Annotated in this window: 202 protein-coding genes, 6 tRNA genes, 2 pseudogenes and 2 other annotated features (2 of these 212 only partly in view); of the genes and pseudogenes, 189 read left to right on the forward strand and 21 right to left on the reverse strand. The window is 43.0% G+C overall.

Annotation, left to right across the window (positions count from 1 at the left end; genetic code table 11):
* The 6 genes from ACGG81_RS05790 to ACGG81_RS05815 all read left to right on the forward strand — a co-directional run.
* On the forward strand, positions 1-209 hold the 3' portion of the coding sequence (locus tag ACGG81_RS05790; protein ID WP_120105189.1) for a TfoX/Sxy family protein. The gene continues 112 nt to the left of window position 1, outside the view; the window shows 209 of its 321 coding nt (coding positions 113-321); its start codon lies beyond the left edge, outside the window; the stop codon is at positions 207-209.
* A 70-nt stretch (positions 210-279) separates the two neighbouring features.
* Positions 280-462, forward strand: coding sequence for a hypothetical protein (locus ACGG81_RS05795; protein WP_016439126.1), 183 nt, complete (start codon positions 280-282; stop codon positions 460-462).
* Positions 393-605 (forward strand): GNAT family N-acetyltransferase, encoded by a 213-nt coding sequence (locus tag ACGG81_RS05800; RefSeq protein ID WP_330670587.1) that lies wholly within the window; start codon positions 393-395, stop codon positions 603-605. Before ACGG81_RS05795 ends, ACGG81_RS05800 begins: the two co-directional genes overlap by 70 nt.
* A gap of 219 nt (positions 606-824) precedes the next feature.
* Complete coding sequence (locus ACGG81_RS05805; RefSeq protein WP_390110061.1) at positions 825-4,790, forward strand: VWA domain-containing protein; 3,966 nt, start codon at positions 825-827, stop codon at positions 4,788-4,790.
* A 27-nt stretch (positions 4,791-4,817) separates the two neighbouring features.
* Complete coding sequence (locus ACGG81_RS05810) at positions 4,818-6,893, forward strand: zinc ribbon domain-containing protein (RefSeq protein WP_390110064.1); 2,076 nt, start codon at positions 4,818-4,820, stop codon at positions 6,891-6,893.
* 22 nt (positions 6,894-6,915) lie between these two features.
* Positions 6,916-7,968, forward strand: a complete 1,053-nt coding sequence (locus ACGG81_RS05815; RefSeq protein WP_120105192.1) for a low specificity L-threonine aldolase — start codon at positions 6,916-6,918, stop codon at positions 7,966-7,968.
* A 118-nt stretch (positions 7,969-8,086) separates the two neighbouring features.
* Here the strand turns inward: ACGG81_RS05815 and ACGG81_RS05820 are convergent, their stop codons facing one another.
* Positions 8,087-8,659: a xanthine phosphoribosyltransferase gene (locus ACGG81_RS05820; protein WP_008976065.1), complete on the reverse strand. Its 573-nt coding sequence runs from the start codon at positions 8,657-8,659 to the stop codon at positions 8,087-8,089.
* Positions 8,660-8,853: 194 nt separating this feature from the next.
* Here ACGG81_RS05820 and ACGG81_RS05825 point away from each other — a divergent pair, with 194 nt between their 5' ends.
* The 13 genes from ACGG81_RS05825 (at position 8,854) to rnhA (ending at position 21,625) form a co-directional block, all read left to right on the forward strand.
* Positions 8,854-9,624: a xanthine dehydrogenase family protein subunit M gene (locus ACGG81_RS05825; protein ID WP_016439121.1), complete on the forward strand. Its 771-nt coding sequence runs from the start codon at positions 8,854-8,856 to the stop codon at positions 9,622-9,624.
* 2 nt (positions 9,625-9,626) lie between these two features.
* Complete coding sequence (locus ACGG81_RS05830) at positions 9,627-10,088, forward strand: (2Fe-2S)-binding protein (protein WP_390110068.1); 462 nt, start codon at positions 9,627-9,629, stop codon at positions 10,086-10,088.
* Positions 10,088-12,361, forward strand: coding sequence for a xanthine dehydrogenase family protein molybdopterin-binding subunit (locus tag ACGG81_RS05835; RefSeq protein ID WP_390110071.1), 2,274 nt, complete (start codon positions 10,088-10,090; stop codon positions 12,359-12,361). Before ACGG81_RS05830 ends, ACGG81_RS05835 begins: the two co-directional genes overlap by 1 nt.
* Positions 12,361-13,719, forward strand: a complete 1,359-nt coding sequence (yqeC, locus tag ACGG81_RS05840; protein ID WP_270196590.1) for a selenium cofactor biosynthesis protein YqeC — start codon at positions 12,361-12,363, stop codon at positions 13,717-13,719. Before ACGG81_RS05835 ends, yqeC begins: the two co-directional genes overlap by 1 nt.
* 55 nt (positions 13,720-13,774) lie before the next feature.
* Positions 13,775-14,287 (forward strand): GNAT family N-acetyltransferase, encoded by a 513-nt coding sequence (locus ACGG81_RS05845; RefSeq protein ID WP_120091472.1) that lies wholly within the window; start codon positions 13,775-13,777, stop codon positions 14,285-14,287.
* Between the two features lie 124 nt (positions 14,288-14,411).
* On the forward strand, positions 14,412-14,906 hold the full coding sequence (locus ACGG81_RS05850; RefSeq protein WP_390110074.1) for a molybdenum cofactor biosynthesis protein B: 495 nt from the start codon (positions 14,412-14,414) through the stop codon (positions 14,904-14,906).
* Positions 14,903-15,751, forward strand: coding sequence for a selenium-dependent molybdenum cofactor biosynthesis protein YqeB (yqeB, locus tag ACGG81_RS05855; RefSeq protein ID WP_390110077.1), 849 nt, complete (start codon positions 14,903-14,905; stop codon positions 15,749-15,751). Before ACGG81_RS05850 ends, yqeB begins: the two co-directional genes overlap by 4 nt.
* A gap of 46 nt (positions 15,752-15,797) precedes the next feature.
* Positions 15,798-16,301, forward strand: a complete 504-nt coding sequence (locus ACGG81_RS05860) for a bifunctional precorrin-2 dehydrogenase/sirohydrochlorin ferrochelatase (RefSeq protein ID WP_117576242.1) — start codon at positions 15,798-15,800, stop codon at positions 16,299-16,301.
* On the forward strand, positions 16,264-17,142 hold the full coding sequence (hemC, locus tag ACGG81_RS05865) for a hydroxymethylbilane synthase (protein ID WP_270458419.1): 879 nt from the start codon (positions 16,264-16,266) through the stop codon (positions 17,140-17,142). The genes ACGG81_RS05860 and hemC overlap by 38 nt, the downstream gene beginning before the upstream one ends.
* Entirely contained in the window at positions 17,120-18,646 is a 1,527-nt protein-coding gene (gene cobA, locus ACGG81_RS05870; protein ID WP_270458417.1) for a uroporphyrinogen-III C-methyltransferase, read from the forward strand. Before hemC ends, cobA begins: the two co-directional genes overlap by 23 nt.
* Positions 18,640-19,368 carry an MBL fold metallo-hydrolase gene (locus ACGG81_RS05875; RefSeq protein ID WP_320852359.1) on the forward strand — a complete coding sequence of 243 codons (729 nt, stop codon included), beginning with the start codon at positions 18,640-18,642 and terminating at the stop codon, positions 19,366-19,368. Before cobA ends, ACGG81_RS05875 begins: the two co-directional genes overlap by 7 nt.
* A gap of 74 nt (positions 19,369-19,442) precedes the next feature.
* Positions 19,443-21,158 (forward strand): MutS-related protein, encoded by a 1,716-nt coding sequence (locus ACGG81_RS05880; protein ID WP_390110080.1) that lies wholly within the window; start codon positions 19,443-19,445, stop codon positions 21,156-21,158.
* Complete coding sequence (gene rnhA, locus ACGG81_RS05885) at positions 21,149-21,625, forward strand: ribonuclease HI (protein WP_008976053.1); 477 nt, start codon at positions 21,149-21,151, stop codon at positions 21,623-21,625. The genes ACGG81_RS05880 and rnhA overlap by 10 nt, the downstream gene beginning before the upstream one ends.
* A gap of 62 nt (positions 21,626-21,687) precedes the next feature.
* On the opposite strand, the gene ACGG81_RS05890 is transcribed toward rnhA, so the two are convergent.
* The 3 genes from ACGG81_RS05890 to ACGG81_RS05900 all read right to left on the reverse strand — a co-directional run bounded on the left by ACGG81_RS05890 (position 21,688) and on the right by ACGG81_RS05900 (position 26,809).
* Positions 21,688-25,017: an EAL domain-containing protein gene (locus tag ACGG81_RS05890; RefSeq protein WP_390110082.1), complete on the reverse strand. Its 3,330-nt coding sequence runs from the start codon at positions 25,015-25,017 to the stop codon at positions 21,688-21,690.
* The gene (locus ACGG81_RS05895; protein ID WP_390110083.1) at positions 25,014-25,940 is read right to left on the reverse strand and encodes a PAS domain-containing protein; all 927 of its coding nucleotides are present in this window, start codon (positions 25,938-25,940) and stop codon (positions 25,014-25,016) included. Before ACGG81_RS05895 ends, ACGG81_RS05890 begins: the two co-directional genes overlap by 4 nt.
* A 167-nt stretch (positions 25,941-26,107) precedes the next feature.
* A complete protein-coding gene (locus tag ACGG81_RS05900) occupies positions 26,108-26,809 on the reverse strand; it encodes a gamma-glutamyl-gamma-aminobutyrate hydrolase family protein (protein WP_009262650.1) in 702 nt (233 codons plus the stop codon).
* 208 nt (positions 26,810-27,017) lie between these two features.
* Here ACGG81_RS05900 and ACGG81_RS05905 point away from each other — a divergent pair, with 208 nt between their 5' ends.
* Positions 27,018-28,331, forward strand: a complete 1,314-nt coding sequence (locus ACGG81_RS05905) for a sodium-dependent transporter (RefSeq protein ID WP_016439109.1) — start codon at positions 27,018-27,020, stop codon at positions 28,329-28,331.
* Between the two features lie 85 nt (positions 28,332-28,416).
* Here the strand turns inward: ACGG81_RS05905 and ACGG81_RS05910 are convergent, their stop codons facing one another.
* Complete coding sequence (locus tag ACGG81_RS05910; protein WP_390110085.1) at positions 28,417-29,634, reverse strand: argininosuccinate synthase; 1,218 nt, start codon at positions 29,632-29,634, stop codon at positions 28,417-28,419.
* A gap of 450 nt (positions 29,635-30,084) precedes the next feature.
* Between ACGG81_RS05910 and argC the strand changes: the two genes are divergently transcribed.
* The 32 genes from argC (at position 30,085) to ACGG81_RS06070 (ending at position 59,629) form a co-directional block, all read left to right on the forward strand.
* Complete coding sequence (gene argC / locus ACGG81_RS05915) at positions 30,085-31,125, forward strand: N-acetyl-gamma-glutamyl-phosphate reductase (RefSeq protein ID WP_016439107.1); 1,041 nt, start codon at positions 30,085-30,087, stop codon at positions 31,123-31,125.
* 52 nt (positions 31,126-31,177) lie between these two features.
* Positions 31,178-31,621: a GNAT family N-acetyltransferase gene (locus ACGG81_RS05920; RefSeq protein WP_009262646.1), complete on the forward strand. Its 444-nt coding sequence runs from the start codon at positions 31,178-31,180 to the stop codon at positions 31,619-31,621.
* A gap of 43 nt (positions 31,622-31,664) precedes the next feature.
* Positions 31,665-32,888 (forward strand): bifunctional glutamate N-acetyltransferase/amino-acid acetyltransferase ArgJ, encoded by a 1,224-nt coding sequence (gene argJ, locus ACGG81_RS05925; RefSeq protein ID WP_016439105.1) that lies wholly within the window; start codon positions 31,665-31,667, stop codon positions 32,886-32,888.
* 48 nt (positions 32,889-32,936) lie between these two features.
* Positions 32,937-33,845 carry an acetylglutamate kinase gene (gene argB, locus ACGG81_RS05930; RefSeq protein WP_008976044.1) on the forward strand — a complete coding sequence of 303 codons (909 nt, stop codon included), beginning with the start codon at positions 32,937-32,939 and terminating at the stop codon, positions 33,843-33,845.
* Entirely contained in the window at positions 33,826-35,013 is a 1,188-nt protein-coding gene (locus tag ACGG81_RS05935) for an aspartate aminotransferase family protein (RefSeq protein WP_009262643.1), read from the forward strand. Before argB ends, ACGG81_RS05935 begins: the two co-directional genes overlap by 20 nt.
* 151 nt (positions 35,014-35,164) lie before the next feature.
* On the forward strand, positions 35,165-35,596 hold the full coding sequence (locus ACGG81_RS05940; RefSeq protein ID WP_008976042.1) for a DMT family transporter: 432 nt from the start codon (positions 35,165-35,167) through the stop codon (positions 35,594-35,596).
* Positions 35,597-35,720: 124 nt separating this feature from the next.
* On the forward strand, positions 35,721-36,401 hold the full coding sequence (locus tag ACGG81_RS05945) for a helix-hairpin-helix domain-containing protein (protein ID WP_390110090.1): 681 nt from the start codon (positions 35,721-35,723) through the stop codon (positions 36,399-36,401).
* Positions 36,402-36,423: 22 nt separating this feature from the next.
* Complete coding sequence (locus ACGG81_RS05950; protein WP_008976040.1) at positions 36,424-37,110, forward strand: response regulator transcription factor; 687 nt, start codon at positions 36,424-36,426, stop codon at positions 37,108-37,110.
* Positions 37,067-38,533, forward strand: coding sequence for a sensor histidine kinase (locus ACGG81_RS05955; RefSeq protein ID WP_390110093.1), 1,467 nt, complete (start codon positions 37,067-37,069; stop codon positions 38,531-38,533). Before ACGG81_RS05950 ends, ACGG81_RS05955 begins: the two co-directional genes overlap by 44 nt.
* Positions 38,534-38,550: 17 nt before the next feature.
* Positions 38,551-39,516, forward strand: coding sequence for a GerMN domain-containing protein (locus tag ACGG81_RS05960; RefSeq protein ID WP_009262640.1), 966 nt, complete (start codon positions 38,551-38,553; stop codon positions 39,514-39,516).
* Complete coding sequence (locus ACGG81_RS05965; protein WP_390110095.1) at positions 39,513-41,747, forward strand: DNA internalization-related competence protein ComEC/Rec2; 2,235 nt, start codon at positions 39,513-39,515, stop codon at positions 41,745-41,747. The genes ACGG81_RS05960 and ACGG81_RS05965 overlap by 4 nt, the downstream gene beginning before the upstream one ends.
* Positions 41,748-41,853: 106 nt before the next feature.
* A complete protein-coding gene (gene holA, locus ACGG81_RS05970; protein WP_009262565.1) occupies positions 41,854-42,834 on the forward strand; it encodes a DNA polymerase III subunit delta in 981 nt (326 codons plus the stop codon).
* Positions 42,835-42,951: 117 nt separating this feature from the next.
* Positions 42,952-44,766, forward strand: a complete 1,815-nt coding sequence (gene lepA, locus ACGG81_RS05975) for a translation elongation factor 4 (RefSeq protein ID WP_008976035.1) — start codon at positions 42,952-42,954, stop codon at positions 44,764-44,766.
* A gap of 163 nt (positions 44,767-44,929) precedes the next feature.
* Positions 44,930-45,002: transfer RNA gene (locus tag ACGG81_RS05980), tRNA-Val, on the forward strand.
* A gap of 34 nt (positions 45,003-45,036) precedes the next feature.
* Positions 45,037-45,110 (forward strand) — tRNA-Met (locus ACGG81_RS05985).
* Positions 45,111-45,116: 6 nt separating this feature from the next.
* A tRNA-Val gene (locus tag ACGG81_RS05990) sits at positions 45,117-45,189 on the forward strand.
* 34 nt (positions 45,190-45,223) lie between these two features.
* Positions 45,224-45,297, forward strand: a tRNA-Met gene (locus ACGG81_RS05995).
* 25 nt (positions 45,298-45,322) lie between these two features.
* Positions 45,323-45,396: transfer RNA gene (locus ACGG81_RS06000), tRNA-Met, on the forward strand.
* Between the two features lie 176 nt (positions 45,397-45,572).
* A complete protein-coding gene (locus ACGG81_RS06005; protein ID WP_390110097.1) occupies positions 45,573-46,271 on the forward strand; it encodes a hypothetical protein in 699 nt (232 codons plus the stop codon).
* 28 nt (positions 46,272-46,299) lie between these two features.
* Complete coding sequence (gene ispF / locus ACGG81_RS06010) at positions 46,300-46,866, forward strand: 2-C-methyl-D-erythritol 2,4-cyclodiphosphate synthase (RefSeq protein ID WP_009262563.1); 567 nt, start codon at positions 46,300-46,302, stop codon at positions 46,864-46,866.
* Positions 46,793-48,016, forward strand: coding sequence for a GNAT family N-acetyltransferase (locus tag ACGG81_RS06015; RefSeq protein ID WP_270196913.1), 1,224 nt, complete (start codon positions 46,793-46,795; stop codon positions 48,014-48,016). The genes ispF and ACGG81_RS06015 overlap by 74 nt, the downstream gene beginning before the upstream one ends.
* A gap of 70 nt (positions 48,017-48,086) precedes the next feature.
* Positions 48,087-48,312 (forward strand) — a binding site (T-box leader).
* 49 nt (positions 48,313-48,361) lie between these two features.
* Positions 48,362-49,114, forward strand: a complete 753-nt coding sequence (gene epsC / locus ACGG81_RS06020) for a serine O-acetyltransferase EpsC (protein ID WP_390110100.1) — start codon at positions 48,362-48,364, stop codon at positions 49,112-49,114.
* The gene (gene cysS / locus ACGG81_RS06025) at positions 49,101-50,507 is read left to right on the forward strand and encodes a cysteine--tRNA ligase (RefSeq protein WP_390110103.1); all 1,407 of its coding nucleotides are present in this window, start codon (positions 49,101-49,103) and stop codon (positions 50,505-50,507) included. Before epsC ends, cysS begins: the two co-directional genes overlap by 14 nt.
* Positions 50,492-50,950 (forward strand): Mini-ribonuclease 3, encoded by a 459-nt coding sequence (locus ACGG81_RS06030; RefSeq protein ID WP_008976028.1) that lies wholly within the window; start codon positions 50,492-50,494, stop codon positions 50,948-50,950. Before cysS ends, ACGG81_RS06030 begins: the two co-directional genes overlap by 16 nt.
* Positions 50,943-51,698 carry a 23S rRNA (guanosine(2251)-2'-O)-methyltransferase RlmB gene (rlmB, locus tag ACGG81_RS06035; RefSeq protein WP_009262559.1) on the forward strand — a complete coding sequence of 252 codons (756 nt, stop codon included), beginning with the start codon at positions 50,943-50,945 and terminating at the stop codon, positions 51,696-51,698. The genes ACGG81_RS06030 and rlmB overlap by 8 nt, the downstream gene beginning before the upstream one ends.
* Positions 51,699-52,322, forward strand: a complete 624-nt coding sequence (gene sigH, locus ACGG81_RS06040) for an RNA polymerase sporulation sigma factor SigH (RefSeq protein WP_270196911.1) — start codon at positions 51,699-51,701, stop codon at positions 52,320-52,322. It abuts the gene before it with no gap.
* 109 nt (positions 52,323-52,431) lie between these two features.
* Positions 52,432-52,504: transfer RNA gene (locus tag ACGG81_RS06045), tRNA-Thr, on the forward strand.
* Positions 52,505-52,656: 152 nt separating this feature from the next.
* Complete coding sequence (locus ACGG81_RS06050; RefSeq protein WP_390110105.1) at positions 52,657-53,385, forward strand: NUDIX domain-containing protein; 729 nt, start codon at positions 52,657-52,659, stop codon at positions 53,383-53,385.
* 69 nt (positions 53,386-53,454) lie between these two features.
* The gene (locus tag ACGG81_RS06055; RefSeq protein ID WP_009262556.1) at positions 53,455-55,122 is read left to right on the forward strand and encodes a glutamine--tRNA ligase/YqeY domain fusion protein; all 1,668 of its coding nucleotides are present in this window, start codon (positions 53,455-53,457) and stop codon (positions 55,120-55,122) included.
* Between the two features lie 9 nt (positions 55,123-55,131).
* Positions 55,132-56,526: a PLP-dependent aminotransferase family protein gene (locus ACGG81_RS06060; RefSeq protein ID WP_390110107.1), complete on the forward strand. Its 1,395-nt coding sequence runs from the start codon at positions 55,132-55,134 to the stop codon at positions 56,524-56,526.
* 20 nt (positions 56,527-56,546) lie between these two features.
* Complete coding sequence (gene cls, locus ACGG81_RS06065) at positions 56,547-58,166, forward strand: cardiolipin synthase (RefSeq protein WP_009262554.1); 1,620 nt, start codon at positions 56,547-56,549, stop codon at positions 58,164-58,166.
* A 188-nt stretch (positions 58,167-58,354) separates the two neighbouring features.
* On the forward strand, positions 58,355-59,629 hold the full coding sequence (locus ACGG81_RS06070; protein WP_009262553.1) for an adenylosuccinate synthase: 1,275 nt from the start codon (positions 58,355-58,357) through the stop codon (positions 59,627-59,629).
* Between the two features lie 144 nt (positions 59,630-59,773).
* Here the strand turns inward: ACGG81_RS06070 and asnA are convergent, their stop codons facing one another.
* On the reverse strand, positions 59,774-60,784 hold the full coding sequence (gene asnA / locus ACGG81_RS06075; protein WP_009262552.1) for an aspartate--ammonia ligase: 1,011 nt from the start codon (positions 60,782-60,784) through the stop codon (positions 59,774-59,776).
* A gap of 326 nt (positions 60,785-61,110) precedes the next feature.
* Here asnA and ACGG81_RS06080 point away from each other — a divergent pair, with 326 nt between their 5' ends.
* The gene (locus tag ACGG81_RS06080) at positions 61,111-61,272 is read left to right on the forward strand and encodes a hypothetical protein (RefSeq protein ID WP_008976018.1); all 162 of its coding nucleotides are present in this window, start codon (positions 61,111-61,113) and stop codon (positions 61,270-61,272) included.
* Between the two features lie 12 nt (positions 61,273-61,284).
* Here the strand turns inward: ACGG81_RS06080 and ACGG81_RS06085 are convergent, their stop codons facing one another.
* Positions 61,285-61,506 (reverse strand): hypothetical protein, encoded by a 222-nt coding sequence (locus ACGG81_RS06085; protein WP_120105214.1) that lies wholly within the window; start codon positions 61,504-61,506, stop codon positions 61,285-61,287.
* 217 nt (positions 61,507-61,723) lie between these two features.
* Between ACGG81_RS06085 and ACGG81_RS06090 the strand changes: the two genes are divergently transcribed.
* The 7 genes from ACGG81_RS06090 (at position 61,724) to bcp (ending at position 68,586) form a co-directional block, all read left to right on the forward strand.
* On the forward strand, positions 61,724-62,224 hold the full coding sequence (locus ACGG81_RS06090) for an SEC-C metal-binding domain-containing protein (RefSeq protein ID WP_008976016.1): 501 nt from the start codon (positions 61,724-61,726) through the stop codon (positions 62,222-62,224).
* A 24-nt stretch (positions 62,225-62,248) separates the two neighbouring features.
* Complete coding sequence (locus ACGG81_RS06095; RefSeq protein ID WP_009262549.1) at positions 62,249-62,974, forward strand: YdcF family protein; 726 nt, start codon at positions 62,249-62,251, stop codon at positions 62,972-62,974.
* A 1-nt stretch (position 62,975) separates the two neighbouring features.
* Positions 62,976-63,178: a binding site (T-box leader), on the forward strand.
* Positions 63,179-63,284: 106 nt separating this feature from the next.
* Positions 63,285-65,216 carry a threonine--tRNA ligase gene (gene thrS / locus ACGG81_RS06100; RefSeq protein WP_016439088.1) on the forward strand — a complete coding sequence of 644 codons (1,932 nt, stop codon included), beginning with the start codon at positions 63,285-63,287 and terminating at the stop codon, positions 65,214-65,216.
* A gap of 108 nt (positions 65,217-65,324) precedes the next feature.
* Positions 65,325-65,645, forward strand: a complete 321-nt coding sequence (locus ACGG81_RS06105; protein ID WP_008976012.1) for a DUF1540 domain-containing protein — start codon at positions 65,325-65,327, stop codon at positions 65,643-65,645.
* A 135-nt stretch (positions 65,646-65,780) separates the two neighbouring features.
* Positions 65,781-67,172: an AI-2E family transporter gene (locus ACGG81_RS06110; RefSeq protein ID WP_016439087.1), complete on the forward strand. Its 1,392-nt coding sequence runs from the start codon at positions 65,781-65,783 to the stop codon at positions 67,170-67,172.
* A 2-nt stretch (positions 67,173-67,174) separates the two neighbouring features.
* Positions 67,175-68,095: a homoserine O-succinyltransferase gene (gene metA / locus ACGG81_RS06115; RefSeq protein ID WP_390110116.1), complete on the forward strand. Its 921-nt coding sequence runs from the start codon at positions 67,175-67,177 to the stop codon at positions 68,093-68,095.
* A 32-nt stretch (positions 68,096-68,127) separates the two neighbouring features.
* Positions 68,128-68,586, forward strand: a complete 459-nt coding sequence (bcp, locus tag ACGG81_RS06120) for a thioredoxin-dependent thiol peroxidase (protein ID WP_390110119.1) — start codon at positions 68,128-68,130, stop codon at positions 68,584-68,586.
* A gap of 104 nt (positions 68,587-68,690) precedes the next feature.
* Here bcp and ACGG81_RS06125 read toward each other — a convergent pair whose 3' ends face one another.
* Together ACGG81_RS06125 and ACGG81_RS06130 are read right to left on the reverse strand one after the other, a co-directional pair.
* Complete coding sequence (locus tag ACGG81_RS06125) at positions 68,691-69,770, reverse strand: M42 family metallopeptidase (protein WP_009262543.1); 1,080 nt, start codon at positions 69,768-69,770, stop codon at positions 68,691-68,693.
* A gap of 20 nt (positions 69,771-69,790) precedes the next feature.
* Complete coding sequence (locus ACGG81_RS06130; protein WP_390110122.1) at positions 69,791-70,996, reverse strand: ROK family protein; 1,206 nt, start codon at positions 70,994-70,996, stop codon at positions 69,791-69,793.
* A gap of 271 nt (positions 70,997-71,267) precedes the next feature.
* On the opposite strand from ACGG81_RS06130, the gene celB reads away from it, so the two are divergent.
* The 17 genes from celB to ACGG81_RS06215 all read left to right on the forward strand — a co-directional run bounded on the left by celB (position 71,268) and on the right by ACGG81_RS06215 (position 88,706).
* Positions 71,268-72,548, forward strand: a complete 1,281-nt coding sequence (gene celB, locus ACGG81_RS06135; protein ID WP_117576223.1) for a PTS cellobiose transporter subunit IIC — start codon at positions 71,268-71,270, stop codon at positions 72,546-72,548.
* Complete coding sequence (locus tag ACGG81_RS06140; protein ID WP_390110124.1) at positions 72,548-74,428, forward strand: DUF4838 domain-containing protein; 1,881 nt, start codon at positions 72,548-72,550, stop codon at positions 74,426-74,428. The genes celB and ACGG81_RS06140 overlap by 1 nt, the downstream gene beginning before the upstream one ends.
* Before the next feature lie 36 nt (positions 74,429-74,464).
* Positions 74,465-75,358 (forward strand): carbohydrate ABC transporter permease, encoded by an 894-nt coding sequence (locus tag ACGG81_RS06145; RefSeq protein ID WP_016439081.1) that lies wholly within the window; start codon positions 74,465-74,467, stop codon positions 75,356-75,358.
* Positions 75,352-76,155, forward strand: a complete 804-nt coding sequence (locus tag ACGG81_RS06150; protein WP_009262538.1) for a carbohydrate ABC transporter permease — start codon at positions 75,352-75,354, stop codon at positions 76,153-76,155. Before ACGG81_RS06145 ends, ACGG81_RS06150 begins: the two co-directional genes overlap by 7 nt.
* Before the next feature lie 20 nt (positions 76,156-76,175).
* Positions 76,176-77,624: an ABC transporter substrate-binding protein gene (locus tag ACGG81_RS06155; RefSeq protein ID WP_270602688.1), complete on the forward strand. Its 1,449-nt coding sequence runs from the start codon at positions 76,176-76,178 to the stop codon at positions 77,622-77,624.
* A gap of 841 nt (positions 77,625-78,465) precedes the next feature.
* Positions 78,466-79,485, forward strand: a complete 1,020-nt coding sequence (locus ACGG81_RS06160; protein ID WP_390110128.1) for an ABC transporter substrate-binding protein — start codon at positions 78,466-78,468, stop codon at positions 79,483-79,485.
* Positions 79,486-79,512: 27 nt separating this feature from the next.
* Entirely contained in the window at positions 79,513-80,394 is an 882-nt protein-coding gene (locus ACGG81_RS06165) for an ABC transporter permease (protein WP_117576219.1), read from the forward strand.
* Entirely contained in the window at positions 80,387-81,160 is a 774-nt protein-coding gene (locus tag ACGG81_RS06170; RefSeq protein ID WP_009262533.1) for an ABC transporter ATP-binding protein, read from the forward strand. Before ACGG81_RS06165 ends, ACGG81_RS06170 begins: the two co-directional genes overlap by 8 nt.
* Positions 81,161-81,386: 226 nt before the next feature.
* Positions 81,387-83,507, forward strand: a complete 2,121-nt coding sequence (gene nrdD / locus ACGG81_RS06175) for an anaerobic ribonucleoside-triphosphate reductase (protein ID WP_008975994.1) — start codon at positions 81,387-81,389, stop codon at positions 83,505-83,507.
* 1 nt (position 83,508) lies between these two features.
* Positions 83,509-84,000, forward strand: coding sequence for an anaerobic ribonucleoside-triphosphate reductase activating protein (nrdG, locus tag ACGG81_RS06180; protein WP_008975993.1), 492 nt, complete (start codon positions 83,509-83,511; stop codon positions 83,998-84,000).
* A 177-nt stretch (positions 84,001-84,177) separates the two neighbouring features.
* Positions 84,178-84,693: a deoxyuridine 5'-triphosphate nucleotidohydrolase gene (locus ACGG81_RS06185; protein ID WP_390110132.1), complete on the forward strand. Its 516-nt coding sequence runs from the start codon at positions 84,178-84,180 to the stop codon at positions 84,691-84,693.
* 267 nt (positions 84,694-84,960) lie between these two features.
* The gene (gene rpsB / locus ACGG81_RS06190; protein ID WP_390110135.1) at positions 84,961-85,713 is read left to right on the forward strand and encodes a 30S ribosomal protein S2; all 753 of its coding nucleotides are present in this window, start codon (positions 84,961-84,963) and stop codon (positions 85,711-85,713) included.
* A 79-nt stretch (positions 85,714-85,792) separates the two neighbouring features.
* The gene (gene tsf, locus ACGG81_RS06195; RefSeq protein ID WP_009262529.1) at positions 85,793-86,713 is read left to right on the forward strand and encodes a translation elongation factor Ts; all 921 of its coding nucleotides are present in this window, start codon (positions 85,793-85,795) and stop codon (positions 86,711-86,713) included.
* A gap of 91 nt (positions 86,714-86,804) precedes the next feature.
* Positions 86,805-87,065, forward strand: coding sequence for a hypothetical protein (locus ACGG81_RS06200; RefSeq protein ID WP_390110137.1), 261 nt, complete (start codon positions 86,805-86,807; stop codon positions 87,063-87,065).
* Positions 87,066-87,338 carry a hypothetical protein gene (locus tag ACGG81_RS06205; RefSeq protein ID WP_390110140.1) on the forward strand — a complete coding sequence of 91 codons (273 nt, stop codon included), beginning with the start codon at positions 87,066-87,068 and terminating at the stop codon, positions 87,336-87,338.
* A 159-nt stretch (positions 87,339-87,497) separates the two neighbouring features.
* Positions 87,498-88,355, forward strand: coding sequence for a DUF2971 domain-containing protein (locus ACGG81_RS06210; RefSeq protein WP_270196897.1), 858 nt, complete (start codon positions 87,498-87,500; stop codon positions 88,353-88,355).
* A gap of 72 nt (positions 88,356-88,427) precedes the next feature.
* Entirely contained in the window at positions 88,428-88,706 is a 279-nt protein-coding gene (locus tag ACGG81_RS06215) for a hypothetical protein (protein WP_270196896.1), read from the forward strand.
* A 222-nt stretch (positions 88,707-88,928) separates the two neighbouring features.
* Here the strand turns inward: ACGG81_RS06215 and ACGG81_RS06220 are convergent, their stop codons facing one another.
* Complete coding sequence (locus tag ACGG81_RS06220; RefSeq protein WP_270196895.1) at positions 88,929-89,261, reverse strand: hypothetical protein; 333 nt, start codon at positions 89,259-89,261, stop codon at positions 88,929-88,931.
* 370 nt (positions 89,262-89,631) lie between these two features.
* Between ACGG81_RS06220 and ACGG81_RS06225 the strand changes: the two genes are divergently transcribed.
* The 11 genes and pseudogenes from ACGG81_RS06225 (at position 89,632) to ACGG81_RS06275 (ending at position 102,958) form a co-directional block, all read left to right on the forward strand.
* The gene (locus ACGG81_RS06225) at positions 89,632-90,462 is read left to right on the forward strand and encodes an amino acid ABC transporter substrate-binding protein (RefSeq protein ID WP_117576218.1); all 831 of its coding nucleotides are present in this window, start codon (positions 89,632-89,634) and stop codon (positions 90,460-90,462) included.
* Positions 90,463-90,520: 58 nt separating this feature from the next.
* Entirely contained in the window at positions 90,521-91,168 is a 648-nt protein-coding gene (locus ACGG81_RS06230) for an amino acid ABC transporter permease (protein ID WP_390110144.1), read from the forward strand.
* A gap of 12 nt (positions 91,169-91,180) precedes the next feature.
* Complete coding sequence (locus ACGG81_RS06235) at positions 91,181-91,936, forward strand: amino acid ABC transporter ATP-binding protein (RefSeq protein ID WP_009262524.1); 756 nt, start codon at positions 91,181-91,183, stop codon at positions 91,934-91,936.
* Positions 91,937-92,387: 451 nt separating this feature from the next.
* Positions 92,388-92,555 carry a hypothetical protein gene (locus ACGG81_RS06240; protein ID WP_009262523.1) on the forward strand — a complete coding sequence of 56 codons (168 nt, stop codon included), beginning with the start codon at positions 92,388-92,390 and terminating at the stop codon, positions 92,553-92,555.
* Positions 92,556-92,914: 359 nt separating this feature from the next.
* Positions 92,915-93,805 carry a Fic family protein gene (locus tag ACGG81_RS06245; RefSeq protein ID WP_390110147.1) on the forward strand — a complete coding sequence of 297 codons (891 nt, stop codon included), beginning with the start codon at positions 92,915-92,917 and terminating at the stop codon, positions 93,803-93,805.
* A gap of 33 nt (positions 93,806-93,838) precedes the next feature.
* Positions 93,839-94,309, forward strand: a complete 471-nt coding sequence (locus ACGG81_RS06250; protein WP_390110149.1) for a hypothetical protein — start codon at positions 93,839-93,841, stop codon at positions 94,307-94,309.
* 585 nt (positions 94,310-94,894) lie between these two features.
* Entirely contained in the window at positions 94,895-96,397 is a 1,503-nt protein-coding gene (locus tag ACGG81_RS06255; RefSeq protein ID WP_390110349.1) for an N-6 DNA methylase, read from the forward strand.
* 28 nt (positions 96,398-96,425) lie between these two features.
* Positions 96,426-97,595 carry a restriction endonuclease subunit S gene (locus ACGG81_RS06260; RefSeq protein WP_390110152.1) on the forward strand — a complete coding sequence of 390 codons (1,170 nt, stop codon included), beginning with the start codon at positions 96,426-96,428 and terminating at the stop codon, positions 97,593-97,595.
* Positions 97,579-100,929, forward strand: coding sequence for a DEAD/DEAH box helicase family protein (locus ACGG81_RS06265; protein ID WP_390110154.1), 3,351 nt, complete (start codon positions 97,579-97,581; stop codon positions 100,927-100,929). Before ACGG81_RS06260 ends, ACGG81_RS06265 begins: the two co-directional genes overlap by 17 nt.
* A 216-nt stretch (positions 100,930-101,145) precedes the next feature.
* Positions 101,146-102,327: pseudogene (locus ACGG81_RS06270) on the forward strand (tyrosine-type recombinase/integrase); the annotation flags it as partial.
* Between the two features lie 160 nt (positions 102,328-102,487).
* Positions 102,488-102,958 carry a low molecular weight protein-tyrosine-phosphatase gene (locus ACGG81_RS06275; protein ID WP_390110156.1) on the forward strand — a complete coding sequence of 157 codons (471 nt, stop codon included), beginning with the start codon at positions 102,488-102,490 and terminating at the stop codon, positions 102,956-102,958.
* Positions 102,959-103,001: 43 nt separating this feature from the next.
* Here the strand turns inward: ACGG81_RS06275 and ACGG81_RS06280 are convergent, their stop codons facing one another.
* On the reverse strand, positions 103,002-103,148 hold the full coding sequence (locus ACGG81_RS06280; protein ID WP_035102520.1) for a hypothetical protein: 147 nt from the start codon (positions 103,146-103,148) through the stop codon (positions 103,002-103,004).
* 92 nt (positions 103,149-103,240) lie between these two features.
* On the opposite strand from ACGG81_RS06280, the gene ACGG81_RS06285 reads away from it, so the two are divergent.
* The 9 genes from ACGG81_RS06285 (at position 103,241) to ACGG81_RS06325 (ending at position 113,596) form a co-directional block, all read left to right on the forward strand.
* On the forward strand, positions 103,241-103,423 hold the full coding sequence (locus ACGG81_RS06285; protein WP_133300502.1) for a hypothetical protein: 183 nt from the start codon (positions 103,241-103,243) through the stop codon (positions 103,421-103,423).
* A 189-nt stretch (positions 103,424-103,612) separates the two neighbouring features.
* Positions 103,613-104,827 carry a radical SAM family heme chaperone HemW gene (gene hemW / locus ACGG81_RS06290; protein WP_009261649.1) on the forward strand — a complete coding sequence of 405 codons (1,215 nt, stop codon included), beginning with the start codon at positions 103,613-103,615 and terminating at the stop codon, positions 104,825-104,827.
* A 261-nt stretch (positions 104,828-105,088) separates the two neighbouring features.
* Entirely contained in the window at positions 105,089-106,132 is a 1,044-nt protein-coding gene (hrcA, locus tag ACGG81_RS06295) for a heat-inducible transcriptional repressor HrcA (protein WP_009261650.1), read from the forward strand.
* 29 nt (positions 106,133-106,161) lie between these two features.
* Entirely contained in the window at positions 106,162-106,827 is a 666-nt protein-coding gene (gene grpE, locus ACGG81_RS06300) for a nucleotide exchange factor GrpE (RefSeq protein ID WP_009261651.1), read from the forward strand.
* Positions 106,828-106,917: 90 nt separating this feature from the next.
* Positions 106,918-108,786: a molecular chaperone DnaK gene (gene dnaK, locus ACGG81_RS06305; RefSeq protein WP_270665849.1), complete on the forward strand. Its 1,869-nt coding sequence runs from the start codon at positions 106,918-106,920 to the stop codon at positions 108,784-108,786.
* 112 nt (positions 108,787-108,898) lie between these two features.
* On the forward strand, positions 108,899-110,107 hold the full coding sequence (dnaJ, locus tag ACGG81_RS06310) for a molecular chaperone DnaJ (RefSeq protein ID WP_016440424.1): 1,209 nt from the start codon (positions 108,899-108,901) through the stop codon (positions 110,105-110,107).
* Positions 110,108-110,369: 262 nt separating this feature from the next.
* Entirely contained in the window at positions 110,370-110,627 is a 258-nt protein-coding gene (locus ACGG81_RS06315) for a ferrous iron transport protein A (RefSeq protein ID WP_009261654.1), read from the forward strand.
* A 5-nt stretch (positions 110,628-110,632) separates the two neighbouring features.
* The gene (gene feoB, locus ACGG81_RS06320; RefSeq protein WP_390110160.1) at positions 110,633-112,747 is read left to right on the forward strand and encodes a ferrous iron transport protein B; all 2,115 of its coding nucleotides are present in this window, start codon (positions 110,633-110,635) and stop codon (positions 112,745-112,747) included.
* A 78-nt stretch (positions 112,748-112,825) separates the two neighbouring features.
* A complete protein-coding gene (locus ACGG81_RS06325; protein ID WP_016440426.1) occupies positions 112,826-113,596 on the forward strand; it encodes a prolipoprotein diacylglyceryl transferase in 771 nt (256 codons plus the stop codon).
* 3 nt (positions 113,597-113,599) lie between these two features.
* On the opposite strand, the gene ACGG81_RS06330 is transcribed toward ACGG81_RS06325, so the two are convergent.
* A complete protein-coding gene (locus tag ACGG81_RS06330) occupies positions 113,600-115,552 on the reverse strand; it encodes a DUF6449 domain-containing protein (RefSeq protein WP_390110163.1) in 1,953 nt (650 codons plus the stop codon).
* The gene (locus ACGG81_RS06335; protein ID WP_120092285.1) at positions 115,527-116,426 is read right to left on the reverse strand and encodes an ABC transporter ATP-binding protein; all 900 of its coding nucleotides are present in this window, start codon (positions 116,424-116,426) and stop codon (positions 115,527-115,529) included. Before ACGG81_RS06335 ends, ACGG81_RS06330 begins: the two co-directional genes overlap by 26 nt.
* 339 nt (positions 116,427-116,765) lie before the next feature.
* Here ACGG81_RS06335 and ACGG81_RS06340 point away from each other — a divergent pair, with 339 nt between their 5' ends.
* The 5 genes from ACGG81_RS06340 to ACGG81_RS06360 all read left to right on the forward strand — a co-directional run bounded on the left by ACGG81_RS06340 (position 116,766) and on the right by ACGG81_RS06360 (position 122,817).
* Positions 116,766-117,611 carry an Mrp/NBP35 family ATP-binding protein gene (locus tag ACGG81_RS06340; RefSeq protein ID WP_009261659.1) on the forward strand — a complete coding sequence of 282 codons (846 nt, stop codon included), beginning with the start codon at positions 116,766-116,768 and terminating at the stop codon, positions 117,609-117,611.
* Positions 117,612-117,777: 166 nt separating this feature from the next.
* Entirely contained in the window at positions 117,778-119,238 is a 1,461-nt protein-coding gene (locus ACGG81_RS06345; protein WP_009261660.1) for a putative DNA modification/repair radical SAM protein, read from the forward strand.
* Positions 119,235-120,065 carry a TIGR03915 family putative DNA repair protein gene (locus ACGG81_RS06350; protein WP_390110168.1) on the forward strand — a complete coding sequence of 277 codons (831 nt, stop codon included), beginning with the start codon at positions 119,235-119,237 and terminating at the stop codon, positions 120,063-120,065. Before ACGG81_RS06345 ends, ACGG81_RS06350 begins: the two co-directional genes overlap by 4 nt.
* Before the next feature lie 70 nt (positions 120,066-120,135).
* The gene (locus ACGG81_RS06355) at positions 120,136-120,366 is read left to right on the forward strand and encodes an HPr family phosphocarrier protein (RefSeq protein ID WP_008975922.1); all 231 of its coding nucleotides are present in this window, start codon (positions 120,136-120,138) and stop codon (positions 120,364-120,366) included.
* 102 nt (positions 120,367-120,468) lie between these two features.
* Positions 120,469-122,817, forward strand: a complete 2,349-nt coding sequence (locus ACGG81_RS06360) for an ATP-dependent DNA helicase (RefSeq protein ID WP_390110171.1) — start codon at positions 120,469-120,471, stop codon at positions 122,815-122,817.
* Between the two features lie 124 nt (positions 122,818-122,941).
* Here ACGG81_RS06360 and ACGG81_RS06365 read toward each other — a convergent pair whose 3' ends face one another.
* Positions 122,942-123,832 (reverse strand): LysR family transcriptional regulator, encoded by an 891-nt coding sequence (locus ACGG81_RS06365; protein WP_336304978.1) that lies wholly within the window; start codon positions 123,830-123,832, stop codon positions 122,942-122,944.
* Positions 123,833-124,031: 199 nt separating this feature from the next.
* Between ACGG81_RS06365 and ACGG81_RS06370 the strand changes: the two genes are divergently transcribed.
* The 4 genes from ACGG81_RS06370 to ACGG81_RS06385 all read left to right on the forward strand — a co-directional run bounded on the left by ACGG81_RS06370 (position 124,032) and on the right by ACGG81_RS06385 (position 130,849).
* The gene (locus tag ACGG81_RS06370) at positions 124,032-124,715 is read left to right on the forward strand and encodes a TIGR01906 family membrane protein (RefSeq protein ID WP_390110174.1); all 684 of its coding nucleotides are present in this window, start codon (positions 124,032-124,034) and stop codon (positions 124,713-124,715) included.
* Between the two features lie 105 nt (positions 124,716-124,820).
* Complete coding sequence (locus ACGG81_RS06375) at positions 124,821-128,612, forward strand: phosphoribosylformylglycinamidine synthase (RefSeq protein ID WP_390110177.1); 3,792 nt, start codon at positions 124,821-124,823, stop codon at positions 128,610-128,612.
* Positions 128,613-128,751: 139 nt separating this feature from the next.
* Positions 128,752-130,086: an NADP-specific glutamate dehydrogenase gene (gene gdhA, locus ACGG81_RS06380; protein ID WP_009261666.1), complete on the forward strand. Its 1,335-nt coding sequence runs from the start codon at positions 128,752-128,754 to the stop codon at positions 130,084-130,086.
* Positions 130,087-130,204: 118 nt separating this feature from the next.
* Positions 130,205-130,849: an orotate phosphoribosyltransferase gene (locus tag ACGG81_RS06385; protein ID WP_009261667.1), complete on the forward strand. Its 645-nt coding sequence runs from the start codon at positions 130,205-130,207 to the stop codon at positions 130,847-130,849.
* 47 nt (positions 130,850-130,896) lie between these two features.
* Here ACGG81_RS06385 and ACGG81_RS06390 read toward each other — a convergent pair whose 3' ends face one another.
* Complete coding sequence (locus tag ACGG81_RS06390; protein WP_016439040.1) at positions 130,897-131,391, reverse strand: DNA-deoxyinosine glycosylase; 495 nt, start codon at positions 131,389-131,391, stop codon at positions 130,897-130,899.
* A 109-nt stretch (positions 131,392-131,500) separates the two neighbouring features.
* Here ACGG81_RS06390 and ACGG81_RS06395 point away from each other — a divergent pair, with 109 nt between their 5' ends.
* On the forward strand, positions 131,501-132,322 hold the full coding sequence (locus tag ACGG81_RS06395) for an acyltransferase domain-containing protein (protein WP_117576438.1): 822 nt from the start codon (positions 131,501-131,503) through the stop codon (positions 132,320-132,322).
* Positions 132,323-132,362: 40 nt separating this feature from the next.
* On the opposite strand, the pseudogene ACGG81_RS06400 reads toward ACGG81_RS06395, so the two are convergent.
* Together ACGG81_RS06400 and ACGG81_RS06405 are read right to left on the reverse strand one after the other, a co-directional pair.
* A pseudogene (locus ACGG81_RS06400) lies at positions 132,363-132,749 on the reverse strand (peptidoglycan-binding protein); the annotation flags it as partial.
* Between the two features lie 51 nt (positions 132,750-132,800).
* On the reverse strand, positions 132,801-134,285 hold the full coding sequence (locus ACGG81_RS06405; RefSeq protein WP_390110182.1) for a recombinase family protein: 1,485 nt from the start codon (positions 134,283-134,285) through the stop codon (positions 132,801-132,803).
* A gap of 122 nt (positions 134,286-134,407) precedes the next feature.
* On the opposite strand from ACGG81_RS06405, the gene ACGG81_RS06410 reads away from it, so the two are divergent.
* Positions 134,408-134,560 (forward strand): hypothetical protein, encoded by a 153-nt coding sequence (locus ACGG81_RS06410; RefSeq protein WP_165851609.1) that lies wholly within the window; start codon positions 134,408-134,410, stop codon positions 134,558-134,560.
* 81 nt (positions 134,561-134,641) lie between these two features.
* On the forward strand, positions 134,642-136,996 hold the full coding sequence (locus tag ACGG81_RS06415; RefSeq protein WP_336304893.1) for a glycoside hydrolase family 3 N-terminal domain-containing protein: 2,355 nt from the start codon (positions 134,642-134,644) through the stop codon (positions 136,994-136,996).
* Positions 136,997-137,117: 121 nt separating this feature from the next.
* Here the strand turns inward: ACGG81_RS06415 and ACGG81_RS06420 are convergent, their stop codons facing one another.
* The gene (locus ACGG81_RS06420) at positions 137,118-138,608 is read right to left on the reverse strand and encodes an aldehyde dehydrogenase family protein (protein ID WP_008975909.1); all 1,491 of its coding nucleotides are present in this window, start codon (positions 138,606-138,608) and stop codon (positions 137,118-137,120) included.
* Positions 138,609-138,739: 131 nt separating this feature from the next.
* Here ACGG81_RS06420 and ACGG81_RS06425 point away from each other — a divergent pair, with 131 nt between their 5' ends.
* The 4 genes from ACGG81_RS06425 (at position 138,740) to ACGG81_RS06440 (ending at position 142,649) form a co-directional block, all read left to right on the forward strand.
* Positions 138,740-140,158, forward strand: a complete 1,419-nt coding sequence (locus ACGG81_RS06425) for a PLP-dependent aminotransferase family protein (RefSeq protein WP_008975908.1) — start codon at positions 138,740-138,742, stop codon at positions 140,156-140,158.
* Between the two features lie 95 nt (positions 140,159-140,253).
* Complete coding sequence (gene udk, locus ACGG81_RS06430; RefSeq protein WP_009261675.1) at positions 140,254-140,871, forward strand: uridine kinase; 618 nt, start codon at positions 140,254-140,256, stop codon at positions 140,869-140,871.
* Positions 140,872-140,916: 45 nt separating this feature from the next.
* Entirely contained in the window at positions 140,917-141,546 is a 630-nt protein-coding gene (locus tag ACGG81_RS06435; RefSeq protein ID WP_242990178.1) for a glycerol-3-phosphate acyltransferase, read from the forward strand.
* A complete protein-coding gene (locus ACGG81_RS06440) occupies positions 141,543-142,649 on the forward strand; it encodes an MGDG synthase family glycosyltransferase (protein ID WP_270602740.1) in 1,107 nt (368 codons plus the stop codon). Before ACGG81_RS06435 ends, ACGG81_RS06440 begins: the two co-directional genes overlap by 4 nt.
* Before the next feature lie 75 nt (positions 142,650-142,724).
* Here the strand turns inward: ACGG81_RS06440 and ACGG81_RS06445 are convergent, their stop codons facing one another.
* On the reverse strand, positions 142,725-143,765 hold the full coding sequence (locus ACGG81_RS06445; protein WP_390110188.1) for an FAD:protein FMN transferase: 1,041 nt from the start codon (positions 143,763-143,765) through the stop codon (positions 142,725-142,727).
* Positions 143,758-144,342 (reverse strand): TetR/AcrR family transcriptional regulator, encoded by a 585-nt coding sequence (locus tag ACGG81_RS06450; protein ID WP_009261679.1) that lies wholly within the window; start codon positions 144,340-144,342, stop codon positions 143,758-143,760. Before ACGG81_RS06450 ends, ACGG81_RS06445 begins: the two co-directional genes overlap by 8 nt.
* 202 nt (positions 144,343-144,544) lie before the next feature.
* On the opposite strand from ACGG81_RS06450, the gene ACGG81_RS06455 reads away from it, so the two are divergent.
* The 39 genes from ACGG81_RS06455 to rseP all read left to right on the forward strand — a co-directional run bounded on the left by ACGG81_RS06455 (position 144,545) and on the right by rseP (position 193,078).
* Complete coding sequence (locus tag ACGG81_RS06455) at positions 144,545-146,821, forward strand: glycoside hydrolase family 2 protein (RefSeq protein WP_390110191.1); 2,277 nt, start codon at positions 144,545-144,547, stop codon at positions 146,819-146,821.
* 281 nt (positions 146,822-147,102) lie between these two features.
* A complete protein-coding gene (locus ACGG81_RS06460) occupies positions 147,103-147,792 on the forward strand; it encodes a nucleoside-diphosphate sugar epimerase/dehydratase (protein ID WP_390110194.1) in 690 nt (229 codons plus the stop codon).
* A 17-nt stretch (positions 147,793-147,809) separates the two neighbouring features.
* The gene (locus ACGG81_RS06465; protein ID WP_390110197.1) at positions 147,810-148,697 is read left to right on the forward strand and encodes an aldo/keto reductase; all 888 of its coding nucleotides are present in this window, start codon (positions 147,810-147,812) and stop codon (positions 148,695-148,697) included.
* A gap of 38 nt (positions 148,698-148,735) precedes the next feature.
* Positions 148,736-149,869: an EpsG family protein gene (locus ACGG81_RS06470; RefSeq protein ID WP_390110200.1), complete on the forward strand. Its 1,134-nt coding sequence runs from the start codon at positions 148,736-148,738 to the stop codon at positions 149,867-149,869.
* A gap of 362 nt (positions 149,870-150,231) precedes the next feature.
* Positions 150,232-151,134, forward strand: a complete 903-nt coding sequence (locus ACGG81_RS06475) for a beta-1,6-N-acetylglucosaminyltransferase (RefSeq protein ID WP_390110203.1) — start codon at positions 150,232-150,234, stop codon at positions 151,132-151,134.
* Positions 151,127-152,125, forward strand: a complete 999-nt coding sequence (locus ACGG81_RS06480; RefSeq protein ID WP_390110206.1) for a transketolase — start codon at positions 151,127-151,129, stop codon at positions 152,123-152,125. The genes ACGG81_RS06475 and ACGG81_RS06480 overlap by 8 nt, the downstream gene beginning before the upstream one ends.
* Before the next feature lie 14 nt (positions 152,126-152,139).
* Positions 152,140-153,063 carry a transketolase family protein gene (locus tag ACGG81_RS06485; protein ID WP_390110209.1) on the forward strand — a complete coding sequence of 308 codons (924 nt, stop codon included), beginning with the start codon at positions 152,140-152,142 and terminating at the stop codon, positions 153,061-153,063.
* Positions 153,056-154,180 carry a glycosyltransferase family 4 protein gene (locus ACGG81_RS06490; protein WP_390110212.1) on the forward strand — a complete coding sequence of 375 codons (1,125 nt, stop codon included), beginning with the start codon at positions 153,056-153,058 and terminating at the stop codon, positions 154,178-154,180. The genes ACGG81_RS06485 and ACGG81_RS06490 overlap by 8 nt, the downstream gene beginning before the upstream one ends.
* Positions 154,181-154,212: 32 nt before the next feature.
* Positions 154,213-155,310, forward strand: coding sequence for a glycosyltransferase family 1 protein (locus ACGG81_RS06495; RefSeq protein ID WP_390110215.1), 1,098 nt, complete (start codon positions 154,213-154,215; stop codon positions 155,308-155,310).
* Positions 155,300-156,124: a glycosyltransferase gene (locus tag ACGG81_RS06500; RefSeq protein ID WP_390110217.1), complete on the forward strand. Its 825-nt coding sequence runs from the start codon at positions 155,300-155,302 to the stop codon at positions 156,122-156,124. Before ACGG81_RS06495 ends, ACGG81_RS06500 begins: the two co-directional genes overlap by 11 nt.
* A gap of 1 nt (position 156,125) precedes the next feature.
* Positions 156,126-156,833: a glycosyltransferase family 32 protein gene (locus tag ACGG81_RS06505; RefSeq protein WP_390110220.1), complete on the forward strand. Its 708-nt coding sequence runs from the start codon at positions 156,126-156,128 to the stop codon at positions 156,831-156,833.
* Between the two features lie 12 nt (positions 156,834-156,845).
* Positions 156,846-157,940, forward strand: coding sequence for a non-hydrolyzing UDP-N-acetylglucosamine 2-epimerase (gene wecB, locus ACGG81_RS06510; RefSeq protein WP_390110222.1), 1,095 nt, complete (start codon positions 156,846-156,848; stop codon positions 157,938-157,940).
* Between the two features lie 15 nt (positions 157,941-157,955).
* The gene (locus ACGG81_RS06515; RefSeq protein WP_390110225.1) at positions 157,956-158,504 is read left to right on the forward strand and encodes an acyltransferase; all 549 of its coding nucleotides are present in this window, start codon (positions 157,956-157,958) and stop codon (positions 158,502-158,504) included.
* Between the two features lie 7 nt (positions 158,505-158,511).
* On the forward strand, positions 158,512-159,513 hold the full coding sequence (locus ACGG81_RS06520; RefSeq protein ID WP_390110228.1) for a glycosyltransferase: 1,002 nt from the start codon (positions 158,512-158,514) through the stop codon (positions 159,511-159,513).
* A gap of 52 nt (positions 159,514-159,565) precedes the next feature.
* Entirely contained in the window at positions 159,566-160,690 is a 1,125-nt protein-coding gene (locus tag ACGG81_RS06525; protein WP_390110231.1) for a polysaccharide pyruvyl transferase family protein, read from the forward strand.
* A 5-nt stretch (positions 160,691-160,695) separates the two neighbouring features.
* Positions 160,696-161,664 (forward strand): glycosyltransferase family 2 protein, encoded by a 969-nt coding sequence (locus ACGG81_RS06530; protein WP_390110234.1) that lies wholly within the window; start codon positions 160,696-160,698, stop codon positions 161,662-161,664.
* Entirely contained in the window at positions 161,661-162,581 is a 921-nt protein-coding gene (locus tag ACGG81_RS06535; RefSeq protein ID WP_390110236.1) for a glycosyltransferase, read from the forward strand. Before ACGG81_RS06530 ends, ACGG81_RS06535 begins: the two co-directional genes overlap by 4 nt.
* A 17-nt stretch (positions 162,582-162,598) precedes the next feature.
* Positions 162,599-164,092, forward strand: a complete 1,494-nt coding sequence (locus tag ACGG81_RS06540) for a hypothetical protein (protein ID WP_390110239.1) — start codon at positions 162,599-162,601, stop codon at positions 164,090-164,092.
* 145 nt (positions 164,093-164,237) lie between these two features.
* Entirely contained in the window at positions 164,238-164,378 is a 141-nt protein-coding gene (locus ACGG81_RS06545) for a hypothetical protein (RefSeq protein WP_390110242.1), read from the forward strand.
* Between the two features lie 266 nt (positions 164,379-164,644).
* Entirely contained in the window at positions 164,645-166,297 is a 1,653-nt protein-coding gene (locus ACGG81_RS06550) for a phosphotransferase (RefSeq protein ID WP_390110245.1), read from the forward strand.
* A gap of 72 nt (positions 166,298-166,369) precedes the next feature.
* Entirely contained in the window at positions 166,370-167,212 is an 843-nt protein-coding gene (locus tag ACGG81_RS06555; protein WP_390110248.1) for a metallophosphoesterase, read from the forward strand.
* A 23-nt stretch (positions 167,213-167,235) separates the two neighbouring features.
* Positions 167,236-168,417, forward strand: a complete 1,182-nt coding sequence (locus tag ACGG81_RS06560) for a nucleotidyltransferase family protein (protein WP_390110251.1) — start codon at positions 167,236-167,238, stop codon at positions 168,415-168,417.
* A gap of 116 nt (positions 168,418-168,533) precedes the next feature.
* On the forward strand, positions 168,534-168,668 hold the full coding sequence (locus ACGG81_RS06565) for a hypothetical protein (protein WP_270196545.1): 135 nt from the start codon (positions 168,534-168,536) through the stop codon (positions 168,666-168,668).
* Positions 168,669-168,702: 34 nt separating this feature from the next.
* On the forward strand, positions 168,703-169,041 hold the full coding sequence (locus tag ACGG81_RS06570; protein ID WP_336304928.1) for a hypothetical protein: 339 nt from the start codon (positions 168,703-168,705) through the stop codon (positions 169,039-169,041).
* A 20-nt stretch (positions 169,042-169,061) separates the two neighbouring features.
* A complete protein-coding gene (locus tag ACGG81_RS06575) occupies positions 169,062-171,746 on the forward strand; it encodes a hypothetical protein (protein ID WP_390110255.1) in 2,685 nt (894 codons plus the stop codon).
* 57 nt (positions 171,747-171,803) lie between these two features.
* Complete coding sequence (locus ACGG81_RS06580) at positions 171,804-172,514, forward strand: hypothetical protein (RefSeq protein ID WP_016439003.1); 711 nt, start codon at positions 171,804-171,806, stop codon at positions 172,512-172,514.
* Entirely contained in the window at positions 172,511-172,777 is a 267-nt protein-coding gene (locus ACGG81_RS06585; RefSeq protein ID WP_390110258.1) for a PqqD family protein, read from the forward strand. Before ACGG81_RS06580 ends, ACGG81_RS06585 begins: the two co-directional genes overlap by 4 nt.
* A 12-nt stretch (positions 172,778-172,789) precedes the next feature.
* On the forward strand, positions 172,790-173,248 hold the full coding sequence (locus tag ACGG81_RS06590) for a S24/S26 family peptidase (protein WP_390110260.1): 459 nt from the start codon (positions 172,790-172,792) through the stop codon (positions 173,246-173,248).
* The gene (locus ACGG81_RS06595) at positions 173,230-174,888 is read left to right on the forward strand and encodes an ABC transporter ATP-binding protein (RefSeq protein WP_390110263.1); all 1,659 of its coding nucleotides are present in this window, start codon (positions 173,230-173,232) and stop codon (positions 174,886-174,888) included. The genes ACGG81_RS06590 and ACGG81_RS06595 overlap by 19 nt, the downstream gene beginning before the upstream one ends.
* Before the next feature lie 48 nt (positions 174,889-174,936).
* On the forward strand, positions 174,937-175,512 hold the full coding sequence (locus ACGG81_RS06600; protein ID WP_390110266.1) for a hypothetical protein: 576 nt from the start codon (positions 174,937-174,939) through the stop codon (positions 175,510-175,512).
* Between the two features lie 14 nt (positions 175,513-175,526).
* Positions 175,527-186,443: a ZmpA/ZmpB/ZmpC family metallo-endopeptidase-related protein gene (locus ACGG81_RS06605; RefSeq protein WP_390110268.1), complete on the forward strand. Its 10,917-nt coding sequence runs from the start codon at positions 175,527-175,529 to the stop codon at positions 186,441-186,443.
* A gap of 34 nt (positions 186,444-186,477) precedes the next feature.
* Positions 186,478-186,615: a hypothetical protein gene (locus tag ACGG81_RS06610; protein WP_165851938.1), complete on the forward strand. Its 138-nt coding sequence runs from the start codon at positions 186,478-186,480 to the stop codon at positions 186,613-186,615.
* A gap of 206 nt (positions 186,616-186,821) precedes the next feature.
* Positions 186,822-187,814 carry a hypothetical protein gene (locus ACGG81_RS06615; RefSeq protein ID WP_390110271.1) on the forward strand — a complete coding sequence of 331 codons (993 nt, stop codon included), beginning with the start codon at positions 186,822-186,824 and terminating at the stop codon, positions 187,812-187,814.
* A gap of 117 nt (positions 187,815-187,931) precedes the next feature.
* Positions 187,932-188,630, forward strand: a complete 699-nt coding sequence (gene pyrH, locus ACGG81_RS06620) for a UMP kinase (RefSeq protein WP_008975838.1) — start codon at positions 187,932-187,934, stop codon at positions 188,628-188,630.
* 22 nt (positions 188,631-188,652) lie between these two features.
* The gene (gene frr / locus ACGG81_RS06625; RefSeq protein ID WP_009261735.1) at positions 188,653-189,204 is read left to right on the forward strand and encodes a ribosome recycling factor; all 552 of its coding nucleotides are present in this window, start codon (positions 188,653-188,655) and stop codon (positions 189,202-189,204) included.
* 132 nt (positions 189,205-189,336) lie between these two features.
* A complete protein-coding gene (locus ACGG81_RS06630) occupies positions 189,337-190,056 on the forward strand; it encodes an isoprenyl transferase (protein ID WP_008975836.1) in 720 nt (239 codons plus the stop codon).
* Positions 190,049-190,888 (forward strand): phosphatidate cytidylyltransferase, encoded by an 840-nt coding sequence (locus ACGG81_RS06635; protein ID WP_009261736.1) that lies wholly within the window; start codon positions 190,049-190,051, stop codon positions 190,886-190,888. The genes ACGG81_RS06630 and ACGG81_RS06635 overlap by 8 nt, the downstream gene beginning before the upstream one ends.
* Positions 190,889-190,897: 9 nt before the next feature.
* A complete protein-coding gene (locus tag ACGG81_RS06640; RefSeq protein WP_009261737.1) occupies positions 190,898-192,040 on the forward strand; it encodes a 1-deoxy-D-xylulose-5-phosphate reductoisomerase in 1,143 nt (380 codons plus the stop codon).
* A gap of 3 nt (positions 192,041-192,043) precedes the next feature.
* Positions 192,044-193,078 (forward strand): RIP metalloprotease RseP, encoded by a 1,035-nt coding sequence (gene rseP / locus ACGG81_RS06645; RefSeq protein WP_016438994.1) that lies wholly within the window; start codon positions 192,044-192,046, stop codon positions 193,076-193,078.
* Positions 193,079-193,241: 163 nt separating this feature from the next.
* Here rseP and rpsT read toward each other — a convergent pair whose 3' ends face one another.
* Positions 193,242-193,505 (reverse strand): 30S ribosomal protein S20, encoded by a 264-nt coding sequence (gene rpsT, locus ACGG81_RS06650; protein WP_009261739.1) that lies wholly within the window; start codon positions 193,503-193,505, stop codon positions 193,242-193,244.
* Positions 193,506-193,694: 189 nt separating this feature from the next.
* On the opposite strand from rpsT, the gene gpr reads away from it, so the two are divergent.
* The 37 genes from gpr to glgA all read left to right on the forward strand — a co-directional run.
* Positions 193,695-194,663, forward strand: a complete 969-nt coding sequence (gene gpr, locus ACGG81_RS06655; protein ID WP_009261740.1) for a GPR endopeptidase — start codon at positions 193,695-193,697, stop codon at positions 194,661-194,663.
* 123 nt (positions 194,664-194,786) lie between these two features.
* Entirely contained in the window at positions 194,787-195,941 is a 1,155-nt protein-coding gene (locus ACGG81_RS06660) for a stage II sporulation protein P (protein WP_270196602.1), read from the forward strand.
* A 114-nt stretch (positions 195,942-196,055) separates the two neighbouring features.
* Positions 196,056-197,978 carry a type IIA DNA topoisomerase subunit B gene (locus tag ACGG81_RS06665; RefSeq protein WP_008975829.1) on the forward strand — a complete coding sequence of 641 codons (1,923 nt, stop codon included), beginning with the start codon at positions 196,056-196,058 and terminating at the stop codon, positions 197,976-197,978.
* Positions 197,979-197,994: 16 nt separating this feature from the next.
* Positions 197,995-200,235 (forward strand): DNA topoisomerase (ATP-hydrolyzing) subunit A, encoded by a 2,241-nt coding sequence (locus ACGG81_RS06670; protein ID WP_120105671.1) that lies wholly within the window; start codon positions 197,995-197,997, stop codon positions 200,233-200,235.
* 162 nt (positions 200,236-200,397) lie between these two features.
* Complete coding sequence (rimP, locus tag ACGG81_RS06675; RefSeq protein WP_009261743.1) at positions 200,398-200,865, forward strand: ribosome maturation factor RimP; 468 nt, start codon at positions 200,398-200,400, stop codon at positions 200,863-200,865.
* Between the two features lie 20 nt (positions 200,866-200,885).
* On the forward strand, positions 200,886-202,019 hold the full coding sequence (gene nusA, locus ACGG81_RS06680) for a transcription termination factor NusA (protein ID WP_008975826.1): 1,134 nt from the start codon (positions 200,886-200,888) through the stop codon (positions 202,017-202,019).
* Between the two features lie 15 nt (positions 202,020-202,034).
* Complete coding sequence (gene rnpM / locus ACGG81_RS06685) at positions 202,035-202,313, forward strand: RNase P modulator RnpM (RefSeq protein ID WP_009261744.1); 279 nt, start codon at positions 202,035-202,037, stop codon at positions 202,311-202,313.
* On the forward strand, positions 202,294-202,623 hold the full coding sequence (locus ACGG81_RS06690; RefSeq protein ID WP_390110281.1) for a L7Ae/L30e/S12e/Gadd45 family ribosomal protein: 330 nt from the start codon (positions 202,294-202,296) through the stop codon (positions 202,621-202,623). Before rnpM ends, ACGG81_RS06690 begins: the two co-directional genes overlap by 20 nt.
* A 14-nt stretch (positions 202,624-202,637) precedes the next feature.
* Positions 202,638-205,205, forward strand: coding sequence for a translation initiation factor IF-2 (gene infB, locus ACGG81_RS06695; protein ID WP_390110283.1), 2,568 nt, complete (start codon positions 202,638-202,640; stop codon positions 205,203-205,205).
* Between the two features lie 126 nt (positions 205,206-205,331).
* Complete coding sequence (rbfA, locus tag ACGG81_RS06700; RefSeq protein ID WP_008975822.1) at positions 205,332-205,691, forward strand: 30S ribosome-binding factor RbfA; 360 nt, start codon at positions 205,332-205,334, stop codon at positions 205,689-205,691.
* Positions 205,692-205,705: 14 nt separating this feature from the next.
* Positions 205,706-206,650, forward strand: coding sequence for a bifunctional oligoribonuclease/PAP phosphatase NrnA (locus ACGG81_RS06705; RefSeq protein WP_390110287.1), 945 nt, complete (start codon positions 205,706-205,708; stop codon positions 206,648-206,650).
* Between the two features lie 42 nt (positions 206,651-206,692).
* Positions 206,693-207,598 carry a tRNA pseudouridine(55) synthase TruB gene (gene truB / locus ACGG81_RS06710; RefSeq protein ID WP_009261749.1) on the forward strand — a complete coding sequence of 302 codons (906 nt, stop codon included), beginning with the start codon at positions 206,693-206,695 and terminating at the stop codon, positions 207,596-207,598.
* 38 nt (positions 207,599-207,636) lie between these two features.
* A complete protein-coding gene (locus ACGG81_RS06715) occupies positions 207,637-208,551 on the forward strand; it encodes a bifunctional riboflavin kinase/FAD synthetase (protein ID WP_120105668.1) in 915 nt (304 codons plus the stop codon).
* A 188-nt stretch (positions 208,552-208,739) separates the two neighbouring features.
* Positions 208,740-209,006 (forward strand): 30S ribosomal protein S15, encoded by a 267-nt coding sequence (gene rpsO, locus ACGG81_RS06720; protein ID WP_008975818.1) that lies wholly within the window; start codon positions 208,740-208,742, stop codon positions 209,004-209,006.
* Between the two features lie 235 nt (positions 209,007-209,241).
* On the forward strand, positions 209,242-211,329 hold the full coding sequence (locus tag ACGG81_RS06725; protein WP_016438987.1) for a polyribonucleotide nucleotidyltransferase: 2,088 nt from the start codon (positions 209,242-209,244) through the stop codon (positions 211,327-211,329).
* Positions 211,330-211,496: 167 nt separating this feature from the next.
* Positions 211,497-212,462: a stage III sporulation protein AA gene (gene spoIIIAA / locus ACGG81_RS06730; protein WP_016438986.1), complete on the forward strand. Its 966-nt coding sequence runs from the start codon at positions 211,497-211,499 to the stop codon at positions 212,460-212,462.
* The gene (locus ACGG81_RS06735) at positions 212,453-212,974 is read left to right on the forward strand and encodes a stage III sporulation protein AB (RefSeq protein WP_016438985.1); all 522 of its coding nucleotides are present in this window, start codon (positions 212,453-212,455) and stop codon (positions 212,972-212,974) included. Before spoIIIAA ends, ACGG81_RS06735 begins: the two co-directional genes overlap by 10 nt.
* A gap of 12 nt (positions 212,975-212,986) precedes the next feature.
* Positions 212,987-213,181 (forward strand): stage III sporulation protein AC, encoded by a 195-nt coding sequence (gene spoIIIAC / locus ACGG81_RS06740; protein ID WP_008975814.1) that lies wholly within the window; start codon positions 212,987-212,989, stop codon positions 213,179-213,181.
* 23 nt (positions 213,182-213,204) lie between these two features.
* Positions 213,205-213,591 carry a SpoIIIAC/SpoIIIAD family protein gene (locus tag ACGG81_RS06745; protein WP_008975813.1) on the forward strand — a complete coding sequence of 129 codons (387 nt, stop codon included), beginning with the start codon at positions 213,205-213,207 and terminating at the stop codon, positions 213,589-213,591.
* A gap of 26 nt (positions 213,592-213,617) precedes the next feature.
* Positions 213,618-214,811: a stage III sporulation protein AE gene (locus ACGG81_RS06750; protein WP_390110293.1), complete on the forward strand. Its 1,194-nt coding sequence runs from the start codon at positions 213,618-213,620 to the stop codon at positions 214,809-214,811.
* 20 nt (positions 214,812-214,831) lie between these two features.
* A complete protein-coding gene (locus tag ACGG81_RS06755) occupies positions 214,832-215,212 on the forward strand; it encodes a stage III sporulation protein AF (RefSeq protein ID WP_009261754.1) in 381 nt (126 codons plus the stop codon).
* Positions 215,205-215,756, forward strand: a complete 552-nt coding sequence (locus ACGG81_RS06760; protein ID WP_009261755.1) for a hypothetical protein — start codon at positions 215,205-215,207, stop codon at positions 215,754-215,756. The genes ACGG81_RS06755 and ACGG81_RS06760 overlap by 8 nt, the downstream gene beginning before the upstream one ends.
* Positions 215,753-216,406: a SpoIIIAH-like family protein gene (locus ACGG81_RS06765; RefSeq protein ID WP_008975809.1), complete on the forward strand. Its 654-nt coding sequence runs from the start codon at positions 215,753-215,755 to the stop codon at positions 216,404-216,406. The genes ACGG81_RS06760 and ACGG81_RS06765 overlap by 4 nt, the downstream gene beginning before the upstream one ends.
* Positions 216,407-216,476: 70 nt before the next feature.
* Complete coding sequence (locus ACGG81_RS06770) at positions 216,477-218,069, forward strand: peptide chain release factor 3 (protein ID WP_008975808.1); 1,593 nt, start codon at positions 216,477-216,479, stop codon at positions 218,067-218,069.
* Positions 218,070-218,146: 77 nt separating this feature from the next.
* A complete protein-coding gene (locus ACGG81_RS06775; protein ID WP_008975807.1) occupies positions 218,147-218,527 on the forward strand; it encodes an Asp23/Gls24 family envelope stress response protein in 381 nt (126 codons plus the stop codon).
* Between the two features lie 154 nt (positions 218,528-218,681).
* Positions 218,682-219,086: a transcription antitermination factor NusB gene (nusB, locus tag ACGG81_RS06780; protein WP_009261757.1), complete on the forward strand. Its 405-nt coding sequence runs from the start codon at positions 218,682-218,684 to the stop codon at positions 219,084-219,086.
* Between the two features lie 4 nt (positions 219,087-219,090).
* Entirely contained in the window at positions 219,091-220,323 is a 1,233-nt protein-coding gene (gene xseA / locus ACGG81_RS06785) for an exodeoxyribonuclease VII large subunit (RefSeq protein WP_016438982.1), read from the forward strand.
* Complete coding sequence (xseB, locus tag ACGG81_RS06790) at positions 220,295-220,516, forward strand: exodeoxyribonuclease VII small subunit (protein WP_120105664.1); 222 nt, start codon at positions 220,295-220,297, stop codon at positions 220,514-220,516. The genes xseA and xseB overlap by 29 nt, the downstream gene beginning before the upstream one ends.
* Entirely contained in the window at positions 220,506-221,396 is an 891-nt protein-coding gene (locus tag ACGG81_RS06795) for a polyprenyl synthetase family protein (protein ID WP_009261760.1), read from the forward strand. Before xseB ends, ACGG81_RS06795 begins: the two co-directional genes overlap by 11 nt.
* Positions 221,397-221,407: 11 nt before the next feature.
* Positions 221,408-223,282 carry a 1-deoxy-D-xylulose-5-phosphate synthase gene (dxs, locus tag ACGG81_RS06800; RefSeq protein WP_390110298.1) on the forward strand — a complete coding sequence of 625 codons (1,875 nt, stop codon included), beginning with the start codon at positions 221,408-221,410 and terminating at the stop codon, positions 223,280-223,282.
* Positions 223,283-223,288: 6 nt separating this feature from the next.
* The gene (locus ACGG81_RS06805; RefSeq protein WP_009261762.1) at positions 223,289-224,098 is read left to right on the forward strand and encodes a TlyA family RNA methyltransferase; all 810 of its coding nucleotides are present in this window, start codon (positions 223,289-223,291) and stop codon (positions 224,096-224,098) included.
* An 18-nt stretch (positions 224,099-224,116) separates the two neighbouring features.
* Positions 224,117-224,950: an NAD(+)/NADH kinase gene (locus tag ACGG81_RS06810; protein ID WP_390110301.1), complete on the forward strand. Its 834-nt coding sequence runs from the start codon at positions 224,117-224,119 to the stop codon at positions 224,948-224,950.
* 5 nt (positions 224,951-224,955) lie between these two features.
* Entirely contained in the window at positions 224,956-225,405 is a 450-nt protein-coding gene (argR, locus tag ACGG81_RS06815; RefSeq protein ID WP_008975799.1) for an arginine repressor, read from the forward strand.
* A gap of 15 nt (positions 225,406-225,420) precedes the next feature.
* Entirely contained in the window at positions 225,421-227,109 is a 1,689-nt protein-coding gene (gene recN, locus ACGG81_RS06820; RefSeq protein WP_390110303.1) for a DNA repair protein RecN, read from the forward strand.
* Between the two features lie 177 nt (positions 227,110-227,286).
* Entirely contained in the window at positions 227,287-228,324 is a 1,038-nt protein-coding gene (gene spoIVB, locus ACGG81_RS06825; RefSeq protein WP_390110353.1) for a SpoIVB peptidase, read from the forward strand.
* Between the two features lie 105 nt (positions 228,325-228,429).
* Positions 228,430-229,230 (forward strand): sporulation transcription factor Spo0A, encoded by an 801-nt coding sequence (spo0A, locus tag ACGG81_RS06830; RefSeq protein ID WP_008975795.1) that lies wholly within the window; start codon positions 228,430-228,432, stop codon positions 229,228-229,230.
* A gap of 85 nt (positions 229,231-229,315) precedes the next feature.
* Positions 229,316-230,686, forward strand: partial view of a glycogen synthase GlgA gene (glgA, locus tag ACGG81_RS06835; RefSeq protein WP_008975794.1) — the 5' portion only. 69 nt of this gene lie beyond the right edge of the window; only the first 1,371 of its 1,440 coding nucleotides appear in the window; its start codon is at positions 229,316-229,318; its stop codon lies off the right edge, out of view.

Raw genomic sequence — 230,686 nt, forward strand, 5'->3', positions numbered from 1 at the left:
TTGTAGGTGGTATCTATGATGATAGATTACTTGTAAAACCGGTGAAATCAGCAATTAGTTATATGCCAACAGTTTCGTATGAATTGCCTTATGATGGAGCGAAAGAGATGCTGTTGGTCGAAGAAGTTGACAGTAAGGAGTTTTTAACAGGTCTGTTTCACGTTATGTATGATGAATTACCAGCACCGAAGCCGAAAAAGAAAAGATAAATTACTTTCGGCTATAGAAAACAGAAGTGAAATGAGCAGACAGATAAAGCAGAAGTTGGAGGACAGTGTTATGAGAAAAGTAAATTTATTTATCGCAATGAGTCCGGATGGGGATAATATTGTGGGAGGTCTTGGGGTCATTGTAAATGATTTTCATAACAAAAAAGATCTTACACCGAATGTATGTGCGTATATACCGAAAAAGAATATCAAGGGCAAGGAATCGCAGGACATTTACTGCATACAGTTGTAGCAGATATGAAGCGGAAAGGGATCACACCACTCTATCTGATCACGGATCTTACAGATTTTTATGAAAAATATGGATGGGAATTTTTCTGTATGGTTCAGGGCGAAGAAGATCCTGAACAGATCAGAATGTATATTCACAGATGAAGAGGTAGGGAATCGAAAGGTTTCCTGCTTCTTAAATTTGTGGATCCCCTTTTGGTCACGGCATGAATTTGTCTGTTTCCTACATAGAAAAATAATGACGTCAGAAAATGAAACTGTTATAATAAAGATAGACTTTATTTCTGTCAAACAGTGAGAGAAATTTCGTATATAGAAGAGGAAACACAGTGAGACAGTGTACAAATGAGAAGGAGGGGGATTATGGGTACGGGATTGCAGATGATCGTGGGAATGCTTGCAGCGCTAGTGATCGTATGTTTGTTGATAGTAGTTCACAGGAAGCAGAGGCTGGTGTGGAGTGCTGTTTTTGTTCTGCTTGGAATTACGACAGTGTTTGCCGGGATATTTATTTTCACAGGGAGTGAACGGAAAGAGGATGAGAAAACAGCATCGGCAGAGCAATTGGAGGATGTCTATATTGGACTTGCTTATGGATTTATGGAAGAAGAGGCATATGAGGAGGCAGAAATTTTTCTGGGGAACTATCTCTCTTCGGGGGTATATGATGATGCCTATCTGCTTGCGCGGGCAAGGCTTTATGGATTGCAGGAAAACTATGACGGTGCGGAAGGCTTGTACCGGATGCTGATTGACAGAAAGTCAAAGGCAGCTGGAAGAAATGAGCTGAAAGAAGAGCTGAAAGTGATAGAGAGGGCGAAGAAGGAAGCGGATGAGGATGCGAGAGAGGATGCAAAATCGCTTTTGAAGGAAGCGGCATCTTCCTGTACAGAAAAGCAGACAGGGACAGAGGATGTAGTTTCCTATTATCTTGCAGTACAGAAAGAACAGGATGGAGAAGAGGAAGAAAAGAAAGCAGACATCCCGGATGGAGAGATATGGAAACTCCGGGAGATGAAGCTTGCCAAAATGCAAGGGCAGATCCAAGAGGAAAATTATGGGGAGATTGCGCAGGAGATGAATGACTGGGAGGACAGCAGTCAGCTGCTTGTATTTTCTGAATTGTATCGTCAGGGACTGATCAGCACATCCATGCTCCGTAAAAATGAAGAATTGCAGGCAAAGACAGAGCAGGCCAAGCAGGCACTTTTCTGGGTAAATAAGCAGAAAAGGGGATACAGGTATACCGGGGAAGACAAGAAACTGATCGATCAGACGCTGAAGCAGTTAGAGAAAGCATCTGATGACAGTGAAGATGCATATGATTTCTGGATGCGTGACAGACTTTTAGAGGCGGCGGGGAAGGAAGAAGAGAAAGAACCGTCAAAGCTTTATATGCAGGCATCAAGGCTTGCCTACGAGAGTGGAGATCAGAGAAGTGCGAATTCCTGCCTGGATAAAGCGCTCGATACTGTGGCAAGGAGTGAGGATGCTGCTTATCGTGGTCCGGCAGGAGAACTGAATCGGATTTTATCGGAGAAAGAAGATAAAGAACAGCTGAAAGAAATTGATACCTATGCGAAACTTACCGTTGATCATATCGTTCCGATTGTAGATCATTCTCAGGATACAGACGGACAGAAGGAAGAAACTTTTCAGGAGAATAAAGAAGAGAGGCAGGAAGATTTCACGCAGTATGTCACAGATACTGTGAATCAGAAGGCGGCATCTGTAAGTATTTCGGGAATTGATACCAAGGAGTTTGAAACTGTTCGGGCAGTAGTTTCTTTGGAGGAGGGGATTGCAGACACCGAAGAGAAGTTTCGGGAAAATGTGGAAATCCTTGATTGCGGGGTAGAAATTCCTGATTATAAAGTGAAGAAGCTGGAATATGACACAGTAAATATTGCGCTTTGCTGCGATAATTCCGGCAGCATGGAAGGAGAGAAGATCGAGAATCTGAAGAAGGCAGTTTCTACATTTGTAGGGAAGCTTGCGGATGAGGTCAATATCGGGATTGTTCCATTTGGAAGCGGTGTGTTAGAAGGGGTCTGTGAGCCGGGAAGCAGCAGGGAGAAATTGGAGCAGTCTGTGGAGTCTTTCCGTTCTGATAGTGGAACCAATATATACAGTGGAGTCGAATATACACTTTCGATGCTGGCAAAAGAAAAAGATGCCTTGAATATCGCGGTGATCATGTCGGATGGACAGGATAGTATCCCTTCAGAGGAGCAACTTCAGAAGATTACTTCCGTCTGTGAGAACGGAAATATTTTGTTGTATTCGATGGGGCTTGGTGCGGATGTAGAGTCGGAAGTGCTAAGTACTTATTCCGATGCAGGAAACGGAGCATATGTCTTTGTATCGGATTCCAATTCGCTCTATTCTTTCTATCAGTATATTTATCAGATCAGTAAGAACCGTTATGAGATTGAATATCAGGCAGTCGACACGATGACACAGAGCCGGACACTCCGAGTGGAACATAAAGGACACAGGAAGATTTATGATGAGAGATCGTATTATCTGTATGAGAATGATCTGACAGAGGAAGATCTGGGACCAGAGAGTGATCTGCAGATTCAGGATATGATATTTTATGGGTTAGATACGAAGCTTCTTTATGAGTCTCCTGCTCCCCAGAAGGTGAGACTGATGGGAAAGGATTTAAAGAAAGAAAATAAGATTTCGGTATCTCTTCACGGGGCAATGGAATATGAGTTGGAATGCAAATATGAAAGTGACACAAGTTGGGAAATAACGATTCCGGCGAGAGCAGCATGTGGAGTGTATGACGTTTATGTGACGGCAAATGGAGAGCGAAGAGTATTCCCGTCTGGGCTTGTGATCACTTCAGGAGATCTGAATACGGTTCGTTATGGAAATTATATATTTACTTCTACCGGGAAAGAGGTCTGCGGAGACACGACAAAACTGACCGGATATATCCGAATGAATGGATGGCTTGGATTCCAGGACAGTGTCCAACTAGAAGGAGATTTGAAGAAAGATCCGGAAGTACTTATGCGCTGTCAGAGATCTTATGTACAGTATGATAGAAATACTGCAAAAGGATATGCAAAGCATCTTGCAGAGTATGGAATGTATGCTTCCCTTCCGGGATTTTCGGAAATGACACTGTATAATGATCCGCTGACAGATGCTTCCTCGGATAAGTATCCGGTGAAACCGGCGGTCTCAAATGGAGCATTCATTCTGCAGGATTTTTCAAGGATTGATTATGCGACGATTGCATTGTATCCAAATCAGGCAGTCATTGAGTTTGAAAGTGTACAGACCGAGCTTCCATTTCAGGATGATGTTTTAAAGACAGCAGAATCTGCAAGTCCGTTTGCATTTGAATTTGATCATACAGAACAGATTATCATGAATGATAAGCAGATTGGCTGTGATATTTCACTGAGTCTTGGGGAGGAAGATGAGAAAAATTATCATGCACTCTTTGGAAATATGCCGATCTACTGTAACCTTGGTACAGCGGAACTAAATCTGAATACATTAAGTGGGGATGTTTCTGCGAAAGTACTTGTCAATGTTGCAATGTTATGCGATGGCATGGGACTGGAACTGCAGTGGAAAGAATGGAAGCTGGATGGCGTAGAACTGTATGCAGACTATCCGGTCAATACGACAATTTCGGGAGTTCCGGTAACCTTTTCAGATTTTTCACTTGGTGTGGAGGAAATCAGTTCGATGGACAAGCTGGATATCAGAGAACTTCTGAAACTGAAATACAAAGGAGGCTTTGAGGTGGCGGTGGCAAAGGTTTCCGAATTTAAGCCAGGGTTGGAAGAATGGGTCGGCGATGTAAGCCTTGCCTCTCTTGATCAGGTGTCTTTGGAATTCCAGTTGAGCAGAAAGTATATTTCGGTGGCAGCAACTGCAAAACTTCTGGAAGCAGTTCAGATCGGAGACTGTACACTGGAGCTTGGAGAAGGAATTTCTTATACAAATATGTTGCTTGGTATGCAGGGAGAAACAGTCAATGGCTTCCGGGGAGAAGTCGGAGTTGGAATCAAGATGAAGAAAGATAATTGTATGTTCAATGTCCGGGGAGCTGCGGAGCTTGCACTTACAAATAAAGTGTGTGGAATTGGGGCTTCCGGGGAGTTGGAGGCAAATGTATCCTGGTGGGTTTTGGCTTTGCAGACGCAGGCAAAAGGACAGGGATTTATCGGAGTCTATGAGCAGCATAACGGAGTGTGGGCATTCGGGCTGCATGGACAGACGAGTGATCCGGGAGATAAAGGCATTCATCTTGTATGGGCATCGGAAAATCCAGAACTTTCGAGCAAGACACTGAGTTAAGAAAAGGATATGAAAGAGGGAGCATGTATGGGAAAAAGGAAGAAAATAGAAAAACGACTTGCGGTGTATAAGAAAATGCAAAAAGGCTTTCTGCATATTCTGTTGATTGTTCTTGTCTGCTTTGGGATGGTACAGATGGGAGAACTCCAAGAAGTACAGGCAGCAAGATCGGATCTGATGACTCTGGAAGGAGAGAAAGATGTTGTTGTAATCCTCACTTATGATAAGGAAGCGCCTGAAGTTTCTATCACGGATCCTTCCGGGAAGGTGTATGCAAAAGAGAGTGATTTTGCGGCGGTACAAAAAGGGCAGGGGGCAGTTTACTATTATCTGCGAAATGCACCAGGAGGCACCTGGTACATAGATTACGATAAAAAGTCAAATAGCAAACTGGAAGTCCATGTCATGCCGTGGTATCAGGAAGTGGAGATACAATCTTTTGTGATGGAAGCGCCCAAAGAAGAGCGGATTCGAATTCAGGCAGAGGTGACTGCAGAGGAAAATATCGGATATACATATTATATTTATGCAGTGACGATGAACGGGGAGATGATTGACGGGAAGAAAGAGCTGAAAAGTGGTAGCGGTATAGCAAACCAGAAACTGGAAACAGAGGTAGATATTTCTTCGCTGCCCGATGGAGAAAATTATCGGTTGCAGATAGATGCAGTGGTCACAGATACTGATGAGACGGAACTCACCACATCGGCAGTTACTGGAGAAGGCTTTTCTGTGAAAGGACGTACAAAAGCAGGTGACGGGGCAAAACTTCGCACCGTACTGGACTATACAGACAGTGCACTGGAGATCGACTGGACCAATGCCGAGGAATCCTGTGACCAGTGGGTGATCGGTGTGTTTCAGGGGAAAGATACAAAGGAACCTGTTTATGCAGAACAGCTTGATAGGGACAGCAAAGCGACGACTGTCAGCATTGATCTGGATGGAGAGGATCTGAAAGTAGAATTGTCCGCTATGAGCAATGGAAAAATCGTGGCTAAATATGATAGGATGATCTCATTAAATCCAGGGGTGACAGTTACGATTGACACACCGGAGCAGACCGGATCGACAACGGCAGAAGTTTCGTATGATGTTGGCGATAAGAAGGTGCAGGCAGAAATAGCAGTAGGAGAAAAGTCACAGAAGGTTCAGTGGGAAAAGAACGGAACAGCTGCATTTGAAATTGCAGATATGGAAACGCAGGAAATCTGTGTTGTCTATGGATGGGAAACCGGAAGTTTTTACCGGATATCCAGACGGATCAGCACAGATGTTGTACCGCCAATGCTGGAGCTTTACGGAGTGGACGAGAATATCCGAGTAAAAGAAAAGATGCTTCCGCTTTCTGGGAAAACAGATTCGGATGCTACGTTGAAAATAAATGGCAAAGAGCAAAAAATTGGGAAAGATGGGACATTTCAGATTTCCCTCAAACTAAAAAAAGGAGAAAATGCGATCACACTGACCGCAGCAGATCCACTTGGGAATCAGACATCCAGAACGATTCTTGTACAATATCAGAAGGAAGGTACAAAAGGGGAAAAAGCACCGCTTCCGGGAGACTTCTGGATTTTGGGAGGAACATTTCTTACTACGTTTCTGTGTGCGTTGCTCATGGGGATATTTGGAATCGTCTCTGGCAGAAAAGGGGGCAATATAAGAAAAATCTTCGCAGTGGCAAAAGGCTTCTGCGTCTGTGGAATATTGGGAGGGATAGCTGGCAGCGGCTGGTATCTGTACCGTTACTGGAAACTGACAGAGAAGATTTCAGGGAAAAATCTGACCGGGGTATTAAAGGCGGCTCCGGTATCTGATTTGACAAAGGTATTGGAACAAAGGCAGGAGTGTCTCAGACTTCTATGGATTCCGGCAATGGCAGCGGCAGTCTTTTTGCTTCTGTTACTCCTTCTTATCATTGGAGGAAGGGCAGCCCGAAAGGCACAGGAAAATCATAGAGAAAAAGCAGAACGAAAGAAAGCACAGAGAGAAGAACAGAAGCAGAAAACGAAAGAAGAAAAAGAACGATATTGTCCGTATTGCGGGGCGAAAAATTCCGCTGCGAGTAAATATTGCGGAAAATGCGGAAAATTGATGGAATAAAGAATACAAGGAGGAAAAAGAAATGCAGCAAAAAATTCATTTTGAATGTGATTACACGGAGGGAGCGCATCCGAAAATTTTGAAACGTTTGATGGAGACGAATATGGAACAGACAGTCGGATATGGAGAAGATCCTTATTGTCAGAAAGCAGCAGAACTGATCCGCGGACTTTGCAAAAAAGGGGAGGTGGCAGTCCATTTTCTTGTAGGGGGAACGCAGGCAAATCTGACAGTGATTTCAGCGCTCCTTCGCCCGCATCAGGCGGCAGTGTGCGTGGAAACCGGACACATTAATGTCCATGAGACAGGAGCAATCGAGGCGGTTGGGCATAAGGTGATATCCGTGCCGGGAAAAAACGGAAAACTGACGGCAGAAGATGTGGAGCGGGTATATCGATTACACTGGGAGGATGCCACTCACGAACATATGCCACAGCCAAAACTTGTCTATATTTCTAATCCGACAGAGATTGGAACAATTTATACAAAAGCGGAACTGGAAGCACTGCGGGCGGTATGTGATCGGTGCGGGCTGTATCTGTTTTTGGATGGAGCAAGACTGGGATATGGTTTGGCAGCGGAGGATAATGATCTGGATCTGGAAAGCATTGCGGCAAACTGTGATGTGTTTTATATCGGAGGGACGAAAATGGGAGCACTCTTCGGAGAGGCTGTTGTCATCTGTAATCCAAAACTGCAGGAAGACTTCCGCTATCTGATCAAACAAAAAGGCGGTATGCTGGCGAAAGGGCGGCTGCTTGGAATCCAGTTTTTGGAGCTTCTTCAAGATGGTTTGTATTTTGATTTGGGCGAACATGCGGTGAAACTTGCACAAAAACTTAGAGAAGGTTTACTCAACGCAGGTTACAAAATGCAGGACAGTACGACAAACCAGCAGTTTGTGATCGTTTCGGATGAGGAATTGAAAAAAATAGAAGAGAAATATTGTGTATCTTATATTGAACGGATTGGAGAAGATCAAAATGTGATCCGAATCTGTACAAGCTGGGCAACAACGGAAGAAAACGTAGAACAGTTTCTCCGTGATGCAGAGCAGATAAAGAAAGCGCTTTAAACTAACTCCATAGGAAGCATGTTCCTTTCCATGCTTCGTTAAAAAAAGAATCTCCCATAGAAATCACGGGTGTTTGCCAGACCGTGTCTGGCAAACATCGGATGTATGGGAGATTCTTCTAATTACGGAATGTCAGTGAAGTGTCTGTCATGGAATCGATGATTGCCAGCGATTCTAAGTGAACACCCTGAGAGCGGATCAGATCACCGCCATTTTGCATGCCTTTCTCAATGACAACTCCTGCACCTTCGATCGTAGCGCCGGAACCTTTTACAAGATCGATCAGCCCTAACATTGCACAGCCATTTGCAAGGAAATCGTCGATGATCAAAACGTGGTCGTCCTCATTTAAAAACTTCTTGGAGAGGATGACATCGTAAGTACGTTTGTGTGTGAAGGATTCTACTTTTGTGTGGTAGACTTCCCCGTCGATATTGATGCTCTGTGTTTTCTTTGCAAAGACAACAGGAACACCAAAATATTGTGCGACGATGCAGGCAATCCCGATCCCGGAAGCCTCGATCGTGAGAATCTTCGTGATTTTATCGCTTGGAAATCTTCTTCGGAATTCCTTTCCAATCTCATTGATCAGATCGATATCCATCTGATGATTTAAAAAACTGTCTACTTTTAATACATTTCCCGGTTTGACAACACCGTCTTTTAAGATTCTTTCTTTTAAAAGCTGCATGGTATAGTTTCCCTTCTCTTCGGTGATTTTTTGATTTATAAATCATCATACCGCAAGGGACGAGGATTTTCAACAAAAAATAACTGGAAAACAAAAGAAATTACAAATTGTGATATGAAGTAGAATGTGATAAAATAAATCTGTATGTAATAAAATGACGAAACAGCAAGGGAAATGCTGGAAGGAGGATTTTTTTGATAACGATAAACAGTTATGTAAAGCCGGAGAGTCTGGAAGAAGCATACGAGCTGAATCAGAAGCGTGCGAACAGAATTCTTGGAGGAATGATGTGGATGCGGCTCGGGAGCGGACGGGTACAGACTGCGATCGATCTGTCCGGCATGGGATTAGATCAGATAGAAGAATCAGAAGAGGAATTTAAAATCGGGTGTATGTGCACTCTGAGACAGTTGGAACTGCATAAAGGGATTAACCAATATACAGATGGGGCAGTAAGAGAGTGTGTAAGACATATTGTAGGCGTACAGTTCCGTAATCAGGCGACAGTCGGGGGAAGTATTTTTGGAAGATTTGGATTTTCCGATGTTCTGACATGTTTTCTGGCGATGGACTGCTATGTAGAATTGTATAAGGGTGGAATTGTACCGCTCAGAGAGTTTGTCTGTCAGAAGAGAGATCGTGATATTCTTGTGAATGTGATTATTCGAAAAGATGTAAGAAAGATCCGCTATGTTTCTTCCAGAAGAACGAAGACGGATTTCCCGGTAATTGCCTGTGGTGTGGCAAAAGCAGGAGAGGAATGGCAGGTATCGGTTGGAGCCAGACCGATGAAGGCAGTTCTTGTGACAGAGAAGGCTGATGGGAGAAATGCGGCTGAAATTGCAGAAAAGCTGACAGAGCAGGTTACATTTGGCAGCAACATGCGCGGAAGCAGTGAATACCGGAAAGCACTTGCAAAGGTTCTGATCCGCAGACAGATAGAAGCATTGATGGAGGAGTGTTAGAGATGGAAGTAAAGTTTATATTGAATGGAAAACAAACTACTGCCGACATCAAGGAAGATACCGTTCTACTTGATCTGCTTCGGGCAAAGGGCTGTTATAGTGTAAAATGCGGATGTGAGACGACAAACTGTGGTCTTTGTACGGTCTGGATTGATGGAACACCTTCTCTTTCCTGCTCTGTACTTGCGGCAAGAGTGGGAGGAAAAGAGGTAACAACACTGGAAGGCCTTCAGGAAGAAGCGGCAGAATTCGGCGCATTTCTGGCAGCAGAGGGGGCAGAGCAGTGTGGATACTGTTCGCCTGGATTTATTATGAATGTACTTGCGATGGTGCGAAAGTTAGAAGATCCGACGTTGGAAGAAGTAAAGGAATATCTGGCGGGAAATCTGTGCAGATGTACCGGGTATATGGGACAACTCCGCGCGATCAAGAAATATTTAGAGATGAAAAGGGGGACGAAGTAGTGAGTTTTGTAAATACAGCAGTGCCAAAGGTAGATGCTCCGGCACTTGTGACCGGAAAGCCGGTGTACACAGATGATATCGCACCGAAAGACTGTCTGGTCGTAAAGATTCTGCGAAGTCCTCATGCGCATGCGTTGATCGAGGAGGTTCAGACGGAAAATGCAAAAAAAGTTCCGGGGGTGGAATGTATCCTTACTTACAAGGATGTTCCGGATAAGCGTTTTACAATGGCAGGGCAGACATACCCGGAGCCAAGTCCTTATGACAGACTGATCTTAGATCAGAGAGTACGCTTTGTCGGAGATGCGGTGGCAATCGTCGCTGCGGAGACGAAGGAAGCGGCAGAACGTGCGATGAAACTGATCAAGGTCAAATATGAGGTGTTAGAGCCGGTACTTGATTTCCATCAGGCAAAAGACAATGCGGTTTTGATCCACCCGGAGGAAAACTGGAAGAGCCTTTGCCCGGTTGGCGCAGATAATAAGAGAAATCTCTGTGCCTGTGGAAGAGAGGAGCATGGAGATATCGATGCAGTTCTCGATGCGTGTGACTATGTAGTGGAAGGAACTTATCATACAAAAGCAAACCAGCAGGCAATGATGGAGACATTCCGCACATATACTTATATGGATACTTATGGAAGATTAAACGTTGTCTCCTCAACACAGATTACGTTCCATGTCAGAAGAATTCTTGCCAATGCGCTGGATATTCCAAAATCAAAGATCCGTGTCATTAAGCCACGTATTGGAGGAGGCTTTGGAGCAAAGCAGACAGTTGTGACAGAAGTTTATCCTGCAATCGTGACGATGAAGACCGGAAAGCCGGCAAAACTTGTCTACACGAGAGAGGAATCCCAAATTGCTTCTACGCCGCGTCATGAAATGGAAGTGAAGGTTCGTGTCGGAGCAGACAAAGATGGTATCATCAAAGGAATTGATGTCTATACACTTTCCAACACTGGAGCATTCGGTGAGCATGGACCGACAACCGTAGGACTGTCAGGACATAAATCCATTCCACTTTATGGAAAGACAGAAGCATTCCGGTTTGCTTACGATGTTGTTTACACAAATGTGATGTCTGCCGGGGCATATCGTGGATATGGTGCCACACAAGGATTGTTTGCAGTAGAGTCGGCAGTCAATGAACTGGCAGAGAAGATGGGGATCGATCCGGTTGCCCTCCGCGAGAAAAATATCGTGACAGAAGGTCAGGTGATGCCTGCGTACTATGGAGAAACAGCAAACAGCTGCGCGCTTGATCGTTGTCTGGAAAAGGCAAAAGAAATGATGCACTGGGATGAAAAATTCCCGGCAAGAGATCTCGGCAATGGGAAAGTTCGCGGAGTCGGTGTTGCGATGGCGATGCAGGGATCCTCAATCTCTAATGTGGACAATGCTTCTGTGGCAACCAAAGTCAACGATGATGGGTTCTACAGCTTGATGATCGGCGCTTCCGATATGGGAACAGGATGTGACACAATCCTTGCACAGATGGCGGCAGACTGCTTGGATTGTGAAATGGAAAATATTATTGTATCGGGAGTAGATACCGATGTATCCCCGTATGATTCCGGATCTTATGCATCCAGTACGACATATCTTACCGGAATCGCTGTGATGAAGACTTGTGAGACTTTAAAAGAAAAAATCCTGGCAAAAGGAGCTCAGTATCTGGAATGCAGCCGGGAAGAAGTCGATTTTGACGGAAAGAAGGTATTCTGCTTAAAGGATGGACGAGAAATTTCTCTGATGGAGATTGGAAACCGCATTATGTGTAACAATGAGGATGCACTGTTTGCTTCTGAATCCTACTCTTCTCCAGTATCTCCGCCGCCGTTTATGGTCGGCATGGCAGAAGTGGATGTGGATCAGGAGACGGGAGAAATTGAGTTGGTAGATTACGTTGCAGTGGTAGACTGTGGTACCGTTGTCAATCCGTCTCTTGCAAGGGTACAGACAGAGGGCGGAATCGCGCAGGGAATCGGAATGGCTCTCTATGAAGATGTTGTATACAGTGAGAGTGGAAAGAATTTCAGCAATTCTTTTATGCAGTATAAGATTCCGAGCCGACAAGATGTAGGTACAATCCGTGTAGAGTTTGAGAGCAGCTATGAGCCAACTGGTCCGTTTGGTGCAAAATCCATCGGAGAAGTTGTGATCAACACCCCATCTCCGGCAATTGCACAGGCAGTATACAATGCATCCGGGGTTCGTGTGAAGGAACTTCCAATCACTGCGGAGAAAGTATACTGGGGTATGAAAAAATAGTGAAGATTCATGTGATTTTATTGGCGGCTGGAAACAGCCGCCGCTTTGGAAGTAACAAGCTGTTAAGTCTGGTTGAAGGAAAGCCGATGTACAGCCATCTGACCGAGAAGATTGAAAAGATTGCAGAGAGTCTTCCAATCGGAGAAAAAGTGCTTGTGACGCAGTATGAGGAAATTTTTGGAAGCATGAAAAAGGCACGATGGACGGTTGTTAGAAATGATGCACCAGAGGAAGGCGTTTCCTGGTCAATCCGACTCGGAATCCAAAGCATTTTAGGCAAAATCAGAAAAGGCGATGCAGTCAGCTTTTTTGTCTGCGACCAGCCATTTCTGAAGATGGAGACGATCGTTTCTTTTTTGAGCGGATATGCAGCGAGCGGAAAAGGAATCGGATGTCTGACTTATAAAGAACAATGGGGCAATCCTGTTGTATTTTCAGAAGTTTACTTAAAGGAGTTGTTATCACTGTCTGGGGATGTTGGAGGGAAAAAGGTGATGAAGCAGCATTTGCAGGATACCTTTTTCGGAGAAGCGGCATCCAGGCAGGAGTTGGAAGATATGGACTATGCACCAGAAAGCAAAATGTGTGAGCATACAGATGTGTGGAAAATCAAGCAGGGAGATCCTGTTTTTTTTGGCAGCCTTTGCAATGCAGTTGGGATTTTGCCGGGCAGAGATAAGATTATTTCTGTTGTCGGGGCGGGAGGAAAGACGACAACCTGTTACCGACTGGCAAAGGAATTAGCGTTGCTTGGACAAAAGGTCATTGTCACAACGACAACACATATGTGGAAGCCTGCAGAGAACTTTGTGGAGTGGAATGCAGAAAGCGAGTATGGATCTTCCTCTGACTTTTTTAGAGATTTTGCAGAGCAGCTAGAGCGGAAGCGGATCCTGACAGTAGGTGTTTCCTGCGGAAATGGAAAAATCTGTGGCATCCCTTCCGAAAGTTATGAAACGCTGTGCAGTCTGGCAGACGTACTGATCGTTGAGGCAGACGGGGCAAAAGGGAAGGACATTAAAATCCCTGCCGCACATGAGCCGGTGATCTTTCCGGGAACAGATATTGTGATAGGAGTGTTTGGATATCCGGCAGTTGGCCACTCCATCGAGGAGGCAGGTTTTCGTCCGGAGATGCTTGCAGCATTTCTCGGGAAAGGAACAGAAGAGAAAATAAAGTGGGAAGACCTTCTGTATATCGCGAGAAGTGATGAAGGTTTGAAAAAGAATGTGAAAGGAAGCTACACAGTCCTGATCAACCGAGTTCCTGCCGGGAGATTTCCGGATGGAGGACCGGAAGAGATCATATTTTGCGAACAGATTGAAATAGTATCAGAAAAAAACGATAGAGCAGATTAGAAATCAGAGACTGGGCAGTCGTTTTCCGTTTAAATTTGCAAAGGGGAGAAAGAGTATGATAGAAAAGGAGATATCTTCAGAAAGACTTCATTATCGAAAAATTACAGAGAGCGATGGGGCAGCGCTGCATGCCATTTTATCGGATCCATTGATCGCGGAGCCTGCCGGATATCAGGCGCTGGGATCCGAGGAGGAGTTTCGTGAGTTTTTTCAAAATTTAGTGGAAGATGAGAATGGAATTGCAATCCTTCTGGACCAGAAGGTGATTGGTTATTTTCGTATTTTTCCTGAAAAGATGGAAGAAGAGCCTTATAAAGGGAAAAAGTGTGCAGGAGTCGGATTTGTTCTGGGGAAGGAATATCATAGGAAGGGGTATGGCACAGAACTGCTCCGGTTTTGGACAAAAAAGATTAAGCAGGAGTATGATTATTGCTTTGCAGATGCATTTACCGATAATCCGGCATCCAACGCACTGATCAGAAAATGCGGGTACACCTATGTCGAAGATTATACGATGTATTTTGAAAAACTGGGGAGGACGATGACCTGCCATAGCTATGTGATATAGACTGGGAGCCTTCGCGGGAAGAGAGAATGAAGGACAAAATAAAATATTTGGAACATAAAAATCAGGAAAGAAATTGTGATGTTGAGATAGATAAAAATAGATAGAAAAATGAGGAGGAGTTCAGATGAAAATAAGAGTTGCTGTAATTGCAGCCAGTACAACTGGATATGCAGGGAAGCGGGAAGACATCAGCGGAGCGAAAATCTGTGAGATTGTGGAAGAAGCCGGAATGGAAGTCACATTCAAAAAGATTCTGCCGGATGACAGAGAGACACTTGCAAAAGTGATGGCGGTGATCGCGGATAGCCAGATGGCGGATCTGATACTGACAACCGGTGGAACGGGATTTTCCAAAACAGACTGTACACCAGAGGCGACAACTGATATTTGTGAACGGCTTGTCCCGGGGATTCCGGAAGCAATGCGTGCGGCAAGTATGAAGTATACGAAACGTGCAATGCTTTCCCGCGCGGCGGCAGGGATCCGGAAGGAGACATTGATCATCAATCTGCCGGGAAGTCCGAAGGCGGTAGAGGAAAGTCTTGGGGAGATTTTGGAGGAAGTGATTCACGGCGTGGAGATTTTGACTGGACAGACTGCGGAGTGTGCGAGAAAATGAAAAAATTCATAGAAGGAGAGCGTCCGATTCGTGTGTTGATCAAAGGGGCGGGAGATCTGGCAAGTGGGATCGCAGTTCGCTTATATCACAGTGGATTTCAGGTGATCATGACTGAGACCGGTGAGCCGACGACAATCCGTAGATACGTGGCGTTTTCCAGAGCCGTCTATGAGTCTGAAGCCGAGGTGGAAGGAATTATTGCAAAGTGTGTATCGACAAAAGAAGCGCTGGAAAGCTGTCTGGAACAGCAGAAAATCCCGGTCATCACAGATCCGACTTGTGTGCATATGGACTGGTATCAGCCAGATGTGGAGGTAGATGCGATCCTTGCAAAGAAAAATCTTGGAACGAAGATCGAGGATGCTCCCATTGTTATCGGAGTTGGTCCTGGATTTACAGCCGGGATGGACTGCCATTTTGTCGTGGAAACAAAGCGGGGACATGATCTTGGAAGAGTGATCACAGAAGGAACGGCAATTCCGAATACTGGAGTGCCGGGGGTGATTGCAGGTTATGCAAAGGAGCGGTTGATCTGTGCTTCCGGGGAAGGGAGATTTGAACCGAAGGCAGAGATTGGTGATTGCGTAGAGAAAGGACAGCTTGTGGCAATGTGCGGAAAGAATCCGGTCTACGCACAGATGAGTGGAATGATCCGTGGGATGCTCCCGGAAGGAATTGTTGTATCAAAAGGAATGAAGTGCGGGGATATTGATGCGCGCAGGGAATACGCTTACTGCTTTACGATTTCTGATAAAGCAAGAGCGGTCGGAGGTGGTGTCCTTGAGGCAATCCTCCGTGGAAGAAAGCAGATTGCAGAAAATAGAAACAGGGAATTTGATGCATGACAGCCAAAGGAAAAGTTGCGCGAAAAGGGAGAACAGGAGAAGCGAAATGAGTTATTTTCCAATGTTTATAGATATAGAAGGAAAGCATATCCTCGTAGTCGGAGCAGGGAAGATTGCACTCCGGAGGGTGCAGACATTGTTGCAGTTTCGTGCGCGCATCAAGGTGATTGCAAAAGAGATCCCGAAAGAACAAAAGGAGGCATTTCATCTGCTTGTATCTGAAGGGAAAATTGTATTAGAAGAAAAAGCATTTGAAGAGAGTGATCTGACGGAAGCACTTTTTCTGGTGCTGGCGGCGACAAATGTAAAAAAGCTAAATCATGAGATTTGTATGCTGTGCCGTAAGCGGAAGATTCTGGCGAATACTGCAACGGACAGAACCGATTGTGATTTCTATTTTCCAGCAGTGGCAGTCCAGGAGGAACTTGTCGTGGGGATTACGGGAGATGGAAGTGATCACAGGAAGGTTGCAGAGACAGCAGCAAGGATAAGAAAAGTTTTGGAGATGGAACATGAAGAGAAAAATCAGAGTAGGCAGCAGAGAGAGTAAGCTGGCAGTAGTACAGTCGGAGATGATCATACAGGAACTAAAAAAGTTACATCCGCAGTTAGAGATAGAATTGGTGACGATGAAAACGACCGGAGATAAGATTCTTGACAGAAGTCTGGATCAGATCGGAGGGAAAGGACTTTTTGTAAAAGAACTGGATCGCGCACTTTTGGATGGGGAAATTGATCTGGCGGTGCACTGCCTGAAAGATATGCCGATGGAGACACCAGAGGAACTTCCGATTCTTGCATATTCCAGGAGAGAGGATCCGCGGGATGTACTTGTGCCTGCAAAAGGAAAAGAAAACTGGAATGGTCAGGGTGTAATCGGGTGTTCGAGTTTCCGGAGAAGGATACAGCTACAGAAGTTATACCCGGATGCAGAAGTCAGAGGGATCCGGGGCAATATCCAGACACGACTTCAGAAACTGGACAGCGGACAGTATGATGTCCTTGTGCTTGCGGCAGCAGGATTAAAGAGACTCGGACTCGAAGAGAGGATCGAGCGGTATTTTTCTCCAGAAGAGATTCTTCCGGCAGCAGGGCAGGGGATTCTTGTCGTGCAGGGAAGAGAAGAGATGCGGGAACTTGTGAAAGAACTTCAGCCGGAGGAGATGGAAGTGATCGCTGAAAATGAGCGGGCATTTGTGCGAAGGCTGGATGGCGGGTGCAGTTCTCCGGTGGCGGCATATGGAAGAATAGAACAGGATGAATTGGTTCTGACTGGCCTATATTATGAAGAAGATACAGGAAACTATGTAATTGCGACGAAGCGGGCAGAGGTCCGGGCGTCAGCACATTTAGGATGGGAGCTTGCGGATGAATTACGAACAAAACACTAAGAAGCAGGGGAAAGTATGGCTTGTTGGAGCAGGACCGTCGGATCAAGAACTTCTGACTGTCAAAGGGAAACGTCTGCTTTCGGAAGCAGATGTCATTGTCTATGACAGACTTGCAGGGCAGGGTGTGCTTACTTATGGGGCAGAACATGCAGAATATATTGATGTAGGAAAACATTCCGGGAATCACCGGGTGAGACAAAGTGAAATCAACCAGATTCTCGTAAGAGAAGCGATGGAAGGGAAAAAAGTTGTCCGTTTAAAAGGTGGCGATCCGTTTGTGTTCGGGCGCGGCGCGGAGGAGGCGGAAGAACTAAAGAAGGCGGGAATTCCGTTTGAAATTGTTCCGGGAGTGACATCGGCAGTATCGGTTCCTGCATATCAGGGAATTCCGGTCACACACCGGGATGCTGCTTCTTCGCTGCACATTATTACGGCACATAAAAAGGAAGGGCATGAGCCGGACGAGATTCCATTTCGGGAACTGGCGGGTGTGAAAGGAACGCTGGTGTTTCTGATGGGAGTCTCTACACTGCCGTTTTTATGTGCAAATCTAATCCGGGAGGGAATGGATCCGCAGACACCTGCGGCAATTTTGGAGCGGGGAACGACAGCAAGACAGCGGAAGATCACAGGTACCTTGGAAACTTTAGAAGCACTTGCAAAAGAGACAAAGATTCAGACACCTGCAATTATTGTTGTGGGAGAGGTATGCGCCTGCAGATCATTGGAATGGTATGATAAACGACCATTGGCGGGAATGAAGATCATGGTGACAAGACCGAAGGAGCAGAGCAGCCGTCTGGCAGGAATGTTGCGGGAAGAAGGGGCGGAGGTGTTGGAAGCGCCTGCAATCCGCATTGTGCCGGAGGTGGAAAACGAAAGAGTTTCGCAGGTGCTTTTTCACATCCAGAAATACCAGTGGATCGTGTTTACCAGTCCAACCGGTGTAGAAGTGTTCTGGAGCGCCTTGCGGCAGCATCGCGTGGATGTGCGAAGCCTTTCTCACCTTCGGATCGCGGTGATTGGAAGCGGAACTGCGCGCGCGTTGGAAGCACAAGGAATGTATGCGGATCTGATGCCGGAAGTTTATGATGGAGAGCACCTTGGAGCAGCACTTGGGGAGGTACTTTCTGATGAACATATTTTGATTCCGCGGGCAAAGATTGGAAATCCGGAGTTGATCCGTGAGATTAAAAAGAGAAGCGGGGCACTCATAGAAGATCTTCCGATTTACGATACGCATTATGAGGCATATGGATTTATCAATTACCAGGAAGAATTTGAGCAGGGGAAGACCGATTATGTGATGTTTACAAGTGCATCAACAGTAAGAGGTTTTGCACAGGCGGCAAAAGGACTTGATTTTTCCAAAGTACAGGCACTTTGTATCGGGAAACAGACAAAGGCAGCAGCGGATCACTATGGCATGCAGACATTTATGGCAGAGCAGCCGACACTGGAGGCGATGGTGGCGCTTGTAAAAGAAAGGAAGAGGACATGGTAAAGATTACTTATATTTCTCATAGCTGCTTTGCGGTGGAGCTGGAGCACAGCGTACTTGTATTTGATTATTATCAGGGGGAACTTCCGCTTTGGAATCCGGAGAAAACAATCTATGTGTTTGTAAGCCACAGACATTATGATCATTTTTCCAAGGAAATCTTTCGGTGGACAGAGCAGTATCCGAAGATTAAATACATTTTATCCGATGATATTTCTGAAGCGTCATATGATGCAAGTGAGATTTGCAGATCCGATTTGACAAGAATCGCACCGAATCAGACAGAGACAATTGGAAATTGTGTAATAGAAACATTCCGTTCCACAGATGAAGGAGTCGCATTTCTTGTGTCGTGCGAAGGAAAACTTTTTTATCATGCAGGGGATCTGAACTGGTGGCACTGGGAAGAAGAATCTACATTGTACAACGAAACAATGAAGGAAAGATACCAGTCAGAGATCGGGAAATTGAAAGAAGCATTGTCAGGGAAGACGATCGATGTAGCATTTCTTGTACTGGATCCAAGGCAGGAAGATGCATATGCCCTTGGAATGGAGCATTTTCTATTAGAAATTCCAGTGCAGTTTGCGGTTCCGATGCATCTGTGGGAGGAGTATGCGCTGGCGAAACAGTATGTGGAAACTTATGGACAGACACATGAGAAAACAAGATTTTGGTGTGTCAGCGGCAAAGGGGAAGAAGTCATTTTGCCGGAAGAAGCGTAGAGAAAGTAAAAACTGTCTGAGAACAGCATAGAAAAAGCAGGATCTGTTTGTGGACAGAAGGAAGGAGGGGTAGTATGGGACAGGATATTTTACTGCTTTTGATCATTTTTGTGCTGATCATAGTATTTTTGTATCAGATTTCGGCAAATGCCAAGAAAAGAGAGCGATATTTAAAGAACACATGGAAAGAAGCGTGGGGTACCGCTTCGGAGAAAGAATATGACCGTACAAAGTATGAGTCCATTTCTCATTATTTTCAGCAGCAGCTGCGAAAGGGAAAGATCACAGAGACGTATGTAGATGATATTACATGGAACGATTTGGATTTGGATGAGGTCTATCAGCTGATGGATCACACAACTTCCTCGGTGGGAGCAGAGTATCTGTACTATCTTCTGCGGACTCCGGTGCTTTCGGCAGAGAAATTGAAGGAACGAGATCGCCTGATGGAGTTTTTCACCAAAAATGAGGAAGAGAGGATCCGCCTGCAATATCTGTTCTATGAGATCGGAGGAATGCCGAAATATTCTGTGAGCGATTACATTGACCGTCTGGAGGATGTCAGACGTGAAAAAAACAGCAGACATTATCTGGCAATTGCAGCGATTGCTGTCGGAGTCGGTGCGCTGCTGGCAGCTCCCGGGGTTGGGATGATCTTGCTTATAGCGGCGGCAGTCTGGAATATCAAAAGTTATTTTGTGAGAAAAAGTGAGATTGAACCATATATCGCCACCTTTTCTTATCTGATCCGGGTTCTTCGGGCAGCAGAAGCATTGGGGAAGGAAAAAATCCCGGAGATACAGTTTTATCTTGACAAACTACATAAGATTCGGGAAGAAATGAATGTATTTCTGAAACATTCCCATGTGCTTGTGGCAGGGAGAGGTGCGACTGGATCGATGGTCGATGCAGTACTTGATTATATCCGGATGTTGTTTCACATTGACTTAATCAAATTCAATTCGATGCTGGAAATGGCAGAAAAAAATAGAGGGAAAATTGAAGAAGTGATCCAAATTATCGGATATTTGGACAGTATGATCAGCGCGGCATCTTTCCGTACATTTCTTCCTTATTATGAGAAACCGAATTTTACAGAAGGAAAGAAGGCAGAAATCTATCTGGAAAATGTATATCATCCACTGCTGGCAGATCCGGTGGCAAATTCTGTTATAGCGCACCGAAGTATTCTTCTGACTGGATCCAATGCATCTGGAAAATCTACTTTCTTAAAGACCGTGGCAATCAATACGGTGCTGGCGCAGACGATTTTTACCTGCCCGGCGGCAAAATATGAAGCGCCGTTTTTTCAGATCTATTCTTCGATGGCTCTGCGTGACAACTTGCAGGGGAATGAAAGCTACTACATTGTGGAAATCAAGTCATTGAAAAGGATTTTAAATCATGTAAACGAGGATGTTCCGATGCTGTGTTTTGTGGATGAGGTGCTGCGTGGAACGAACACTGTCGAGCGAATCGCGGCCTCCGCACAGATCTTGAAAAGTCTTGCAAAAGAAGGTGTGATTTGTTTTGCGGCAACGCATGATATTGAATTGACACATCTGCTGGAGAACTGCTATGACAATTATCATTTTCAGGAGACAATCATGGATGAGGATATCCTGTTTGATTATTGCCTGCAAAAGGGGAGAGCAGTATCACGCAATGCGATCAAACTTCTTCGGTTGATCGGATATGAAGATCGGATTACAGATGAGGCAGAGAAAATGGCAGAAGAATTTTTAGCAACGGGGAACTGGACCAGACAGGAGGAAAGAATATGCATGTAAAGATTTATACAGATGGGGCAGCCAGAGGAAATCCGGACGGACCGGGAGGATACGGAACTGTGCTCGAGTATGTAGATAGAAAAGGAGAATTACATACAAGAGAACTGTCCGGTGGTTACAGAAGGACAACGAACAACCGGATGGAGCTGATGGCGGTGATCAAAGGATTGGAAGCGCTGAACCGTCCGTGCAGCGTTGAGTTGTATTCGGATTCCAAATATGTGGTGGATGCGTTTAATCAACACTGGATCGATGGATGGATCAAGAAAGGCTGGAAGCGCGGGAAAAATGAGCCGGTCAAAAACGTGGATTTGTGGAAACGGCTTCTGACAGCCAAGGAACAACATCAAGTTACTTTTATCTGGGTGAAAGGACATGATGGACATCCGCAGAACGAGAGATGTGACACACTGGCGACGACTGCGGCAGATGGGACCGATCTTATGATAGATGAAGGGGTTTTGTAAAGAGTTAGAAAAAGAGGGATGGCGGACAATGCAGATGCAAAGTCGGACCATCCCTCCTTTTTCTATGGCGAGATTTTGAAATCTGTTTCCGCCGGCATGAATCTAGATTCAAATTCGGAAATAGGCATTGGTGCTCCGAATAAGTATCCCTGTGCAGAAGGACATCCCATAGAGGTGAGGAGTGCTGCCTGTTCTTCATTTTCGATGCCCTCAGCGATGACTTCTACCGGAAGTTCTTTGCACATTTGAATTACATGCTTGATGATCGTCTGATTAGATGCTCTGAAACACAGTGTCTGAATCAGACTGCGGTCAAGTTTTAGAACGTCAAAATCCATGTGGGTGAGAATGGACAAGTTTGTATATTTTGTGCCGAAATCATCGAGGGCAATTGTGAATCCGGCCTGCCGTAGCTGGTGGCTGAGTGTCAGGAGAACATCGCAATCTTTCTCTTCGATAGTCTCGGTGATTTCAATTTGGATCAAAGAAGGTGAAATTTGGTAAGTGTGTACCAGTTCAAGCAGGGAAGGAAGGATTTCTTCTTCCATCAGTGTAATTCTAGAAAAATTGATGGAAATAGGAAATGTTTTATGTCCTTCCTGTTGCCAGCGCCCGAGAAGACGGCACGCTTGTTCTAAAACAAATAGATCGATATAGCGGATTAGGTGCTCTTTTTCTAGTGGTGGAATAAAAAAATCAGGTGCTATCAAGCCGCGTTCCTCGTGGCGATACCGGATCAATGCCTCAGCTCCGATAAGTTTTCTTGAGGAGAGATCTACTTTGGGTTGAAGGTAGATGAGGAATCGTTCTTCTTTTAAGTCGCGCAATGTTTGTTGCAGGATAGTAGGACGATGCCGTTTGGCAAAATAAGGTGTTTCCATGTAATATTTTTGCTTTTCTTCCATCATCGAATCTTCTGCAAGAGATTTGAGTATGGAAAAATCTACTTCTTTTTGCATCCAGTGGTAGCCAAAGGAAATCCCGTCATGTCTCAGAACGATGGGATCTGCCTGTAATAGTGAAATCTGTTGATAAAAATATTTGCCGGAAGCATTTTCGCAGATAATACAAAATTCATTTCCGCTGAGACGGAAGTGATAGGCATCTGGGAAATATTCTCGAAAAACACGAGCAGTGTCCAGAAGCACCTGATTGCCAAAGGAATATCCCATCGTATTGTTAATCTGTTTGAAACCATTGATATCCGCAAGCACAAGTCCTACGGAGGAGAGTTCTTCAAAATGCCGTTTTTTAGTATAAGAAGAAAAACTTGCAAGATTGTAAAGGCCGGTTAGTGCATCATGCCAGAAGTTATAGTCTAGTTTTTTCTCCGCATCGATACTATGCAGCCGATTTGTGAGAAGATGACATACCAGACGAAGAAAATGTAACTCATTGCCACAGGTATGCGGGTTGGATAAAATCAGGCAGGCATTTTTAGGGTGTTCAGCGGAGAAAGAAAAACCAAGCATCTGCCGGATTTCGTAACGTTCCAGAAGTCGCATTTCCTCCGGATAGTTTGGGCGGAGCATTTCAATATCCGGGATGTGGATGATATCATTTGTGTAAAATAAGTCCTGAATAAATGCGTATTTTTCAATTTGAGTCAGTTGGACCAATGCACTTTGGGAAATAGAGTTTTCGTAATGCCAAAGGCATTTGAAATGATAAGAATTTCCCGTATGGGCAGGATAAATCAGACAGACATCATCCGCCTGATAAAATTTGCCGAGTGTTTGTGCGGCTACCTGGAGGATCTCTTTTGTTCCGGACAGAGATTCCAGCAGAGAAGCATATTCTGTTAATGCGATAGAAAATCTTTGCTGGATTCCGTTCAATTTTAGATCCGTAATATCGATTGCAAGCTCCATGCGCACTTTACGGTGATTCCATGTGATAAATTTATCTTTGAGCAGGTAATCACGGTTCAGGAGTCGGTGGTGGTGTTCCCAGATGACCGGCTTTTGATCCAAAAGGTGATTTGTGCAAAATGGGCATGGTTTGTGTTCTCCTTGAAGTACTTCGTAGCATTTTTTTCCAATGGGATCATTGCCGGATAATCCTAAAATGTCACGGACTTGCGGAGAAACGTAGAGGAGTTCATAGGTGTATGGATCACTCAGATATGTAATATCCTCCAGATTTTCAATCAACGCATGGAAGATTTCCTGTGACCATGCAGGATCCTCCGGTTCCATAACAATTTCACTTTTAGGAATACCATTTTGTTCGGGTAGATGCATGACTGAAGTATAGAAGGTAAAACAGTTGCGCCCACGTGCTTTTGAGTGATAAAGAGCGATATCCGCTTTTTCATACAGTACTTCAAAGTCAAATCCATAGTTCGATGTGAGGCAGATTCCCATACTATATGTAAGAATACCGCGGAAAGGTACTACGGTATATCGAAGCTTTTCTAACTTTTGGATCAGAAAGTCTTTCGAAGGGATATTTTTGATAAAGGCAATGAACTCATCTCCGCCGATTCGCCCGATGATATCGTCCGAACGGAAATGCTGCTGAATTCGTTTTGCCGTTTCTTTTAGCACCTTGTCTCCGCAAGCGTGTCCATGGAGATCATTGATCTTTTTAAAGTGATCAAGGTCAATGATGATAAATGCGTGGCAGGCATCGGGAGAACTTGCTTCTAATTGGCTGCGGATCAATGTCTCAGCAGCTCCCTTGTTATATAGCTTGGTCAGAGGATCCAGCCGGGAGGCGTTTTCAAGAGTCAGCCGCTCTCTTTTTGCTGCATCAATGTCATGTAAGTAGAGAAGACAGCGGATATCTCCGGAAACAGGGTCTTTCATCATATGGGCAGTTGTTTCTACCCAGCAAGTCTTTCCAAAATTCGTCAAATGACGATATTCTAATTTGAGTTCCTGAATCCCGTTGGCATAATTTGCAAGAAGATTTTTACGCGAAAAAGTTTCCAGAAATTTGGGATAATCTTTCCGATGAATATTTTTGCTTCCTTCGACTCTTAGATATTGGTCATAAGAGCGGCAGAGGTGTTCCATCAATTCTTGGGTATTCATCTCGGAGAGGGTGTCGATGATACCTTCGGTCAGGTTGATTTCCGCGTAAAACAGAGTATCTGCAAGCAGAGCACGTCGGTAAGTTTCTTCTTTGAGATAAGCATATTCCATTTCTTTATGCTGAGTAATATTTTCCACGACACCAATGGCACGGACCGGTTTGTGCTGACCATTGAAAACAGTTGTCATTGTGATCGTATTCCAGTAATATTTTCCGTCTGCTGCTAAGATTTCTACGGTGCAGCTGCTGTGAGGACTTCCTTGTTGGATTTCTCTGTACATGGAAAGAAAAGCGGCAGCATGTTTGCGAGGAATGATCTTAGAACGCACAAAACTTTCCGGAACATCATTCATGATTTCCGGCAGTCCATAGAGGTGCATTGTTTCTTTCGAATGGACCACTTGTTTTTTTGAATATGATAGTCAAAGATCACACTCTGTGTCTGTGTGACAGCAATCCGGAAACGCTCTTCGTTGATAGCAAGTTCCTGTTCAGATAGTCGGCGCTTTGTGATATCGATGATGACGCAATTTAAAGTGGGAACTCCTTTCCGAGAATGGCTGAAGGCACCGTTTGTCAGAAGATAGCGTATGGAACCGTCCTTGTGAAAAATTCTTTGTTCAAATTCAAAATGAGATTCTTGACTTCGGTAAGTACGCTCGATGATTTCCATAATAGACGTTGCATCCTCAGGAAGGATCGTGGCAATTAGCTTGTTGCCCAGTTGTGTCTGCATTTCTGCAGAAGTGTATCCATATAGCTGATAGAAGCTATCGTTTCCATAAAGAAGTGTGAAATCCTGATCCATCAAAATTTTACAGACTCCACCGGGAATGTTATGGGTAAGTTCACTCAGCTCTTGCTGCAGTTCAATGGTATCAGTGATATCCAGACAGATACTTGCTACAAATTCGGAATTTTTATGGAAAAACTTCTTTCCTTGACCGATGACCCAGATAAAAGAACCATCTTTTTTTAACATTCTATATTTAATTTCGTACGTCTGGTCTTCGTTTAGAGCAGACAAAACAGTGTCTGTTGTATACTCCCGATCATCTGGATGGATGCCGTTGATCAGTTTATTTTTAATAAACGTACAATATTCCTCGCGGCTCTCAAAGCCAAGAAGGTGCAGCAGTTGATCGCTGATGAAATGAAAAGGGAATCCTTCTCCGGTATAGCCGCAGAGGAGTCCACCGGAAATTGAGCCTTTGAGAAACTCAAAAAGATCCTGGTGGAGCAGGCTGGAGAGGGAAGAAATCTGATGATCTGTCATGGGTATTGCCCTGCCTTTATTTGTTATAATGATTGCCCGGAAAGAAGAGTTTAAAATCTTCCTTCCGGTTCTTGTTTTGTTGTTTGAAATGTCTCTGGATATCATACCATATTGCAGGCGTCGGGGCAATGACTAGAAATTGCAGAAGCAGGGGCTGGCAAAATAAATTATTTGCGGCAGGCAGTGATAAATGAAGCAAACAGATCACGCATGACAGGAGAAGTACGGTACATACATTCCGGGTGCCATTGGACTCCAAGGGCAAATGGATGAGCGGAAAGTTCGATTGCCTCGATGATGCCGTCAGAAGTCCGGGCAGTTGGGACGAGCCCTTTGCCGAGTGAGTCGACTGCCTGATGATGGAAACTGTTTGTATAGAGGGACGAACCTGTGATGGAGGAGAGAATACTTCCTTTTGCGACCAGTACTTTATGGCTGATTTCACTTCTAGAGGCGGAAAGCTGCATATGATTGATGGGTGCGTGGAGTGAGGTATCGATATCTTGGAGAAGCGTTCCTCCACAGGCTACATTTAAGACCTGCATTCCACGGCAGATGGCAAGCAGGGGTTTTTTTGTTTTTAGAATGGCGCGCAGAAGGCGAAGTTGAAAAATATCCAGTGTGATGTTGGTTGCCCCCAGTCCTTTTGCCGGTTCTTTTCCAAACAGAAGTGGGGTGATGTCGTTTCCACCGCAGAAGAGGAAACCGTCACAGAGAGAACAATATGTCTGAAGTGCCTCGTCAGAACGCACGAGTGGGAGCAGAAGAGGGACTCCTTTTGCATATTTTATGGATTGAATGTAAGCATTAGTTACAAATTGGCGGTCATCCATCAGACCGCAGACAATAATTCCGATTACTGGTTTCATAGTACACATCCTTATGTTTTTTATTATAGGATAGGTATGTTTCGTGCCGGATATTCAAAAGAACAGGAAAAAAATATATTTTCTACTTTTTTCTTGCATTAATGCTTTAAAGTGTGATAGTATATGGAGAGAAATCGGAAAGCCTGTCTGAGTCGATCTGCTGATTGATGTTTTTTGTGGATGGGTTTGGAGAGAAAAGGAGTTGCTTATGGAAAAGAGAGAAAAATTTACGAGCAGAATGGGATTTGTTATGGCTTGCATCGGTTCGGCTATTGGACTTGGAAATATATGGATGTTTCCATACCGGCTTGGCGCTTACGGTGGGGCGGCATTTTTGATCCCATACTTTCTGTTTGTCTTGATTCTTGGGACGACAGGACTGATTACAGAATTTGCGTTCGGGCGTGCTTTTGGCGGCGGTTCGATGACTGGAATCTCAGAAGTGTTCCGTGAAAGAACATGGAAGGGTGGAAAGATTGTAGGAATGCTTCCGGCAATCGGGCTTCTTGGCATTTTTATGTTTTACAATGTGGTTGTCGGGTGGATTTTAAAATACCTTGTAATGAGTGGAACCGGAAAGCTGGCAAAGGTGGATAAGAACACCTATTTTACAGAGTTTGCAGGTTCAGCTGCTTCCATTCCATGGGATGCGGTTGCGATTTTTCTGACGGTACTGGTCATTTGTGCAGGTGTTGTAAAAGGGATTGAGCGGATCAGCAAGATCATTATGCCGGCATTGTTTCTGATTTTTATCGTACTGATTTTCCAGTCACTGTCACTTCCGGGAGCGATGGAAGGTGTGAAGTTTCTGCTTCAGCCAAAATGGGAGTACCTTTTGAAAGCAGATACATGGGTGATGGCGCTTGGACAGGCATTTTTCACGGTATCCATCAATGGATGCGGGATGGTAGTGTATGGGAGCTATTTGAAGAAAGAATATGATATTCCGCATCTGGCGGTCAGCACGGCAGTGTTGGATACGCTGGCAGCGGTACTTGCATCTTTTGTGATCATGCCGGCGGTATTTGCATTCGGGTTGGATGCAAAATCAGGACCACCATTATTATTTATGACGATGCCGATCATTTTTGAAAAAATGCCGGGTGGAACAATCCTTGCGGTTATCTTCTTTATCAGTTTGCTCTGTGCGGCGATCTCTTCTTCTATTAATATGCTGGAAGGGGTTGTGGAGGCAATCCTTTCGCACTCGAAGCTGACAAGGAAAAAGGCGGTGATTTTTGTGGGAGTTGTCACATTTGTGCTCTCAGTTCCTTTGAATTTGAGCATGACAACCTTTGATCAGTTTACCAATCTGATCACAGTTGTAATTTCACCGCTGATGGCACTTCTTGTGCTGATTGTCTTTTACTATCTTCATGATGGAGAAAAGGCGCTTGCGGCGATCAATGAAGGAGCAGGGAAACCGCTTGGAAAAAGGTTCCTTGCGTTTGCAAAATATGTGTTTGTGATCGTGACCATTCTTGTAGTGATCCTCGGGATCGTGTATGGGGGAATTGGTTAAAGAAATACAGAATGTTACTCAAGAAGTTTTAGAAAACAAAAAGGGCAGCTGGAAAGATCAGCTGTCCTTTTTGTGTGTCTGTTTTTTACTTTTCTGTTTCTGCAAGTTTCATTGCGCGTACTTTTAACGGAAGACCGAATAAGTTGATAAATCCTTCTGCGTCATGGTGGTCATAAAGTTCTCCGGTAGTAAAACTTGCGAGAGATTCGCTGTACAGAGAATACGGAGAGGTTGTTCCGGCTTTGATGATATTTCCTTTATAAAGCTTCAATTTTACTTCTCCGGTCACATATTGCTGTGTGGATTCGATAAATGCCTGCACAGCCTCACGGAGTGGTGTGAACCATTTTCCTTCGTATACAATCTGAGAAAGTCTATTTCCCATTTCTTTTTTCACCTCATAGGTTGCACGGTCAAGCACCAGTTCCTCTAACTGCTGGTGAGCTTCCATTAAGATGGTTCCTCCTGGAGTTTCATAGACACCGCGGGATTTCATTCCGACAACACGATTTTCTACAATGTCGATGATACCGATTCCATGCTTTCCGCCGAGGGCGTTTAACTCTGTGATAATCTCAGATACTTTCATCGTTTGTCCGTTTAAGCTGACTGGAACACCTTTTTCGAAAGTCATTGTGATATATTCGCCTTCATCCGGTGCTTGTTCTGGGGTAACGCCGAGTACAAGCAGATGTTCATAGTCTGGCTCTTGCGCAGGATCCTCGAGCTCTAATCCTTCATGGCTGATGTGCCATAAGTTACGGTCACGGCTGTAACTTTGGCTGGCATCAAATGGAAGGTCGATCCCATGCTGATGGCAGTATGCAATCTCTTCTTCACGGGAATTTAATGTCCAAAGATCAGTCATTCTCCATGGAGCGATGATCTTCAGATCCGGTGCGAGTGCCTTGATTCCTAATTCAAAACGAATCTGATCATTTCCTTTTCCGGTTGCTCCGTGGCAGATAGCAGAAGCATGTTCTTTTCTTGCAATTTCTACTAGTTTTTTTGCGATTCCCGGACGTGCCATCGCAGTGCCGAGCAGATATTTGTTTTCGTAGATTGCATTTGCCTGTACACATGGCACGATATAGTTATCACAGAACTCATCAACGATGTTTTCAATATATAATTTGGAAGCGCCGGATAATTTTGCGCGTTCTTCTAAGCCGTCCAGTTCTTCTCCCTGTCCGCAGTCGATGCAGCAGCAGATGACCTCATAATCAAAATTTTCTTTGAGCCATGGGATGATGGCTGTTGTGTCCAATCCGCCGGAATATGCTAAAATTACTTTTTCTTTCATGTGAAAAGTCCTCCTTGTTCTGTTTGTCTTGAAATTTGATAGTATTAATATACAACAAAATGAATAAATATGCAACAAGAAAATTTGAAAAAGAGAAATGAGATTAAAAAAGCAAAGCAAACTGTTATAGGAAAACAAATGTGCACTAGGGGGAAATATACTAGTTTTTATAGAAAAAAGAGTAATGTAAAAATGAAAAAATTCGTAGAGAAAAACGAAAAAGCACTTGTGTTTACTTATAAAATGCAAAGTATGAGAGGGAAAACAAGAAAATGAAAAACGGAGAAGAAAGTTATGGGGAAAGAGGAAAGCGATAAAAGCAGATTTGGGTGCAAAGTAAAATTGTACAAAATAAAATGCAAAAAAACTATTGCATAACATTTAAAATAGATGTATAATCATGCAAAATCAAAATTTATTCGATGGAAAAAGAGAGAAAGGGTGTTATAGATGATTCGTGCAGGAATAATTGGTGCAACGGGGTATGCCGGAGGAGAATTAGTCAGACTTTTGGCTGGTCATAAGGAAGTGGAAGTAGTATGGTTTGGCTCCAGAAGTTATCAGGAGATTCCTTATACTAATGTTTACCAGAATTTATTTCAGATTGTAGAAGGAACGTGCGGGGAAAAGGTGATGGAGGCACTTGCGGATGACGTGGATGTAATCTTTACTGCAACGCCGCAGGGATTTTGTGCCGGACAGATCAGTGAGACGGTGCTAGAGAAAGCTAAAGTCATTGATCTAAGTGCAGATTTTCGCTTAAAAGAGGCGGAAACGTATGAAAAATGGTATAAAATACAACAGAAAAGCCCGGAACTTCTGCAAGAAGCAGTCTACGGACTTTGCGAGTGGAATCGGGAGCATATTCGATCAGCAAGGCTGATCGCCAATCCCGGCTGTTATCCAACGTGTTCTCTGATGGCGATTCTTCCATTGGTAAAGAATGGACTGATAGTTCCGGAGACGTTGATCATCGATGCAAAGTCCGGGACATCGGGGGCAGGAAGAACGGAGAAAATAGATAATCTTTATTGTGAAGTCAATGAAAATATGAAAGCATATGGGGTGACCACACATCGGCATACACCGGAGATCGAAGAACAGCTGTCTCTTGTTGCAGGGGAGAAGGTATGTGTGAATTTTACCCCGCATCTTGTTCCGATGAATAGGGGGATCCTTGTGACCGCCTACGCATCACTAAAACAAGGTGTGACGGAAGAAATGGTAAGAGAGGCATATGACAGTTGTTATAACAGCGAGAAATTCGTTCGTGTACTGCGAACCGGGATATGTCCGCAGACGAAATGGGTGGAAGGAAGCAACTATGTGGATGTTGGATTTCAGATTGATCAGCGGACCAATCGGATTGTGATCCTGGGAGCGATGGATAACCTTGTGAAGGGCGCTGCGGGGCAGGCAATCCAAAATATGAATTTGATGTTCGGACTGGATGAGACGGAAGGACTGACTGCAATCCCGCTGTTTCCTTAGAAGCTACAGCAGGAAAAAAGAAGAAAAAGACGGAAAAAGGAGAGGCAGAACGATGATACGCGCAATGATGATAGAAGACTATGAGGGAGTTTATAAGCTTTGGAAACAGACCAAAGGATTTGGAATCCGTAGTATCGATGACTCGCGGGAAGGACTGGAACGTTTCCTTAGAAGAAATCCGACTACCAGTATTGTAGCGGAGGAAGAAGGAGAGATTGTCGGCAGTATTTTATGCGGACATGACGGAAGAAATGGTTGCTTTTATCATGTATGCGTTGCTGAAGAACATCGGATGAAAGGAATCGGGACACAGATGGCGAAGATGGCGATGGATGCGCTGAGAGCAGAGAAAATCAATCAGGTCTGCCTGATTGCATTTACGGACAATCAGGTTGGGAATCAGTTCTGGGAACAAAGCGGATGGAAGCGGAGAGAAGACTTAAATTATTATGACCTCTCTTTAAACGAAGAGAATGAAACGACATTTAATCGATAGAAGGCAGAAATAACAGGCAGCAAAGAAAGGAAGGAAAACAGAGATGAAGCAGATCAAAGGTGGAATTACAGTGGTACCGGGATTTGAGGCGGCAGCGGCAGCGGCCCAGATCAAATACGAGGGGCGTACAGATATGGCATTGATTTACAGCAGTGTTCCGTGTGTGGCGGCGGGAACTTTTACGACAAATGTGGTGAAGGCAGCTCCGGTAAAGTGGGATCAGAAGATTGTCAAACAAGGCGGAGCGGTGCAGGCGATAATTGTCAATTCGGGAATTGCAAATGCGTGTACCGGAGAAGAAGGGATGCAATATTGTGAAGAGACAGCACAGACAGCGGCAGAAGTATTCGGGATTCAGAAAGAACAAGTGCTGGTAAGCTCTACCGGAGTGATTGGAAAACAGCTTCCGATGGAGAAAATCCAGGCGGGAATCCATATGCTTGCCCAGGCAAAAGGCAATGACAAACTTTGTGGAGCAGAGGCCGCAGAGGCGATTCTGACAACAGATACGCATAAAAAAGAGGCTGCAGTACAGCTGGAGATTGGCGGGAAGACAGTGACGATCGGTGCGATGGCCAAAGGATCCGGAATGATCCACCCAAATATGTGTACGATGCTTTCGTTTCTTGTGACCGATGCTGTGATTGAAAAAGAAGTTTTACAGAAAGTATTAAGTGAAGATGTAGAGGAGACGTATAATATGATTTCCGTAGATGGAGATACTTCTACAAATGATACGGTCTTGTTTCTTGCGAACGGACTGGCACAAAATGCTTCGATCTGTCCGGGTACAGAAGAATATAAAGCATTTGCAGCAGCAGTACATACGGTCAATGAGCAGCTGGCAAAGGCAATCGCAGGAGATGGAGAGGGCGCTACGGCTCTTTTGGAAGTGGAGGTTGTCGGAGCGGCAGATAAAGAGCAGGCAAAGAAAATCAGCAAGTCAGTCGTTTGCTCGAATCTGACGAAAACAGCAGTGGCAGGTCATGATGCAAACTGGGGAAGGATTCTCTGTGCGATGGGATATGCAGGCGTTTCATTTGTACCGGAGCAGGTAGATCTCTTTTTGGAAAGTGCAGCAGGAACGATTCAGATTCTTTCCGATGGGGTGGCACTTCCGTATAGTGAGGAGAAGGCGACGGAGATTTTATCTGAGGAAAAAGTAAAAATCCTTGCAGATCTGAAACTTGGGGATGGGAAAGCGACTGCATGGGGCTGTGACTTGACACACGGATATATCGATATCAATGCAGATTACCGGAGCTAGCATACCAAACAGAAATGATGCAGAGATAAAAGGAAGGAAGAGACGAAAATGAGCCAGAAGATGCAGGAATATTTGAAAAAAGCGGAGGTACTGATCGAGGCGTTGCCGTACATTCAGCGATTTAACCGAAAGATTATCGTTGTAAAATATGGTGGAAGTGCGATGATCGATGAGACATTGAAAAAGCGGGTGATTGAGGATGTGACTCTTTTAAAATTGGTCGGGTTCAAACCAATCATTGTCCACGGAGGAGGGAAAGAGATCAGCCGGTGGATGGAGAAGACTGGAAAGCAGCCTACGTTTGTCAACGGACTTCGCGTGACGGATGAGGAGACGATGGAAGTTGCAGAAATGGTGCTTGGAAAGGTGAATAAAGGGTTAGTTCAGCTTGTGGAATCGTTGGGAGTGCGGGCCATCGGTCTGAGTGGAAAAGATGGTGGATTACTTCGGGCGCAGAAGAAATTTTCAGACGGAAAAGACATCGGATTTGTGGGGGAAGTGACATCGGTGGATGCAAATGTACTTTTGGATCTTCTGGAGAAAGATTTCCTTCCTATCATCTGTCCGATCGGGCTAGGAGAGGATTATCAGACTTATAATATCAATGCGGATGATGCGGCGTGTGCGATCGCGCAGGCGGTACATGCGGAAAAATTAGCGTTTTTATCTGATGTAGAAGGAATTTGTACAGATCCGGCAGATGCCTCCACGTTGATTTCAGAATTGACAATTCAAGAAGGAAAACAGCTGATCGAGAAGGGAACGATCACCGGGGGAATGATTCCGAAACTTTATAGCTGTATAGAGGCAATCCAGGCAGGGGTATCGAGAGTCCATATTCTTGATGGAAGAATCCCGCATTGTCTGTTGCTTGAAATTTTTACAAACAGAGGAATTGGAACTGCCATTTTTGAGGGAGAAAGGAGCAGATTTTACTATGGACCAGACAATCAGTAAGACGGAAAGCGCTATCTTACATACCTATAATCGATATGATCTTGTGTTGGAAAAAGGAGACGGCGCTTACCTGTATGATACAGATGGAAAAGCCTATTTGGATTTTGGCTCGGGGATTGGTGTCAGTTCTCTTGGATATGGAAACAAAACATTGCAGTCTGCATTGAAAAAACAGATTGATCAGTTGATCCATACATCCAATTTATATTATCACGAACCGCTTGCCCAAGCGGCAGAAAAACTGAAAACCATCTCGGGAATGGATCGTGTCTTCTTTGCAAACAGCGGGACAGAAGCAATTGAGGGCGCTTTGAAAACAGCAAGAAAATATGCGAAGCAAAAAGGAAACAGTGCCTGCGAGATTATTTCCATGGAACATTCCTTTCATGGCCGCAGTATGGGGGCGCTGTCGGTGACGGGAACGGAAAGCTATCGGGAACCGTTTGAACCACTTGTAGGCGGTGTGAAATTTGCCATATTTAATGATCTGGAAAGTGTAAAAGAACAGGTGACAGAGAAGACAGGTGCAATCCTTCTAGAACCGGTACAGGGAGAAGGTGGCGTCTTTGTAGCAGAACAGTCATTTCTGCAAGGACTTCGCACACTCTGCGAGGAAAAAGGGATTCTGTTGATCTTTGACGAGATTCAGTGCGGCATGGGGCGAACCGGATCAATGTTTGCGTGGCAAGGATATGGGGTACAGCCGGATATCCTTGTGATGGCAAAGGCAATCGGAAACGGAGTTCCGGTAGGGGCTTTTGCAATGAAAGAGGAGGTAGCGCAAAACTCCTTAAAACCGGGTGATCACGGGACGACTTACGGCGGCAATCCACTTGCATGTCAGGCAGTCAGTACGGTGATCGATCTTTTTACAGAGCAGAAGTTAGCAGAACATGTGCGCAGATTGACTCCGTACCTTGAAGAAAAATTAGATACTTTACTTGCAAAATACGATCTGTTCACCGGGAGAAGAGGGAAGGGATTTATGCAGGGGTTGATCACTTCTTGTCCGGCCGGAAAGATTGTGGAGGCGGCGAAACAAGAGGGACTTTTGCTTGTGACGGCAGGAGCGCAGGTTGTAAGATTCCTTCCGCCGCTGATCATTACTGAAAAAGAAATTGATGAAATGACAGAAAAGTTAGAGAGAGCACTTGTTCGTGTTTGTTAAAAGAAAGCAGATGATGCTCATTTTTATAAGTCACATGATATAGAAAAATGAATTTTTGATTGGGATCGGGGCATAAAAATCCGGTCATTGGATACACTGGAAAGAAATAGATGTTACAAAAAAGTGACGAATCATTCTGGGAGGGAGTCCGATGACTGGATTTTTTATTGCGTTGCTCTCTGGGGCGCTGATGAGTGTGCAGGGAGTTTTTAACACACAGGTAACAAAAACAACGGGGATGTGGGTGTCCAATGGCTGGGTACAATTTTCTGCTTTTGCGGTTTGTCTTGTGGCATGGCTGATCGCAGGCAGGGATAGTGTGATGGCACTCGGAAAAGTAGAGCCAAAATATATGCTGCTGGGAGGTGCGATTGGAGCTGGAATTACGTGGACCGTGATTAAAAGTATGGAACAGCTGGGACCTGCAAAAGCGGCGCTTCTGATTGTGATCGCACAGTTGATCGTGGCATATGTTATTGAAGTACTGGGATTGTTTGGTGTGGAGAAATCACCGCTGGAATGGCGAAAAATAGGAGGGATGGCTCTGGCTTTGATCGGTATTGCGATTTTTCAGTGGAAGTAAAGAAGAAATCTAAGAAATAAAAAAGCCGGGGAAGAATTGGTTGTAATTCTGAGGTAAATTCGATACAATATATGTGACTTTGCATATGAGGGGATTTATAGAGAATATCTATAAAGGAGAAAATATGTATAAGCAAAAGAAAAATGAAAAGAGCACTAAGAACAAGTGGAAGCGCAGCAGAAGTAGGATGTATGGAATCGGGATTCTGATAGTGACACTTTGTCTGACAGCCTGCGAAAAAGAGGAGCATCGGATGGAAGAGGTCCAATTGGAAGAGGTCGAAAAAAGTGAATCGGACTCAGAAGAGCGGCAGAACCAATCTGCGTCGGAAGTGCCGGACGGTGAACGGCAGCCAAAAACGATCTGGGTATATGTATCGGGTGCAGTCTGTACACCAGGTGTATATGAGCTGCCGGAAGGATCCCGGCTTTTTGAGGCACTGGAGCGTGCCGGAGGAATGACGGAGGCGGCTGACCAAAGTTTTCTGAATCAGGCAGAACTTTTGACGGATGGGGTACAGATTCAGGTTCCGACAAAGGAGGAGGTTGCTTCGGGAATTGCGACAGAAGTAAATACTTCCGGTGCACCCGGAGAAAGTGGAAAGACTTCTCAGGGAAAGGTGAATTTAAATACTGCGACAAAGGAAGAACTTATGACACTTCCCGGGATCGGTGAGGCAAAGGCAGATAGCATTCTTACCTATCGGGAATCTGCAGGCGGCTTTCAGTCCATTGAACAGATCAAAGAGATCGAGGGAATCAAGGACGGTGTGTTTGAAAAAATGAAAGAACGGATCACAGTCTGAATGCTCTGGTAAGGGAGAGTTTATGGGAAATAAGATATTGGTTGTCGATGATGAAAAATTAATTGTGAAGGGAATTCGGTTTAGTCTAGAGCAGGATGGAATGGAAGTCACTGCTGCATATGACGGGGAAGAGGCGTTGGCGCTTGCAAAAAGCGGTGAGTTTGACTTAATTCTTCTGGATGTCATGCTGCCGAAACTGACAGGATTTGAGGTCTGTCAGCAGGTCCGGGAATTTTCGGATGTGCCGATCATTATGCTGACGGCAAAAGGGGATGATATAGATAAGATCATGGGACTGGAGTATGGTGCGGATGATTATGTCACAAAGCCGTTTAATATTCTGGAGGTAAAAGCAAGGATCAAGGCAATCATCCGGCGTACGAAGAAAGACAGACCGGAAGAACAGAAGAATCTGATCGTAAAGGGAGAGATGAAGTTAGATTGTGAGAGCCGCCGTGTCTTTATTGGAGAGCGGGAAGTCAATCTGACTGCAAAAGAATTTGATATGCTGGAACTGCTTGCGCTGAATCAGAATAAAGTGTACAGCAGAGAGAAGCTTTTGAATCTTGTCTGGGGCTATGATTATCCGGGGGATGCAAGAACTGTAGATGTACATATCCGCCGCTTGCGGGAGAAAATTGAGAGCCATCCAAGTGATCCAAAGTATGTGCATACAAAGTGGGGAGTTGGTTATTATTTTAGGGGATAAGATATACTTCCGCGGTAAGTTCTTTAAAAGTCTCCGTTTTCGGATCATGTTGCTTTTGATCGTGATTGGAATTATCCCGTGTATCGTTGTCGGGCAGGGAATCATCAGCAATTATGAAAAGAGAGCGGTTTCCGTGCGGACGGCGGAAATTCAGAATCAGAGCACAATGCTAGGAAGTCGTCTTGGAAAAGCGGGCTATTTAAAGGGAGTACCGTCAGAAACATTGGATGCGGAGCTGGCACAGCTTGCTGATATTTACAGTGGCAGAATTCTTCTGATCGATGATGAGTTTCAGGTAGTCAAAGATACTTATGACATGGAGGAAGGGAAAACAATCATTTCAGAGGCGGTGATGGAGTGCTATGGGGGAAACAATACAAGTGAGTATGATTCGAAAAACCACTATATTGAGGTGACGCAGGCAATCCAGGATCCGAATAGCGGACAGACTGAAGGGATCATGCTTGTCAGTGTTTCCACCGATTCCGTTGTGGACAGTGTAGATGTTCTGCATTCCAAAGCGGTTGCTGTGGAGATTGCTGTCGGAGTTGTGATCATTACCATTTCCTTTTTTGTTTCCGCGCTTCTTGTACGGCCGTTTGGAAGAATTACACAGGCAATCGGAGCCGTGACGGAAGGGTATGATACGGACAATCTTCACGAGAATGCCTATACCGAGACAATGCTGATTTCTGATGCATTTAATAAGATGCTTGGAAGACTTAAGATTCTTGATGATTCCAGGCAGGAATTTGTCTCAAATGTCTCCCATGAACTGAAGACACCATTGACTTCGATGAAAGTGTTAGCCGATTCCCTCCTGGTACAGGAAGGCGCTCCTGCGGAATTGTATCAGGAATTTATGGAGGATATCGCGGCAGAAATCGAGCGGGAGAATAAGATTATCAATGACCTGCTGTCACTTGTCAAGCTGGACAAGACGTCGGCGGATTTAAATATCAAGTCAGAAAATATCAATGATCTTCTGGAATTGATCTTAAAACGTCTGCGGCCGATTGCGGTACAACATAATATCGAAGTTGTATTTGAAAGTTTCCGTCCGGTGATTGCGGAGGTGGACGAAGTGAAGCTGACGCTTGCGATTTCTAATCTGGTGGAAAATGCAATCAAATATAATCATGAGGAGGGATGGGTGCATGTCTCTCTGAACGCAGATTATAAATATTTCTATATCAAAGTTGCAGACTCTGGTATCGGGATTCCGGAAGATGCCGTCGAGCATATTTTTGAGCGTTTCTATCGGGTAGATAAATCACATTCCCGAGAGATAGGAGGAACCGGACTTGGGCTTGCAATTGCGAAAAATGCAATTTTAATGCATAGAGGAATTGTGAAAGTACACAGTAAAGAAGGGGAAGGAACGACGTTTACTGTTCGTGTTCCTTTGACCTATATTGCGTAACATTCCGGTGAGCAGAAATGAAAGGGAAGACAAAAAGAGAGAAGATGACAGGAAATTTGAAAAAGAAAATCGGAATTGGGCTACTTGTGGTACTGGGAATCATGTTGCTTGCTGCATGTGGGAAAGAAAAGAAGAGTGTTTCCGGTGATGGAATTTATTACATGAACAGTGAGGAGACAACTATTGAGAAAGAACCGTATCAGATCAAAGAGAAAGATGCAGAGAAAGCTGCACGGGCGATGTTAAAAGCACTTTCCAAAGCGCCGGAGGATGTGGAGATGAAACCGGTGATCTCAAAACGGGTAAAGGTACTTGGATTTGAGGTGCAAGAGGGAAAGATCACAGTTAATTTTGGCGGAGGATATTATGAGATGGGAGCGGTCCGGGAGGTACTTTGCCGGGCGGCGATCGTCCAATCGCTTGTGCAGATTGATGGCATCGAGTCGGTCGCATTTGAAGTAGAGGGCAATCCACTGACGGATAAGGAAGGACAGGTTGTTGGAAGCATGCGGGCAGAAGATTTTATTAAAAATACAGGTTCTGTGCTACACTCTTATGAAAAAACGAACCTTACACTGTATTTTGGAAATGAAGAAGGTACTGCGCTTGTGCCGGAGGTGTTAGAGGAGGTACGCTACAATACGAATCTGTCAACAGAAAAACTTGCCATGGAGCGTTTGCTCAAAGGGCCGACATCAGGGAAACTTCAGCCGGTACTGGATTCTAAAGTTCGTCTGATCGGAACTTCTGTCAAGGACGGAATCTGTTATGTCAACTTTGATGACACCTTTCTTCAGCAGGAATCGCGGATGGATCCGGCGTTGCAGATAGAGGCGCTTGTCCGTTCTTTGATGGAAAACGGAAAAGAAATCCGGGCAGTTCAGATCTTAGTCAACGGAAAAAGTGACCAAAGCTACAAAGGCATTTCTCTGGAACAACCGTTTGACGGCGAAGCTGTTAGGAAGAAGGAGGAGCAGAAGTGAGAAAGAAACCACTCTGTCTTCTGTGCATCTTCTTTTTGCTGCTCAGGCTGGCAGCTACTTTGATAATGGGGAAAACGATGGACAATCCTGCTTTTCCCTCTTCTACAACAATTCAGATAGAAGGCACTGTCCTTCAGAAATCAATCACATCAAAACAACAAATCTTGACAATTGGAAATCTTGAAAAACAATCCAGACAGAAAAAGAAGCAATATATTGAGAAAGAAAAAATAGTGATTTATGACGATTCGTTCCGTAAAGTAAAAATCGGTGATCGCATTTGTGTAAAAGGAGATGGAGAGACCTTTGAAGAAGCACGTAATCCTGGGAATTTTGATCAGAGAGAGTATTATCGGAAGAAACATACAACAGGATTTTTGTGGGCGAAAGAGATCTTGGTCACGGAGCGGGCAAAAGTTTCTTTAAGGGAGATGCTGTTTCGGATGCGGCAGAGGAGCAGGGAAGTGTTTGAACACTGCCTGGGAAAGAAAAACGGAGGAATTCTTGCGGCAATGGTGTTGGGCGAGAAAGCGGGGATGGATCCGGAAGTGAAAGAACTGTATCAGAAAAGCGGAATCAGCCATTTGCTTGCAATTTCCGGTTTGCACATATCTTTGATCGGCAATGCCTTCTACCAATGGCTCCGGAAAGGAGGATGTTCTTTTTGTATAGCGGGGATTACAAGTGCGGTTGTGCTTGGGGGATATGCATGCATGACGGGGATGAGTGTATCTACACAGCGAGCTTTTTTCATGTTCCTTCTTCGTATTGGTGCAGATGCAGCCGGAAGGGTCTATGACCTGCCAACGGCTCTGGCAGTGGCAGCGGCATGGATCGCAGCAGAAAATCCGGACGATTTGACAGACGCTGCATTCCTTTTGTCTTTTGGGGCGATTCTTGGAATTTTGCTTCTCTGCCCAATATTTCAGGAAATTTTTGCAGGGGAAAAGAAATGGTTACAGACATTATCCGGAAGTCTGGCAATTACTGTAATACTCCATCCGATCCTAAGTTTTTTCTATTATGAAATATCGCTGTATGCGATCTTTCTCAATCTGCTTGTCATCCCTCTGATGAGCTGGATCCTTGGCACAGCGATCATTGGGCTTTTTCTAGCCGTTTTGTGGATGCCGGGTGGCAGTCTTGTTTTAAAAAGCAGTGGATTTCTTCTGGAAGGTTATGAGTTACTCTGTCGGATGTTTCTGAGGCTTCCTAATGCTGTTGTTGTGACTGGGAAACCGGAAATCTGGAAGATTGTGATATATTATTGTCTGCTTTTTGTGTTTGTGATGTGGTGGAGAAGAAAGATAATAGAAAAGAAAATGGAAGAAAAGAAAGGGAGATGGAAAAAGGAAGTTCAGAACCGGGTATGGAACTGGAAACAAAAGGTAGGAAGTGTGTTGTGGATCACAGGGTTGGCATTGATTCTTATTATTGAAATTGGAAAAGAAGAACTGGAAGTGACATTTCTTGATGTAGGGCAGGGAGATGGGATTTTTCTTCAGACAGATACGGGATTGACTTGTATGATCGATGGAGGAAGTACCGATATCAAACAGGTGGGAAAATATCGGATTGAACCATTTCTGAAATCAAAAGGAGTCAGAAAGCTGGATTATGTTTTTGTTACACATGGAGATCAGGACCATTTGAATGGAATTGTAGAACTGATGGAACGGCAGGCATATGGAATTTCCATCGACACACTTGTGCTTCCGAGAAAGGACGTATGGGACGATACCCTTTGGCAGCTGGCATATCAGGCGGATATGCAAGGGGTGTCGGTTGTGGCGATGCATGAGGGAGAATCCGTGGAAGATGCTCGCATTTCCATTGAATGTATCCACCCGGCAGAAAATTCAGAAGCAGATCCGGGAAATGCCAGTTCCCTCGTGCTGAAAGTAACTTGTCAAAACGTAAAACTGCTCTTAACAGGGGATGTGGAGGGAAAGGGAGAAGAAGAACTGGTTGACAGATTTTCTGAAGAAATCTTTCTTTTGAAAGTTGCACACCATGGATCGAAAAATTCAACGAGAGAGTTGTTTTTAGAACAGGTCAAACCAAAGTATGCAATTATCTCCGCAGGATGTAACAATTCCTACGGACATCCAAATCAGGAGACGATTCAACGTTTAAAACAATCTGGGGTAAAAATCTATAGCACACAGGACAATGGAGCGATTTGTTTTAGGATTGACGATGGAAAGGGGTATTTGTCAGGATGGAAATAGGAAGGTGGCGCAAAGAAAACTGGCATGCTATCCTCTTTACGTAGTGGGAACATCTGTGATATGATGAAAAAGGATTTTCAGGAAACGGAAAGGGCAGAGGTGATCGATGAAAAGTTTAAATGAAGATTTAAAGACAGGAGAATTTAAGCAGATCTATCTGCTGTATGGGGAAGAAGTATATCTAAAGAAACAATATAAAGACCGGTTGTCAAAAGCGATTGTCAATGAAGGAGATACGATGAATTACTCTTATTATGAAGGGAAAGGAATCCATCCGGAAGAGTTGATCGATCTGGCAGAGACGATGCCGTTTTTTAGTGAGCGTCGTCTGATCGTTGTGGAAAATTCGGGATTTTTCAAAAATGCCACCCCGGAGCTGGCAGATTATTTGAAAGAACTTCCGGAGACATCCTACTTTCTGTTTGTAGAAGAGGAAGTTGACAAGCGCGGAAAGCTTTATAAGGCAGTGAAAGCAAAAGGGCGTATCGTGGAACTGGGACGACAGGACGAACATACACTGGTTCGATGGATCCTTGGGATGGTGAAACGGGAAGGGAAGCAGATTTCCGAGCGAACCGTACAGTTTCTTCTCGCAAAGACCGGGGATGATATGGAGAATCTCCAGAGAGAATTGGAAAAGCTGTTTTGTTATACACTGGAGAAAGATGCAATCACAGTGGAAGATGTGGAGGAAATCTGCACGACACATATTTCCAATCAGATTTTTGAAATGGTTGCAGCAGTTGCCGAGAAGAAACAAAAAAGAGCACTAGAGCTTTATTACGATCTGCTTGCGTTGAAAGAACCACCGATGCGGATTTTGTTTCTTCTTGTCCGTCAGTTCCGCCTGCTTTTGGAGGTGAAAGAACTGGATCAGAGTGGATATGGAAGAAAAGAAATCGGAGAAAAAACAGGACTGCACACGTTTGTTGTCGGAAAATATCAAGGGCAGGCGAAGCTTTTTAAGAAAAAGGAACTGAGAGAGATTCTGGAGATGGCAGCAGACCTTGAGGAAAGTGTAAAGACGGGGCGGTTGACAGACGCACTTGCGACGGAACTTTTCATTGTAAAATACAGTATGGCATGATATAATAATGCGATGTTAAAAAGAAACAACGCCTCAGCTTTCGGGAAGGGAAGTGAAAACTTCTTTGTATAGATGATTTTGGCTGAGGGATAGAGATAGAGAGATGGAGGAATTTTAGTGGCAGGAATAGATCAGAGTAAGATACGAAATTTTTGTATTATTGCACATATCGATCACGGGAAGTCGACTTTGGCAGACCGGATCATAGAGAAGACCGGACTGCTGACAAGTCGTGAGATGCAGTCACAAGTGCTTGATAATATGGAGCTGGAGCGGGAACGTGGAATTACGATCAAGGCGCAGACAGTCCGCATTGTTTATCAGGCAAAAGATGGAGAAGAATATATTTTTAATTTAATTGACACTCCGGGACATGTTGACTTCAATTATGAAGTATCAAGGAGCCTTGCAGCATGTGATGGTGCGATTCTTGTTGTGGATGCGGCGCAGGGCGTTGAGGCACAGACACTGGCCAACGTGTATCTGGCGCTCGACCATGATCTGGACGTGATGCCAGTCATCAATAAAATAGATCTTCCAAGTGCAGAGCCGGAACGGGTAATCGAAGAAATCGAAGACGTCATTGGAATCGAGGCAGAAGATGCGCCGCGGATCTCTGCAAAGACAGGGCTAAATATTGATCAGGTATTAGAACAGATCGTCGAGAAGATACCGGCGCCGGGAGGAGATCCGAAATCACCACTTCAGGCGTTGATCTTTGACTCGGTGTATGACCCATACAAAGGAGTGATCGTCTTTTGCCGAATCAAGGAAGGGACTGTTCGAAAAGGAACTCCAATCCTGATGATGGCGACCGGGGCAAAAGCAGAGGTTGTAGAAGTTGGATATTTTGGCGCAGGACAGTTTATCCCATGTGAAGAACTGAGTGCAGGAATGGTAGGATATATCACTGCCAGCCTGAAAAATGTCAAAGATACAAGAGTCGGAGACACCATCACAGATGCATCCAGACCATGCGCGGAGGCATTGCCGGGATATAAGAAAGTCCAGCCGATGGTGTACTGTGGACTTTATCCAGCTGATGGCGCAAAATATCAGGATTTAAGAGATGCGTTGGAAAAACTTCAATTAAATGATGCGGCGCTGCAGTTTGAGGCGGAGACATCCGTTGCACTGGGATTTGGATTCCGCTGTGGATTTTTAGGGCTTCTCCATCTGGAGATCATTCAGGAACGTCTGGAGAGAGAGTACAACTTGGATCTCGTGACAACTGCACCGGGCGTTATTTATAAAGTACACAAATCAAATGGAGAAGTGATCGAGCTGACAAACCCATCCAATCTCCCGGATCCGGCAGAGATTGAATATATGGAAGAGCCAATGGTAAAGGCAGAGATTATGGTTACATCAGAATTTATCGGGGCAATTATGGATCTCTGTCAGGAACGACGCGGGGAATATCAGGGGATGGAATATATCGAGGAAACGAGAGCGGTGCTGCGGTATCATCTTCCGTTAAATGAAATTATTTATGATTTCTTTGATGCGCTGAAATCTCGTTCGAGAGGTTATGCTTCCTTTGATTATGAGATGCTTGGCTATCAGCAGTCAGAGCTTGTGAAATTGGATATTTTGATCAACAAAGAAGAAGTGGATGCTCTTTCCTTTATCGTACATAGCGGAACAGCCTATGAACGTGGACGCAAGATGTGTGAGAAATTAAAAGAGGAGATTCCGAGACAGCTGTTTGAAATTCCGATCCAGGCAGCAATTGGAAGCAAGGTCATTGCCCGTGAGACTGTGAAGGCGATGAGAAAAGACGTTCTTGCAAAATGTTACGGTGGAGATATCTCTCGTAAGAGAAAGCTTCTGGAAAAACAGAAAGAAGGAAAGAAGAGAATGCGGCAGGTTGGAAATGTAGAAATTCCTCAGAAAGCATTCATGAGCGTGTTGAAACTGGACGACAAATAGAGGAAAGAGAGCTGTCGAAAACAAGAAAGTCGATAATAGTTTACATGGATTTTCCATTTTTTTGAAAAAAATAAAAAAATATGAAAAAACATATTGACATTTGAGAAAAAATAGTAGTATAATAGCAGAGCGGGTTAGCGGTGAGCGAAACCCGCAGGAATATGGGATCATAGCTCAGCTGGGAGAGCATCTGCCTTACAAGCAGAGGGTCATAGGTTCGAGCCCTATTGGTCCCATTTCTATGAAAAGCCTTCATAGAGAATTATATATGGCGGGATAGCTCAGTTGGCTAGAGCACACGGTTCATACCCGTGGTGTCGCAAGTTCAAATCTTGTTCCCGCTATTAGATGGGATCATAGCTCAGCTGGGAGAGCATCTGCCTTACAAGCAGAGGGTCATAGGTTCGAGCCCTATTGGTCCCATTTATATGAAAGCATTTCATAGGAGATTATATGTGGCGGGATAGCTCAGTTGGCTAGAGCACACGGTTCATACCCGTGGTGTCGCAGGTTCAAATCCTGTTCCCGCTATTTATAAAAAATTATATAAATATATGGCGGGATAGCTCAGTTGGCTAGAGCACACGGTTCATACCCGTGGTGTCGCAGGTTCAAATCCTGTTCCCGCTACTATCAAAAGTATAGAGAAGTATCAAAGGAAACCGGGAGAATATTCTTCGGTTTTTTTTATTTTTCTTGATGTTTTTTTTGTTTTCAAGTACAATAAAAGAAATAAATACAAAAAGGCTGTTACAAAAGGAAACATTCCGGTTTGCAACAGCCTTTTCGACAGAGGAGTAAGAAAGATGAACAACAAAAGCAGAATGATTTTAAAAATGCTGGCAGGCGGATATATTCTTTATATCGGAATTTCCCTTCTGATCGGTGTTCTTCAGACAGAACCTAATGAAAAAGTATTGATGATCATCGTCAGCATTTTCTTTATGGTAGTAGGTGGAACCGTACTCTATCTTTCTGTGGGAGCATTGCTGAAAGAATATGGAGTGGATATTGAGTTCTGGAAACAGAAAAACAAAAAATCCGAGGAGAACGGGGAAATCGAACAGACGGACAGAAGAATGTCGGAGGGAAATTCAAATATCAATTTCCAGGATCTCTCAGAAAGTGTCAAAGAGGAACAGGATCAACAGGAAAACTTGGAATCGCAGGAGAAATCTGTCCAAGAAGAGGAGGCTGTGCAGGAAGCGGAATCTGAAGAAACATCACAGGACGAGATTGAGGAAGACGATTTAAACGAAGAGCCGCTTGATCCGGAAGAAGATTTGCCGGAGGAAACAGAAGAAGACGGTTCTGAAGAAGAAATGGATGAGGAGCAGGAAGAAGACGAGGATATCGTACAGATAGATGAAAAGGAAGAAAAAGAGGAAGTGACAGAAGAAGTGACAGAGGAGAAGGTGCAGGAACATCAAGAAGAGTCAGAAACTTCCAAAGAAATGTTCCCGAGAAGACAGGCCTCTATCAGCCCAATGCCACAGAGAAAATAATAAGAATAACAGAGAAAGAGGTGCCATTATGCGTGTAGGACTTGGTTACGATGTTCACAAATTGACAGAAGGAAGAGATTTGATTCTTGGTGGAGTGAAAATTCCGTATGAAAAGGGGCTCCTTGGTCATTCGGATGCGGACGTGCTACTCCATGCGATCATGGACGCGCTTTTGGGAGCGGCAGCACTTGGAGATATCGGGAAGCATTTTCCGGACACAGATGAGAGATACAGAGGGATTTCCAGCATGGAATTGTTAAAACATGTCGGAAAACTTCTGGAGGAAAAATTGTATTTGATTGAGAATATTGACGCGACGATTATTGCACAGCGTCCGAAAATGCTTCCGTATATTGAACAGATGCGGGAAAATATCGCGGAGGTACTTGGACTTGAGAAAGAGCAGATCAATATCAAGGCAACGACGGAGGAGGGGCTTGGATTTACCGGAAGCGGAGAAGGGATCTCCTCTCAGGCAATCTGTGCAATCGAGAGTATGCGTACTATGAGCTATCAGGTATTTGCGGAAGAAAGTGCAGGCGGCTGCCAGGGGTGTGGAGGATGCCGGAAGACGTCTGAAGGAACGGAGCGATAAGATGGAAGTGAGAATGCTTCAAAGAGAAGAACACGGACGGACAAGAGAATTGTGGGAACGTGTATTTGCAGAGGATACAAAAGAATTTCTTGATTATTATTATACAGTGAAGACGTTGGACAATGAGATGTATGTGATTGAGCAGGAGCATCAGATCTGTTCGATGATCCAGCTGAATCCATATGAAATGCGGATCAACGATTCTGAATTTCTGACACACTATATTATCGCAGTGGCAACAGAGGAGCGATTCCGAAAGCGTGGGTTTATGGGCGCACTTTTGCAGGCATCTCTAAAAAAGATGTATGCCAGAAAAGAACCGTTTACTTTTTTAATGCCCGCAGCGGAGAGTATATATCACCCTTACGATTTTCGATATATTTACCGACAGAGAGGCGGAAAAGTTTGTGGAAGCAAGGAGAGGTCGGTATCTCATGAACTTCGGGGAAATATCTATGAGATGCGGGAGGCATCTGAAAAAGACTGCAGAAAGCTTGCAGAGTTTGCAGAAGAGATTCTGCGGCAATCATATCAGGTTGTGGCTGTCCGTACGGAGCAGTATTATCGGAGGATGCTTGCGGAACAGAAGAGTGAGCATGGTGGGATTGGTATGATCGAAAAAAATGGAAAGCTTGTCGGAAGTTTCTTTTTTGCAAAAGAGGAGACCTATGAAATCCGGGAACCGCTTCTGAAGAAAGGAGAGGAAGAGGCACTTCCTCAGGCAGTATTTTGGCTGACAAAAGGGAACGAGGCGATTTTTTGTGATGGTTGGAATCTGGATGTACACAATATTAAAAAAAGTGTGACCGAAGAGAGAGACAGACCGCTTATTATGGCAAGACTTCTTTATCTTCCGGGATTTTTTGAGAGTCTTCGTCCAAGGACAACATTTTCCTTTACAGTAGAAGTGACAGATCCGATTCTGGAAGAAAATAACAGAAGATTTTTGCTGGAAAGCGATGGGACAAAGATTGCAGTCAGCACAGCAGCAAAAGAAAATGACACAGATCGGCAGATTTCGATTGCAGCTCTGACACAGATTCTTTTTGGATGGGCACCCTATACGGAAGAAAAGCTGCCGGAAGTACTGCAGAAAGATTTGAATAAAATCGAACCTGCAGACGGTGTCTTTTTAAATGAAATTGTCTGAAGCTGCTGCTTGCGAAGAAAACGGTTGACAAAAACGATTTTATTGCATACACTGATGTATAGATATCATGAAAAAGGCTGAGAACGAAAAGAGTAATAGATTTGGAACTGACAGAGAGAGTGTGTCACCGGCTGAAAGCACACTTCAGGAAAGCGTCTGTGAAGTGCATTCGGGAGCTGATCCGGCGAAAGAAAGTAGCCAGATACGTTGGCATACGTTACATGCGTGAAAGTGAAAGTCTGAACAATGGGCAGATTTTCAGAAGAGTGGAACCGCGGATAAACTTCGTCTCTTTAGGGAGATGGAGTTTTTGTTTTATATGGGAAATCAGAAGGAGGCAGCAGGATGGGAATGGTTTCTTACATCAGGGAGGAGATTGCGGTGATCCGAGAAAGGGATCCTGCGATCAAGACAACTGCAGAAGTGTTTTTATACCCGAGTTTTAAAGCAATCCTTCATTACCGGGCAGCGCATAAGCTGTACCAGAACAGGCATTATTTTCTGGCCAGGTGGATTTCTCAGAGGGCAGTAAGAAAGACCGGAATAGAGATTCATCCGGGTGCAGTAATCGGGAAGGGACTTTTTATCGATCATGGAAGTGGAGTGATCATTGGTGAGACAGCAGTGCTTGGCGATAATGTCACCCTTTATCAGGGAGTGACACTTGGAGGGACTGGAAAGGAAAAAGGGAAAAGGCATCCGACTTTGGAGGATAATGTGATGGTCAGTGCCGGAGCAAAGATTCTTGGTTCTTTTACGATCGGAGAAAATGCAAAGATCGGCGCCGGGTCTGTTGTGTTAAAAGAAGTGCCGCCGAATTGTACAGTTGTCGGAGTACCGGGCAGAATTGTCCGAATGGGCAGCGAAAAGATACCGCGGACAGACTTGGATCAGATCCATTTGCCGGATCCGGTTCTTACTGATATTCACGCATTACAAGAAGAAAATCTTCGTCTGAAAAATCAAGTGATGGAGTTAAAGCAAAGTCTGCAGCAATGCCGCTTGGAAAAAGAAGAGAAAAAGAGGCAGAAAAAAGACGAAAAAGAGCCAAAAGCAAAAAAGAAAAAGAGCAGGAGGAAGAAAGATGAAACTGTATAACACATTGACAAAGAAAAAAGAAGAATTTGTACCGTTAGAAGAGAAGAAAGTTCGTATGTATGTTTGCGGACCGACGGTATACAATTTTATTCATATTGGAAATGCAAGACCGATGATCGTATTTGACACAGTGAGAAGATATTTTGAATACAAAGGATATGAGGTAAACTTCGTATCAAACTTTACGGATGTTGATGACAAGATTATTAAGAAGGCGATCGAGGAACATGTATCTGCGGAGGAAATCTCTCAGAGATATATCGCAGAGTGCAAAAAGGACATGGAAGGCATGAATGTCAAGCCGGCGACGACCCATCCACTGGCAACACAGGAGATTGATGGAATGATCGAGATGATCGGGCAGCTGATCGAAAAAGGATATGCCTACGAGAAAAACGGAACGGTATATTTCCGCACAAGAAAATTTGGGCCTTACGGAAAGCTGTCTCATAAAAATCTGGATGATTTACGATCCGGCGGAAGATCTCTTCTTGTAACAGGAGAAGACGAGAAGGAGGATCCGCTTGATTTCGTACTTTGGAAACCGAAGAAAGAGGGAGAACCTTTCTGGAAATCACCGTGGAGTGACGGCCGTCCGGGATGGCATATCGAGTGCTCAGTGATGTCCAAAAAGTATTTGGGTGATCAGATCGATATCCATGCGGGAGGAGAGGATCTTGTATTTCCTCATCATGAAAATGAGATCGCACAGAGCGAGGCGGCCAATGGGAAAGAGTTTGCAAAATACTGGATGCACAATGCATTTTTAAATATCGATAATCGAAAAATGTCAAAATCACTCGGGAATTTCCGTACGGTGCGTGAGATTGCAGAACAGTATGATCTGCAGGTGCTCCGTTTCTTTATGCTGAGTGCACATTACAGAAGTCCGCTAAACTTTAGCGCGGAACTGATGGCGGCTTCTAAAAACGGACTGGAGCGTATCATTACGGCGGCAGAGAATTTGAAATATCTTGCGGCAAACGCAAAGAATGGGGAGATGACCGATGCCGAGAAAGTACAAATCCAGGAAACTGAGAAGTTTGTCACTGCGTTTGAGGAGGCAATGGAAGATGACTTTAATACGGCAGATGCCATTGCGGCAATTTTTGAGCTTGTAAAATTTGCAAATACAACAGCAGATGAAACTTCTTCTCAGGCATATGACAGCGCGCTTCTGGAACGCATTGTACATTTGTCCGATGTTCTCGGAATCATTGTAGTGAAGGAAGAAGAACTTCTTGCAGAAGATATCGAAGCATTAATAGAAGAACGGCAGGCGACGAGAAAAGCAAAGAATTTCCAGCGAGCAGATGAGATTCGTAACGAGTTGTTAGAAAAAGGAATTATTTTGGAAGATACAAGAGAAGGAGTAAAATGGAAAAGAGCATAGAACAAGATCTGTTTTCCTGTATGCAGGAGACATTTTCCTTAAAAGAAGTAGATATCCGGGAATACTCTCCACTGACACTGGCATATATTGGGGACAGTATTTATGATCTGATCATCAAAACGATCGTGATCAATGAAGGAAATAAACAAGTACAGAAACTGCACAAAGAGACGAGTGCTCTTGTGCAGGCATCTGCGCAGTCAAAGATGATGCGGACACTTCAGGGAGTGTTGACTCAGGAGGAGCTGGCTGTTTATAAGAGAGGAAGAAATTCCAAGTCAGTTTCCCCGGCAAAAAACCAATCTGTGACAGATTACCGGAGAGCTACAGGGTTTGAGGCACTTATGGGGTATCTGTATCTGGAGAAGAACTGGACGCGGATGGTTGAGTTGATTCGATTGGGATTAGAAAGTTTGAATACAGAGGAGAACAAAGATGAGTAAGGAAACAAAGATAGAAATCAAGTCACTGACGATCGAGGGGAGAAATGCAGTGCTGGAGGCATTCCGTTCGGGAAAACCGGTAGATAAGTTATTTGTCCTTGATGGATGTCAGGACGGACCGGTCCGCACGATTGTTCGTGAGGCAAAAAAGCACGATACGATCTTAAATTTCGTTTCGAAGGAAAGGTTGGATCAGCTGTCAGAAACCGGGAAGCATCAGGGAGTCATTGCGCATGCAGCGGCTTATGAATATTCTGAGATTGAAGATATGTTTGCGCTTGCAGAAAAGAGAGGGGAAGATCCGTTTTTCATTCTGCTTGATAATATCGAGGATCCGCACAATCTTGGAGCAATCATCCGTACAGCCAATCTTGCCGGTGCACATGGGGTGATCATTCCGAAGCGGAGAGCAGTAGGACTTACAGCGACGGTAGCGAAAACTTCGGCAGGGGCATTGAATTATACTCCTGTGGCAAAGGTTACAAATCTTGCAAAGACGATGGAAGAGTTAAAAGAGCGTGGACTTTGGTTTGTCTGTGCAGATATGGGCGGAGAGTCCATGTACCGGATGAATCTGACTGGTCCGATTGGTCTTGTGATTGGAAACGAGGGAGAGGGAGTCAGCCGCCTTGTGAAGGAGAAGTGCGATTTTGTTGCTTCCATTCCAATGAAAGGGGATATTGATTCCTTAAATGCATCGGTGGCAGCAGGAGTGCTGGCGTATGAGATCGTAAGGCAGCGTGGATAGATGGAAACGTATGAGAAAATGACAGATGAGCAGCTGATCGCGGCTCTCCGGAAAGGAGAGTCTGAGATTATGGATTTCATTATGGAAAAATATAAATATCTCGTGCGAAAAAAGGCAAAGGCGATGTTTCTCCTCGGAGGAGAAAATGATGACCTGATCCAGGAGGGGATGATCGGACTTTTTAAAGCGGTCCGGGATTATGATCTTGCGCTGGAAAGTTCGTTTGCAAGCTTTGCAGAACTATGCATCTCGAGACAGATGTACAGTGCGATTGAGGCATCAAAGAGAAAAAAACATATTCCTCTGAATTCTTATGTTTCTCTTTACGAGGAGGGAGATGCGTCTGAGGAAAACAAGCGTCCGCCGTTGATTGATACGATCCAGCCGGATAGGGAGAACAACCCGGAAGAATTGTTCCTGAATAAGGAATATTTCCGGCAGGCAGAAAGTATGCTCAAAGAACAGCTCAGTGATCTGGAAAACCGTGTCTTATACTTGCATCTGCTCGGCACGGAGTACCAGACGATCGCGAAATTGATCGGGAAAAGTCCCAAAGCAGTAGATAATGCATTGCAGAGGATTAAAAGCAAGGCACAAGGAATTTTAAACCATAAGAAAGAATGAAGCATGGTGCATGTGCCAGGAAACATACAAAAATAATTGAAAATCAAACACTCTCCTCTTGACAAGGAGAGTGTTTTTCGGTATAGTATCAATGTTGACAGTAAAATATGCTGCCTTGGCGCAGTCGGTAGCGCGTCGCCTTGGTAAGGCGGAGGTCGGGGGTTCAAGTCCCCTAGGCAGCTTCAGGAGAGAGTAAGAATTTTTGATTTAAAAGTTCTTATTCTTTTTTTATTACATAGACTTCATACTTGATTGATGGTAAACTGTGTATAGAGTACGTGGAGCGGGAACAATCAGAGAGGTCGGATAAAGAAACGAAATGGAGGGAAATAGGATGGCATCGTTTTTGGAAAATATTGAGCCATTTAGAGGAACCGGCGAGCGGAACAAGGATGGACAGACATTGGAAGAATTTCTGGAGGGGTATCAGCCGTATAGATATGAGACGCCATCGTGTACGACGGATGCGGTAGTATTTTCATACAGAGGAATGGAAGAGCAGATTAGAGATGTCAATGCGCTTGAGGTACTCCTTGTAAAGAGAAGTAACCATCCAAGTATCGGATTCTGGGCGCTTCCGGGAGGATTTATCAATCTCCGAGAAGATTTGGAAGAGACTGCAAGGAGAGAAGTGCAAGAAGAGACAGGCGTCAGCGGACTCTGCATGGAGCAGATTGCAGTTTATGGTGCGATGGACCGGGATCCGCGCACGAGAGTGATCACAACTGCGTACATGGCGCTTGTAAACAGAGAAGAAATCTCCATCGAGGCCGGGGACGATGCGGCTGATGCTGCGTGGTGTAAGATCCGATTGTCTTGCGTGGAGGAACAGAGGAATGGAGACACAAGTCTGCAAGTCTATCAGCTTCAGTTGTTTAATGAAGAGAAACAGATTGACACAACTGCAGTTGTAGAGAAAAATTGCAGGGGAGAGTTGGTCCAGGAAGTCTCCTATCGGGTGCGGGAGCCGGGGAAGATTGCGGTGGATCACAGTGCGATCCTTGTGCAGGCACTTTTAAAACTGCAGGGCAGAATGGAAGGAAGAATTTCGGCGGGCAGGTAAAATCTACCTTGTTATCAATTTTATTTTATGGTAAGATATTGAGCATGAATGAAAACGAGGAGGATGACAATGGAGAACGAAGTAGTTTCTAAAAATTTTATAGAACAGGAAATAGACAAAGATTTAAAAGAAGGAGTGTATGATACCGTCTGCACAAGATTCCCTCCGGAACCGAACGGATATTTACATATCGGACATGCAAAGTCCATTCTGTTAAATTATGGTCTTGCACAGAAATACAATGGAACATTCCATATGCGTTTTGATGATACAAACCCGACAAAGGAAAAAGTAGAATTCGTCGATTCCATCAAAGAAGACATTAAGTGGCTTGGCGCAGATTGGAAAGATAATCTGTTCTTTGCCTCTGATTATTTTGAAGCGATGTATGAATGTGCAGTCAAGCTGATCAAAAAAGGCAAGGCATATGTCTGTGATCTGACAGCAGAAGAGATCAAAGAATACCGTGGGACATTAAAAGAACCGGGAAAAAACAGTCCATACAGAGATCGCTCTGTGGAAGAAAATTTAGAATTGTTCGAGGCAATGCGTGACGGAAAATTTGAAGATGGGGAGCGAGTGCTCCGTGCCAAAATTGATATGGCATCACCGAATATCAACATGCGAGATCCGATTCTTTACCGTGTAGCACACATGACGCACCACAATACCGGAGATCAATGGTGTATCTATCCGATGTATGATTTCGCACATCCGATCGAGGATGCTATTGAGAAGATTACCCACTCCATCTGTACATTGGAATTTGAAGATCACAGACCGCTTTATGACTGGGTAGTCAGAGAATGTGAGTTTGATCATCCACCGAGACAGATTGAGTTTGCAAAACTGTATCTGACGAATGTTGTGACAGGAAAGCGTTATATCAAGAAGCTGGTCGAAGATGGAATTGTGGATGGATGGGATGATCCAAGATTAGTTTCCATCGCAGCGCTCAGAAGAAGAGGATTTACACCGGAATCGATTAAAATGTTCGTGGAGCTCTGTGGGGTGTCAAAGAGCAACAGCTCTGTGGATTATGCGATGTTAGAATACTGTATCCGCGAGGATCTGAAAATGAAGAAGCCTCGTATGATGGCAGTGATGGATCCGATCAAGCTGATCATCGACAACTATCCAGAAGGAGAAGTAGAATATTTGGATGTTGCCAACAATCTGGAAAATGAAGCGCTTGGATTCCGCAAGGTTCCGTTCTGCCGTGAACTTTATATTGAACGGGAAGATTTTATGGAAGAGCCTCCGAAGAAATATTTCCGTCTGTTCCCGGGCAATGAAGTACGCCTCATGCATGCATATTTTGTAAAATGCGAAAGCTTTGTAAAGGATGAAAATGGAAACGTGATCGAAGTACATTGTACTTATGATCCAGAGACAAAATGTGGAAGCGGATTTACCGGAAGAAAAGTAAAAGGAACGATCCACTGGGTACCGGCACCGTATGCGACAAAGGCAGAACTTCGTCTGTACGAAAATATTGTAGATGAAGAAAAGGGAGTATATAACAAAGAGGATGGCTCCTTGAACTTAAATCCAAATTCACTTACGATTTTAAAAGATTGCTATCTGGAACCAAGTTTCGATGGTGTACAGGCTTATGACAGCTTCCAGTTTGTGAGAAATGGTTATTTCTGCGTAGATGCAAAAGATTCCAGACCAGATGCGCTTGTATTTAATCGTATCGTATCGCTGAAGAGCTCTTTCAGACTGCCGAAATAGGAGATATAAATGAAGGAATTGACGATCAGGCTTGATCCACAGTCGGTTACTCCGCTGTATGAGCAGATTTATCAGTATGTCAAAGAAGATATTCAGAGTGGCCGGCTTGCATGTGGAGTAAAGCTGCCATCTTCACGGTCACTTGCGAGATATCTGGAGATTAGCAGAAGTACTGTAGAACTTGCATATGAGCAGTTACTCTCTGAGGGATATATTGAGACAAAGCCTCGAAAAGGCGTATTTGTCGCACAGATTGATGGAGTATATCAGTTCCGAAGGGAAGAGCAACCGGGAACAGAGCGCCAGGAAGAGCAGAGAGAAAAGTATCGCTATGATTTTTCACCGAGCGGAATCGATCTGAAAAGCTTTCCTTATGCGGTGTGGAGAAAACTTTCCCGCGAAGTCCTTCTGGATGATCGTGCAGAGACCTTTCGCCTTGGAGATTCGCAGGGTGAGTATGGGCTGCGCAGTGCGATCAGCAGTTATCTGCATCAGGCGCGAGGAGTCAGGTGCCGCCCGGAACAGATCATTGTCGGGGCGGGGAATGATTACCTTTTGATGCTTTTGATCAATATTCTTGGAAAAGACAAGAAAGTCGCCTTTGAGACACCGACATATAAACAGGCTTACCGTCTGTTTGCAAACTTGTCTCAGGAAGTGTGCACAGTGCCGATGGATCACAGTGGCATGCGGACAGATCTTCTGGAAAAGAGCGGCGCGCAGGTTGCATATGTAATGCCGTCACATCAGTTCCCTTTGGGGGTTGTGATGCCAATCCGGCGAAGATTGGAGCTGCTTAAGTGGGCAGACAGAGGAGAGCGTTATATTATCGAAGATGATTATGACAGTGAATTTCGCTACAAAGGGAAACCGATTCCGGCGCTGCAAGGGTACGACATTCATGAGCGGGTTATTTATCTTGGCACGTTCTCAAGGTCGATTGCACCGGCACTCCGTATGAGCTATATGGTTCTTCCAGAGAGTTTGCTTTGCGTTTATGAGAGGGAATATCGGTTTATCAATTCGACCGTGTCGAAAATTGATCAAAAAATCGTAGAGCGATTTCTGGCAGAAGGGTACTATGAAAGGCACTTGAATCGAATGCGTGCACTCTATAAAAGTCGTCACGATACGCTTTTAAATGCACTGAAACCACTTCTTTCCATTGGCTCTGTCAGCGGAGAATATGCGGGAGTTCACTTGCTTTTCACGTTTCACGATGGGAGAAGCGAAGAGGATGCCGTCAAAAAAGCGAAGCAGGGTGAAATACGGATTTATGGATTGTCGACATTTGAGACGCAGAAGATGCAGAGAAGTTGTACAATCCTCCTTGGATTCGCAAACTTACCGGAAGAAGAAATCCGGGCAGGGGCAGCGCTTCTGGCAGAAAAATTATTGGAATGACAAAAAGGGGGAGGCTTACTGTGGCAGCCTCCTTTTGTCAATTGGAAAAGGCAAATGATAAAAGAGAAGGGAAAAGAGAAAATCGGATGGAAGTAAAGAAGAAAACGAAGAAAGGGATTTTTCATATCGTATTTAGCAGGACTGCACTTGTATTTCTGCTTCTTATTTTTCAGGTGGTACTGCTGTTTGAGATGTTTACAAGTCTCGTGAAATATGCGCCGGTAATGTATCTTTTACTGCTGATACTCGGCAGTGCTGTCGTGATTTATATTATCAATCGAAAGGAAAATCCGGCATTTAAAATGTCCTGGATTTTGTTTGTAATGGCGATTCCGATCGTAGGAATGTTATTTTATCTGTTTACCCGTGTGCAGATTGGAACACGGTTTATCGGGAAAAGGCTCCAGGATCTCTCACTTGAGACAAAGCCATATATGGAGCAGGATGAGGAGATCATAGAAGATCTTAGAGTATCCAAACCAGCCAACGCAAATTTGGCACATTATATGTCACGGCAGGCAGGATATCCGATTAAGCGGAACACAAGTGTCAAATATTTCCCGCTGGGGGAAGATAAGTTTGAGCAGTTGAAAACGGAACTTCGACAGGCAAAGAAATTCATTTTCATGGAATACTTTATCGTAGAACAGGGAATTATGTGGGATAGCATCCTGGAAATCCTGGAAGAAAAGGTGAAAGAAGGGGTGGAAGTCCGATTTATGTATGATGGGATGTGCTGTATCGCGCTTCTGCCGTATCATTATCCGGAGACACTTCAGGAAAAAGGAATCAAATGCAAGATGTTTAGTCCGATCAAGCCAATTCTTTCCACGCACCAGAATAACAGAGATCATCGGAAAATCTGCGTGATCGATGGACATACGGCATTTACAGGCGGAATCAATCTGGCAGATGAATATATTAATCAGAAAGAACGGTTTGGACATTGGAAAGATACAGCGGTCATGATCAAGGGAGATGCGGTACAGAATTTTACAATCATGTTTTTGCAGATGTGGAATGTCACAGAACATCAGAAAGAAGATTATGAAAAATATCTGACTCCGGTTCAGGAGGAACTGCACAGAGAACTGGGGTATGTACTGCCTTATGGAGATAGTCCGTTCGACAATGAAAACATTGGAGAGCAAGTTTACCTTCACATTTTAAATCATGCAAAGAAATATGTGCACATTATGACACCGTATCTGATCCTGGATAATGAGATGGTGACGAATCTGACGTATGCCGCAAAAAGTGGAATTGAAGTCATCATCATTATGCCGCACATTCCGGATAAGTGGTATGCATTTGCAGTAGCAAAGACATACTATGAAGAGCTGATCGAGGCAGGAGTACAGATTTATGAGTACACACCCGGATTTGTCCATGCAAAAGTTTTTGTTTCTGATGATGACACGGCGACGGTCGGCACCATCAATCTGGACTATCGGAGTCTGTATCTTCATTTTGAGTGTGGAACCTTTATTTACAACAATCCGGTTGTCTGGAATATTGAAAAAGATTTTCAGGAGACATTGAAAAAATGTCAGAAAGTAAGTGTGATGGATCTTCGGACAAGAGGAACAGTGATGACGGTAGCAGGAAGAGTGCTGCGTCTGATTGCTCCATTGATGTAGGAGATTGTGAACAGATTTTGTATGAAACTTTGTATAAAGGTTTTTTAAAAAGTTTTTGAAAAGTTTTCAAAAAAATATTTTACATCAAGAAAAAAGTATAGTATAATCGTTGGCGTAGTAAATAAGCAGAGCTTGTAAATGTTTATAAGAAGATAAAATAAGACATTTATCGATTAGGAGGATAAGACATGGTAAAAGCAGTAGTAGGAGCAAACTGGGGCGATGAAGGAAAAGGAAAGATCACAGATATGCTTGGAGAGAAAGCGGACATTATCGTTCGTTTTCAGGGCGGAGCAAACGCGGGACATACGATCATCAATGACTATGGAAAGTTTGCACTTCACACATTGCCGTCAGGAGTTTTTTATGATCACACGACAAGTATTATCGGAAATGGGGTTGCACTTAATATTCCTGTGCTCTTTGGGGAGATTCAGTCCATCATTGACAGAGGAGTTCCGGCGCCGAAGATCTTAGTGTCTGACAGAGCACAGATTGTCATGTCTTATCACATCCTGTTTGACCAGTATGAGGAGGAACGATTGGGTGGAAAATCCTTTGGTTCTACAAAATCAGGAATTGCTCCGTTTTACTCAGACAAGTATGCAAAGATCGGATTTCAGGTTAGTGAGTTATTTGACGATGAATTGTTAAAAGAAAAAGTTGTTCGTGTCTGTGAACAGAAGAATGTTATTTTAGAGCATTTATATAAGAAACCGGCACTTCGTCCAGAAGATCTTTACGAAGAATTGCAGAGCTATAAAAAGATGGTTGCTCCATATGTATGCGATGTGTCCCTGTATCTGCACAATGCGATCAAGGAAGGAAAAGAAATTCTTCTGGAAGGACAGTTAGGTTCTCTGAAAGATCCAGATCATGGAATTTATCCAATGGTTACCTCTTCCTCAACACTTGCGGCATATGGTGCGATCGGAGCAGGAATCCCACCGTATGAGATCAAGCAGATCATCACTGTCTGCAAGGCATATTCAAGTGCTGTTGGAGCAGGAGCATTTGTCAGTGAGATTTTTGGCGAAGAGGCAGATGAGCTTCGAAGAAGAGGCGGAGATGGAGGAGAATTTGGTGCAACGACCGGACGTCCAAGACGTATGGGATGGTTTGACGTGGTTGCCTCCAAGTATGGATGCAGACTTCAGGGAACAACAGATGTTGCATTTACTGTCTTAGATGTACTTGGATATCTCGATGAGATTCCAGTATGTGTTGCCTACGACATTGACGGGGAGATTACAACGGACTTCCCGCCGACCTATTTGCTGGAGCGTGCAAAACCGGTTCTAGAGACACTTCCAGGATGGAAATGCGATATCCGGGGAATTAAACGCTATGAAGATCTTCCAGAAAACTGTCGTAGATATATCGAATTTATTGAGGAGAAGATCGGTTATCCGATTACGATGGTTTCTAACGGACCGGGAAGAGATGAGATCATCTACCGCTAAGAAGGCTGGCGTGGATGTTTATCGGAAAACAATGATACAAACTTAGAATAGAATTTTAGAAAAAAACATGCCGGAAAAAGCTGATTTCCAATAGGAAATGGTAAAATATTCCGGCATGTTTTGTTGCTTTACAGGGAAGTCATTTTAGAGAAGTTGAATCTGGTGTTCGTCTGCCAAACGAAGGGTATCTTCGGTCCAAATGGAAGACTGCACTTCACCGATGTGGGCTTTTCTGAGGTAGAACATGCAGATCCGAGACTGACCGATTCCTCCACCGACTGTGTAGGGAAGCTCTCCGTTGAGAAGAGATTTTTGAAAATCCAGTTCGGCACGGTCTTCGCAGCCGGCGATTTTCAGCTGCCGCTTTAAAGCGGCTTCGTCAACACGGATCCCCATGGAGGAAAGTTCCAGCGCTACGTCAAGCACCGGGTAATACACGAGAATATCACCATTCAATTCCCAGTCATCATAATCAGGAGCACGTCCATCGTGCGGCTTCCCGGAGACAAGAGTCTTACCAATCTGCGAAAGGAAGACCGCTTTCTTCTCTCTTGCAATTTTGTATTCTCGTTCTTTTGGAGAAAGCTTGGGATATAGATCTTCTAGTTCCTGAGCAGTTATAAAAGTAATGTCTTCCGGGAGAAGCGGTTCGATGTAATTGTATCTGCGGGAAATAAATTCCTCAGTTTCTTTTAAGGCAGCATAGACTTTCCGAACTGTGTAGAGAAGTGTTTCTGTGTTCCGTTCTTCTTTGGAGATGATCTTCTCCCAGTCCCATTGGTCTACATACAGAGAATGCAGGTTGTCGGTGTCTTCGTCGCGGCGGATTGCACTCATATCAGTATAGAGTCCCTCGCCGGAGTGGAAATCATAGCGCTTCAAAGCATATCGTTTCCACTTGGCGAGAGAGTGTACGATCTCCACAGGAGCATCGTTCTGTTCCCGGATTCCAAAAGAAACCGGACGTTCGGTTCCGTTGAGATTATCATTCAGACCACTTTCTGGTTTTACAAAAAGAGGAGCAGAAACACGGGTGAGATGTAAGGATTTGGCAAGCGCGCGCTCAAAATGATCTTTGACTTCCTTGATCGCAACTTCCGTTTCCCGGATTGTGAGTGGAGAGTGATAGCCTTCAGGCAAAATAAATTGTTCCATGATACCATAACCTTTCTGTTAAAATTTTATGTTTGCTTTGTTGATGAGATTTAGTGTAGGGATACTCAGGAAAAATGTCAAGGAAAATGCAGAAAAACTTAGAAAATACATTAGAAAATCTTAATAATTAGATTAGAAAGGGTTTAGAGATCTGTCATAGGGATGTCACAATTTCGATTTATAATAAAGTTATCAAGTGAAAACTTGAGAAAAACAATGAAAAAAGACATATTTTCCGGGAGCGTGGAATAGAATAATAAAGTTGACAGAAAGAATAAGAGAGAAGTAGTCAGAAACGAAAAAGAAGCAAAAAGGAGGTATGTAAAATGTTGACAAAGCGAAGACAGAATCCACAGGAAGTCATTTCAATCGAAGAATATTTGAGCAAACGTCAGCAGATCAGGGAACAGGAAGAAAGAGGAAAGCACAATCCGCAAAGCGTGATAGAAAAAGGCTCTGCACTGATGCTGGCAGAGCTTTATATATAAGATAGTAGGTTTTTATTTTTCTTCTTGATCGTGGTCATCATCTTTTTTTGAAAGACGATGAAAGATCATTGCGGCATATAAAAATACAGGGAGTATGATTGTAGCTGCAATAGACGCCTTCAAGAGATCAAGAGACTGAGAACGATCAATGAAAGCGAAGAGCAGTGTGCTCGCATAGAGCGCACAGAGCAAGATCACACCTGCCAATGCAAAGATCCGTTTGAATTTTTTCATAGTAGGACACTCCGTTTCTAAACAAGATATTTGCTCTATTATATAGGAAAACACACGAAAAAGCAAATGAAGAAAAGAAATAAGCATAAGAAAGTATTTTCTGTGAATTTGACAAGTAAGAGGAAAAGCAGGCAAATATCGAAAAATGTTTGAAAAGAGAAAAGAAATAGTATATAATAGGACGTACGAAATCACATACAAAGGAGTATTGGTAGAAATGAGTTTATTAGAACAATGGAGAGCTACTGCGTATTCGCAGGAGATGGATAAGACACAGTTACAGAAGTTTTGGACGACATATTTTCAGATTGAGAGAGGAATCTATGAGCAGCTTCTCTCTAATCCAGATGAGGAAGTCAGAGGAACTGTAAAGGAACTTGCAGAGAAATATCAGGTAGAAGTATTTACTATGGTAGGATTCTTAGATGGAATCAATGAAAGTCTGAAAGTAGAAAACCCGATCGAGACAATGGAAGAAGATACGATCGTGAACTTAAACTTTGATAAAGAAAAATTATATAAGAACATGGTCGATGCAAAAGCAGACTGGTTATATGAACTTCCACAGTGGGACGAGATCTTCACAAAAGAGAAACAAAAGGAGCTTTACAGAGAGCAAAAAGCATCCGGTACTATTCGCAGAGAGAAGAAGATCGGAAGAAATGATCCATGTCCATGCGGAAGTGGTAAGAAGTATAAAAAGTGCTGTGGAAAATAACAGCTTGGGTAAAGAGGTGAGAAGATGCATACAGGATTTATCGTCATAGGAATTTTAGCGATTGTCTATTATCTTTTTATCTGCTATTATACAAGAAAATGGAATTCTACATTTGCTGCGTTCTGGATAGTGTTTGCGGTGTTCAATTTCCTATTGGCAGCAATTGTACATTTTAGCCCAAGATGGCTTCAGTACATATTGCTTACATTGAATTTTATCGCCTATTTTGTATTCTTTGCAGTACAGGTGATCATCTGCTCTGCAATGCTTACACTGCCGCCTAAGAAGCTGGACGTGATCATTGTGCTGGGCGCACAGGTGAGAGGAAAGAAGATTACCAATTCTTTGAAGAGACGGCTGGATAGAGGAGTAGCATATTTGAAAGAGAATCCGGAGACACGAGTGGTCGTATCTGGTGGTCAGGGGAAGGGAGAAGATGTGACAGAAGCGTTTGCGATGGCACAGTATCTTGTTTCACACGGTATTGCTGAGGAACAGATCTCTCTGGAGGAAAAGTCGAGAAATACTTATGAAAACCTGAAATACAGTGCGCTGCTTGTAGACAGTATGGACGACCGGATCGGAATTGTATCCAACAATTTTCATATTTATCGGTCGTTGTTGCTTGGGAGACAGATTGGCTATACAAGATTGTATGGAATTGCAGCAGGATGTAATCCAATTTTATTTTTAAACTATATGGTGAGAGAATTTTTCGCAGTGATGCGAATGTATCTTACAAAAGAATAGAGAGAATACGTAGATGAGACGAGTAGGATGTGGAAGATTACAGAGAGAGAAGTCTTGTGCTGGAAACTTCTTATTACAGAAGCATCTGAAAACTACCTCGGAGTGGCTGAAAACAGCCCGGTGATTCCGTTATCATCAAGAAAGTGGTTCTGGCAAAAGCCAGTTCAATCAGGGTGGAACCGCGAGTAAATACTCGTCCCTTGCAGTATCAAGATCTGTGCTGCAAGGGATTTTTCTGTTTGGCAGAAGAACGGAAAACACGATCAATAGGAGAAACAAAAACAATAAAAATAGAAAAGGAGAAAAAACAATGAAAATTACATTAAAAGATGGTTCTGTCAAAGAATACAGTGAAGCAAAGTCTGTATATGAGATTGCAGCAGATATCAGTGAAGGGCTTGCAAGAATGGCGACAGCAGGAGAAGTGGACGGGGAAGTGATCGATCTTCGCACAAAGATAGACCAGGATTGTGAACTGACAATTCATACATTCCAAAGTCAGGAGGGAGCACATGCGTTCCGCCACACAACATCTCATATTCTTGCACAGGCAGTAAAAAGACTGTTTCCGGATACAAAACTTGCAATCGGACCGGCAATTGATGACGGTTTCTACTATGATTTTGACAGAGAAGTTCCGTTTACAACAGAAGATCTGGAAACAATCGAAAAAGAGATGAAGAAAATTGTCAAAGAAGATCTGAAAATTGAGCAGTTTACACTTCCGAGGGAAGAGGCGATTGCATTGATGAAAGAAAAAGAAGAGCCGTATAAGGTGGAGCTGATTGAAGATCTGCCGGAAGATGCAGTGATTTCTTTCTACAAGCAGGGAGAATTTACAGATCTCTGTGCAGGACCACACTTACTCAGCACAAAATCTGTCAAGGCATTTAAGCTGACAAGTCTCGCTGGTGCTTATTGGAGAGGAAGCGAGAAAAATAAGATGCTCACAAGAATTTACGGAACATCTTTTACAAAAAAAGCAGATCTTGATGAGTATCTTGCGAAAATTGAGGAAGCAAAGAAGCGCGACCACAGAAAATTAGGAAAAGAACTGGGACTGTTTACAATCTTGGAGGAAGGACCGGGATTCCCTATTTTCCTTCCGAAGGGAATGATCTTAAAAAATACACTGATCGATTACTGGAGAGAAGTGCATACACGTGCAGGTTATGTAGAGATTTCTACACCGATTATGTTAAATAAACAACTTTGGGAGACATCTGGACATTGGGCACATTACAAAGAAAATATGTATACAACAGTGATCGATGAGGAAGATTTTGCAATCAAACCAATGAACTGTCCAGGAGGAATCCTTGTTTATAAGACAGAACCACACTCTTACAGAGATCTTCCACTCCGTATGGGAGAACTTGGAACAGTACACCGCCATGAAAAATCAGGTGCACTCCACGGTTTGATGAGAGTTAGAAGCTTCACACAGGATGATGCACATATATTCATGACAAGAGAGCAGATCAAAGATGAGATCAAAGGGGTTGCAAGACTGATTGATGAAGTATATAGTCTGTTCGGATTTAAATACCATGTAGAATTATCTACAAAACCAGAAGACAGCATGGGAAGCCAGGAAGACTGGGATATCGCAACAGATGCGCTTCGCTCTGCACTGGATGAGCTGCAGCTTCCATATGTGATCAATGAAGGAGATGGGGCATTCTACGGACCGAAGATTGATTTCCATCTGGAAGATACACTTGGAAGAACATGGCAGTGTGGAACAATCCAGTTAGACTTCCAGCTTCCGCTTCGTTTTGAGATGGAATATATTGCAGCAGATGGTGAGAAACACAGACCGATCATGGTACACCGTGTGGTATTTGGATCTATCGAACGTTTCATTGGTATTCTGATCGAGCATTTTGCTGGAGCATTCCCGACATGGCTTGCACCGGAACAGGTAAAAGTACTTCCGATCTCCGAAAAATATCATGAGTATGCAAATGAAGTTGCAGCAAAACTCAAAGAAGCAAAGATCCGTTGCTCTGTAGATGAACGTTCAGAAAAAATCGGATATAAGATCCGTGATGCGCGTCTGAATAAGATTCCGTACATGCTCGTTGTCGGAGCAAAAGAGCAAGAAGAAGGAGTGGTATCTGTCAGAAGCCGTTTCCTTGGAGATGAAGGACAGAGAAGCCTGGATACATTTATTGCGGAGATCACAGAGGAGATTAAGAACAGAACAATTCGGAAAGTAGAATTGGAAGAAGGAAAATAAATCTGCGAGAGGACACAAAGTCTGTAAAAAAATCAGAAAAGAAGTATAGGAATGTTTTTGGCGGAAACACTATGTTTGTGAACAGTAATCAAACAAGGAGGTAGCAACATGCCAGAATTAAAATGTACCGTACAGACTTGTGTACACAATCAGCAATTTTTATGTAATCTGGATAAGATTGAAGTAGGCGGAAACAAAGCAAAGCGCTCAGAGGAGACTTGCTGCGACAGCTTTCAGGAAAGAAAAGGAGACAGTTATTCCAATGTGACGGGGACTGCTTCTCCGACAAGCACGATCGACTGTAAGGCGACAGACTGTCAGTATAATGAATCCTGCAAATGTCATGCCGGAAAGATCAGTGTGGAAGGAAGCAATGCATGCCACTGTCAGGAGACAGAATGTGCTACGTTCTGTGCTGTCTGCGAATAGAGTGAAAAATCAGGAAGAAAAGGCATCGTCAGATACAAGAGATCTGGCGGTGCCTTTTCGTAGTGTGAGCGTATTGACGCGTGGTATGGCAGAGGGTATAATGATTTCATATGAAAAAAGGAAAGGAGCGGGAAAATGGAAGAACAGGAAAAAAAGCAGGATTCTCGGGAAGAGAGAACAGATAACAGTCCTTATCATAAGCAACCACGGCTGACAAAGAGAACCACTTCTAAATTGCAGCAACATTTAAACAGGGGGATGACAGCATTCCTCGTCGTTGCAGCCAGCATTGTGTTTTATTTTGCATTTTTAAGATTTGGTCATATTTCCGGCGTTCTTGGAAAAATCTTTCAGATTTTGAAACCAATCATCTATGGGTTTGTTTTGGCATATTTGTTGAATCCACTTATGAAGATGGTAGAAAATTTTATTGTGAAGCTGTTAAAGGGAAAGATAAAAAAAGAGGAGAGATTGAAAAAGTTTGCGAGAGGTGTGGGGATTTTTACCGCACTGCTTTTTGCCGGGGCATTGATTGTTGCGTTATGCAATATGATTTTGCCGGAGTTATATCGAAGTATTCGAAATATGGTTTACACTGTGCCGGAACAGCTCAATGAATGGATGGAACGGTTAAGTGAGATGGAATTTGACGATTCTACCCTTGCGCTGATCACAAAAAATGTGCTCACAGAAACAACCGCGTTTTTTGAAAACTGGATTCGGAGTGATCTCCTAAGACAGATTAATATATGGATTTCCGGTCTGACTGAAGGAGTCATCAGCGTTGTCAATGAACTGATGAATATCGTGATCGGAATCATTGTTTCTGTGTATGTATTGTTTAGCAAAGAAACATTTGCAGGGCAGTCACGGAAAGTAGTATATGCAGTGCTCAAACCAGAAAAGGCAAATCTGGTATTACATATTACGAGAAAATCAAATGAGATCTTCGGTGGATTTATCATTGGAAAGATCATTGATTCTGCAATTATCGGGGTGCTGTGTTTCATAGGATTAAGCATTCTTGATATGCCGTATACTCTTTTGGTCAGTGTGATCGTCGGTGTGACAAATGTGATTCCGTTTTTTGGACCGTACATTGGTGCGATTCCAAGTGCGATACTGCTTTTGTTGACAGATCCGATCAAAGGACTTTACTTTTTAGTGTTCATTATCTTCTTGCAGCAGTTGGATGGAAATATCATCGGGCCGAAGATTCTTGGAGATTCTACCGGACTGTCTGCGTTCTGGGTAGTCTTTTCGATTTTACTTGGAGGAGGACTGTTCGGATTTGCCGGTATGATTATGGGAGTGCCAACATTTGCAGTGATCTATTATCTGTTCCAAATGTTTATCAACCAGAATCTGGAGAAAAAGCATTTGCCGACAGACTCTGCTGTCTACGATGATACCAGCTATGTAGATGCAGAATCCGGAGAGTTTATCCATGGAAGCAACGATGAGCAGAATATCGGAGAAGCACAGGTGCGAGGAAAAGAAGATTGTGAAAAAGAGGAGGAAAAGTAAAGATGCCGATTCGGGTACAAAATGAACTTCCTGCCAAGGAAATATTGGAGCGGGAAAATATATTTGTTATGGATGAATATCGAGCGGTACATCAGGACATCCGTCCGATCCAAATTGGACTTTTGAATCTGATGCCGCTGAAGCAAGACACAGAACTTCAGATGCTTCGCTCTATGTCCAATACACCGCTTCAGGTTGATGTGACATTTGTCAACGTTTCCAGCCATGAATCAAAAAATACCGCCACCAGTCATCTAAATCAGTTCTATGTTCCGTTTGAAGAAATCAAGGAGAAAAAATTTGACGGCTTTATCATTACGGGAGCGCCGGTCGAACAGATTGAATTTGAGGAAGTGGATTACTGGGATGAACTAAAAGAGATTATGAAGTGGACGAAAACACATGTGACCTCCACGTTTCATATTTGTTGGGGAGCGCAGGCGGGACTTTATTATCATTATGGATTGGAGAAGGTGCAGCTGGAGCAAAAACTATTCGGGATTTTTGAACATCGCGTGAAAAATCGAAAAATTCCGCTTGTGAGAGGGTTCGATGATTATTTTATGGCTCCGCATTCCCGACATACGACTATCCCAAAAGATCAAATTGAATCGGATGAGCGTCTTACGATTTTGGCAGAGTCTGAGGAGGCGGGAGTTTTCCTTGTGATGGCAGAGGATGGCCGACAGATTTTTGTGATGGGACATCCCGAATATGATCGGATGACGCTCCACACAGAGTATATGAGAGATAAAGAAAAGGGACTTCCGATAGCGCTTCCTAAAAATTATTATCCGGAAGATGACTGTGAGAGAAGACCGGTGTTATCCTGGCGCTCACATGCCAATGATTTGTATACAAACTGGCTGAATTACTATGTGTACCAGATTACACCGTATGATCTGATGGGGACACCATTTTAATGCGGAATGAGAAAAAAGAAGGGAGAGATCTTATGTTAGAAACAGGTATTCAGGCACCAGAATTTACACTTCCAGATCAAAATGGAGAGACGCATAGTTTAAAAGATTATAGAGGGAAAAAGGTTATTTTGTATTTTTACCCAAGAGATAATACACCTGGCTGCACAAAACAGGCATGTGGCTATAGTGAACGATATCCGCAGTTTGAAGAAAAAGGCGCAGTTGTGCTTGGAATCAGCAAGGACAGCATTGCATCGCATAAGCGATTTGAAGAAAAACAAGGGTTAACATTTACGATTTTGTCAGATACCGAATTAGAAGTTATAAAAGCTTATGATGTGTGGAAAGAAAAAAAGAATTATGGAAAAGTATCCATGGGAGTGGTCAGAACAACGTATCTTATTGATGAAGAAGGCGTAATCATTCGGGCAAATGATAAGGTGAAAGCAGCAGAAGATCCGGAGAAAATGCTGGAAATTTTGCAAGAGTAGTTGCGTAAAGGGTCTATGCAATGCATGTCAAATAATATTATGAAAAAGAGAACTGGAAGGGAGAGTCTGAGGGGACTCCTTCTAAGTTCTCTTTTTGTTTTGGATTAAAAACTTTTGATTGTTTCTTCGTTGAGCCGTTTGACAATTTCCACGGCGAGTTTTACCGCATTTTCGTAATCTTCGAGTGTGCAGATTCCATGATGACTGTGGATATAACGGACAGGAATGCCAATCACGATGGTTGGGACACCGTGGCGGGAAGCATGGATGTATTTTCCATTTGTACCTCCGCCACTGCGGACAGATTCCTGCACTGGAATACCGAGTTCTTCCCCAAGATCCAGAGCAAACCGCTGGAAACGAGGATTTGTGATCATCGAACAATCAAAGTGGCGAAGCATTGGACCTTTTCGGAGTGCTGCCTGGATTAGATAGTCAGGAGAAAAGGTATCATCTGCCGGACATCCCTCAAATACAATGCACACGTCGGCATCGATGTTATCGACAGCAGCCATAGAGCCTCTTTCTCCCACCTCCTCTTGCACGGTCAGAGTTGCCTCTACATCTACATCCAGCATTTCCGTACTTAACTGGTTCAGTGTTTCAATCAGAGCGGCGCATCCAATCCGGCAGTCAAACGCTTTTCCTATAAATAAATCGTGCGTTTCATCATAGGTGCATGTCACGTCCGGGACAACCGGAGCAGCCATACGGATCTGAAAGTTTTCTTTCAAATCCTGCGCGCTTACAGCACCGACATCGATAGCGAGATCTGAAAGTATCCGCCCTTGATTTTTCTCTGCAGCGCTGACAAAATGAGGAGGTTTGCTTGTAATGATCCCGGGAATATACTCTCCTTTGGCAGTCTGCACGCGTACTTTATTTGATGGGAGACTGGAAATATCACTTCCTCCGATTGTGAGGAAATTCATAGTACCATTGGGTTTGATCGCCTGCACGATATACCCGACTTCATCGCTGTGTGCATCGATCCAGACCTTACAAGATTGCTTACGGTTATTTTTCAGGCTCATGTAAGTATTTCTTAAGGAGTCGATCGTTACATTGCAGTATGCCTCGGTCTCTTTTTGACCAAGTTCTGCAACTTCATCCTCAAAGCCGGATACGCCGTTTGCATTGCTAAGTGCCTGGATGAGACATATGTTTTCTTCTTTTGTTCTCATAGTGAACCCCTCTTTCTCTATTAAATATCAAAATGTTTATTCTTGATTAAAAATGCAAAAGAAGCAAGCGCGCAGGCGCCGATTGCTCCGCGATAATCATCGAATTGAGTGATTTCAATTTCTATATTCCGTTTGGTCGGGATAAAATTTAATTGTTCCTGAATCAGAGCGGTCAGCTGATTTTGGAAGGAATCGTGCCGGAACAGCCTGCTGTTTAAGTATATTTTATCGATGTCTTGAATGATCAGAGTGTTTGCGACGGATACACTTAAAAGGCGGATACCGAGGTCAATCTGCGTGTTAAAATAAGGATCGCCGAGTTCATAGGCTTTGATCACTGTATCGATGTCGATTGCCTCCGCGTTATCTACAAGGCTTCTGAAAATGCTGGAAGAAGACTGGTGAAACAGAAATCTCGCATTTTTGATCAGCCATGATTCGGAAATATAAGTCTGAAGGCATCCGCGTTTGCCGCATTCACAGAGAGGACCATTGATATCTACAACCGTGTGACCGACTTCACCAATATAATAGTTGTTTTTGATCCCCAACTGCTCTGCATTGAAAAAAGAGCAAAACAGACCATGACCGATATGATAGAACAAAAACTTGTCCGGAGAATTTTTAGCTTGAAACAGATATTCTCCGAGAGACATACATTCTACATTGTTGTTGACGATGAATGGGAATGGAAAATATACTGAAATTTCTTTTAAATTAAACGCTTTCCAAAGAGGATTGTTGGAGATGATCGTCTGTGAGTCATAATCGAAATGTCCTGGAATGGCAATCCCCGCTCCGAATATTTTCGAAGGATCCACTTTTTTGAGCAACAGATTCAACTGTAGAACAATTTCTGAATTGATATTATTGACATCGTAGGACGAAAAAGTTTCGTGAGCTTCTGTAATCACCTTTCCAGAGAGATCTGTTATCACGAAAAAAATTCCTCTCATATTTAGTTCAATCCCGATCAGATATCCTGCAGAAGCATTTAAAGTAAGAAGCTTCCGCTTTCTGCCGGAGCCGGGTGCGTTACTGATCTCGTCACCGATTTCGATGATTAAATTCTGGCTTTTAAGGTCTCCGGTAATCTCTGTCATGAACGCGGGAGTCAGACCGGTTGCGTTAGCGATTTCGATTCGTGAGGTTTTCTGTTTTCGGTAAATAAATTCCAAAACAGAAGAGACATGCTGACTGTAAACATCTGATTTCTTTTTATACATAAATAAAATACAATCCTTTCTTTATCGAAAATAAATAAGTAAGATAAAATGACTGTCATATCGATGTGATTTGTTTCTATTTTATCACGCAAAGGAAGTTTTTGCCATAAGAAATCACTGTAATCTAAAAAAAGAGCGGATAAAAATGCTAATTTCGTGGTAAATTAGACAAAAAAAGAATTTTATTTATAAAAAATAAAATAAAACTTTACAAATGCTGTCGAATGGTATAATATATATTTATAAAAAATAAATAAAAACGGAGGTTGCTATGAATCGTATTTTAGCATTTTTAGAGGGAAAACTCGCTCCGCTCGGAGAGCGGATTGGAAAACAGAGACATTTAAAAGCTCTGAGAGAGGGAATTATGATGGCAATGCCATTGGTATTATTGGGATCATTCTTTGTTTTGATAAAAGATTTCCCAATACAGGCATGGATCGCATGGCTGCATTCTCATTGGAATCTGGATGTTCTTTTAAACACAATGGCAAATAACTCATTCGGCTTGATGGCGCTTGTAACAGCATTTGGAATCGCGTATCGTCTGTCAGAATCGTATGGAACTGACGGTCCGTCAGCAGGTGTAATTTCGTTGGGAGCATTTCTTCTGATGACACCGCCACTGGCAGCAGAAGACGGAGCAGTTGGAATTCCTTATGGAATGTTAGGTGGAAAAGGAATTTTTGCAGCAATTGTTGTAGCTATGATCTCAGCGGAAATTTATCGCTGGTTTATCCAAAAGAATATTGCGATTAAAATGCCGGCAGGTGTTCCGGATGTAGTAAGTAAATCATTTTCTGCATTGATTCCGGGAATCGTAATTTTAACATTTTTTGCAGTTGTATTAAAAGTAATTGAAGCGACAGGACTTGGAAGTTTAAATGCAATTCTTTCTATTGTAGTAGGAAAACCATTAGGATTGATTGCAAGTACATTGCCGGGAACATTCGTTGCAGTATTATTAAATTCTCTGTTCTGGTTCTGTGGTGTCAATGGTGGACAGGTAGTCGGAGCAGTTATGAATCCTCTTTGGATCCAGTATGCAGATGCAAACCGTATCGCTCAGGCAGCAGGAGAAGTTCTTCCAAATATCGTAACAGCGCCGTTTATGGACCTGTTTGTGTATATTGGAGGGGGCGGTGCGACAATCGGTCTGGCACTTTGCCTGATGTTTTTCAGCAAGAGCAAAGAATACAAAACACTTGGAAAAGTATCTGGTATTCCAGCGTTATTTAATATTAACACAGCAATTTTATTTACCTTCCCAACAGTATTAAACCCAATCATGTTGATTCCGTTTGTACTGACACCAGTTGTCAATGCAGTAATTACATATGTAGCGATGCTGACAAACCTTGTTCCTTATACAACAGGTGTAACACTTCCTTGGACAACACCACCGATCATCGGAGGATTTTTAGCGACAGGAAGCTGGAGAGGTGCGGTATTACAGATCGTGCTTGTGATTGTGTCCTTTGTTATCTATTACCCGTTCTTCAAAGCGGCAGATAAGAGAAACTTATTGAAAGAAAAAGAAGGTGCAAACTAATGAGTATAAAAATTTGGTATCAGACAGAAGAGCAGGAATTTCTGCATGCAGAGATGCAGCATTATTTTGAGGCAGTATTACAAATGCAGGCAGAAAAAGCATCCGAGCAAGATGCAGATCTGAAAGTGATCGTGGAAAAAGAAGATACAGATATGGATCATATCTGTATCGAACTCCACGGAGGAAAGGGGAAGATTCAGGCAGATTCTCAAGTGGGAGTACTGATTGCCGTGTATCGTCTTTTCCATGAATTTGGCGTGAGATATCTTCGTCCGGGCAGAAAGAATGAATTCTTCCAAGTTCTTTCCGAAAACGACTGGGCAGAAAAGGAAATCTCTATTGAGGAGACAGCAAGTTTCCGACACAGAGGAGTCTGCATTGAAGGAGCAGATTCTTATGAGAATCTGAGAGATTTTATCGACTGGCTTCCGAAGATTGGAATGAATACGTTCTTTATCCAGTTTGAAAATCCATACTCATTCTTTAAGAGATGGTATGAACATGAATTTAATCCATATGCAGAAAAAGAACCGTTCAATACAGAAATTGCTCAGGAGATGAGCGATCGGATCGATCAGGAGATGAAGGTCAGAGGAATTGTGCATCATCGTGTAGGTCATGGATGGACTGGGGAAGTGCTCGGATATTCTTCAAAGTATGGATGGGAATCAGGTCTTACCCTTCCGGAAGAGAAAAAACATCTTGTGGCAGAATTAAATGGAAAAAGAGAGCTGTTTGATACAGCGCCGATCTTGACAAGTCTTGACTTTGCAAATCCGGAAGTCGGAAACAAGATGGTAGAACTGATCGTCAATTATGCAAAAGAAAGAAGAGATGTAGATTATCTGCATGTATGGCTTTCCGATGCGAGAAATAATATCTGTGAATGTGAGCACTGTCAAAAGGATCTTCCATCAGATCAGTATGTCCGCATTTTAAATCAGCTGGATGAAGCGCTGACGAAAGAAGGTCTGGATACAAAGATTTGTTTCTTGTTGTACCATGAACTGTTGTTTGCGCCAGAGAAAGAAAAACTCAAAAATCCAGAGAGATTTACAATGATGTTTGCGCCGATCACGCGTACATTTGAAATGAGTTATGAAGATGTCAATTACGAAACAGATGTTCCGGAACCGAAGGCATATGTAAGAAATCAGATTGTGCTTCCGAATTCACTGGAAGAGAATCTTTCTTATCTTTTTGCATGGAAGAAGATGTTTGACGGAGACAGCTTTGTATATGATTATCCGCTTGGAAGAGCACATTATGGAGACCTTGGTTACATGAAGATCAGTCATGTGATCTACCGCGATATTCATTTCCTGAAAAACTTGCAGTTAAACGGATATATCAGCTGTCAGGAACTTCGGGCAGGATTTCCGCATAACTTCCCGAACTATGTTATGGGACAGATGCTCTGGAACAATACACGCGATTACGAAGAGCTCAAGGAAGAATACTTCAGCAGCATGTACGGAGAAAATTGGAAAGAAGTGATCACTTATCTGGAAAATCTTTCTGCATATTCTTCCTGCGATTATTTCAACGCAATCGGTGAGAGATTAAATCCAGTTCTGTCAGCAAGATATGAAGTGTGTGTAAATCTCGCAGAGGAGATGCTTCCGGTGATCGAGGCAAATACAGCCAAAAGAGATGGTCTTCAAAAGCAGGAGTGGAAACAGTTAGGATACCACAGAGAATATGTGATGAAGATGGCAGAGGCACTCCGTTTGATCAGTGCAGGAAAACATACAGAAGCACAGCGTATGTGGAGAGATGTACTTGACTTCATTCGCAGAAATGAAATGGCATTCCAACAAAACCTGGATGTGTACCGTGTCATCGAGGTAGCCAAGAATTATGCAGGATTCAAGTTGTAAAAGGACAAAAGTCCTTTTGTGATAAGGTGAGCGAATATGAAAAGAGACCATAAAAAAATCATTGTAACATTTTTGCTGCCACTACTTTTTCTGTATGCAGTATTTCAGTTATATCCATTGCTCCTAAATCTGTTTTATTCCATGTTGAATTGGAATGGAATTACAAAAACGGCAAATTTTGTAGGGCTGGACAATTATGTAGAAGTCCTGGGAGATGGTTTGTTTTGGAACGCAGTGAAAAACAGTGTATTGTATGCAGTGGCAGGAACTTTTTTTCAGGTAACAGTATCGTTCTTCCTTGCTTATCTTGTAGAGTATAATACATTTAAAAAGAAAAAAATGGTCCGCCTAGTATTTATCATGCCAATCGTAGCAACTTCTGCTACGATTGGTATTCTGATGAAAAGTATTTTCAGCTATGATGGATTTGTCAATACGGTCATCAGTGGTGTTGGTCTTGAGAAGATTGAATGGCTGACAGAACCTAAGTGGGCATTTTTAATGATTATCCTTGTATCTGTATGGAAAGAGACAGGGACATTATTTATTTACTGGATGGCAGGATTTCAGATGGTATCTCCGGCAGTAATTGAAGCATCTAAGGTAGATGGAGCCAGTGAACCGGCGTTTGTCCGCTACATTTTGATCCCGACAATGAAGCCGGTCATCTTTACGGTTACTTCCGTGGCATTTTTAAATGCCTTGAAAATGTTTGATATCATACAGACATTGACGAGTGGAGGCCCTTATTTTTCGACAGATATGATATCGACTTATATTTACAGGACAGCATTTTCCAGTTCGTTTGGAGCGCCGAGACTTAGTTATGCAAGTGCGGCAGTCGTGATGTGTCTTGTATTTTTGATTTTGTGCAGTGGATTGATACGATTCTTTCAAAAGAAGTGGAAAGAAGGAAAAGAGGCATGTTAAAGAAAATTTTATTATTTGTAAGCACAGCAATCTGGCTTGCACCATTCCTGCTGATGTTGTTGATCGCATTCAGCAGTAAAAATACGAATTCCTTTTTGGAGTTGTTTGCAGACAATCGTGCTACCTTTCAAAATTTTCAAAATGCATGGGAGCAGGCGGAATTTTCCCGATATTTTCTGAACACGGTGATTGTGACGGTTGTTTCGGTTGTTGTGATTCTTGCAGTTACAGCGCTTGCGGGATATATTATGGGTTGTTTTGAGTTCCGGGCAAAAAAGATTATTTATACGGTTATGATGATTTCTATGGGAATCCCGACAATCTTTTTTACAATCCCGGTGTATCAGATTTTGCGGATGCTCCATTGCGAGAGTTCTTTGATTGGGCTGATTTTGGCAGAAGTCGGTGGTGGACATGTGATTTTTATTTTGTTGTTTTCAAAATTCTTTCAGTCGATCCCAAAAGCACTGGAAGAATCTGCAGTGCTGGAAGGGGCAAGTGAATTTGATGTGTTTTTCCGAATCATGTTTCCGCTTGCGGGACCGGTGATCGGAACCGTAGTGATCACGCAATCAATCTGGACATGGAACTCTTTCCTGTATCCACTTATTTTGTCTGTGAATCAGCCGAAAATCCGTACACTTTCTGTCGGTCTGTATTCTTTTCAGGGAGAAAATATTGTGGAGTGGGGAAGTATTGCAGCGGGAGCTTGTATTACCATCCTTCCGATGCTATTGTTGTTTGTAACATTCCAAAAATATTTTATCCAGGGAATTTCAGGGGCAGTCAAAGAATAGCGGAAAGAAAGGGATGCCATATGAGAAGAAGAATTGCAGTGCTGTTGGCAGGAGCATTGATAGGTATGACTGGCTGTGGTGGAGTAAAAGTCGTAAGCCCGGAAGCGGGGAACAGCAGTCAGAAAGCAGAGTTTGAAAAAATTAAGACACCGGAAGATGAAAAAGTCGTATTGAATATCGTCGACTGGAGTGACAGTACGAAAGATGCCAGAGAAAAATTGAATGAGCAGTTTATGAAGGATCATCCAAATGTTACTGTAAATTATACGACGCTGACACAGGCGCAGTTTAATGAAACGATGCTGTCTGGAATTCGGGCAGGAGATGCTCCGGACTTATTTCCATTACCGTCTACGGTTACGTTTTCCACGGCAGTCAGTGAGGGATGGTTTCTTCCGATGAATCTATATTTGGAAGAAGATTTCTTTGCGCAGATCCAGCCGGAATTTCTATGTGAAAATGTTACAATGAAAGGGGAAGATGTCTATCTTCTTCCAGAAGCGGTAGACATTCCGAGTGCACTTTTATTTTATAACCGGGCTCTCTTGGAAGAAGTGGGGGCAGAGATTGATCCGGAGAAAGTAACCTGGGAGGAGTTTCGACAAGTCTGCGAGCAGGTTACGGAAAATGGAGATGGCAAGTATTACGGCATGGTTGCAAGCGGTGCACAGAAAAACCGTATGGATATTGAGCTTCGTGCATTTTCAGAAGTAGGAGGAGCAAAATTAGGACCGGCAGGACAAGTATTTTTACAGGAAGAGCAGACAACATTTGCAGATCCTGAAGTGGTTCAAGCGTTTGACCTCTATCAAGAGTTGTATGAAAAAGGATGTTTTCATCCGGATACAGCATCATTGACAGCGCCGGAGGCAAGAAAGCTGTTTGGAGAAGGCAAGGCAGCATTTCTTGTGCAGGGAGCATGGTGCATTCCAGTTTGGGAAAAGGATAATCCGGATTTGGATTTCGGAGTAATGAAAGTTCCGGTGAATGAAAAACTTCCGGATGGGAAACTACTGCGTCCGTTTACAAAGGGATGGATGGGAATTTCAGCGAACAGCAAACACCCGGATATTGCGGCAGAATATTTAAAATATCTCTATTCTTATGAATATCAGAAAAAACTGATGGCGCAGGGAGGATTTGTGTCTGTGCGAGGGGATCTCGGAGAAAAAGATATTGAGAATGAACATATGAGACGTTATTATCAATATGCGATGGAGCAGAGCATTGCTGTTCCGAATCCGGTGGCAGAAAATGGCAATATTGAGCTGGTTTACAGTATGATCCAGCCGGTTGTTCCGGATTTTGGTGACATTGCCTCTTCTATTTTTTCTGGAAAAGAGATTTACAAAAAAGAATTGAAAAACTACGCGAGTCAGATGCAGGAGAACCTGGAACGATCCGTAGAAACCGTGAAGAAACAGAAGGATATCTCTTTGTCAGATTTTAATTATAAGGACGGAAGGTAGAGAAGTTCCTTTTGGAATTGCTTTAGACAGAAAAATAAAAATGTTTTGAAAAGATGTAAAAAGTATTGACAAATTTATATTTCTGTAATAAATTAATAAAAAATAACTTTTTAAACCGTTGAGAAAGAGGAGTAGGTTATCAAACGACATCCCAGAGAGTGGCAGGAGGTGCGATTGCCATATGAAGTTGATGATTGAATGGACTTTCGAGGGCGGCCTGAAATCAGTAGGAGAGTATGGTACGTCGGGAACCGAACCCGTTATCAATCAGGAGTGTATGTTAGTACATGAGAAAGAGGACAGTACGTGTCAATTTGAGTGGTACCGCGATAATAATACCTATTATTACCGTCTCAAGCAAGAGCTTGAGGCGGTTTTTTTCGTGTTGGCAAGGATCGTGAGCATTTTTCCAGGAAGGCGCTCGTTGTGCTTGCACAAAAGAGAGCGTTCCTGGAAAAATATTCGCGGGCTGCCCGCGACTGAGAGGTGAAGCCTCGAAGTGCTCACGATCCCATTGCGAAATGTGAAGCATAGGAAGGCGCTCGTTGTGCTCGCACAAAAGAGAGCGTTCCTGGAAAAATATTCGCGGGCTGCCCGCGACTGAGAGGCGAAGCCTCGAAGTGCTCACGATCCCATTGCGAAATGTGAAGCATAGGAAGGCGCTCGTTGTGCTTGCACAAAAGAGAGCATTACTGGAAAAATATTCGCGGGCTGCCCGCGACTGAGAGGCGAAGCCTCGAAGTGCTCACGATCCGAATTGTCTAATCTTTGCTAACATCATAGTTATCTGCCTGGCAAGTGGATATCAGCATAATTAAAAAAGGAAAAGGAGCAGAGAAAGATGATGAGAAGAATGAGTAAAAAGGTAGGAAAATTAACAGGAAGTCTGGCAGCTGTGCTAGCGATTGTAGCAATCACAGGCTGTGGAAGCAAGCAGGAAGCAAAGAACGAGCAAGGAGAGCAAATCTATCGTATCGGTATCTCACAGTTTGCGGAGCATGCCTCTCTTGATAACTGCAGGGAAGGGTTTTTGGAAGGATTAAAAGAAGAAGGGTTGGAAGAAGGGAAAAATCTAAACATCGAAGTGAAAAATGCAGCGGCGGATATGGGCACTGCAAGTCAGATTGCGGATCGATTTGTGGCAGATCAGATGGATCTGATCTGTGCAATCGCAACCCCAAGTGCACAGACTGCATTTAATGCGGCGATGGATACAGAGATTCCAGTCATCTATACGGCGGTGACAGATCCAGAAACGGCAGAGTTGGCAGGAAAAGATAAAAAGCCGGCAGGGGAAGTGACCGGGACAAGTGACAGACTTCCGATCAAGGATCAGCTTGAAATGATTCGTCAGATTCTTCCAGAAGCGAAAAAAATCGGGATTCTCTATACGACAAGCGAAGTAAACTCTTTGTCCGCAATTCGAGTATATGAAAACTATGCAGAAGATTATGGATTTGAGATTGTGACAGCAGGTGTCAGCAATACATCGGAAATTGCGATGGCAGCAGAAGCATTAGTAGGAAAGGTAGATTGTCTGACTAATCTGACAGATAACACGGTAGTAAATTCCCTTCCGACGATTCTTGAACGAGCAAAAGAAGCAGAGATTCCAGTATTTGGAAGCGAAATTGAGCAGGTCAAGCTTGGATGTCTGGCGGCAGAAGGACTTGACTATGTGGAACTTGGAAAGCAGACTGGGAAAATGGCAGCAAAGATACTGACAGGAGAGGCAAAGGCATCGGAATTGGAATATGAAGAGATTTCAGGAGGAAATCTTTATTTGAATACTGCAGTGGCAGAACAACTGGGGATCTCTTTTGGAGAGGAACTTTTGGAAAACGCTGAGATATGCGAATAAAGGATATGAGGAAAGGAAGGCAGGAAAATGAGCTTGATCATAACAACAATGGAGCAGGGTTTCATCTATGGAATACTTGCTCTTGGTGTCTATATTACTTATAAAATACTGGATTTTCCAGACTTAACTGTAGATGGAAGTTTTCCGCTCGGCGGAGCGGTAGGAGCTGCGCTGATCACAAAGGGAATGTCCCCATTTCTGGCACTGCTTCTGGCATTTCTGGCAGGAGCGCTGGCAGGAATGCTCACTGGATTGATTCATGTGAAAGGAAAGGTCAGAGATCTTCTGGCCGGGATCATTATGATGACAGCTCTGTGGACGGTAAACTTACGGATTGCCGGGACGGCAAATGTCCCACTGTTTTCTCAGAAAACCATTTTTAAAAATGATCTGATCGATAGGATGTTTCCGGGAACACTTAAAAACTATGCCACACTGGCACTGATCTTTGTTATTGCGGTTGGGGCAAAATTATTGTTGGATCTTTATTTGGGAACAAAGTCAGGATTTCTTCTGCGGGCGGCAGGTGACAACGACAAGTTAGTCACTTCTCTTGCAAAAGATGCAGGAAATGTGAAAATCATCGGACTTGCGATTGCCAATGGTCTTGTGGCACTTGCGGGATGTGTATTCTGTCAGGAGGAGAGGGTTTTTGAAATTTCCATGGGAACTGGGGCGATGGTCATCGGGCTTGCCAGTGTGATCATCGGAACGAGCCTGTTTCGTAAGCTTTCCTTTCTGAAAACAACTACCACTGTCTTTTTCGGAGCGGTGATTTACAAGTTGTGTGTCGGTATTGCAATTAAAAACTTTGAACCAAGAGACATGAAATTGATCACAGCAGTGCTGTTTCTTGTGATTTTGTTGATCAGTACGGAGAGAAAAAGGAAGGTGAAAGGAAATGCTTGAATTAAATCATATTTATAAATACTATAATCCTGGGACGGTTCATGAAATGTGTTTATTTGAAGATTTTGGAATGAAAATAGATCGGGGGGATTTTGTTTCTGTGATTGGAAGTAATGGGTCAGGGAAAACCTCTCTTCTAAATCTGATCTGTGGCAGTATCCTGCCGGAAGCAGGGCAAATCTGCATGAACGGGAAAGACATCACAAAGGAAAAGGAGTATAGGAGAAATCAGAAGATTGGAAGAGTGTATCAGAATCCTGCATTTGGTACTTGCCCGGGGATGACGATTCTTGAAAACATGGCGATAGCGGATCACAAAGGAAAACGTTATGGATTTGCAAGAGGAATCAACAAAAAACAGATTTCCTATTATCGGGAACTATTATCTTCCTTAAGACTTGGTCTGGAAGAAAAGTTGGAGACAAAAGTGGGAGCATTGTCCGGCGGACAAAGACAGGCAATGGCTCTTTTGATGGCTACGATGACACCGGTGGATCTTCTGATTCTCGATGAACATACAGCGGCGCTGGATCCAAAGACGGCAGAGCGGATCATGGAGCTGACAGATGAAATTGTGAAAAAGAAACAATTGACAGCGATCATGGTGACACACAATCTTCGCTATGCTGTAGAGTATGGGAATCGGCTCTTGATGATGCATCAGGGAGAGATCATAATGGATCGGTCAGGCAAAGAAAAGCAGCAGACAAGTGTGGAAGAAATTTTAAAGTTGTTTAATGAAATCAGCATTGAGTGCGGCAACTAAAATAGAAGAGAGAACATAAGGATGGAACAGCAATGTCCATCCTTATTTTTCACAAAATTTAGAAGAACGGAAACGAAGATTTTTGTATAATATTTTCGCGCAGTTCTTGTTGACGGTGCTTGCAGGAAGTGGTAATATTGTTCGTGCAGACACATTATCTAGTTTGCTAAAAGATAATAAAACACTAAATATAGATGAAATACTGGGGAAAGGAAGCAAGTGTAGTATGGTGAAAGTAATCAAGAAAGACGGGACTTCAGAAGAGTTTAATGTACAGAAAGTAGTAGTCGCAGTCAATAAATCAGCTTATCGTGCATTGATCCAATTTACAGATGCAGAGCTTGAATTTATCTGTAAATTTGTGGAAGAGAAAGTAAGAGATATGGGAGTGGAAGAAGTCCGGATTGCCGAGATGCACAACATCGTAGAAGGTGCATTGGAGAAAGTGAATCCGCTTGTGGCAAAGAGCTATCGTGATTACCGCAACTATAAGCAGGACTTTGTGCAGATGCTTGACGAGGTGTACAAAAAGAGTCAGTCAATTATGTACATCGGTGATAAGGAGAACAGTAATACAGACAGTGCGCTCGTATCTACAAAGCGCAGTCTGATTTTCAATGAACTGAATAAGGAACTTTACAAGAAGTTTTTCCTGACAACAGAAGAGATTCAGGCATGCAGAGATGGATACATCTATATCCACGACATGTCCGCGAGACGCGATACAATGAACTGCTGTCTGTTTGATGTAAAGAACGTGCTGAGCGGGGGATTTGAGATGGGAAATCTCTGGTACAATGAGCCGAAGACACTGGATACAGCATTCGATGTGATCGGAGATATTGTTCTAAGTGCAGCAAGCCAGCAGTACGGTGGATTTACTGTGCCAAGTGTAGATGATATCTTAGAGCCGTTTGCAGAGAAATCATTCCATAACCATGTGGAGAAATATCTGGGACTTGGAATCGAGCGGGAGAAGGCAGAAGAGGTCGCATGGAAAGATCTGGAAAAAGAGATGGAGCAGGGCTTCCAAGGGTGGGAATACAAATTTAACTCCGTATCTTCCAGCAGAGGAGATTATCCGTTTATTACAGTGACAGCAGGAACCGGAAGAAGCCGTTTTGCAAAGCTTGTCACGATCACGATGCTGAAAGTCAGAATGAACGGACAGGGAAAAGAAGGTCATAAAAAGCCGGTATTGTTCCCGAAAATCGTATTCCTCTATGATGAGAACCTGCATGGACCGGGAAAAGAACTGGAAGATGTATTTGAAGCAGGAATCGAATGTTCAAGAAAGACAATGTATCCGGACTGGCTGAGTCTGACTGGAAAAGGCTACATCGCAAGTATGTATAAGCAGTATGGTAAAATCATCAGCCCGATGGGATGCCGTGCATTTTTATCCCCATGGTACGAAAAGGGTGGTATGTATCCAAAAGATGAGACAGATACGCCGGTATTTGTCGGAAGATTTAACATTGGTGCAGTAAGTCTTCACTTGCCAATGATCTATGCAAAGGCAAAACAAGAGAACAAAGATTTCTATGAAGTACTTGATTACTACTTAAATCTGATCCGGAAGCTCCATATTCGTACATATGAGTATCTCGGGGAGATGAAAGCATCGACAAATCCGCTTGCATACTGTGAAGGTGGATTTTACGGTGGAAATCTTGGTCTGCACGACAAGATCAAGCCTCTCTTAAAATCAGCGACTGCTTCCTTTGGAATCACAGCATTCAATGAGCTTCAGCAGCTTCATAATAAAAAATCACTTGTGGAAGACGGCGCATTTGCACTGGAAGTATTAGAGTACATCAACAAGCGTGTCAACGAATTTAAAGAAGAAGATGGACATCTGTATGCAATCTATGCGACACCGGCAGAAAATCTCTGCGGGCTTCAGGTAAAGCAGTTCCGCAAGAAATACGGAATCGTAGAAAACGTATCTGACCGTGAATATGTCAGCAATGGATTCCACTGTCATGTGACAGAAGACATCACACCGATTGAAAAGCAGGATCTGGAGTATCGTTTCTGGGAACTCAGCAACGGAGGAAAAATCCAGTATGTGAAATATCCGATCAACTACAATAAGGAAGCAATCAAAGCCCTTGTGCGCCGCGCGATGGATATGGGGCTTTATGAAGGGGTCAATCTGTCTCTGGCGTACTGCGACGATTGCGGACACGAAGAACTTGCGATGGATGTCTGCCCGGTATGCGGAAGCAAAAATCTGACGAAGATCGACCGGATGAATGGATACCTTTCTTATTCAAGAGTCAAAGGAGATACACGTCTGAACGATGCAAAGATGGCGGAAATCGCAGAAAGGAAGAGTATGTAAGATGCGATATCATAACATAACAAAAGACGATATGCTAAACGGGGATGGACTTCGTGTCGTATTGTGGGTGGCAGGCTGCTCTCACTGCTGCAAAGAATGCCACAACCCGATCACATGGGATCCGAACGGGGGATTGGATTTTGATCAGGCAGCAAAAGAAGAGATTTTTGAGGAACTTTCCAAAGATTATATCAGTGGAATCACATTTAGCGGAGGAGATCCGCTTCATGTCAGAAATGCTTATGATGTCAAAGAACTGGCAAAAGAAATCCGAGAGAAATTTCCACAAAAGACAATCTGGCTTTACACAGGTTCTCTCTGGGAGGAAATTAAAAACACGGAGATTGTGAAATATCTCGATGTGCTTGTAGATGGCGAATTCGAGTGTGATAAAAAAGATGTAAGTCTTCACTGGAAGGGAAGCGCAAATCAGAGAGTCATCGATGTACAGGAGTCTCTTCGCCAAGAGAAAGTGATCTTGCACGATTCCTAAAATTTCATTTTTGTCGGCGAAAATGTAAGCTTGTCCGGCAGAAAGACTGGGAAAGAAAACGATAGATTAGCCGGGACTTCTTATGATTTTCAGCATGGAGGAACCGGCTATCTGTTTCGGAATACAGAAACATAAAGAAGAAACAACAAGAGAGAAAATAGAAACGGGAGAAAACAAATGAAACGAATTGCAAAATTTCAGAAAGTAAGTTACGAGCAGTTTACAGAAGGATGGATCGATACTTTTGGTGCTACCAATGCAGAAGAAATCAAGACGATTTACGATCATATCAAACTTCCAAAGCGTGCTACTTCAGGATCGGCAGGATATGATTTCTATGCACCGGTGACATTGACAATAAAACCAGGGGAAACTGTGAAAGTTCCTACAGGAATCCGTGTGGAGATGGAAGAAAATTGGGTTCTAAAATGTTATCCGAGAAGCGGTCTTGGATTCAAATATCGTCTGCAATTAAATAATACGGTTGGAATTATTGACAGCGATTACTTTTACTCTGATAATGAGGGACATATTTTCGCAAAGATCACAAATGATACAAACGAAAATAAAACCGTTGAGATTCCAGAAGGAACAGGATTTATGCAGGGAATCTTTGTGGAATATGGAATCACAGTTGACGATGATGTGACAAGTGTGAGAAACGGTGGTTTCGGAAGTACGACACAGTCATAGAAAATGCGAAAACTGTAAAAAAGTATGATAAAGTACTTGCAATCCATAGATTTGCTATGCTATACTTAAACGGTCGTAAAAAACACGCATATGGCAATCTTTGCCGGTGCCAATATTCTTCAATGGATTCTGAATAGGACTTTCATCTGTATTTCATTTGAGAGAAAGATGACAGCCAGATAAGATCAGGACCGCATTATATATAGAAGAAACGGTTGCAGAGTACAGGAAATATGCGGAAGAGTAAAAACCAATGGAGGAAAAATCATGAGCGTTATTTCAATGAAACAGTTATTAGAAGCAGGTGTTCACTTTGGACATCAGACAAGAAGATGGAACCCTAAAATGGCAGAGTACATCTACACAGAGAGAAACGGAATCTACATCATCGACTTACAGAAATCAGTTGGAAAAGTAGATGAAGCTTACAAAGCAATCTCTGACATCACAGCAGAAGGAGGAACAATCCTTTTCGTTGGAACAAAGAAACAGGCACAGGATGCAATCAAATCTGAAGCAGAACGTTGCGGAATGTTCTATGTAAACGAGAGATGGTTAGGTGGAATGCTCACAAACTTCAAGACAATCCAGAGCAGAATCGCACGCTTAAAAGATATCGAAAGAATGGCAGAAGACGGAACATTCGACGTATTACCTAAGAAAGAAGTTATCGCAATCAAAAAAGAGTGGGAGAAACTTGAAAAGAACTTAGGCGGAATCAAAGATATGAAGAAAGCTCCAGATGCAATCTTTATCGTAGACCCTAAGAAAGAAAGAATCTGTGTTCAGGAAGCACACACACTTGGAATTCCGTTGATCGGTATCGCAGATACAAACTGTGATCCAGAAGAATTAGACTATGTAATTCCAGGAAACGATGATGCAATCAGAGCAGTTAAGTTAATCGTTGCTAAAATGGCAGACGCTGTAATCGAAGCAAACCAGGGTGTTACAGGAGAAGAAGAAATTTTTGAAGAAGTAACAGAAGAAGCAGCTGAAGAAGTAACAGAAGAAGCTTAAGATTGGAACTAAATGCTTCAGCCTGAATACAGGTTGAAGCATTTTTTTAAAGAAACTATTATCAATGGAGGAAATGATCATGGCAATCACAGCTAGTATGGTAAAAGAATTAAGAGAGATGACAGGTGCAGGAATGATGGACTGCAAAAAAGCTCTTAATGAAACAAACGGAAACATGGACGAAGCAGTAGAATACTTAAGAAAGAACGGACAGGCAAAAGCTGACAAGAAAGCAGGAAGAATTGCAGCAGAAGGTCTTGTAAAAGCTGTTGTAAAAGATGACAAAGTAGCAGCAATCGTAGAAGTAAACTCTGAGACAGACTTCGTTGCTAAGAATGCTGACTTCCAGGCATATGTAGAAGAAGTTGCAAATCAGGCAGTAGCAACAGAAGCAGCTGATATGGATGCTTTCTTAAGCGAAGCATGGTTAGCAGACAACACAAAGACTGTAAAAGATGCTTTGACAGAGAAAATCGCTGTTATCGGAGAAAACTTAAGCATCAGAAGATTTGAAAAAGTAGTTACAGACGGATGTGTAGTACCTTACATCCACGGTGGCGGAAGAATCGGTGTTTTAGTAGAAGCTGAGACAGACGTAATCAACGACGAGATCAAAGCTTGCTTAAAGAACGTAGCAATGCAGGTAGCAGCTATGTCTCCAAAATACGTTTCACGCGATGAAGTATCTGCAGAATACTTAGAGCACGAAAAAGAAATCTTATTAGCTCAGGCTAAGACAGAAAACCCAGAGAAGCCAGACAACATCATCGAAAAGATGATCATCGGACGTCTCAACAAAGAATTAAAAGAAATCTGCTTATTAGATCAGGCATACGTACAGGATGGTGACTTATCTGTTGCTAAATATGTAGAAAAAGTAGCAAAAGAAAATGGTGCTAACGTAACAGTTAAGAAATTCGTTCGTTTCGAAACTGGAGAAGGATTAGAGAAGAAAAACGAAGACTTTGCTGCTGAAGTGGCTGCACAGATGGGAAACTAATTTCCTAGATAACATGAAGATTAAAACCCTTGAAAAGCTCAGAAAATGGGCATTTTCAAGGGTTTTTTGATTCTATGAGTTATGTCAGACCATGCATCACATGAGAAGATATGCAAACGAGCTGGAAGGATTAAAGCTGGCTAGCGAGGAACCGAAACTTTTAAAGATGTATTTTCAAGTGTTTGTTTCTATGCTTGATCTTACATTATTTTTAACAGAATCCATGTTAACTATTTTGGAGGTGCGAAGCATGAATAATTATTTTGCATTGGAATCAATCTTAATGCAAAAGGAATTGTTTCAGAATGAAAGATACAGAGGAATGTCCTGTACAACAAAGGTGCTGTATTAGTTGTTGTTAGAGAGAAAAACATATGTAGCAATGAAAGATTGGATCGATGAATCAGGTGTGTGTTATGTAGTGTATCCGAAGATGCAATTGATGCGTGATTTAGGATGTACGTTATATCGTCTGGATCAGACAATGGAGGAATTAAAGAAGCACGATTTAATCTGTATCATTCCAACAAATGGAAAGCCACATCAAATTTATGTTACAGATGTGGACGGAATGAAGCAAGAAGAATTATTGGAGAAAGCTATGAGAGAGATGATTAGAAAGTAAAGGGTGTAACAACAATGGAAGAACAGGAAGAAGCAACTGTTGCAGTGGCAATGGAAGATTGGAACGGAGAAAAATTTTGAGAATATAAAATTAACAATTTGTGTGTGATAATAAAATATTGATTTAACTATAGAAAAATTAGAAAATGGAGGAATGAATATGCATTATGTCGATGATATGCTCTATATAGCTCAAATGGAAGAGGGAGAAAAATTATATCATTATACAACAATTGATGCACTAATTAATATTGTATCAGGAAAGGAACTATGGATTACAAAATGGGATTACTTAAATGACATAGATGAATTAAAAGTTGCATTGGAAATATGCTTAGAAGTTTTAAAAGAAGAAAATATAAAAGCAGAAATAATTCGAGAAGTCGAAAAACGTGTAAATGAAAGTATAAATGGAACTGATTTTTCAGAGAATTATTTTGTTTGTTCTTTTTCGTGTGACAAAGATAGTCAATTGCTGTGGTCAAATTATTCTAATTATGATGGAGTTAATATAGAAATTGATTTTGCAAAGTTTAAAGAAAGATTAAATCATCGTTTTTTATGGCATGGATTAGTTAATTATGATTTTGAATCTCAAAAAGAATGCATAAAAAGAACACTTCATGATTCATTTTTGGATGGTGGCATGATAGCCGATTATAAATCCTTAAATGATATTAATGAGTTACAAGGTGAAGATTATGAAATATGTGTTACACATATAGAGATGATATGTGTGTTGTACGGCATGTTTTTTAAAAGAACAGGCTTTAAGGGAGAAAATGAATATCGATTTGTGTTTGCTATTAACAAGGAACAAGAGATTAATTTTAGAAATAAAAATAGTATAGTGATTCCATATATAAAAAAGAGACTAGAGGAAATAGATTTTATTGCTAAAATAACTATTGGGCCAACAAATAAAATCGATATTGCAGCGAAAGGGATACGTGAGTTATTACATTATTATCATAGAGATGTTAATGTTGTAAAATCTGAAATTCCACTTCGATTTTAATGATGTGCGTTGCAGTAATGCAGGGTGCTAGGCGGGTGGATAAAGTAACCTTGATAAAAGGAGCGAGCAATCATGCAGACCGTAACATCAAGTGAATTCTGCCGTATCGTTAAAAAAGTCTCGAAAGAGAGCAAAGAGAAGTTGAGTCTCGGGCATATGGGCGAAAACTACGGAACGTGCGAAGAAACTGGAAAGCAGCACGGAAGAATCTCTCGGTATAAAGGAAGCGGTATGTATGAAAAGTGTAGTTCGGAACTGGAGAGACCCTACCTATCACCGAAAGGTAAAGAGAAAGCGTATAAGCTTGGCGAAAACGTATTTCTGATGGAAGGGAGTCGGAGAGGAACATAGTACCGACAATGGCTGTGCAAGAAAACGCAGTTTATGGGAAGGTTCCTTACTTCATTCATGTTTGTAGTGTATATTATAATTGTTGTTAAGCTATCCTATATAGAAAACTTGCTGCTTTCTTGGGCGCAACTTTTCGAAGGTCGTGTCGCCCAGGACGAACAGGTAAGATTTCTTTACTTATCAAGGCTTCAACATCTGGCGGAGACTTCTCCGCCATTTTACTTATAAAATATCCTTTGTGAAGATTAGAGTTATTGTTATAGTGTGATGTAAAAGAAAAAATAAATCTTTAAATGCATCTGGTGAAATCTGTGCTCGCCTCTGATTAAAAGATGCGTTTGTTGAACATTCTGTCGTATATCCAAAATACTTATGGAGTTCATTTTTCAGGGACTGACTTTCCATAGAAATAATAAATTTCATCAGCGTAGAAAAATCCCACTTCTTTTTCCGGCTAAAGTCCTTGCTAGGATGGACAACATAATTAGATTTGTTTAGGGCCATTCCATCAATCAAATCCCATAGTGTAGTTTTTACTTCTTCTGAAAAATTCATAAGCGTAACCCTCCTAAAATGTAATACATTCAAGGGGCTTCGCCGCATTTTTGGACCGTTTTGTCAAGTAGTTTTTGCAAAAAAATAAAAAAATTAAAAAGATATGCGAAATTACATATCTTTTTAAATACCATATTCCTTATCTTAATGACATTGCTCAAGATTGAGGGGCAGGGGAGTTGAAGTGTCGAAGACACTTTTTTATAGAGTCTAGAAATACAGGTGTTTTTATTATGCAGAAAATAAGAGAGGAATTTAATCAAGCATTGACAATAAGGGGAAGGTATGATATTATAAAAAGCAATTAATTCAATATAGTAAAGTGGTCAATTACTAACGTGATAACGCAAGAAAAAGGAGGATGAAAAGAATGAAAAGGAATTTAGCAATATTTTTGATGGGAATGACAATCGCAACAATGGTGCTTGGGGGATGCAAAGATAAAGAAAATATTTCCAAAAAGGATGGCAAGGAATCTGAGAGTGTGGAGGATAAGAAGACATTTACAGTGGGATTTGATGCAGAATATCCACCATATGGATATATGGATGAAAATGGAGAATATACAGGATTTGATTTGGAACTGGCAGAAGCAGTCTGTGAACTGGAAGGTTGGGAGCTGGTGAAAAAACCGATCAACTGGGATTCGAAAGATATGGAATTAAATTCCGGCGCAATTGATTGTATTTGGAATGGATTTACTATGAATGGAAGAGAAGAGGAGTATACATTTTCTACTCCGTATGTAGATAACAGTCAAGTAATCGTTGTGGCAGAGAAATCCGGCATGAAAACATTGGAAGATTTGCAGGGAAAGAGCGTTGGCGTGCAGGCAGCAAGTGCTGCACTGGATCTTTTACAGAGTGAAGAAGAAGGTGGCCAGAAGGCACTGGCAGATACCTTTAGTGCTTTGAATGAGTTTGCGGATTATAATACGGCCTTTACAGAACTTCAGGCAGGTGCGCTCGATGCTCTTGCAATAGATGTAGGAGTTGCTAATTATCAGATCAAATCCAGAGGAGAAGGATACCAGATTTTGGAAGAAACTTTGAATACAGAGCAGTATGCAATTGGATTTAAAAAAGGAAATCAGGAATTATGCGATGTAGTCAATGCCGACCTGAAAAAATTGACAGAAGACGGAACGATTGCAAAGCTCGCGGAAAAATATGAGATTGCCGATATGGTAACTCTAAAATAAAAAAGATCCCTTTGAAAGAGGACTTCTTTTCAAGGAGATTCTGATAGGAGGAAGAAACATGAGTTTTGGGGTAATGTTGAGGCAAATGACAGCAGGGTTTGGACAGACTTGTCTGATTTTTGTCATGACACTGATTTTTTCGTTGCCTTTAGGGATGTTGGTCTATTTTGGAAGAGTCAGTAGAATCAAACTAATCAGCTGGATTGTGAAAATTTATATCTCGGTGATGAGGGGAACCCCTCTGATGCTGCAACTTCTAGTATGGTATTTTGCACCATATTACTTGTGGCAGATGAATATTGGAGGATACAAGCTGGCAGCAATTCTTCTTGGATGTTCTTTGAATTATGCAGCCTATTTTGCGGAAATCTATCGTTCTGGCATAGAGTCTATTCCAAAAGGGCAGTATGAAGCTGCTGCACTCCTTGGATATTCCAGACAGCAGACGTTTTTGAGAATCGTACTGCCACAGATGGTAAAAAATGTGCTCCCATCTGTGACAAATGAAGTAATCACACTGGTAAAAGATACATCTCTGGTATATTCATTATCTTACATTGAAATGTTTGCGGTAGCAAAACAGATTGCAGCAGCACAGACAACGGTTGTTCCATTTTTTATCGCTGGTGTATTTTACTATATTTTCAATTATGCAGTTGCATGGGGAATGGAATTGTTTGAAAAAAAGTTGAACTATTATCGTTAGGAGGTTTCCAGAATGAGTCTTTTAGAAATGAAACAGATTAAAAAAGAATTTGAAGGTACAACGGTAATTAAGGATCTTTCGCTCTCCGTAGAGGAGGGGGAGGTTTTGGCAATCATAGGGCCATCTGGATCCGGGAAGTCTACGTTGCTTCGCTGCGCAACAATGCTGGAAACTATCGATGACGGGGAAATATTATATCAGGGAAAGAAGGCAGTATGGATAGAGAATGGAAATCCAACCTTTCCGAAGAAGCAGGAGTTGAAAGAAATCCAGTCCTGTTTCGGTCTGGTATTCCAGAATTTTAATCTGTTTCCGCACTTTTCTGTCATAAAAAACATTGCAGATGCACCAATCCATGTGCAGAAGAGAAACAGGGAAGAAGTTTACGAGGAGGCAAAAAAGCTCTTGGCAAAGATGGGACTTTCGGATAAGGCAGAGGTATATCCTTATCAGCTTTCCGGCGGGCAGCAGCAGAGAGTGTCGATTGCGCGAGCACTGGCCATGAAACCGAAGATGTTGTTCTTTGATGAACCTACATCTGCATTGGATCCAGAGCTGACCGGAGAGATCTTAAAAGTAATCAAAGATCTGGCGGCAGAGCATATGACGATGGTGATCGTGACACATGAAATGGATTTTGCACGGAAGGTAGCGGATAAGATCATTTTTATGGAGAATGGTGTCATCGCGGTGGAAGGAAATCCGGAAGAAGTCTTTGCATCTGATCATGGAAGAATGAGGGAGTTTTTGGGAAAATTATCCATGTGATTCTTTGTAAGCAACTTGCTTAATAGTAGGCAATGCCGTATACTTTATGTAAAGAAAAGTGCAGGAGAGAATCCTCGTGGGGAAAAGAGAATTGCATTTGCAGATGAGATTTTTTGCGAAAGCAGATTATGAAATATTTATATTGTAATTACAAAATGGAAAACAATAATATTTGGAAGTAGAGGAAAGGAAAATGATTATATCACCGTCATCATTAGATATAAATCTAAGCCAGATTCTTGGTGAAGTGAATTCGAGGAAAACGCAATTACCAGAATTACTTAGAAGCGTTTTATAATACGAAACGAATCCATAGTCACTGTGATTATATGTCACCAAATGATTATGAAAAGTTGTATCGGAAGCTTCAGCAAGACGAATTGAAGCTTGCAGGTTAAGATGAGGAAAATCTCATTTTAACTTGTACTAAATCTTGACATAGGAGCAGTCAGTGGAAGATAAGAGTTTAAATAAGTATGGCAGAATGCGCAGAGCGTTTCTGCAGAAACAGAATCCGACACCGGATAAGGAAACAGACGATATGGCTTGGGTAAGACATATGGATCTGCTGAGAGAAATGTCAGAGGACGTAGTGGTTAGGGAAGTGGTTTGTACATAATGTGAATAGCAACCAGCTCGAAAACGGGCTGGTTTCTTTATCGGCAAAATTGCCGGTAAAACTTAAAAATAGGGTTTTACTTTAAAATGTGAGCAAAAAGATGCCTTGTAAAACGGATTTTTGATTTACGAAGGGATTTTTTGAAATTTAAAAGGAAATAAACCACATGAGTATATATAAAATGTGATTTCTATCAGGCTGTTATATGTTTTTGTAATGGCACATAGTTAATTAATACCGGAAACGGCAAAAATAAAAGAGATGAATACGAATATATATTTGATAGTTTGCCGATAATGTGATATACTATACCATAATAAAGTGCAAATTTTGAGTTGAATTATAACGGAGGAGAGCAGATGCGATACCTTTCAGTTACTGAAATAGCAAAAAAATGGAATGTGTCAGAGCGTAGCGTCAGAAATTACTGTGCTCAAGGTCGAGTGAATGGTGCATTTCTTACCGGAAAGACTTGGAATATTCCTGAAAATGCAGAAAAACCGGAGCGTTCCAACAAAAAGAAAGAACAGCCAATTACATTGCTGGATATTTTACAGGAACAGAAAGAAAGTAAGTATTCCGGCGGCATTTACCATAAGACACAGATTGATTTAACATACAATTCTAATCATATTGAAGGAAGCCGTCTGACTCACGATCAGACAAGATATATTTTTGAAACCAATACTATCGGTGTGGAAAAAGAAGTGTTGAACGTAGATGATGTTATCGAAACAACAAACCATTTTTGCTGCATTGATATGATTATTGATAATGCCAAAGGTGCACTTACTGAAAAGTTTATCAAGGAATTGCACCGCACACTTAAAACAGGTACAAGCGATTCCCGTAAAGATTGGTTTATGGTTGGTGACTACAAAAAACTGCCAAACGAAGTCGGTGGTATGTATACCGCACTTCCGGAAGAAGTTGCCGATAAGATGAAAGCTCTGCTGACAGAGTACAATGGAAAAGAAGAAAAGACTTTTGAGGATATTCTGGACTTCCATGTAAAGTTTGAACGTATTCATCCGTTCCAGGACGGTAACGGTCGAGTAGGCAGACTGATTATGTTTAAGGAATGTCTGAAATACAATATCGTTCCGTTCATTATCGAGGACAATCTGAAAATGTTCTATTACCGTGGATTGAAAGAATGGAATAATGAGAAAGGCTATCTGACAGACACCTGTCTGACAGCACAGGATAAATATAAAGCGTATTTGGATTATTTTAGGATTATGTATTGAGATATTAGATTTTAATAAGAATGAGGTATGCGAATGAGATGGTTTGATTTTGAAAAAGAATACAATAAATTACTTACTCCGGAAATCGTTGCGTATCTGACTCAGATTCATGAGTTTAAAGGGCTCCATTCCAATGTGGAATCGCAGAAAGAAATTTTGGCTGAATTAGTAGAAATTGCTAAAATTCAGAGTACAGAGGCATCAAACAGGATTGAAGGAATTATTACAACAGATGACCGTTTGAAGTTGATTGTAAAAGAAAAGACGATGCCCATGACTAGAAGTGAGAAAGAAATTTCTGGTTATAGAGATGTCCTTGCAACAATTCATGAAAGCTATGAATATATTCCGATCAGATCAAATATGATTCTTCAATTGCATATAGATTTATATAAATTCAGTGGAAGCAGTGTTGGAGGCTATTTCAAGACTACTGATAATGTGATCACAGAGGAATTACTAGATGGAACAAGAAGAGTAAGGTTTGAACCAGTTCCGTCTTAGGAAACACCAGAGGCAGTTAATAACTTGTGCGAGACTTTTAACGAAGCAATGAATAAGCATACAATGGATCCACTGATTTTAATTCCGATGTTTGTGTTGAATTTCTTCTGCATCCATCCATTCTCTGATGGGAATGGTCGTATGAGCAGATTACTTACTTTATTAGCATTTTATCGCTGTGGTTATAATGTTGGTCAGTATATCAGTATAGAAAAATTAATCTCAGATACAGAAGAAAGCTATTACGAAGCTCTTCAAGAAAGTTCTTACAATTGGCATGAAGAGGAAAATGATTATCAGCCATTTGTGAAATACATGTTAGGAATTATTATTGCTGCATACAGAGACTTTACCGATCGAGCAGCACTTTTGACTAATAAAGCAATGTCAAAACCTGATCGTATCAGGGAGATAATCAAAGGCACATTGGGAAAGATTATCAAAGCAGAAATAATGGAACAGTGTCTAGGAATCAGTCCAACAACGGTGCGGCGGGCATTGAATGAATTGCTTAAAAACAATGAAATAATCAAAATTGGTGGGGAAGATACACTTCATACATATGGAATAGGGAGAATGATTAATATGATTACAGGCGAATTAAAAAGTAAAATTGATGGACTATGGGAAATCTTCTGGACTGGTGGATTGACAAATCCATTAGATGTGATTGAGCAGATGACATATCTGATGTTTATTCGTGATTTAGATGATGCGGATAATCTTCATGCAAAGGAAGCGGCAATGTTAGGACTTCCGCATAAAAGTATTTTTGCTGATGAGGTTCAGGTAGGAGAACGTACAATTGCAGGAAATCAGCTGAAATGGAGTGTATTCCATGATTTTCCGGCAGCAAAAATGTATAGTACAGTGCAGGAGTGGGTATTTCCGTTTATTAAGAACCTTCATGGAGATAAAGACAGTGCCTATTCAAAATACATGGGAGATGCGATTTTTAAAGTTCCAACACCGCTGATGCTGGATAAAATTGTAACATCTATGGATTCTATTTATGAGCAGATGGCACAGCTGAAATCAGTTGATACAAGAGGAGATGTGTACGAATATCTTCTTTCAAAACTGGCAACTGCAGGAGTGAATGGACAGTTTCGCACACCGAGACATATCATTCGTATGATGGTAGAAATGATGGATCCAAAAGCTAATGAAATCATTTGCGATCCAGCTTGTGGTACATCAGGTTTCCTTGTATCTGCAAGTGAATATTTAAAAGAGACTAAAAAAGAAGAGGTATTCTTTAACAAACAAAATAAGAATCACTATATGAACCATATGTTCCATGGCTTTGATATGGATAGAACGATGTTACGAATTGGTGCCATGAATATGATGACTCATGGTGTAGATAATCCATATATCGAGTATCGAGACAGTTTGTCTGACCAGAATTCGGATAAAGAAAAATATAGTCTGATTCTCGCTAATCCGCCTTTTAAGGGCAGTCTAGATTACGACACAGTAAGTGCAGATCTTTTAAAAGTATGTAAGACAAAGAAGACAGAGTTATTGTTTCTTGCATTATTTATTCGCATGCTTAAAATTGGTGGACGCTGTGCATGTATTGTCCCAGATGGTGTATTATTTGGCTCATCCAAAGCACATAAGGATATTCGTAAGGCAATTGTGGAAGAAAACAGATTAGAAGCAGTTATTTCTATGCCTTCAGGTGTGTTTAAACCATATGCAGGAGTGTCAACAGCAATTTTGATTTTTACAAAAACAGGTCACGGTGGAACTGATAATGTATGGTTCTATGATATGAAAGCAGATGGATTGAGTTTAGATGATAAACGTAGCGAAATAAAGGAAAATGATATTCCTGATATTATAGAGCGTTTTAGAAATCTGGATAAAGAAGTGGATAGAAAACGAACAGAACAGAGTTTCTTTGTCACAAAGCAGGAAATTGTGGACAATGGCTACGATCTTAGTATCAATAAATACAAGGAAATAGAATACGTACCAGTTGAATATCCATCAAGCCAGGAAATTATGACAGATCTTCGTGAATTGGAAATGAAAATTGGCGAGGAAATGGATGCTTTGGAACAATTGTTAGGATTATAAAAAATTCGGATTTGTGGGGATAAAGTAGATGAGACTAGAAGATGTATGTACGGTCTTTACTGATGGCGATTGGATTGAAAGTAAAGACCAATCGGAGAAAGGAATCAGATTGGTTCAAACTGGAAATATTGGTGAAGGCATCTATTTGGAGAAAGAATCAAGAGCGAAATATATTCCTGAAGATACCTTTAAAAGGTTAAAATGTACAGAAATATTCCCAGGAGATATTTTAGTTTCTAGATTGCCGGAACCAGTTGGAAGAGCATGTATTATTCCAGAAAAAACAGAGCGAATGATTACAGCAGTAGACTGTACTATATGTAGACCTAATGAAGCGTTGATCAGCAAGGACTATCTATGTTATTTTATGCGATCAAATGCATATTATATGCGATTACTTGGTAATGTCACGGGAACGACAAGAAAAAGAATTTCTAGAAAGAATTTAGGAAATGTGGAACTGAAAGTTCCGACAAAAGAAGAACAGAAGACGGTAGTAGAACGATTAGATTGTTTGGTTAAGGTGATTGATTCAAGAACAAAAGAATTACAATTATTAGACGACCTTATCAAAGCCCGATTTATCGAATTGTTTGGTGATCCGGTTTCAAATTCTTACGGTTTACCAGAGGCTACATTATCTGACTTGGGAGAATTTGGTCGAGGAGTATCTAAACACCGACCAAGAAATGATATTAAGCTGTTAGGTGGTAAATATCCATTAATTCAGACGGGGGATGTTGCTAATGCAGGATTATATATTACATCTTATGGCAACACGTATTCAGAACTTGGATTAAGACAGAGCAAAATGTGGGATAAGGGGACTCTCTGCATTACGATTGCTGCCAATATTGCTAAGACAGCTATATTGGAATTTGATGCTTGTTTTCCTGATAGTGTGGTTGGATTTATTGCAAATGAGAGAACAAATAATATTTTTATTCATTATTGGTTTTCTTTCTTTCAAGAAATCCTGGAATCACAGGCTCCTGAGTCTGCTCAGAAAAATATTAACTTGAAAATTCTTAGTGAATTAAAGGTAATAGTGCCAGAAAAAAGGAAACAAGATGAGTTCGCCTCTTTTGTTAAATTAACCGACAAATCAAAATTTCAGAAATACAATGCGACAATTTTGTCTCATAATATATATATGTATTCGAAACCAGAAGGAGGTTCATATGCAAACCAACTTTGATTATTTAAAAAATGAAGAAAAATTCTCGACATTTGCAGATGTTGCAATTTCTGCGGAAAAGATTGTTTTGATAGACCCTGAGGCGTGCGTTATTAACTGCCGTAGGGCAATGGAATTCGCCGTGAAATGGATGTATTCCATCGAAAAAGAATTGTATATGCCTTATCAAGATAATCTGCAGAGTCTTATGAATGCGGAGGATTTTAGAGAAATTGTTGGATACGATATTTGGAAACGAATGGATTACATCCGAAGATGCGGGAATAATGTTGCACATAATAACAAGAAGTTAGGTAGAGCTGAAGCGATGCTTTGCCTAGAAAACTTGGCTATTTTTCTTGATTTTGTTGCATGTTGTTATTCTTTAAGTTATGAAGAACATATTTTTGACAGACAATTGGCCGAGGACAGAATCAATAAAACAAAACAGTCAAAAAAAGAGGCTGCAGATACAAAAGAAAGTCTGATGGAGAAAATCTGTGAGCTTGAGAAAAAAGAGCTGGATTTACAGACATTAATCAAGGAAAATGCAGCACTGAAAGAGGAACTTTCAGCTAGAAGAGAGGAACAGCAGGATTCCTATGTCCCTAAGCCACTTGATTTGTCAGAGTATAAAACAAGAAAACTGTATATCGATGCTATGCTTGAGGATGCTGGATGGATAGAGGGAAAAGATTGGATCAATGAATATGAAATTCCAGGAATGCCAAATAAGTCTGAAGTGGGTTTTGCGGATTATGTTTTAGTGGGGGATGATGGTAGAATACTAGCTGTTATTGAAGCAAAACGTACTTGCATAGATGTTTCCAAAGGGCGTCAGCAGGCAAAACTATATGCGGATATTATTGAACAAAGACAGAAAAGAAGACCAGTCGTATTTCTGACGAATGGTTTTGAAACTAGAATCATTGACAACCAATATCCGGAGAGAAAAATTTCGGTTGTGTATTCTAAGCGAGATCTTGAGAAACTGTTTAATCTTCAAACTATGAGATCTAGTTTAAAATATATTACAGTAGATAAGAATATTGCAGGAAGATATTACCAAGAAGGTGCAATTAAAGCTGTCTGTGACGCCTTCGAAACTAAAAATCGCAGAAAAGCACTTTTGGTTATGGCTACAGGGTCCGGAAAAACAAGAACAGTCATTGCTCTTTGTAAGATATTACTGGAACAGGGATGGGTAAAGAATATTCTGTTCCTGGCTGATCGTAATTCGCTTGTGACACAGGCCAAGCGAAATTTTGTAAATCTATTGCCAGATTTATCAGTAACTAATTTATGTGAAGAGAAAGATAACTATACAGCGCATGGAGTTTTTTCAACTTACCAGACCATGATGAACTGTCTTGATTCTGTTCATGATGAAAATGGAAAATTGTTTACTTGTGGGCATTTTGATCTGGTCATCTGTGATGAGGCTCATAGATCTATTTACAATAAATATAAGGACATCTTCAGCTACTTTGATGCTCCACTGGTGGGACTGACAGCAACGCCAAAGGATGAAATCGATAAAAATACGTATGATATTTTTGAATTGGAAAATGGTGTTCCAACGTATGGATATGAGCTTGCGCAGGCGGTTAAGGATGGATACCTAGTAGATTTTATGTCTGTGGAAACGACTCTGAAATTCATTGACCAGGGAATTGTTTATGATGAATTATCTGAAGAAGAAAAAGAAGAATACGAAAGTAAATTTATAGACGAAAATGGTGAGTTACCAGAAAGTATTAAGTCTTCAGCGTTAAACGATTGGGTATTCAATGAGGATACAATCAAAGAGGTGCTGCATATTTTCATGACCAATGGTATTAAAGTGGATTATGGAAATAAGATTGGTAAGAGTATTATATTTGCGAAAAACCATGATCATGCGGAGAAGATTTATGAAGTCTTTGGAAAAGAGTATCCGCATCTGGTTGGATATGCAAAGGTCATTGATAATTATCTGAATTATGCCCAAAGTGCCATTGATGAATTTTCTGATCCAAAGAAGATGCCTCAGATTGCGATCTCTGTTGACATGCTTGACACAGGCATCGATGTACCAGAGGTGGTCAATCTTGTATTCTTTAAAAAAGTAATGAGTAAAGCAAAGTTCTGGCAGATGATCGGAAGAGGCACACGTTTATGTCCAGGATTACTGGATGGAGAAGATAAAGAGAAATTCTATATTTTTGATTTTTGTGGAAACTTTGAATTCTTCCGCATGAATAAAGGGCGTCCAACAGCGAATATGATTGCATTACAAGGTGCCATTTTCCAACTTGAATTTGAAATTGCATACAAATTGCAGGATATGGAATATCAGACGGATCGATTAATCGCATATCGTAATACGCTGGTAGAACATATGGCTTCGAAGGTGAAAGAACTGAATCGAGAAAACTTTGCCGTTCGGCAGCATTTGAAATATGTAGATACTTATGCAGATGAAAAGAATTATACGGTCTTAACCTATGAGGATACATTGATGGTAAGAGAAGAATTGTCACCTCTTATTGAGCCGGATCATGATGAGGCAACTGCTTTGCGCTTTGATGCTCTTATGTACGGCATCGAGTTGGCGTATTTGATGGAGAAGAAGTATTCGCGAGGAATGCATGACTTGATTTCGAAGGTTTCTGCGTTATCCAGTGTTGCAAACATTCCGGAAATTATGATTCAGGCAGATCTGATTAATCAGATTCTTCATACGGATTATCTTGATAATGCTGGAATAAATGAATTTGAGCACGTAAGAGAAAAACTTCGTGATTTGATGAAGTACATTCCAAAAGGTCCGAAAGCTATTTATGATACAAATTTTGATGATGAAATTCTTGCAATGGATTGGAAAGAATCAGAGTTAGAAAATGACGACCTTAAGAACTACAAGGCTAAAGCTGAATACTATGTTCGCCAGCATCAGGATAATGAGGTTATTGCAAAATTGAAAAGTAACAGACCTTTAACATCTTCAGATATTAAGATTTTGGAAGAGATTCTGTGGAGTGAAGTTGGAACAAAACAGGATTATGAAGCAGAATATGGTGAGAAGCCATTAGGTGAGTTTGTCCGAGAAATTGTAGGTCTGGACATGGCGGCTGCAAAGGAAGCGTTTGCAGAATATCTAGATGAAACAAAACTGGATAGTAGGCAGATACACTTTGTAAATCAGATTGTAGAATTCATTGTACACAACGGCATGATGAAGGATTTGTCTGTTTTGCAGGAAACACCATTTACGGATCAGGGAAGTGTTGTAGAAGTGTTTACGGATTTGTCCGTGTGGATGGGAATAAGAAGAGTAATAGAGCGGGTCAATGAGAATGCATTGGCAGCGTAAGGAAGAAGAGATTATAATCTATAATACTTGATAATAGTATTTCCCTTTGTATAGCAAAGGCCGTGCTTTCGCACTACTGTCGAGGGTTTGGGGACCGGAATCCCCAACAAGTGCCATGCAGTAAAAATTCATTTTTGTAGCGCATGGCGAAACTTGCTCTTGTATGTAAGCAAACTGACAAGGTGTCGTTTCTATGCGACACCTTGTCATGCATAGAAAAATAATGCTTCACTTGGTAAGCGTAAAATATTATATAGTTGGAGATTGACAGAAGCAGATAAGATGCCGGAAGGTAAACGGGCAGATCTTTCTCTCAGGGAAAAAGAAAGAAAAGTTCAGTCCTTACAGATGCAAGGGATTACAGGAAGTAACATTACAGTGCTTGAACTTGTGGAACGATATCTTTCCCTGAAAACAGGAGTAAAGCATAATACTTTAGCGAATTACAAATTTGTGGTGAATGTATTGAAAAAGGAAGAATTCGCTTATAAGAAAGTGGATGATGTGAAACTTTCTGACGCAAAGATTTTTCTGATAAAACTACAAAGAGATGGTAGAGGATATAGTTCCATTCATTCCATCAGAGGTGTTTTAAGACCTGCTTTTCAAATGGCTGTGGATGATGACTTGATTCTAAAAAATCCATTTGGATTTGAATTAGGTACAGTACTTGTTAATGACAGTCAGAAAAGACAAGCTGTTTCTCCGGAAGATGAAACTAAATTTCTTGATTTTGTAAAGAATGATTCGCATTATAATCAGTATTATGATGCATTTTATATCTTATTCAAGACAGGTCTTAGAATATCTGAATTTTGTGGACTTACTGTAAAAGACTTGGACTTTAAAGAAGATATTATCAATGTGAATCATCAGTTGCAAAGAACTCGAGAAATGAAGTATATCATCGTATCTACAAAGACAACAAGTGGTACGCGGTTACTTCCAATGGAAGCGGATGTAAAAGAAGCATTCCTTCGAATCTTGAAGAATAGAAGGAAACCAAAACGTGAGCCGATGGTGGATGGATATGGAGGATTTCTGTTTCTGGACAAGAATGGAAGGCCAATGGTTGCACTTCATTGGGAAAAGTACATGCAGCATGCAAGAGAAAAATATAATCGTGAGAATTTGTTGCAATTGCCGCCAGTTACTCCACATATATGCAGGCATACTTATTGTACAAATATGGCCAATTCAGGGATGAACCCAAAGACACTGCAATATCTGATGGGGCATTCAGATGTATCTGTAACACTTAATATTTATACGCATACCGGCTATGATGATGCAAAGAAAGAACTTGCCAGATTAAAAGAAGCAAGGGATGAACTGGAAAAGAAAAAGTTTATAACCCAAAAACATGCACAAACAACTCATGTAAGCCTTATCTCATAAGGAATTTGGGACTTTAAAAATAACCCATTTGTACCACAAATGCCCGAAAAAACATGAGAAAATACAAGAATTTATAAGAAAAAGAACCCTTCAAGTAAAAAATGTACAAAGGCTGAAAAGCCAGTATTTATAAGGCTTTGAGAGGATATGAGGAGATAAAATGGAGAAAATAAAGGTACTATTTATTTGCCACGGCAACATCTGCCGCAGCACCATGGCTCAATACATCGCACAACATTTAGTAACCCAATTTGGCATGGAATCTAATTTTTACATTGATTCTGCTGCCACCAGCCGCGAGGAAATCGGCAACCCTGTCCACTATGGCACGCGCCGGAAGTTGGAAGCGGAAGGGATTTTCTGTGGGGATCATCGTGCCCGACAGCTTAAGAAAAGCGACTATGACGAGTTTGATTTTTTAATTGGAATGGATACGCAGAATATTCGGAATATGTACCGGATTTTAGGAGAGGATCCGGAACAGAAAGTGTACAAGTTGCTAGATTTTACAGAACGGAAAGGAGATATTGCAGACCCATGGTACACCGGTAACTTTGATCTGACTTATCGGGATGTTCTGGACGGATGCAGAGGGCTTCTGAAATTTATCGAAGAACAAGAGAGTGTTTAACGAACAAGAAGATTTTATGTAACATTATTGTGGCAGAGGAGAATTATTCATCCTCTGCCACAATGTCTTCCAATACTTTGATCAAGTCGTGGATATTTTGGATCCGCACATTTCTTTCTAAAATAGTATTTTTCAGATTTACCGATAAGGATTCAAATTTTTCCCGTATTTCAGGAGCAATATAAGACATGTTTCTCACCTCGTAGATAGGATAGGCAAAAAGGAAAGAGCCTATACAGTTTTCCTGCAAAAAGTAAAAGAAATTTATTCAGATATTTACAAATGGAAATGAAAATCGCTATAATATTGTCCAGGGCAGAGTTATCTGTTCGGGAACATCTTAGAAAACACCAGACATATAGGAGAGAAGCACCTAAAAACAGAGTACAAGAAGATGACTGGAAGAGAGAAGAAGAAAACAGAGTAGTGGTATTAAGAAGCGTTAAAATAGGAAGCATGAACTAACCACGAGAGAAGCATCCATCGATGAAGACGGATAGTATTGTCTTTTTCTGCCTTGTAGGTAAAACGATTGCCTTATATTTGGATAGCAGAAATCTATTTTCCCTTTGTACTGATATTTAGAACAATAAATTTTGCGTGTACAAGATGTGCAGGCGGATAAGAAATAGAGAAAAGAAAGAGAGACTGAGCATGAAGAGAGAATTGGAATTATATATTCATATTCCGTTTTGTATGAAAAAATGTGCATATTGTGATTTTTTGTCCGGTCCGGCTCCGAGGGAGACGATAGATCGCTATGTAACAGCGCTTGTGGCAGAAATCAGGCAGTATCAAAAGTTGGCAGAGAATTATCGAGTTACAACGATTTTTTTTGGAGGAGGAACACCATCGATTTTGTCGGGAGGTCGGATGAAAGAAATTTTTGATGCGCTCCGGGATGTGTTTGAGATCCAAGCAGATGCGGAAATTACGATGGAAGCGAATCCGGGTACGGTCACAAAAGAAAATTTGCAGGCATACAGGGCATGTGGGATCAACCGGATCAGTTTTGGACTGCAGTCGGTCGATGATAAGGAACTGAAGCTGCTTGGGCGTGTACATACGATGCGGCAGTTTGAAGAGAGTTATGATCTGGCAAGGAAGGCGGGATTTCAGAATATTAATATAGATCTGATCTCGGCAATCCCAGGGCAGACAGTGGAATCCTGGGAGCACACATTGGATACCGTGATCCGAATGAATCCGGAACATATTTCTGCGTATAGTCTGATCATTGAGGAAGGGACGCTATTTTACGAGATTTATGGGGAGAACGCAAAAGAAGAGCAGGATAGTCAGTGTGAGAAATGTTTGGCTGATGACGGGAAACAGATGGATACAGGCAAGAACTTCCCAAAGCTTCCGGATGAGGAAGCAGAACGCCGCATGTATGAATTGACCGCAGAGAAGCTGGAAGCGGCAGGATATCTACAATATGAAGTTTCTAACTATGCGAAGCCGGGATATGCGTGCAGGCATAACAAAGGATACTGGCAGAGGGTGGAGTACCTTGGGATCGGCACTGGGGCGGCATCTTTGATTGAAAACGAGCGGTATCAGCATATTTCAGATACGGATCTTTATATCCGGGCAAATGGAAGGTTGGATCAGATCGAGGAGGAAAAAGAGACGCTAGATTGGAATGCACAGGTGGAGGAGACAATGTTCCTTGGCCTTCGGATGAAAGAGGGGGTAAACAAGCAGAAATTTAGAGAACGGTATCACAGAGAAATACAGGAAGTATATGGAGAGGTATTGGAAAAACTCAAAGAAGAAGGATTGCTTCGCGAAGAGGAGGAGCGAATCTGCCTGACAAAGAGAGGAAATGATCTGAGCAACTATGTACTTGCACAGTTCTTGTTATAACCTATAAAAATGTTTCAGATAGAAAGGCAATTGAAAAATTTTCAGAATGATAGAAAGGTTCCGGAAATTTTTTGATTGCTTTTTTGGATTGAAAGTTTCTAAAAATGTACATAATCTCGATAGAAAATAGTTTTTTACAAAAAATATAAAAAATATGTAAACTAGGTTGACAAACGAAAAGCATAGTGCTATCTTAATAATCGTAAGGTGTTAGCACTCGTAAGAATGGAGTGCTAATAAAGAAAAACGAGGAGGTGTGAGATGAAAGCAGATCATGGATTGGATGATCGGAAACTTAAGATTTTGCAGACGATCATTAAGACCTACTTAGAGACCGGGGAACCGGTAGGATCCAGAACGATTTCCAAATATACAGATTTGAATCTAAGTTCTGCGACGATCCGCAATGAGATGGCGGATTTGGAAGATCTGGGATATATCATACAGCCTCATACATCGGCGGGAAGAATTCCTTCAGACAAAGGATATCGGCTTTATGTAGATATGCTGATGGAGGATAAGGAGCATGAGATCACTGAGATGCAGGAGAAGATGCTTCAGAAGGCCGATAAGATGGAACAGCTTTTGCAGCAGGCTGCGAGAGTGCTGGCAAATAGTACAAATTATGCGACGATGGTTTCTGCTCCTACTTATAATAGGAATAAGTTAAAGTTCATCCAGCTTTCGCAGGTGGATGCCAATCAGATCATCGCGGTGATCGTCATGGAAGGCAACATTATTAAGAATAAGATTGTGGCGGTTGCAGAGCCGCTTGACAATGAGACAATGCTGAAGTTGAATATGCTGTTGAATACCAATCTGAATGGAATTGCGGTCGAAGATATCAATCTTGGCATGATCGCCAGACTGAAGGAACAGGCAGGAATTCACAGCGGTGTGATCAGTGATGTGCTTGATGCAGTGGCAAATACGATTCAGCTTGATAATGACCTTGAGATTTACACAAGCGGAGCGACAAACATTTTCAAATATCCGGAGCTGAGCGACAAGCAGAGTGCACAGGAGATCATCAGTGCTTTTGAAGAAAAGCAGCAGTTGGCAGAACTTGTGACACAGACGCTGGCAAGCGATGAGAACAAAGGAATTCAAGTTTATATCGGAAGTGAGACACCGGTACAGACGATGAAGGATTGCAGTGTTGTGACAGCGACTTACGAGCTTGGGCAGGGCATGCAGGGGACAGTTGGAATCATTGGTCCGAAGCGGATGGATTATGAGAATGTCATGAAGACATTAAAGACGTTGATGGTAGAACTGGATGCGATATTTCATAAAAAATCATAAGAAAGGTGGTACGACCATTGGATAAGAAGATGACACAGGAAGAAATGGTAAAAGAAGCCGTAGAGGAAGCAAAGAAAGCGGCAGAGGAACAGGACGCCGCTCAGGAAGCAGCGGGAGAAGATACAGAAGCGGTTGCAGAGGAAACCGTTGAGGAAGAAGCTGACAGCGAAGCATCCGAAGAGGAAGCTTTGGAAGAGACAGCAGAAGAAGGTTCCGAGAAAGGAGCAAAAGGGCTGTTTAAAAGAAAGCCGAAAAAAGATAAAAAAGATGAGCAGATCGAGGAATTAAAAGATAAGCTCACACGTCAGATGGCAGAGTTTGATAACTTCCGCAAGCGTACGGAGAAAGAAAAATCAGCGATGTACGAGATCGGGGCAAAAGATATTATCGAGAAGATTCTTCCGGTTGTAGACAATTTTGAGAGAGGACTCGGAGCTGTTACAGAAGAGCAGAAAGAAGATTCCTTCGTTTCCGGTATGGAGATGATCTACAAACAGATTATGACGACACTGGATTCTGTCGGAGTGAAAGCGATTGAGGCAGTTGGAAATGAATTTGATCCGGATTTCCACAATGCAGTGATGCATGTAGAAGATGAGGAAGTCGGGGAGAATATCGTTGTAGAAGAGTTCCAGAAAGGTTACACATACAGAGATACGGTAGTAAGACATAGTATGGTAAAAGTAGCAAATTAAAAATTCATTTAAGATGCATAAAGCATTTTGAATTTTATCAACAATAGATAGAGTAAGTAAACTTAGTATAAAATATAGGAGGATTTCATCATGGGAAAAATCATTGGAATTGACTTAGGAACAACAAATAGCTGTGTAGCTGTTATGGAAGGTGGACAGCCGACAGTCATCGCAAATACAGAAGGAGCAAGAACAACACCATCGGTTGTTGCTTTTACAAAGACAGGAGAACGTCTCGTTGGAGAACCTGCAAAACGTCAGGCAGTGACAAATGCTGATAAGACAATCTCTTCTATTAAGAGACACATGGGTACTGATTACAGAGTAACGATCGATGATAAGAAATATTCTCCACAGGAGATTTCTGCAATGGTACTTCAGAAACTGAAAGCAGATGCAGAAGGATATCTTGGAGAGAAAGTAACAGAGGCTGTTATCACAGTTCCGGCTTACTTTAACGATGCTCAGCGTCAGGCAACAAAAGATGCTGGTAAGATTGCTGGTCTTGATGTAAAACGTATCATCAATGAGCCAACAGCAGCAGCACTTGCTTACGGACTTGACAATGAAAAAGAACAGAAGATCATGGTATACGACTTAGGTGGAGGTACTTTCGACGTATCTATCATCGAGATCGGTGACGGAGTTATCGAAGTATTATCAACAGCAGGTGACAATAAACTTGGTGGAGATGACTTTGACCAGAAGATCACAGATTACATGTTAGCAGAATTCAAACGTGCAGAAGGAATCGACTTATCTACAGATAAGATGGCACTTCAGAGATTAAAAGAAGCAGCAGAGAAAGCGAAAAAAGAACTTTCTTCCGCAACAACAACAAACATCAACCTGCCATTCATCACAGCAAATGCAGAAGGTCCAAAACACTTTGATATGAACCTTACAAGAGCAAAATTTGATGAATTGACACATGACCTTGTAGAAAGAACAGCAGAGCCTGTAACAAGAGCGTTATCTGATGCGGGAATCTCAGCTTCTGAACTTGGAAAAGTATTATTAGTAGGTGGATCTACACGTATCCCGGCGGTACAGGAAAAAGTACAGAAATTGACAGGACATGAGCCATCCAAATCATTAAACCCAGACGAATGTGTTGCATTAGGAGCATCTGTTCAGGGTGGTAAATTAGCAGGAGATGCAGGTGCAGGCGACATCTTATTACTGGATGTAACTCCTCTTTCATTATCTATCGAGACAATGGGTGGTATCGCTACAAGACTGATCGAGAGAAATACAACGATTCCTACAAAGAAGAGCCAGGTATTCTCTACAGCAGCAGATAACCAGTCAGCAGTAGACATTAACGTTGTTCAAGGTGAAAGACAGTTCGCAAGAGATAATAAATCTCTCGGACAGTTCAGACTTGACGGAATCGCACCAGCTCCACGTGGAATCCCACAGATCGAAGTTACATTTGATATCGATGCAAATGGTATCGTAAATGTTTCTGCAAAAGATTTAGGAACAGGAAAAGAACAGCACATTACAATTACAGCAGGTTCTAACATGTCAGACAGCGAGATTGACAGAGCAGTAAAAGAAGCAGCTGAATTTGAAGCACAGGATAAAAAACGAAAAGAAGCAATCGATGCAAGAAATGATGCAGATGCGATGATCTTCCAGACAGAGAAAGCACTTGGAGAAGTCGGAGACAAGATTGATGCAAATGAAAAAGCAGCAGTAGAAGCTGACATCCAGGCATTAAAAGACATTCTTGCAAAATCTACACCAGAGAGCATGACAGATGCACAGGTAGAAGAGATCAAAGCAGGAAAAGAAAAATTAATGACAAGTGCACAGCAGTTATTTACAAAGATGTACGAACAGGCAGGCGCAGCAGCTGGAGCACAGCAGGCAGGACCAGCACCGGAAGCAGGACCGGCACCAGAAGGATTTAACGGTGACGATGTGGTAGACGGAGACTACAAAGAAGTATAATAAGACCAGATAAGTGCATTACCTGCACGGATTCTGCGGGATCTGAAGACTCACAGACAGTGGGAAATCAGGTTTCGCAGAATTTCCTTATGAAATGAAAGGTAGAAGAACAATGGCTGAAACAAAAAGAGATTATTATGAGGTGCTCGGAGTAGATAAAAATGCAGATGATGCGGCATTAAAGAAAGCTTACCGTGCACTTGCAAAAAAATATCATCCGGATATGAACCCGGGAGATGCGGAGGCCGAGAAAAAATTCAAAGAGGCTTCTGAGGCATATGCAGTACTTAGTGATGCTGAGAAACGGCGCAAATATGACCAGTTTGGACACGCGGCATTTGAAAACGGCGGTGGAGGAGCCGGCGGATTTGGCGGCTTTGATTTTAATGGTGCGGATTTCGGGGATATTTTTGGAGATATTTTTGGAGATTTGTTTGGCGGCGGCCGCAGAGGCGGACGTGCAGGCAATGGACCGATGAAAGGTATGAATATCCGCAAAGGAGTTCGGATCACATTTGAAGAGGCAATCAGAGGATGTGAAAAAGAGTTAGATCTTGTGATCAAAGATCCGTGTCCGAAGTGTAATGGAACTGGTGCAAAGCCGGGAACCAGTCCGGAGACTTGTTCCAAATGTGGCGGAAAAGGTCAGGTGGTATATACTTCCCAGTCATTTTTCGGTACAGTTCAGAACGTCCAGACTTGTCCGGACTGTGGCGGAACCGGTAAGATCATAAGAGAGAAATGTCCGGACTGTGCGGGAACTGGATACGTATCAAACCGGAAGAAAATTCAAGTATCGATTCCGGCAGGAATTGACAACGGACAGAGTATCCGCATCCGTGATAAAGGAGAACCGGGAACGAATGGCGGTCCGAGAGGAGATCTGCTCGTAGAGGTAACAGTATCCAGACATCCAATTTTTACACGTCAGGATATGAATATTTTCTCAACAGCTCCGATTACATTTGCACAGGCTGCGCTCGGTGGAGATGTGCGCATCAGCACTGTGGATGGCGATGTGATCTACAACGTAAAACCGGGAACAAAGACAGATACAAAAGTGCGCTTAAGAGGGAAAGGTGTTCCGTCTCTCCGCAACAAACAAGTGCGAGGAGACCATTATGTCACACTTGTGATCCAGACACCGGAGAAATTAAGTGCAGAGGCAAAAGAAGCGCTTAGAAGATTTGACGAACTAACTGGAAATTCCTTACATCAGGAAGATGGAACTATGGAAAAATCTGAGAAAAAGGCAAAACCGAAGAAAAAAGGATTTATGGATAAGCTGAAAGAATCTTTTGAAGAACAGTCGGATAAATAAGTATCTGGCTTCAGAAAAAGTAACAAAAATAGGACAGTCAGAGAGATGAAACTCTTTGGACTGTCCTATTTGTCTGTCTGGGAAAGTGTTTTATGCCAGTCATGATTTTCTGTAAGAGACAGTCGGGATCCGAATGGGAGGAATATAGAAATTGTCCCTTTTCATATAGTAAGCATAGCGGAAGGTATCTGCATTATTGAGTGGTGAAAAGTTTTCCCATGCGCTGGAAAAGGCAGAAAAATTCCGGGAAAGGGGCAGAAAAATGTGTGAAAGATTTTTGTTAAATGAACTAGAACAAAATCAGACAGGGGAAGTCCGTAAAATTTTATCCGAGCCGGAGATGAAGAGGCGTTTCCAGGACATTGGTCTGATCTGCGGAACGAAGGTGACCTGTGTGGGAAAAGGACCTTTTGGTGATCCGAAGGCTTATGAAATCCGAGGCGCAGTCGTTGCGATCCGAAACAGCGATGCGGAGCAGATCGAAATATGTCCAGAAAGAATTTCAGAGAAGGGTGTGTAAGGCAGATGGCAAAGCGAAGAGAAATGACAATCGCACTGGCAGGGAATCCGAATGTGGGAAAAAGTACATTGTTTAATGCACTGACAGGGATGCATCAGCACACAGGGAACTGGACCGGTAAGACGGTGAGCAATGCCAAAGGCTATTGCGAGCGGGACGGAGTGCTGTATACATTTGTAGATGTTCCGGGATGCTATTCTTTGATGGCACGTTCCCCGGAGGAAGAGGCGGCAAGAGATTATATTTGTTTTCAGTTTCCGGATGCTGTGATTGTTGTCTGCGATGGAACATGTCTGGAACGGAATCTCAATTTTGTGCTGCAGGTGATGGAAGCAACAGATCGAGTGATTTTATGTATCAATTTGATGGATGAGGCGGAGAAAAAAGGAATTTCCATTGACTTTGAGGCATTGGAAAGCATGCTGCAGATTCCTGTGATCGGGATGACGGCGAGAAGTGGAAGAGGGATGGAACAACTTTTTGAGGTACTGGGGAAATTTGCGGAAGGAACAGGGGAAAAAGACATAAAAGAAGCGATCGTGTCGAGAAAACAGGCGTTTGGGCAGATTGAGTATCCGGAAGTGATCGAGCAGGAGATCTTCCATCTGCTTCCGGTTGTAAGAGAAGTGACAAAAGGGTGCTTAAAGGAACGATGGGTAGCGGCGCGGCTCATGGATCAGGATCCAGGACTATGTCAGGCAATTATGGATTGTCTGAATCTAGAATTTTCAGAAGCAATGCAACTGAAAAAAGCAGGAATGCAGGCAGAAAATCGGGTGAAAGAAACAGGGCAGCATCTGGAGGATACAAGAGAACAGATGGCAGAAGCGTTTGTCAGAAGCGCAGAGGAGATTGCAGAAAAAGTGGTGAGCACTAAGGAGGACACTGGAAAGAAAAAGGGACGAATGGCAGATCAGATCTTAACAAGTAAGCTGATGGGATTTCCAGTTATGATTTTATTGCTTTTAGTAATCTTTTGGCTGACGATCAAAGGGGCTAATTACCCGTCGGAAGTGCTGAGCAATTTCTTTGGTGCGATTGAGGGACATTTGCTGGAATGGTGTCAGAGAGGAAAGCTGCCGGCGGCTATCTATGAACCACTGCTTTTCGGGGTATACCGCGTGACCGCGTGGGTTGTTTCTGTCATGCTGCCTCCGATGGCGATTTTCTTTCCGATGTTTACGATTTTGGAAGATCTGGGATATCTGCCGAGAGTAGCATTTAACCTTGACAAATGTTTTCATTGCTGCCATGCCTGTGGCAAACAAGCGTTGACGATGTGCATGGGATTTGGATGCAACGCAGTAGGAGTTTCTGGATGTAAGATTATTTCTTCCAGAAGAGAGAGGTTGATCGCGATGCTGACTAACTGTTTTGTTCCTTGTAATGGGAAGTTTCCAACCATTCTTGTGATACTTACGATTTTCTTTGCGGGAAATCAGACAGTTTCCGATTGGAAGCTGGCATTGCTTTTGACAGGTGTAATCACTCTTGGTATCGGGATGACATTTCTTGTATCGAAAATCTTATCGGGGACGATCCTGAAAGGGGAACCTTCGACGTTTCTGTTGGAGCTTCCTCCGTATCGCAGACCACAGATCGGAAAAGTGATTATCCGTTCCGTACTGGACCGGACTTTGTTTGTTTTAGGAAGGGCAATCATCGCTGCTGCTCCGGCTGGACTTTTGATCTGGTGTGCGGCAAATATTGCAGTTGGTGAGCAGACCATTCTGATGCATTGTGCCGGTTTCCTTGATCCACTTGGACGTTTCATGGGGATGGATGGCGTAATCCTGCTTGCGTTTTTGTTGGGATTTCCAGCAAATGAGATTGTACTGCCGTTAATCTTTATGGGGTATCTGTCTCTTGGAAATCTCACGGAATTTACAGATCTCCATGCAATTTCACAGGTTTTATATAGAAATGGATGGACACAGCTGACGGCATGCAGCGTGATTTTGTTCTCTCTGATGCACTGGCCGTGTGCTACCACCTGCCTTACTATTTACAAAGAAACGAAAAGCAAAAAGTGGACGTTGGCGGCCATACTGATTCCTACCTTTGCAGGGATACTCTGCTGCGCGCTGTTTGCACAGATCACGAATTTTGTATTGCGGTAAATAGAAAGAAGCTATATAATAGCAGTCAGAGGCGCGCGGGCGCAAAATACAAAAAGAATGATCAGAAAGGGAAAGAAAATGAAATACATTTTATTTGAAGCAGGTCCGGTCACAGTGTACAGCTATGGGCTGATGATTGCCCTCGGTGTGATCCTGACCTTTGTTGTGGCACAGAAGAGAGCGAAAAATTACGGATTAGACCCGGATGCGATTTTCTATATGGGAGCCTGGGGATTGCTGGCGGGAATTCTCGGGGCAAAGCTGTTGTTTTATCTGACAGAGATCAAGGAGATCATCAAAGATCCATCGCTGCTGCTGAATGTATCCGAAGGATTTGTTGTATATGGCGGGATCATCGGAGGAATTTTGGGAGCATACATTTATGCAAAGATAAAGAAGATAGATATTTTGGCTTACTTTGATCTTGCAGTTCCATCCATCGCATTTGCACAGGGATTTGGAAGAATCGGATGCTTCCTTGCAGGATGCTGTTATGGGCGTGAGACAAATGCATGGTACGGAATTACGTTCCACAATTCTCCGTTTGCACCAAATGAAGTTGCACTGATTCCGACACAGTTGATTTCCAGTGTAGCTGATTTTGCACACTTTTTTATCTTGATCTTTTTGGCAAAGCGTGTGAAACACAAAGGAGTTGTCACAGCGATGTATCTGATCTTTTACAGTGTCGGAAGATTCCTGATCGAGATGTTGCGAAATGACCCGAGAGGAACGATCAGCGTAATGTCTACATCACAGTTTATTTCTATCTTTACGCTGGCCGCAGGAATCTTTATGTTTGTGTTCTGCCGCAGAAAGAGACAAGGAGAAGAAAAACAAGAAGCGTAGTGATTATTTTCTCAGTGCACAGTCTGCTTCCAGAATGGAACCGGAGGAGGGATCCTTCGTCTTCAGAAGAATTTCGCAGGACGGATTTACCGGATAGAGGAGAGGGTTGACGGCAAAATCACGGACGACAAGCTGTGAAGCCAGTTTTGTAAGGTCCTCCTCAGACTCGTAGAGAGCTTCGCTTGCGCGGTAGCCATTTTCTAAAATGCGGAAACGTTCTGCGCTGACCAGCATATAGTTTTCAATTGTATTTTGGACAGGGATCTGGTGGGCCTTCAGGTAGTTGATCGTCCGGTGAAAGGAAGGGTAGATCAGACCACCATCCCCGGTGTCTGTGCGAGGGTAAGCAAGCGTTAGAGAGCCACAGGGAAATTCTGTTTGCAAAGTAGAAAGGGAGAGCGATATCATTTCCTCAGAATAGATGGAAAGGAGCTCTTCCTTTTCTTCTGTGTTAAGATCCAATACATAATGAGAAATACCATCGGACCAGATGAGATTTCTTTTGGCAGTATGTCCGATACCTGACAGAAGAGGAAACATTCCTTTTTTATATTTGTCCGACGTATAGACTGGATCAAAAGCGAACAGAACATCGGGATCGGCAATTGGATAGCGTCGGTAAATATTTTGCCCGGAAGTAGTACGATATAAAATAACAGCGGAAGTATAGCTAGTTTCTGCTATTCGTTCTGAGGCGGATAGTGACTGGCACCAGGTGTAGGCTGTATTCAGAGAATCTCCTTGAAGATGCATTTCCTGCAAAGCAGCTTCTGGCGGAGCTGCATAGGTATCGTTTGTGTCAACTCCGTCAATGCTTACTGCCATGGAGGCGACGTTCTTTCGGGATGGAAGAAAGCTGTCATAAGAAAACAAATCAAATATAAAGATGCAGGCGATGGCGGCAGAAAGCGAAAGACTGAAGAGCAGAGCCCTCTTATTTTGCAAAAAACTTCTGACGTTTCCCAAAAAGCTGATTTGGAAAAGACTATGGGCGGTTACTGCGCCGAATGCAATCCCGACAAAGAGCCAGACATAAGAGGCAGGATCCGGTGCCGATTTCTGAAGAAAGAAACCGCAGTAAAGTGCCGCAGGGACTGCGAGGAGGGGGCGGATGTATTTGGCATAGGTAGGAAATGCAAGAGTACTTTCGATAGATTCTGCTGAACGTTTTTGGAATAAATATACGTCCAATACAAGTGAGCAGACACAGAGAGACAACAGAAGAACCATTTGTGCCAGATGAGAAGAAAGCTGCCAACTCCCATCGGTTGCTGTCCGCACAAGAGACTGATAGAGGCAAAAAGGCGAGGCGTTATCTTTGAAAGTCAGTAACAGTTCCGAACGGTAAAAGGTCTGGAAAAACATCCGGCAATAGAGTTCTACTGGAAAAATCACCGCATAAGTGCCATAAAAGAAAAGAAGCAGAATTGCCAGAAGACTGACTGCCAATTTCCCGCACAGCAGCATCCCGAGAATAACCGTATGATAAAGTAACAGAAACCCCCAAAAAGAAAGAAGCAGGGAGCAGGACAGATGAAAAAGTGCTGTGTTCCTGCTTAAAATCTGCCCACTGACATCAGCAATCACAAAGGAGATCAGTTTGTAGGCGGCAAATGGGATCAGATAAAACAGAATCCCGTTCCAGTAAGAGGCGAAAAACAACTGTTTTCTGGAAAGTGGGAGGCTGAGAAAAAAGTCTGCTTTTTTTCGGGAGTGCAAATATAAAAATCCGTGAATTCCACAAAAAACAGCGGAAAATACTGTAAAGCAAAAAGAACGCACATCGGGCACTCCGATCATATCGGCAGTGACGGCATGGTAATCCGATAGAGAGAACATTTCAAAGGTAAAGGAAAGGACAGACATGGCTGCAAGGTAAAGAAGGAGCCAGAATGCCCAAAGTCTCTGTGTACGTTCTAATTTTTGATAGTTAATAGATAAGTTCTTTGATGTCATAGCCAATCCTTTCTGTTTCGTAAATAAATATTTCTTCCAGTGACAAAGGGAGCGATTCATAGCAGACAGGAGAGCGGGATGCAAGGATGGTCTGTATCTCGCTGAAATCTCCGCGGACAAGCATGGTTGTCAGGAACCCACGCTGTTCGTAGCGGAGGATGGTAAGTGCGTGGAAAAGAAATTCTCGTTCATCCGAAGAAAAGACGCACTGAAATTTGTGGACTCCATATTCAAGTGCTGTGATTTCTCTGGAGAGAAGAATCCCACCCCGGTGCAGGATTCCGATATGGTGGCACAATCCTTCCAGTTCTGAGAGATTGTGGGAAGCAATGACAGGAGTAAATGGACGGCAGCGGAGTTCATTTTGCAGTAAATTTTTCACAGATTGTCGAACAACAGGATCCAGACCGTCGAATACTTCATCGCAGAGCAGGATAGGGGCATTGCAGCAGATTCCGGCAATCAGGAACACCTGTTTTTTCATTCCCTTGGAGAAGGTGTGGAGTTTTTTTGTGGAATCCAGCTGAAAATCGGATAACAGTTTCAGAAATCGTTCCCTGTCAAAACCGGGATACATCTTTTCGTAAAAAAAGAGCATTGTCTGTGGGGTGGCGCCAGAGAAATAGTATTGGTCATCGGACAGATAAAAAATCATCTGACGCACTTTGGAAGTATCAGTAAGTTTTTCTCCGTCTATGAAAATTTCTCCAGAATCCGCGTTCAAAATTCCGGCAAGAATACGGAGCAACGTACTTTTCCCTGCACCATTTGTGCCAAGAAGCCCGAAAATAGCATTGTCAGGAATTTCCAGATTGACGTTGGACAGAGCAGATGCCGAGCAAAATGTTTTTGTGAGATGGGAAATATGAATCATAACTATTCCTCCTGTAGTTGTATGAAAAGCGATTTCATCTCCGGACACAAGGCAAATCCGCAGAATACAAAAATAAAATATGACAAAAATATTACAAAAATATTACAAATAAAATTATACAAAATATACCATCAGAATGACAAAGTGTCAATAAAAATATGAAAATAAAACAAAAAGTAGCAATTATAAGCGAAAAAAGCATGCTGTTTCGTGCGTTATAGGAAAAATCTGTTGATAAATGCGAGGAGAAAGTGCTACAATAAAAAGAGTAATAGCGAAGCAATGGGAAGCCATTTTTGTGGCGGACTTTGCGGAGATAGAGTAAGGAGAGAAGTAGAGATGGCAGAAGAACAAAATAATGGTTCATGTTCTCCGGAAAGCTGTTCCAGCTGTGCACATGCAGACAGCTGTCCAAGCAAACAGAAGGAGAGCATGAAGGTAGCTCCAAATGAGTATACCCATGTAAAAAAAGTAATCGGTGTCGTAAGTGGAAAAGGCGGTGTCGGAAAGTCGATGGTGACAGCTTCGCTTGCCCGTATGATGCGCGAACAGGGATACTCTGTCGGAATTCTTGATGCAGATATTACAGGACCGTCGATTCCAAAGATGTATGGAATCCATGAGCATGCGGTGGGAAATGAATTGGGAATGTTTCCGTGTATTGCGAAAGATGAGACGAGAATCATGTCAGTCAATCTTTTGTTAGACAGTGAGGATACACCGGTGATCTGGAGAGGTCCGATCATCGCAGGTGTTGTGACACAGTTCTGGAATGAAGTATTATGGGGAGATTTGGATTATCTCTTTGTAGATATGCCTCCGGGAACAGGTGACGTGCCGCTGACTGTATTCCAGTCCCTTCCGGTAGATGGAGTTATCATTGTTACATCTCCGCAGGATCTTGTGCAGATGATCGTAAAGAAAGCCTACTACATGGCGAAGCAGATGGATGTGCCGGTACTTGGAATCGTAGAGAATTATAGTTATCTGGAATGCCCGGATTGCGGGAAGAAAATTCCGGTTTTTGGAGAAAGCCATGTGGAAGAGACCGCAGAAGAACTTGGAGTAAAGGTATTAGGAAAAATGCCATTAGATCCGAAGCTGGCATCTGTCGTAGAAGAAGAAAAGTTCTATGAAGTGACAAATGATTATCTGAAAGATGCAGCAGAAGTATTAATTTCATAAGGAAGAGTTACATAGGAAGCTGCGCCGCTTTTCGACAAAGAAAGGCTGCGCAGTTTCTTTGTGCGAAAAACAAAACAACTATTGCAAACATATGTTCCTTGTGATAAGATAAAACAAACAGATGTTCCGAACAAATGTTTGAAAAAGAAGGGAGAGGAAGAGTCAGATGCAGGGACAGATACTAGGAAAATCAGAGATACAAAGGAGTATGACCACACAGCCGATAGGAAGAACTTTCGGGACAGTTCCGGCACTCTTTGGTGGGCAGAAGTCACTATATGAGAAGCTGAGGATTCTGTCGGATGCGGCGAAATATGATGTGGCATGCACATCTAGCGGAACGAGCCGGAGGGGGGATGGAAACGGAATCGGGAGCTGCGAGGAAGCAGGGATCTGTCACAGTTTTTCTGCGGATGGGAGATGTATCTCACTTCTGAAGATTCTTTTTACAAATGAGTGTATCTATGACTGCAAATACTGTATCAATCGTGCATCCAATGATGTAGAAAGGACTTCCTTTACCCCGGAGGAGGTATGCCGGCTGACGATGGAGTTTTACCGGAGAAATTATATTGAAGGATTGTTTTTGAGTTCGGGAATTTGGAAAAGTCCCAACGAGACGATGGAGCAGATTGTGACCACACTCTGGAAATTGCGAAATGAATTCCACTTTCAAGGATATATTCATGTGAAGGCAATTCCCGGAGCAGATGAGCGCCTGATTGCCCGTGCGGGATTCCTCGCAGATCGTATGAGTGTCAACTTGGAGCTTCCGACAGCAGAGGGGCTCAGGCAACTTGCCCCACACAAATCCAGAAAAAATATACTTACACCGATGCGGTTAGTACAGAATGGGATGTCAGAGAATCGGCAGGAGATTCAGCTATACCGCAGTGCGCCAAAGTTTGTGCCGGCAGGACAGAGTACTCAGATGATCGTTGGTGCGACACCAGAGACTGATTTTCAGATTATGCGTGTGGCAGAGTCACTGTACCAGAAGTTTGATCTAAAGCGAGTATTTTATTCTGCATTTGTACACGTCAATGAAGATAAGGCGCTTCCGGCAGCGGGGGAGCAGGGGCCTCCTCTTTTGAGGGAGCATCGTCTTTATCAGGCAGATTGGCTTTTGCGGTATTATGGATTTCGGGCGGAAGAATTGTTAGATGAACAGCAACCGAATTTCAATGTTTTACTGGATCCGAAGTGTAACTGGGCACTGAAGCATTTAGAGTATTTTCCGGTAGAGGTAAACCAAGCAGATTATTTTACATTGCTTAGAGTGCCGGGGATTGGTTACAAGTCAGCGGAGCGTATTGTAAAAGCAAGGAGAATGGGCAGCCTTTCCTTTGAAGATTTAAAGAAAATGGGAGTCGTATTAAAAAGAGCGCTATATTTTCTGACTTGTAATGGCAAAATGTTTGGTCAGGTACGGATAGAAGAGGATTATATTACAAGAAATCTCCTTCAGACAAAAGAGAGCTTGCCGGATTCTGTCAGAAATATGAATTATCGTCAGTTATCATTGTTTGATGATGTAAATTTTCGGGAAATCAATCGGATGGACGGAAGTCTTGGATGTTTAGCTGTTTTGGATGAGAGTGAATTAAAGGAAAAGGTGGCAGGATGAGAATTATTTACGTTTGTGAAGATAGCCTGACCGGGATCTTTTCAGGCATCTATGAGGTGTGGAAGAGAAAAATGACAGCGGAAGAGGCGGGTCTGGAAGTGGGAGATAGTTTTGAAAGACGATTGTTCTGCGAATATATTTTCTGTAAGGCGGAGGAAAGAAAGGCACTTGTTGTTATCCGCATGATTCAAAAAAATCTTGGGGCGGACGTCTATGAGAAAATCTCTTATGCATTGTTATCGGCGGACAGAAGAAAGGCGGAGATGGTATTTCGTGCAATGCTCGAGGCGAAGAAATTATCTAGGAAAGATCGGTTGATGGAACATTTGGGAAATGAGGCAGTCAGAGCTGTTTTTGGAATGTACCGGCAGGTGGCAAACGAAGCACATCATTACAAAGGTTTTGTGAGATTTCGGGAATTAAAGAATAAGACACTGTTTGCAAAAATTGAGCCAAAGCATGCAGTACTTCCGTGTATTGCAGAACACTTTGCAGATCGCTTTCCACAGGAAAACTGGGTCATTTATGACAAGACCCATGAAGTGTTTCTGATTCACGAGAAGGGGAAAAGATATTACTTTTTGCAGCAGTATATGTGCATGAAGGGAGATTCTGGGAGTGCTCAGAATATTGCCGGTGGATTTTCAGAAGAAGAGATGGACTATGAGGCATTGTGGAAAGAATTTGTCCAGAGCATCAGTGTTGCAGAGAGGGAGAACCGCGCATTACAGAATCAAAATCTTCCGCTTCGTTTTCGAACAAATTTGGTGGAGTTTAGTAAAGAAGAACGGTCGGATTCCCCAAATTTTGGAGAGTTTTCTAGTTGACTTTCTGAGAAAATGGTGACATAATGGGTTCCGTGCTATACAAACAATCCATTGGAAAGGGGTGTTGGTAATGGAACAGAAATGGAAGATTAGATTATCAGCAAATGAAGATGTGAGAGACTTTGTAAGAACAGCAGAAAAATGTGATTTTGATATCGATATATTTCATAATAGAAGAATTATAGATGCGAAGTCGATTCTCGGTGTGTTAAGCCTTGATTTGACGCAAGTATTGACGGTTCGCTTTTACGGAAAAGATACAGCATTTGAAGATGTTCTTCAGAGATTTTGTGTTGCATAATACATCACATCAAAGTTCACAGGTGGCGGGATATTCCGATAGGAGTATGCCGCCATTCCTGTATAGAAATGTCCATGGATAAGAAAGAGGCGGTAGAGAGGGATGAGTGAGACAGTAAAGATTTCTGTCCGGAATCTTGTGGAGTTTATTTTAAGAGAGGGAGATATTGATCAGCGGCGGACGGCAGGAGCGGATAAAGAGCAGATGCAGCTTGGGGCAAGAATCCACAGAAAGATCCAAAGACAGATGGGATCGGATTACCATGCAGAAGTACCTTTGAAAATGGAAGTTTTGTGCGAAGGATTCACACTTTGTCTCGAAGGAAGGGCAGATGGAATTATTAAGCGGGAAGATGAGATTGTCATTGATGAGATCAAAGGGGTTCTCAGAGAGTTAAAGTATATCGAGGAACCAGTCGCAGTGCATCTGGCGCAGGCTAAGTGTTATGCATATATGTATGCATCACAGAATCATCTGGAAGAGATCCGGATCCAAATGACATATTGTCAGATGGAGACAGAGGAAATCAAAAGATTTTTGCAGACGTTTTCCATAGAAGAATTGAAAACCTGGATGGAAGATGTGATCAAAAGATATGAAAAGTGGGCAAAATTTCAGATGGAGTGGAGAAAAGTTTCCAGAGAGTCCATCCGACAGATTCAGTTTCCATATGCATACCGGGAAGGGCAGAAGGAACTTGCGATGTCTGTGTATCGGACTATTTTAAGGAAAAAGAAACTTTTCATACAGGCGCCTACCGGGATCGGAAAGACGATGGCGACGGTGTTTCCGGCGGTGAAAGCAGTCGGAGAAGGGTTGGGAGATAAGCTTTTTTATCTGACAGCGAAGACGATCACAAGGACAGTAGCGGAGCAGGCCTTTCAGACACTGAAAAAGCAGAAGCTGCGCTATAAAGTGATCACGTTGACGGCGAAAGAGAAAATCTGTTTCTGCGAAGAGGCGGTGTGCAATCCGGAAGCGTGTCCATATGCCAAAGGGCATTACGACAGAGTAAATGATGCAGTTTTTGATCTGCTGACATCGACAGACGATATGAGCAGATCAAATATAGAGGAATATGCGAGAAAACATGAAGTGTGCCCCTTTGAGATGTCTTTGGATGTGGCGCTGTGGGTAGATGCCGTTATCTGTGATTACAATTATGTGTTTGATCCGAATGCCCATCTAAGAAGATTCTTTTCAGAGGGAGGAAAAGAAGACTACTTATTTTTGATTGACGAGGCGCATAATCTCGTGGAACGTGCCAGGGAGATGTACAGCGCCGCCCTTTATAAAGAAGAGTTTCTTACAGCGAAAAGGCTGGTGAAGGGAATGGACCGGAAATTGACGAGAAAACTGGAAATATGTAATCAGCAGTTTCTTGTGTTGAAGAGAGAATGTGAGTCATATCGAGAATACACTTCGGTGGGCCATATCGCGGTCAGCCTCATGAACTTGATGTCGGAACTGGAGCGTTTTTTGGAAGAAACAGAGGCAGAGGAAGTGAGGGAGCAGTTACTGGAGTTGTATTTTCATGTGAGGGCATTCTTAAATATTTATGATATTTTGGATGAGCACTATGTCATTTATACAGAGTTGGAAACAGACGACAGTTTTCTTCTAAAATTATTTTGTGTCAATCCGGCAGTGAATCTCCAGGAGTATTTATACAGAGGAAACAGTACTATCTTTTTTTCTGCAACGATGCTTCCAATCCGCTACTATAAGAAGCTTTTGAGTGTGGAAAAGGAAGACTATGCGGTCTATGCACCATCGCCATTTCAAAAAGAACGGCGGAAGTTGTTTGTTGGGACAGATGTCAGTACAAAGTATACAAGACGAACAGGCCAGATGTATGAGCGGTTTGCGTCCTATATTGCAGCTGCGCTTCAGGTGAAGAAAGGAAATTACATTGCATTTTTTCCGTCGTATCGTTTTCTGGAAGAGGTATATGAGAAGTTTCAGCGTTATCAGACGGAGGATGTCATCTGCATTGTCCAGGAACAGTCGATGGATGAAGAGAAGCGAGAGGCATTTCTCCAGGCATTTGATCAAGACCGGAGCGAAAGCCTGATTGGATTTTGCGTGATGGGAGGAATCTTTTCTGAAGGAATTGATCTGACAGAAGAACGGCTGATCGGGGCTTTCCTAGTTGGAACAGGGCTTCCGCAAGTGTGCAATGAACGTGAAATTTTAAAGCAATATTTTGATCGGAACGGGGAGAATGGGTTTTCTTACGCCTATCTCTATCCGGGAATGAATAAAGTGTTGCAGGCAGCCGGGCGTGTCATACGGACGGCAGAGGACAGAGGTGTTATTTTGCTGTTGGATGAGCGCTTTTTAGAAAGGCAGTATCAGGAGGTGTTCCCAAGAGAGTGGGATGATTATGAAATTGGGACACTTAAGACTGCAGAGAAAAGTATGATGAAGTTTTGGGATCAGGAAATGTAAAGAGAGCATGGGAAGAAGAAAAAATACTCCTCACTTGGATGGTAGATTGGGAATCCAAATGAGGAGCAGAAATATATAAGACGATACCAATAGCTCTTTTAGGTTTTAGGAAGAGACCAGTGCCTTAGACTTCTTCCAGTGGTGTAAAGTAATTGAGAAATTCCAGCGCTGCCTTGGAAGAAGGCACGTGATGATTGTGCGCGATGACAAGCTGTCTTGTCGGAAGTTCTTCATCAGTTTCTACAATAAAAAGATTGTCGGATTTGTGCGGAATACAGTAGTCCGGGATGAAAGCGATGCCAAGCCCGATGCTTGCAAGGTCGATCAACAGATCATTACTACTCAGCTCGATCTCCGGTACAAGATCCAGCTGGTGTTGCTGGAACAGGCTGTGCAGGAACTCACTTGTCGTACTCTTTCGGTCCAGCATTAGAATCGGGTATTGGAGGAGTTCTTTCAGGGAGAGTTTCCGCTCTTTCAGTTCACTGAAAGATTCATTGGCAATAAAAACATCTTTAAAGTTTTTGATTTTTTTGACTGTAGTCAGACTGCTGAGATAGCTGTTCGGATAGTTGGTCACGATCAGATCGACTTGTCCGGTCTCAAGCAGTTCCACACATTTGATGGAAGTCTGGTTGGTCACCTTGATATGTGCGTTTGGAAATTCCTTGTGGAAGCGCTTCAAATAAGGGACAAGAAAATAGCGGCAGATCGTATCACTGGCGCCGATGCGGATCTGTCCTCCGGTTGTGGCAGAATCCATCAGCTGGGATTCTCCGCGCTTGATCAAATTCATTGCTGGTTCTACATGGCGCAGCAGGATCTCACCTTCCGGGGTGAGCTGGACTCGTTTGGTACTCCGGATGAAAAGGGTCTGATCCAGCTTTTTTTCCAAAGCTTTGATCGACTGGCTCACTGCCGACTGGGAGATAAAGAGCTGCTTGGAAGCTTCTGAGAAGCTGAGAGTCGTTGCTACATAGTAGAAGACTTTATATAATTCGTAATTGATGTCCATCATTAGTTCTCCTTATAAGTATTTTATATTTATAAGAATAAGAGGATTTTAGGAAAATGTCAACAGAAGTTTTCGAGAAAGTAAACACAGCATAGTCCATTTTTCTGGAATTCGATGCCAAAAACTGGTATACTTAAGAAGAAAGCATGGAACTATATTTGAGAAGGATATAATGTCTGGCAGAGAGATGAGGTGAAGAATGCAAAAAATTTTTGGTCTGGTGGCGGCAATGGCGATGATCGTGGCCATGTTGATCACAAGTTTTGAAATCGCAATTTATAGCGATTATGGATGGTACCAGAAGGAATATGAGAAGTATCAAGTACTGGATGATCTGGAGATGGAGATGCAGGATGTGATGGATGTGACTGAAGAGATGATGGCATATCTGAGAGGAGACAGGAAAAATCTGGAAGTAAAGACTGTGATCGCCGGAGAGGAAGGGATGTTCTTTAATGAACGGGAAAAGCTTCATATGGAAGATGTACAAGGACTGTTTCTCGGAGGGATACAGATCCGCAGAGTCGCCTTTGTGATTTTCGCAGCAGCAGTTTTGCTGATTCTTTTTCAGAAAGGAAATTTAAGAGAGATTTTACCTCAGATGTATGGATGGGCAGTCAGTCTGTTCCTTGGGGTGGCAGCAGTGTTTGGAGGGTTGGTCGCGATTGATTTCAATAAGTATTTCGTGTTGTTCCACAAGATCTTTTTTAACAATGATCTGTGGCTGCTGGATCCGGCTACGGATTTGCTGATCCGGATGCTGCCGGAAGGATTTTTCTTTGATATGGTGATTCGGATCGGAGTGATTTTCATAGGGAGTCTGTTAATTCTGTGGGGTGCCGGGACACTCTGGAGACGGAGCGGAGTGAAGAAAAAATCATAGCATTAATATTTCTTATAAGTAAATTAAGTTATATTAATTATACTAATGATTTGAATTGTGGTAGGATACAAATAGAAGAAAGTATCAGACGAAATGGAGGATATTATGAGTAGTGTAAAACGTGTATATGTAGAAAAGAGACCGGAATTTGCTGTGCAGGCAAAGGAATTACAGCACGAAGCAAAAAGTTATCTTGGCATTCAGACAATTACAGGAATCCGTGTGCTGAACCGCTATGATATTGAGAATCTTTCTGACGAGACTTTTGAGACAGCCTGCAATGGTATTTTCTCAGAGCCGCCGGTAGATATTTTATACAGAGAAGAATTCCCAATGAAGGAAGGAAGCAGAGTTTTTTCCGTAGAGTTTCTTCCGGGACAATTTGATCAGAGAGCCGATTCAGCAGTACAGTGTGTACAGTTTATCAAAGAAGATGAGACACCAGTGATCAAGACTGCAACAACATATGTGATCGAAGGAGAGATTACAGATGCTGAATTTGAAGCGATCAAGAGTCACTGCATCAATCCAGTCGATTCCAGAGAGACAGGGATGGACAAGCCGGAGACACTTGTCACAGTGTTTGAGGAACCGGAAGATGTGAAGATTTTTGACGGGTTCAAAGAGATGCCGGAGACAGAATTAAAGGAGTTATATGATTCTCTTGGGCTTGCAATGACGTTCAAAGATTTCCTTCATATTCAGGGATATTTTAAAGGGGAAGAAGACAGAGATCCAACGATGACAGAGATTCGTGTGTTAGACACATACTGGTCAGATCACTGCCGCCATACAACATTCTCCACAGAATTAAAAGAAGTTACATTTGAAGATGGAGATTACAAAGAACCTCTCGTAAAGACTTATGAGAGATATCTGGAAGACCGCTCAGAGATTTTTAAAGGGCGTGAGGACAAATTCGTATGTCTGATGGATCTTGCCCTGATGGCAATGAGAAAACTCAAAAAAGAAGGAAAATTAAATGATCAGGAAGAGAGCGATGAAATCAATGCGTGCAGTATCGTTGTTCCGGTGGTCGTAGATGGAAAGGAAGAGGAGTGGCTTGTCAACTTCAAGAATGAGACACACAATCATCCGACAGAGATCGAACCATTTGGAGGAGCTGCAACTTGTCTTGGCGGAGCAATCCGTGACCCGCTTTCAGGACGTACTTACGTTTATCAGGCAATGCGCGTAACAGGTGCGGCAGATCCGACCGTATCTGTGAAAGATACGATGAAAGGAAAGCTTCCACAGAAAAAACTGGTGACAGAGGCTGCCCATGGATATAGCTCTTATGGAAATCAGATCGGACTTGCCACAGGAGCAGTCAAAGAGATTTACCATCCGAACTATGTTGCAAAGCGTATGGAGATCGGAGCAGTATTAGGAGCTGCACCTAGAAGAGCGGTGATCCGTGAGACATCTGATCCGGGAGATATCATTGTACTGCTCGGTGGACGTACCGGACGTGATGGATGTGGCGGTGCGACTGGTTCTTCTAAAGTACATACAGAAGAATCTATTGAGACATGTGGAGCAGAAGTACAGAAGGGAAATCCACCGACAGAACGGAAGATTCAAAGACTGTTCCGCAGAGAGGAAGTCAGCCGCCTGATCAAAAAGTGTAATGACTTCGGAGCAGGCGGAGTGTCTGTTGCGATCGGAGAACTTGCAGATGGTCTGCGGGTAGATTTAGATAAAGTACCGAAAAAATATGCAGGGTTAGATGGAACAGAGATTGCCATTTCAGAATCTCAGGAGCGTATGGCAGTTGTCGTAGATCCGAAAGATGTGGCACAGTTCCTTGCATATGCGAAAGAAGAGAATCTGGAAGCCGTGGAAGTGGCAGTTGTGACAGAGGAACCGCGTCTGGTACTTTCTTGGAGAGGAAAAGAGATTGTCAATATTTCCCGTGCGTTCTTAGATACAAACGGAGCACATCAGGAAACAGCAGTTACTGTGGAAATTCCGGACAGAGCGGGAAGTCTTTTCGTGAGAGAAGAAGTAAAAGATGTCAAAGAAAAATGGATCGCAACGTTAAAAGATTTAAATGTATGCTCGCAGAAAGGTCTTGTAGAACGGTTTGACGGTTCCATCGGAGCAGGTTCTGTCTTTATGCCACACGGTGGAAAATATCAGATGACAGAGACACAGAGTATGGTTGCAAAACTTCCGGTGCAGGAAGGAACTTGTGATACTGTGACAATGATGAGCTATGGATTTGATCCATATTTATCTACTTGGAGCCCATATCACGGAGCAGTCTATGCAGTGGTAGAATCCGTTGCAAAAATCGTGGCAAATGGTGGAGATTACAGTAAGATCCGTCTTACGTTCCAGGAATACTTCCGCAGAATGACAGAAGATCCAAAGAGATGGAGCCAGCCGTTTGCAGCGTTGCTCGGTGCATATGATGTACAGCTTGGTCTGGGACTGCCGTCGATCGGTGGAAAGGACAGTATGTCCGGAACGTTCCAGGATATTGATGTTCCGCCAACATTAGTTTCTTTTGCAGTGGATGTGGCACACGACCATGAGATCATTACACCAGAGCTTAAGAAAGCAGGAAATAAGTTAGTATGGCTTCGGATGGAACAGGATCACTATGAACTTCCAGTATATGCAAGCTTAAAAGATCAGTATGCAAAATTTGCAGAAGATATCCACAGTGGCAAGATTGTTTCTGCCTATGCGCTGGACAGACACGGAATTGCAGCAGCGGTAAGTAAGATGGCATTTGGAAATGGCATGGGTGTAAAACTGGAAGAAACAATTGATAAGCGTGAACTGTTTGCACCGGCATTCGGGGATCTGATCGCAGAAGTACCGGCAGAAAGACTTGAAGAACTTTCTATTTCTTATACACTCCTTGGAGAAGTGACAGCAGACAACACAATCTCCTATGGAGAGATGCAGCTTAGTTTGAATGAAGCAGTGACTGCATGGAAAGGAACTTTGGAAAGCGTATTCCCGACTGTTTCAGAAGAAAAACAAAAGATGCAGAACATCGATGTGCAGCCGGCATCTGAAAAAGCAGTGATCGAAAACGGACTGTATCGTACAAGTGATATCCATATCTGTACACATAAGATTGGACAGCCTACAGTCTTCATTCCAGTATTCCCAGGTACAAACTGTGAGTACGACAGTAAGAAGGCATTTGAGCGTGCAGGGGCAAAGGTGATCACAAAAGTATTCAAGAACTTAAATGCAGAAGATATCCGTGACTCTGTAGCAGAGTTTGAGAAGGCGATTGCACAGTCACAGATGATCATGTTCCCAGGTGGATTCAGCGCCGGAGATGAGCCGGATGGTTCTGCAAAATTCTTTGCAACAGCATTCCAGAATGCGAAGTTAAAAGAAGCAGTGGAAAAATTATTGCATGAGCGTGACGGACTTGCACTTGGTATCTGTAACGGATTCCAGGCATTGATCAAACTTGGTCTGGTGCCATACGGAACAATCTGTGGACAGACAGAGAATTCTCCGACATTGACATACAATACAATCGGACGCCATATTTCCAAGATGGTATACACCAAAGTCGTAACAAATAAATCACCATGGCTGCAGCAGGCAGAACTTGGCGGAGTTTACACAAATCCGGCATCTCATGGAGAAGGTCGCTTTGTAGCTTCCGAAGAGGTATTAAAACAGCTTTTCGCAAACGGTCAGGTGGCAACACAGTACTGTGATCTTGATGGCACAGTGACAATGGATGAGGAATGGAATCCAAATGGTTCTTACTGTGCGATCGAAGGAATCACAAGTCCGGATGGACGTGTGCTTGGTAAGATGGCTCACTCAGAACGAAGAGGAAAATCGGTTGCAGTCAATATTTACGGAGAACAAGATCTGAAGATCTTCGAATCTGGTGTTGCATACTTCAAATAAATAACGAAGAGGAAAGTCAAAGTGAAAAATTGCTTGACTTTTACAGAGCATAACATTATAATGTCAAAGTAAACAAGGCAATGAGGCCGCGCAGGAGTTTTTCTGTGCGGCTGATTTTATATCTGAGGAGGTAATGAAGATGTCATATGTAGATGAAGTCATTGAGTTAGTAGTGAGAAAGAACCCGGCGGAGCCGGAATTTCATCAGGCGGTAAAGGAAGTGCTGGAATCTCTCAGAATTGTAGTAGAAGCAAATGAAGAGAAGTTCCGAAGAGAAGCCCTTCTCGAGAGATTGGTAGAGCCGGAAAGACAGTTTAAATTCCGGGTGCCGTGGGTAGATGACAAAGGACAGGTACAGGTGAACACTGGGTACCGCGTGCAGTTCAACAGCGCGATCGGACCGTATAAGGGAGGACTTCGTCTGCATCCATCTGTCAACCTTGGGATCATCAAATTTTTAGGATTCGAGCAGGTATTTAAAAACTCTCTGACCGGACTTCCGATTGGCGGAGGAAAAGGTGGATCTGATTTTGACCCAAAAGGGAAATCAGATCGGGAAGTGATGGCATTCTGCCAGAGTTTTATGACAGAATTATGTAAATATATTGGAGCCGATACCGATGTACCTGCCGGAGATATCGGAACAGGAGCAAGAGAGATCGGGTATCTGTTTGGACAATACAAGAGAATCCGTGGTGTATATGAAGGCGTGCTGACTGGAAAAGGATTAAGTTACGGGGGATCTCTTGCAAGAAAAGAGGCAACCGGATATGGTCTGTTATATTTGACAGAGGAAATGTTAAAACTCAACGGAATCGAACTTGCAGGGAAAACTGTAGCAGTGTCAGGTGCGGGAAATGTGGCGATCTATGCGACAGAAAAAGCACAGGAACTCGGGGCAAAAGTTGTGACGGTCAGCGATTCTACCGGATGGGTGTATGATCCGGACGGAATTGACGTAGCAGCATTAAAAGAGATCAAAGAAGTGAAGCGGGAGCGTCTGACGGAATATCCAAAATATCGCCCAAATGCGAAGTATCAGGAAGGAACCGGAGTATGGTCAGTGAAGGTTGATATCGCTCTTCCATGTGCAACACAGAATGAACTGCATCTGGAAGATGCAAAGATGCTTGTAGCAAATGGCTGTATCGCGGTGGCGGAAGGAGCAAACATGCCGACGACAATGGAAGCTACCGAATATCTTCAGAAGAATGGTGTGCTTTTTGCACCGGGAAAAGCAGCCAATGCAGGCGGAGTTGCCACATCTGCGCTTGAGATGTCCCAGAATAGCGAGCGGTTAAGCTGGACCTTTGAAGAGGTGGACAGCAAGCTGAAAGGAATCATGATCAACATTTGCCACAATATGACAGACGCAGCGAAAAAATACGGTGTGGAAGGAAATTATGTGGCAGGTGCCAATATTGCAGGCTTTGAGAAAGTAGTAGATGCAATGAATGCACAGGGAATCGTGTAGAAATCCGGCAGTTTAGTAAAATGTAAAAAAGTTCTAGGTGCAAGAATATAAAAATTGTGCTAATATAAGAGTATTGATAAAAGAAATCTGACAAAATAGTGTTTGGGAGGGAAGCACAATGGAATTAAAGTTGAAAGATTTACGTTCATCTAAGAATCCAAAGGCGCGTATCAAAATCCTGCAAGGACATTTTGCGACGGGAAATTCACACATCAATACCTATATTGATATGTCTACAGTGAAGACACGGCACAACAATGCCCGCGAAGCGGCGAAAGAACTTGCAAAGGAATATTTGACGACAACTATGGTCGATACGATCGTCTGTCTGGATGAGACGGAAGTAATTGGAACATTTCTGGCAGAGATTTTGTCGGACAGTACCACGATGTCCATGAGCAGTAAAAACAATATTTCTGTAATCACGCCGGAATTTCATCAGGCAGGACAGATCGTGTTCCGGGATAACAAGCAGCGGATGATCAAAAATCAGCAGGTATTGATACTGGCTGCCTCAGTGACATCAGGGAAGACCATTTCCAAAGCGATTGAGTCCGTGCTGTACTATGGAGGCAGTGTCTGTGGAATCTGCTCTATTTTCAGCGCTGTGACAAAAATTGCGGGAATGAAGATCAATACAATTTTTACGAGCAGCGATGTTCCGGATTACCGGGCATATGCTCCTCATGATTGTCCGATGTGCAAAGAGGGAAGACCGGTGGAAGCGATTGTAAACAGCTACGGGTACTCTAAGGTAGATTGATGATCTGCTGAGGAATATTGGGAAGAAAAAAGAGACACTGGAACTAATTATTCCAATGTCTCTTTTAAATATACAGACCATTCTAAGATCAGTCGTTCCAGGGAATATGCCGCATTGGCAGGACTGGTAGAAGGGAGCCGGATCGCTTTTTGTCTGGTGAGAGGCAGACAGTATTTTTCATAAAGCTTAAAGGCAGTACCGCCGTTTGTGTAGATCTGCCGGATCGGAGCATCCCGCAGAATTCTGGAGATGTCATTTGGGATCACATTACGGATACTGCTGTCACTGGAACCTTCAATCTCACAGGAGGCAATGACATCCCATATTGCAATACGGTTCCTGAAAAGAAATGCTTTCTTGTCTGCAATCGTAACCGGAACATCCTCATGAGAAAGCGCTGCCAACAGCTTCCAGAAGCGATTCTGTGGATGATGATAGAAGAACTGTGCTTCCCGGGATTTGACAGAAGGGAAACTCCCTAAGATTAATATTTGTGAGTCACTGTTATAAATCGGTGAAATGTTATGGATTGCATGTTCCATAGAAGAAACACCCCTTTCGCATAAAAATTGTAAATTCAGATTTATTGTAGCATTTGGATGAAGAGGGGGCAATCAAAAAAATAGATACGGAAAAGAGAGGGAAAGATAGATGACAATGCGAGAATTTTGTGAAAAGATCGGAATGGATGAAGCATCCATACAGCAGGTAGAACAGTTTTCCATAGAGGATACGGTGTATACCAGTTACAAAAGAGAGTTTCAAGAAGACAAAAAGCGGTTTTTTGCCCGCTTAAAAGAGGAAGAAAACTGGCGTGTGTTTGCACTTGTCCTTTACATCCGCATGGCAGTGGAAGTATATGAAACCTTTCAGGAGAAAGGAATTGCTGACCAGGTTTATTTTGATACGTTTTCCGATTTCCGGATTTGGAATGAGGAATGCAAAAAAAAGTATGGTATTTGTGGACTGACGGAGTGTGAGTGGCTGAGCCTTCCGCTGGAATTAAAGATCTTCCGGCTTGGCAGACTTCAGTTTGAACCAATCCGTCTGGAGAAAGCGATTGAGACGGAGAAGTATACCTTACCGGAAGGAACAAAAGTTTTAAATGTACATATACCGGAAGATGGAAGGTTAGATATAGAGACATGCATGGACGCCTTCGAGCGGGCAGAAAATTTTTTCCAGGAAACATTCGAGGCATTTGTCTGTGAGTCCTGGTTGGTTTCCCCGAAATTAAAGGAGCTGTTAGGAGAAGATTCCAATATTATAAAATTTATGGGGCTATTTGAAAATTATGGGATTGTCTATCCGTTCCGTCAGGCGGAACAGCGGGTGTTTGGGGTAATTTGCGAACAAAAAGAGGAATATCCAGAACATACTTCTTTGCAGAGAGCATTAAAGAAATACGTTCTGAATGGAAAGGAACCGGGAATGGGACAAGGGGTGCGCCTTCGCGCAGAGAAGCGAAACTGATCACGGAGTCAGAACAATTCCGTGACCAGTTCTGTTATTGCTACACCAGTTCTGCGATACGGGAAACACCAACATAAATCTCGGAGATTTTATACCATGTCCGATAGTCTACGGTTCCTGTTGCCGGAAGACCGAAGACCGATTGGAATTTTTTTACAGATGCAGCGGTGGCTGGTCCATAGATGCCATCTACGGTGATCTTCGGAATGGCCGGATAAGCACCTGCAATGACATTTAATTCCTCCTGCATCTGTCGCACTTTATTGCCGGAAGAGCCGTTTTCTAACACATATCCCGGCCAGGAAGAAGGGATGCCGGAAATCTCCTGTGCGGTATTGATATACATATTGTCACCGTAATAATAACGGAGAATTTCGATTGGGGAATAGCCCTGGTCTCCAAGCGCTTTCGATCCCCATTGGGTCATCCTTATGGAAGCGACATGCAAACGACTTGAAAAGCCGGCAGCCACAGTATTTTACGAATCTGGGAGATGGTAGTAAATCGTAAGGACATCCTGCGGTTTGTCATAAACCATTTTCTGGATGATACTTCTGAGCACCTCGTTCTTCTGTGAATCTGAAAAGGTCTCAGAAAAAAGCACATCGCAGATGGTGTGAAGCTTCTGGCAGGCTTGCTCTTTTTTGGGAAAATTTGCCGGCGAAGAAGGCTGGTAATCGCTGAGACGTAGTTCCAGCTGTTTCTGCTCATTTCTAAGGAGCTCTTTGTTTTCTTTGTATTCTTCTAAAGTATCAATGCCGTTTTGATAGGCTGCCTTGATTCGCTTTTCTTTTTGTTCCAGTTGCTTTAACTGTTCGGATAAGAGTTTTCGCTCATCAACCATTTCTTGTTTTCGTGTCGGTTCCCTTTTCATATAAGTGATTTCCTTTGTGTGGAAAACATCCTGCAATGCTTGAAGGACAACGGGCTCCAATAGAAGAGAACTGACACTGTTTTTGGCAGTACATTTGCCCTTGATGACACCATAACAAACAAAATAGGAATAGGCTTCTCCATTGGATTTCCGATACATCGTTTTGGCGATCATAGTGCGGCCGCATACCGGACATTTTAAGAGCCCGCCAAGCCAGTGGTGGTAAGTAGAGGAAGGGCGGGCTCCTTTTGGCATGTGGGCAGAATGCAATCGCTGCTGGGCGCGGTCAAACAATTCTTTGCTGATGATCGCTTCGTGCAGCCCGTTGGCAATGATCCAGTCTTTCTCCTCATTGATTTCATTTGTCTCGCTTGTCGTCCGATTCCAGCGGATCATGCCGCAGTAGGTTGGGTTTTGCAGGATATACTCGATCGATCTCCGCTCAAAAGGTTCCTTCCGGGAAGTTCTATACCCAAGTTGATTCAAAAATCTTGCAATTTCAAAGCATCCACAACATTCTTCCACATACTTCTGAAAGATGATCCGGATGATGGCAGCTTCCTCTGGGACGATCACCGGAGGTTTTCCGCGCTCGGTAATCTTATATCCGAGTGGCGGTCGCGCCTGATATCCGCCGCGCAGTGCTTTTTCGGTCATTCCTCGCTTCACTTCATCCGAGAGACGGATGGAATAGTATTCATCCATCCACTCGATGATCCGTTCGATCAGAGAGCCGAAAGGACCGTCTACCAGTGGTTCAGAGACACTTAGGACATCAATCCCGCACTGTCTGCGAAGCAATGATTTATAGACGATGGATTCTTCCTGATTGCGGGCAAAACGACTATACTTCCAGACGATGATGACAGAAAAGGGACGAGGCTTTGTCTTGGCAAGACCAATCATCCGCTGGAAATCATGGCGCTTTTCTGCTTTTCTTCCGGAGACGCTTTCTATAAAGATGTATTCTTCCGGGATGGTGATATTATTTTTTTCGGCAAATTCTTTCCCGAGCCGGATTTGTGCATCGGGAGATAATTCATCCTGATTATGTGTGCTGACACGGACGTATAATGCGCCGATTTTCATGTGCGATCACTCCTTCTCTTGATTATATATGCAAAAAGAGAGAAAAATAACAGACAACCTCGCATGCGGGACAGGCTGCGCTGCATATCTTTTGGAAAGAAACGCGGGGAGAGAAAAGAAAAGTGAAAGTAAGACAGATCCTTGTGATGGATGATAAAGAGATCGACTTGGAACAGTTAAGTAAAGAAGAGCAGAAACAGGTGGAAGCGCGATTGAATGCGGCAGCTTTGCGTCAGGCGGGATATGAGCCTTCGCCGAGGCGAAAAGATCCCTAGATTTTTGTGCAAAGGCTATGGTATAATCATGAAAGAGTTCTGTATCAATAATTAGCAGAAATAGATAAGGAGAACATGTGGATGATAAAAAGAAAATTAGCGGCAGAGGAAATACAGAAAATGAAAGACGGGTATATTCCTGCACCATACCAGCTGGAAGAGGGAGAACAGATCAATGATGTTTACCTGGAACCAGTATTTTTTGAAAACGAAAATGGACCGACAATCGGTGTGACGACATGTGGGGTGATTGTGAAGGATGGATTGTTTTTTAAAGATATGGACAATTCTGGAGAACTGTCACCGTACAAGGATTGGAGACTGGATCATGAGACACGCGCCAAAGATATGGTTGCGCACTTGCGGTTAGATCAGCAGGCAGGTCTGGTGCTGAATACATTGTGGAATTCCCCGATGGTGATGACGCGCGAGGAGGCAAAAGATGAGAAGGGAGAGATCATCCCATCGAAGATTTTCAAGCGGTTTGATCCAGAAGAAAAAGAGGGACCTTCGTTTCTTCCGGGTGTCACGATGAATGTCAGTGATGCGGACGTACTGGAACGGAAACTGACGGGCGGAGTGTACAGGGGTGATATGCGTGCAGAAGCGGGCATGAGTGCACTTTACCACAATTTAGGGACACAGATGCTGGAGTATGAGGCATGTCAGGATGGCGTGGCGATTCCGTATTCTCTGCATACGAATCCAATCAATATCGGTTATCCGGATTTCCTCGGAATCGGTGCAGCCGTGATGGGAGATGGTAATTTTGATCTTGTATATGAGATGGCGGATACGGATCGCAAGATGATGAAGGCAGCAGGGCAAAACATTATGTATGGTCCTCAGGTAGATGTGGCGACAGATCCAAGATGGCCTCGCAATAGTGGGACATACGGGGAACGTACGGATATCACTTGCGGAATCATCAAAGAATTGGTTCGTGGATATCAGAACGGAGAAGATGGCCTCAACGAAGGATCTGTCGTGATCACGGTGAAGCATTTCCCGGGAGATGGACCGGCAGAGAATGGATTTGAGCCACATATGCCGATCGGGCAGTGGAGACTTTATCCGACGGAGGGATCGATGGAAAAATATCACCTGCCGCCATTTCAGGCTGCTTTTGATCTGAAAGCATCGGCAATCATGCCGGATTATTCCAGAATCTGTGCAGATAGCCGCAGCAAAGAGCAGTATTATCGCGGAAGACTGACTTCGCGTGAGACGGTTGGTTCTACTTACAGCAAAGAACTGATCACAGATCTTGCCCGCGAGACAATGGGATTTGAAGGATATGTAAACTCAGATTCAGGAATTACGACGGTACAGACATACGGGGTGGAAGAACTTACAGTACCGCAGCGGTATGCGAAGGCGATTTCTGCCGGAACAGATGTAATCGGAGGAAATTCAGATTCTGAAAATATCGTAAAGGCAGTGGAAGAAGGCTATCTTGCAAAAGAAGAGTTGGATCGCGCTAATTATCACAGATTACTTAGTCTGTTCCGCGTAGGACGGGTGGACAATCCATATCTGGACCCGGATCATGCAGACAAGGTTCGGGAGGAGAATCTGCACGATGCGAAACAGGCGGCATATAAGGCGAATCAGAAGGCAGTCGTTCTGGCAAAAAATCATGCAAACGTACTTCCGATGGAACAGGGCAAAAAAGTTTACATTGCATGCTTCAAAGGAGTGGATCCGGGAGCAGCTCTTGCGCAGGCCATGGGCGCTGCCGTAGGAGGAAAGGGAGATGAAGAAGCATTTGCAGCGCGACTGAAGGAGTTGTTCACAGAGAGAGGATTCTGCGTGATAGATGATCCAAAAGAAGCTGATTATGCATATCTGCACGTGTGGCCGATCAGCAACGGAATGGTCTTTCGCCAGTATGCAATGCCGGTGATCGAGATGGTAGATGAAGAATTGTTTGAGGAAAGAGAAGTCAACCAAAGCCAGAAGAAAACTGGAAAGATGGTTCCGATCACGACATTGAAAGGGGTATCAGAGATTTCGAAGCTTGCAGAAATGGTTCATCAAAATGGAGGAAAAGTGATTGCGACCTGCGTAGTATGTAATCCGTGGATCCTTGATAAGTTAGAACCATATGTTGACGGACTCACGTTCCAGTATACGGTCAGTCCGGTGGCGATGGAGAATGCGCTGGGAGCACAGATGGATGTTCTCTCCGGAGCGTACAATCCAACTGGAAAGATGAGCCTGACAATGGTATCTTCTCCAGAGGTGATTCGCATCGAAGAAAAGGAACTGGATGGCGTTATGCGGGAAGTATGTGTTTCTCCAAATGATGTTCCGGGATATGACAAAGATGCATATATCGATCCGGAGATTTTGGCGAACGTGAAGGGCGGAAGTTACGCATACTGCGATGAAGATGGTAATTACTATCGGTCAGGATTTGGTTTGAGCTATTAGTCTCATCATAGTAAAAGTAAAAAGCGGCAGGGGGATACATAGGTCAGGTGTATCCTTCTGTCGCTTTTGGGGAATGAGAAGTTTTATCAATTATTTTAAGGAGGGAACTATCATCCCCATATTATGCCGGATAAAATCCGCTTGGGCTGTCGTTTAGATTGATCATAATATTCTTTTGCTGGCTGTAAGCATCGAGAATTGCCTTGTCATTCTCGCGGCCGATGCCGGATTGTTTGTAGCCTCCAAATGGAGCGCCTTCCGGAATCTGATTGTATGTGTTGATCCACATACGGCCAGTTTCAATACTTCTTGCGACGCGCAGGGCACGGTGGATATCTTTTGTCCAGACAGCTCCGCCAAGACCATAGTCAGAATCATTTGCAAGGGCAATGACTTCTTCTTCTGTCTGAAATTTAATCACGACAGCTACTGGTCCGAAGATTTCTTCCTGTGCAACACGCATATCATTGGTAACGTCTGTGATCAATGTCGGCTGGATAAAGTTTCCTTTCTCACATCCATGTTCGGTATAAGAGTGACCGCCACATGCGATGGTTGCCCCTTCTTGTTTCGCAGATTCGATGCAGGATAAGATTTTCTCCGCCTGTCGCTTACTGATCTGAGATCCCATCTGTGTCTCAGGATCCAGCGGATCGCCGATAGTTACTTTCTGGAATGCAGTCACAAGTTCTGAGACAAACCGGTCGTAAATCGATTCGTGTACGAAAACGCGGGATCCGGCACAGCATACCTGTCCCTGATTAAAGAGAATACCAAGCTGTACGCCATCGATAGCTGCATCCCAGTTACAGTCGTCAAAGATGATGTTAGCACTTTTTCCGCCCAGTTCCAGTGTGGCCGGGATGAGTCTTTCGGCAGCGGCAACAGCAATGTCCCTTCCAATCTCTGTGGATCCGGTGAAAGCAAGCTTGCTAAGTCCCGGATGCTCGAGAAGGTACTGACCTGATTTTGAACCAGAACCAGTGATAAGGTTTAGTACACCTGCCGGGAGCAGATCCTGGATCAATTCTGTAAATACAAGCATACTTAACGATGTCTCAGAAGAAGGTTTAAATACGATACAGTCGCCGGCTGCGATTGCAGGAGCGAGCTTCCATGCTGCCATCAGGAATGGGAAATTCCACGGCACGATCTGTCCGACGACACCGATTGGCTCGCGGAGCACAAGGCTCATCATATTGCCGTCTAAAACAGAGGCAGTTCCTTCGTCTGTGCGGATCAAACTTGCGTAGTAACGGAAATGGCGGATGGAATAAGGAATATCGATCGTGGAAGTTTCACGGATCGGTTTTCCGTTGTCCATCGTTTCTACCTGTGCCAGCCATTCTTTATTTTCTTCAATGCGGTCTGCGATTTTTTCTAAGATAAGTGCGCGCGCCTCTTTTGTCTGTGTCTTCCACTCTGGGAAAGCTTTCCACGCTGCCGCCACAGCAGCATCCACATCTTCTTTTGTTGCCTGTGCACACTGTGCAAGAATTTCTCCGTTTGCCGGATTGGTACTTGTATAGACGGCTTTGTCTGAAGCGTCTCTCCATTGTCCTCCGATAAATAATCCATAATGTTCTTTTAATGTATGTTTTTGATTGTTCATAAAAATTACCTCCAAAATTCAATTCAAAATCAATTGCTGTCACCAGCGCTTTACTTTTGTCTGCCCTTAGTCTACAATAGAAACTGATACCTTGAAATAACCAAAAAAATGTTTTTATAGGAGACCAGATTTTGCTTATTTATGATTTGGAACAGAGAGACGGAAAGTCGAAATATGAATATTTGTATCAATGTCTGAAGGAAGATATTTTGAACGGAAAACTTGCAGAGGGCGAAAAAATGCCGTCGAAAAGACAACTTGCAAAGGAAAATGGAATCAGTGTGCGGACCGTGATCAATGCGTATGAACAGCTGCAGATGGAAGGATACCTGCAGTCGAGGGAGCGGAGTGGATATTATGTGGTATCTGATTTTGATTCACCTTTAAGGTACCAGAAGATTACAATCCCCGATCCGACTCCGGAAAAAGAAGAAAAATGGGTGGCAGACTTTGCCTCAAATACAACAGTATACGAGAAATTTCCATTTTCGATGTGGACGAAAGTCATGCGACAGGTGCTTGGGGACTACAATCTGCATTTGATCATGCGTGGAGAATTTCTCGGAAGCCCGGAACTTCGGTATGAGATTGCAAAATATTTGTATCACAACCGAAGCATGGTAGTATCCCCGGACTGTATTGTGATCGGAACCGGGATTGAGTATTTGTATTCAAAATTGATCGGGCTGCTTCCGGAACATGCAGTGTATGCGGTGGAAAATCCCGGATACAGAAAAATCCGGCTGATCTATGAAGAACTCGGAGTGAAGTGGACTTGGACGGCTATGGCGGAAAACGGAATTCATATGGGAAGTCTGCGAAGCAGCCAGGCAACAGTTGTCCATACCTCGCCCGAACACCATTATCCGCTTGGGACGGTGATGTCTGCAAGACGCAGGCAGGAATTGCTGAAGTGGCTGGAGGAATCGGAAGAACATTACATTATAGAAGATGATTACGACTGCGAGTTCCGCTATAACGGGCATTCGATTCCAGCGCTTTTCGGTCTGGATACAAGCGGGCGTGTTATTTATATGAATACGTTCAGTAAGACATTAAGTCCCGGGATTCGGATCAGCTATATGGTGCTGCCGCCAAAGCTTCTGGAACGTTATGTGAACTCGGCAAACTTTTTTTCGAATACTTCGTCGAATCTGGAACAGCATACACTGGCAAGATTTTTGCGTGATGGGTATTTTGACCGCCATCTGAACCGGCTGCGTAAGTATTATCTAAGTCAGGGAGAAAAGTTGAAGCATGCAATTGAATGCACACCGACTATTCCGGTGGAAGAAATTGTCGGAATGGAGACGGGCACGCATCTGCTCGTAAAACTTCATACAGAGCTTCCCGATGCGGAAGTGAAGCGGCGGGCACAAGAAAGGGGAATTCATCTTTGCTGTCTGTCGGAGTTTTGTATCGAAGAGCAGAAGCGGTACGAACATGTGCTGGTACTCAACTATTCTGGCATGGAAGAAGAACGGATGCAGGAGGTTGCAGAGCTTCTTGGAGGAGTGTTTGATTCTGAGATTGCAGAGAAGCGGGAATAAAAAGCAGAGGGGAAAGGATTGACGGTATTTCCTGTGAATTGTATAATAAAAGCGCCAAGGTTGCAAATAAGAAAAATAGGATATAGGTAAAAGAGATGAAGACGATCATTATTGGAATTGCAGGTGGGACCGGATCTGGAAAGTCCACCTTCACAAGAAAGTTAAAAAAAGAATTTAAAGACGATGTGGCAGTGCTCTACCATGATAACTATTACCGGGATCAAAGTGATATTCCGCTGGAAGAGCGCCGTAAGACGAATTATGACCATCCGGATGCGATGGAGACAGAGCTGCTTGTCAGACAGCTGCAGGAGTTAAAAGAAGGAAAGACGATACAGTGTCCGACCTATGACTACACACTTCACACAAGGTCAAGCGAAGTTGTGACTGTAGAGCCAAAGAAAGTAATTTTATTAGAAGGAATCCTTGTCCTGGCAGACGAACGGCTGAGAGATCTGATGGATATCAAGGTGTATGTAGAGGCCGATGCAGATGAGAGAATTCTCCGCAGGATTATTCGTGATGTCAAAGAGCGTGGGCGCGATATGGAAGGCGTTGTGGAGCAGTATCTTACAACTGTCAAACCGATGCATTATCTCTATGTAGAACCGACAAGGAGTACTGCAGATATCGTGATCAACAGCGGTATGAATCCGATTGCCTTTGAACTGGTGAAAAATACGATTCAGAAGATACTGGACGAAGAGGCGTAGATACAGATCTGTAAAAAGAATGTGGAAACAGATGCAAAGGAGTAAATGGGAAAGATTTATACAACGAGGTGGACAATGGGACGGGGAATATTTTATACGATGATCGGGTATGTTTCCGGGAGTGTGTTATATGCAAAGGTGTTTGGGAAGCTATTCTGCCAGAAAGATGTGACGGAAGATACGATTGACGGGAATCCCGGAACGACAAATGCATTTCTAAATGGAGGAATATGGTGTGGCATCTGCACGTTGTTGTGCGATCTTTTAAAAGGAATTTTGCCGGTGTATGCTTACATGCATGGACTGCCTGGGGCAGATATCTGGATTACGTTTGTGCTGGCAGCACCGGTTGCCGGACATATCTTCCCGGTATTTCATCGTTTTCGTGGAGGAAAAGGGATTGCAGTTTCTTTCGGGGTGCTGCTCGGACTCTATCCATATATGAAACCAGTGCTGCTGCTGGCATGCTGTTTTCTCTTATTCTCCTTTGTGATTGTGATCACGCCAAATTATCATAAGACATTTGCGACGTATCTTTTTGCGACGATTCTCGTATTGTTTTTTGGAAAAAATTCTTACGTCAGCCTGGGAATGATTCTGATCTCTGCGCTGGTACTTGGCAAGCTGATGCTTTGCCGGGAAGAAAGAGAGGAAATTAAGGTGAAACTATTATGAATGTACTGATTTTATCTTGTGATACCGGTGGAGGACATAATTCTGCTGCCAGATCCATCCAGAAAGAACTGATCCGGAGAGGACATCAGGCGGTCTTTTTAAATCCATTTGAACTGTCCGGAAAGCGCGTTGCAGGAGCGGTAGGTGGAGCTTATGTAAAATTGGTCCAGAAGCATCCGCGGGCATTTGGGATGCTGTATAAGCTCGGGGCATTTGTAAGCAGACTGCCCGGCAGATCTCCGGTTTATTATGCAAACAGCCTTGTGGCAAGGCATCTGGCAAAGTATCTGGAACAGAAGTCTTACGATGCCATTGTGATGCCGCATCTGTACCCTGCGGAGATGATCTCCTACTTAAAAAGAAAAGGGTGGAATTGTCCGAAGTCGGTCTATGTGGCGACGGACTACACCTGTATTCCTTTTACCGGGGAGACAGAGTGTGATTATTATGTGATCCCCCATGAGGAGTTAGAACTGGAATTCGTCCGAAAAGGGGTAAAGAAACAGAAGCTTCGCGCATTTGGCATTCCGGTAGATGAGACATTTTGTTCCAAGGAAACAAAGCAGCAGGCGCGAGAGAAGCTTGGGATGAGCGAGGACGGCATCTACTATCTCGTAGCAGGAGGAAGCATCGGTGCCGGGAAAATCCAACAGTTGCTGGATTTGATGCGAGAAGCGCTGGAAGAGGTGGAGCAGGCGGTGGTGATCTGTGGAAGGAACAAGAAGCTGGAGAAGAAGCTTCGCAAGCGCTATGCCGGTTATAAAAATATTTCTATTATAGGAAGTACTGACCAGATGGCAACCTATATGCGGGCATGTGACGTTCTCTATTCGAAGCCGGGAGGACTTTCCTCCACCGAAGCGGCTGTGATCGGAATACCGTTGATCCATCTGACACCGATTCCGGGGTGTGAGACAAGAAACCGCATATTTTTCCGGAAACATGGCATGTGTCTTGCTCCCCGTATGATCGAAGATCAGTTGCTTTCGGGGCGGAAACTGATGAAAAATACAAGACCGGCAGGAAGGATGATCGAAAATCAACAAAATACTGTACCGGCAGATGCTGCGGAGCGTATTTGTAATTTGCTGGAACAGATGTAAAAAGAATAAGAGAATCGCCCACAGAAGATCAATCATGTACGGATCTTCTGTGGGCGATTCTCTTTTGTTATGATTTTACGATCGTGGAAAACCGCTGCTGTAATGGAGTTTGTAATCTTCTGTAATAAATACGGCCTCCGTATCCGGAAGATCTTCGATGAATTTCATACCTTCTTCGAGACCAAGGGAAAAGCAGGCAGTGCTGAGTCCATCTCCATCTACGGATTTTTCGGACAGGATTGTGACGGACACAAGTGAGTTGTCATAAGGGTATCCCGTTTTTGGATTTAACAAGTGATGGTAGAACTTGCCGTCTTTTTCAAAAGAACGCTCGTAGATCCCGGAGGAGACAATGGATTTGTCCCGCACCTGGATTGTCGACACGGTCTCGCTTCGTTTTGCAAAAGGCTTCTGGATTCCGATTCCGAAAGCATCTCCATCCGGCTTTTCTCCGACACAGAGGACGTTTCCACCAAGGTTGATCACGGCGCTTTTTACCCCATGCTCTAACAGAAATTCTTTTATTTTGTCAGCGATGTAGCCTTTGGCGATCGCTCCCAGGTCAAGCTGCATTCCCTCCTGCAAAAACCGGACACGGTTTTCTTTTACAATGACCTTTCGATAATCTACCAGCGGAAGTGCAGCAGAGATCTCGGCATCCGACGGCACCACCTTTTCTTCAGAAGTAAAATCCCACAGAGCAGAGACCGGACCAATGGTGATGTCGAAGGCTCCGCCCGATTTCTCACAGTAGGAGAGAGCGGTAGTGAGCAGTTCTGTCATCTCCGGTGAGATACAGAAAAAACCGTCTTCCTGTGGAAGAAGACCATGATTGAGCTGGTAGAGCTCGCTTGTCGGGAGTGTGCGGCTGAACAGATTTTCGTATTTGTCGCAGAGATCGATCGCTTCTGCAAGCAGGTTCTCATCTGTAGAGTCATAGAGCGTTACAGTGACAACGGTATTCAGTTTAAAAGCAGTGTCAGAAATAGGAGCTTTTGCAGTTTCATCCGTTCCCGAAGATTGCTTTTTCTGCTGCTCAAAAGAGAAAAACAGGAGCAGCAGGAAGACAAGAAGCACAATTCCTGTTCGGAGTATTCGTTTGTGAAAGTTAGTCATTACTTCTATGAGCCTCCTTCCATGAGTAGAGGAGTGCATCCGAAGATTGGATCGCATAGTCAGCAATCTGTTCATAAGGAATCTTTAGCCCATCGTGGAACCATTTCCGGATGATTCCAATGATTCCGCAGACGCGGAACGTATAGAGATAATCAAAAGAGTCCGGATCAAATGCATCGCAGCTTTCTTGCATCAAAGTGCGACTGACATCGTATTGCAGTGCGAACAGACGCTCGAGAAATGCATCTTCCGAATGAAGGATCAGTACACGGCAGGAGTCCATGTTTTCATAGAGAAAACGAAAGATATCACAGATCAGTGCACGGTTGTCCGCATAAGGTTTCTGCTGTTGGGTAAACAGTGCCATCTGTTCGAGAAAATCGTCCTGGACCTGCCGATACAATGCAAAGATATCTTCAAAGTTCGAATAAAATGTAGTGCGGTTGACGTCGGCAGTCTCACAGAGCTTCTGTACGGTAATCTTGGAGAGCGGCTGGTCGATCAGTAATTTGAGCAGAGCTTCCTTTAGTACTTTTTGGGAGTAAGCTCTCTTCCGATGTAATTTTTCCTGTTGCATAAAAACACCTTTCTAAACATTCAAAAATGGTTTATTTGTAAATCATAACACAAAGAAAGGAAAACGACAAAGAAAAATAGAAGAAAAACAACAGATATAGGGAAAGTGTCGGTTTCAAAACGGAATGTCCATGATTGTTGATTGAACGGAAAAATCAGATATGCTATGATAAAACAAATTGATAGGAAAAGGAGAAGATATCATGAGAACTGTAATAGAATTAAATAAAAACTGGTATTTTCAAAAAGAAAATGTCGGACTTCCGCAGGAACTTCCTTGTGACTGGGCAAAAGTAGATCTGCCTCACACATGGAACGCTGTGGATGGCCAGGACGGAAGAGGAGAATACTACCGCGGAGCGTGCTGGTATGCAAAAAGATTTGAGACACCGGAGTGTATGGATGGATACCGTGTCTATGTAGAAGTGCTGGCAGCAGCATTGTCCGGACGCGTGTATGTAAATGGACAGGAAGTGGCATATCATGAAGGCGGATTCTCTACCTTCCGTGCGGATGTGACAGAAGCCTTGCACGCGCAGGGAGAAAATCTTCTTGTGATCGAAGTGGACAATGGCGAGAAGAGCCACATCTATCCACAGGTTGCAGACTTCACATTCTATGGCGGATTGTATCGCGGTGTCAATCTGATCCTTGTGCCGGAAGTTCATTTTGATCTGGATTTTTATGGGGCTCCGGGATTGAAAGTAACTCCGGTTATCAAAGGAAAAGATGCAGAGATCAAGCTGGAATCCTGGGTGAAGAATGCAGACGAAAATTATACTGTCAGATACCAGATCAAAGATGCAGACGGAAACGTTGTAGCAGAAAGCTGGAGACCGGCAGAGCAGCCATCAGTCGTTCAGTTCCTTCCGGATGCACATCTGTGGCAGGGTGTGGAAGATCCATATCTTTACACATGTACAGCAGAACTGGTACGCCGCAATGAAACGGTTGATGAGGTTACTGTACGTTTTGGTATCCGTGAATTTTATGTCGACAAAGAAAAAGGATTTTTCTTAAATGGAAAACCGATGAAACTGCGTGGAGTTTCCAGACATCAGGATAAGCTGTATCAGGGAAATGCACTGACAAAAGAAGATCACCGTCTTGATGCTGATCTGATTCGGGAAGTTGGAGCAAATACGATCCGTCTTGCACACTATCAGCACAGTCAGGATTTCTATGATGTATGTGATGAGTATGGATTTGTCGTATGGGCAGAAATCCCGTACATCAGCAGCCAGAGCGATGATCCGGCGGCACATGAAAACTGCCGTCAGCAGATGAAAGATCTGATCTATCAGAACTACAATCATGCATGTATCTGCTTCTGGGGAATCTCAAATGAGATTACGATCCACGGTGAGAAACCAGGGCTTGTGGACAACCACAGAGATCTCAATGCCCTTGTCAAAGAGCTGGATCCGACCAGACTGACAACGATGGCACATGTGACATTGCTCTCCCAGGACAGTGATCTTCACAGTGTGACAGATGTAGAAAGCTATAATCACTATTTCGGATGGTACGGCGGAAAATATGAGCAGAATTCCGTATGGTTTGACGATTATCATAAGAAATATCCGGATCGCTGCATCGGACTTTCTGAGTATGGTGCAGAAGGAATCATTACTTATCAGCCGGATGAGCCGAAGTGCAGAGATTACTCCGAGGCATATCAGGCAGAGTACCATGAATTCATGGTGAAAATGTTGATGGAGCGCGACTATATCTGGAGCAGCCATGTATGGAACATGTTCGACTTCGGTTGTGCAGCCAGAGATGAAGGTGGAGTGGCAGGAAGAAATAACAAAGGTCTTGTTACTATCGACAGAAAGATCAAAAAGGAAGCATTCTACTTATACAAAGCATACTGGAGCAGCGAACCATTTGTATACGTTTGCGGTCGCAGATACGCACAGAGAGCCGGGGAGACTACAACGGTAAAAGTATACTCGAACCAGCCGGCAGTACAGCTTTATGTAGATGGAGAATTATTTGCAGAGCAGAGCGGAGAGAAGATTTTTGTATTTGAAGGAGTTCCGCTTCACGAAGGATTTACACAGATCACTGCAAGATACAACGACTGCACAGATTCTCTCGCACTTGAAAAAGTAGCAGAAAAACCGGAGATCTACACACTTCCGAAGAATGAAGATGAGGAAGGAATGGAAGGAGCAGCCAACTGGTTTGATCAGGCGGCAGCAGAAGCAGCAAACGCAGGCGAGATGGTATTCCCGGAAGGATATTTCTCTATCCGCGACAAGATTACAGATATCATTGAAAATGATGAGGCGGCTGCAATTCTCAGCGGAGCTTTATCTGCAATGTCTGGCATGAAATTAAACAAAGGAATGTTAAAGATGCTCGGAGGAAAGACATTAGAAGAAATGATCCAGATGGTAGGCCAGATGGGACAGGAAATTCCGGAGCAGGGCGTAAAAGTCTTAAATCTTCAGTTAAATAAAATCAAAAAATAAATCAGAATTCGTGAAATGTATTTGCGAAATCAGAAAGAGATGCCGGTGGACAAAAACAAGACCGGCATCTCTTTTTTTGATTGGGGGATAAATCACCGTTTATGCGAATAGAAATATTTACCATAAAAGCAGGAAAATACTTTTAAATTATAATCATTTAAAACAAACTTTTTTATGCCAAAACAAAACCGGGTAGGGGTGCTTGAATCTCGTGAAATAATGTGCTATATATAATGTTATATATTATAATAGGAAATTACAAATGAGAAAAGAGTGGGAACATGAAAAAAACAGAAAAACATGCATTGACAGTCCGGATAGCTCTGCTTGTGATGTTAGACATTTTATTTATGCAGGTGGCATCTTTTGCCAGTCTGTGGATTCGGCATGAGTTTGACTTTCAGGCTGTAGAAGAGACGTTTATCCATACTGTGTGGAGATATATGCCGCTGAATATTTTGGTGACACTGGCTGTATTCTCCATGTTTCATCTATACACCAGCCTTTGGAAATATGCGAGCATCACGGAATTATCCTGTATCGTTGCTGCTGTGGCAATTTCCAGTCTGCTGCACGTTCTGGGAATGGCAGTGATGGGACTTAAGATGTTTAAAAGTTACCTGTTGCTATACTTTTTGCTTTTTTTATTCATGGTCGTGGGATTGCGGTTCTCTTACCGGTTTTTCCGGTTTGTAAGAAATAAGTGTAACTGTGGAATGACGGAGAAGCGGGAGAATGTCATGATCATCGGAGCCGGTGATGCGGGGGCTGCGATCATCAAGGAGAATCGGCTGAGCAAAGCAGCTACGAGAAAGGTCTGCTGTCTGATTGACAAAGATCCGAAGAAGTGGGGAAGATATATTCTCGGATGTCCGGTTGTCGGTGGGGCGGACAAGATTATGGAATCTGTAGAAAAGTATAAGATCCAGAAGATCGTCATCGCAATTCCTTCGGCGACAAGCCTGATATAAAGGTTTCAAGGATTTGTATGGGTGGTTGCCCGATGGGAGGATATGGTTGGGGAGATACTCAGGAAAATGAACTAATTGGAGCAGTGCATACGGCTCTAGAATGTGGAGTGAATTTTTTTGATACAGCAGATACTTATGGGTTAGGACAGTCAGAAATTACTCTGGGGAAAGCCTTGGAAGGAAAACGCCAAGACGTAGTGATTGCTTCTAAGTTTGGGGTGAGAATAGAGAATGGTAAGACATTTTATGATAATACTCCTCAATGGATAGAAAAAGCCTTGGAAGGAAGCTTGAGAAGGTTAGGAACAGATTACATAGACTTGTATCAAGTTCATTATAGAGATGGAAAAACAGCGTTGGAAGATGTTGTGGAAACGCTGGAAAAATTGAAAGCAAAGGGATATATCCGTAGTTATGGATTATCCAATATACATAAAAAAGACATGGAAGAAATCATTCCATTTACAGGGAAGTTTGCAAGCTTTCAAGATGAGTATAGTCTGGCTTGCAGGAAAAATGAAGCAGATCTATTAGAGATTTCCGAAAAACTTCAGATGACACCATTTACATGGGGAAGTCTTGGACAGGGAATTTTGACAGGAAAATATACGAAAGAAAATGTAGATTTCGGAACAAATGACCGAAGAAGCAGAGACATTTATGTCAATTTCCACGGAGAAAAGTTGTCAAAGAATCTTGAAATTGTTGAAGTAATGAAAGAGATTGCAGTTAAATATGAAAAATCGGTTGCTGCAGTAGCAATTCGATATATTCTTGATTTCATTCCAAAGTCGGTTGTATTATGTGGGATAAAAAGACCAAGCCAGGTGATTGATAATGTGTCAAGTATTGGTTGGAAATTAGAAAAAGAGGATATTGAGAAATTGGATGAGGTATCAAGATAAAGAAAAGCTGATACGTAGGTGATTAGGAGGAAAATATTTTGATTATATACAATTCGATGATTATTTGGATTGTTGTGCTAGGAATTTGGAATAAACTCGTTATGCAGGCTCAAGGGGAAACACAACGATTTACACAGAAACAAAGAGACTATAAAGTGCCTATGTATCTAGCAATTTTAACGTTTGGATATATTATATTTTGGGTTGGGATGAGAAGCGGAGTTGCTGATACTAAAGCATATATTAACTCTTTCAATGCATATCCGAGTTCTTTAGCAACCATTCCACAGTATTGGGATTTTTCTGAAAATAAGAGTCCTGGATTCATTACTTTTAGCATATTATTTAAACATTTTATATCTACAGATTATCATATGTGGTTAATGACAATTGCTATTTTATCAGGCATACCTATTATGTTAATTTTGCGCAAGAAATCGAAATATTTTTTTTATAGTTCATTTCTGTTTATGACAGGACTTATATTTTTCTGGATGTTAAACGGTATGAGACAGTTTTGGGCAGCTACAATAGTATTTTTATTTTCTGATTGGATAGAAAAACGAAAAACTATTCCATTTATGATTGTTGTGTTAATAGCTGCAACCATACATTTTACAGTTTTAGTCATGATACCTATGTATTTTATAGCTACAGCAAAACCTTTTGGTAAAAAGGTAATGATTTTTCTGATTTTGTTGTTATTGGCCGTTGTTTTTTTAGAGCCGTTTGTTGCAACAATGGAAGATGTTTTAGCGGAGACGGCTTATAGTGGAGCCACAGAGCAATTTGCGCAGGATGACGGAGTAAATCCAATTCGTGTATTGGTTATGGCGGTTACTCCTATAATAGCATTTTTCGGAAGAAAGATTCTTGAAAGAAAAGCAGATGCCTTTATTAATATCTGTATCAATATGTCAGTAATTTGTGCGAGTATTTATTTTTTAGGTGTTTTTACTAGTGGAATATTGGTGGGAAGGTTACCTATATATTTTGAAATATACAATCTGATACTGCTTCCATATTTATTAAAGGAATGTTTTACAAGAGAAAGTTCAAAAATAATGTTTGGTTTGTGTACAATAGGATTTTTAGGGTTTTATTATTTGCAAATGCAGAATTCGTATTATGTTAGTGAGTTTACTGGAATTTTGAGTGGATGGAGAGGATAGAGAGATGAAAAAGGTCTTATATGTGTGTTGCAATTTTACATGGGGGAGAGCAATACATATTAAATGTATTAGACTATATTGATCGGTCTCTTTACCAAATAGATGTACTTCAATACATGAAGGGCTACCGATTGTATTAATTGAAGCACAAGCGGCAGGATTAAAATGCTTTATTTCGGATAATATAACAGAACAGATTGATTGTGGTGGATGCTTTAGAATCTCATTAGATAAAACAGTAGAAGAGTGGGCAGATATTATTTTAGAAGAAATTAAGAAAAATCCAGTGGCGCATATACAGAAAGATAAGATTGAAAAGTATAGTATTCAATATACAGTGAAAGAGTTAGAAAAAATATATAATGAGAGATAGAAAAATGAAACATGCATATTTGATAATGGCACATAGTAATTGGACAATATTAAGGTTGCTTTTATGTCTTTTAGATTATGAAAATCATGATATTTTTTTACATATAGATAAAAAATCCAAGGATAAGATTCCGCAGAATCTGTTTGAAGTGTTAAAAAAATCAAAATTAGTAATTATTGATTCTATGGACATATATTGGGCAGATTACAGTATTGTTGAATGTGAATTGAAACTTTTAGAAGCAGCAAGAAAAACGGGTGAATATTCGTATTTTCATTTGTTAAGCGGAGTAGATTTACCTATAAAACCTTCAAAAGAAATTTATAATTTTTTTGAAAGAAGTGGAAAGAACTTTATTGGTATTGTTCCAAATGAAGTTTATTATTCTGTAAGACGAGTTAAATTTTATCATCTGTTCACCCATATGAGAAGTTATCGCAATTGCAAACTACTAAAAGGATTGGATCGCCTGTTAGAATATGTACAAAAAATTATTAACATCAATAGACTTCAAAACATGAATTGGAAAATTATCGATGGGTGGCAATGGTTTTCGATTACACAAGAATTCTGTGATTATTTAATAAAGAATAGAGAGGTTATAGAGTCTGTATTTAAAAATACAATATCTTGTGATGAGTTAGTTTTACAAACATTGATTTATAATTCAAAATATTATGATACGCTATATGATACCAGAGATTTAAAGAATGGTTCTATGAGGTATATTGATTGGAAACGAGGAAAACCATATACTTGGGGACAAAAAGAGAATGATTTTGATGAACTTATGAATAGCCCATATATGTTTGCAAGAAAATTTGATGAAACTCATATGGAAATTGTAGAAAAGATTTTTGAGGAAATAAGTAGGAGAAATAATAATGAATAGTGAACAATTAGCATGGAAAATTAGACGTCATGGAATTGAAATGACGCATTTATCTGGTGGTAGTCATATTGGGGCAATTTTATCTGTGGCAGATATTATTGCAGTTTTATATAGTGGAGTTATGAACATTGACCCGAAAAATCCGAAGAAAATGGACAGAGATCGGTTTATTTTAAGTAAGGGACATGCAGGAGCATCTATTTATGCTGCCTTAGCAGAAAATGGTTTTTTTGAAGTAGAGGAGTTGAAAACTCATTATCAGAATGGAAGCCGTTTGTCAGGACATGTTTCGCATCATTTGCCCGGAGTAGATTTTTCTACAGGTTCGCTTGGTCATGGGTTATCAGCTGGTGTTGGAATGGCATATGCCGCGAAGAAGGATGGAAAAAGTCATAAAGTATATGTAGTATTGGGAGATGGGGAGTGCGATGAAGGATCTGTGTGGGAGGCTGCCTTGTTTGCAAATCACTTCCGATTAAATAATTTAGTGGCTATTGTAGATCACAATCATATGCAGAGCATGGATTTCCAAGAAAATACACTTGAAATTGAAAATTTTGGTGAAAAGTGGAAAGCATTTGGTTGGAATGTTATTGAAGTAGATGGAAATAGCCACGAAGAATTGAATGTTGCTTTTGAACAGGCAGAAAAACTTAGCAAGGAAGAAGCTCATAAACCTACAGTAATCATAGCCAATACAATCAAGGGATGTGGTGTGTCCTTTATGCAAAATGATATTTTATGGCATTATCGTTTTCCGCATGAGGGATGGGAATATGATTGCGCGGTGGCAGAATTGCATAAATGCAAGCCGGAAGGAGTAGAGGATCCATATACACCAGACGGAATTGAGAATCCGGTTCAGCCAACAGAAAGAGATGACATTGGGAATGATCATACGTTTTCTTATACATGGAACACAAGTTATCCAGAGAAAATGCGACGTGTAGAGGCAAAATCTGGAAGTAGTGAAAGAGAACATACGGTATAGGGAGAAGAAAAGAAATGAGAGATACATTTGTAAAAACTTTAGTTGAGTTGGCAAAAGAAGATAAAAATATTGAATTAATTACAGGCGATCTCGGATTTGGAGTATTGAAGCCATATTGGGAAGCCGTCCCGGATCAGTTTACAAATGCTGGGATTGCGGAGCAGAACATGACAACAGTTGCTGCTGGCATGGCATTAGAAGGAAAAACAGTATTTACATATTCGATTGGAAATTTTCCGACTTTAAGATGTTTAGAACAGATTCGAAATGATTGTGCATATCACAATGCAAATGTAAAAGTAGTTTGTATTGGTGGAGGATTCGTATATGGATCACTTGGAATGAGTCATCAGGCAACAGAAGACTTAGCGATTTTGAGAGCATTGCCAGATGTTGTAGTTATGGCGCCGGCGGATTTGGTGGAAGCGGAAGAATGTACAAAAGCATTAGCTGTATATCCGGGGACAGCATACTTACGACTTGGACGCGGAGGAGAAAAGCGAATTCATGATCATATTGATAATTTCCAAATAGGAAAGGCAATTAAGGTAAGAGATGGAAAGAAGATAGCGATTTTTTCTACGGGAGCGATTTTTGAAGAAGTAAATGCCACATATAATGTGTTGGTGGAGAAGGGGTATGATCCGGCAGTATATACTTTCCCAACAGTGAAGCCGATTGATACAGAAGTAATTAAAGAGTGTGCGAAAGAATTTGATGTAGTTGTTACATGTGAAGAGCACAATATTGTAGGTGGATTTGGGAGTGCTGTGGCAGAAGTCATGGCTGAAATGAAAGAGAAGAAAGCTTATTTGCTCCGAATTGGATTGAATGATGAATATTCTATTAAAGTTGGAAATCAGAATTATCTGAGGCAGCAGTATGGAATGGACAGCGCTTCGATAGTGAAAAAAATAGAGGAAACGATCCATGAATAGAAGAATTCTTGTTACATCTACAGATTTGATGATGGTGCAGTTTTTGTTGCCACATATTAGAAACTTATCAGAGAATGGGTATGAAGTAGAAATTGCCTGTTCAGAGGTAGGTGGACGCATGAAAGAAGTCAGAGATAAGATTGAAGATTGTGTAAAAGAAATTCACTTAGTAAAGCTTCATCGGAGCCCCGTTGCCTTAGATAATTTCAAAGGATTCTATCAGATGAAGACAATCATTGATGATGGAAAGTATGATATTATTTGGACAAATGAACCCGTTATGGGAGTTGTCACAAGATTAGCAGCAAAAAGGGCGAGAAAAAATGGGACGAAAGTCCTTTATATGGTACACGGATTTCATTTTTACACAGGAGCACCAAAAATGAATTGGATGATTTATTATCCAATAGAAAAAATGATGGCTTCGAAGGCAGATGTGATTTGCACTGTAAATCAAGAAGATTACGCACGAGCAAAAAGTTTTCAAGTAAAAGACGTGAAATATATTCATGGAATCGGAATTAATACTACGCGATTAACACTTGGAGAAAAGAAAAATGATATTAGAGCTGAACTTGGATTAGAACAGGACGATTTTGTTGTACTGTCTATCGGAGAATTGAATGATAACAAAAATCAAAGAGTAATCATTGAGGCAATTGCTATGCTTAGAGATAGTAAAATACATTATGTTCTTTGCGGAAAAGGTGATCAGTTAGAAAGCTTGAAAAAGTTAGTGACAGAGAAACGGTTGAATCAAAATATCCATTTTCTTGGTTATCGAAAAGATGTAGTAGATATTTGTAGCCAAGCAGATGTATATGTGATGCCTTCCAAACGAGAAGGATTACCAGTGGCTTCGCTGGAAGCAATGTATTGTGGGCTGCCTCTTGTAACATCGAATATAAGAGGGTTGATAGATGTGATGGAAAATGGAATATCTGGGTATATGTATGAACCAGGAGATGTTAAGGGGTTTGCAGAAGGAATCAAGAAGTTAAAGGAAAATTCAGAGATACGAGAGAAAATGGGAATACATAATAAAGAAAATGTAAAACCGTACTGTATTGAGGAAACTAAGAAGGAATTACTGAAATTGATAGAGTCTTTTAAATAAATAGTTATATTTAGTAAAAAGGAATGGGGAAAATGCTTAGAGTATTACATATATTCCATAATATGGGAAATGGTGGAATAGAGAATTTTGTAATGAATTATTATCGTGCGATTGATCGAGAAAAGGTTCAGTTTGACTTTTTGACTTCTGTAGAGGAAGAAGGATATTTTGACGAAGAAATAAAAAACATGGGTGGATATATTTACCATGCGTATCCTAAAAAGAAAAATCCAATAAAAAACTATTTAAGTATAGCAAAAATTGTTCGAGATAAAGGATATCAGATAGTTCATAGGCATACAGGAAGTGCAATTTCTAATATAGACTTATTAGCTGCAAGACATGGAGGAGCAGAAGTATTAATATCGCATTCACATGCTACTCAGGCAGGAAAAAAATGGTTGCATTATTTGGCCAGAATTATTTTTCGTGTAAAAACAGAAGAATTTGCATGCTCTAAAGAAGCAGGACGTTGGCTTTTTGGGAAAAATGATGTAGAGAATGGGAAGGTGCAAATAATAAATAATGCCATTGAAACACAACTATATAGATTTAATGAAGAAACAAGAAGAAAAGTACGGGAAGAGAAAAATGCTAAAGATAAATTAATTATAGGGCATGTTGGAAATTTTAATGAGGTCAAAAACCAAACATTTATAATTGATATTTTTGATATCATTCAAAGAAAATGTGAGAATGTAGAACTTTGGTTAGTTGGAGACGGTGAATCGCGTGAAAAGATAGAAAATAAGGTGGAAAAATTAAATCTACAGAATAAAGTTGTTTTCTGGGGAAAACGCAATGATGTTTCAAGTATTATGCAAGGAATGGATGTTTTTTTATTTCCATCTTTGCATGAAGGGTTTGGAATTGTTTTAATTGAAGCACAATGTTCTGGATTGTCTTGTTTAGCATCCATCGATACAATTCCGAAAGAAGTAAATATAACGGGAAATATAAAATTTATTTCTTTAGATGAAAGTGCAGAGACTTGGGGAAAAGAAGTTGAAAAAGTATTGATAAAAGATATGGATAGAGAGTGTGGATATAAATCTATTAAAGAGGCAGGATTTGATATCAAGGATGCGGCAAAGGATTTAGAACGGAGGTATTTAACTTATGCAAGGTAAAAATAAGGTTTCTATATTGATGGGAATCTACAATTGTGCAGATACTTTAAGTGACGCAATTGATTCCATTATTAAGCAAACTTATGCGAATTGGGAACTTATATTGTGTGATGACGGTTCACAAGATGACACATATCAAGTTGCATCAAAATATAAAGAAAAATATCCGGACAAAATCGTTCTATTAAAAAATAAAAAAAATATTAGATTAGCAGCAACATTGAATCATTGTGCCAAGTATGCAACAGGAAAATATATTGCTCGTATGGATGGTGATGATTTATCTTTGCCTGATCGTTTTGAAAAGCAGGTGGATTTTTTGGACAAACATCCGGAATATGCTCTGATTGGAACTTATATGAAGGCGTTTGATGAAAAGGGAGAGAAAAATATAATTCCGATTAAGGAAATTCCAGTTAAAACAGATTTGCCAAAATTCAATCCATTTCATCATGCGACAATTATGATGAAGCGAGAAGTTTTTGAAGCATTAGAAGGATATCGTGTGTCTAAACTTACGACTAGAGCAGAGGATGTAGACCTTTGGTTTCGCTTTTTTGCAAATGGATATAAAGGATATAATATTGCAGAGCCATTATATTTAGTTAGAGAAGATGTGGCAACCTTTAATCGGCGAACATTCAAACATTCATTGGAAGCATCGAGAGTATTGGTGCATGGGATTAAGTCGTTAAAATTACCACTCCAATATTATGTTTTTGCGATAAAACCTATTGTATCACAGATAACACCCATTTGGTTAAAGAGAAAATTTAGAAAAAATATGGATAATAGAAATAGAAAAGGAGATTAGCATGATTCCTAAATTAATTCATTATTGCTGGTTCGGCAGAGGGAAGATGCCAGATTTGGCGAAGAAGTGTATAGAAAGCTGGGGAAAATACTGTCCGGATTATGAGATTATAGAATGGAATGAAGATAACTTTGATATTAATTGTTGTGACTATGTAAGAGAGGCATATGAGAGTAAGCGTTTTGCTTTTGTGACAGATTATGTTCGTTTGTATGCTATGTATAAACAAGGTGGAATCTATATGGATACAGATGTAGAGGTAACGAAAAACTTAGATAAGTTTCTTGTACATCAAGGATTTTCAGGTTTTGAATCAGATACTCAGATTCCGACAGGAATTATGGCAGCAGAAAAAGGTTTTCCACTATTTAAAGAGTTACTTTCCTACTATGATGGACGTCATTTTGTAGATAAGGATGGTAATCAAGACACAACTACAAATACAGTAACAATAACAAGAATGCTTTCTGAAAGAGGGTTTGTGCCGAATGGAAAATATCAGGTTTTGGATGGGTTTGCATTATATCCAAGAGATGTATTTTGTCCATTAGATGATGCAACAGGCATTATGTATGACTCTAAGGATACGGCAACGATTCATTGGTTTAATAAATCTTGGGTGCCACAGAAATTAAGAATAAGAAGTAAAATAACCAGAGTGTTTCATCGATGGTTTGGAGTAGATTGCTTTGCTTTTTTAAAGAAGTAAGAGGGGAAATATATGAAAAAAGTTATGTTGGTGTTTGGCACAAGACCAGAAGCGATTAAGATGTGCCCATTAGTGAATGAACTGAAAACGAGAGAGAGTATAGAAACAATAGTTTGTGTTACGGGACAGCATAGACAAATGCTAGATCAGGTCTTAGAGGTATTTGATGTAGTTCCAGACTATGATTTGTCAATTATGAAAGAAAAGCAAACTTTGTTTGATATTACTGCGAATATTTTGAACAATATTAGAAAGGTATTAGAAGAGGTAAGACCAGACGTTGTGTTGGTGCATGGGGACACATCTACAACTTTTGTAACGGCATTGGCCTGTTTCTATTTGCAAATTGCAGTTGGACATGTTGAAGCTGGACTTCGGACATATAATATTTATTCACCATATCCAGAAGAGTTTAATAGACAAGCGGTAGGAATTATTAGCAATTATAATTTTGCACCTACAGAAAAAGCAAAAGAAAATTTAATTAAAGAAGGTAAGAAGAAAGAATCTATATATGTAACGGGAAATACTGCAATAGATGCATTAAAAACTACAGTAAAAAAGAAATATAATCATCCGGAATTAGAATGGGCAAGAGGGAGTCGTTTGATCTTAATTACAGCTCATCGAAGAGAAAACTTAGGGGAGCCAATGAAAGCTATGTTTAAAGCAATACTTCGTGTTTTAAAAGAACATCCGGATGTAAAAGCGATTTATCCAATACACATGAACCCGGTTGTGAGAGAAATCGCAGATAGTATTTTGGGGCAGGAAGAAAGAGTTCATATTATTGAACCATTAGAGGTAATTGATTTCCATAATTTCTTGAATCAAAGCTATATGATTTTGACAGATTCAGGAGGAATACAAGAAGAAGCACCATCTCTTGGAAAGCCAGTTTTGGTTATGCGTGATACAACAGAACGACCAGAAGGTATTGAAGCTGGAACATTAGAACTGGTTGGAACAGAAGAAGAGAATATTTATCGAAACTTTAAGAAGCTTCTTGAGGATGAAGAAGAATATAAAAAAATGAGCAATGCGAGCAATCCATATGGAGACGGATTTGCATGTAAAAGGATTGCAGATATATTAGTTAACAATTAAGAAGGATGGGGAAAAATGTCTTTTTTAAGAAATTTGTTATATCGTTTGCGAGGAGAAGTTTCTACAGACAGCTTGATAAAACTAGGACTTAAGGTAGGAAAGAATTTTAGAAGAAATGAGCATTGTATTATAGACCAATCACATTGTTGGTTGATTGAAATTGGAGATGATGTTACTCTGGCTCCACGAGTACATATTCTTGCACATGATGCCAGTATGTGGCAAGAATGTGGATATACGAAAATAGCGCCAGTACACATTGGAAATAATGTTTTTATTGGAGCTGGAAGCATAATCATGCCAGGAATAACAATTGGAAACAATTCGATAATAGGTGCAGGGAGCATTGTAACTCATGACGTTGAAGAAGGTAGCGTAGTTGCTGGAAATCCAGCTCGAAAATTGAAAGATTATCATGACTTTATTAACGAAAATAAAGAGTATATGAAGAGTAAGCCTTGTTATGGAGAGGAATATACGTTGAGAAATTCTTCTTTTACAGAAGTACAGAAACAGGAACAGAAGGAAGCTGTTGAAGAAAATAATTTCGGATATGTAAGGTAGAGGTAGTATGAAGCCAAAAGTAAGTATCATTGTACCAGTATATAAAACAAAAGAAACATTAGAAAAGTGTGTAAATTCTCTTTTGGAACAAACACTTCAAGAAATAGAAATAATTCTAGTTGATGATGGTTCGCTAGATGAATCAGGTGAGATGTGTGACTCCTTCAGCAAAGACCTTCGAGTGCATGTTGTACATAAAGAAAATGGAGGACTTTCTAGTGCGCGCAATGCGGGGTTAAAAATAGCATCTGGAGATTATATAGGATTTGTTGATTCGGACGATTATGTTCATCCGGAAATGTTTTATAACCTTTATAACAGGATTGAAAAAGATAAATCAGAGATTTGTATTTGCTCACATTTTACAGTAGGTTCTGCTGGAAATGTTGTAGAACATCATTTTCACAATGTACCAAAGGTATTGAATCGTTCAGAAATTTTTAAAATGCTTATTTTGCCTATGATAGGAATTATACCAGGAACAAATGAGAAAGAGATAGAAGGATTTGTTTGTAGAAACTTATATCGAAAAGAAATTATTTCGGATTATAAATTTAAATCTGAACGAGAATTTTTTGCAGAAGATGTAATTTCTGCCATGGAATTATACAAAGAATGCGAAAAGATATCTGTTTTAGATGAATGTCTATATTATTATAAGTATAATGGTGAATCATTAAGCAACACATATCGGCCAAAAGTTTATAAGTTATTAAACAATCTTCTCGAATGGGAAAAGGCATACTTAAAAGAAGAACAGTTATTTGAGCAGGAAAAGCAACGTTTGTTTTCTACAGGAGTAAAGTTTTTGATTTTTTCAATTCAGAATATAAAAAAAGGAAATCTAGGTAAAAAAAGAGAACAAGAAGAAGCTAAAAATGTTTTGGAGCAAAGTATGATTCGGGAAAGTCTTTATAATATCGATATTTTTAAATATGGATGGAAAATGAAAATTTTAGTTTTACTATCGAGGTGTTCCTGCATTAAATTATTGCTAAGAGTGTTATGATGAAGAAAAACAAAATCAAATAAAAAGATATTTATAGTAAGGCAGAGAAAAGATGAGAAAAATAGGACAACTCACATTTCATGGTTCGCATAATTATGGTTCGGTGTTACAAGCATATGCACTATCAAAGAAGTTACAAATGTTAGGGCATGAGACAGAACTTATTAATTTGCGTCCACAAAGTCAGAAAGAGGCTTATAAGATTATTAGAGATAGTGATAGAGGAGTTCATAAGATGTTTCGGTATTTTATTTATCCGGCATTGAAAAAACGTTTTGATAATTATGAGCGTTTTATAAATGAAGTTTTACCGATATCACAAAAAGAGTATATATCTACAGAAGAGATGAAAGATGAAAAATTTGACTATGATGCATATATTTGTGGAGGAGACCAAATATGGAATCCGTCATGTCAAGATTTTGAAACAGCGTATTATCTTCAATTTTTAGATAAAGAAAATAAAGCAAAGAAGATATCATATTCACCAAGTTTAGGAAAAACAGAATTTAGTGAAGAAACGTTACAGAAAATAAGAAGTTGGATACAAGGATTTGATTTTATTTCGGTAAGAGAGCCACGAGGTGTTGCTATTATACAGAAGTTGACAGAAAAAAAAGTGCATACTGTATGTGATCCAGTATTATTATTAGAACGTGATGAATGGGAGAAACTAGCTATTAAACCTAAATATAGAAAACCATATATCTTGGTATATTTCTTAGAAAACAATCATGGTAGTAGAGCGTTGACAGAACATCTTCGAAAGGTTACAGGATATGATGTTGTTGTATTTAATGAATATATTCGTGATTTTGTAAGACCTTATCACAAGGCATATTCAGCTAGTCCAGAAGAGTTTGTTGGTTTGTTTATGCATGCAGGTTTAGTGTATACTAATTCATTCCATGGAACAGTTTTTTCGACTATTTTTGAACGACCGTTTATTACGGCAATTGCGAGGGATCAAGAGAAAGCTGTTAATAATAATGATAGCCGTAAAATTGACTACTTAAAGAAAATAGGTTTAGAAAATAGATTGTATACATCTGGAGAACCGGATATAAATGATTTACTTAAGATTGATTACACGGAAGCAAGAGTAAAAATTAAGAAATTTCGAGAGTATTCTTTGAAATATTTAGAAGATGCATTAAAGATGGATTCAGAGGAGTAATTGTTATGCCAGTTTTTAGTATTATTGTTCCAGTCTATAAAACAGAACAGTATATAGAAAGATGTGTCACTAGTATTTTGAATCAGACATATAAAGACTTTGAATTGATATTAATAGATGATGGTTCACCAGATAGATGCCCTCGAATGTGTGATGAATATCAAAAGCTTGATTCTAGGGTGAAAGTAATCCATAAAAAAAATGGTGGTGTATCATCAGCACGCAATTGTGGCTTGGAAATAGCAAGAGGAACGTTTGTTTGGTTTGTGGATAGTGATGATTATATCGAACCATTTTCACTTCAGCAGTTATTTGAAGCACAAAAAGAGAAAGAAGCGGATTTATATGTGTTTAATACACAACAAGTTCAGAGTTTTTATACTGGAGATATTAATCAGTTTTTTAAAAAATACTATTTTACATATGTGCTTGGATTTGAACCGTGGAATAAATTATATAGGAGAGAAATTATTCAGAAAAATCATTTGGAGTTTGATGTGCAGGAAACAATAGGTGAAGATTTATTATTTAATATTAATTATTATAAGACAATTTTTAGGGGGACAGGAAAAGTTTTTTTTCTTGGTCGAGACTACTATGTATATGTTGATAGGGTAGGTTCAGCGATGAATTCTTTATCAAAAGAAGTGATTTTTCAGCAATTAAGATTATTTAATAAAATAAAAGAAGACTTAAGTGGAAAATTAAAAGACGAAAATATTACATATATTTTTTTTATGCACTTGATTTCAGGAATTGGGCAATCAAAAAAAGGTGGTTTGAGTTGTCATGAATTTTCGAAAGTAGATTTTTCAAAATACGGAGATTGGATTAATCAATTCAAATTCATTCAGGAGAAATTTTTTAGAAATGAAAATGCTAGTAGAATAGGTAAATTTAGAATCCAATTATTTGTATGCTTTATGAAAAGAAAAAATTACGTGTTAGCAGGAAAGGCAATGGGATTAAAATGAACAAACCGTTAGTATCGTATGTTGTAACAACTTATAATATTGAAAAGTACATAGAGGAGAGTATTAGATGTGCTTTTGAACAGACATATTCTCCGTTAGAAATTATTTTATCAGATGATTGTTCAACAGATTGTACTTTTGAGATTATGGAGCGCATGGCAAAAGAATATAGTGGTCCGCATAAAATTGTCTTGAATAGGAATGAGGAAAATCTGGGTATTACAAAGCACATGAATAGGGCATACTTGGAGCTTACAACAGGAGAAATTATTGTTGCAGCACATGGGGATGATTTATCTCGATCAGATCGAACGGAAAAATCGGTGGAATATTTAGAGAATCATCCAGAAGTGACGGCTGTATCATTTAGCATTGATGCAATTAGTGAAAAAGGGGAAATCTTAAGGGAACATAGTGCAATTGTTGATAAGATACATACTTATACATTTGAAGGCGGAGGGAATATACCAGCGCCATCAAGAGCGTTCTATAAGAGGGTTTTGACAACGTTTGGACCATTAAATGATGATTGCCCTACAGAAGATGAACTTATTTCATTTAGAGCTTTGATGTTAGGGGAAAATGCTTTTTTGCCAGAACATATGGTACAGTATCGAAAACATTCTGGAAGCAGTTCAAATCCAGAGAATTTCGCGAAATTTCCGTTAGAGAAAATTTTGAAACAACAAGATGATGATATGAAAAAGGGAATTGAATTGGGATTGATTACTGAAGAAGATAGAGAAGAGAAGTATGCAATTTTAGAAAAAATGACAGAGATTAGGAAGAGATATAGAGTCTATTTTGCTAAAAGAAAAGTTATAGATTTGATAAAATTGGTGTGCTATCATGATGTGTCTTTAAAAATGAAACTACATTATATCAGAGAACATATGGAGTATATAAGAAGAAAATGAATAGGCGAAAAAGTTTTTTGAATATAGCAATAGGGATAGGCAGTCAGATTTTGTCTATTGCATTAGGAATCATTATTCCGCGACTTTTTTTAACTAATTTTGGTTCGGAAATGAATGGTTTTTTGAATTCCATTGGACAAGTATTTGCATATTTTTCTCTTTTAGAAGCGGGTGTAGGTGCAGCAACTCTTCAAGCATTGTATGGACCAATAGCAAATAGTAATAAAAAAGAGATTTTAGGGATTATGTCAGCCACCGATCATTATTATAAAAAAACAGGAAGATTGTATTTAATTGCAGTTCTTGTAGTGGCTGTAGGGTATCCGTTAGTGATTTCGGCTAATATTCCAGTATGGACTATGATTATTATAATTTTGTTTAATGGACTACCTGGAGTCATTAGCTACTACTTTCAAGGGAAATTTATTATTTTATTACAGGCAGAAGGAAAGAACTATATTAATACGGCTTTGACATCAATATCTACTACGATTATTAGTATAGCAAAAATCATTATGCTTCTGTTAGGATGTGACATTATTGCAATTCAATTTACCTATTTGTTGATAAACGTACTTAAGATCATTGTTATTGGAATATACATAGCTAAAAATTATCAGTGGATAAATTTGAAAGAAGAACCGGATTATAAGGCTATTGGACAAAAAAATGCAGCATTTGTAAATCAGATTTGCGATTTGATTTTCAGAAATACAGACACTATAATTTTAACAATTTTTTCAGGATTGAAAGTTGTTAGCGTATATACAATGTATACATTACTGTATTCTATGATTAGAACTGCCTTAGATTATGTGGCTCAGGGGTTCGCGTTTGTTATGGGACAAACATTTAATCGTGATAGGGAAAGATATATACAACTTCATGATTTGTATGAAACTTATAGAATGGCGTTAGTATTTGCGCTATATAATATTGCGTTGATTTTTATTATTCCATTTATGAAATTATATACAGCAGGAATTACAGATATTAATTATTTGGATTATAAGGTAGCAGTTTTATTTTCTATATTCTATGTAATGACAGGTGCAAGGGCGTGTTGTTCTGATGTGATTAATTACGCACAGCATTTTCGCAAAACACAAAGTAGATGTATAGCAGAGGCAGTTATTAATTTAGGGGTGTCGATAATTGCTGTGAAACTTTGGGGGATTTACGGTGTTCTCATAGGAACAATTGTTGCATTAATGTACCGAATGAACGATATGTTTATATACGCTAATGTTCGAATTTTACAAAGAAGTCCTTGGGTTTCCTATAAGAGATTTATTTCCAACTCTATTATATTTATTGCAATTACAGCGATCAGTAAATGGATTCCATGGCAATTAAATTCTTATTTTTCAATTATAGGTTATGCATGCGTGTCCGGAATTATTATTTTAGGTGTTTATTTTACCATTGCATCTATTGTAGATTACCGTTCATTTAAAGTTCTGAAAGAATATATTCAGCCATTAATAGGCAAATTAGTTAAAAGAGGTTGATGAGAGATGAGAAAGGAGTATAATTATGACAGACAGAGCGTAATTATGGCATAGATATGCTACGAATCATTGCGATGTATATGATTGTAGTAATACATGCATTAGGTATGGGGAGTATTCGGAAGGATGTAAAGAAACTCTGCTTTTGTTTTTGCAAAATTTCGGAGACGTTCCAGATGAGGTCTTGGAGCGGATTCAGACCCAGCAGGATATGGAAGTGTTGAAGCATTGGATGCAGACAGCCTTTCGGTCAAAGACGTTGGAAGAGTTTGTACAGAAGATGTAAGAAAAATCTATTTCTGATTGATGATCAGATCTAAATCTTCGGGGGTTTCACTGTTCTTGTGAAATCTCCGAGATAGGAAACAAGTCGATGCCGTTTCAGGCAAGTATTCAAGAATAGACAGAGGAATTCTAGATAATAGATGAAGTGGAAGAGAAAGTTTTGGGGAAATTGTACAATTACTTTATATGGAAACTTCCATATTTTTTGTAGCAGCCTTCCGGTAGATGTGGTATGATAAATTTATATTTTACATAGGAAGGAGGGGTATGTTTCCAATTTGGATTCATACAAAAGAAGAAGTGAGACGTTTATTGATTTTAGGTGCCGGCGGTTTTGGCCATATGATCCAGGAAACAGCAAGATTGTTGGGGTACGAAGAGGTTGTGTTTTTAGATGATGCCGTAAAGGGAGCGGATGTAATTGGAAAGTGCTGTGACTATAAGGCATTTTTAAATGAGTACGATACGGCAGTGGCAGCTCTGGGAGACAGTGGAATGCGGCTATACTGGACAGAGAAATTGATGGAAGCGGGCTACCAAGTTCCGGCGATCATTCATCCGTCAGCGGTCGTTAGTCCTAGTGCGGTGATCGGCAATGGAAGTTTTATTATGCAGAGTGCGATTGTCAATACCAATACAGTTGTGGAACATGGTGTGCTTGTCAACAGTGGGGCAGTTGTAGATCATGATTCTCGTGTTGGATGTGGAGCGCATATCGGACTGGGCAGTGTCGTAAAGGCGAACTGTGTAATCCCTTCCAGAAAGAAGGTTGAAGAGGGAGAAGTGATCTTCTCTACGAGAAGAAAGATTGACGGTGTGACAAGCAGAAATCTGGAAGATGCACTGTATGCGTTTGGGTTCGGTCTTCAGTGCAGCTATGTGAAGCCGTTTGGAGAGGGACATATTAACGAGACGTATGCGGTCTATATGCCGACGGAGGAGGGCGATGAGTTTGCCTATATTCTTCAGCGGGTGAATAATAATGTCTTCAAAGATCCGGCAGGTGTGATGGAGAACATCTTCGGAGTGACAGAATATCTAAGAAATGTCATTCGAGAGGAAGGTGGAGATCCGGACAGAGAGACACTTTCCTGCATTAAGACAAAGAATGGATGTACCTATTTTGAGGATAATGAGGGACAGCCGTGGAGATGTTATAATTATATTTCGAATTCGGTATGTTATCAGCTTGTAGAGGATCCGGAGCAGTTCTATCAGTCTGGAAATAGTTTTGGACACTTCTTAAAACAGCTTGGAAATTATCCGGCATCCAGCTTAAAGGAGACAATCCCAGATTTCCACAATACGGTGAAACGGTTTGAAAATTTGGAGAAAGCTTTGAAGCGAGATATCAAAAACAGGGCGATCACTTGCAGACCGGAGATTGCATTTGCCCTTGATAGAAAGCAAGATTGTAAGGTGTTAGTAGAACAGCAGGAGAATGGAACGCTGCCGCTTCGAGTGACACACAATGATACGAAGCTGAACAATATTTTGTTTGATGCAGGGACCGGAAAGGGACTTTGTATCATTGATCTGGATACAATCATGCCAGGGCTTGCTGCAAACGATTTCGGAGATTCCATCCGGTTTGGTGCGGCGACAGCGGAGGAAGATGAGCGCGATCTGGATAAGATGCATTTTGATATCTCTTTATATGAGCTGTATGTGAAAGGATATTTGGAGGCGACAAGAGATGTGTTGACAGCAGAAGAAGTCGAGAGTCTTCCATGGGGAGCGCGTCTGATGACGTTTGAGTGTGGAATTCGGTTCCTGACAGATTATCTGGAAGGAGACACTTACTTTAAGACGGCTTATCCAGAGCACAACCTTGTCCGTGCGCGGACGCAGTTCCGTCTGGTGGATGAGATGGAGCAGCAATTTGCAAAGATGCAGGAGATTGTAAGACAGTACGCATAAGAAAAGAAAGCCGGGGTGGAAGAAGCTCCGGCTATTTGATTGGAAAGAGAAATGACAGATCGGAAGTGGACGATGAAGAAATTTGGAAAGACAGTTGTATTTAGTTTCTTTTTGCTGACAGGAATTTTTTTGGTCAGTCTTATCTTATCACAAAAATGTCTCATTGTTCGGCAGTATACTTACCGGAATCCAAAGATTGCAGCTCCAATTAGAGCTGTGCAGCTTACAGATCTTCATAATTATCAGTATGGCAGGGATAATCAAAGGCTGATTGCTAAGATTCAGAAGCAGAAGCCGGATGTAATCTTTATGACGGGAGATATGCTCAATGAGGATGAAGACCGCACGGATATTCTTCTGCATCTGGTTCGGGAAGCACGTGCGATTGCGCCGGTGTATTTTTCGCTGGGCAATCATGAGGTGGGTTATGAGAAAACTTATGGTGAAGGCGATCTGACGGAACAGCTTGAAGCTGCCGGGGCAGTTGTGCTGGAGAAAGAATATGTGGATACCAAGATTGCCGGACAGGAAGTAAGGATTGGGGGAGCCTACGGATATTTACTGCCGGAAGACTGGAAAGATGGATCGGAGCAACGATTTCTGGAAGCGTTTGTGCAGACGGATCGGCTAAAGATTTTGCTGAGTCATGTACCGGAAGGCTTACTGTTGTGGAAGAGCATGGAATACTGGGATGTAGATCTAGTTTTCAGCGGACATGTGCATGGTGGTCAGGTAAGAGTTCCGTTTGTAGGAGGACTGTTTGATCCGGAGGAAGGATTTTTTCCAACGTATACGAGAGGAATGTTTTCCTGCGGAAATGGAACGATGATCTTGTCGGCGGGTCTTGGCAGTTCCAGAGGGATTCCGCGAGTCAATAATCTTCCGGAGATCGTTGTGTGTGACATTGTAAGATAAATTAAAAAGAAAGAGAGAAGTAGATGAGAAGAGAAAAAGAACAGAGGGCACTCTTTCAGTTGATCAAGAGTGTTTTGCTGGAAGAACCAATAACGATAGAGGTCGAAGGGCTTGACTGGAAGTATTTGCAGCAGTTGTGCAAGTATCAGAAGATTGACAATCTAGTATCCTATGGAATTTTACCACTGCAGGAACAGGAGAAAATCTCTGCGGATATGATCTGTGCAATGCAAAAGGCGCAGCAGAAAGGAATTGCGAGAGAGGCTACCCAGTATTTTTCTTTGCAGGAGATCCAACAGAAGTTTGAGGAAGAACAAATCGAGCATCTCCCATTAAAGGGAGCTCAGTTGAAAAAGGAGTACCCTTCTCCTGATATGCGTTTTCTCACAGATCTTGATATCCTGTGTCAGAAAGAGCAGCAGGGCAAGATTCAGGCGATTATGGAGTCGCTTGGATATACTTTGGAACATGGAGGAGGGCATCACGATGTCTATGTGCGGAATCCTTTTATGACGGTTGAGATTCATTGGGACTGCTCAACGGAGAATCGGGAGCTAGATGTATTTTTGGAGGATATCTGGAGCAAATGTATCCGAAAGGAAGGTTTTGCGTTTGCGTATCAGATGCCTTGGGAAGAGTATTATGTATATATGATCGGTCATATGGCAAAGCACTTGAAGTACGGAGGAATTGGAATCCGCATGCTGTTGGATCTTTTTGTGTTTGCACAGAAGAAAAAAGATAGTTGCGACTGGAAGAAGATCGAAGTGTATCTAGAGAGAGGGGGACTTTTAAAGTTTTCCGAAACGATGCATCGTTTTTTACAGCAATGTATGGAGGAAGATAAATCGTTTTTTGATGGAAATATTCTTTTGGAACATATCATTGGCAGTGGGGCATACGGCACGATGGAAAATCATATGGGAGCGAGACTCTTAAAAGAGGGCGGGGAGAAAAAACAAATCCGAAGGACGCGCATACGGTTGGTGATGACAATGCTTTTCCCGCCTTTGGAGGCAATGAAAGAACTTTCTCCGGCAGTGAGGCGGCATTCATTTTTGTTGCCGGCAGCATGGATCTGGCGTTTGGTCACGAAGACCATTTTTGCAAATAGAAAAGGGCGAGAGGCCTTAAAGAGCGCTGCGGTGACCGAGCAGGTAGACCAGATGGATCGCGTGTGCAGGGCGGCAGGACTTTACGAGTAAAAGTATCTGTGAAAAAGAGCGAAAAATAAGGAAAACAGGATGAAAAAATAGTTGCAGAGATGTAAAAGATAATGTATAATTTACCGGAAATTAAAATGAAAAGGAGCGTAAAAATAATGAAAGAAAGATATGAGGCATTAGAACTGAATATTGTAAAGATTCCGGTGGAAGATACGATTATGATGAGTGGACTTGACAATGATGGAGATGTAGGTGGTTGGGGAGATGGAAGTGAAGAGATTTCTTATTAAAAATATTTTTAATGTATTTACACAGAGGTAGTATATGAAAAAGAAAACAATCATAACTGTAATTGTAATTCTTTTCCTCTGTGCCATCACATGGATGTTATCTGATTCTTTTTCCGGAAGGAGTTCGGATCAGGCAGGTGATGATTCTAGAAAAGCTACAGCGAACGGGCAGGCAGAGGACCTGGATATCGATTACGAAGAGAAGAAAGAATCGGGAGCAAGCGATGAGCATGCAGGGAACTCTTCATTAGAGAAGCCAGAGGAAAGAAGTACAGAAGATTCATCAACAGATACCAAGATGGATATGGGAACGGAACAACCGTCAGAGAACCTTGATAATGAGGTGACGATTCCAGATGACTGGGAAGAATAAAGACTAGAAGGAGAAAAGGAATGCTAAAAAGACTAAATAAGATATGCAAAGTATTGTTATTAGCCTTAACATTCGTATTGGGCAGCACAGGGTTCGCGTTGGCGGCAGAGAATGAAACACATATTTCTACAGAATCTATGGAGATTCGAACAGAAGGAAAGACAGGACTTCGGACGATTTCGGCAATCGATAAGGCTTACCTGGAGCAGCTGAAAGCAGAAGGAAAAGTGGTTACTTACGGAACGGTGGCAGTACCTGCGAGTGCGTTGGAGGCAGCCGGAGGAGAACTTCAGATTGGCGGAAGCTATGCGTTAAAAGGGAAAGCTTACAAAGCTCTTGAGATTCCGGCAGAGAAGAATTGGAAGACAACAGAGGAGAAGGTTTACTATACCGGAGTTCTTACCGGGATCAGTGGAGCAGGGTTTAACACCAGATATGCGGTCAGATCTTATATGAAAGTAGACGGACAGGTATTCTATGGGAATACACTTGTACAGTCTGCTTATGTGACGGCACAGGAGATGCTGAAGTCTTCGGAAGTGTCAACGGACCAGAAGAAATGGCTTGCCAAAAATGTGTTGGATGCGTGTGACACTGCGAAGAAGGTGACACAGGATACACTGACAATTACGGCGGAGCAAGTAAAGGGCGGTATTTACACAGTGAATGCGACTGAGAAAGTGCGAAATTATAACAAGGTCGTTGTGGACAGCTCTGTACAAGGTGGAGAGATTGTATTGAATCAGCTTCGTGTAAAAAATTTGGAAGTGGCAGCAGACGCGGACTGTACTGTGACAGCAAATGACACAGTATTTGATCAGATTGGGAAAAGTGCTGCCGGTGCAGGCAGGGCAGCGGGGAATTTCACCCTGAATCTTGGAGCGGGATCCAGTGTTGCGAAACTTGTGGCGGGAAGTAATATGACGGTCAATGGAGCATTGAAAATTGCAGAAGTGGAAGTTGCAGAAGTGGTACAGGGATTTACGGTGAATGTACCTGCGGAGGAATTACTCGTGTCTGAGGCTGCAGGTGGGTCTATGATCACTGTCAATGGAACCGTGGAGAATGCTATTTTAAATGGAGACAATTCTACGATTGGCGGAAGCGGAAAACTTGATAAAGTGCAGGACAATGGAAATAATCAAGTAGAAGTGGAAGTTGGGGAAGAGATCTTGACCAACAGCATTGTATCTGTGGAAGTACGTGGAATGAGTCGGATGATCGTTACTTTGGAGAAAGCGACAACACAACCGCTCGCAGTAGAAGATATGAGAATTATCTGCCATGGCGGGAAGGAAATGACACTTTTAAGTGCAAAGACGGAAGACAATCGCGTGTACGAAGTTTCTACTTCGGTGTTTGCAAAAGACGATACCTACACATTCTCGATGGAGATTGCACCGGGCAAGATCATTTCCAAATATTTCAGTTACAAAGTAGACTGCCCGACTGTCAGCGATGCAACGGTACTGAGAAGTGAGGCGACAAGAGCAGAATTTGATTTGTTTGATGTGGATGAGGGAGGATATGTATATGTATACCTTCCGGGGCATACACAGGTCAGTCGCGGGGCAGAGGAAATCCCTTCTGTGGATACTGTGAAAAAAGGATACCGTAAGGAAATGAAGACGGGATTCAATAAGGTATTGATCAGTGGACTGGAAGAAGGAATCTCTTATTCGTTATATTATGTGATGGAAGCTCACGATGGAAGAACATCGGATGTTCTGGGGCCGCTCACCGTTAGTGGAAATGTGCAGGAAGATCCAAACATTTCATCAGAATACCAGATCGTATTTGTCGCAGAGAAACCGAAAAACACAATTACCGTGGAGTTAAATAAAGCTCCGGCAGAAGAGCTGACACTGGATAATTTCTCCTTTATCTGTCCGACCGGTTCACCGATCACAACAGATAAAGCACAGCTGGTTATCAGCGAAGACAGAAAAGTCTATACCATTGTGATTCCGGAAAATTATGGACACAAAGATAATCAGTATATTGCAAAGGTGACATTTTCTGATGGAACCGTTGCAAAGAAATCTTTTGTAGTGGAATACAATCCGCCGCGGATTACAGAGCAGAAAGTAGAACGAATCTCAGAGACTTCTTTCCGATATAGTTTTGTATCGGATGAGAGCGGAACACTTTACTACGGAACATATAACTTTAACGGTTCCTATAACTGGGAGAACAATACACCGACCGGAGATCAACTGGTAGGTGGTGAGATCGCTTCGTCGCAGATTCAGATGCACAGTGGATATAACCAGGTGGAGATCTCCTATAATGGAACCGATAAGGATTACTTTGCGCTGCCGGTAGATGTCTATGGAAACTATGCGGGCTATACAGAACATGATAAGATTCCGGCATATGTGCCGCAAGTTCCGGAAGAACCGAAGCTTGCAATTGAATCGATTTTCTATAATAAAGAAGAGTCAGATTATGGCACCTGTCTGGATGTTACGTTTACAACGGCAATCGATGACTTTCCGAATCAGGCACTGATTAAGTTTACAGTGATCCAAGGGACATCTGTAGGGAAAGTGTTGTTGGAGACAAGCTTTTTAGATGAAAGCTATACAAAACTTCGCATGCGTACACTGAATGGAGCATTTGGTCCGGGAACTTATAAAGTCAGCATGTATGTATCGAAAGATGGACAGCTGCAAAAAGTAGAAAAAGAATTTATCATTGACTGATCACAGGAGGATCTGGGAGCAATACTTCCAGGTCCTTTTTCGGAAAGGAGAAGAGGAATGCGATATCAGATTGCGGACTGCATTGTAGAGTATGAGCCAATCTATGAGTTTCTGAAAAAGAAGATGGAGTCATACCGTTTTGATGGAGATGCGAAGACGCAGATCACACTGACGATGACAGAGGAACTCTGTATACAGAAGCAGGCGGAGCAGCCTCATCTGACATTAGAAGAGTGTGAATATATTTTTGTAGGATTGGAATTTTACCGCAAGCTTCTTTTGCAGGGCGGGATGATGATCCATGCATCTGCGGTGGAAGTGGATGGCAGAGTTTATCTGTTTTCTGCGGACAGTGGAACAGGAAAATCTACACATACAAAACAGTGGCAGAAATATTTTGGAGCTGAGCGGGCATTGATCATCAATGACGATAAGCCGGCAGTCAGAAAAGAAGCGGATGGCTGGGTCGTGTATGGGACGCCGTTTAGCGGAAAAACAGATGAGCAGTTGAACCGAAAGGGGAAACTGCAGGGAATCTGTATGCTGGAGCGTGGGAAAACAAACGAGATCAGGCGCATGGATCCTCAAGAAGCGGTGCTGCTTTTGATGCGGCAGACACTCGTTCCGCGCAGGCAGGAGATGGCAGAGAAGCTGCTGGGGATGCTGGATGAACTTTTTCGGGAAGTCCCGGTCTATCAGATGCAGTGTACGATTTCAGAATGTGCGGCAAAGATGGCATATGAAAGTATGAGAGGAGAAGGAATATGAGAATCAAAAATGGATTTTTTATGCGGGAAGTGGCAGGAAAATATGTTGTAGTCCCGGTTGGAGCACAGACAAATGAGTTCAAAGGAATGATTCAGATGAACCAGACAGGGGCTTTTCTCTGGAAAGCGCTTGAGAGGAATCTGACAGAAGAAGCGCTGACAGAGATGATGCTGAATCAATATGAGATGACAGAGGAACAGGCGAAAAACGATGTACATACATTTGTCACCAGACTCTTAGAGGCTGGCATTTTAGAAGCGTAGGCGGAACATACGATGCGCAAGAAAATGGAGCAGATTCTTTTAGAAGACGGGGAATTGTTTACAGCGGCATCTGGAATCAGTATGCTTCCCTGTATCAGACCGCAGAAGGATATCTTGCATCTCGTTCGGCTGGAGGGAATCGTGGAAAACAGTGAGGTGATTCTCTATCGAAGGAAGAATGGATCTTATATTCTTCATCGAGTCATCGGAAGAGACACGGAAGGGTATATCCTCTGTGGGGATCATCAGTGGATACCGGAGCACGGAATTCATGAGGAACAAGTGCTTGGAGTGCTGCGAGGATTTTACCGGGGAGAGGATTATGTCGATTGCAGAAAGGATAGGAGATATCGGATCTATGTAAAGATTTGGTGCAGTTCAATCCGAGCGAGAAAATGGATCATAAGATTGGCAGATTTTGTGTGGAGAGGGTGGAAAGGATTGAGAGGGAAATGGAACAAAAACCGATAAGCTGGATCTACCGGTGCAGCAAAAACCATCTGTGGGCAGTTGCACTGTTGGCAGGTGCCAGCGCAGCCATTGCCGGAAGTTTCCTTCTGCTTGCACTGATCTCCAGCGCACTTCTTGATGTGGCATCCGGCAGCCGACAAGGAAGCCTTTGGAGATATTGTCTGATCCTTGTAGGGCTCATTGGCCTTCAGGCGATTCTGAATATCGTAAACAGTAATATCCGTGTCCGTGTTTCAGGCAAATTGGAGATGGAACTGAAGCGCAGAATGTTCGCGGCGATTTTAAGGAAACCGTATCTGGAGATCAGCGGTATTCATTCCGGAGAGATTATGAATCGACTGACAAGTGATGTAGAGCTTGTAGTTGCAGGGATTGTCGGTATTTTGCCACAGCTGATCTCTCTTGGGACAAAACTGTCTGTGGGGCTGCTGATTCTATTTCGGATTGATTTTCGATTTACGCTTGTGATCTTGCTGATTGGGGTTGTGGTATGTATCGGAAATAGGATTTACAGTGAGAGATTTCGCCATTTTCATAAGGAAGTGCAGGAAAGTGGAGGGCAGGTGCGTGCATTTTTACAGGAATGTATCGAAAACCTTATGGTCATCAAGTCTTTTTCCAATGAAGAGATGATGGAACAAAAACTCACCAATTATCAGGAAATCCATTATCAGATAAAAAAGAAGCGGAATGCAGTCAGCAATCTGGCAAATACCATCGTCTATGTCATGTTTACGGCAGGATATTATGCGGCTTTGGCATGGGGTGCGATTCAGATTTCCAGAGGATTGCTGACCTTCGGGACATTGACAGCTTTTCTGCAGATCATCGGGCAGATCCGGGCGCCGTTCCGAAATATTTCCGGGCTGATTCCTCAATATTATAGTATGATCGGATCGGCGGAACGATTGATGGATTTGGAGCAGATCGAGGAAGAAGAGGCATTTTCCGTGGAAGAGGAGTTTGAAAAAATTTCTGAAGAGATGCAGGCGATTGTCTTTGAAGAGGTTGGATTCTCCTACGAGAACCGAAGCGTGCTGGAACATTTTTCTGTACGTTTGGAAAAGGGAAGTCTGACGGCAGTTGCCGGTCCTTCTGGTGCAGGCAAAAGCACGATGATGAAGTTGCTGCTCGGTTTGCTTCAATGTGAGGAAGGACAGATTTATTTTGATCTTGGGAAGAAAAAGATACCCGCGGATGCCGGGACAAGAAAGATGTTTGCCTACGTGCCGCAAGGGAATATGATCTTATCAGGAACCATCCGTGAAAATCTTGTTTTTTCCGGAAGACAGGTATCGGAAGAGGATATTTGTACGGCGGCAAAGATGGCATGTATCTGGGAATATATTCAGGAGCTCCCTGATGGATTGGATACGGTGCTGCGGGAAAGAGGAAATGGACTTTCCGAAGGACAGATCCAGCGGATTGCAATTGCGCGGGCACTCTTAAGTGATGCGCCGGTTCTTCTCTTGGATGAATGCACCTCGGCGCTGGACGAGAAGACAGAAGAACAAGTGTTAAACAATTTAAAACAGATGAAATCAAAGACCATTTTATGCATTTCCCATAAGGTGGCAGCATTCGCATGTTGTGATCATAAAATCGTATTAGACGGATCCGGCAATGCTGATGGAAATTAGACAATCTTTTGGATGGGAAAGAAAAGTGATAAGAAGGAGAGACAACGAATGCAGAAAAAAAAGAGGATGGCAGGTGCAATCGCCGGAATTGGCTTTTGCATACTGCTTGGAAGTGGGATCGCTTTGTGGGAACACTTCCAGGGGGATGCGAAAGAACAGCAGAAGAAAACGCCGGTGTCGGATGAGGTAGCAGAGATTGAGAATCTCAATGCACGCGATCATGTATTGGATCTAAATCATCTTTTTGAAGAAGAGGATGTTAGCTGGAAAGAAAAGAGAGCGTTGAAGAAAGAGGCACAGAAGCAGGCAGAAATGTCTGATGGAAAGAAAAAATCAGCGGATAAAAAGAAAGACACCAAGAAAGATACTGAAAAAGAAACAGAGGGAAAATCAGAGGTGCCACAGAAGCCGAATGAGGAACCGCAGCAGCCGCAGGAGCCAAATGGGGAACCAGAAGTGCCGCAGCAGCCGCAGGGACCAAATGAGGAACCGGAAGCACCACAGGAGCCACAGGGACCAAATGAGGAACCGGAAGTGCCACAACAGCCACAGGAGCCGGAAGTGCCGCAGAAACCGACACTGCCGCAAGTGAGTGAGCCGGGGTGGATTACAGGAATATACTAAGGAAGGATTAGAGTATGAAACAGAGGAAAAAGAGTTTGGGCATCTGGATTTTTTTGCTGCTTTTGTTCTGGGGACAATGGATAGTTCCGGTCAAAGCATCCGGACCTGAGCTGCGGGATGTAGATATGCAGATGCTGGGTGGACAAATCCGGACGATTACTCCGATGGGATTAAGAATGATCGGGTGTATCAAGAAATCTTATCTGCAAGAATTGGAGAGCAGCGGTGCAGTTGTAGAATATGGAATGGTTCTGCTTCCTAAAACATATCTAGGGGAGCAGGAACTGGAACTGGACCGCAAATATCTTTACAATGGTGCAGTGTACAAGCCGGCTAAAGTAACGGCAGTTAAAAAATTTTCAGAAGATGACGACAGAATCTATTTTACAGCGGTTCTGGCAAATCTTTCGAAAGAGCGATATAAAAATGATTATGCTGCCAGAGTCTATGCAAAGATTACAAGAACGATTTCCAATGAAGAAGGATCTTCGGAGAAAAAGACAGAGATTGTATACAGTGACGATACAGTCAACCGCCAAGTCTATCAGATTGCACAGGCGGCAGTGGACGGAACGACAGAGACAGAGGAAAATAAGGAGTGGCTGCGGGAAAACATTTTGAATCCGGTAGACCAGCCGGAACAACCGCAGGAAGAAGAAAAGAAAATTCCATTTGAACTGGGAACCGTTTCTGGTGTTACGCTGTATCACAAGACTGGAATCGGAGAAGAAGTGGGGGAAGTAGAAGAGGTCTCACACTTCCGTGTGGAGGAGTTTAAACCAGAGCAATATATTGTAAAGATTGGGATGGAAGATCAGCCAGAAGTATTTTCTGAGATTACAAAGTTGATTGTCTCGGAGGATGGCAAAGTCAGCTTCGGGTTGAAATTGGACAACTATGTGATGCCGCAGCAAGGGCAGCCGCAGGCAGAGGTTGTTGTGGAGTTTGGAACTTTATCGGAAGGACAGGCATCCACGAAATACATTACGATGCAGGCACTGGTAGATCGAATCAAGGCAGATCCGGATGGGACTTATACACTGGAGCATGATATCGATGCCGGCATGGTGCAGGGAGAAGACGTGCTGATCCCGGAATTTCGCGGGACTTTTGATGGAAAAGGATATAAGATCAAAGGGCTGACGACAACTTTGTTTGGAACGATTTCGGGTGGTACGGTAAAGAACGTGAAGCTGGAAAATGTATCCATTACAAAGCAGGGATCCTATGGAGATGCCGGCGGCGGAACGCTGGCGAACAAAGCGATGGCAAACGCAAGTGTGGAAGATGTCCATGTAAGCGGAAGTCTGAAAACACCGAACAGCAGACAGCTGCTTGGAGGTCTGATCGGTCGTATGGATTATGCAGCGGTCAGAAGATGTTCCGCCAACTTGGAGATTACCGGTACGTTTAATACGACAGGTGGATTGATCGGACAGATGTCAAATCTGAGAAGCGTCAACAATGGGAATGGCAGCAATATTATAGAAAATTCCTATGCAGTTGGAACAATTCGTGGAAACCAGACAAACGGTGCCATCGGAGGATTGATTGGATGGCATAATTCGAACTGCAGCACTTCGGTCACAAACTGTTATACAAATGTAAGTATGGAAGTGGCAAAATCCAATCAGAAAGAGTCTGGTGGATTTATTGGATACATTGGAAATGCAGATGGAACGGGTATATTGAAAAACAATGTTTCTTACAGCAGCGGAACCCAGGGCTATAAATTTGACGGAGCATCCGAAGACACAAAGTATAATGCAGAAGGTGTTTCTGGATTATATTCTATGAAAGAGAGCCGATTAAAAAGGGAAAGCAGCCGAACCGGGGCAACAGCATTGACGAAGATTACAGAGAGTTCCGTCGATACCCTTTCCGGAAAAGAATTTTACACGGCAATGGCATGGCCGGAAGACGTATGGAATTTTGCACCGCTGCAGGAAGGGAAGACACCGGTATTGCAGAATGGGGATTCCAATATGACAACGATGCTGCAGATGAAAGAAATTTCATCGGTGGATGACCTTCGGAAGATCAAGGATGACCTGGGCGGCGCCTATGTTCTGACAACCGACCTTGATGTATCAGAGATCGCAGAAGGCAATGCGATCATTTTGGGTAGCTTCCGAGGCCTGTTGCGAGGAAATGGACATCAGATCATCGGAATGAAGCTTCCGTTGTTTGAGACATTGGCAGGAGCTTCGGTAGAGGAGCTGAAGTTGACGCAGGGATCGATCGGGAAGAAAGATACCGATCAGGTTGCTGCACTGGCTAAAGTTTCGGAGAGCGGAACGACACTTAGACATGTCTATGTAAGAGATATGAGCATCACAGGAAGAACTACGGTAGGTGGTATGATTGCAGTGATGAAGCAGACGACGGCAGAAGCTTGTTCCGTTAATGCGGAGGTGACTGGAGGGAATGCAGGCGGATTTGCAGCGGAGATTTTGGAAGGCTCTGTCATTTCAAACTCTTATGCAAAGAGAGCTGTGGATCTAGACAGTTTCCAGACGGCAGAGGGTCCGCAGGGCGGATTTGCGGCAATCGTGAAGCGGTCACAGCTGAGTAAAAACTTTGGACAACTTTCGTGGAAAAAGGCGGAGGAAAAGAATGAGACTCCGGCTGCGGCAGGTGTTGTCGGAACCTTTATCGGGGAAAGTGGTACGGGAGACCAGACTCCGACAAAGATCGAACACAATATCTCTTTTGGACCGGCTTCCTATGCATTTGTAGGAAATCAGCAGGGGATTGCCGAAGGAGAGAACTATGTAGGAAACTACGAATATCGTGAGGGAGATCCGGTATCTTCGGTATTGCCTGGAAAAATCGAACAGGCATCTGAGGTACAGATCCAAAGCAAGGAATTCTATTTGCAGACACTGGAATGGCAGGAAGACATCTGGTATTTGGATGATGTTGTCGGAGGAAAGAGACCGCGTCTGCAGGCAGAAGGAGATGTGTACGGGACGGAAGAAAATCCAGTTTCGGTAGAAGCGCCGGAGATGATCCAGGAAGCGATCGCAGTGCGAAGTCAGGAAGAGGCTGCTTTGTCAAGATCACTGGAAGGAATTACAGGCTATCGGGAAGACCGGAAATTACTGTATGAAAATTTACAGTTATTTATGCCGTTCTACCAGAGAGAACAGATTGTTCTGGATGGAAATCACGTAGATGTGTCACACATTTTAAATCAGAAGAGAGTGCTGGCAGTCTATCCGATGGATGAACAAGGAAGAAGGATTGTAGCGCTGTCAGATAAGACCGTGAATCAGGTAAAGAAACTGAGAATTCAATTTGCGGACGAAACGACACCGCTGATCTACAATATGTCTTATATAGATACGCGGGCGAACATTGCTTCTTATAAGGTGTCACAGATTCCGGTACACTTTAACTTTAAAAATTATGTAGTGAATACAACATCAGCGCAGTTCCAGAAGTTGCTGGAAACAGCAAAGACATATGAATTTGACCGGGATATTGAGACAAGAGTGGCACAAAAGGACAGTGGTTCTGTTTTGGATGTATATCGGAGAAATTATAATGAAGTTGTCAAAACGGAGATGGAGCAGGTTCTCGTTTCGATGTCGGCCACAAATGCACAGTATCCGATAAATCTGGAAAATGAGATAGCAAAGAAGATCGTGACCGATCACTTCCTTACCAGCGAGTATCTGAAAGATTTCCTCTATGCGTATAACTATTTGGATCGCTGGTATGACTTTGAGATCGGAGGTATCAATCTCAGGGATGTCGTCCTGTTTGACAATTCTATCTTAAAGACAGGGAAAAAAGTGAGAAATCTTCCTACAGAGATTGTGAAACTCAGCAGCAATGGCGGGCGTCAGGGAAATAATACGCCATCGTTCTATATTAACCGCCTCTCAGCTTATACAGGGATTTCTAACGTGGCATCGTTCGTGGAATACTTTATGAAAGAGTATGCTGGTTATGCGGACGTCAATGATTGGATCATCGATAATTTCCAGAGTGGGTTCATTGTAGAGGCGCGGGCGAATAATCCAAAGATTCAGTCTAGATTATGGAAGATTTTGAAAAACAATACGGTGCAGCGGAATCATGAGCTGATCCTTCCGGTATTGTCATATAAAACTTCCAAAAACTTGTATCTGGCATCGTTCCCATCCGCGCTGATTTATGGAAATCTGGAAATTTACAGTGGATATCAGGATACGGAAGCATGGAGACAGCAGAAAAAGCAACAGGTGATTACGCAGGTGAATCACTTCAAGACAAGTTATGATAATTTTGTTGACGTTGCGGAAAATGGGGCAAATTCTATTAACAATAGTAAGTTTTTGATCGTGGATTCTTCTGCCAATAAGAATCATAATCAGGATGTGTTCAAGGAATTTTATAGGCCGCTGCAGACACTTTGGCAGCATAGCAGTGGTGCGGTAGCGGTGATTTTCGGAAATCCAAATCTGGATTACATCTATTATAATGGTTCCAATTTCATCGGAGATCTGACTGTCTTAAACCACGAGATGGGACATGTGACAGATATGTGGATCTGGATGGAGAACAAAGGAAAACGACCGGGACGAAATGGCGAGGACTATTCCAATGGATTTGCCAATCAGGCCAACGTAGACTATAATATGAACTTTATGAAAACCTATGCGAGAGACGGATCGATGATGACAAATCTGACACCAGATCGGATCAATTCTCCGGAGGAGTTTCAGAGTTATTATAAGGAAGTGTTCGATGTCATCTATACGTTGGATTATTTGCAGGGGAAGGCGTATTTACAACTGACTCCGGAGCAGCAGGCAAGGATTACACTGCAGCACCGATACGGAACAACCAACAATCATCAGAAGTGGAACAGTGCAAACAGTACCTGGCGGACGATTGGCGCCGGAGAATTAGAAAATATGAATCTGAAGACATTGGATGATCTGTGGGACAATCAACTGACAATCCGGCCGGGACATCGGTTGGATCTGAGAAGTTTCAATGAGGTAGGAGTCAACAATTTAGGTGCATATCAGATTGACAGAGCATGTTATGCGAGCTGGTATGTCCCGTATGTAGATAATGGTACACCGAATGCACAGACATTTCGTCGAAATGGGTATGAGCTGGCTGGCTTGTATGGATACAGCAACGGTCTGGTAGAGTACCTGAGTGGAAGAACAAGAACGGGGGATCTGCAATATTTCCGGCAGAAAACAGGAAATGCAGACTTTACGTTTGAGTCCTATCGAAAAAATAAAAACACAGAAATCGAGACAAAGATCCACCAGCAGAAAGAGCAGGGGAATGCGTACTTTGATGAAGAAGCTTTGATTCAATATCTAAAGCAAAATATGATCAATTATGGAAATGAGATCGGAAGTGGAGCTTCCAACGGAAACAATACACTGAATCATATCAAGGAATCCAGAGAGAATGTCTTCCGTTATCTCCAGAGGATTACGGATGAGTTCCGGACTCCGGTTTACGGTGGGACAGAGACGAGAAATGCCGTATCCATTTCTACAGCAGAAGAACTTGTCCAGAAGCTTAGAGAGAATCCAAATGGATTTTATGTGTTGGAAAAAGATATTTCCATGAAAGGCATCCAGGCAAGTGGAGAGGTGTATGTGGACACGACTTTCATTGGGAAACTGGATGGCAATGGACATAAGATCACAGATGCAGCAGTGCCACTTTTGCGCAGAACAGCCAACTCGTACATTGCAGACATAGAGATCCATGACACAGCAGGGACAAAGAAAGACTGGGTTGCACAACAGAAGCAGTTTACGATTGTTGTAAAAGAAGAACAAGAAGAGACCGTACAGGAGATTAGAACATTAGAAGAGCTCCGGACTCTGGGAGAAAATCGCTATACGAAATATGTGCTGAAAAATGAGATCGATGCTTCTTCGGTGACAGATGTTGCTGTGATCCAAGGTACATTCACAGGAGAGCTGGACGGAGGAGAGTATGCGATCACAGGTCTTCAAGTACCGCTTTTTGAAAAAGTACAAAATGCGACGGTTCGTAATCTGAAGCTTACTTCTGTAAACATTGCAAACAGCGAAAGCAAAAATGCCGCAGTGGCAAAAGAATCGAACCATTCGACGTTTGCACGGCTGAGTCTGGAAGATATCAAGATCAGTGGAAAAAGCTACAATGCTGCTGTCGTAGGATACGATTATACTGGTTCTGACTTTTCACAAATCCAGATTCGAAATGCGCAGATCCAAGGAACCGGAAATTACAATGCGGTCTTTGCAGGGCGCGCTTCTGGTTCAGAGATCAGTGAAATTGCAGTGATCGACAGTAAGGTGACACTGAGCGGAACGGATTGTGGAGGATTTATCGGAGCTGGGAAAAGCTTAAATATCCGTCAGGTGTACAGTGGTGCAGATATGGTGGCAGAGAACTATACAGATGAGAAGAATCGGACGAATAGTGCGGGATTCATTGGAAATCTCGGAGGAAAAAGCAATGTGGAAAATGTATTTGCGGCAGGAAAGGTAGACAATCGAACAGAGACGCCTCTTTATAACTTCCTGGGAACACCGGAAGTGTTAGAGTCGATGGTGAAGAATGCGTTTGTGCTTGAAACTGCCGGGGGAATCTCTCACACGACAGAAACGATAGGAATCCTTTCTGCAATTTCGGAAGAACGCACAAAAGAGGAAGAATTTTATCGGGCTTCTATGCACCTTTCGGAAGAAATCTGGAATCTCAGCTTAGTAGCTATGAAGGGATATCCGGAATTAAGAGGCATGGAGAAAAAAGAAATTATAGAGATCCATACACCGAAGGACTTTCTGAAGATGAAAGCATTCCCTGGACAGGAATATCATCTGAAAGCAGATATCGATCTGACGGGGGCAGAAGGCGAACGCGGTGTCATACCGGAATTTACAGGTGTGCTGGATGGACAGCACTATAAAATCACCGGATTGCAAAAGCCGCTGTTTGATCAACTGAAGGGAAGTGTCCGGAACCTGGCAATAGAGGGAAGTACTGTGGAGCTGTCAGACACTCCGGAGACGGTGAGCGGAATTTTGGCAAATACAATGGAAGATGCTGTTGTAGAACAAGTGCTGCTTCACGGAATGCGAGTGAACAGTGCAGCAGGAAAGGCTGCGGCAGTTGCGGGAACTGTACGCAATACAACGATGAAAAATCTTTTTGTAGAAGGTGCAGTTCAGGCGGCTTCTACGGCAGCCGGAGTTGCGGTGACGACAGAAGGAGCTGTTTTTGAAAATATTTATCTCAATGTGGATGTGACAGGGGCAGACGGAGCCGGGATGGTAGGAAACGGTGTCGGCGAAAATACCTACCGCAATATTTGTTCGGTAGGAGATGTGGCAGACCATATGCAGAAGCTTGGTGGAAATACTGCACAGTATAGCAATGCATATGAATTTGCAGCCGGAAATGGAATCAGTCAGTCTGGCGAAGGTGATTTTATAAGACCGATAGGCAAAGAAGTGTGGACAGCGGAATTTTATACAGAAACACTGGGACTGGATGCCTCTGTGTGGGATGCGGCGCAGGCAGCTGAAAGAGGATTTGCTTCGTTGAGAGAGTTTGCGGTCGAGATCAATCCGATGCGGTCGGAGATCCATACAGTGGCAGATCTCCAGAAGATGAACCGAGTGCCGGAAGGAAAATTTGTGTTGACAGCTGACCTAGACTTTGCAGAGGTAGAAACTGCTTATGTGACAGAAACCTTTACAGGAAGTCTGGACGGGCAAGCACATGGCGTGAGTGGAATCAGAGGTCCGCTGTTTGCGGTACTGTCAGGAACCGTAGAGAACCTTCGTTTCAGAAATATTTTTGTGAAAAGCGAAGATGCCGGCGCAAATGTGCTGGCGGCGGAGACGAAGAATGCCACGGTAACAAATGTACATTTCAACGGAATTACTTTAAACGGTCAGAGTTACACAGGACTGGTTGGAAAAGATCAGGGTTCCACCTTTGATCGAATCAGTGTACAAGGTGTGGATCTGACGGCAAACGCGACTTATGCAGGGGTGATCACAGCCCAAGCAGCTGCATCCAGAATGTCCAATCTGCTTGTAGCAGAGACAAAGATACATACATCCGCAAATGAGGTAGGTGGACTTGTCGGAAGCGCAGATGCGGTGACGATTCAAAAAGTATTTGCAGATGCAGAATTGCACATGCCATATCAGGCGGCTCCGCAAAATACAGCGGCATTTGTCGGAAGCGTGACAGGAGAAAGTGCAATTTCAGAATGTGTGGTGGCTGGCGGTGTGTACCCACAAGATCCGGGAAGCACTCGTTACAAATTGATGTATATGAACAATCCGGATGATATTAATGAATTGAAGGCATTTAAAAACTGTTTTGTCAATACGGACACACCGGGATACCAGATTGTAGGTACAGATCCGCAGGGAGTGACGCAGGATAGTCTGCAAAGTGAAGCATTCTATCAGTCTGATTTGAAACTGGATCCGAACATCTGGAACTGGGCTGATGCAGCAAAGACGGGTTGGCCGAGACTCCATGAGATGGATGCAGAGGGAATCAGACCTCCGGGGACAGAAGGAACACCGGCAGAAGAAACCCCATTACAGACGACGGTTCCGTCTGGATATGAGCCGATCCATACGGCCGAAGAACTGCTGGCGGCGAAAAACAGTTCCGGAAAATATATTCTGATGCAATCGATTTCCCTTTTTGGGAAAAAGGCTGTGGATGGCTCTTTCCTTGGAAACTTCAGTGGAGAGCTGGATGGAAATGGACTGACGATCCGTGAAATTTCCGGGGCACCGCTATTTGACCGATTGTCGGGAACTGTGAAGAACTTAAAGGTGACAGACGTAACAGTAGAACGGTGGAAGAGTGACCAAGGGGCGAATGCGCTTGCGAAGTCTTTACAAAATGCGAAGGTTTCTAGATTGCAGTTAAAGAATATCCTTCTTGCAGGAGGAGACAATACAGGTGCACTTGCAGGAACGGCACAAAACACGACAATCAGTGAAGTGTGGGCAGAAGGATTGAACATCAACCCTTATGGACCGGCTTTTGCTGGAAAGACAGATTTGATGGTCGGAGGCCTGATTGCTCAGTTGAATGGAGGAGTTCATGTCAACGACAGCTATGCGGGAGGAGAAATCACTGTTCGCTCCAACACGCAGGGAGGTGTGTTTGGCTACAACAACTACGGAACGGAGAACACTGTCAAACAGGTCGTTTCAAATATGCGGACAAAATCCACGTCACCACAGACCGATGGAGCCGGCTTCATAGGAATGGTCGGTTTTGACGGAAGTATGGCAACGTGGATGGAAAATAACATTGCAATCGGGGAAGCAGGAGAAAACCGGGCACAGGGAAGTGTCGGGGAGGCCTACCGATTTGCAACAAAAGGAAATTCGAACACCGCGATCGAATTCGGGCTGAAGAATTGCTATGAGGCAGCGGTGAGCGGAAGGAGCGCCGCAGTTTCGGGATACTTGACAGAAACTACCGAGTATAAAAATCCAGATTTTTATCGGGATACTTTGAAATTTGACAGCACTAAATGGAACTTTTCTTCCGTGGCAGAACATGGATATCCTTCCCTTGTATGGATCGCAGGAGAAGAACCGCTTCCGCCATTGCCGGAAGGATCGGCAGTGACCGAACATCCACTGCGCACCGAACATCCATCTGCGGAATATATTCAGATTCGTACACCGGAAGACTTGATGAAGATTTCAGAGAATCCAGGTGGAAAATATATTTTGATGAACAATATTTCCATGGAGCAAGTGAGATTGCCAGAAAATCAGACTTCCTACATCATGAAAGCATTCTCAGGAGAACTGGATGGAAACAATCAGGTCATCCACGGCTTGCGAGCCTCTTTGTTTGACCTCATTCGAGGAAGGTCAGTCAATGCCAAGGCGACTGTGAAAAATCTCCGCATACAAAATGTCTTTGTAACTGCAGGCGAGAAGACGGAGTGGGGGAATATAAAGAAAGTAGAAGCTAATGGACTTGCACGTTCGGTGGAGTATGGTCATCTGGAGACGATCTATATGAATCATGTAAAACTGAATGGAGGAACGAATACTGCGTCACTTAGCGGGCTTGTGCATGAATCTTATGTCGGAAAAATTTGGTTAGAGGGAGTTGACATTAACCGGGAGATTGCTCCGGCAGAACTTTCGAAATTCAATCTGATCGGAGGAGCCATCGGGCAGCTGACAGGGCAAAGTTCGATATTTGAAGATTCCTACGTGCAGGGGGAAATTGTTATGGATAATAACCAGCAAGGCGGCGCTGTGGGAGAGCTTAAAGCAGCCAAGATAAGAAATGTCATCAGTAACATGGAGGCGAGATCCAACCAACCGGCGACATGGAGCGATAAGAGTGGATTTTTAGGAAGTATAGATACCTTTAGTAACAGCGGGAAGAATTGGCAGGTAGACAGATGTATTGCCATCGGAAATGCAGGAGCCAATTATAAGTTTTTAGGAAAATATCAGATTGAGACAATAGAAGCGACAAATCTTACAAAATGTTACGAGCTTTCCAGCGCGACAGGAACAAGTAATGTTTCGGAGGCGACGATTGCAAAAGGAACCTTGCTGGCTGCTGAGGAACATCAGAAATACGACGTCTCGTTCTATCGTGATGTCTTGACTTTCAATGGCAACGAAGAGGGAGCTGATCCAGACGCGTGGGATTTCGGTTCGGTATCCACAAAAGGGTATCCGACATTAAAATGGCTCTTGACCTATGACAATTTGCCGATTACTATAGAGGAACCAGAGCATTTGGAACCATCAGAAAATCAGGCGGAAGCGCAGCCAGGAGAAGAGCATACATTGGAGCTGCCGGAAGTTGTACTTCCGGAAGAGCAGCCGGTATTGCCGGAAGAGGAAGCGCTGCAGGAGGAGCTTTTTGGAGAAAAAGAGATACTTCCAGAGTAGGAAGAGATACAATCAGTAGAAAGGATGAAGCAGAATGAAAAGACAGTATGAAGCACCAGCATTAGAAATTATCGAGTTTGACGGAGAGAGCATCATTACGATGAGTGGAGTTGAGAGTCCGTCGCAGAATGATAATATGCTTGATGTTGGAGGAACTGGCTGGGGAGAATAATCTTAGTCAGGAAGAGATGACATAAGAAGGAAAGTGAGACGGCGGCAGACTTTTGTCTGTTGCCGTCTCTTTCTGTGAGCAGCAGGCAGAACGCCTCACAAAATTTTCTTCGATTGATTTTCTTCTTTTCTTATCGTATAATGTTTTATACGAGTGAAAACAGAGAAAGAGAGTGCAGAAGGAATATGAAAGCAGGAAAACAAAGGATGGCATTGCTGAGGATTGTGGCGGTAGTAGTCACCGTCATCGGGATCATTGGCATTGCTGCGGCGCTGTGGGCAGAGAAGAAAAAGGAGCAGCAGTGGGTTTCGAGCAATGCAGAAATTACCGCACGGATTAAGCCGTTTGAGGAGGAGAAGCGTGTATTAGAGAAGCAGGATAAGGAATGGCTGCAGCGGTTGGAGAACACGAGAAATGGAGGGACTTGTGTTCTGCTTGGCTTTGCAAATGCAAATCAAACGCTTACACAGGATACACTCCAGATCATGACAGAATATGGATATCGAGGAACGTTTCCGCTGCAGAATGGGTTAGTACCGGGAAGTTCGCCGGAACTGATGAGTATGGAAGCATTTCATGGCATGCTTGGAAGCGGATGGGAATATGTGTTCCAGACCGAGTCTCCGGGAGGAGAAGATGAGGAGCAGTGGGTACAACAATTGGATGCCCAGATTGCAGCATGGAATGGTGCGGGAATCGGGACACCGGGGGGATATTTTTTCTCTGAGGGGCAAAGTTCCGACAGCAAGGAGGAAGACCTGAAGGGGCGAGGATTTTCGGTATGGGCGGTTCCGCAGCAGTCCGGAGGCTATATTGGGAATCTGGAAGATGGAGCACTTCCGGTGAAGACAGTGGTAGTGTCAAAGCATGCAATGACGATGGAGTCTGCCCTCACGAATGCGATAAGCAAAAAGAAGTCGGTGGCATTTTTGTTTCCGGAAGTGACTTCTCAGATAGAAGGTGACGGGGAAGCCATTACACCCGAGACGTTTCGAAAGCTTCTGTCAGAGATCAAAGAAAAGGAGATGGCAGGAGCCTTGCAGGTGATGACCTATTATCAGTACTACCAGTATCGCGTGCAGTGCCAGGCGGAAGCAGAAGCATTGAAATTGGAGTATGAGATTTTTTGCCAACAGAAAGATGCAAGAATCAAAGAACTGGATGAGGAAATCCGAAACGTACTGGAAGAATATCGATAAAATGAGAAATCCCGTCGGGAAGAGATTCCATTTTTGATAAAATTATGATATACTGGTAACGTAAGAGTCCTGGTATGTCTATATATCAATGACAAAAGAGAATAAGGAGCGAGACAGATGAAGAGAGTATTACTGAAGCTCAGCGGAGAAGCGCTGGCAGGAGATAAAAAGACAGGTTTTGATGAGGCGACCTGTATCGGAGTCGCAGAGCAGGTAAAACAGCTTGTAGATGCAGGAATCCAGGTTGCGATCGTGACCGGAGGAGGCAACTTCTGGAGAGGAAGAACGAGCGAGACGATTGACCGCACGAAAGCGGATCAGATCGGGATGCTGGCGACAATCATGAACTGTACTTATGTATCTGAGATTTTCCGCCATGTGGGAATGAAGACAGAAGTATTTACTCCATTTGTATGTGGAGCATTCACGACTCTGTTCTCCAAGGATGCAGCTGTGAAAGCGCTTGAAGAAGGAAAGGTGGTTTTCTTTGCCGGAGGTACCGGACATCCGTATTTTTCTACGGATACAGGTGCGGTTCTGCGTGCGATTGAGATCGAGGCAGAGGCAATGCTCGTTGCGAAGACGATCGATGGCGTATATGACAGTGATCCGAAGGTAAATCCGGAGGCTGTGAAGTACGATGAGATTTCGATCAGTGAAGTGATCGAGAAGAGACTGGCCGTGATCGATCTGGCAGCATCTATCTTATGTATGGAGAATCAGATGCCTATGCTCGTGTTTGGTTTGAGCGAGGAGAATAGTATCGTAGAGACGATGACAGGAACATTTACAGGAACGAAAGTAACTGTATCATAAAAAGAAGCGGAGGAATATAGCAATGAATGAAAGACTGAATGTATTTAATGAAAAAATGGAGAAATCTTACAACAGCCTGACAAGTGAACTGGCAACGATCCGTGCAGGACGTGCAAACCCACATGTACTGGATAAGCTGACAGTAGACTACTATGGATCACCAACTCCGATCCAGCAAGTGGCGAATGTATCTGTGCCGGAAGCGCGCATGATCCAGATCCAGCCATGGGAAAAATCAATGGTAAAAGAGATCGAGAAGGCAATCCTGACTTCTGATATCGGAATCAATCCGACCAATGATGGTACAGTCATCCGCCTTGTATTTCCGGAGCTGACAGAAGAGCGAAGAAAAGAACTTGTGAAAGATGTTAAGAAAAAAGGAGAAGCAGGAAAGGTTGCAGTTCGTAACATCAGACGTGATGGAAATGATACGTTTAAGAAATTAAAAGGAACAGAGGTTTCTGAAGATGAGATCAAGGATCTGGAAGATGAATTACAGAAACTGACAGATAAGTACATCGCACAGATTGAAAAAGCTGTTGAGGCAAAATCAAAAGAAGTGATGACTGTCTAAGAAGAAATTCTGTGTGAGGCACACAGTGTTTTATTTCTGATCTGAGACAACAGAAGAAAAAAGGAGGATAAGCAAGGGGGATGAAGTGACGTCTGACCTTGCTTATCCTATTAGAGAGGAGAATTTGATTAGATGAACGTACCACAGCATATTGCGATCATCCTGGATGGGAATGGGCGTTGGGCGAAGAAGAAAGGAATGCCGAGAAATTACGGGCATGCCCAGGGAAGCAAAAATGTAGAGCGGATCTGTGAGGAAGCATATAAGATGGGTGTCAAGTATCTGACGGTCTATGCGTTTTCTACAGAGAACTGGAACCGGCCAAAAGGGGAAGTCGATGCGCTGATGAAGCTTCTCAGAAATTATATGAAGACTTGTTTAAAGACTGCCGAGAAGAACCGGATGAAAGTGCGCGTGATCGGAGATTTGACAGGACTTGATGAGGATATCCGCACAAGAATCTTAGAACTTGAGGAGGCTTCGAAGAATAACGATGGCCTGAACTTCCAGATTGCGATCAATTATGGAAGCAGGGATGAGATCGTCCGTGCAGTGAGAACTCTTGCCAAGGACTGCAAAGAGGGAAAGATAGAGGCGGAGAAGATCACAGAAGAGGTGTTGGAGTCTTATCTGGACACACATGGGATTCCGGATCCGGATCTTTTGATCCGTACAAGCGGAGAATTGCGGCTCTCCAACTATCTGCTCTGGCAGCTTGCCTACACAGAATTTTATTTTACAGATGTGTTATGGCCGGACTTTACGAAGGAAGAATTGCGAAAGGCGATTGAACAATATAATCGCCGTGACAGACGTTTTGGAAAGACAGGGGAGGAAGATACAAATGTTTAAGACAAGATTGATCAGCGGGATTCTGCTTGTGATCGTGGCGCTGTTTGCAATCGTCAGCGGAGGAGATATTCTGTTTGGAATTCTTCTCGTTCTCAGTCTGATCGGAATGAGTGAACTTTATAAAATTGCAGATGTGCATAAAAAACTGCTTGGTGTGACAGGCTATGTGGCAGCAGCAGCTTACTATATTTTGCTGCACAGAGTAGCGGCGGGAAAAGCGCCGGGAGCATTTGCAGCGGGCCAGATCAATGAGATTACCTGCATCGGAATACTCTTTTTGATCGTGTTGATGGCGGTTTATGTGTTTTCTTTTCCGAAATATCGCTCAGAGCAGGTGATGCTGACTTATTTCGGAATGTTTTATGTGGCAGTGATGCTTTCTTACATCTATCAGACAAGACTGCTTGCACACGGGGCATTTCTCGTAGGACTTGTGTTTATCTGTTCCTGGGGATGTGATACGTGTGCGTACTGTGTCGGAATGCTGATCGGTAAACATAAGATGGCTCCGAAGTTAAGTCCGAAGAAATCTGTGGAAGGTGGTATCGGTGGGATTGTAGGCGCTGCACTTCTTGGAGCGCTCTATGCTGCGGCAATCAATTATTTCGCGCCGGATGTGCAGGCAAGTGCATTGGCGTATGCATTTATTTGTGCAGTGGGCGGTATGATCTCACAGGTGGGAGATCTTGCGGCATCTGCAATCAAACGAAACCATGACATCAAGGACTATGGCAAGCTGATTCCGGGGCACGGCGGTGTGCTGGATCGGTTTGACAGTGTGATTTTTACAGCGCCGGTGATCTATTATCTCGCTGTGACGATAATGAAGTAGGTGAATAAGATGAAAAAGATAGCAATTTTAGGTTCGACAGGCTCCATCGGCACACAGACGTTGGAGGTTGTGAGAGAAAATAAAGATATCGAAGTATCAGGACTGGCTGCGGGGAATAATATAGAACGACTGGAAGCGCAGATTCGGGAATTTGCACCGAAAGTTGTGGCAGTCTGGAATGAAGAGCGCGCAAAGGAACTGGCAGATAAGGTCAGAGATCTTGATGTGAAGATTGTATCTGGGATGGAAGGGCTGATTGAAGTATCCACACTTCCGGAAGTGGAGATCTTAGTGACTGCAATTGTAGGAATGATCGGGATTCGGCCGACGATTGCGGCAATTACGGCCGGAAAACATATTGCGCTTGCCAATAAGGAGACACTTGTGACTGCGGGGCATATTATCATGCCGCTGGCAAAAGAACACGGAGTATCGATCCTTCCGGTGGACAGTGAACACAGCGCCATTTTTCAGTCTTTGCAGGGCGGGCAGGAGCGGGCGCTCCACAAGATCTTGCTCACAGCTTCCGGGGGACCATTCCGCGGAAGAAGATGGGAAGACCTTCAGAACGTGCAGGTGGAGGATGCCTTGAAGCATCCGAACTGGGAGATGGGAAGGAAAATTACGATCGATTCTTCTACGATGGTCAACAAAGGGCTGGAAGTGATTGAGGCAAAATGGCTCTTTGGAGTGGATGTAGATCAGATTGAGGTTGTTGTGCAGCCGCAGAGTATCATTCACTCCATGGTAGAATATGTAGATGGCGCGGTAATCGCCCAGCTTGGCACACCGGATATGAAGTTGCCGATTCAGTATGCACTCTACTACCCGGAGCGCAGATATCTGCCGGGAGACCGGCTGGATTTCAGAGGGCTTGCACAGCTGACCTTTGAGGAGCCGGATTTGGAGACCTTCTATGGGCTGCGGCTGGCATACGAGGCAGGAAAGGCAGGCGGAAGCCTTCCGACGGTGTTCAATGCTGCAAATGAAAAGGCAGTGAGTAAGTTCTTGAACCGGGAGATCAGATTTTTGGAGATACCGGAGATGATCCAGGCATGCATGGAGGCACACAAAAATATCGCCAATCCTTCTGTGGATGAAATACTGCAGACAGAGGCAGAAACATATGACTATATAGAAAGCAGGTGGTAACAGATGGGCATTCTTCTTGCCTTGTTACTTTTTAGTTTCATTGTAATTGTCCATGAACTTGGACATTTCTTACTAGCAAAGAAAAATGGGATCGATGTATCAGAATTTTCTCTTGGAATGGGACCGAGGATCCTAAGCTTTGAGCGGGGAGGCACGAGATACTCGTGGAAACTTTTGCCGTTTGGAGGATCCTGTATGATGGGCGAAGATGAGATTGACGATCAGTCGGCAGGAAGCTTTAACAGCAAATCGGTTTGGGCAAGGATTTCTGTCATAGCGGCAGGACCGGTGTTTAATTTTATTCTCGCGCTCATCTTTGCGGTGATCCTTGTTGCCTGGGTTGGTTATGATCCGGCCGTTGCAGACGATGTAATTCCGGGGTCAGCGGCAGAGGAAGCCGGATTGCAGAAGGGCGATGTCATTGTGAAGATGAATCACAAGGATATCAATCTCTGGAGAGAGGTACAGGTATATAATCAAATGCATCAGGGGGAGACAGTCACGGTCACTTATGAGCGGGATGGAAAAGAACATCAGGTAGATATCAAGCCGCGGATGGATGAAGAAACGGGGATGTATCTGCTTGGCCTGACCGGAAAGGCACAAAATGAGAAGGCGGATGGACTGAAGGCGCTTCAGTATGGAGTCTATGAAGTGAAATATTGGATCTGTACGACATTGGATGGCTTGAAGATGCTTGTCACCGGAAAAGTCGGTCTTGACCAGATGGCCGGCCCGGTAGGAATTGTAAACCTTGTAGATGATACTTATGAGGCTGCGAAACCGGCGGGAATGGCAATTGTATTCCTGAATCTGATGAACATCGGGATCTTGTTATCGGCAAACTTAGGGGTGATGAATCTGCTTCCAATTCCGGCGTTAGACGGTGGGAGACTGGTATTTTTGATCCTGGAAGTGATCCGTGGCAAGCGGATTGCGCCGGAGAAAGAGGGAATGGTCCATTTTGCAGGATTTGTGCTACTTTTTGGATTGATGATCTTGATTTTATTCAATGATGTGAAAAATCTGTTTCTGTAAAATTTTTCCAGATCAAAGGATATGTACAGGCGCTCTTTTATAGGGCGCCTGCTGTGAGAGAAAATTAGGATTTTGTAGAAGTTGGTCCTATGAAATAAAAAAAGAAGTAATCACATGACGGTATGATTACTTCTTTTTATTTCTATTTGATTAAGCTTTCTAATTAAGCAATTCCGTTAACAGCTTTTGTTAAACGAGAAACTTTTCTAGCGCAAGTGTTCTTGTGGTAAACACCTTTAGAACCAGCTTTGTTGATCTCAACGATAGCAGCTTTTAAAGCTTCTTCAGCAGCAGCTTTGTCGCTGTGAGCAACAGCAGTCTCTACTTTTTTCACGTAAGTTTTTACTTTTGATTTAATTGCTTTATTTCTAGCAGCTTTTGTTTCGTTTACTAAAATTCTTTTTTTTGCAGATTTAATGTTAGCCAAATCGTACACCTCCAAATATGTGATTTTTTTATTTTCTATTCGTTAGGGTAATTCGGCAGATTCGGACACGGACGTTCTGTCGAACACACTTATTTAGTTTAATGGATAGAATCTGTTCTGTCAATACATATTTCCCATTTTTTTGTAAAAACTATTAAAAAACAGAGTGGAAATGAGGGGAAGAATGTAATGTTGGAAAATTATAATATTCGTACGGACTTGGCGCTGGAGACAAGGGAACGGTTTGTGTCGGATCATGTGGAGATTCCGGGTGTGAGTGTGGAAGAGACTTACGACGAGGAGAGAGAGATCCGGACGACCCGTGTCGTTGTTGAGACAGAGAATGGAGCGAAGATGATGGGAAAGCCAGTCGGCACATATCTGACTATCGAGGCGCCGAATATGGCTGTGCCGGATGAAGATTATCACAGGGAAATTTCAAAAAAGCTGGCAGAGGATATCAAAGAACTCGTACCGGAACGAAAGGAGGAAGTATCTGTCCTCGTGGTAGGGCTTGGAAACCGCGAGGTGACACCGGATGCACTCGGACCTTATGTGGCAGATCATCTGCATGTCACACGGCACATCGTAAAAGAATATGGGAAATATGCGATGGGAAAAGATCAAGTATATCTTGTCAGTGCTGTAGTGCCCGGGGTTACGGGGCAGACTGGAATGGAGACGCTGGAGATTGTGAAGGGGGTTGTGGAGGAAACGGAGCCGGATTTTGTTGTGGCGATCGATGCGCTTGCGGCGAGAAACAGTAAAAGATTAAACCGGACGATTCAGATTACAGATACCGGAATCTGTCCGGGATCTGGTGTGGGAAACCACAGGCTGGCATTGAACAGTGAGACGTTGGGTGTCAAGGTGATCGGGATCGGTGTTCCGACTGTGGTAGATGCGGTGACGATCGTCAATGATACGATGGAAAACTTCATCGTAGCGCTGGAGTCTTCTGAACTGCTCAAAAGTGTAGGGGAGACGCTGCGCAGTTACAACGAGGCAGAGAAGCAGGAACTGATCCGGGAGCTGATCGCTCCGCATCTGAACGGGATGTATATGACACCAAAAAATATTGATGACACTATCAAGCGGGTGAGTTTTACAATCTCGGAGGCGTTAAATATCTTGTTTTCGGAAGGGACAGCCTCATAAATTTTTTGTTTGGCTCATATAGTTTAAAGGCAGGGCGATTGTGGCAGGATGGACAAGAGCAGCAGAAAATAGTGGGGAAGTGGATGCGTGAAAAAGAGATGGAAGCTGACAGAGACAGGAAGTATGACTGGAAAGATCGCAGTCTTTCTTGTGTTTTTATGTATTTTGCAAAATATGGGGACAGTTTTTGATAAAAAGACAGTGGCAAAAAGTGTGCAGAAGAGGGCAGAGGAGCGATACCTGCCTTCTCTCTCCTATTTAAAAGCGGAACCTGTTCTTGCTCCGGGGGAGTGGATCGCAAAGCAGGCGATGCAGATTTTGCCTGCCGGTGGATATCTGCGGCGCCAGAAAGTTTATCGGGCATCGCTGGAGGATGAAGAAACGTACGAGATGATCCTGAAAAAGCAGGCGGAGGATGAAAATGAAGTGGGGGCAGATGGAAAACTGGTGAATCCAGAGAAAGCGGTAACGGTAGAGGAGCCGCCCAAGATGGCTCAGGTTCCCCCGGAGATGTCTATAGAGAAGCTGCGGGATTTTGATTATCTGCTCAGCAATTTTTATACGGTGGACAGTGCGACTATGATTGGACCGGATCAGTTGAATGCGGATGACCTCCTGTCAAGGAGCATGAAGATTGAAAAGCAGGGAGATGCACCCAAAATTCTTATTTTCCATACGCATTCGCAGGAAGCTTTCATCGATTCCGTGGAGGGAGATACAGACACAACGATCGTCGGGATGGGGAAGCTTCTTGCAGAGCGGTTAAATGCACTTGGGATTCCGACGATCCACCATCCGGGTGTCTACGATCTGATCAATGGACAGTTGGACCGGAGCGCAGCATATGAGTATGCGGAGGCGGGAGTGCGGCCAATCCTTGAAGAGCATCCAAGTATCGAAGTTGTGATCGATCTTCACCGGGACGGTGTGGGCGAGGATACGCATCTGGTGACAGAAGTAAATGGAAAACCGACTGCGCAGATTATGTTTTTTAATGGGTTGAGCCGGACAAAGGATAACGGAGATATCGCATACCTTCCAAACCCATACATACAGGACAATCTGGCATTTTCACTTCAAATGAAGCTGGCGGCAGAACAGATGTATCCTGGATTTACAAGGAGGATTTTTCTCCGTGGGTACCGCTACAGTCTGCACATGCGCCCGAAGTCGCTTTTAATTGAGGCAGGGGCGCAGACAAACACGGTAGAGGAAATGAGAAATGCGATGGAACTGCTTGCAGTGACACTTCAGAAAGTGATTGTGGAAAATCCATAAAAACAGGAGTTTAGAAGTAGAAAGAACAGCTGTTCGAAAATAAAGTTGAAAATCCTGAACATTTGTGGTAGAATGTGTGAAGCTTTGATAAAGAACGTGAAAGGACAGGGGTAAATGGCTAAGAAAAATACATATGATGCAGATAGTATTTCGGTGCTCGAAGGGCTGGAGGCGGTCCGGAAGCGTCCGGGAATGTATATAGGAAGTGTGTCTACAAAGGGACTGAATCATCTGATCTATGAGATTGTGGATAATGCGGTGGATGAACATCTCGCCGGATTCTGTAATAAGATCAGTGTTTTTTTAGAAAAAGACGGTTCGGCTACGGTGGAGGACAATGGACGAGGAGTTCCAGTCGGCATGCACCAGAAGGGAATTTCTGCAGCGAGGCTTGTCTACACGACCTTGCATGCGGGAGGAAAGTTTGATGATTCGGCTTACAAGACAAGCGGTGGACTCCATGGTGTCGGATCTTCCGTAGTCAATGCGTTGTCAGAATATATGGATGTGAAGATCAGCCGGGACGGCGGGGTACACCATGACCGGTATGAGCGGGGGATTCCGGTCGTAGAGCTGGAAGACGGCCTTCTCCCGGTGATCGCAAAGACGAGAAAGACCGGTACACTTGTGAATTTTTTGCCGGATGGAGAGATTTTTGAGAAGACAAAGTTTAAGGCAGATGAGGTGAAGAGTCGTCTGCATGAAACGGCGTATCTGAATCCGGAACTGACGATTATCTTTGAGGATCGGAGACGAGAGCAGACAGAACATATTGAGTTTCATGAGCCGGATGGGATCATCGGTTTTATCAAAGATATGAACCAGAAGAAAGAGGTCATCCATGAGCCAGTCTATTTTAAAGGGGAAGCAGAAGGCATCGAGGTGGAAGTGGCATTTCAGTATGTCAATGAGTTCCATGAAAATGTGCTTGGTTTCTGTAATAACATTTACAATGCGGAGGGCGGTACGCACCTGACTGGATTTAAGACGACGTTTACTACAGTTATCAACCAATATGCGAGGGAGCTTGGGATTTTAAAAGAGAAAGATTCCAATTTTACCGGAGCGGATATTCGAAACGGGATGACGGCGATCGTCTCGGTAAAGCATCCGGATCCTAGATTTGAAGGACAGACGAAGACGAAGCTTGACAATCCAGATGCATCCAAAGCTACGGGAAAGGTGACCGGGGAAGAGATTGTTCGCTACTTTGACCGAAATCTTGAGACGTTGAAGAAGGTAATCGGCTGTGCAGAGAAAGCGGCGAAGATCCGCAAGACAGAAGAACGTGCAAAAACGAATCTGCTGACGAAGCAAAAATATTCGTTTGACAGCAACGGAAAGCTTGCAAACTGTGAGAGCCGTGATGCATCAAAGTGTGAGATCTTTATCGTTGAGGGAGATTCGGCGGGAGGATCCGCAAAGACGGCGCGTGACCGGATGTATCAGGCGATCTTGCCGATCCGTGGAAAGATTTTGAATGTGGAGAAGGCAAGCATTGATAAAGTGCTGGCAAATGCGGAGATCAAGACGATGATCAATGCGTTTGGGTGTGGGTTTTCAGAAGGATATGGGAATGATTTTGACATCAGTAAGCTCCGCTATGATAAGATCATTATCATGGCAGATGCAGATGTGGACGGAGCGCATATTTCTACATTGCTTCTGACCTTATTCTATCGCTTTATGCCGGAGTTGATCTTTGAGGGACATGTCTATATTGCGATGCCGCCGCTTTACAAGGCGATGCCGAAGAAGGGTGAGGAAGAGTATCTGTATGACGATAAGGCACTCGAACAGTACCGGAAGCGTCAGACCGGCCCGTTTACTCTGCAGAGGTACAAAGGTCTCGGGGAGATGGATGCAGAACAGCTTTGGGAGACCACATTGAATCCGGAGACAAGAATGTTAAAATTGGTAGAGATTGAAGATGCGAGAATGGCATCTAGTGTGACAGAGATGCTGATGGGAAGTGATGTTCCGCCGAGACGTGCATTTATCTATGAGAATGCGGCAGAGGCAGAACTGGATATATAGTTAGGTGAGGTAAAATATGAACGAGCAGCAAGTGATAAGAACCGAGTATTCGGATGTGATGAAGAAGTCTTACATTGATTATGCGATGAGTGTCATCATAGCAAGAGCACTGCCGGATGTCCGGGATGGTTTAAAGCCGGTACAGAGAAGAACGCTCTATGATATGTATGAACTTGGGATCAGATATGACAGACCATACAGAAAGTGTGCCCGTATCGTCGGAGATACGATGGGTAAATACCACCCACACGGTGACAGTTCCATCTATGAGGCGCTGGTTGTTATGGCGCAGGATTTTAAAAAGGGAATGGTGCTGGTAGACGGTCACGGGAATTTCGGGTCGATAGAAGGGGACGGCGCTGCGGCGATGCGTTATACGGAGAGCCGTCTGGCCAAGATCACGCAGGAAGCGTATCTGGCAGATCTTGATAAAGACATTGTAGATTTTGTGCCAAATTTTGACGAGACAGAAAAAGAGCCGGAAGTGCTTCCGGTCAGAATTCCGAACCTCCTTGTCAATGGTGCGGAGGGAATCGCAGTCGGTATGGCCACGAGTATCCCGACACATAACCTGGGTGAGGTGATCGATGCAGTAAAGGCATACATGAGGAACAATGAGATCACAACGGAAGAACTTCTGACATATCTGAAGGGGCCGGATTTCCCGACCGGGGGCATCGTAGTCAACAAAGATGATCTGCCATCCATCTATGAGACCGGTACAGGAAAGATCAAACTTCGCGGAAAAGTAGAGGTAGAGAATGGAAAAGGCGGAAAGAAACGTCTGGTCATCTCTGAGATTCCTTATACGATGATCGGCGCAGGGATCGGAAAGTTTTTGAACGATGTCTGTGCACTGGTGGAGGCAAAGAAGACAAATGATATCGTAGACATCTCGAATCAGTCTTCTAAAGAAGGGATCCGTATTGTTCTCGAACTGAAAAAAGATGCGGATATTGAAAACCTGAAAAACATGCTCTATAAGAAGACGCGTCTGGAAGATACGTTTGGGGTGAACATGCTTGCAGTTGCCGATGGAAGACCGGAGACGATGGGGCTCCGTCAGATCATCGAACACCACGTAGATTTTCAGTTTGAACTGATGACGAGAAAATATAAGACATTGCTTGCAAAAGAACTTGCGAAAAAAGAGATTCAGGAAGGTCTGATCAAGGCGTGTGACGTCATTGACTTGATCATTGAGATCTTAAGAGGCAGCAAGTCGATCAAAGATGCGAAGGAATGCCTGATCCACGGAACTGTGGAGAATATTACGTTTAAGACAGCGGCATCCAAGAAAAAGGCAGCAAAACTGTGTTTTACCGAGAAGCAGGCAACGGCGATTCTGGAGATGCGCCTCTATAAATTGATCGGTCTGGAAATCGAAGCGCTCATGAAGGAACATGAAGAGACGTTGAAAAACATTGAAAAGTATGAAGATATCCTGAACAATTATGATTCGATGACAAATGTGATCATTGACGAATTAGAAGGATACAAAAAGGCTTATGCAAGAGAACGCCGCACTGTGATCGAGAATGGAAAAGAGGCAATCTATGAAGAGAACAAGGTGGAAGAACAGGATGTGATCCTGCTTCTGGATCGCTTCGGATATGCAAAGACTGTGGATGTAGCAACGTATGAGCGGAATAAAGAAGCCGCAGACAGCGAGAACAAGCACATCGTTCCTTGTAAAAATACTGGAAAAGTTTGTATTTTTACGAATACCGGAAAGATGCATCAGGTAAAAGTCTCGGATATTCCATATGGAAAGTTTCGAGATAAGAGTGTTCCGATCGATAATCTGGGGAACTACGACAGTGCGCAGGAAGAGATCGTATATCTCTGTGCGGAAGAAGAATTAAAAGATGCGAAACTGCTATTTGTGACAAGGCAAAGTATGCTAAAACAAGTGGCCGGAGAAGAGTTTCTTGTATCAAAGCGGACGACTGCGGCAACGAAGCTTCAGGAAGAGGACGAAGTCGTTGCGATTATAAAGGTTTTGGAAGAGCAGAATATCGTGCTTCAGACGGAAGGAGGATATTTCCTGCGGTTTCTTCTTGCGGAGGTGCCGGAGAAGAAAAAAGGCGCAGTCGGTGTGCGCGGAATGAAGCTGCAAAAGAGTGATCGGATTGAGCAGATTTATCTGTTTACCGACGGGGTTGACACAAAGGGAAGTTATCAGGAAAAAGAAGTTTCCTTAAACCGGCTCAAGTTAAATAAGCGGGATGGAAAAGGGACGAAGACACGATTATAAAGCGAAAGCGGCAAAAAGCGCTTGCTTTTCCCAGAGAGTTGTGCTATGCTCTTTAATAGATTGATATGTAACTGACAGAAGAGTGGGCAAGACGTCCACTCTTCTTTGTATCATGCAGATTTGTCAGAGACGAAAGAACAAGAACAGAAAGGAAGAGATGATTTGTCAAAAAGAGAAGTATATGAACAGAAAACAGAAGAACTGATTCTGCCGATCGTGGAGGGCAATGGATTTGAACTGGTAGATGTGGAGTATGTAAAGGAAGGAAGCAACTGGTACCTGCGCGCTTATATCGATAAACCGGGAGGAATTGCAGTAGATGACTGTGAAGTAGTCAGCCGTGCATTTTCAGAGATTCTGGACCGGGAGGATTATATCGAGGATACTTATATTTTTGAAGTCAGCTCTCCGGGACTTGGAAGACCGCTAAAGAAAGAGAAAGATTTTAAACGCAGTCTGGGAGAAGAAGTGGAGATCAGAACGTACCGTGCGATCGACAGACAGAAGGAATTTACCGGTATTTTAAAATCGTATGACAAAGACACTGTCACTATCGAATATGAAGATGGTGAACCGAAGACATTTGAGAGAAGCGAGATCGCATTGATCCGTCTTGCACTTGATTTTTAAACAGTTAGGAGGAAATAGAAATGAACACTGAGTTATTAGAAGCGCTGACGATCTTAGAAGAGGAAAAAGACATCAGCAAAGAGACCATGTTAGATGCAATTGAGAATTCATTGATGAATGCCTGCAAGAACCATTTTGGAAAAGCAGATAACATTAAGATCATCATGAACAGGGAGACATGCGATTATTCCGTATTTGCGGAGAAAGTCGTTGTGGAGGAAGTAGAAGATGAGGTGATGGAGATCAGCCTTGCAGATGCAAAGATGATCGATTCAAAATTTGAACTTGGCGACATTGTCCAGATTCCGGTAGAATCAAAGGAATTCGGAAGAATCGCCACACAGAATGCAAAAAACCTGATCCTCCAGAAAATCCGCGAGGAAGAAAGAAAAGTGGTTTATGACCAGTATTTTGAAAAAGAAAAAGATATCGTTACAGGTATCGTTCAGAGATATGTTGGCAAAAATGTAAGTATTAACCTTGGTAAGGCAGATGCGATGCTGACAGAGAATGAACAGGTCAAAGGAGAGGTATTTAAGCCGACAGAGCGTATCAAACTGTACGTGGTAGAAGTAAAGAATACGACAAAAGGACCGAAGATCTTAGTTTCTCGTACACATCCAGAACTTGTAAAGCGTCTGTTTGAGTCAGAAGTGGCAGAAGTCAAAGACGGAACAGTAGAGATCAAGAGTATTTCCAGAGAAGCAGGTTCTCGTACAAAGATCGCCGTATGGTCCAATGATCCAGATGTTGATCCAGTTGGAGCATGCGTCGGAATGAACGGTGCAAGAGTCAATGCGATTGTCAACGAACTGCGCGGGGAGAAGATCGATATCATCAACTGGAGTGAGAATCCGGCAATCTTAATTGAGAATGCATTAAGCCCGGCAAAAGTTATTTCTGTTATGGCAGATCCGGATGAGAAGACAGCAAGTGTGATCGTTCCAGATTACCAGCTTTCTCTTGCAATCGGAAAAGAAGGGCAGAACGCAAGACTTGCAGCGCGTCTGACTGGCTATAAGATTGACATTAAGAGCGAGACACAGGCCATTGAGGCAGGAGATCTTCCGGAAAACTATATGGATATGGCGATGGAAGCAGCAGAAGTGGATGAGCCGGAGCAGACAGAGGACTATCTGGCAGATGAAGAATAGAAACGGAGTGATTGTTTGGGCAGCGTAAAGAAGATTCCTATGCGGAAGTGCGTAGGATGTGGTGAAATGAAAAGTAAAAAAGAGATGATGCGCGTACTGAAAACGTCAGAAAACGAATTCATTCTGGATGCGACCGGCAAGAAAAACGGTCGCGGGGCATACCTTTGCTTTTCACGGGAATGTCTGGAAAAGGCAGTGAAAAACAGAGGGCTTGAGAGATCTTTCAAACAATCCATTCCGGCAGAGGTATATGAACATTTAAAAGAGGAGATGGATGCGATTGAAACAAAGTAAAGCACTTTGGCTGATCAGTCTGGCGACCAAGGCGGGAAAGACAGTAAGCGGAGAGTTTTCAACAGAGAAAGAGACAAAGTCAGGAAGAGCAGAACTTGTCATTGTGGCAGAGGATGCTTCTGACAATACAAAAAAGAAATTTCAGAACATGTGTGATTTCTATGAAGTACCAATTTATTTTTATAAGGATAAAGATACGTTGGGGCATGCAATGGGAAAAGAATTCCGGGCATCGCTTGCCGTGCTGGATGCAGGATTTGCAAAGGGAATTAAGAAGCAGATAGAGGATGAGAGGCAGACAATGGCATAGAGGAGGTAGAGCGTATGACAAAAGTCCGGGTACATGAACTGGCAAAAGAGTTAAACAAGTCAAACAAAGAAATTTTAGATTTTTTACAAGAGAAGAAAGTAGAGGTGAAAAGCCACATGAGTTCCCTTACAGATGAACAGGAAAACATGGTGAAAGATGCTTTTGGAGGAAAGAAGGAAGCATCGTCCGAGGAGACACCAAAAAGGAAAAATATCGTGCAGGTATTCCGTCCGCAGAACACACAGAATGGAAAGCGTCAGGGCGGACAAAGATCGAACAATGGCGGCAATAATCAGAGAGGAAGCGCTACAGGACAAAAGGATCGTCAGAACAACAATTACCGTTCCGGAAATGGCACAAACAGCCGTGGAAACAACAATAATCAAGGATCCAGAAATGGCGATAACAGAGGAGAACGTTCCGGAAACCGTCCGTTTAACAGAGGAGAGCGCTCCGGGGAGAATCGTGGTGAGAACAGAAACTACAATAACCGTGGAGACAATCGTCCGGATGGAAGAGGAGAACGCCAGGGTCAGAAAGGCGGATTCTCCGGTCAGGGAAGAAGAGATGACCGCGGACAGGACAACAGAAGAAATAACGGAAGAAGAGATGACAGAAGACAGGAGAATGGAAGAGGAACTTCTCCGTCCATTCCTGCACCAATTGTTCCGGAGCAGAAACCACAGCGCCAGAAGGGCAAAGAGAACTATAAAAAGAAAGATTACCGGGATGACGACAGAGAAGAAAGACTTCCAAAAGGGAAGAAACAAAAACCGATGTCACAGCCGGTAAAACCACAGCCAAAGCCAGTGGAAAAAGAGGAAGAAAAGATCAAAATGATCACAATTCCAGAGACACTTACTATTCAGGAACTTGCAGATAAGATGAAGATCCAGCCATCGGTAATTGTCAAAAAATTATTCATGCAGGGCAAGATCGTGACAGTGAACCAGGAAGTAGACTTTGACACTGCCGAAGAGATCGCAATGGAATTTGAATGCCTTGTGGAAAAAGAAGAAGTTGTCGATGTGATCGAGGAATTATTAAAAGAAGACGAAGAGGATGAAAGCACAATGGTGAAACGTCCTCCGGTTGTATGTGTCATGGGACATGTAGACCATGGAAAGACTTCTCTTCTCGATGCGATCCGTAACACAAATGTGATCGATCGTGAAGCGGGTGGAATTACACAGCACATCGGTGCATATGTGGCAACGATCAATGGAGAGAACATTACATTCCTTGATACACCGGGACATGAAGCATTTACAGCGATGCGTATGCGTGGAGCGAGCTCAACAGATATCGCGATCCTTGTTGTTGCAGCGGATGACGGTGTGATGCCGCAGACGGTAGAAGCGATCAACCATGCGAAAGCGGCAGGCATCGAGATCATCGTTGCAGTAAATAAGATTGATAAGCCAAGTGCAAATGTAGAGAGAGTCAAACAAGAATTGACAGAATACGGCTTGATCGCAGAAGACTGGGGCGGAAGCACAATCTTTGTTCCGGTATCTGCACATACACATGAAGGAATCGATGAACTGCTGGAGATGATTCTTCTGACAGCAGAAGTATCTGAGCTGAAGGCTAATCCGAATCGCCGTGCAAGAGGAATTGTCATCGAAGCGCAGCTTGACAAAGGAAAAGGTTCTGTGGCAACAGTTCTTGTGCAGAAAGGAACACTTCATGTAGGAGATCCGATCGCAGCAGGCTCTGCATACGGGAAAGTAAGAGCGATGATGGATGACAAAGGAAGACGTGTCAAAGAAGCAGGACCGTCTATGCCGGTGGAGATCCTCGGATTAAATGATGTTCCAAATGCTGGTGAGATCTTTGTTGGATGTGAGTCTGATAAAGAAGCAAGAAGCTTTGCAGAGACATTTATCTCTCAGAACCGTGTGAGAATGCTTGAAGAGACAAAATCAAGAATGTCCTTAGACGATCTGTTCAGCCAGATCCAGGCAGGAAACTTAAAAGAACTTGGAATCATTGTAAAAGCCGATGTACAGGGATCTGTGGAGGCGGTAAAACAGAGTCTTCTGAAGCTGTCTAACGAGGAAGTTGTCATTAAGATCATCCACGGCGGTGTCGGTGCGATCAATGAATCTGATGTCAATCTTGCATCCGCATCCAATGCGATCATCATCGGATTTAATGTCCGTCCGGATGCGACTGCAAAAGAAATCGCTGAGCGCGAAGGTGTTGATCTTCGTCTGTACCGTGTCATTTACGATGCGATCGAAGATGTGCAGGCAGCGATGAAGGGAATGCTGGATCCGGTATTTGAGGAGAAAGTGCTCGGACATGCGGAAGTACGCCAGACATTCAAGGCATCTGGTGTTGGAACAATCGCAGGTTCCTATGTGCTTGATGGTACATTTGAGAGAGGATGTTCTGTCAGAGTATCGAGAGATGGTGTTGTGATCTTCGAGGGTGCTCTTGCTTCGCTGAAACGTTTCAAAGATGATGTCAAGGAAGTTAGAGCCGGATATGAATGTGGTCTTGTATTTGAGAAGTTTAACGATGTCAAAGAAGAAGACCAGGTTGAAGCATTCAAGATGGTAGAAGTGCCAAGATAGGCAAAAAATAAGATAGAGAAGTTGAGGAAACTGCATTTTCAGACTAAGGAGGTTGATCAATGTCCGAGAGATATAGTCTGGAAATCGCAGTTTCCGGCACATCTAAGCATGGAAAGGAGAACAACGATGAGAAAGAACAGTATTAAGAATACAAGAGTCAACATGGAAGTACAGAGAGAATTAAGCAGTATCCTTCGTGACGGGATCAAAGATCCTAGAGTGGCACCGATGACATCGGTTGTTGCTGTGGAAGTAGCACCGGATCTGAAGACATGTAAAGCTTATATCAGCGTTCTTGGGGATGAGAAGGCACAGCAGGATACTGTTGCAGGACTTCAGAGCGCAGAAGGATACATCCGCAGAGAGTTGGCACATCGTCTCAATATGAGAAATACGCCGGAAGTCAAATTTGTTCTGGATCAGTCCATTGAATATGGCGTGAGCATGTCTAAGAAAATCGACGAAGTGACAAAGGATATCAAATAGAGGGAAGCGAAAATATGGAATTAGAAAGATTATTGCAGGGAGTCCGCCGTGTGGCGCTAGGCGGACATGTCCGCCCGGACGGGGACTGTGTCGGTTCTACACTCGGATTGTATCAGTATCTTCAGAAAAATTACCCGGAGATCACGGTGGATGTTTACTTGGAGCCGGTGCCGGATTCTTTTCGGTTTATCGGTGCGGCAGCAGATATCCGTTCGGAAGTCACAGAGACAGAAACCTATGATCTTTTCATTCTTTTGGACTGCGGCGATTCGGATCGTCTTGGATTTTCCAAAATGCTCTATGAGCAGGCAGGACGGACAGCGTGCATCGACCACCACATCAGCAATCAGGCATTCGCTGATGAAAATGAGATCGACCCGGATGCAAGTTCTACTTCGGAGTTGGTGTATCGTCTGTTAGACAAAGAAAAGATTACAAAGGAGATCGCAGAATGTCTGTACCTTGGGATTGTGCATGACACTGGGGTATTTCAGTATTCCTGCACTGCGCCGGAGACGATGGAGGCGGCAGCCGAACTGATGCGGAAAGGCATTGACTACTCCGGAATCATTGACCGTACTTTTTATCAGAAATCTTATGTACAGAATCAAGTGCTTGGAAAGGCACTGCTGGACAGCAAACTGCTTCTTGATGGGAAATGTATCGCATCCTTTTTGACAAAAGAAGAGATGGATGTTTATGGAGTAAAACCAAAAGAATTGGATGGGATCGTCAGTCAGCTTCGCGTGACGAAAGGGGTTGAAGTGGCGATTTTTCTCTATGAATTATCTCATCATGAGTTTAAAGTCAGTCTGCGGGCAACGGGTGAAGTGGATGTCAGCCGGATCGCACAGCAATTTGGCGGTGGTGGTCATAAGAAAGCGGCAGGTGTTACCATGAAAGGAAGCGCAGAAGAAATTCTTTCCCGGTTGGTAGAAGAAATCCAAAATCAGCTCTAGAAACAGACAAAAGAAAATGGAGAAAAGAAAGGCAGAAGACAGATGATACACGGAGTGATCAATGTATATAAAGAAAAAGGGTTTACTTCTCACGACGTCGTGGCAAAGCTCAGAGGGATTTTAGGGCAGAAAAAGATCGGTCATACCGGGACACTCGATCCGGATGCGACAGGAGTTCTGCCGGTATGCCTTGGGAAAGGGACAAAACTCTGTGATCTGTTGACGGATAAGGATAAGACATACCGGGCAGTGATGCTGCTTGGGACTGTCACAGATACACAGGATAGTTCCGGAGAAGTGTTGGAGAAAAAAGATACCGCATCGCTTACAGTCGAAGAGGTAACTGCATGTATTCAGAAGTTTGTCGGGAATTATGAGCAGGTTCCGCCGATGTATTCCGCATTGAAAGTCGGGGGAAAGAAGCTTTATGAACTGGCAAGGGAAGGAAAGACAGTTGAGCGGAAGGCGAGACCGGTCCAGATCCACAGCATTGAGATCATGGAGATCGATCTGCCTCGAGTGACGATGGAAGTATCTTGCTCAAAGGGGACTTACATTCGCACACTTTGTCATGACATTGGGGAAAAACTTGGATGTGGGGCTTGTATGGAATCACTGCTTCGGACAAAAGTAAGTCGTTTTGAGTTGGAAGATAGCCTGACGTTAGGTGAGATTGAAAAGAAGAAGCAGGACGGGACTCTGATGGAGGCAATCATTCCCATCGATGCCATGTTTCCAGAATGCAGGAGTGTGGATGTGAAAGAGGCTGGAAATCAGTATCTGTACAACGGCAATCCATTTTCCCTTTCTTTTGTAAAGAAAAGAGAGAAGTATGAGCCGGAAGAACGGGTGCGGGTGTACGATGCGCAGGGAGTGTTTGTCGGAATTTATCGCTACCGTCAGGAGGAAAAGATGTTCCGGCTCGAGAAGATGTTCTACGAAAAGTAAAATCTCACAATACGGATAAGGATAGAAGAGGAAATGACATGCAGTATGTAAGAGAACTAGAATGCTATCAGGAACAGAGAAAAGCTGCAGTGACACTGGGGAAATTTGACGGCCTGCACAGAGGTCATCAGAAACTGGTCAGCCGTGTGAAGGAACATGCATCCAAAGAGGTGGTAAGTGTTGTCTTTGCATTTGACATGGCTCCGCTCTATGAACGACTGGGCAAACAGAAGAAAAGTCTGATGACCGGGAAAGAACGGTATGAGCATCTCGATGGACAGACAGATTATCTGATTGACTGTCCATTTACGGAGGAGATATCCGGCATGGAAGCAGAGACGTTCATCAAAGAAGTGCTGGTGGATCAGTTCCATGCAGCGTATATTGCGGTCGGGACAGACTTTCATTTTGGACATGAGAAACGCGGAGATATTCATATGCTGAAGCAGTATGCAGGGATATATGGATATGAACTGGAAGTCGTGGACAAAGAACTGTATCAGGGCAGGGAAATCAGCAGTACTTATATCAAAGAAGAAGTCCGCGCCGGGCATATGGAAGTGACAAGAGAATTGCTTGGATATCCGTATGCAATGAGTGGTGTGGTGGAGCATGGCAGAAAGCTTGGGAGAAAGCTTGGGATTCCGACGATGAATATCACTCCGGATATCGGAAAGCTGGCGCCGCCAAACGGCGTCTATGCGTGCCGTGTGCGGATTGATGGGAACTATTATCAAGGGATTGGGAACCTTGGCAATAAGCCGACTGTGGATGCGGATGGAAAACTGATTTTAGAAGTCAATGTTTTTTCGTTCGACAGAGAAACCTACGGACAGACCATTCAAGTAGAACTGCTCTCGTTTGTGCGGCCGGAGCGCAAGTTTGCCTCTGTGGAAGAGCTGAAAAGCCAGATGGAAGCAGATATTGCAGCGATTAAACGCAGGGAACTGTGAATTGTGCATAGTGACGAAAACTGAGAAAAGAAAAGAAAATTGAAAATAAATCTTGAAAAACAAATTCAATTATGCTAATCTAACTAAGGATTTACGAGCCGATATCCGGTAACTGGAAGACTCCAACCGTTACTTAATATCTGGCGCTCAAATATTAATAATAAGAAAGAATAAAGGAGGATCATCACATGATCGCAAAAGAAAAGAAACAGGCTATTATTGCAGAATACGGAAGAACAGAAGGAGATACAGGTTCACCGGAAGTTCAGATCGCAATCTTAACAGCAAGAATCAATGAATTAACAGATCACTTTAAAGCAAATCCAAAGGATCATCATTCAAGAAGAGGTCTTCTTAAAATGGTAGGTCAGAGAAGAGGCTTACTTGCTTACTTAAAGAAAACTGATATTGAAAGATACCGTTCTTTAATTGAACGTTTAGGACTTAGAAAATAATCAAAGTGATTTTAGCAGGGGATGGTTATTCGTGCCATCCCTTGTTTTCAGTTACAAGTGCCGGATGAAAAGCATTCGGTGCAGAAGTTTATGAAAAACGGCAGGAAAGTATGAGCCGAGACCACTGAAAAGCGTATTTCCGCAGGAACTGTCAGCAGTGTTGACAGAGTGCAAAGCAGAAATGTATTTTTCAGTAGTTTCGGTACAGCCTGCCGGCGAAGAAAAGGAGAACAGTATGTTTAAAAAATTTGAAATGGAATTAGCCGGAAGAACTCTGCGTGTCGATGTAGGCAGAGTGGCAGCACAGGCCAATGGTGCGGCTTTGATGCACTATGGAGAGACTGTTGTATTATCGACAGCGACAGCATCTGAAAAACCGAGAGAGGGCATCGATTTCTTCCCGCTCTCCGTTGAATATGAAGAGAAATTATATGCGGTAGGAAAGATCCCGGGAGGGTTTAACAAGAGAGAAGGGAAAGCGTCTGAAAATGCGATCCTGACATCTCGTGTCATTGACAGACCGATGAGACCTCTGTTTCCAAAGGATTACAGAAACGATGTGACATTAAATAACCTCGTATTGTCTGTGGATCCGGACTGCAGCCCGGAACTGACAGCAATGTTAGGTTCTGCGATCGCCACAGCAATCTCTGACATCCCGTTTGATGGGCCTACTTCTACTACACAGGTAGGACTGATCGACGGAGAGTTTGTATTCAATCCGAATGCGGCACAGAGAGCGGTTTCTGATCTGCAGTTGACAGTTGCTTCCACAAGAGATAAGGTCATTATGATCGAGGCAGGTGCAAATGAAGTACCGGAGGCGAAGATGATCGAGGCGATCTTTGCGGCGCATGAAGTGAACCAGGAAGTGATCAAGTTCATCGATACGATCGTGGCAGAGTGTGGAAAAGAAAAGCATGCATACACAAGCTGTGCAGTGCCGGAAGAATTGTTTGAGGCGATCAAAGAGATCGTGACACCGGAAGAGATGGAAGAAGCAGTATTCACAGATGAAAAACAAGTCAGAGAAGAAAATATCCGCGTGATCCGTGAGAAGTTAGAAGAAGCATTTGCAGAGAACGAAGAGTGGCTGGAACTCTTAGGAGAAGCATTATATCAGTATCAGAAGAAGACTGTCCGCAAGATGATCTTAAAAGATCACAAGCGTCCGGATGGAAGAGCGATCGATCAGATCAGACCGCTTGCAGCAGAGACTGATTTGATTCCGAGAGTACACGGTTCGGCAATGTTTACAAGAGGTCAGACACAGATCTGTACTATTACAACACTTGCACCGCTCTCAGAGGCGCAGAGAATTGATGGTCTTGATGAGGCAGAGACTTCCAAGAGATATATGCACCACTATAACTTCCCGTCATACTCTGTCGGTGAGACAAAGCCGTCAAGAGGACCGGGACGTCGTGAGATCGGACATGGTGCGCTTGCAGAGAGAGCGCTCGTACCGGTACTTCCAAGCGAGGCAGAGTTCCCGTATGCGATCCGTACGGTATCAGAGACATTTGAATCAAATGGTTCTACTTCCCAGGCAAGTGTATGTGCATCCAGCATGTCGCTGATGGCAGCAGGTGTTCCGATCAAATCAGCAGTGGCAGGAATTTCCGCAGGTCTTGTGACAGGGGAGACAGACGATGACTATATCGTTCTGACAGATATCCAGGGACTCGAAGACTTCTTTGGAGATATGGACTTTAAGGTTGCCGGAACACATAAAGGTATCACAGCAATCCAGATGGATATTAAGATTCACGGATTGACAAGACCGATCATCGAGGAAGCAATTGCATGCACAAAGAAAGCAAGAACTTATATTTTAGATGAAGTAATGAGCAAGGCGATTGCAGAGCCGCGTGCTTCTGTTGGACCGTACGCTCCGAAGATCCGTCAGATGCAGATTGATCCTGCAAAGATTGGTGATGTTGTCGGACAGCGCGGAAAGACGATCAATGCGATCATTGAACAGACTGGTGTGAAGATTGATATTACAGATGACGGTGCAGTGTCTGTATGCGGTGTAGATGCAGAGGCGATGGAAGAGGCGATGAAGATGATTGCGATCATTGTCACAGACTTTGAAGCCGGACAGGTGCTGGAAGGAAAAGTCGTAAGCATCAAAGAATTTGGAGCGTTTGTAGAATTTGCTCCGGGTAAAGAAGGAATGGTACACATTTCCAAGATTTCCAAAGAGCGCATCAAAAATGTAGAAGATGTTCTGACACTTGGCGATAAAGTCAAAGTAGTCTGCTTAGGAAAAGATAAGATGGGAAGAATGAGCTTCTCCATCAAAGATGTAGCAGAATAAGAAGTTGAATTTTATAAATATGCGAAAAAGACTCCGTACAGAGAAATCTGTGCAGAGTCTTTTTTGCATAGAAAAGTTCTTCGGATCCTTATCGAAATACATTCCGTGTGAGAATCTGGTTCTAAACAGACAAGTTTCTCATATACTGTTTTAAGAGGTGGACAAAGATGAACAGAGCAATCGGAAAAAACAGTCAGGTGCTGCAGATTCTTGCAAGAGAGATTCAGGAACTGATCAGCCAGGAAGAGATAGACATGGAAGGACTTCAGGAGATCCGTCTTCGTGTAGGAAGTCCGGTAATCTTAAATATCCGTGGAAAAGAGAGGATTCCAAAGCGGAATGGAAAACCGCATCTTGTCACGAAGACAGAAATGCGCGAGACGGTAGATTATATCAGCAGCTATTCTTTATATGCTTTTGAAGAGGAACTGCGACAGGGATTTCTGACAGTAGAAGGAGGACATCGGGTAGGAATGGCAGGAAAAGTGATTATGGATCAGGGAAGGATAAAGAATATCCAGTATATTTCATCCGTCAACATCCGGGTGGCACATGAGGTAAAGGACTGTGCAGGGAAAGTATTGCCGTATCTTACATACAATCAACAGCTGTACCACACGCTGATCATTTCCCCTCCGGGATGTGGGAAGACAACATTGCTGAGGGATTTGATCCGTCAGATTTCAGACGGAAATCGATGGATTCAGGGGGAAAGTGTAGGCGTGGTCGATGAACGCTCAGAACTGGGGGCATGTCATCTTGGGATTGCACAGAATGAGCTTGGGATCCGCACGGATATTTTAGATGGATGTCCCAAGGCAGAGGGAATGCTCATGTTGATTCGGTCGATGGCTCCCAAAATACTTGCAGTCGATGAGATCGGGGCACCGGAGGATATTCATGCGATGGAGTACGCAATGCATTGCGGATGCTGTATGCTGGCAACTGTTCATGGCACATCGATGGCAGAGGTGCAAAAGAAACCTGTGCTGCAGCAGCTGATCCAGAAAAAGAGGTTTGGTCGTTATGTTGTTTTGAAAAATGGGATTCATATCGGAGAGGTAGAAGGAATTTATGATGAAAGAGGAACACTGCTTTACCGAGAACAATACGAGAAGGGGGCATGCGTGTGAAAGGAATCGGAATTATCTTGATCGTTCTTGGGACGAGTGGAATCGGGTATCTGACGGCGGCTGATCTCAAACGACATCTGAACGATCTGAAATGTCTGCGGAGGATCCTTTTGTTGTTAAAAGAAGAAATTGCATACACGCACGCACCGCTTGAGGAAGCATTTGCCCGCATTTCAAGAAAAGTAAAGGCACCGTACTGCTTGTTTTTGACACAGGTATCCGGACAGCTTGCAAGACGTGCGGGAAGTTCCTTTGCCGAAATATGGTCTTGTGCGGTGGAAGAGCGACTTTGTACAACAAAGCTTACGAGGGAAGAGTTAGAAGAATTAAAAGAATTTGGAAATAGTATCGGGTATCTCGGCGGACATGCCCAGGAAGGGGCGATCGATCTGTATCTGGAACAACTGAAGGTGGAAGTACAAGACGTGCGGGAAGGACTGGCTGCGAAGCAGAAACTATGCAGCTGTCTCGGTGTGATGAGTGGGATTTTTATTACAATTTTATTGATCTAGTGGGAGGAGTACATGAGTGTTCAGCTTATTTTTAAGATTGCGGCAGTCGGGATCCTCGTCTCGGTACTATGTCAGGTATTAAAACACAGTGGCCGGGAGGAACAGGCATTTCTGACAAGTCTTGCAGGGCTTCTGCTCGTACTGTTTTGGATTCTTCCCTATATTCAGGAACTGTTTCATTCCATTGAGCAGCTATTTTCCTTATAAGAGATGGAGAAGGGGGATACGAGTTGAATGCAGTACAGATTGGACTTGTGGGTGTGGCGGGCGCGCTGCTTGCGATTCAGTTTAAAAATGGAAAATCTGAGTATGGCATCTACCTAAGTGTGGCGGTCAGCATTTTCATTTTTCTGAATATTGTAGGGAGACTGGAGATTATCCTTGAGACGCTTCGTGCAATTGGAGATATGATCACGATTGACCGGGCGTATATCGGTACACTGCTAAAGATGGTGGGAATCACTTATGCAGCGGAATTTTCCTCTGGAATCTGCAAAGATGCCGGCTATCAGACGGTGGCATCCCAGATTGAGATTTTCAGTAAACTGACGATATTGGCGCTTGGCATGCCGATCCTGCTGGCGTTGTTGGAGACGATCCATGCATTTTTAACGTAGTGAAAATGGGAGTTGGGAGGAGGCACATGAAAGAGCAGAAACCGGTATGGGACAGAAAAAAAGCATGGTGGACAAGAATTCTGTTTGCGCTGCTGTTGCTTTTTTTGTCGACAGCGCATGCAGAGGCATCGGAGATAGAAGAAGAGCAGGCGCTTAAGGAGGCAAAGGAAGCTGTGGAGGAGGCTCTTTTCGGAGAGTTTGGCTTTGAGGAAGTGACAGGGGCGCTCGAAAGCATGTTCCCGGAAGGGAAGATGGATTTTTCCAAGATGGTGAAAGAGGTTGAAAAAGGAGATCTTCCGATGTCGTTTGAGGCGGCAGGACAGTTTGTGAAAGATCAGGTTGCCTATGAGTTTGGGCAGAGCAAAAAGAGTCTTGTGTATATATTGATGCTTGCAGTGATTGCGGCTGTATTTGCCAATTTTTCCGGTATATTTCCAAACCGCCAGATTTCAGAGATTAGTTTTTATCTTTTGTATCTTTTATTATTTAACGTGTGCTTAAATGGTTTTCGGATGATGACAGATCTTACAGCGCAGAGACTTACCATTTTGACTTCATTTATGAAGGTGCTTGGACCGGTCTACTTTCTCGCAGTAGCCGTTGCAAATGGGGGTGTGACATCGGCAGCGTTTTATAATCTGGTTTTATTTTTGATCTTTCTTGTGGAGCTTTTGATCTTGAATGTCCTGCTTCCATTTGTACAGGTCTATACCATATTGGAGTTATTGAATCATCTTTCTTCCGAAGAATATTTATCGAAAATGGCAGATCTGATCCACACGGGAATCGATTGGAGCATTAAGACACTTCTTGCATGTGTCGTTGGTCTGAATCTTGTTCAGGGAATGCTGCTTCCGGTGATCGATTCTGTCAAGAGAGGGGTGGTGACAAAGACTGCAGAGGCAATTCCCGGGATCGGAGATGCAATTGGAGGAATGACGGAGGTTGTTCTTGGGACAACCGTTCTTATCAAGAACAGTATCGGGATTACCGGCGCCATCATCTGCGTAGGAATCTGTGCGGTTCCGTTTTTGCAGGTCGCAGTGGTCGCATTTCTCTACAAACTGGTGGCGGCGGTGATCCAGCCGGTATCGGATCAGCGGATTGTCGGCTGCATTTCTGGAATCGGCAAAGGGTATCAGCTTCTGCTGAGGATAATCTTTACGACGGGATTACTGTTTCTACTGACGATCGTGATCGTCACAGCATCGACAACTTAATGCATTTGAAGGAGAGAAAGATGACAGAGGGACTGTATCAATGGGTGGAAAATATTGCGTTTTATATGGTGCTTATGACAGCGGCACTTCATTTGATCCCCGGTGATGGATACAGGAAGTATCTGAAGTTTTTTACAGGACTTTTATTGATCTTGCTTGTGATCAGTCCGCTGCTAAAGGTTGCCGGAATGGAAAAAACTTTTGAAGAAGTGTTTCAGAAGCATACTTATGAGGAGGAATTGCGAAAGATCGAGGAGCAGACAAAGTACCTTAAGGAAATCTGCCCGGAAGATTATCTTCCAAAAGACTATGGCGGCAACAATCCACAACAAGACAGAATGAAGGAAGAAGAAATCGCTGAGGAAAGAGAAAAAGAAGGAGGGGAAGAGTACAGTGAATAGGGAACGGTGGGACTGGAAATTTCCAGAAGGATTTCCTAAGAAACATCAACTGCTGGTCGTGCTTCTTGTCGGGATCCTTCTTGTGATCATTGCAATTCCGACTCCGAAACCGGGTGAAAGCTTGGAAAAAGAAAGAACGAGTGAGGCAGATGATAGAAAGACGACGGATTTGGATACGTATCGGGAAACGATGGAGCGGGAATTGGAAGATATCTTAAAACGGACCGAGGGTGTGGGAAGGGTGCGGGTGATGATTACGTTTCGCACATCGGCAGAGAAAGTCGTGGAGAAAGATTTGGAGAAAAGCGAGTCTGCAAGACGGGAGGAAACAGTGTTTGAAGATACTGCGCAAGGAGCACATACACCGTATGTGCGAAAGGAAGTACACCCTCAGGTGGAAGGAGTGCTTGTAAGTGCAGCCGGAGGGGATGATGCTGTCGTGCGAAAGGAAATCACGGAGGCAGTGCAGGCATTATTTGGTATTGAAACGCATAAAATTAAAATAATGAAGCAGAGTGATTCAAAGAAGGAGGGTTCATTTTGAAAAAACTATTTAAGAAGAATCAGGTAATCATTGCAACACTGGCAGTTATGATCGCGGTGGCGGGATACTTGAACTATTCCGGAAAGCTGTTTGGAGGAGCAGAAGGGAAGGAGACGAGCGGAGAACTGGCGAACAAAGAACTGCTTGATATCTCCGAGCAGGAGCTGGCTGAGACGGCAGGAGATATTGAGAGTACAGACAAGGAGGCAGCGCTGGAGGATTCGGTAGATGGAACACCGGGGGAGGCAGTACTTACAAGCGGAGAGGCGAATAAAGTAGTGGCAGAGGCAAAGGTTTCCAGAGAACAAGTGCGTGCAAAGAATAAGGAGACGCTTCAGGCGATCATTGATAATGCGGAGATCGGTGAAGAACAGAAGCAGCAGGCAGTTAATGAGATGATCCAGCTGACGGATCTGTCTGAGAAGGAAGTGGCAGTGGAGACACTTCTTGCATCGAAGGGATTTTCAGAGACGGTCGTCAATCTGACGGTGGACAGTGCAGATGTGGTTGTAAGCAACGCAGATCTGACAGATGCTAATCGTGCACAGATTGAAGATATCGTCACAAGAAAAACAGGGATTGCCCCGCAGAATATCGTGATCACACCGATACATAGTGGGGAAGAAGAGGCAAAGGCAGAAGAAAAATAGTTTTTGTTGATAAACAAAAAAAGAGTTGCTATAATAGAAACGTTGAAAAAAAGCAAAGCAGGAGAACATTATGTCAAATATTACGAATGAAATAAAGAAACGAAGAACATTTGCGATTATTTCTCATCCCGATGCCGGTAAGACGACATTGACCGAGAAATTTTTATTATACGGCGGCGCGATCAATCAGGCAGGATCTGTCAAAGGGAAGGCGACCGCAAAACATGCAGTATCAGACTGGATGGAGATTGAGAAAGAGAGAGGAATCTCAGTGACTTCCTCCGTGCTTCAGTTCAACTACGATGGATATTGCATTAACATTCTGGATACACCGGGACATCAGGACTTCTCGGAGGATACTTATCGTACACTGATGGCTGCGGATTCTGCGGTGATGGTGATCGATGCATCCAAAGGTGTGGAGGCGCAGACGAGAAAGCTATTTAAAGTCTGTGTAATGCGTCATATCCCAATCTTTACCTTTATCAATAAGATGGATCGTGAGGCGAGAGATACGTTTGAATTGCTGGACGATATCGAGAAAGAACTGGGGATTGCAACCTGTCCGGTCAACTGGCCAATCGGTTCCGGAAAGGCATTTAAAGGTGTCTATGACAGAGAACATCGGGAAATTGAACTGTTCTCAGATACACAAAAAGGAACAAAAATGGGAGAAGTGAAGAAAATTTCATTGGATGATCCGGAGCTGAGTACACTGATCGAGGAAGATGCACTTTCTCTTTTGGAGGAAGAAGTGGAACTGTTAGACGGAGCAAGTGCTGAGTTTGACCAGGAGCTGGTAAGCAAGGGAGAACTTTCTCCGGTATTTTTCGGCTCTGCGCTCACGAACTTTGGTGTGGAGACATTTTTACAGCATTTCCTTTCTATGACTTCTTCGCCGCTTCCGAGAAAGTCAGATAAAGGAGAGATTGACCCGATGACTGAGAAGGATTTCTCTGCATTTGTCTTCAAGATCCAGGCAAATATGAACAAGGCGCATCGTGACCGTATTGCGTTCATGCGGATCTGTTCCGGTGAGTTTGAGGCGGGCATGGAAGTATATCACATGCAGGGAGGAAGAAAGGTGCGTCTTTCTCAGCCGCAGCAGATGATGGCAAGTGAGCGGAAGATGGTAGAGAAGGCTTACGGAGGAGATATCATCGGTGTGTTTGATCCGGGAATCTTCTCGATCGGGGATACTCTTACGACTTCAGCAGAGCGGTTCTGCTATGAGGGAATTCCGACTTTTGCACCGGAACATTTTGCCAGAGTACGTCAGGTGGATACGATGAAGCGTAAGCAGTTTATCAAAGGAATTAATCAGATTGCTCAGGAAGGTGCGATCCAGATTTTTCAGGAGTACAACACCGGGATGGAAGAAATTATCGTCGGAGTTGTCGGTGTGCTTCAGTTTGACGTATTAAAATACCGTCTGGAAAATGAATACAATGTGGAGATCCGCATGGATCAGCTTCCATATGAGCACATCCGCTGGATTGAGAATACAGACATTGATCTTGATAAAGTAATCGGAACTTCTGACATGAAGAAGATCAAGGACTTAAAGGATCGTCCGCTTCTTCTGTTTGTCAATAGCTGGAGCATCCGTATGACACTGGATCGAAACGAGGGACTCGTTCTGTCTGAATTTGGCCGTTCTTAAAGTTTTTTGTTTGCAAATAATGAGAAATTTGTTATAATAACCATAACAGACAGCAAACCAGACAGGAGGTTTTAGAAATGGTAAAAGACGAAAGAAATACGTATACGATACATCAGGATCCGAATCTCGGGGAAGTAAAGATCGCCGATGAAGTAGTTGCGATCATTGCAGCTCTGGCAGCCACAGAGGTAGAAGGGGTTGCTTCCATGGCAGGAAATATCACAAATGACCTGATCGCACGACTGGGAATGAAGAATTTATCCAGAGGCGTGAAGGTGGATGTGCTGGAAGGAATCGTGACAGTATCTCTGGCACTTGTCCTGAAATATGGCTATAACATCATGGATGTGTCAGCAAAGATTCAGGAGAAAGTCAAAGCGGCGGTGGAGAATATGACCGGGCTTACCGTTGCGGATGTCAATATCCGTATTGCGGGTGTAGACATGGGTGAAGAATAGATTTGAAAAAATCACGGCTCACAGGGAGATTATGAAAGGTTTTTCATAATCTCTTTTCGTGTGCTGAATTCTATTTTGCAATATGGAAGGTTATGTAGTATAATAGAGCCTATCGAAGAGATAACCTTTGAAAAAACAGACAGTGAGGTATACAATGGGAAGATCAGAACTTAGAGAACACATTTTTAGAATATTATTCCGCATCGAGTTTCAACCGAAGGAAGAGATGGAAGAGCAGCTTGCACTTTATCTGGAAGAGCTGGAATCGGCAAAGGACACAGAGAAAGAATACATTCGCACAAAATATGCCGCAATTGCGGAGAAGGTGGAGATGATCGATGAGAAGATCAATGCTTCCGTGACAGGATGGAAGACATCCCGAATGGGAAAAGTAGACCTGACTATTCTTCGTCTTGCAGTTTATGAGATTGAGTGGGATGAGGAAGTGCCGCAGGGGGTTGCGATCAACGAGGCAGTAGAACTGGCGAAGAGATATGGTGGTGAAGAGAGTCCGTCTTTCATCAACGGAGTTCTTGGAAAGATCGTCAATTCGAGGTAGTGCCATGCGCAGTGTATATTCCGTCGGTCAAGTCAATTCTTACATTAAAAATATGTTTACACAAGATTTCATGCTTGGGCGCATCTATGTGAAAGGAGAAGTGTCAAACTGCAAATATCACACTTCCGGACATATTTATTTTTCCCTCAAGGATGAGACGGGGACGATCGCCTGCGTGATGTTTGCCGGACAGAGAGGCGGTCTTGCTTTTCGGATGAGAGAAGGGCAGCAAGTCATCGTTCTTGGAAGTGTCAATGTCTATGAGCGCGACGGCAGATATCAACTCTATGCGAAAGAGATCATCTTAGATGGGGCTGGATTGCTATATGAGAAGTTTGAGAAGCTGAAGCAGGAATTGGAAGAGATGGGGATGTTTGAGCAGGAATATAAGCGACCGATTCCTCCATTTGCCAGCACGGTTGGGATTGTAACAGCGCCTACGGGGGCGGCAATCCGGGATATCATTCATATTGCGTCCAGGAGGAATCCTTATGTGCAGCTGTATTTGTGCCCTGCACTTGTACAGGGAGAAGATGCTGCAGAAAGCATTGCAGACGGGATACGAAGACTGGATGCATTCGGCGTAGATGTAATCATTGTAGGAAGAGGCGGCGGTTCGATCGAGGATCTTTGGGCATTTAACGAGGAGATTGTTGCCCGGGCGATCTTTGCATGTCAGACCCCGGTCATTTCGGCGGTGGGACATGAGACCGACACAACAATCGCTGACTATGTAGCAGATCTTCGTGCGCCGACACCTTCTGCGGCAGCGGAGCTTGCGGTTTATGAATACGATGTTGTCCGCGTATATTTGGATGAGACGGAAAGGAAGCTAAAACGTGCACTTTCGCACGTGGTGGAAGAGAAGCGAAATCAGGTTATGCAGCGGGCGCAGAGGCTTTCTTATCTGCATCCGCAGGTGAAGCTAAATGAGAAACGGCAACAGGCAGTGGATTTGGAAGAACGGTTCAGGCAGAAGATGCAGGAGCGGTTAAAGGAAGCAAAGCACGGTCTGTCTGTGCGAGCAGAGCGTCTCAACGGACTTTCTCCGGTCAGAAAATTGGGACAGGGATTTTCTTATGTACAGAATGAGATTGGAGTCAATATTCGAAAAATCGAAGATGTCTGCCCAGGCGAACTCCTTTCCATTAAAGTGACAGACGGAACGATACACGCACAGGTGACGGAAGTGGAAAAGGAGGCGGAAGATGGTGGAAAGCACAGTCAAAGAGAATAGAACACTGGAGGAACTGTTTCAGGAACTGGATGGAATGATGCGGCAGATGGAAGAGCCGGGACTTTCTTTGGAACAGTCTTTTTCACTTTATCACAGAGGAATAGAACTCTTGAAGTCATGCAATGACAAGATCGATACAGTGGAAAAACAGATACAGATATTAGAAGAAAATGGAGAATACCATGAATTTTAGAGACGAGAAAAGAAAGAAAACAGAGGAGATCGAACAGATCCTAAAGGCGTATCTTCCTGTGCAGGAAGGAAAGCAGCAGGTCATCATGGAGGCGATGGAATACAGTCTGATGGCAGGAGGGAAAAGACTCCGTCCGATGCTTCTTTGGGAGACCTTCCAGATGTTTGGAAGTGCCGCAAAGACCGTCAGACCGTTCATGGCGGCAATCGAGATGATCCATACCTATTCGCTCGTACACGATGACCTTCCGGCGATGGATGATGATGATTACCGGAGAGGAAGGAAGACGACACACATCGTATACGGGGAAGACATGGGGATCCTTGCCGGAGATGCATTGTTAAATTATGCGTTTGAGACAGCATGCACTGCATTTGAGGAAGCGCCGGAGGAGGCAACCCGGATCGGGAAAGCACTTCAGGTGCTTGCAAAGAAAGCAGGTATCTATGGGATGATCGGAGGGCAGGTCGTAGATGTCAGTGCTTCTGGAAAGAATATCACAGAAGATATACTTTCTTTTATTTATGAGCTGAAGACAGGAGCGCTTTTAGAAAGTGCCATGATGATCGGTGCGATTCTGGCTGGAGCAGAAGAAGAGGAAGTTGCAGTGATCGAGCAGGTCGCGAAGAAGATTGGGATCGCATTTCAGATTCAGGATGACATTCTTGATGTTACAAGTACAGAAGAAGTGCTCGGCAAACCAGTTTTCAGCGATCAGAAGAATGAGAAGACGACTTATGTGACGCTCTTCGGATTAGAGAAAGCAAAAAAGGATGTAGAACAGATTTCTGAGGAGGCGATTGCTCTGTTAAGGAGTCTGCAGAGGGAGAATGCCTATCTGGAGCAGCTCTTGCAGGAGTTGATACATCGGGAGAAATAGAGGGAGTGCCTATGGTACTGGAAAAAATTCAGAAAGCAAATGATATAAAAAAATTAAAGCCGGAGGAGCTTGAAGTGCTTGCCCAGGAGATCCGGGATTTTCTGATCGAGAAAATCAGTGTGACTGGCGGACATCTGGCTTCTAATCTTGGCGTAGTAGAACTGACGATGGCGATGCACCTGATTTTTGACCTGCCGGAGGATAAGATTATCTGGGATGTGGGGCATCAGGCGTATACGCACAAACTGCTTACCGGCAGAAAAGCCGGGTTTGATGATCTGCGGAAGTATGGTGGGATGAGCGGGTTCCCAAAGCGGAAAGAAAGCGAATGTGATGCGTTTGATACCGGGCACAGTTCTACATCCATCTCGGCAGGACTTGGGTATGTAGAGGCACGGGAAATCCTAGGACAAGATCATAAGGTCATCTCTGTCATCGGGGATGGCGCCATGACTGGCGGGATGGCATATGAAGCACTCAACAATGCGGCAGGATTAAAGAGTAATTTTATTATTGTGCTCAATGACAACAATATGTCCATCTCAGAAAATGTAGGAGGCATGTCGAAGTATTTGGATGGTCTTCGAACAGCGAGTGCCTACACCGGATTGAAAAAGGGTGTGGAGGCGGCATTAGGGAAGCTGCCGTATATTGGAGCGAGAGTGACAGGACATATTCGGAAAGCAAAGAGTGGAATCAAGCAGCTGTTTGTTCCGGGAATGTTTTTTGAAGATATGGGGATCACCTATCTTGGCCCGGTGGACGGGCACGATCTTAAGGCATTGTGCCGGGCTTTTAAAGAAGCAGAGAAACTTCAGAATGCCGTATTGGTACATGTGATTACAACAAAAGGAAAAGGATATCTCCCGGCGGAGAAATATCCGTCCCAGTTTCATGGTACAGGTCCGTTTGATATTGAGACCGGACAGGCAAAGGAAAAAGCAGGGGAAGATTCTTACACCGATGTCTTTTCCAAAGTGATCTACCGAGAGGCGAAGAAGGAGCCAAAGCTGGTGGCGATTACCGCAGCGATGGCAGGCGGGACAGGATTGGTTCCATTTTCCAAAACCTACCGGGATCGATTTTTTGATGTGGGAATTGCAGAAGAGCACGCAGTGACATTTGCGGCGGGACTTGCAGCGGCAGGGCTTAAGCCGGTGGTTGCAATCTATTCCTCTTTTTTACAGCGAGCGTATGACCAGCTGATCCATGACGTCTGCCTGCAGAATCTCCCGGTTGTATTTGCAATCGACCGCGCAGGGCTTGTGGGGAGTGATGGAGAGACGCACCAGGGTGTGTTTGACTTATCATTTTTATCGACAATCCCAAATATGACGGTGATGGCGCCGAAAAACAAGTGGGAACTTGCGGATATGCTCCGTTTTGCAATCCAGTATCCGGGGCCGGTCGCGGTCCGTTATCCAAGAGGAACAGCGTATACAGGACTGGAAGAGTTCCGCGCGCTGATCGAATATGGAAAGAGTGAAGTGATCCAAGCTGGAGAAGGAATAGTTCTTCTCAGTGTCGGACATATGATGGAGACGGCCTTGCAGGTGAGTGATTCCTTAAGAGAGAGTGGAATTCAAAGCACACTGGTCAACAGTCGATTTGTCAAGCCGGTGGATGAAAAACTTTTGGAGGAACTTTCTAAGTCACATACACTTTACGTGACGATTGAGGAAAATGTACTGGCCGGAGGGTATGGAGCTCAGGTGCTTGCCTATGTGGAGAAGAAAAGACTTCCCGTTCAGGTAGAGTCCTTCGGAATTCCAGATGAGTATGTGGAACATGGAAATATAGAAGTATTAAGAAAAGAAGTAATGCTGGATGCGGATACGATCACAGAGCGGATCCTGTCCGTGTACCAGAAAAGACAGCAGGAGTAGAAATAGATGAAAGAGCGTTTAGATGTATTACTTGTAAAGCGGAATCTTGCAGAGTCAAGAGAGAAGGCGAAGGCGATCATCATGTCCGGCAATGTATTTGTGGAAGGACAGCGGGAGGACAAGGCGGGAACCACTTTCTCAGATGAGGTTCAGATTGAGATCAAGGGGCACACAATGCCGTATGTCAGCCGCGGCGGATTAAAGCTTGAGAAAGCAATCGCCAATTTTGATGTAGATCTGGAAGGAAAAGTCTGCACGGATGTTGGTTCTTCTACAGGGGGATTTACAGATTGTATGCTCCAGAATGGTGCGAGAAAGGTGTTCGCGATCGATGTAGGGAGAGGACAGCTTGCGTGGAAACTCAGACAAGATGACCGGGTTGTATGTATGGAGAAGACAAATATCCGGTATGTGACACCGGAAGATCTTGGAGAGGAAATTGATTTTTCTTCCATTGATGTGTCTTTTATCTCGCTGACAAAAGTGCTGGAACCGATCCGCAACTATTTAAAACCGGATGGGGAGATTGTTGCCCTGATCAAGCCACAGTTTGAGGCCGGAAGAGAGAAAGTAGGGAAGAAGGGAGTTGTCCGCGAGAAAAGTACTCACCACGAGGTGATCGAACTGGTCACGTCCTATGCGGCATCAATCGGATTTCAGATTCTCGGCATTGAATTTTCGCCGATCAAAGGACCGGAGGGAAATATTGAATATCTGGTACATTTAAAGAAAAGCGAAGTGGGAAGCAATCTGCCGGATATGGAAGGTGCACTATATCAGGTAGTGGAGGCGGCATTTGAGGCGCTGGCAAAATAAAAGCGAGAGAGGTACGTTATGGAAACGTTTTACATCATTACGAATTACAGTAAAGATGAAAATTATGAGGTGACAAGGCAGATACAAGATTATATAGAAAAGCGCGGCAGAACTTGTATCTTATGTGAGCGAGATGAAGAGGGCAATCTCCTTACAGACCAGATTCCAAAAGAGACAGACTGTGTCCTGACGCTGGGAGGAGACGGAACGTTGATCCAGGCGGTCAGAGAATTGAGGAACAAGCATCTTCCGTTGATCGGAGTGAATATGGGGACACTCGGATATTTGACAGAGATTGAACTTCCAAAGATCGAAGAAAGTCTGGAAAAGCTGTTTTGCGGGGCGTTTCTTCCAGAACGCCGGATGATGTTGCAAGGAAAGCTTGAAGGAAGAAAGGAAGATATCGCGCTCAACGATATTGTTGTGGCGCGTGCCGGAAGTATCCGTGTGATCCATTTCAATATTTATGTCAATGGACAGCTTTTAAATTCTTACCAGGCAGATGGAGTGATCATCTCGACGCCGACAGGCTCTACCGCGTACAACCTGTCAGCGGGCGGACCGATCGTGGAACCGACGGCAGAGATGTTTGTGATCACACCGATCTGTTCACACGCTTTAAATACAAGCAGTATCGTACTTTCGGCGGAAGACGAGATCGTGATCGAGATCGGAAAAGGAAAAGGAGATACGGTTGAGGAGGCGAGCGTGACGTTTGACGGAGCGGATGTGATTCTGGTCTATACAGGGGACCGTATTACGATCAGCCGTTCTGAAAAGACTGCCAAACTTTTAAAGTTGAGTGAGGAGAGTTTTCTGGAGACGCTGCGCAAGAAAATGAAAGGAAATTAAATAAGATGAAAGTAAGTCGGCATGCAAAGATTGTAGAATTAATCAACCAGTATAATATTGAGACCCAGGAAGAGCTGGCAGAACAGCTGAACAAAGCAGGTTTTCAAGTGACGCAGGCGACTGTTTCAAGAGATATCCGTGATCTGCGGCTTACGAAAGTTGCGGGGGAAAATGGAAAACAGAAGTATGTGATCCTTCAGGTTCCGGAAAAGGATATGAAGGAAAAATACATGCGGATTCTAAAAGACGGGTATGTTTCGATGGAGATGGCGCAAAATATACTGGTAGTCAAAACCGTATCCGGAATGGCGATGGCGGTCGCCGCATCCATTGATTCGATGCAGTGGTACGAAGTTGTCGGCTGTATTGCGGGAGATGATACGATCATGTGTGCAGTCCGCAGCACAGAAGAGACGAAAATTGTGATGGAAAAAATAAGAAAAATTGTATTGTAACGGCAGGAGAAACAGATGTTACAAAATTTACATGTAAAGAACCTGGCGCTGATCGATGAGATCGAAGTAGAATTTAAAAAAGGATTTAACATTCTGACAGGAGAGACCGGTGCCGGAAAATCAATTATTTTAGGCTCTATCGGATTGGCACTTGGCGGGAAGTATTCTGCTGAGATGCTGCGAAAAGGAGCTGCTTACGGATTAGTAGAACTGGTATTTACTGTGGAACATCCGTCCCAGGAGGCACAGCTGAGAGCACTTGATATTTATCCGGAAGAGGGACAATTGATCTTAAGCAGAAAACTGATGGATGGACGAAGTGTCAGCAAGATCAATGGGGAAACGGTAACAACACGGATTCTAAAAGATGTGGCGACGATTCTGATCGACATTCACGGACAGCATGAGCATCAGACATTGATCCACCGGAAGAATCATCTTGCTTTTTTAGACTTGTTTGCAAGAGAAGAGATCGGAGATCTGAAAGATAAGGTCAAAGAGGCATGGAACAGCTGCAAGGAGAACGAAAAAGAACTTGCACTTGCGATCAAAGATGAGGACAGCAGGAGGAGAGAGGAAGATTTTCTTTCTTTTGAGCTGGAGGAGATTACAAAGGCAGAGTTAAAACCTGGTGAAGATGATTTGTTGGAGGAACAGTATAAGCGGATGCTGACCGGGAGACGGATGGCGGAGCATATGGAGGAAGCTTATGCTTATACAAGTGACAATGGCGGAGGAAATGCTGCAGACTGCATTAGTCGGGCAGTTCGTATTTTTCAGGAAATTTCCGGCTGTGATCCACTGGCAGAAAGTTTGTATGAGCAGTTGTCAGAGATAGAGAATCTGTTAAATGATTTTAACCATGAACTTTCTGCGGCGAGAAACTCTGTAGAATTTTCCCCGGAAGAATTCCAGGAGGTGGAGATCAGGCTCAATGAGATCAATCGTTTGAAATCCAAGTATGGAAATTCTGTGGAAGAGATCGAAAAATACGCCGGTCAGGTGGAGGAAAAGCTGGAAAAGCTTCATGACTATGAAAATTATATTGCATCCCTTCAAAAAAAATATGAGGAATCCTGTAGAAAACTGGAAGTTCTTGCGGATGAACTGTCGGAGATTCGACAAAAACAGGCACAGATTTTCGTGGAGAGGATCCGGCTCGGCCTGAAAGATTTAAATTTCCTCGATGTGCAGTTTGAAATGAAGTTTACCAGACTTTTGGAATGCAGGGAAGATGGGATCGATGAGCCAGAATTTCTTGTGTCGATGAATCCTGGAGAGCCGCTGCGGCCACTGGGCATGGTGGCATCCGGAGGAGAATTGTCGAGGATCATGCTTGTGATCAAAACAGTTCTCGCATATCGAGAAGAGATTGCTACATTGATCTTTGACGAGATTGACACTGGAATCAGTGGGATTACTGCGGGAAAAGTTGCAGAGAAGATGGGAATGCTTGCAAAAGAGTATCAGGTCATTTGTATTACGCACCTTGCGCAGATTGCAGCGATGGCAGATGCCCATTATGTGATCGAGAAGACGGTGCAGGATGGGGTGACAAAGACTGCGATCAATGAGTTGACGGAGGAAGAGTCTGTGGCAGAACTTTCCAGATTGCTCGGAGGATCTGCAGTGACAGAGTCGATCCGGCAAAGCGCTGTTGAATTGAAAAAAATGGCAGAACTTTCCAAAAGAAAATCAGAGTGAATCAGATAAAATTCCATATACTAAGGCAGACATGAAAGTGTCTGTCTTATTTTTCTCCAAAGGAAGGTTTTGGAATCTTGCGGAAGAAAAAATATACTGTGAGGAATGTACAGTCGTGCAATCTTTTTATGTTGGGAGGAATGAAGTGTGAGAAAATACTGGTATCGGAGGAGTCTGATGATCCTTCTTCTGTTCACGGTGCTGGTAGGCGGTGGCGCCTGCATCGTAAAATATCAGACAATCTCGCAGAAAAGAGAAGTGAGTACGGAGGAAATCAGCGAGGAATATCTGATTCCCGGGGGAATGCCAATCGGGATATATATGGAGACGAACGGTGTGATGGTGCTGGGAACAGATGCGATCGAGGGGGCAGACGGAGATAAATATAAACCGGCAGATCATATCGTTCGACAGGGAGATTATATTACAGGGATCAATGATGAGGTGATCACAAACAAAAAAGAATTGATTGCGGCAGTAAAAAAGCTTGATGATGAAAATGTTGTGCTTCATCTTCGCAGAAAAGACCAGCCCGTAGATGTGCGGCTGAAGGCAGTGGAAAGCAGTGAGGAAGAATATCGTCTCGGAATCTGGGTGCGGGACAATGCCCAGGGACTTGGCACAGTGACTTTCTTAAATGGAAATAGTCAGTTTGGTGCACTTGGGCATGGAATCCACGATGTAGATACCAATGAGCTTTTGGAAATCGCCAAAGGAAGTCTCTACGAAACAAGTATCAGTGCAATCCAGAAAGGGGAGGATGGAAGTCCAGGCGGGATGGAAGGTGTGATCGTGTACAACCGATATAATATTCTCGGGGAGATCACGGAAAATACAGATGCGGGAATATTCGGTACGGTAGACCGGATCCATGAATTATTTGCGGATGAGACACCGCTGAAAGCAGGGAGAAAGACAGAGATCCAAAGAGGACCGGCAAAAATCAGGTGCTGTGTAGATGGTGTTGTCAGAGAATATGATGTCAATATATTGAAAGTGGATCTCTCGGAGCGGGAAGTCAATAAGGGGATCGTGTTGGAAGTGACAGATAAAGAACTTCTTGAGAAGACGGGCGGGATTATCCAGGGGATGAGCGGAAGCCCAATCATCCAGAATGACAAGATCATTGGAGCGGTAACTCATGTGTTTGTGCAGGATGCGAAGAAAGGCTATGGTATTTTTATCGAAAATATGTTGGAACATGTAAAATCCTGACAGGACTGTCGAATAATGAGGAACCCTTTTTCTTGATTCGCCACCTATGGCAAGTCTATAATGAATGCTGTGGAATGAAGGCAGAAATTGAAGGAGGATGTAGCCATGGGAAAACTGAATGTAGCTATTGCTGACGATAATGAGAGAATGTTGGATCTTCTTGGGGAACTGATCGATCGGGACAAGGAACTGACACTGGTTGGAAAAGCGAACAATGGGGAGGATATGTGCAAAATTATAGAACAAAAACAGCCGGATGTCGTCCTTTTGGATCTGATCATGCCGAAAATGGACGGATTGAGTGTGATGGAACAGATCAATACAGATAAAAAAATCAAAAAGCATCCGAGTTTTATCGTTGTGACAGCTGTCGGACAGGAACAAATGACAGAAGATGCCTTTGAAAAAGGAGCGAATTACTATATTATGAAGCCATTTAACAACCGGATGCTGTTAGATAAGATCAAACATGTAAATCGAGTTTACCGCCCGGCAGCCCCGGACCGGGAACTGGAAAGCAGCAGGAAAGATCTGCCGGAGTATGATCTTGAGGAAGAAGTAACCGATATGATTCACGAGATTGGGATTCCGGCACACATCAAAGGATATCATTATCTGCGGGATGCGATCATAATGGCTGTGGAAGATATGGATGTGCTAAATGCAATTACAAAAATCCTCTATCCGACCGTTGCGAAGAAAAATCAGACAACATCAAGCCGGGTAGAGCGGGCGATCCGCCATGCGATTGAGGTGGCATGGACGAGGGGAAAATTGGAGACGATCGACGAAATGTTCGGATATACGGTCAGCAGCGGAAAGGGGAAACCGACTAACTCGGAATTTATCGCACTTCTTGCGGATACTATCCGTCTGAGAGGAAGACGCAGGCAGCTTGTGGAATAAAAAGGACTCAGTTCTATCTTATGTCTTTTCATTTTTCTGAAAATACGATATAATAACAGAAAGTAAAAAGTTTGGAGGGAATCATATGAAAAGGATTTTGTTCGCAGCGTCAGAGTGTGTGCCGTTTATCAAGACCGGGGGACTTGCAGATGTTGTAGGTTCGCTGCCGAAATACTTTGATAAAGAGAAGTATGATGTCAGAGTCATGCTTCCAAAATATATGTGTATGAAAGAAGAGTGGAAAGAAAAATTAGAGTATCGGACTCATTTTTATATGGACTTGAACTGGAGAACGCAGTATGTCGGTGTGTTGGAATATGTGCACGATGGTGTGACATTTTATTTTATTGACAATGAATTTTATTTTAATGGGTTTGCCCCTTATGGCAATATCTATGAAGACATTGAGAAATTTGCCTTTTTCTCCAAGGCAGTTTTAAGTACGCTTCCGGTGATCGATTTCCGGCCGGATATCATTCATTGCCATGACTGGCAGACAGGGTTGATCCCGATTTATCTTGATAATTTCCGGTATTCCAATGAATACTATCGGAACATTAAGACGATCATGACGATACATAATCTGAAATTCCAGGGAACGTGGGATACAAAGACGGTGAGGGATATCACAGGATTGCCGGATTACTATTTTGTTCCGGATAAGCTTGAAGCATACAAGGATGCCAACTATCTGAAAGGCGGAATTGTCTATGCAGATCGCATTACAACGGTGAGTAACTCTTATGCAGAGGAGATCAAGATGCCGTTTTATGGAGAAAATCTTGATGGGCTGATGCGTGCACGGGCAAACTGCCTGCAGGGAATCGTGAATGGAATAGATTATGATGTCTATAATCCAAAGACAGATGAATTGATTACGAATAACTTCTCGGTGGAAAATTTCCGCAAAGAGAAAGCAAAAAATAAACTGGCGCTTCAGGAAGAACTTGGACTGGAGAAAAACGCAAAGACCATGATGATCGGAATCGTATCAAGACTGACAGACCAGAAAGGATTGGATCTGATTGCCTATATGATGGATGAGTTATGTCAGGAGAATATCCAGCTTGTCGTACTTGGAACCGGAGAAGAACGCTATGAGAATATGTTCCGCCATTTTGCATGGAAGTATCAGGGAAAAGTCTCGGCGAACATTTATTATTCAGAAGCACTGTCACATAAGATCTATGCATCCTGCGATGCGTTTTTAATGCCATCACTATTTGAACCATGTGGATTAAGTCAGCTGATGAGTCTGCGCTACGGAACACTTCCGATCGTGCGAGAGACGGGAGGACTGAAAGATACGGTGGTTCCGTACAATGAATTTGACAAGACCGGAACCGGATTCAGTTTTGCAAACTACAATGCACATGAGATGATGGACATCATACGTTATGCAGAACATATTTATTATGATAAGAAGAGAGATTGGAATAAGATTGTAGAACATGCA

Origin of the sequence: Faecalimonas umbilicata (assembly GCF_042846195.1) — a bacterium.
Classification (GTDB): Bacteria; Bacillota; Clostridia; order Lachnospirales; family Lachnospiraceae; genus Faecalimonas; species Faecalimonas umbilicata.

What these genes read in the sequence shown, in the direction of transcription:
- xseA (WP_016438982.1), top strand. Translation starts at nt 219,091, where the DNA reads ATGCGCAGTGTATATTCCGTCGGTCAAGTCAATTCTTACATTAAAAAT.
- ACGG81_RS06200 (WP_390110137.1), top strand. Translation starts at nt 86,805, where the DNA reads ATGCATCACATGAGAAGATATGCAAACGAGCTGGAAGGATTAAAGCTG.
- ACGG81_RS05810 (WP_390110064.1), top strand. Translation starts at nt 4,818, where the DNA reads ATGGGAAAAAGGAAGAAAATAGAAAAACGACTTGCGGTGTATAAGAAA.
- ACGG81_RS05905 (WP_016439109.1), top strand. Translation starts at nt 27,018, where the DNA reads ATGGAAAAGAGAGAAAAATTTACGAGCAGAATGGGATTTGTTATGGCT.
- ACGG81_RS06610 (WP_165851938.1), top strand. Translation starts at nt 186,478, where the DNA reads ATGAAAAGACAGTATGAAGCACCAGCATTAGAAATTATCGAGTTTGAC.
- ACGG81_RS06110 (WP_016439087.1), top strand. Translation starts at nt 65,781, where the DNA reads ATGGAAGAACAGGAAAAAAAGCAGGATTCTCGGGAAGAGAGAACAGAT.
- ACGG81_RS06280 (WP_035102520.1), bottom strand. Translation starts at nt 103,148, where the DNA reads ATGTCTTATATTGCTCCTGAAATACGGGAAAAATTTGAATCCTTATCG.
- ACGG81_RS06145 (WP_016439081.1), top strand. Translation starts at nt 74,465, where the DNA reads ATGAAAAGAGACCATAAAAAAATCATTGTAACATTTTTGCTGCCACTA.
- infB (WP_390110283.1), top strand. Translation starts at nt 202,638, where the DNA reads ATGACAAAAGTCCGGGTACATGAACTGGCAAAAGAGTTAAACAAGTCA.
- ACGG81_RS06405 (WP_390110182.1), bottom strand. Translation starts at nt 134,285, where the DNA reads ATGAAAATCGGCGCATTATACGTCCGTGTCAGCACACATAATCAGGAT.
- ACGG81_RS06070 (WP_009262553.1), top strand. Translation starts at nt 58,355, where the DNA reads ATGGTAAAAGCAGTAGTAGGAGCAAACTGGGGCGATGAAGGAAAAGGA.
- ACGG81_RS06805 (WP_009261762.1), top strand. Translation starts at nt 223,289, where the DNA reads ATGAAAGAGCGTTTAGATGTATTACTTGTAAAGCGGAATCTTGCAGAG.
- ACGG81_RS06395 (WP_117576438.1), top strand. Translation starts at nt 131,501, where the DNA reads ATGACAATGCGAGAATTTTGTGAAAAGATCGGAATGGATGAAGCATCC.
- argR (WP_008975799.1), top strand. Translation starts at nt 224,956, where the DNA reads ATGAAAGTAAGTCGGCATGCAAAGATTGTAGAATTAATCAACCAGTAT.
- ACGG81_RS06670 (WP_120105671.1), top strand. Translation starts at nt 197,995, where the DNA reads ATGAACGAGCAGCAAGTGATAAGAACCGAGTATTCGGATGTGATGAAG.
- ACGG81_RS06460 (WP_390110194.1), top strand. Translation starts at nt 147,103, where the DNA reads ATGAAAAAAACAGAAAAACATGCATTGACAGTCCGGATAGCTCTGCTT.
- ACGG81_RS06365 (WP_336304978.1), bottom strand. Translation starts at nt 123,832, where the DNA reads ATGGACATCAATTACGAATTATATAAAGTCTTCTACTATGTAGCAACG.
- ACGG81_RS06140 (WP_390110124.1), top strand. Translation starts at nt 72,548, where the DNA reads ATGAGTATAAAAATTTGGTATCAGACAGAAGAGCAGGAATTTCTGCAT.
- ACGG81_RS06340 (WP_009261659.1), top strand. Translation starts at nt 116,766, where the DNA reads ATGGCAGAAGAACAAAATAATGGTTCATGTTCTCCGGAAAGCTGTTCC.
- ACGG81_RS05950 (WP_008976040.1), top strand. Translation starts at nt 36,424, where the DNA reads ATGGGAAATAAGATATTGGTTGTCGATGATGAAAAATTAATTGTGAAG.
- ACGG81_RS06375 (WP_390110177.1), top strand. Translation starts at nt 124,821, where the DNA reads ATGAGTAGTGTAAAACGTGTATATGTAGAAAAGAGACCGGAATTTGCT.
- gdhA (WP_009261666.1), top strand. Translation starts at nt 128,752, where the DNA reads ATGTCATATGTAGATGAAGTCATTGAGTTAGTAGTGAGAAAGAACCCG.
- ACGG81_RS05920 (WP_009262646.1), top strand. Translation starts at nt 31,178, where the DNA reads ATGATACGCGCAATGATGATAGAAGACTATGAGGGAGTTTATAAGCTT.
- ACGG81_RS05900 (WP_009262650.1), bottom strand. Translation starts at nt 26,809, where the DNA reads ATGAAACCAGTAATCGGAATTATTGTCTGCGGTCTGATGGATGACCGC.
- ACGG81_RS06360 (WP_390110171.1), top strand. Translation starts at nt 120,469, where the DNA reads ATGAGTGAGACAGTAAAGATTTCTGTCCGGAATCTTGTGGAGTTTATT.
- ACGG81_RS06030 (WP_008976028.1), top strand. Translation starts at nt 50,492, where the DNA reads ATGGAAAAGAGCATAGAACAAGATCTGTTTTCCTGTATGCAGGAGACA.
- ACGG81_RS06335 (WP_120092285.1), bottom strand. Translation starts at nt 116,426, where the DNA reads ATGATTCATATTTCCCATCTCACAAAAACATTTTGCTCGGCATCTGCT.
- ACGG81_RS05875 (WP_320852359.1), top strand. Translation starts at nt 18,640, where the DNA reads ATGGTAAAGATTACTTATATTTCTCATAGCTGCTTTGCGGTGGAGCTG.
- ACGG81_RS06735 (WP_016438985.1), top strand. Translation starts at nt 212,453, where the DNA reads ATGCGTGTGAAAGGAATCGGAATTATCTTGATCGTTCTTGGGACGAGT.
- recN (WP_390110303.1), top strand. Translation starts at nt 225,421, where the DNA reads ATGTTACAAAATTTACATGTAAAGAACCTGGCGCTGATCGATGAGATC.
- ACGG81_RS06665 (WP_008975829.1), top strand. Translation starts at nt 196,056, where the DNA reads ATGGCTAAGAAAAATACATATGATGCAGATAGTATTTCGGTGCTCGAA.
- bcp (WP_390110119.1), top strand. Translation starts at nt 68,128, where the DNA reads ATGTTAGAAACAGGTATTCAGGCACCAGAATTTACACTTCCAGATCAA.
- ACGG81_RS06095 (WP_009262549.1), top strand. Translation starts at nt 62,249, where the DNA reads ATGCATACAGGATTTATCGTCATAGGAATTTTAGCGATTGTCTATTAT.
- ACGG81_RS06705 (WP_390110287.1), top strand. Translation starts at nt 205,706, where the DNA reads ATGGAATTAGAAAGATTATTGCAGGGAGTCCGCCGTGTGGCGCTAGGC.
- nusA (WP_008975826.1), top strand. Translation starts at nt 200,886, where the DNA reads ATGAACACTGAGTTATTAGAAGCGCTGACGATCTTAGAAGAGGAAAAA.
- ACGG81_RS05940 (WP_008976042.1), top strand. Translation starts at nt 35,165, where the DNA reads ATGACTGGATTTTTTATTGCGTTGCTCTCTGGGGCGCTGATGAGTGTG.
- grpE (WP_009261651.1), top strand. Translation starts at nt 106,162, where the DNA reads ATGACACAGGAAGAAATGGTAAAAGAAGCCGTAGAGGAAGCAAAGAAA.
- ACGG81_RS06225 (WP_117576218.1), top strand. Translation starts at nt 89,632, where the DNA reads ATGAAAAGGAATTTAGCAATATTTTTGATGGGAATGACAATCGCAACA.
- frr (WP_009261735.1), top strand. Translation starts at nt 188,653, where the DNA reads ATGAATGAAAGACTGAATGTATTTAATGAAAAAATGGAGAAATCTTAC.
- ACGG81_RS06530 (WP_390110234.1), top strand. Translation starts at nt 160,696, where the DNA reads ATGCCAGTTTTTAGTATTATTGTTCCAGTCTATAAAACAGAACAGTAT.
- rpsO (WP_008975818.1), top strand. Translation starts at nt 208,740, where the DNA reads ATGATCGCAAAAGAAAAGAAACAGGCTATTATTGCAGAATACGGAAGA.
- nrdD (WP_008975994.1), top strand. Translation starts at nt 81,387, where the DNA reads ATGGTGAAAGTAATCAAGAAAGACGGGACTTCAGAAGAGTTTAATGTA.
- ACGG81_RS06570 (WP_336304928.1), top strand. Translation starts at nt 168,703, where the DNA reads ATGAAAAAGAAAACAATCATAACTGTAATTGTAATTCTTTTCCTCTGT.
- ACGG81_RS06515 (WP_390110225.1), top strand. Translation starts at nt 157,956, where the DNA reads ATGTCTTTTTTAAGAAATTTGTTATATCGTTTGCGAGGAGAAGTTTCT.
- ACGG81_RS05860 (WP_117576242.1), top strand. Translation starts at nt 15,798, where the DNA reads ATGAGTTATTTTCCAATGTTTATAGATATAGAAGGAAAGCATATCCTC.
- ACGG81_RS06480 (WP_390110206.1), top strand. Translation starts at nt 151,127, where the DNA reads ATGAATAGTGAACAATTAGCATGGAAAATTAGACGTCATGGAATTGAA.
- thrS (WP_016439088.1), top strand. Translation starts at nt 63,285, where the DNA reads ATGAAAATTACATTAAAAGATGGTTCTGTCAAAGAATACAGTGAAGCA.
- ACGG81_RS06715 (WP_120105668.1), top strand. Translation starts at nt 207,637, where the DNA reads ATGCAGTATGTAAGAGAACTAGAATGCTATCAGGAACAGAGAAAAGCT.
- ACGG81_RS06635 (WP_009261736.1), top strand. Translation starts at nt 190,049, where the DNA reads ATGTTTAAGACAAGATTGATCAGCGGGATTCTGCTTGTGATCGTGGCG.
- pyrH (WP_008975838.1), top strand. Translation starts at nt 187,932, where the DNA reads ATGAAGAGAGTATTACTGAAGCTCAGCGGAGAAGCGCTGGCAGGAGAT.
- dnaK (WP_270665849.1), top strand. Translation starts at nt 106,918, where the DNA reads ATGGGAAAAATCATTGGAATTGACTTAGGAACAACAAATAGCTGTGTA.
- ACGG81_RS06105 (WP_008976012.1), top strand. Translation starts at nt 65,325, where the DNA reads ATGCCAGAATTAAAATGTACCGTACAGACTTGTGTACACAATCAGCAA.
- ACGG81_RS06415 (WP_336304893.1), top strand. Translation starts at nt 134,642, where the DNA reads ATGATAAAAAGAAAATTAGCGGCAGAGGAAATACAGAAAATGAAAGAC.
- rnhA (WP_008976053.1), top strand. Translation starts at nt 21,149, where the DNA reads ATGCATGTAAAGATTTATACAGATGGGGCAGCCAGAGGAAATCCGGAC.
- spoIVB (WP_390110353.1), top strand. Translation starts at nt 227,287, where the DNA reads ATGATCCTTCTTCTGTTCACGGTGCTGGTAGGCGGTGGCGCCTGCATC.
- ACGG81_RS06640 (WP_009261737.1), top strand. Translation starts at nt 190,898, where the DNA reads ATGAAAAAGATAGCAATTTTAGGTTCGACAGGCTCCATCGGCACACAG.
- ACGG81_RS06755 (WP_009261754.1), top strand. Translation starts at nt 214,832, where the DNA reads ATGACAGAGGGACTGTATCAATGGGTGGAAAATATTGCGTTTTATATG.
- ACGG81_RS06390 (WP_016439040.1), bottom strand. Translation starts at nt 131,391, where the DNA reads ATGGAACATGCAATCCATAACATTTCACCGATTTATAACAGTGACTCA.
- ACGG81_RS06520 (WP_390110228.1), top strand. Translation starts at nt 158,512, where the DNA reads ATGAAGCCAAAAGTAAGTATCATTGTACCAGTATATAAAACAAAAGAA.
- ACGG81_RS06350 (WP_390110168.1), top strand. Translation starts at nt 119,235, where the DNA reads ATGAGAATTATTTACGTTTGTGAAGATAGCCTGACCGGGATCTTTTCA.
- ACGG81_RS06465 (WP_390110197.1), top strand. Translation starts at nt 147,810, where the DNA reads ATGGGTGGTTGCCCGATGGGAGGATATGGTTGGGGAGATACTCAGGAA.
- ACGG81_RS06810 (WP_390110301.1), top strand. Translation starts at nt 224,117, where the DNA reads ATGGAAACGTTTTACATCATTACGAATTACAGTAAAGATGAAAATTAT.
- ACGG81_RS06445 (WP_390110188.1), bottom strand. Translation starts at nt 143,765, where the DNA reads ATGACTAACTTTCACAAACGAATACTCCGAACAGGAATTGTGCTTCTT.
- rbfA (WP_008975822.1), top strand. Translation starts at nt 205,332, where the DNA reads ATGAGAAAGAACAGTATTAAGAATACAAGAGTCAACATGGAAGTACAG.
- ACGG81_RS06325 (WP_016440426.1), top strand. Translation starts at nt 112,826, where the DNA reads ATGAAATACATTTTATTTGAAGCAGGTCCGGTCACAGTGTACAGCTAT.
- ACGG81_RS06385 (WP_009261667.1), top strand. Translation starts at nt 130,205, where the DNA reads ATGGAATTAAAGTTGAAAGATTTACGTTCATCTAAGAATCCAAAGGCG.
- ACGG81_RS06490 (WP_390110212.1), top strand. Translation starts at nt 153,056, where the DNA reads ATGAATAGAAGAATTCTTGTTACATCTACAGATTTGATGATGGTGCAG.
- ACGG81_RS06345 (WP_009261660.1), top strand. Translation starts at nt 117,778, where the DNA reads ATGCAGGGACAGATACTAGGAAAATCAGAGATACAAAGGAGTATGACC.
- ACGG81_RS06245 (WP_390110147.1), top strand. Translation starts at nt 92,915, where the DNA reads ATGCGATACCTTTCAGTTACTGAAATAGCAAAAAAATGGAATGTGTCA.
- gpr (WP_009261740.1), top strand. Translation starts at nt 193,695, where the DNA reads ATGTTGGAAAATTATAATATTCGTACGGACTTGGCGCTGGAGACAAGG.
- ACGG81_RS06630 (WP_008975836.1), top strand. Translation starts at nt 189,337, where the DNA reads ATGAACGTACCACAGCATATTGCGATCATCCTGGATGGGAATGGGCGT.
- ACGG81_RS06600 (WP_390110266.1), top strand. Translation starts at nt 174,937, where the DNA reads ATGCAGAAAAAAAAGAGGATGGCAGGTGCAATCGCCGGAATTGGCTTT.
- spo0A (WP_008975795.1), top strand. Translation starts at nt 228,430, where the DNA reads ATGGGAAAACTGAATGTAGCTATTGCTGACGATAATGAGAGAATGTTG.
- ACGG81_RS06660 (WP_270196602.1), top strand. Translation starts at nt 194,787, where the DNA reads ATGACTGGAAAGATCGCAGTCTTTCTTGTGTTTTTATGTATTTTGCAA.
- ACGG81_RS06155 (WP_270602688.1), top strand. Translation starts at nt 76,176, where the DNA reads ATGAGAAGAAGAATTGCAGTGCTGTTGGCAGGAGCATTGATAGGTATG.
- ACGG81_RS06050 (WP_390110105.1), top strand. Translation starts at nt 52,657, where the DNA reads ATGGCATCGTTTTTGGAAAATATTGAGCCATTTAGAGGAACCGGCGAG.
- ACGG81_RS05890 (WP_390110082.1), bottom strand. Translation starts at nt 25,017, where the DNA reads ATGAATGATGTTCCGGAAAGTTTTGTGCGTTCTAAGATCATTCCTCGC.
- cobA (WP_270458417.1), top strand. Translation starts at nt 17,120, where the DNA reads ATGAATTACGAACAAAACACTAAGAAGCAGGGGAAAGTATGGCTTGTT.
- xseB (WP_120105664.1), top strand. Translation starts at nt 220,295, where the DNA reads ATGGTGGAAAGCACAGTCAAAGAGAATAGAACACTGGAGGAACTGTTT.
- ACGG81_RS06055 (WP_009262556.1), top strand. Translation starts at nt 53,455, where the DNA reads ATGGAGAACGAAGTAGTTTCTAAAAATTTTATAGAACAGGAAATAGAC.
- ACGG81_RS06170 (WP_009262533.1), top strand. Translation starts at nt 80,387, where the DNA reads ATGCTTGAATTAAATCATATTTATAAATACTATAATCCTGGGACGGTT.
- argJ (WP_016439105.1), top strand. Translation starts at nt 31,665, where the DNA reads ATGAAGCAGATCAAAGGTGGAATTACAGTGGTACCGGGATTTGAGGCG.
- holA (WP_009262565.1), top strand. Translation starts at nt 41,854, where the DNA reads ATGAAAAGTTTAAATGAAGATTTAAAGACAGGAGAATTTAAGCAGATC.
- ACGG81_RS06770 (WP_008975808.1), top strand. Translation starts at nt 216,477, where the DNA reads ATGTCAAATATTACGAATGAAATAAAGAAACGAAGAACATTTGCGATT.
- ACGG81_RS06130 (WP_390110122.1), bottom strand. Translation starts at nt 70,996, where the DNA reads ATGTATAAAAAGAAATCAGATGTTTACAGTCAGCATGTCTCTTCTGTT.
- ACGG81_RS05820 (WP_008976065.1), bottom strand. Translation starts at nt 8,659, where the DNA reads ATGCAGCTTTTAAAAGAAAGAATCTTAAAAGACGGTGTTGTCAAACCG.
- ACGG81_RS06220 (WP_270196895.1), bottom strand. Translation starts at nt 89,261, where the DNA reads ATGAATTTTTCAGAAGAAGTAAAAACTACACTATGGGATTTGATTGAT.
- ACGG81_RS06150 (WP_009262538.1), top strand. Translation starts at nt 75,352, where the DNA reads ATGTTAAAGAAAATTTTATTATTTGTAAGCACAGCAATCTGGCTTGCA.
- celB (WP_117576223.1), top strand. Translation starts at nt 71,268, where the DNA reads ATGAATCGTATTTTAGCATTTTTAGAGGGAAAACTCGCTCCGCTCGGA.
- ispF (WP_009262563.1), top strand. Translation starts at nt 46,300, where the DNA reads ATGCGTGTAGGACTTGGTTACGATGTTCACAAATTGACAGAAGGAAGA.
- yqeB (WP_390110077.1), top strand. Translation starts at nt 14,903, where the DNA reads ATGAAAAAATTCATAGAAGGAGAGCGTCCGATTCGTGTGTTGATCAAA.
- wecB (WP_390110222.1), top strand. Translation starts at nt 156,846, where the DNA reads ATGAAAAAAGTTATGTTGGTGTTTGGCACAAGACCAGAAGCGATTAAG.
- ACGG81_RS06450 (WP_009261679.1), bottom strand. Translation starts at nt 144,342, where the DNA reads ATGCAACAGGAAAAATTACATCGGAAGAGAGCTTACTCCCAAAAAGTA.
- ACGG81_RS06435 (WP_242990178.1), top strand. Translation starts at nt 140,917, where the DNA reads ATGGGAAAGATTTATACAACGAGGTGGACAATGGGACGGGGAATATTT.
- ACGG81_RS06315 (WP_009261654.1), top strand. Translation starts at nt 110,370, where the DNA reads ATGTGTGAAAGATTTTTGTTAAATGAACTAGAACAAAATCAGACAGGG.
- hemC (WP_270458419.1), top strand. Translation starts at nt 16,264, where the DNA reads ATGAAGAGAAAAATCAGAGTAGGCAGCAGAGAGAGTAAGCTGGCAGTA.
- ACGG81_RS06090 (WP_008976016.1), top strand. Translation starts at nt 61,724, where the DNA reads ATGAGTTTATTAGAACAATGGAGAGCTACTGCGTATTCGCAGGAGATG.
- rseP (WP_016438994.1), top strand. Translation starts at nt 192,044, where the DNA reads ATGGGCATTCTTCTTGCCTTGTTACTTTTTAGTTTCATTGTAATTGTC.
- ACGG81_RS05850 (WP_390110074.1), top strand. Translation starts at nt 14,412, where the DNA reads ATGAAAATAAGAGTTGCTGTAATTGCAGCCAGTACAACTGGATATGCA.
- ACGG81_RS06605 (WP_390110268.1), top strand. Translation starts at nt 175,527, where the DNA reads ATGAAACAGAGGAAAAAGAGTTTGGGCATCTGGATTTTTTTGCTGCTT.
- argC (WP_016439107.1), top strand. Translation starts at nt 30,085, where the DNA reads ATGATTCGTGCAGGAATAATTGGTGCAACGGGGTATGCCGGAGGAGAA.
- ACGG81_RS06060 (WP_390110107.1), top strand. Translation starts at nt 55,132, where the DNA reads ATGAAGGAATTGACGATCAGGCTTGATCCACAGTCGGTTACTCCGCTG.
- ACGG81_RS06495 (WP_390110215.1), top strand. Translation starts at nt 154,213, where the DNA reads ATGCTTAGAGTATTACATATATTCCATAATATGGGAAATGGTGGAATA.
- ACGG81_RS06585 (WP_390110258.1), top strand. Translation starts at nt 172,511, where the DNA reads ATGAGAATCAAAAATGGATTTTTTATGCGGGAAGTGGCAGGAAAATAT.
- ACGG81_RS06560 (WP_390110251.1), top strand. Translation starts at nt 167,236, where the DNA reads ATGAGAAGAGAAAAAGAACAGAGGGCACTCTTTCAGTTGATCAAGAGT.
- ACGG81_RS06525 (WP_390110231.1), top strand. Translation starts at nt 159,566, where the DNA reads ATGAGAAAAATAGGACAACTCACATTTCATGGTTCGCATAATTATGGT.
- ACGG81_RS06575 (WP_390110255.1), top strand. Translation starts at nt 169,062, where the DNA reads ATGCTAAAAAGACTAAATAAGATATGCAAAGTATTGTTATTAGCCTTA.
- ACGG81_RS06500 (WP_390110217.1), top strand. Translation starts at nt 155,300, where the DNA reads ATGCAAGGTAAAAATAAGGTTTCTATATTGATGGGAATCTACAATTGT.
- ACGG81_RS06420 (WP_008975909.1), bottom strand. Translation starts at nt 138,608, where the DNA reads ATGAACAATCAAAAACATACATTAAAAGAACATTATGGATTATTTATC.
- rpsB (WP_390110135.1), top strand. Translation starts at nt 84,961, where the DNA reads ATGAGCGTTATTTCAATGAAACAGTTATTAGAAGCAGGTGTTCACTTT.
- dnaJ (WP_016440424.1), top strand. Translation starts at nt 108,899, where the DNA reads ATGGCTGAAACAAAAAGAGATTATTATGAGGTGCTCGGAGTAGATAAA.
- ACGG81_RS06440 (WP_270602740.1), top strand. Translation starts at nt 141,543, where the DNA reads ATGAATGTACTGATTTTATCTTGTGATACCGGTGGAGGACATAATTCT.
- ACGG81_RS06265 (WP_390110154.1), top strand. Translation starts at nt 97,579, where the DNA reads ATGCAAACCAACTTTGATTATTTAAAAAATGAAGAAAAATTCTCGACA.
- ACGG81_RS06185 (WP_390110132.1), top strand. Translation starts at nt 84,178, where the DNA reads ATGAAACGAATTGCAAAATTTCAGAAAGTAAGTTACGAGCAGTTTACA.
- ACGG81_RS06690 (WP_390110281.1), top strand. Translation starts at nt 202,294, where the DNA reads ATGCGATTGAAACAAAGTAAAGCACTTTGGCTGATCAGTCTGGCGACC.
- nrdG (WP_008975993.1), top strand. Translation starts at nt 83,509, where the DNA reads ATGCGATATCATAACATAACAAAAGACGATATGCTAAACGGGGATGGA.
- asnA (WP_009262552.1), bottom strand. Translation starts at nt 60,784, where the DNA reads ATGGAACAATTTATTTTGCCTGAAGGCTATCACTCTCCACTCACAATC.
- ACGG81_RS06165 (WP_117576219.1), top strand. Translation starts at nt 79,513, where the DNA reads ATGAGCTTGATCATAACAACAATGGAGCAGGGTTTCATCTATGGAATA.
- ACGG81_RS06550 (WP_390110245.1), top strand. Translation starts at nt 164,645, where the DNA reads ATGTTTCCAATTTGGATTCATACAAAAGAAGAAGTGAGACGTTTATTG.
- ACGG81_RS06505 (WP_390110220.1), top strand. Translation starts at nt 156,126, where the DNA reads ATGATTCCTAAATTAATTCATTATTGCTGGTTCGGCAGAGGGAAGATG.
- ACGG81_RS06595 (WP_390110263.1), top strand. Translation starts at nt 173,230, where the DNA reads ATGGAACAAAAACCGATAAGCTGGATCTACCGGTGCAGCAAAAACCAT.
- ACGG81_RS05805 (WP_390110061.1), top strand. Translation starts at nt 825, where the DNA reads ATGGGTACGGGATTGCAGATGATCGTGGGAATGCTTGCAGCGCTAGTG.
- ACGG81_RS06080 (WP_008976018.1), top strand. Translation starts at nt 61,111, where the DNA reads ATGTTGACAAAGCGAAGACAGAATCCACAGGAAGTCATTTCAATCGAA.
- ACGG81_RS06125 (WP_009262543.1), bottom strand. Translation starts at nt 69,770, where the DNA reads ATGAGAACAAAAGAAGAAAACATATGTCTCATCCAGGCACTTAGCAAT.
- dxs (WP_390110298.1), top strand. Translation starts at nt 221,408, where the DNA reads ATGGTACTGGAAAAAATTCAGAAAGCAAATGATATAAAAAAATTAAAG.
- ACGG81_RS06485 (WP_390110209.1), top strand. Translation starts at nt 152,140, where the DNA reads ATGAGAGATACATTTGTAAAAACTTTAGTTGAGTTGGCAAAAGAAGAT.
- ACGG81_RS05945 (WP_390110090.1), top strand. Translation starts at nt 35,721, where the DNA reads ATGTATAAGCAAAAGAAAAATGAAAAGAGCACTAAGAACAAGTGGAAG.
- ACGG81_RS06535 (WP_390110236.1), top strand. Translation starts at nt 161,661, where the DNA reads ATGAACAAACCGTTAGTATCGTATGTTGTAACAACTTATAATATTGAA.
- ACGG81_RS05880 (WP_390110080.1), top strand. Translation starts at nt 19,443, where the DNA reads ATGGGACAGGATATTTTACTGCTTTTGATCATTTTTGTGCTGATCATA.
- ACGG81_RS05845 (WP_120091472.1), top strand. Translation starts at nt 13,775, where the DNA reads ATGATAGAAAAGGAGATATCTTCAGAAAGACTTCATTATCGAAAAATT.
- ACGG81_RS06255 (WP_390110349.1), top strand. Translation starts at nt 94,895, where the DNA reads ATGATTACAGGCGAATTAAAAAGTAAAATTGATGGACTATGGGAAATC.
- ACGG81_RS06260 (WP_390110152.1), top strand. Translation starts at nt 96,426, where the DNA reads ATGAGACTAGAAGATGTATGTACGGTCTTTACTGATGGCGATTGGATT.
- epsC (WP_390110100.1), top strand. Translation starts at nt 48,362, where the DNA reads ATGGGAATGGTTTCTTACATCAGGGAGGAGATTGCGGTGATCCGAGAA.
- ACGG81_RS06230 (WP_390110144.1), top strand. Translation starts at nt 90,521, where the DNA reads ATGAGTTTTGGGGTAATGTTGAGGCAAATGACAGCAGGGTTTGGACAG.
- ACGG81_RS06725 (WP_016438987.1), top strand. Translation starts at nt 209,242, where the DNA reads ATGTTTAAAAAATTTGAAATGGAATTAGCCGGAAGAACTCTGCGTGTC.
- ACGG81_RS05815 (WP_120105192.1), top strand. Translation starts at nt 6,916, where the DNA reads ATGCAGCAAAAAATTCATTTTGAATGTGATTACACGGAGGGAGCGCAT.
- udk (WP_009261675.1), top strand. Translation starts at nt 140,254, where the DNA reads ATGAAGACGATCATTATTGGAATTGCAGGTGGGACCGGATCTGGAAAG.
- ACGG81_RS06590 (WP_390110260.1), top strand. Translation starts at nt 172,790, where the DNA reads ATGCGCAAGAAAATGGAGCAGATTCTTTTAGAAGACGGGGAATTGTTT.
- ACGG81_RS06750 (WP_390110293.1), top strand. Translation starts at nt 213,618, where the DNA reads ATGAAAGAGCAGAAACCGGTATGGGACAGAAAAAAAGCATGGTGGACA.
- ACGG81_RS05895 (WP_390110083.1), bottom strand. Translation starts at nt 25,940, where the DNA reads ATGACAGATCATCAGATTTCTTCCCTCTCCAGCCTGCTCCACCAGGAT.
- ACGG81_RS06275 (WP_390110156.1), top strand. Translation starts at nt 102,488, where the DNA reads ATGGAGAAAATAAAGGTACTATTTATTTGCCACGGCAACATCTGCCGC.
- argB (WP_008976044.1), top strand. Translation starts at nt 32,937, where the DNA reads ATGAGCCAGAAGATGCAGGAATATTTGAAAAAAGCGGAGGTACTGATC.
- ACGG81_RS06775 (WP_008975807.1), top strand. Translation starts at nt 218,147, where the DNA reads ATGGTAAAAGACGAAAGAAATACGTATACGATACATCAGGATCCGAAT.
- ACGG81_RS06455 (WP_390110191.1), top strand. Translation starts at nt 144,545, where the DNA reads ATGAGAACTGTAATAGAATTAAATAAAAACTGGTATTTTCAAAAAGAA.
- hrcA (WP_009261650.1), top strand. Translation starts at nt 105,089, where the DNA reads ATGAAAGCAGATCATGGATTGGATGATCGGAAACTTAAGATTTTGCAG.
- ACGG81_RS06235 (WP_009262524.1), top strand. Translation starts at nt 91,181, where the DNA reads ATGAGTCTTTTAGAAATGAAACAGATTAAAAAAGAATTTGAAGGTACA.
- ACGG81_RS05910 (WP_390110085.1), bottom strand. Translation starts at nt 29,634, where the DNA reads ATGAAAGAAAAAGTAATTTTAGCATATTCCGGCGGATTGGACACAACA.
- truB (WP_009261749.1), top strand. Translation starts at nt 206,693, where the DNA reads ATGATACACGGAGTGATCAATGTATATAAAGAAAAAGGGTTTACTTCT.
- ACGG81_RS06795 (WP_009261760.1), top strand. Translation starts at nt 220,506, where the DNA reads ATGAATTTTAGAGACGAGAAAAGAAAGAAAACAGAGGAGATCGAACAG.
- tsf (WP_009262529.1), top strand. Translation starts at nt 85,793, where the DNA reads ATGGCAATCACAGCTAGTATGGTAAAAGAATTAAGAGAGATGACAGGT.
- feoB (WP_390110160.1), top strand. Translation starts at nt 110,633, where the DNA reads ATGGCAAAGCGAAGAGAAATGACAATCGCACTGGCAGGGAATCCGAAT.
- ACGG81_RS06085 (WP_120105214.1), bottom strand. Translation starts at nt 61,506, where the DNA reads ATGAAAAAATTCAAACGGATCTTTGCATTGGCAGGTGTGATCTTGCTC.
- nusB (WP_009261757.1), top strand. Translation starts at nt 218,682, where the DNA reads ATGGGAAGATCAGAACTTAGAGAACACATTTTTAGAATATTATTCCGC.
- hemW (WP_009261649.1), top strand. Translation starts at nt 103,613, where the DNA reads ATGAAGAGAGAATTGGAATTATATATTCATATTCCGTTTTGTATGAAA.
- ACGG81_RS06330 (WP_390110163.1), bottom strand. Translation starts at nt 115,552, where the DNA reads ATGACATCAAAGAACTTATCTATTAACTATCAAAAATTAGAACGTACA.
- spoIIIAC (WP_008975814.1), top strand. Translation starts at nt 212,987, where the DNA reads ATGAGTGTTCAGCTTATTTTTAAGATTGCGGCAGTCGGGATCCTCGTC.
- ACGG81_RS05960 (WP_009262640.1), top strand. Translation starts at nt 38,551, where the DNA reads ATGAAAGGGAAGACAAAAAGAGAGAAGATGACAGGAAATTTGAAAAAG.
- ACGG81_RS05800 (WP_330670587.1), top strand. Translation starts at nt 393, where the DNA reads ATGTGCGTATATACCGAAAAAGAATATCAAGGGCAAGGAATCGCAGGA.
- cysS (WP_390110103.1), top strand. Translation starts at nt 49,101, where the DNA reads ATGAAACTGTATAACACATTGACAAAGAAAAAAGAAGAATTTGTACCG.
- ACGG81_RS06215 (WP_270196896.1), top strand. Translation starts at nt 88,428, where the DNA reads ATGCAGACCGTAACATCAAGTGAATTCTGCCGTATCGTTAAAAAAGTC.
- ACGG81_RS06475 (WP_390110203.1), top strand. Translation starts at nt 150,232, where the DNA reads ATGAGAGATAGAAAAATGAAACATGCATATTTGATAATGGCACATAGT.
- ACGG81_RS06355 (WP_008975922.1), top strand. Translation starts at nt 120,136, where the DNA reads ATGGAACAGAAATGGAAGATTAGATTATCAGCAAATGAAGATGTGAGA.
- ACGG81_RS06580 (WP_016439003.1), top strand. Translation starts at nt 171,804, where the DNA reads ATGCGATATCAGATTGCGGACTGCATTGTAGAGTATGAGCCAATCTAT.
- ACGG81_RS06250 (WP_390110149.1), top strand. Translation starts at nt 93,839, where the DNA reads ATGAGATGGTTTGATTTTGAAAAAGAATACAATAAATTACTTACTCCG.
- ACGG81_RS06370 (WP_390110174.1), top strand. Translation starts at nt 124,032, where the DNA reads ATGCAAAAAATTTTTGGTCTGGTGGCGGCAATGGCGATGATCGTGGCC.
- ACGG81_RS05830 (WP_390110068.1), top strand. Translation starts at nt 9,627, where the DNA reads ATGGAAGTAAAGTTTATATTGAATGGAAAACAAACTACTGCCGACATC.
- ACGG81_RS06565 (WP_270196545.1), top strand. Translation starts at nt 168,534, where the DNA reads ATGAAAGAAAGATATGAGGCATTAGAACTGAATATTGTAAAGATTCCG.
- ACGG81_RS06285 (WP_133300502.1), top strand. Translation starts at nt 103,241, where the DNA reads ATGGAAATGAAAATCGCTATAATATTGTCCAGGGCAGAGTTATCTGTT.
- ACGG81_RS06555 (WP_390110248.1), top strand. Translation starts at nt 166,370, where the DNA reads ATGAAGAAATTTGGAAAGACAGTTGTATTTAGTTTCTTTTTGCTGACA.
- ACGG81_RS05935 (WP_009262643.1), top strand. Translation starts at nt 33,826, where the DNA reads ATGGACCAGACAATCAGTAAGACGGAAAGCGCTATCTTACATACCTAT.
- ACGG81_RS06210 (WP_270196897.1), top strand. Translation starts at nt 87,498, where the DNA reads ATGCATTATGTCGATGATATGCTCTATATAGCTCAAATGGAAGAGGGA.
- metA (WP_390110116.1), top strand. Translation starts at nt 67,175, where the DNA reads ATGCCGATTCGGGTACAAAATGAACTTCCTGCCAAGGAAATATTGGAG.
- ACGG81_RS06005 (WP_390110097.1), top strand. Translation starts at nt 45,573, where the DNA reads ATGAACAACAAAAGCAGAATGATTTTAAAAATGCTGGCAGGCGGATAT.
- ACGG81_RS06160 (WP_390110128.1), top strand. Translation starts at nt 78,466, where the DNA reads ATGATGAGAAGAATGAGTAAAAAGGTAGGAAAATTAACAGGAAGTCTG.
- ACGG81_RS06615 (WP_390110271.1), top strand. Translation starts at nt 186,822, where the DNA reads ATGGCATTGCTGAGGATTGTGGCGGTAGTAGTCACCGTCATCGGGATC.
- ACGG81_RS05795 (WP_016439126.1), top strand. Translation starts at nt 280, where the DNA reads ATGAGAAAAGTAAATTTATTTATCGCAATGAGTCCGGATGGGGATAAT.
- rlmB (WP_009262559.1), top strand. Translation starts at nt 50,943, where the DNA reads ATGAGTAAGGAAACAAAGATAGAAATCAAGTCACTGACGATCGAGGGG.
- sigH (WP_270196911.1), top strand. Translation starts at nt 51,699, where the DNA reads ATGGAAACGTATGAGAAAATGACAGATGAGCAGCTGATCGCGGCTCTC.
- spoIIIAA (WP_016438986.1), top strand. Translation starts at nt 211,497, where the DNA reads ATGAACAGAGCAATCGGAAAAAACAGTCAGGTGCTGCAGATTCTTGCA.
- ACGG81_RS05955 (WP_390110093.1), top strand. Translation starts at nt 37,067, where the DNA reads ATGTGCATACAAAGTGGGGAGTTGGTTATTATTTTAGGGGATAAGATA.